Origin of the sequence: Mesorhizobium sp. B283B1A (genome assembly GCF_020165735.1) — a bacterium.
Taxonomy (GTDB): domain Bacteria; phylum Pseudomonadota; class Alphaproteobacteria; order Rhizobiales; family Rhizobiaceae; genus Mesorhizobium; species Mesorhizobium opportunistum.
This window is the reverse complement of the sequence record NZ_JAIUIQ010000008.1, coordinates 1-198,191: the sequence shown is the minus strand read 5'-3', so window position 1 is coordinate 198,191 and position 198,191 is coordinate 1. Positions and strand designations below refer to the sequence as shown.

Genomic DNA, 198,191 nt, shown 5'->3' with positions numbered 1-198,191 from the left:
CCCCCGCCTTCGCCCCCGCCTCCGACCGCGGCCACATCCTGCTTCTCCCGACCGGCTACTATCTGGCCGGCGGCGCTTTCGCCGTGGCCGTCAGCTTCCTCGTGCTGGCCCTGCTGCCGCCCGTGGCTCTCGACAAATTCTGGCGTCGGCGCTTGCAACTCTTCACCGTCAGCGACGGCGCGCGCACCGCCGTCAGCCTGATATCTTTTGCCGGCTTTGCAATTCTCATCGCCGCCGGCCTGTTCGGCAGCCGCGACCCGCTCTCCAATCCGCTGCCGCTGCTGGTCTGGACGCTGATGTGGGCCGGCCTCACGCTGCTGCAGGGCGTGTTCGGCGACCTCTGGTCATGGCTCAATCCCTGGTACGGGCCTTGGCGTCTGATCTCAGGTCTCTTGCGCGCGGGCGATGAAGGGATACTGCGGCTTCCCCGATGGCTCGGCTGTTGGCCAGCGTTCATCCTGTTTTTCGCTTTTGCCTGGTTCGAACTCATCGATCCTGCACCCGACGATCCCGCGCGGCTTGCCGTTGCCGCCGGCGTCTATTGGCTGCTCACCTTCCTGGCCATGCTGGCATTCGGCTATCGAGGGTGGAGCCGCGGCGGCGAATTCCTGACGGTCTTCTTTTCGATGGTGGCGCATTTCGCGCCCGTCGAGCGCAACGACGCTGGCCGGCTCGTGCTCTGCTGGCCGGGCGCCAAGCTGCTTGCCGCCGAACCGTTGCCGCCCAGCGGCATCGCCTTCCTGCTGCTTGCGCTGTCGTCGGTGTCCTTCGACGGCCTGTCCAAAACCTTCTTCTGGCTTGGCCTGTTCGGCGTCAACCCGCTCGAATTCCCCGGCCGCACCGCCGTGATCGGCAGCAGCACTTTAGGGCTCGTCCTGACGTTCCTGCTGCTGGCGGCGGTTTTTCTTCTTGCCGCCTGGCTCGGCCAGCGACTTGCCGGTCGCGATCGGCCATTTGGCCAGGCGGCGGGCCTGTTGGTCTGGTCGATCGTGCCGATCGCGCTCGCCTATCATGTCGCGCACTACCTGACGGCACTGCTGGTCGACGGCCAGTATGCGTTGGCCGCCCTGTCCGATCCGTTCGCGCTGGGCTGGAATCTGTTCGGCACCGCCGACATGCAGGTCGAGGCCGGCATCGTCGCCGGCGCCGGCTCAGCCTGGTGGCTGTGGAACATCCAGGCCGGCGCCATCATCCTTGGCCATGTACTCGCCGTCCTCGTCGCGCACGGGCTTGCCTGGCGTCTGCATCCGCAGCCTGCCCGCGCCGCGCTCAGCCAGTTTCCGCTCACGCTGCTGATGATCGCCTACACCGTCTTCGGCCTCTGGCTGCTTGCCACGCCGACAGTTGGATGAGAAAAGAGCGGCCCCGATGTCGTCGGGGAAAGCTCGCTTGCTACATCAGGGCTTTGGTGATTTAGTTTGTACACATGCAATTTCGGCCCTCCGATAGGGCGGCCCGCCGCGCTACAGCCATTGGTCAAAACTCAAAAAACAGGGGAACTGCCGTGACTGACAAGAATGGGTTTTTCGATCTCTCCAAAACCACGCTCTCTCGCCGCACGGCGCTGAAGGGTCTCGCCGCCGGCGCCGGCTTGACGCTCGCTCCCGGCTTCGTGCGCTACAGCCAGGCGCAGAGTTCGGCACCGATCAAGATCGGCTTCCAATCGCACCGCACCGGCATCGGTGCCGCCTATGGCCGCTGGTACGAGAAGACCACCGCCGCCGCGGTGAAGGCGATCAACGCCGCCGGCGGCATCAACGGCCGCCAGGTCGAGGTCATCATCGAGGATGACGGCACCGATCCCGGCCGTGGCGCGGAGGTGGTCGGCAAATTCGCCACCCAGCATAAGACCGACATCGTCTTCGGCACGCTGTTCTCGCACGTCGTCATCGGCTCGGCGCCCGCCGCCGGCGAAAACAAGATGCCCTATTTCGTCGTCAGCGAAGGCCACCACGTCGCATCGACGAAGCTCAACCGCTATGTCTTCCAGCCCGGCATCACCGATGTGAAGAGCCAGATTCAGTCGATGGCGCCGTGGATCGCGGCCAATGCCGGCAAGAAGGTGACGCAGATATTCCCCGATTTCGCGTTCGGCTACGACCATCGCGACTACCTGCCGCCGGCGCTGAAGGCGCAAGGCGCCGAAGTCATCGCGCAGATCGCCATCCCGCCGACGGAATCGTCCTTCACCAAATATTTCCCGCAGATCCCGGCCGAGACCGAAGTGATCTACCACGTCATGGTCGGCCCGGCAGTGCTCACCTTCGTCAAGGAACTCGGCGAATTCTACGGCTCCAACCGGCCGCAGCTGTTCGGCTTCATCGATTCGCTCGAGGCCACCGACATCAACAGCCCCGGCCTGGAATTCCTCGACGGCAGCCATTTCTGGGAAGGCTCGCCGCGCTACGCGCAGCCCGACGACAGCGAAGCGCAGAAGGCCTATCGCGCCGCTGTCGGCATCGACGACAATGGGGCGGCCGTCGGCGATCCCAAGGACGTCTCCACCGCCGCGCACATGTTCGGCTGCTGGGAGACGCTCTATGTCGTCAAGAAGGCAATGGAGGACGCCGGCTACAAGGGACCGGAGGACCGCGACAAGCTGGTCGAGGCAACCGAGGCGCTGACCGCCTTCGCCGAAGGCCCGGAGCACCCGCAAGGGCCGAAAACCTTCAACGGCAAGATCCATCAGTGTTTCGGCATCCAGAACATCTCCAAGGTCGAAGGCGGCAAGCTCAAGGTGGTCCACAAGACCAAGATCGAGGACGGGCTTTACGAGGCCGAGGGGGATTATACGACGCAGGCGCTGTAGACCCAGCTTTGCCTGTAAGCGTGAGCGCCAAGGCACCCCCCTCTGGCCTGCCGGCCATCTCCCCCGCAAGGAGGGAGATTGGCTGTGTCCACCGGATTCGCCAATCGCCAAGGTCAGTAGGTGGCCGCCTTCGCGGAAACTGCCAATCTCCCCCCTTGCGGGGGAGATGCCCGGCAGGGCAGAGGGGGGTGCCTCGCGCATCCGCTGGTGCATAATCCATGCACTTCGGACCCCACCTCCTCCTCGCCGCCCTCGAAGGCCTCGTCACCTCCGCCGTGCTGGCGCTGACCGCGCTTGGGCTGTCGCTGGTGTTCGGAGTCATGCGTATCGTCAATGTCGCGCATGGCGAGTTCTTCATGCTGGGCGCGGTGCTCGCCTGGGCGATCTCGACCGCGATCGGCGGCCATCCGGCGCTCGGTTTCCTGGCGGCACTGGTGATCGCGCCGCTGATCGTCGGCGCCATCGCGCTCATCGCCGAGCGGTTGGTGCTGCGCCGGCTCAACTACAATCCGGAAGCCACGATCGTTGCCACCATCGGCATGCTCTACATCATCCAGCAGCTCGCGCTGACCTTCTACGGTCCGGAGGCGCGGCCGGTGGAGCCGCCCTTCAACTACCGCATCCTTTTGCCGTGGTTCGGCTATTCCGGCTACAAGCTGTCTGTCGTCGCCGCTTCCGCGCTCTTGCTGATCGCGACCTGGCTGATGCTGACGCGCACCAAGGCCGGCCTCGTCATGCGCGCCACGCAGTATGACAGCGAGACGGCGCAAGCCTTCGGCATTCCTGTCGGCCGCGTCTATGGCGGCGTCTTCGCGCTCGGCGCCATGCTGGCGGCCATCGCCGCGGTGCTGATCGTGCCGATCAGCCAGGCGCACTACCTGATGGGACAGGATCCGCTGCTGCTGTCCTTCATCGTCGTCATCATCGGCGGCCTCGGCTCGTTGCGCGGCACGGTCGTCGCCGCCGTGCTGATCGGCATGTCGGACGGCATCATCTCGATGTTCTTCTCGCCGACGCTGGCCAAGATCATCGCCACGCTGCTGGTCGCCATGGTGCTGGTGTTCCGGCCGCAGGGCTTGTTCGGGACGGCCTCGCGATGAGTGAAGCTTCGCCGGCAAAAGCCTACGCGCTCCACCTCGGCGTCATCGCACTGCTGTTCGTGCTGAGCTTCGTGCTGCCCGACTACTATCACGGCCTGCTCGCCCGCATCCTGGTGCTGGCGGTGTTCGCCATGGGCTACAATTTGCTGTTCGGCTATGTCGGCCTGCTCAGCCTCGGCCATGCGATGTTCTTCAGCGCCGGTCTCTATGGCGCCGGCTTGGCCATCATCCAGCTCGGCTGGAACGTGCCGCTGGCCTTCGCCGTCGGAGTTGCCTGCGGCGCCGTGCTGGCGCTGGCGATCGGCCTCTTGGCGCTGCGCACCACCGGCGTCGCCTTCATGATCGTCACCATGATGTTCGCGCAGGTGTTTTATCTGCTCATCCTCTACTTCGCCGTGTGGACCGGGGGCGACCAGGGCCAGGTCGTGCCGCAGCCGGCACGCGTGCTCGATCTCGGTGCGACCTCGCTCGACCTCACCAATCCGACGGTGCGCTACATGAGTGCGCTGACGCTGTTCTCGCTCGTGCTCATGATCACGCTGGCCATCGTCCGATCCCGCCATGGCCGCGTGCTCATCGCCATCCGCGAGAACGAGGAGCGGACGAAGATGCTGGGCTACGACACCTTTTCCAACAAGCTCGCCGCCGTCGTCGTCTCCGGCGCGATCTGTGCGGCGTCGGGCGCCGCCTACGCTCTGCTGTTCGGCTATATCGGCTCGAGCTTCGCCTCGGTGCAGTATTCGATCCTGCCGCTGCTGTGGGTGCTGCTCGGCGGCGCCGCCACGATGCTTGGACCGCTGATCGGCACGCTGTTCATGTACTATGTCATCGACATCACCAGCGGCTACACCTCGGCCTACCTGCTGATCGTCGGCATCGCGTTGATCCTGCTGGTGCTGTTCTTCCCGAAGGGCATTCTAGGCAGCATCCGCCAGCGCTGGCTCGGATGGCTGCCATGACGCCGCTTCTGACGACGAAAGGCCTGTCGCGCAGTTTTGGCGGTCTGCGTGCGGTCGACGGTGTCGATTTCACCCTGATGCCGGGCGAAATCCGCGCCGTGATCGGCCCCAACGGAGCGGGGAAAACCACCTTCGTCAGCCTGGTCAGCGGCCGCATCCAACCGACTTCCGGAGCGATCGTCTTCGATGGCACCGACATCACCGGTCTGCCGGCCTATGTCCGGGTCCGCCAGGGCATCGCCTACACGTTCCAGATCACCAGCGTCTTCGCCAATCTCAGCGCCTACGACAATGTCGCGCTGCCGGTGCAGCGCACGCTGAGCGACGGCCGCTCGAAGGGCGCCGTGCGTGCCGGGGTGATGTCGGCGCTCGAACGCACGGGACTGGCCGACCGCGCCCATATGCCGGCCGGGCAATTGTCCTATGGCCACCAGCGCCTGCTGGAAGTGGCGATGGGCCTGGCGCTGAAACCACGCCTGCTGATCCTCGACGAGCCGACGCAGGGGCTGGCCGACAGCGAGATCGACAATTTTATCGCGCTTGTGCGCGACATAGCCAACGGCGCCACGGTGCTCCTGATCGAGCACAACATGCCGGTCGTCATGCAGTTGGCGGACCGCATAACCGTCTTCAATGCCGGCAAGATCCTGGCCGAGGGCACGCCCGAGGCGATCCGCGAAAACGCCGCGGTGCAGGACGCCTATCTGGGGACGGCCCCATGATTGAAGCGAAGATGACGCAGACGGGCAAGACGGAAGCCTTGGCAATTTCGGGACTGGACTGTTTCTACGGCGAGGTCCAGGTGCTCTATGGTCTCGACCTCGTGCTAAACAAGGGCGAGGTGTTGTGCCTGTTCGGCCGCAACGGCGCCGGCAAGACGACGACGCTGAAGGCGATCATGGGCCTTGTGCCAGCCGGCGCCGGCTCGATCAAGCTCGGCGGACAGGAACTGACCGGCCTCCCGGCGCATGAGGTGCCGAAGGCCGGCGTCGCCTATGTGCCGCAGGGACGGCGGCTGTTCGCCGAGATGACGGTGGCCGAAAACATCGAGATCGGGCTGATGGCGCGCGGCAAGGGCAAGGACGTGCGGGAAAATGTCCTCGACCTTTTTCCGCTGCTTCGCCAGCGGCTGCGGCAGCGTTCCGGCACTCTGTCGGGCGGCGAACAGCAGATGCTGGCCATGGCGCGCGCGCTTTGCCTCGAACCGCAGGTGCTACTGCTCGACGAGCCGACCGAAGGGCTGATGCCGTCGATGATCGCCAAAATCCGCGAGACGGTGGCCAAGCTGCGCGACATGGGCGTCTCGACCATACTGGTCGAACAACGGGTCGACGCGGTGCTGTCGGTCGCCGACCGGGTCTCGTTCATCGAGAACGGACGCAACCGCGAAACCGTGGATGTCGAGGAACTACGCGCCGACCCGTCGGCGGTCAGGCGCTACGTGGGCGTCGGTTGATCAGCCGAAGAACAGAAAGCCCGCAACCAGAAACGTCGGGATCAGCACCAGGCCGGACCACAGCATGTAGCCGAAGAAGCCCGGCATCCTGACGCCACGATGCCGGGCGATGGCATAGACCATGAAGTTGGGCGCGTTGCCGATATAGGTGTTGGCGCCCATGAACACGGCGCCCGCCGAGATCGCGGCGAGCGTCGAGGCGAACTCGGTCATCAGATGCTGAGGATCGCCGCCGGCGAGTTCGAAGAACACCAGATAGGTCGGCGCATTGTCGAGGAAGGACGACAGCGCCCCGGTCAGCCAGAAATAGGCGAGGTCGTTGGGCTGGCCCGAAGGAGTGCTGACCAGCGACACCAGCGGCGCCAGCGCCCCCTCATGGCTTGCCCTGAGGATGGCGATGACCGGCACGATGCAGATGAAGATGCCGGCAAACAATTTCGCCACCTCCGCGATAGGCCCCCAGTTGAAGCCGTTCGCTTCGCGGTGGCTTTTGTAGGAGAGGGGGAGCGACAGCAGGGCCAGCGCCAGGATGATGGCGTCGCGCACCAGGTTCTGCAGCTCGAGACCGACGCCGAACACGGAGAAGCTGACTCCTGGCTTCCAGGCCGCCGACAAAAGGATCGCAGCGATGACGCCGGCCAGCAGCGGAAGGTTGGCCAGGCCGCGCAGGCGCACCTTCGTATCCGGCGTCGGATCCTTGATCTTGGGCGCGCCGGCCTCGCGCCTGTGCAGGATGATGTCGATGACCAGGAACATCGCCAGCACGACGAGGCCGACGAAAAGCGTCTCCCGGTAGAGATTGGTCGTTGTCCAGAAGAAATCGACACCGCGCAGGAAGCCGACGAACAGCGGCGGGTCGCCGAGCGGCGTCAGCGAGCCGCCGATGTTGGAAACCAGGAAAATGAAGAAGATGACGACATGGGCGTTGAACGGCCTGTTGTCGTTGGCGCGCAGGATCGGCCGGATCAGGATCATCGAGGCGCCGGTGGTGCCGATCACCGAGGCCAGGATTGCGCCGGCAAGCAGCAGCCCGGCATTGACCAGCGGCGTGCCATGGATGTTGCCGGCAAGCAGGATGCCGCCCGAGATCGTGTAGAGCGCGAACAGAAGGATGATGAACGACATGTATTCGGTGAGCAGCGCATGCAGCACCGCCTCGGTCGCCGAGGGGACGCCGAAGGCCAGCGCCAACGGCACGATCACCAGCGCCGCCCATAGGGCTGTGATCTTGCCGTAGTGATGCTCCCATGCATGGTGGAACAGCAGCGGACCGGTGGCGATCGACAGCAGCAGCCCGGCGAACGGCAGCGCCCACCACAGCGACATCGCGGCGCCGGGCAGGCCGTGTTCTTCTGCCGCGAAAGCCACGCCTGGAAACAGGAGCGCGACAGCGATCGCCGCACCTGCCATCTTGCCTATGGTGATCCGCAAAAAGCCCCCCGCTGCCCCACCGTTCAGTCCGACAACTGGTCTTCAAGCATCACGCCGGCGTCGCGCATGCGCTGCAGCATGGCATCAAGCGATCCGTTGAGATCGATGCCGCGGCAGGCGTCGAGCCGGACCGTGGTCTTGAAGCCATGGCTGACAGCGTCGAGCGCCGAAAAGCCGACGCAGAAATCGGTCGCCAGCCCGACCAGGGTCAGCGTGTCGATGCCGCGTTCCCTGAGATAGCCGGCGAGGCCGGTCGGCGTCGCATGATCGTTCTCGAAGAAGGCCGAGTAACTGTCGATGGCGGGGCGAAATCCCTTGCGGATGACAAGCTCGGCCTTGGTCCAGGCGAGGCCGGAGTGAAAGTCCGAGCCGAGGCTGCCCTGGATGCAATGGTCCGGCCACAAAGTCTGCTGCCCGTACGGCATCTCGATCACGGTGAAAGGCTGCGCGCCCGGATGGCTGGAGGCAAAGCTCGAATGGCCGGCGGGATGCCAGTCCTGCGTCAGCACGACATGGTCGGCATGCCGTATCATATCGTTGACCAGCGGCACGATCTCGTCGCCGCCGGCAACCGCCAGCGCGCCGCCGGGGCAAAAGTCGTTCTGCAGGTCGATGACAACAAGCGCTTCGTCGGCCATGGGGCTTTCCTCTTCCGTATGCAGGCTCCAGTGGAAAATGCCGCTGACGCGACCGGACGCAGAAACTTGACCAGATGGCCGCCTGCGTCAACCTCTGGAAGCATAACAAATGCGTGGTGGCGGAGCTGCCGCAAAACTCCGGCTTTGACAATTCCTGCCGGCTTGATATCATTTGCATACGAATGAATTTCCCGGCCCTGCGCTGGAAGGATCTTTCGAAGTACCAGCTCTGGAAGGCCTCTTTTCGGGAAGGCAAAGCGTGATCCGTTACGCGAAACCCACCACGGTCGACGAGGCGCTCGCTTTGCTTGGCGAGGGCGACTGGCGCATTCTGGCCGGCGGCACGGATTTCTATCCGGCACAGGGCAGCAAGCCGTTCCGCGACAATGTCCTCGACATAAACGGCCTGACGGCGCTGCGCGGCATCGCCGAGACCGGCAGCCATTGGGTTATCGGCGCGCGCACGACATGGACCGACATCATCCGCCACCCCTTGCCGCCGGCCTTCGATGCACTGAAACAGGCAGCGCGCGAGGTCGGTTCGGTGCAGATCCAGAACGTCGCCTCGGTCGCCGGCAATCTTTGCAACGCCTCGCCGGCCGCCGACGGCGTGCCGGGCCTGCTTGTCCTCGATGCCGAGGTCGAGCTGCGCTCGGCGGCGGCGACGCGCCGTCTGCCCTTGCCGGATTTCATTCTCGGCAACCGCCGCACGGCCCTGCAGCCGGGCGAAATGGTCACGGCCATCCGCGTGCCGAAGCCGGCGGGTACGTCGGCCTTCGTCAAGCTCGGCGCACGGCGTTACCTCGTCATTTCCATCGCCATGGTGGCGGCGCGCCTGGTCGTTGAGGCCGGCACGGTCACGGGCGCAGCGATAGCTGTCGGCTCGTGTTCGGCCGTCGCCAAGCGGCTTGCCGGTGTCGAGGCGGCATTGCGTGGGCGGGCAGTGGATGGCGGGCTCGCCGATGCGGTCCAATCCGCGCCAATGGCCGAGCTGTCGCCGATCGCCGATGTGCGCGGCAGTGCCGAGTACCGGCTCGACGCGGTGCGCGAAATCGTTGCCCGCGCCGTGCTGGCCGCCGCCGGACCGATGAACGACCACATGGTGGCAGCATGAGCCAGGTTCTGCCTGAAATGAACGAAGCTCTGCCCGGTCTGGGTGGTGTTCCGCTTGGCCTCGAACGCGCCGACATCGCCTTCGCGGTCAACGGCGCCGCCGTCTCGGTCAACGTGCCGCCGCTGCGCCGGCTGTCGCAGGTTTTGCGTGACGAATTGCAGCTGACCGGCACCAAGGTCGGCTGCGACGCCGGCGACTGCGGCGCCTGCACGGTGCTGGTCGACGGCGATCCCGTCTGCGCCTGCCTGATGTCGGCGGCCTCCGCCGCCGGGGCATCGGTGACAACGGTCGAAGGCCTCGCCAATGGCCGGCTGTCGGCGTTGCAGGCCTCATTCCTCGCCCATGGCGCGGCGCAATGCGGCATCTGCACTCCGGCGCTGCTGATCGCGGCGACGGCGCTCCTGGACAAAAAGGCGAGCCCAACCGAGATCGAAGTGCAGGACGCGCTCGGCGGCATTCTGTGTCGTTGCACCGGTTATCGGAAGATCATCGCGGCGGTGATGGATGCCTCCTTGCAGGCAGCAAGCCTCGATTTTCGTTTGCCTCAGTCCGGCCACGCCATTGGCTCCTCCCCCATCCGGCTCGATGGCGTGCCGAAAGTCACCGGGGCCGAGAAATTCGGCGGCGATGCCTTCCCCGCCGATGCGCTTGCCGTGCTGGTGGTCCGCTCGCCACATTATCACGCCAGCTTTGCCTTCGGCGATCTCGACGGCTGGGCGAAGGCGCACCCCGGCATCGTCGGCGTGTTCACGGCGGCCGATATTCCGGGAAAGAACTGTTTCGGCGTTATCGGCCCATTCGCCGACCAGCCGGCGCTGGCCGACGGGTTTGCGCGGCTTCGCGGCGAAGCGGTGGCGCTGGTCGCCGGCGAGCGCGAGGCGATGCTTGATCTCGATTTGTCGGATTTCCCGGTCCGCTGGACCGAACTGCCGCATTTTCTGCAACCTGGCGAGGCGCAGGCCGAAGGTGCTGCGCTGATCCATCAGGCGCGCCCGGCCAACCTGTTGACCAAGGGCTTCGTCGAGCGTGGCGATCCCGAGGCAGCGCTTGCCAGTGCCGCCGTCACGGTTTCCGGCGCGATCGACACGTCCTATGTCGAGCACGCCTATATCGAGCCGGAGGCCGGCCATGCCTATATGGACGGCGATACGCTTGTCGTCGTCGCCTGCACGCAGGCGCCGTACATGGACCGTGACGAGACGGCGAAGGTGCTCGGCCTTGCCGTCGACAAGGTACGCATCGTGCCGACGGCGACCGGCGGCGGTTTCGGCTCGAAACTCGATGTCTCGCTGCAGCCGCTGATCGGCCTGGTGGCGTTGAAGACCGGCCGGCCGGCAGCCCTTGCCTACACACGCAACGAATCGATGATTTCGACCACCAAGCGTCATCCCGCTGAGATGAAGGCGACCATCGGCGCCGATGCCGACGGCCATGTCACCGGCATGATTTTTTCAGGCGATTTCAACACCGGCGCCTATGCAAGTTGGGGCCCGACCGTCGCCAACCGCGTGCCGGTGCATGCCTCCGGCCCCTATGCGACGCCGAACTACCGCGCGGAAGGCAGAGCCATCCATACGCATGGGCCGATCTCCGGTGCCTTCCGCGGTTTCGGCGTGCCGCAGGCGACGATCATGCAGGAGACGCTTTATGACGAGCTGGCTGGCAAGCTCGGTATCGACCGACTCGATTTTCGCTTGAAGAACTGCCTTCGGAACGGATCCGAAACGGTTACGGGGCAGAGGCTGGAGTCCGGTGTCGGCATTGCCGAGTGCCTGGAGTCGCTCCGTCCGCATTGGGCACGTGCGACGGCGGATGCGGATGCCTTCAACAGCGCCAGCGTGGACAGAAAACGCGGCGTTGGCGTGGCTTCGTGCTGGTATGGCTGCGGTAACACCTCGCTGCCCAATCCCTCGACCATCAAGGTCGGCATCTCGCCATCGGGCGACGTCATCCTGCACCAGGGCGCCGTCGATATCGGCCAGGGTTCCAACACCGTCATCGCCCAGATCTGCGCCGATGCGCTTGGCCTGCCGCTGGACAAATTCCGGCTCAGAAGCGCCGATACGGGCATCAGCCCGGACGCTGGCAAGACGTCCGCGTCGCGCCAGACTTTCGTCACCGGAAAGGCGGCCGAGAAGGCAGGGCGGGCCTTGCGCGAAAAGATCCTGCGCTTTGCCAATGTTTCCGAAAAAGCCTCCATGCAGCTCAATGGCGTGGCAATCGTCATCCGCGAGGGCGAGGCCACGCGCCGTATCGATCTCGCCTCGCTCGAGGTGGATGGCGGTGGCTTCGTCTTCCGCGCCGAGGAGACCTACGATCCGCCGACGCTGCCGCTCGATGCCAAGGGCCAGGGCAAACCCTACGCCGTCTACGGCTATGGCGCGCAGATCGCCGAGCTCGAGGTCGACCTCAAGCTCGGCACCGTGAAGCTGATCAAGATCACCGCCGCGCACGATGTCGGCAAGGCGATCAACCCGCTGCTGGTCGAGGGCCAGATCGAAGGCGGTATCGCGCAAGGCATCGGCATGGCGCTGATGGAAGAATATATCCCGGGCCGCACCGAAAACCTGCACGACTATCTGATCCCGACCATTGGCGACGTGCCGCCGGTCGAGACCATCCTGGTCGAGGTTCCCGATCCCGAGGGGCCATTCGGCGCCAAGGGCCTGGGCGAACATGTGTTGATTCCGACGGCGCCGGCGATCCTCAACGCCATCCGCCACGCCACCGGCGTCCTGGTCACCAAGGTTCCGGCGACGCCGACGCGTATCCGCGCTGGCATCCGCGAACAAGATGGCATCCGTGAACAGGAGGCACGCCGATGAGCGAGCTTGCCGAGCGCTTCGAGACCCATGATCCCGGCGAGAAGCTGGTGGCGGAGAAGATCCGCTGCGATGCCTGCCCGGTGATGTGCTACATCGCCGACGGCCGCACCGGCGCCTGCGACCGCTACGGCAATGTCGGCGGCCGCATCGTGCGCATGGACCCGCTGACCATCCTCGACCATGCGGCGGAGACCGGCGCCACGATGGTGCCTTTCGTCGCCGAGGGCGAAGCGTGGGATGGCGAGTTGGTCAACACCGGCCGCCGCTTCGTCACGGCAATAGGCGCCGGCACCACCTATCCCGACTACAAGCCGGCCCCGTTCATCGTCAGCCAGGAGGTCGAGGGCGTCGATCTGGTGACCGTCGTCACCGAAGGCATCTTCTCCTATTGCGGCGTCAAGGTGAAGATCGACACCGACCGTCATCTCGGCCCCGAGACGGCGATCGTGCGCTCGCAAGGCGAGGCGATCGGTCATGTCACGACCGGCGAATATGGCTCGCAGATGCTGTCGCTGGGCGGCGTGCATCATTTGACCGGCGGCTCGAAGGCGGAGGGCCGCGCCACCTGCGACGCGCTGCTCAATTTGTGCAACCGCAAGCCGGTGGAACTCGGCATCGACGGCGGCGCCACCATTGTCGTCGAAGCCGGCAAACCACCTGTCATCGACGGCAAGCAGGAACACCGCATGCGCGTCGGCTGCGGCTCGGCCACCATCGGCATGTTCGCCACGCAATGGCGCGGGCTGGTCGACGAGGTGGTGGTGGTCGACGATCACATCACCGGTGTCGTCTCCGAGCATCAGGCCGGCAAGGTGCTGGGCTGGCAGGATACGGGCATCAAGATCATCGGCCGTCGTTCGACGCCGGGACGCTATTTCAAGGTCTCCGAACCCGGCCTTGGCTGGGGCGGCACCTCGATTTCCGACCCGCTGTCGATCCTCGGCGAATGGAACGCCAGGAAGGGCGCGCGGCCCGGCCTGTCGCTGCTGATGGTTTCGACCACCGGCGAGCAGTTCGCCTATTACGAGCTCGATGACGAATTGAAGCCGGTCGAAAAGCCGTTTCCGGAACGGTTGCAGAAGTCGGTCGGTCTGATCGAGGACAATTGCGAGCCGGCTTTGTGCACCGTGCTGTTCATCGGCGGTGCCGGCGGCTCGCTGCGCGCCGGCGTCACAGAAAACCCGGTCAATCTTACCCGTTCGGTGCAAGGGTTGAAGACCTATGTCACGGTCGGCGGCGCGCCGGTCTATGTCTGGCCGGGAGGCGGCATCACGCTGATGGTCGATGTCACGCGGGTTCCGGAAGGCGCCTTCGGCTATGTGCCGACACCGGCGCTGGTGGCGCCGATCGAATTCACCTTGCGCCGCGACGACTACATCAGGCTGGGCGGCTACGAGGCCGAAATCCGCAGTGTCCACGACATCGTTGCCAAGGGCGGCGAATACCTCAATGCGCGCCGCGGTACCGGCGCGCCGGGCAGCAATCCGTGGCCGCCGCTGGCGCAATTGCACCGTGTGCCCGCGAACGGTGCCGGGTGATGCAAGGCCCGCAGGTCCATTGGCTGCAGGACGGCAAGCGGCTGCACCTCAACCATGGGCCGATCGACCTGATCGTCGAGGCCTTCGGCGAGGCGCATGAGTGCCGTGCCGCCTATGAGCAAGCCGTGGCGCGCTTCCAGACGATCCTGATCGAGTTGGTCAAGGAGCTTCCCGAATTGCGGCTGCCGGCATTCTTCCTGGCGCCGCGCGCCTTTGACGGCCCGACGGCGCGTCGCATGGAGGCGGCCGTCATCCCGTTGGCGGAATGCTTCATCACGCCGATGGCCGCCGTTGCCGGGTCGGTAGCCGACGAAATGCTCGCTGCGCTGCTTGTGGGTCGCAAGCTCGATCGCGCCTATGTCAACAATGGCGGCGACAGCGCACTCCATATCGGCAACGGCCTTTCGATGAACCTGGCGATCGCCGGCACGGGCCACGACATGGCCGACCGGATCATGATCCGCCCGCAGGATGGTGTGCGTGGCGTTGCAACCAGCGGCTGGCGTGGCCGCTCCTTCTCGCTTGGCATTGCCGACGCCGTCACCGTGCTGGCGCGGACTGGCGCCGAGGCCGATGCGGCGGCGACACTCATTGCCAACGCCGTGGATCTGCCCGGCAATCAAGCCATCAAGCGCATTCCCGCAAGCGAACTGTCCCCCGACAGCGATCTCGGCGCGCGACTGGTGACACAAAGCGTCGGCACGCTTGCGCCTGGCGAGGTGGCGCGGGCGCTGGACAACGGCCTTGCTGTCGCCGAAGATTTTCGCCGGCGCGGCCTGATTGCCGGATCGGCGCTGTTTCTTGGCGGTGAGGCCCGCATCAGTGGCTCCGTTGCGCTTGCGGCGCCCAACAAGAATTCGAGGGAGGAAGTTGCGCATGCCTGAGTTTCCGATCCGCAAGATCGCTGTCCTGACCGAAGAGATCTTTCACGAGGGCGGACCGGCGGCCAAGGTGCCGCGCCGGCGCGCAGCCGCCATGGCGCTGGTGAAAAACCCGTTCGCCGGGCGTTATGCAGAGGAGCTGCAGAGCGCCATGGACGATCTGAAACCGCTCGGCCTGCTGCTCGCCGACCGGCTGATCGCAGCGCTCGGTGGCGACGTCAAACAGATCGACGGCTACGGCAAGGGCGCCATTGTCGGCATAGCGGGCGAGCTCGAGCACGGCGCGCTCTGGCATGTGCCTGGCGGCTATGCGATGCGCGAACGGTTGGGCGACGCCAAGGCGATCGTGCCGTCGGCCAAGAAGGTCGGCGCTTTCGGCTCGAAGCTCGACGTGCCGCTCGGCCACATCAACGCAGCCTATGTGCGCAGCCATTTCGACGCCATGGAGGTCGGCATCAGCGACGGCCCGCGCCCCGATGAGATCCTGTTCTGCCTGGCCATGACTTGCGGCCCGCGCATCCATAATCGCATGGGTGGGCTGGCGGCCGACGACATCAAGGCATGGGACGGCTTGCGGTGAGCGGCGAGGACAATCTGCTCAAGCTGGTGGAGGTCGAGACGCCGGAGGATTACCTCCTGCAGGAGCAGGTCGGCTTCATCCTGCGCAAGGCGCATCAGCGCCATGTCTCGATCTTCGCCGCGCACATCGGCGACCTGACGCCGCCGCAATTCGCCGCGCTCGCCAAGCTGCGCGACGTCGGCGAAACGTCGCAGAACCAGCTCGGCACGCTGATCGCCATGGATGCGGCGACGGTGAAGGGCGTCATCGACCGGCTGAAGGCGCGCGGTCTGGTCGAGCTTTCCAAGCATGAGGTCGACAAAAGGCGGCTGCTGGTCAACCTGACCGCCGAAGGGCGCGAAGCGATCGAACGGCTGATCCCGCTGGCGCGCGAAATCACCGCGGAAACCCTGGCGCCACTGTCGGCCAGGGAGGCCGCTACCTTCATGAGGCTGCTGGTCAAGCTGGCGTAAGGCTGCCCAGCCCCATTTTTAGCACGATCCCGTGCCACGCCGCCTCAGGCCGCCTGCGACAGCGATTTGTGGGCCTCCGCCAAAATCTCGAACGACCGCACCCGGGCGGCATGATCCGATATCTGCGCGGTGACCATCAGCTCGTCGGCGCCGGTGCGGCGCACGAAGGCATCGATGCCCTGGCGAACCGTTTCGGGAGAGCCGACGACGGCGCAGGACAGCGCCTGGCCAAGCATGGACTTGGCCATCGGGTCGAGGTCGCGATCATAATTCTCGACGGGCGGCGGCAGCCTTCCCGGCCTGCCGGTGCGCAGGTTGACGAAGGCCTGCTGCAGCGAGGTGAACAGCAATCGCGCCTCGGCATCGGTGGGTGCCGCAAAGACATTGAGGCCGAGCATGACATGCGGCTTGTCGAGCTGTTCCGACGGCTGGAAGCGCGAACGGTAGATGTCGAGCGCGTGGTCGAGCTCGGCCGGTGCGAAATGCGAGGCGAAGGCATAGGGCAGGCCGAGCATGGCGGCGAGCTGCGCGCCATAGAGGCTGGAGCCGAGGATCCAGACCGGCACGGTCTGGCCTTCGCCGGGCACGGCGCGCAGGCGCTGGCCCTCCTCGGCCGGCAGGAAATAGCCCATCAGCTCGACGACATCCTGCGGGAAATTGTCGACGCCGGCTTCGAGGTTGCGGCGCAAGGCGCGCGCGGTGTTCATGTCGGTGCCAGGCGCGCGGCCGAGGCCAAGATCGATGCGGCCGGGAAACAAGGCGGCCAGCGTGCCGAACTGCTCGGCAATCACCAGCGGCGCATGGTTGGGCAGCATGATGCCGCCCGCGCCGACGCGAATGGTCCTGGTGCCGCCGGCGACATGGGCGATAACGACGGCCGTCGCGGCACTGGCGATGCCCGGCATGTTGTGATGCTCGGCCAGCCAGTAGCGCTTGTAGCCCAACCGCTCGGCATGGCGGGCGAGATCGAGCGAATTGGCCAGCGACTGCGAGGCATCGCTGCCTTCGACGATCGGCGACAGGTCGAGAACGGACAATTCGGTCATGCGTTGGTCTCCAAGATCTTCTTGTCGCGCACCCTGGCCTCGAAGCCGGCACGGTCTGGAATGATGATGCCGAGCTGGCCTTCCAGCGTGTCGGCGAGTTCGGCGGCAGTGGCTATGTCCTTCTGCTCGGTGCGGCCGCCGATGTGGTGGATCGACAGCCGATTGCCGCGCAACGCGTAGCGCCGGTCGGGCGCGGCGCGCGCCGCCAGGACAGAGGTGAGGAAATGCGATATCGGGTTGGTCGACAGGAAGTAGCTGGCGATGGAATAGTCGACCTCGTATTGCGGCTGCAGGTCGAAGCGGTAAAGCGAGCGCCAATCGCCGCCGATAGCGGCCTGCAGGCGGAAATGATCGTCGGTCGCGGCGATACGGAAGGTCTCATGCGGGGTTCTCTGTTCGGTGCCGGGCTCCAGCAGCAGCGGTGCGGTCAGGGTCAGGCCGCCGAAGCCGACATCGGCGATGTAGGTCCGGCCATCGAGTTCGACGCGCAGCAGCATGTGGCTGCGCGCCATGATGGCGTCTTCCGCCTGCCCCCAAAGCACGCGCGCGGCAAGGCCGCTGACCTCGAAGCCAAGCGCTTTCAGCGCATGCATGAAAAGAAGGTTGTGCTCGAAGCAATAGCCGCCGCGCCCGCCAGCGACGATCTTGTCCTGCAGCGCGGCAAGGTCGAGCCTGACCGGGCGGCCGAGAAACGGATCGATGTTCTCGAAGGGGATTGCCTGCGGGTGCAGGAAGTGAAGCGCCTTCAGCGTATCCAGCGAAGCATCCCTGGAACCGGCATAGCCGATGCGGGCGAAATAGGCGTCGAGGTCGAAGGGAGCATCGCTCATCGGGAAGGGCACCGGGCATTGATCGGCCGGATATAGGCATTCGATCCCGGCGCCGCAAACACGGCCAGCCGTTCATGCCGAAGCCTTGCCGTCCTCCTCGGCTGGTTCCTCTTCCACCACGGCGGTGTGCTGCGCGGCGAGAAAATTGCCGACATGGCTGAGCCCGTCGAAATGGTCGCAGAACACCTTGATGACGACCAGCAACGGCACCGCCATCAGGGCGCCGACGAACCCCCACAGCCACGACCAGAAGGCGATGGCGATGAAGATCGCCACGGCGTTGATCTCGAGGCGTCGGCCAACCACCATCGGCGTCACGAACTGGCCTTCGACGACGTCGCACAAAAGCACGAAGGCGGGTGCCAACAGCGCGTAGGAAATGGTGTCGAAGCTGATCAGCGCAATCACCGCGACCAGCACGATCGTCAAGAGCGCCCCGACATAGGGCAGGAAGTTGAACAGGGCGGCGGCCACGCCCCAGACCAGCGGGTTGGGCACGCCCAGCGCCCACAGGCCAAGGCCGATGACCGTACCGAGGCCGGCATTGATGACGGTTACGGTGAGCAGATAGTGCGAGATTTCGCGCTCGACGTCATAGACCACGCGCAGCGCCCGTTTCTTCTCGCTGAGGCTGGCGAAGGACTGGATGATCTTCTCGTAGAACATCGTTCCCGAGGCGAGCAGGAACAGCGACAGCACGAAGATGATGGTGAGGCTGGTTCCCGCCGAGAGGATGTTGCTGGCGGCCGCCGACAGGATGCCGGACTGCGCCACCGCGACTTTTTGGATGCCGGACTCCTGCGAGGTCTCGGTCAGCTGCTCGATCTGATGCGAAATCTGCATGATCTTTTCCAGCGGACGCCGCAATTGCGCCAGCCGCTCGGTAAGCTGCTGACCGATCGACGAGGAGTTGTTGATGAGGTCGATGACCGGGCTGGAGAGCAGGTAGCCGGCGCTGGCGAAGACGCAGATCGACAGCAGCACCAGAAGGGTCGCCGAGGCCACTTCGGGGATGCCGCGCTTGCGCAGTATCCGCACGATTGGGGTGAGCGTCAGGGCGAGCAGGAAGGCCAGGATGACCGGCATGAAGAAGGCGCGTGCGAAGTAGAGGGCGTAAATGGCCATCAACAGGAAAATGCCGACCAGCAGCGATCGCATCAGATGCGTGTCGGCGCGCGCCTCGACGCGCGGATCCGGCTCGTCGGCGGCGCCTGCGCCCAAGGCAGCGGGTTCGGTTTTCATGGTCACCCTCGAGCCGTCCGCCTCTCCGCGGCCGGCAATTGCCTGCAGGAAACGCGAAGTTCAGGCTGTAGGTTCCATGAGCCGGCTTTGCGAACGGGCGTGGCTGGCGAGCCCGCCCGCCGCTCAGGCGGCGGGTGTTGCCACTACCGGCGCGGACTTCGCGGTTTCCTTGCGCACGATCGGCGCCACCCTGGTGCCGTAGAGTTCGATCGCCTTCATGATCTTGGCATGCGGCATGGTGCCGATCGCCATCTGCAACAGGAAGCGGTCATTGTTGAAGATCCTGTGCTGGGCGACGATCTTCTCGGCGACCTGATCGGGATTGCCGACGAACAGGGCGCCATTCGGACCGCGCGACTGGTCGAAATGCGCCCGCGATGTCGGGCCCCAGCCGCGCTCGCGGCCGATGCGGTTCATCACCTCGGCTTGCGGCCCGTAGAAATCGTCGGCGGCCTGCTCGGTCGTCTCGGCGATGAAGCCGTGCACGTTGATGCTGGTGGCGAGGCCCGCCGGGTCGCTGCCGGCGCGTTTGGCCGCCTCGCGGTAGAGGTCCAGCAGCGGCGCGAAGCGTGCCGGCTCGCCGCCGATGATGGCGAGCGCCAGCGGCAGGCCGAGCGCGCCCGCGCGCGCCGCGGACTGCGGCGTGCCGCCAATGGCGATCCAGACCGGCAACCTGTCCTGGAACGGCCGGGGATAGACGCCGCGATCATTGATCGGCGGGCGCAGATTGCCGGACCAGGTGACTTTCACCTGGTCGCGGATGGCAAGCAGCAGATCGAGCTTTTCGGCGAAGAGCTCGTCATAGTCCTCCAGATTGTAGCCGAACAGCGGGAAGGACTCGATGAACGAGCCGCGTCCAGCCATGATCTCGGCACGACCGCCCGAGAGAAGGTCGAGCGTGGCGAACTGCTGGAAGACGCGAACCGGATCGTCGGAGGAGAGCACGGTGACCGCGCTGGTCAGCCTGATGCGCTTGGAGCGCTCGGCGGCCGCCGCCAGCGCCACGACCGGTGCCGAGGCCGCATAGTCGGGCCGGTGATGCTCGCCGAGACCAAAGACGTCGAGACCGACCTGGTCGGCCAGTTCGACCTCCTCGATCAGGTTGCGCAATCGCTCATGCGGGCCGATGGCGCCCGGACCGGGCTGCGGGCTGACGTCGGCAAAGGTGTAGAGACCGAGTTCCATCTGATGTCATCCTGATGTTGGGTTTTGCGGCTAGACCTAGCGAGTGCCTGGCCCCGCCGCCAGAGGCTCGGACAGTGAACAGTGCATGTCGTTTTGCAAGGAAAAGGCGTCTCCCGTGCGCAACAGCACAGAATTTCATGGCTGGCATACCGTTTTGGCGCTTGAACTCTCGCTATTCGCGCGTATGTAAGCCTCGCGAATTGACTTCAGGGAAGTGGACTTGGCTATCTACAGGGAAAAAGACATTTTCGAGCGGCGCAATGCCGCGAACGAGGCAAAGAAGGCGCTTTTGGAGCGTTTCAAGTCAAAGCCGGCGGCGGATGATCCTGCAGTGCTGGCACGACAGGCCGAACGCAAGGCAATCCTCGAGGCTCGCGAGATACGCGAAGCTGAAAAGGCCAGGCTGAAGCAGGAAAAGCTGGCGCGCGAAGCGGTCGAGAAGGCCGAGCGCGAGGCAGCGGCCGAGGCGGCGCGCATTGCGGCCGAAGAGGCGGCACAGGCTGAAGCGAAGATCAAGGAAGCCGAAGAGAACGAGCGCATCGCCCGTTTGCTGGCCGACGAAGCCGAACGCAAGGCGAAACGCGACGCACGCTATGCGGCGCGCAAGCAGCGTACCGGCAGAACGCCGCCAGGCTTCTCGGCTCGCTAACGCCTTAGCGTCCAAGCTTCGAATGCAGGATCAGGGTCGCCTCGCAGCGGCCCTGAACGCGTTTTCGTGGAAGCAACACTTTTGAGCCCCTTGGGCGCAGGTGATCCCAACGGCTGTCTTCCTCAGGAGGTCTCTCCCTCGGATTAAGCCGAGGGAACGCTTGGACTCGATCAGGCCGCGAACTTCAGCCCCATGATGCCGCAGACGATCAAGGCGATGCAGGCGAGCCTGATCGCCGTGGCGGGCTCGCCGAGCAGCCAGATGCCGAGCAGCGCCGTGCCGACGGTGCCGATGCCGGTCCACACCGCATAGGCCGTGCCGACAGGCAGCGCCTTCAGCGCCAGGCCGAGCAGGGTAAGGCTGACGACCATCGACGCGACCGTCAGCACCGTCGGAACGAGCCTGGTGAATCCATCGGTGTATTTGAGGCCTATCGCCCAACCGATTTCGAACAGGCCGGCGAAAAACAGAAAAATCCACGACATCGCAACGCTCCATCCAGCATCGGGCCGGAACGGGACCCGATCCCGAGATGCTCGATAAATGATGGACGGGTCGTCCCGACCGGATTTTGGGGAGGCGCGGGGTCGTCCCCGCGCCGGCAACATAGGGCCGTCCAAACGCCCGATCAACGCTCGCCGGCGGCAGTGTCCGACGCCGCCGGTCAAATCCCGCCGAGCGGGATGTGCCGAAGCCTACTTTTCCTTGATGCGCATCGCCTTGACCGGCGGCGCCTTCAGGGCGGGAGCGGGCGCGGGCTTCTTGGCGTCCTTCTTCGGTTTGCGGGCTTCCTTGCCTGCCTTCATCGCACCTTTAGCCATGATTCGTTCCTCCAATTGCGGGAAGCCAAGTGAAACAAGAGAAACGCTTTGCCGCAAGGGCCTTGAGTCGGTCGCGACCGCCGGCTGGCCGCTTTCAACCGCTTTCTAATTTGCTCGTAAACCATGGCGGTCCGTGCCATGGTCATCTTCGCACTGCAGCATCGATCCGCGCTTTCGCTGGATGATTGCCGGGCAGGCCGGTCAGGACGACGATGCGAATTCACATCGGCTGCGAGATGAGCTTCGACTTTCCGCAGGAAACGCCGCTCATCGCGATGCTCAATGTCCACTACTCCCGTGCCTCCGACCTCGAACGCCCGGATTTCCTGACGTCCAACCCGCCGGTGCCGATCGAGAGCTATCGCGACAGTTTCGGCAATTGGTGCAACCGCTTCGTCGCGCCGCCCGGGCGTTTTACCTTCGGTACCGATGCGGTGATCCGTGATCCCGGTACATTCGAGATGAGCGAGCTGATGGCCTGGCAGCACGAGGTGCGCGACCTGCCGGCGGAGACGCTGCTGTTCCTGCTGCCCAGCCGGTTTTGCGAGAGCGACCTTTTGGCAAGCGAAGCGTGGCGGCTGTTCGGCCATACGCCATCGGGCATCCCGCGCGTGCAGGCGGTGTGCGATTTCGTCCACAATCACATCGTCTTCAACTATGGCAATGCACGGCCGACGCGCACCGCCGCCGAAGCCTATCGCGAGCAGAGCGGCGTATGCCGCGACTTCGCGCACCTTGCCGTCACCTTCTGCCGGGCGCTCAACATCCCGACGCGCTATTGCACCGGCTATATCAGCGACATCGGCATGCCGAAGCCTTGGGCGAGCATGGATTTCTGCGCCTGGATGGAGGTCTATCTCGGCGGCCGCTGGCACGCTTTTGATCCACGCAACAACGCGCCGCGCATCGGCCGCATCCTGATCGCCTCCGGCCGCGACGCGGCGGACGTGCCGCTGACCCATATTTTCGGACCGGGCTTGCTTGCCGGCTTCAGGGTGTGGACCGACGAGATCGTCGAATAGAAGGTTTTCCAGCCTCAAGCCTTCAACGACCTGAACGACCGGGCCGGTTCGCGCGTTGTGCTGCCTGTGGAGCTTCGGCGGCGGGGCAGCTACGGATGGGTATCCTGAGGGAGACAGCATTGCATGGCCGGGCATGGCGGCTCGAAAACGGTTATCTATGCGGCGCTGGCGGGCAATCTCGCCATCGCGCTGACCAAATTCGCCGCCGCCTTCTTCACCGGCAGTTCGGCGATGCTGTCGGAGGGCGTGCACTCGCTGGTCGACACCGGCAATGGCAGCCTGCTGCTCTATGGCATGTATCGTGCCGCGCGTCCGGCCGACCGCACGCATCCGCTGGGCCACGGCCGCGAACTCTATTTCTGGAGCTTCATCGTCGCCCTCCTGGTCTTCGCGCTGGGTGCCGGCGTGTCGTTCTACGAGGGCATCATCCACATCATGGCGCCGGAACCGGTTGCCAACGTCAAGGTGAACTACATCGTCCTTGGCCTGTCCTTCCTGTTCGAAGGCAGCTCCTGGCTGGTGGCGCTGAAGGAATTTCGCCGGCAGAAGAGCAAGGGGGAAGGCTGGCTGCAAGCGGTGCAATCGAGCAAGGATCCGAGCGTCTACACCGTGCTGTTCGAGGACAGCGCCGCCCTGCTCGGCCTGATCGTCGCCTTTGCCGGCATCCTGGCGGCGGAACTGCTCGATATGCCGGAACTCGACGGTGCCGCTTCCATCGGCATCGCCGTCATCCTCGGCGCGACGGCGGTCTTCCTGGCTCGCGAAAGCAAGGGCCTGCTCATCGGCGAGCCGGCTTCACCCGAGGTGCAGAAAAGGGTGCTGGCGATCGTCCAGCAGGATCCGGCGGTACAGCGGGCGAACGGCGTTCTGACCGTCCATATGGGACCGGCAGAGATCGTCGCCGCCCTGAGCATCGAGTTCGAGGATCATCTGGCGGCGCCGGAGGTCGAGGCCTGTGTCGAGCGCATCGAGGCGCGCCTGAAGGCAGAAATGCCGGAGATCACGCGGCTGTTCGTCAAGCCGCAGACCACTGGGACCTGGGAGCAGCGGCGCAAGCTGATCGGTGCCATGTCCGACCCGGCCCTGGACTAGCAAAGCGAAGTTGCCTCGCGGGCTTGCCCCGCTAAGATTGGTCCGAATTGCAGGAGGAGCGACGATGAAGATAGACGGCGGATGCCACTGTGGCGCCATCACCTATGAAGCGGAGGTCGACCCGGAAAAGACGTCGATCTGCCATTGCACGGATTGCCAGCAGCTGACCGGCACCGCCTTTCGCGTGACGGTTCCGGCGCCGGAAAACAACTACCGGATCACGCAGGGCACCCCGAAAATCTACATCAAGACCGTGGCGAGCGGCGCCAAGCGTGTCCAGGCCTTTTGCCCAGACTGCGGCTCGCACCTTTACGCCACGTCGGTCGGCGATGGTCCGAAGGTCTATGGAATTCGGGTGGGGACCGCGCGGCAACGTCAGGATCTGGTTCCGACACTGCAGAAATGGCACCGCTCGGCGCTGCACTGGCTGCCTGAATTTCAGGGCATGACCACGGTGGAGGAGCAGTAGCGCCGGGTTCAGGTGCCGCGCCTCAATCGTCGCCTTCGACGACCCTCAGCCTGAGCTGCCCGGTCTTCGAATCTGCGACGCGGGGGCCGGCGTCGGCCTTCGCGGCAGGTGCACGTGAGGCGCCGTCCGGGCCGGCATCGCCGTCCGGCTGCGCGCCGAATTCCAGCGCCTCGATCTTCTGGCCGCGCTTGGTGACCTTCGATGTCGAGACCAGGATATCGTCGATGTCCTTGGCCGACTGGCCGAAATGGACCTGCAATTTGCGCACCCGCTCGTCGACCCGCGCGACATCCTCCATCAGCCGGATCACCTCGCCCTGGATCAGATGCGCCTGTTCGCGCATGCGGGCGTCCTTGAGGATGGCCTGGATGACCTGGATCGACAGCATCAGCAGCGACGGCGAAACGATGACGACGCGCGCCCGATGCGCCTTGTGGACGATCGCCTCGAAATTCTCGTGGATTTCGGCGAACACCGATTCCGACGGCACGAACATGAAGGCGGTGTCCTGCGTCTCGCCCTGGATCAAGTATTTTTCCGAGATGTCGCGGACATGGATCTCGATGTCGCGGCGGAAGGCCTGGGCCGCGACCTTCTGCAGGTCGGCGCCATCGGCGGCACGGATGGCGTTCCATGCCTCCAGCGGAAACTTGGCATCGATGGCCAGCGACGGCGCGCCATTCGGCATTTTCACCAGGCAATCGGGCCGGCTGCCGTTCGACAGCGTCGCCTGGAACTCGTAAGCGCCATGCGGCAGACCGTCGGCGACGATCGCCTCCATGCGCGACTGGCCGAAGGCGCCGCGCGTCTGCTTGTTGGAAAGGATCGCCTGCAACTGCACGACCTGGCCGGCGAGCGACTGGATGTTGCCTTGCGCGACATCGATGATCGCCAGCCGCTCCTGCAGCTTGGCCAGGCTTTCATGGGTGGATTTGGTCTGTTCGGTCATGGTCTGGCCGATGCGGCCGGTCATGGCGTCGAGACGCTGGCCGATCGATTGCGTGAGCTCCGCCTGGCGCGCGCCGAACACTTCGGCGATAGCGCCCATGCGGCCCTGCATCTCAGCCTGGGATTGCAGAATGCCGGCCATCCGCGCCTCGGCATCGCGGGCGTGGTCGGCGGCTTCGGCAGCCGCCACGGCGCGCGCGTTGGCCGACCGCCACAGCGCGACGACAAGCGCCACGAACAGGCCAAGAAACAGCAATGCGCCGAAAGCCAGCGCGTGGCCAAGCGTGATCGTAGAGGCGCCAAGCCGTGCGACGGGCTCCGAAAGGATGGTGCTCAGGTCATTCATGTGGACAGCATAGCCGATTCGGCCCGACGACACAGATCAAAACGTGAACGAGGCTCAGACGCCCCGGTTGACGCTTTTCGCTGGACGTCTTAGGTGGAACGCCATGCCGATCAAGCCGCTCATCATCCTTCCCGACCCCATCCTGCGCCAGGTTTCCAAGCCGGTGGAACGCGTCGACGCGCCGTTGCGCGGATTAGCCGACGACATGCTTGCGACCATGTATGACGCGCCAGGCATCGGGCTGGCCGCGATCCAGATCGGCGAACCCCTGCGCATGCTGGTGATCGATCTCGCCAAGGAAGACGAGACGCCGGCGCCGCATGTCTTCATCAATCCGGAAATCCTGGAAAGCGCCGACCAGCGCTCCGTCTACGAAGAAGGCTGCCTGTCCATTCCGGACTATTACGCCGAGGTCGAACGCCCTGCCTCTGTGCGCGTAAAATACCTCGATCGCGACGGCAAGCTGCAGGAGATGGAGGCCGAGGGGCTGATGGCGACCTGCCTGCAGCACGAGATCGACCATCTCAACGGCGTGCTGTTCATCGACCACATCTCAAAGCTGAAGCGCGACATGGTGGTGAAGAAGTTCAAGAAGCTCGCCAAGGACAAGGCGCCGGGCAAACTGGTGGGATAGGGAATGCCCCTTCGCGTCATCTTCATGGGCACGCCTGAGTTTTCGGTGCCGACGTTGCGAGCGATTGCCGAAGCGGGACACCAGATTGCAGCCGTCTATACCCAGCCGCCACGCGCCGCCGGACGGCGCGGGCTGGAACTGACGCCGTCGCCGGTGCAGCGCGAGGCGGAGCGGCTGGGCGTCGAGGTGCGGACGCCCGTATCGCTGAAAGGCGAAGCCGAGCAGGCCGCTTTGCTTGCCCTGGAGGCCGATATCGCCGTGGTCGTCGCCTATGGGTTGCTGCTGCCGAAGGCGGTCCTCGACGCGCCCCGGCTCGGCTGCATCAACGGCCATGCGTCACTGTTGCCGCGCTGGCGGGGCGCGGCTCCCATCCAGCGCGCCATCATGGCGGGCGACCTGGAAACCGGCATGATGGTGATGCGCATGGATGAGGGGCTGGACACCGGGCCGGTGGGACTGGTTGAAAAATGCGGCATCGAACCCGATATGACGGCCGGCGATCTGCATGATCGGTTGATGAGCGTCGGTGCTGCCCTGATGGTGGAAGCGCTGGCGCGTCTGGAAGAGAACACCCTGAGATTTGCCGCACAGGCCGTGGACGGGGTGACTTACGCCAGAAAAATCGATAAATCCGAGACGCACGTGGACTGGACGCGGCCAGCGGCCGAGGTCCACAACACCATTCGCGGCCTGTCGCCCTTTCCCGGCGCCTGGTCCGGGATTGACATTGGCGGCCGCCCGGAGCGGCTGAAACTGCTTCGCTCGAAGCTGTCCGAAGGCCTGCCGCTTTCGGATGATCTGGGCGAGTCGGGAGGCATTCTCGATGACCGGCTGACGGTGGCCTGCGGAACAGGGGCGGTCAGGCTGGTCGAAGTTCAACGCGCGGGCGGAAGGCCCGCTGCCGCGTCGGAATTCCTGCGCGGGGCCAAGATCGAAAAAGGAACGAAGTTCTCATGAGCATGATGTCGATACGCGCGGCGACGCCGCGGGATCGCGAGGCCATTCGCGACGTCGAGGAACACGCTTTCGGCCAGCAGGCGGAAGCCGGGCTGGTCGATGCGCTGGTGACCGGCGGCGATGCCGTCGTCGAACTGGTGGCGGAGGAAGATGGGCAAGTGGTCGGCCACATCCTGTTTTCCCGGCTGTTCGTCCAAAATGGCGGCAAGAGCTTCGCGGCCGTGGCGCTGGCGCCGCTGGCGGTGGAGCCCTCCTTCCATGGCAGCGGCATTGGCGGCGCGCTGATCCGCGAGGCGCATATCCGCCTCAAGGATGCCGGCGAGACGCTGGCCGTGGTGCTGGGCGATCCGGCCTATTACGGCCGTTTCGGCTACAGCCATGCGCGGGCCGAAAAGTTCGAGAGCGAATACCAAGGCGAAGCGCTGCAGGCGCTGGCCTGGGGCGACGCTCCGGAAGCCGGCAGGCTGGTCTACGCTTCCGCCTTCACCGCTCTCGCCGCCTAGGCGAAAGCGTATAGCCGCCCGGCATGCCGCGTTTTCGCCTCGACATCGAATATGACGGCAGCCTTTTCGCCGGCTGGCAGCACCAGGCCGACCAGCCTTCGGTGCAGCAGGCGATCGAAGAGGCGATCGAAAAGTTCTGCGGCGAGGCGGTGCGACTGCGCGCCGCCGGCCGCACCGATGCGGGCGTGCATGCGACCGCCCAGGTGGCGCATGTCGATCTCGCCAAGGCATGGCTTGGCGACAAGGTGCGCGATGCCGTCAACGCCCATCTGCAGGCGGCGGGCGCACGCGTTGTCATCCTCAAGGCGGACGTCGTCCCCGACGATTTCGACGCCCGCTTCTCGGCTACCGGCCGCCACTATCTCTACCGCATCCTCAACCGGCGCGCGCCCTCGGCTCTGGAAAAGGGCAAGGTCTGGTGGGTGCCGAAGCGGCTCGACGCCGACGTCATGCACGAAGCGGCGAAGATCTTGCTCGGGCGGCACGACTTCACCACCTTCCGCTCGACGCAGTGCCAGGCCAACAGCCCGGTCCGGACGCTGGAGCGGCTCGACGTGAGCAGACAGGGCGACATGATCGAGGTGCGGGCTTCAGCACGCTCCTTCCTGCACAACCAGGTGCGCTCCATGGTCGGTTCGCTCAAGCGCGTCGGCGACGGCAGCTGGAGCGCCAGCGACCTCAAAGCGGCGCTCGAAGCGCGCGACCGCGCCGCCTGCGGCCAGGTGGCGCCGCCCGACGGGCTTTTCCTCATTGGCGTCGATTATCCCGAATAGAACCCGGAAAGGCTCTGAGCCCCAACATCGTCCGGCACGGCGATGCCGAGCAGCATCTGCAGCCCGAACAGCACCAGCAGCGACGCGATGAACATGCCGACGAAGACGGCGGTGCCGACCGCCGCTCCCTTGCCGATCGTGGCGTTCGTCATGCGCCAGGTCAGCACCATCGACAGGGCAAACAACAGCAGCGATACGAGGCTCGAGACCTGGCTTGCCGACGACAGGAAGAGCCTGGTCAGCGCCGACGGCAGCATCAGCCAGGCGGTGATCGCCGAGGCCCAGTTGCTGGCAACGACATAGTGGACGAAACGGCCACCGATACCAGCGCGGGGTGCGATCAGGGCGAGCGCGACCAGCGGCAGCACCCAGGAGCCGATATCGACGGTCGCCAGCCGCAGCAGCATGCTGAAGCGACCCGCGAAGGCATCGGGATTGCCGATCTCGTTGGCGATGCCGACCCAGCCGACGATCAGCGCCGGCGCCGCAACGATGATGGCGAAGAACGAGTTCCAGAACCCGTCGGCCGACAGGTCGAGCAGGCGCAGGCCGTCGACCTTGCCGAGCATCAGCCGCCAGGCGCCGATCAGCGAAGCTTGGGTTTCGTCCGCGGAAAGCATGCCGTTCAGCCCTGCCCGAACCAGTCTTCGATGAAGCGCTGGTAGATTCGCGTCAGTGTTTCGAGATCGGCAATGGCGACGCGCTCATCGACCATGTGCATGGTCTTGCCGACCAGGCCGAACTCGACCACCGGACAATAATCCTTGATGAAGCGCGCATCCGACGTGCCGCCCGAGGTCGACAGCGTCGGCTCCTTGCCGACAGCCGACTTGATCGAGCCGGCAAGCGTTTCGACCAGGCGGTCGTCGCGGGTCAGGAAAACGTGGCTCGGTCGGTCGCGCCAGACGAGATCGTAATCGACCGGCGTCTTCTTGCCCGGCCGATATTTCTTGCGGCCGGCCGCCTGGTCGAGGCGGTTGTGGATTTCGGCCTGAAGGGTTTCGGCCGTCCAGGTGTCGTTGAAGCGGATGTTGAAGACAGCGACCGCCTTCGCCGGGATGACGTTGGTGGCCGGGTTGCCGACATCGATTGAGGTGATCTCCAGATTGGTCGGCTGGAAATCCTTGGTCCCCTTGTCGAAGACGGGATGCAGCAAGGCGTCGACCAGGCTCATCAGCCCGCGCACCGGATTGTCGGCAAGCTGCGGATAGGCGGCATGGCCCTGGCGGCCGTTGACGGTGACGGCGCCCGACATCGAGCCGCGCCGGCCGATCTTGATCATGTCGCCGAGCACATCCGGGTTGGTCGGCTCGCCGACGATCGAGGCATCCCACTTCTCGCCCCGGGACGCCGCCCATTCGAGCAGCTTGACCGTGCCGTTGATGGCGGGTCCTTCCTCGTCACCGGTGATCAGCAGCGAGACCGAGCCTTTCGGGCCGCCATTTGCCTCGACATGGCGCGCCACGGCGGCGATGAAACAGGCAATGCCGCCCTTCATGTCGACGGCGCCACGTCCATACATCTCGCCATTGGCGATTTCGGCGGCGAAAGGCGGATGCGTCCAGGCGGCTTCGTCGCCGACCGGCACGACATCGGTATGACCGGCAAACATCAGATGCGGGCCGTTGCCGGAGCGCCTTGCATAGAGGTTCTCGATGTCGGGCGTGCCATCCTCGGAAAACACCGGCCGCTCGACCAGGAAGCCGAGCGGTTTCAGCATCGTTTCCAGCGCGCCGAGCGCGCCGCCTTCGGCTGGTGTCACCGAAGCGCAACGGATAAGGGTGGCGAGGTTTGCGGCGGGGTCGGTCGGCAGCGTCATGGCAAAACCGATAGTCGAAAGCACGGGGCCTGTCACGGCCAGACATAAGGGGCAGCCCAATGGCCTGACAAAGCGCCGACATTATGGTTTTCATGTCGTATAGTCGGTGCCGCGTCGGAACGACAGAATGACCAATGGCGGGAAGAAGATCGTCATTGCCGGTGCCGGCAGCATCGGCTGCTACGCCGGCGGCTGCCTGGCTCTTGCCGGACGCCAGGTGATCCTGCTGGCCCGGCCGCGCATAGAGGCGGTGCTGCGCCAGGGCGGATTGCGCGTCAGCGATCTCGAAGGCCGTGATCGCCTGGTCAAGCCGGATGCGCTCGAGGTCACCGTGGACCCGGCCACCACCTTGCGGCAAGCCGACGTTATCCTGGTGACGGTCAAGAGCGGCGCGACGCAGGAGATGGCCGCCCTCATCAAGGCCCATGCCCGCCCCGATGCCGTCGTGATCAGCCTGCAGAACGGCGTCGACAATGCCGACAGGCTGCGTGCCGGGCTTGATCAACAAACAGGACTTGAGCAACAAACGGTGCTGGCCGGCATGGTGCCGTTCAATGTGGTGCAATCGCCGGACGGCGAATTGCCGCTGCGCGTGCATCGCGCCAGCGACGGCAAGGTGATGATCGAGGACGGTCTTGCCGGCCTCCTCGATGTCGCCAGGTTTTTGAATGTCGAAGGGCTGGCGGTCGAAACCCATGGCGACATGAAGGCGGTGCTGTGGGGTAAGCTTCTGATGAACCTGAACAACGCACTGGTGGCGCTTTCGGACCTGCCGCTGGCGCGCGAACTCGCCGATCGCCGCTGGCGGCTGATCCTGGCCGGCCAGATCGACGAAGCGCTGCGGGCGATGAAAGCCTCAGGCATCGAGCCGGCACGTATCGCCGGCTTGCGGCCGGCGCTGCTGCCGAAGCTGCTCAGGCTGCCGGACTGGGTGTTCAGGCTTTTGGCTCGGCGCATGCTGGCGATCGACCCCGAAGCCCGCTCGTCGATGTGGGACGATCTGCGGCGCGGCCGGCCGACGGAGATCGGCGAGCTGCAAGGGGCGGTGCTCGGCCTCGCCGAAAGAACGGGCACGCCGGCGCCGCTCTTGAAAAGCGTTACCGCTTTGGTGCGCGCGTCCGAAGCGGCGCGGCTTGGGTCGCCGGGCCTGACGCCGGAACAGGTTCTGCCGCCGGGTGGCCCTCGATCAGCGTGATCTTCTGCCAGATCTTGCGTGACAGGTTGGAGCTCAGATTCTCGATGTCGTTTACGCCGTCGATGACGACGTCGTCATTGACCGACTGGGCGAACAGCGCGGCGATCTTGCCGGTGATCGACAGCATTTCCGAGCAATAATCGAGATAACGCGCCAGATCCGCGGCATTGGTGATGCGGGCTGGCGAGTGCAGGGTCGGCTTGAAATTGGCCGACAGCGCCGCCGGATCCTTGGTCAGCTGATGCATGTCGATGACGTGGATCAGCGAGCGCAGACCGTGCAGCTGGCGAAACACCTGCTTGCGCTTGATGCGTTCCTCGGTGCGGATCAGGGCCAGGAAGCCGAGCACGGCGAGGATCATCATGTTGATCGTGGCTTCGATGCCTTGCACCGACTGCACCGCGTCGTCGGCCTGGGAAATGTGAATGAGCGGCAGGATGGTGCCGACGAACAGGAAGACCAGCGCGCCGGCGACGACGGCGGCGACGATGATGCCGCGCAGCCACCAGATCGGCGCCTCGAGCGCCTTGGCGGCCTTTGCCAGGTCGCGCGACAACGACACCAGTTCGGCGGCCACGCCGCGCAGTCCCGCATCGGGGAAACGGTCGGCGATGCGGCCCTCCAGCCGCTCGGCGGTCTCGACGATCAGTTTCGGATCAAGCGTACGGTAGCGCATGCCCGATCGATCCTCAGGGTTGTTCCGGCTCGTTGGTGCGCCGGCCGTAGCGGTTGGGTCCAGGCTGCCCTGGAAACAGGCACAACACAAGGAAGGCGACGATCGAGACGACCGGTACGAACAGGATCAGCGCGGCAATGCCCGGCTTGTCGAGGTCGTGCAGCCGCTTCACCGCCAGCACTATGTTCGACCACAGCGAGGCGATGAAGGCGACGAAGAAGATGAACGACCACATGTTGCTCTCGGCCGAGCCTTCCGGCACCAGCGTGAAGCGGTACAGTGGAAACGCCTGGATGATGGCGACGAGCAGACCGCCAAGAAAATAGGCCGCGCGGCTGACGCGGCCCGATGTCTTGAAGAAAAGCCAGGTAAGATTTGAACTGTCAGGCAAGCGGGTCCGGTCCGTATTGATTGGCACCCTTGGTGCCTTCGAGAATGCCGCACTCTACCAGGAACCAGATCGCGCCGATGAACGGCACCAGGATGATCAGGCTCCACCAACCCGACTTGCCCCGATCGTGCCAGCGTTTGGCGTAGAAGGCGAAGACCGAATAGAGCATGGCAAGCGAGTAGAGCAAATAGATAAAGCCGTAAGGCATCTGGTTGAACGTCGTGCCCAGTATGTTGTCGAGGATCATCGCGATTACCGCGCCGACGAAAACGACGCCGACGCTGGCCCAGAACTTCGCGCGGTTGATGCGACCCTCATAGCTGGTCAGCAAATATTTCCAGTCCATGTCACCCCTCCATCTTGAACCAGCGCGACCGATTGCCGCGCCGGCGGAAGGTGCGCCCACCCGGCGGAAAGATCAATCGCGCAACAACTCGTTGATCGAGGTCTTGGACCGGGTCTTGGCGTCGACACGCTTGACGATGACGGCGCAGTAGAGGCTGGGGCCGGGCTCGTTGTTCGGCAACGGCTTGCCGGGCATCGAGCCGGCGACGACGACGGAATTTGGCGGCACCTCGCCATAGAAGACCTCGCCGGTGGCGCGGTCGACGATCTTGGTCGACTGGCCGATGAAGACGCCCATGCCGAGCACCGAGCCTTCGCGCACGATGCAGCCCTCGACGACTTCCGAGCGCGCGCCGATAAAGCAATTGTCCTCGATGATGGTGGGACCGGCCTGCATCGGCTCCAGCACGCCGCCGATGCCGACGCCGCCGGAAAGATGCACGTTCTTGCCGATCTGGGCGCAGGAGCCGACGCCGACCCAGGTATCGACCATGGTGCCGGTATCGATATAGGCGCCGACATTGACGAAGGACGGCATCAGCACCGCGCCCGGGGCGACATAGGCGGAGCGGCGCACGATCGATCCCGGCACGGCGCGGAAGCCCGCCTTCTCGAAGTCGACGGCGCTCCAACCGTCGAACTTGGACGCCACCTTGTCCCACCACACGGCCTGGCCGGAGCCGCCCTTGATGATCTCCATCGGGTTGAGCCGGAAGGAGAGCAGCACGGCCTTCTTCAGCCACTGGTTGACGTGCCACTTGCCGTCGTCCTGCCGCTCGGCGACGCGCACCGTGCCGCGATCGAGCAGGTCGAGCGCCGACTGGATGGCATCGCGCGTCTCGCCACGGGTCGCGGTCGAAATCGTGTCGCGCTCCTCGAAGGCCTTCTCGATGGTCTTTTCGAGGCTCGCCAGATCGGGCTTCGACATGATTTCGCTCCATTACCAAGCTGTTAAGGGCCTGAGCCTTAACCTGTTTAAAAGTCGCGCGGACCTCTGGCAGGCTTTGCCTGCGTCGGTCTTTGCATGTGGCAGGTTCTTGTCGCAAAACCGCAGGACACTTTTGCGGAACCTGCTTATGTTAAGGCTGTATGAGGGTCAATCGCGTGTGCGTCACGGGACGGCGCAGTTAAGGGAATTGGACGGTGGATTCGATGACTCCCATGGAAAAGGCGGGATGGACCCCGCTGCCGCATTCGGACGAGGATCTGGAGCGGTCGAAAAGCGTGCCGGACACGCCGCAGACGCGGGCAGAGACTTACCGGCTGGCATGGAACGATCCCGAGTTCATGACGCGGCGCGAATTGCGCGCGGTCCGGCTGCAGCTCGAACTCCTGAAACCGGAAATGATCCTGGCCGAGCGCGGTATCCATTCGACGGTGATCCTGTTCGGCGGCGCGCGCTTGCCCGAACCCGGCGGCGAAGCCTGGGCGGCCAAGAACGAGACGCAGAAGAAGAACCTCGAGGAAAACAGCAAATATTACGAGGAGGCGCGCAAGTTCGCCCGTCTCTGCTCGCAGCAGTCGGCGACTTCATACTACCGTGAATATGTCGTGGTGACTGGCGGCGGACCCGGCGTGATGGAGGCCGGCAACCGCGGCGCCGACGATGTCGGCGCGCCGTCGATCGGGCTCAACATCGTGCTGCCGCACGAGCAGGCGCCGAACGCCTATGTGACGCCGGAGCTGTGCTTCAACTTCCACTATTTCGCCATCCGCAAGATGCACTTCGTCATGCGCGCCAAGGCGGTGGCGGTGTTTCCCGGCGGCTTCGGCACGATGGACGAATTCTTCGAAACGCTGACCCTGATCCAGACCGGACGCATGGAACGCGTGCCGGTAATCCTGTTCGGCAAGTCGTTCTGGAAAAGGGCGATCGATCTCGACTTCCTCGCCGAACAGGGCACGATCAGCCCCGGGGATCAGGACATCATCGATTTCGTCGACACCGCCGACGAAGCGTGGGGGATTATCAGCCGGTTCTACAAGCTGGGGGAATAGGCAGGGGAACTGGGGAATTGAAGAACTGAGGAACTGAGGAACTGAGGAACTGAGGCTGAGGAAAAAGGGAGTCGGACCGTTCCCCAATTCCCCAATTCCTCAGTTCTTCAATTCCTCAGTTCTTCAATTCCTCTACCCCTTCCACAATCGCCGTGAGAAACGTCGCCAGATCGTCGGTGACGAAGTCGACGTCGTCCTCTTGCGCGGGGTCGCGCTCCCATATTTCGGAGAAGGTCGGCTCGAAATTGCGCGGCACCACCAGGACGGTGGTCATGCCCAGTGATTTCGGCACGGAAAGGTTGCGGGCAAGATCCTCGAACATCACCGCATTGTGGCCGGTGACGGCGTGCAGTTCGGCGAACTTCTCGTAGGTCTGGCGCGCCGGCTTGGGATTGAGGTCGGCCGCGATGATATCGAAGATGTCGTCGAAATGGTCGAGGATGCCGAGCTGGCGCGCGGTGCGCTCGGCGTGCCTGCGGTCGCCATTGGTGAAGATGAACTTGCGGCCGGGAAGCTGCCGGATGGCGGTGCCGAGAACGGGGTCGGGCACCAGCCACGAATAGTCGATGTCGTGGACCTTCTCGAGGAAATCGTCGGGGTCGATGGCGTGGCGCGTCATCAGCCCGTTCAGCGTCGTGCCATATTCGAGATAAAGCTCCTTCTGCAGCTTGCGTGCCTCATCGCGCGGCAGCGCCAGCAACTCGCCGACATAGGCGGTCATCTTGACGTCGATCTGCGAGAACAGATTCGAATGGTGCGGATAGAGCGTGTTGTCGAGATCGAACACCCAGTCGGTGACATGAGCGAAGCGAGCGGGATCGGGGAGCGTGGTCATGTGCCCCTTATGGCATGAAACGCGCATTCCGAAATGCACTTTATCCACAACTTCCGCGCGACCCGAGTAGCAAAAACAGGCTCACGATTCAAATTTTAGGCATCCGGGAAAGGTGGCATTCAGGGCTTGCTGGCACAGAGACAGTCCTGTGGGAGCCAGCGATGAACACCATAATTCTGAAGTCCGCCGCCATCGCTTTCGCCTCAGTCGCCATCTCTCTCCTGCTAACCCTGATCATCGTCCCGGCCATGGGATTTCCGATGAGCCGGACGATCTGGCTGACCTCGACTGTTTGTCCGCTGGTACTCGCCTGGGTTGCTTGTGCCAGCACCTTCTGGCAGAGCGACAGGCTGAAGAATGCGCATCGCGAACTTGCCCGGGCGCACGCCCAGCTGGCCGCCGCGCATCGCCGCCTGGCGGAAAAGGCAAGCCGCGACGACATGACCGGCATGCTCAACCGGGAGAGCTTCTTCGCCGCGCTGGATGGCTCCCGACGCAAGTCCGATCGCGGCGCGCTGCTGATCATCGACGCCGATCATTTCAAGAAGATCAACGACAGTTTCGGTCACTTGACCGGTGACGATGCGCTGCTGCTGATCGCCAGCGCGATCGAGCGCGGCGTGCGCCACGGCGACGTGCTCGGCCGCATCGGCGGCGAGGAGTTCGGCGCGTTCCTGGTCGGAGCCACCGAGCAGGAGGCCAAGCGTGTCGCCGAGCGCATTCGCCGCGAGGTCGAGCTGATTCGCTTCCGGCCCGTCGACGAGCGGACCATTCCGCTGACCGTCAGCATCGGCGGCACCGTCTGCGGCGAGGAAGCCAATGTATCGGAGCTGATGCGTGCCGCCGACCGGCGCCTCTATCAAGCCAAGCACGCGGGCCGCAACCTGTCGGTCCTCGATACGGATATCTCTGCCGCCGCATAAGCCGCCGGCGAATGGCCGGGAGACCGGGCCCATGGGCCACTCAAGCCAGCGCCGCCGTCAAGAGATTTCTAACTTTGTTTGCAGCCGGCCGCGCCATTATCCGGCTTGAAACGGCTTCACGGTTAGGTTTGGCACGAAACAAGCTTCTTCCCCGATGCATGTCCCGTTCCGGGAACGCCATGCGCAGCCGAGGCCCCCATCGAGAGACCAGTCATGAGTTTCTTCAAAGAAATGTCGCGCCGCACGATCATGCAGGCGCTGATCGCAATGCCAGCCCTGTCCCTGTTCCGCAAATCGCCTGACGCCGACGCGGCCCATACCGGCGCATCCCGGGTCGATGCACTGGCCGACCCGAGCGAAATCGTCGAGGTCAATGGCTGGATCCTGAAGCGGAGCGATCTGGCATGATCTTCGACAGTTACGAGGCGTATCGCGCCGCCAATTTCAGACCCAAGGTCTGCATCCTCGGTTCCGGCCCGGCTGGCACCACCATTGCCCGCAAGCTCGGTGCCGCCGGCATTCCAGTCGTGGTTTTGGAAGCCGGCGCGCGGGATTTCAGCGACGAATCCCAGGATTTCTACCGCGGCGCCACGGTCGGCGACTTCTATTTCGACCTCGACATCACCCGCCTGCGATTCATGGGCGGCAGCTCCAATCACTGGGCCGGATGGTGCCGTGTGCTCGACAAGCAGGATTTCGAGCCGAAGGCCTGGGCACCCGACACCGGCTGGCCAATCCGCCGCGCCGACATCGAGCCCTACCTGAATGAGGTGCATGACATCCTCGACCTACCCGATTTCCGGCCGGATGTGCCGATATCGGACGACATTCGCTGGGTGCAGCTGATCAAGAGCCCGGCGGTGCGTTTCGCCGAGAAATTCGGCCACGAACTCGACAAGAGCGGGAACATCGCCGTCGTGCTCAACACCTATGCCACCGAACTTGCCGGCGACGGCAAACGGGTGACCGGCGCCAGACTGTGGTCCGACGGCCAGGATGCCGGAACGTTCAATGCCGACTATTTCATCGTCTGCACTGGCGGGCTGGAGAATTCGCGGCTGCTTTTGTGGTCGAACCGGCGCTCGAACGGCGGCGTCGTGCCGAATGCGGCGGCGCTTGGCCGCTACTGGATGGAGCACCCGACCTTCGAGGGCGGCAATGCCATCCTGGCCGACTACGGCGCGTTCGAGGTCGATGCCGTCAACGAGGCCTTCTTCTCGCCGACGCTCGCCGCGATGGAGCGCCTGCAGATCATGAATTTCGGTATCCGGCTGATCGAGACGCCGTATCCGGGGGTCAAGAGCCTGATCGCCGATCTCGCCTGCACGGCGCCCAACATGGCCGAGTGGATGTCCTCCAAGCTGAGCCAGAATCTGCGCTGCGCGGCCCAGCTCTATGTCGCCTGGGAACAGGCGCCGCGGGCCTCCAACCAGATCGAACTGTCGAAGACCGATGTCGACCACGCCGGCGTGCCGCGCATCGAACTGCACTGGAAGAAATCGGACCTGGAACGCCGTACCCTTCTCGAAGGGCTCAGGCTGTTCGGCACGACGCTGATCGAGAAGAATCTCGGCCGAGTGCGCATCGCCGACTGGATCGCCAACGGCCAGGACTACCCGACCAACGACGAGACCGCAGGACACCACCATATGGGCGGCACGCGCATGGGCACCGACGTCACCAAAAGCGTGGTCGACGCCAACTGCAAGGTGCATGGCATGGACAATCTCTATGTCGGCGGCTCTTCGGTGTTCTGCACGTCGGGCCAAGCCAACCCCACAACGACGATCACCGCGCTGGCCTGCCGGCTGGGTGAACATCTGACCAAGGTGGTCAGCGTCTGAGTTCCTACGGTCCTCGGCCGGCGCCGATAATGGCGCCGGCAGACGCTTGATATCGGCTCAAAGGCCGGGGACGGCGATGCGCACCAGCACGGCGGCGGCAAGCGCCACGAGCAGGATGCCGAGGCCGATGGGAGAGCCCCAGCCATACCATTCCATCGCAAGCCGGGCGATAGAGGCTACGTGTTCGCGGCGTTACAGCGAACACCGGCAGGAGCCGGACTATTTCGGCTGGACTCCATAGGCGACAAGAAACGCCTCTACCGAGGCATCCGCGTGCCGTTCAAGTTCGGCCTTGGAGCGCGGATTGCTTCCCGTGAACATAGCTTCATTCATGGGAATCCAAAGAAGCATTCCAAACAAATGGCTGGCTGCCAGACGGGGATCACTGGTTTGCATCAGCCCTCGATCGGTGAGCTTTTGAAAGCAGGACGCCGTCGAGGCAAGCATGCGCTCAAAACCTTTTTCGTACCAGCTGCGGCCAAGCTGCGGCATTCGATCCGCGTTGGCGATGATCAGGCGCCGCAGCTTCAACAACTCTTCATCCAGGAGCATCGTTACCAAACGTCGAGCAAGCTGCTGCAGGCCGCCCTCCATGAATTTCGCCTCGGAAAGCAGTGTCGTCACGGACTCTATGACATCGTTGACCTGGGTAGCGGTTGATAGGACGACTTCGCCGAAAAGCGTCTCCTTGTCCGTGAAATGCTTGTAGATGGTCTGCTTGGAAGCTCCCGCCCTGGTGGCGATTTCCTCCATGCTGGTTCCATCATAGCCCTTGCCGATGAACGCCGCCGTGGCCGCCTGGATGATTTCACGATCCTTGCGTGCCGATCTGGTCTCACCTTCTATTTCCATGGCGCCCCTCAACCAGTACTAGACGGTACCGTTCCCGTATGATAGCTCTGAAACGGTACTGGACTGACTAGTACCCTGTCAACGAAGGCGAGCCTAGACCGATGACCAAGATGATCTTTCTTAATCTGCCGGTGCGCGACCTGCAGGCAGCGACCAACTTTTATCTCGCGATCGGGGGCACGCTTAATCCGCAGTTCTCGAACGACCAGGCCAGCTCGATCATGTTCTCAGACTCGATCGGTGTCATGTTGCTCACGCACCAGCATTACAGCCAGTTCACAGCGCGGCAGATCGGCGACCCCAAGCGTGACAGCCAGATGCTGATCGCGCTCACCACCGACAGCAGGGACGAGGTCAATGCCATAATCGAGAAGGGCGTGGCGGCAGGCGGCCGCGCCGATCCCAATCCAGCGCAGGATCTCGGTTTCATGTTCAACCGCCACATCGAAGACCCGGACGGAAATGTCTGGGAGTTCCTGTGGATGAACCCGTCTGCCATGCAATAGCCTGGCGAGATCAAAGCGCCCGAAGCGCGTTGCGTCGAAACGGATTCACGCAACGCGCCTCAAACACCGGAGCCGGATCCACTAGACTGTCGCCGGGTCGAGTGCTGGCTGGCCCTTGCGGCGCGCGACGATCGCCTCGAAATCGGCGGTCTGGAAGGCATCGCGCAGGGCGTCGAAGGACGGCAGCACGAAATAGGCGCGCTGGAACTTGTCGATCTCGTAGCCGGTGCGCATCACCGTTTCGAGGTCGAAGGGCACGTGATGGGCGTCCTTGCTCTCGACGGCGAACTGCAATTCGGTAAAGGACGACATCAGGCCGGCGCCAAAGGCCTTCAGCGGCTGGCCTGCCTCCTGCATCAAGCCGTATTCGGCCGTATACCAGTAGAGCCGGGTGATCATCTCGTCGCCGCCGAGCGCTATGATGTCGCCGGCCTTCTTGCCATACATCTGCATGAAGTCGGCGAACACCGGCTGCGACAGCACCGGCACGTGACCGAAGAAATCGTGGAACATGTCCGGCTCGACGATGTAGTCGAGCTCCTGCCTGCTGCGCAGCCAGTTGGTGACCGGGAAGCGGCGATTGGCGAGATGATCGAAGAAGGGGGCGGCCGGTATGAGCCCCGGCACGGCGACGATCTCCCAGCCGGTCAGCTTGCGCAGCTTGGCGCTGACGTCCTCGAAATCGGGGATGCGGTCGAGCAGGTGGAGCTTCTCGACACCGTCGAGATAGGAATGATGGGCGAGCTTGCGCGTCAGCTTGGTCTGGCGGTCACACAAAGTGCGCCACACGGCCTGTTCTTCGGCGCTGTAGTCATAACCCTGCGCCACGGTGAAATCGGCACGGCAGACCGAATAGTCGCCGCGCAACCCTTGCGCCGCGCAGTCGCGGGCATATTCGGCAACGCTCATCGTCGTCATGGTTTTTCTCCCTGCAAATCACGAATGGCAGACTGCCGGAAAGCTAACCGGATTCGGCGAGGCAAATCGGTTTTGATGATGGTTCGCTTGCAATATTCGGGATAACATTCACTCAAAATCCGTATTGGAGGAGTGAAAATGCCTCAGTTCGATGATTTCGAGATCAAGATGCTCGATGTCCTGCAGCGCGACGGCCGCAAGCCGGTGTCGGAGCTGGCGCAGGAGATCGGCCTTTCGACGACGCCGTGCGCGCGGCGCTTCGAGGCACTGCAGGATGTCGGCATCATCAAGGGCTTTGCGGCGGTGATCAGCCGCCGCGCGGTCGGCTTGATGGTCGAGGTTTTCATCCAGGTGCGCCTGGTCAGCCACAGCGACGGCTCGCCCGAAAGCTTCATTGCCGCGGTGCAGCGCATGGACGAAGTGTCATCGTGCTGGACGATGACCGGCGACCACGATTTCCTGCTGCATGTCATGGTGCCGTCGGTCGACGAGCTCAACGCCTTCGTCATGCATCGGCTTATGCGGCTCGACGGTGTGCGCGACGTGCACACCCAGCTGGTGCTGCAGAACATCAAGGGGCCCGGACACGTGCCGCTGGCGCACCTGAAGCGATGACATCGCCCGCCCTCCGCATTCCTGCGGAGAAGCTGCACGCAAACTGCTGAAACAGGCCAAGCCGGGGTCCACATCGCGGACCAGCATGCGCGGATCATCCCTCCAGGAGGTCGGCCATGAAAATCGTCCTGATCAATCCGCCGCACACCGCTATCGGCAGCCGCGTGCCGGACGATCATCTGCCGCCGCTTGGCCTGCTGGCGGTTGGCGGCCCGCTGATCGACGCCGGCCATGAGGTGCGGCTGGTCGATGCCGAATTCGGACCGCTGCCGCTCGACATTGTGGTGCGCAGCGCACTCGACGATCGACCGGACTTCGTCCTGATCGGCCATTCCGGCTCGACCTCGGCGCACCCGACCGCCCTTTTGATCGCCGGGATGATCAAGGCGCGCGAACCGGCGACCATCGTCATCTATGGCGGCGTCTTCCCGACCTATCACTGGCGCGACATCCTCGGGGCGACCGATGTCTTCGACTTCATCGTGCGCGGCGAGGGCGAGGCGACCGTCGTGGCGCTGGTCGAGGCGCTGGAAATGCACCAGCCGCCGGCAAGCGTCGCCGGTATCGCCTTTCGCGACGATCTGCGCCGGCCCTTCGCGACGCAACCGGCGATGACCATCATCGAGATCGACGCCTACCGCGTCGGCTGGGAGCTGATCGACCACAGCCGCTACAGCTACTGGGGCGGCAAGCGCGCCGTGGTCATGCAGTTTTCGCGCGGCTGCCCACATCTGTGCAACTATTGCGGCCAGCGCGGCTTCTGGACCCGCTGGCGGCACCGCGATCCCAAAAAGTTCGCGCAGGAAATCGCCTGGCTGCACCGCGAGCACGGCGTCAAACTGATCAATCTCGCCGACGAGAACCCGACCGTGTCGAAAAAGGCCTGGCGCGCCTTTCTCGACGCATTGATCGCCGAGAACGTGCCGGTGCTGATCGTCGGCTCGACGCGGGCCGACGACATCGTGCGCGACGCAGACATCCTGCATCTCTACCGCAAGGCCGGTGTCATCCGCTGGCTGCTCGGCATGGAGAACACCGACGAGCAGACGCTTCAATTGATCCGCAAGGGTGGCAGCACCTCATCCGACCGCGAGGCGATCCGGCTGCTGCGAAAGCATGGCATCCTGTCGATGGCGACCTGGGTGGCCGGTTTCGAGGATGAGGGGTTTCGCGACCTCTGGCGCGGCTTTCGCCAGCTCATCGCCTACGATCCCGACCAGATCCAGGCGCTCTATGTGACGCCGCATCGCTGGACGCCGTTCTTCAGGATTGCCCGCGACCGCAAGGTGATCCAGAGGGACGCCCGGCTGTGGGACTACAAGCACCAGGTGTTGCACATGACCCGGCTGAAGCCGTGGATGCTGTTCTTCTCGGTCAAGCTGATCGAACTCGCCGTGCAGTCGCGGCCAAAGGCGCTGGCGCGCATCCTGTTCCACCCGGATCCCGAGCAGCGGCATTCGATGCGCTGGTATACGCGGATGGGCCGCCGCGTCTGGTTCCGCGAAGTCTGGGGTTTTCTGGCGCGTGACATCAGGGTGAAAGACGGGCCGACGCTCGCCGAATTCTGGGGCGCGCCGCAGGATGCCGAAGAGGAATCGATGGTGTTTGCGCGCCAAGCCCGAAAACCGGCCGCGTCCGTCGTCGCGCAATCGCGCACCGCCTGAGCTTCCTACACGCGTAGCCGCCGCGAGGCTGTCACTGGCGGCCGGCGGGCAGTGCGCTAATTTTCTGCGAACCGTTGGTTACCGGCAGGAGGAAGCGATGAACCTTGTCACGCATAAGAAGATGAAAGGTGATCGGCTGATGCCTTGGGGGAAAGGCACTGTCGTGACGGGAGCCAAGGGGTTGGTCTTCCTTGCCGGAAATACCGGCACAGCCGAAAACTACGATCCGTCGAGCGGCAAGGGAGGCGCCGTGGGTGACGCTGCGACGCAGTGGCGCTCCATCCTGACGAACATCAAATCAGATTTGGAGGAGCTTGGCAGTTCGCTCGAGCATCTCGTCAAGATCACCCAGTACGTCAAGGGACCGTTTCCGGACGGCGGGGCCTTGAGCTCGCCAAATTTCCGGTTGGACGTGATGGATGAATTCTTTGCCGAGCATTGCCCAAAGCATTGCAGCTACAACAATCCGCCGCCATCGGAGGTGATCGGAGTGGTCGCACTTGCCCATCCCGATCTGGTCATCGAGATCGTGGCGGTGGCCGCCCTGCCTGACTAGTGCGTGCCGCCCAACCGCCTGCCGCCCAGGCGGCACAGCCGCGGACCGTCAGGGCACGATCAGCGTGCCGGCGCCGTGTTCCGTGAACAGCTCGAGCAGCACCGAATGCGGCGTCTTGCCGTTGAGGATGACGACGCCCTCGACGCCGCGTTCTATCGCTTCGATGCAGGTCTCGACCTTGGGGATCATGCCGCCCGAGACAGTGCCGTCCTTGATCAACGCCTTTGCCTCGGCGACCGTCAATTCGTCGATCAGCATCTTGTTCTTGTCGAGCACGCCGGGCACATCGGTCAGGAACAGCAGGCGCGTGGCCTTGCAGGCGCCGGCAATGGCGCCGGCGAAGGTATCGGCGTTGATGTTGTAGGTGTGGCCGTCGCGGCCGGGCGCCACCGGCGCCAGCACCGGGATCATTTCGGAGCGCGCCAGAAGATCGAGCAGCGTGCGGTCGACCTCGACCGGCTCGCCGACGAAGCCGAGATCGAGCACGCGCTCGATGTTGGAGTCCGGGTCGATCATGGTCTTGCGCGCCTTTTCGGCGAAGACCATGTTGCCGTCCTTGCCGCACAGGCCGATCGCCCATTCGCCCTCGGCATTGATCAGGGCGACGATCTCCTTGTTGATCGAGCCGGCGAGCACCATTTCGACGATCTCGACGGTCTTCTGGTCGGTGACCCGCAGGCCGCCCTCGAACTTGGATTCGATGCCCATCTTGGCCAGCATGGCGCCGATTTGCGGGCCGCCGCCGTGGACGACGATCGGATTGACCCCGGATTGTTTCAACAGCGCGATGTCGCGCGCGAAAGCCTTGCCGAGTTCGATATCGCCCATGGCGTGGCCGCCATATTTGACCACGACCGTCTTGTGCTCGTAGCGCTGCATGTAAGGCAGCGCCCGCGACAGCAGGGCTGCCTGCATTTCGGCGGTGGCGGTTATCTCCGTCATCGGCATGGTTTCCCTGGCTTTGATTCATGCATGTCGTTACCCCAAACCGCTGGGCACGTGGACCGTTAAGACCGGCGGCGTCTTAGCGGGAATTGGCTCTGCCCGCAAATGTCATTGTTGTCATATTCGCCGGGTTCACGGCCTCGTCATTGTGACGGCATCATCAGCGGCGCCCGCCGCTTCAGCCAGCCCGAAAGCTTCTCCATCTGCGCGGCGAAGGACAAAAGCGTTTCTTCGTCGCCAGGGCGGCCGGCCGCCTGGATGCCGAGCGGCAGGCCGGCATCGGTGACATGGACCGGCAGCGCAATCGATGGCTGGCCGCTGACATTGTGGATCGCCGGCCAGTGGGTGAACCACAGGCTCTTGTCCATCAGCTGGCCGAAGACGGACTCGACCTTAAGCAAGGGCGTGAGGTGAAGCTTGTCGAGCAGGTTCTCGACCAATTCATCGGCGCCTTTCGGATCCATGGCACCACAGGCAAGCGGCGGGTGGGCGATGACAGGCAACAGCACGGCGTCGAAGTGCGCGGTCTCCGTGATCAGTTGACGCGAGGCGGCGTGGAGCCGCTGCAGGGCGGCATAGGTCTCGCCGGCTGAAACCATCTCGCCCAGCCGGCCGAGCACCCGCGTGGCACGCTCGACGTCGCCGGTAACGGGACGGCCGACGCGCAGCGCTTCCGCCTGCAGCGTGCCGGCGACGGCGGAGGCAACCGTCCTGCAGAAGTCGGCGAAGAAATCGCGCCCGATGAAGGGCAGGTCAATGTCCTCGACGGTGTGGCCGCCCTCGCGGGCGAGCGCCACCGCGATGTCCAGCGCTTTCACCGTCTCGGCCGAAATCGGCAGGCCAAGCGGCGACTTGCGATAGACCGCCAGGCTGAGCTTGCCGGCATCGCGCGCGGCGGCAGCAGCGAATGTGCCCTTCGGCGGCAGTGCGGCGTAAGGCGACAGCGAGTCGGGACCGTGGGTGAGGTCGAGCAGCAGCGCGCAATCGCGCACCGAGCGGGTGACGGCATGGTCGACGACCATGCCGTACCAGCTTTCGCTCACCAGCGGCGTCAGCGGGATGCGGCCGCGCGAGGTCTTGAGGCCGACCAGCCCGGTGCAGGCGGACGGCACGCGGATCGAGCCGCCGCCATCCGAGGCATGCGCCACCGGCACGACGCCGGCTGCGACCAGCGCTGCCGCACCGCCGGACGAGCCGCCGGTGGTGTGTCCGGTGTTCCAGGGATTGCGAGTGATGCCGAAGGCCTTGGATTCGGTCATCAGCCGCAGCCCATGTTCCGGCGATGTCGAGGTGACGATCGGGACCAGTCCGGCGGCGAGGTAGCGCTCGGTCATCACCGAATTGACATCGGGCAGCCAGGCGGGAATGCGGCTGCCGCCATGCGACGGTACGCCCTTGATGGCGATGCCGAGATCCTTGATGGCAAAGGGCACGCCGGCCAGCGGCGGCGAACGGTCCATGGTTTTCGCCCGCGCCCGTGCGGCTTCATAGAGCGGCTCGGCCGTGGCATTGATTTCAGGCCTTGTGGCCTCGGCGCGTGCGATCGCCGCCTCGGTCAGCTCGATCGCGGACAGCTCGCCCTTGCGCACCAGGCCGGCAAGGCCGGTTGCGTCTTCTTCCCACAGGATCCGTTCGACCGACATGTGCGCCCCCCGTTGCCGCCAAGCTAGCCAGCGGCGATTCCCTTGGCAATCGAAGCCTGCGTCCGGACGCCGGAACTTTAGGTGCATCGAATATTTCCGTCGTTGCAAATACAACGCAATTGCCTAATTTGGCTCGGCATGACGCCGCAGGACATCACCAAGCTGATCGTCCGGACTTCGATGAAGGATCGGGCAGCGTTCGACCTGCTCTACCGGCAGACCAGCGCGAAACTTTTCGGCGTATGCCTTCGTGTATTGAACGACCGGGGAGATGCTGAAGAAGCGCTGCAGGAAGTCTTCGTCAAGATATGGACGAAGGCGGACCGTTTTGCTGTCTCCGATCTGAGCCCGATCTCCTGGCTGGTGGCGATCGCGCGCAATCATGCGATCGATCGCATCAGAGCGCGGCGCAAGCCTGCCGCCGATATCGATGCCGCGCTCGACGTGGCCGATCCGGCGCCGGGACCTGAAGCGATGGCGGTGGCGGGCGACGAGACCGAACGCGTCCACCATTGCCTCGACGAGCTGGAGAAGGACCGGGCGGCGGCCGTCCGGGGCGCTTATCTCAAGGGCGAAAGCTATGCCGAACTGGCGGAGCGCCACGGCGTGCCGTTGAACACGATGCGTACCTGGCTGCGCCGCAGCCTGATGAAACTCAGAGAATGCCTGGAGAGATGACGCTCGCAGAGGACAATGGACCGGAACGTGGGGGCGACGACATGTTCGCCGCCGAATATGTTCTCGGCGTGCTGCCGGCGGACGAGCGGCAGATCGCGTCCAGGCGCATCGATTCCGAAACCGACTTCGCGCGGCTTGTCGACGGCTGGGAGGTTCATCTTTCGCCATTGGCAGCCGCCTATCCGGAAATCGAGCCACCGGCATCGGTGAAGGCGGCCGTCGATCGACGCCTGTTTGCATCGACCGCAGCCGCACCCGCCGAACCCCGTGCAGGCCTCTGGTCCAGCCTCGCCTTCTGGCGCGGCCTCGCGGCGGCGGCGGTTGCCGCGCTCGCGCTCTACATCGCCGTGCCCTACGTCAATCCGCCGGCCGTCCAGCCGCAGACGCGGCTAGTCGCCTCGCTGGCCGCCGACGGCAGCGACGTCAAATACCTCGCCGTCTACGATGCCGCGCACCATGAAGTCAGCCTGTCGCATGTTTCCGGCGAGCGCGCGTCCGGCAAGGATTTCGAACTTTGGATGATTGAAGGCAAGAATCCACCGGTTTCGATAGGCGTCATCCCGAGCGGGGCAACGGCTCATATCGTCGTCTCGCCGGCAGCCCAGCAGAAACTTGCCCAGGGCGCGGTGCTGGCCGTCAGCCTCGAACCATCAGGCGGTTCGCCAACCGGGCAGCCGACCGGACCGGTGGTTGCCGCAGGCGATTTGAAGAGCATTTAGCCCGACCGTTCGCGCTTGTGACCATGATTTAGGCGATAGCAAGTCTATCTATAATTCCGCATGTCTAAAGTGCCGCCAAGCCGGCAAACTACCGAGCCTGGAAAATTTCTTTCTGCGCTCAGATAAATTCAAAAACAAAAAATCTGAAACTCCCGCGTTTGTATTCCGTATCTCCTCACGTCCCCAAAAATGGGAAGAGAAAACCCGAGGAGTTCTACATCATGCGTAAATTCGCCACCCTTTTGCTTGCCGGTACCATCGCCGTGTCCGCGCTTGCCACCGCCGCCTATGCCGAAAACCCGATGGTGGGCGGCGCCGCCATGTTTGCCAACAAGACCATCGTCGAAAACGCCGTCAATTCGAAGGATCACACGACGCTGGTCGCCGCCGTCAAGGCAGCCGGCCTGGATGAGACTCTGCAGGGCGCCGGCCCGTTCACCGTGTTCGCGCCGACCAACGAAGCCTTTGCCGCCCTGCCGGCCGGCACGGTCGACACGCTGCTCAAGCCTGAGAACAAGGACAAGCTCGCCAAGATCCTGACCTGCCATGTCATCGGCGCCAAGGCGATGGGCGCCGACGTGGCCGCGATGGCCAAGGCCGACGGCGGCACCCACAAGGTCAAGACCGCCGGCGGCTGCGAGCTGTCGCTCAAGGCCGATGGCGGCAAGGTCACCGTTACCGACGAGAACGGCAATGTCGCCAATGTGACGATCGCCGATGTCGAGCAATCCAACGGCGTCATCCACGTCATCGACAAGGTTCTGCTCCCGAAGATGTGATCGGCCCGAAAATGTAACAAAGGGCCTGCCGAGGCGAACCTGCTGCAAGAGCCCTCCGTCGATTGCATCGTCTCGCTCCCTCGACCTGCAAGCGACACGCGAGCTCCGCGCCGCCCACGGCCAACCCGTGGAACGGCGCGGAGTTCGTTCGAGGACAACCGTCACCGGCTTTTGACTTTCGCGTGGCGGCATAGTTTGGCAAAATAGACAATCGGAGGAACTGGTCATGAACCGTCGCGACTTTCTTTTGAGCGGCGTCGCTGCCGTTGGTGTCGTCGGGGCCGCAGCCACCTTGCTGCGCATGGGCAGCCCGCAGGCAGCTCAAGCCGCCGAGAAGTTCGAGGTCACCAAGACCGACGACGAATGGAAGGCCATCCTGTCGCCGGCCGCCTTCGACGTGCTGCGCAAGGAAGGCACCGAATATCCGGGCACCAGCCCGCTGCTCAACGAGCACCGCAAGGGCATCTTCGCCTGTGCCGGCTGCGATCTGCCGGTCTATCCCTCGGAGACGAAATTCGATTCCGGCACCGGCTGGCCGAGCTTCTGGCAGGAGATCGCCAATGGCATCGGCAAGACCGAGGACCGGTCGCTGGGCATGACCCGCACCGAGGTGCATTGCCGCCGCTGCGGCGGCCATCTCGGCCATGTCTTCGACGACGGCCCGGCGCCGACCGGCCTGCGCCATTGCATCAACGGCGTGGCGCTGAGCTTCAAGCCCGCCACGGCCTGACAGATTCTGCTTCAAACGAAAAACTCCGGGCTTTGCGGCCCGGAGTTTTTTGCGCGGTCAGAGCTTTTCGGGCGTGGACTGGAGGAGCTTCCCGAAACCGCTGCCCACGTGGGGTATTTTTGTTTAGTGGCCGCCGCCTCCGCCGCCACCGGGCGCGGCCGGCTTGTTGATCAGCATGGTGAACAGGCCAAGCGTCGCGAACAGCACCGTCAGCATGTAGAACACGTCCATGAAGGACAGCAGCGCCGCCTGCTGCTGGACAATGCCCGACAGCTTGGAGATCGCGGCACTCGCCGCATCGAGACCGGTGGTCTGCTCGAAATTGAGCGTCATGTTCTGCAGCTTCTGCTGGGCCGCCGCACTGCCCCACTGCACGTGCTCCGACAGCCGGGCGTAGTGGAAAGCATTGCGGTCGATCAGCACGGTGTTGATGAGGGCAAGGCCGACGGCACCACCGAGGTTGCGCGTCAGGTTGAAGAGGCCGGACGCATTCTTCAGCCGGTCGGGCGGCAAGGTGCCGAGCGCGATGTTGTTGATCGGCACCATGCACAGCATCATCGAACAGCCGCGCAGGATCTGCGGGATCAGCAGTTCATAGAAATCCCAGTCGGCGGTCAGGTGCGTCATCCACCACGTGCCGGTGGCGAAGCCGAAGAAGCCGATCATCATCATCAGCCGCAGATCCATCTTGCTCGACAGGATGCCGGAGATCGGCGCGGTGACGAACATGGCCAGGCCGCTGACGAACAGCGCCTCGCCGATCATCATCGAATCGTAGCCGCGGATGCGACCGAGGAAGACCGGATAGAGATAGGTCAGGCCGTAGAGGCCGATGCCGATGACGAAGGAGAACAGCGAGCCGAAGGCGAAGTTGATGTTGCTGAAGGCCCGCAGATCGACGATCGGCTCCTCGGCGGTGAAGACACGCCAGAAGAAGATCACTGCACCGATGGTCATGACGATCGCGCAGATGAACACGGCATGATCCTGCAGCCAGTCATTGTTCGGGCCTTCCTCTAGCACATACTCCATGCAGCCGAGGAACGCCGCCATGCCGGCGAGGCCCCACCAGTCGAACTTGTTGAACAGCTTTAGATTGGGCTTGTCGAAGTCGATCAGCGACCAGGCCGCGGTCGCCACCAGAATGCCGGGGACGACATTGACCAGGAACAGCCAGTGCCACGAAAAAGCATGGCTGATGTAACCGCCGACGGTCGGGCCGATGGTCGGCGCCAGCGTCGCCACCAGGCCGATCATCGGCGAGACGATGGCGCGGCGCGAGGGCGGGAAGATGGTGAAGGCGGCCGCGAAGACACTCGGGATCATGCCGCCGCCGATGAAACCCTGCACAGCGCGGTAGACGATCATCTGATCGATGTTGGTGGCGGTCGCCGCGAGCGCGCTGGCGGCGGTGAAGCCGGCTGCCGCGATGGTGAACAGCACGCGCGTCGACAGCATGCGGCTGAGGAAGCCCGACAGCGGGATCATGACCACCTCGGCGATCAGATAGGCCGTCTGCACCCACGGAATTTCATCGGAGCTGGCGCTCAAGCCCGCCTGGATCTCGGAAAGTGAGGCGGAGACGATCTGGATGTCCAGGATCGCCATGAACATGCCGAACACCATCGCCAGGAAGGCAATGATGCGGCGTGTGGAAATAGTGTCAGGGACGGCCGGCCGTGCCGGCGGCGATCCTGCGGTGATTGTTGCGGTTGCCATTGCATGGGCCTCCTTGAGGCAGGCCGGGCGGCTCAGTGCTTGATCAGCCCCCGAGCCGCCCTCCGAAAAGCGCTTAGTTGGTGCTCGCGGCAGGTGCGGTGCGGCTGTCGACGTCGACGACAACGCTCAAGCCAGCGCGCAACTTGCCGGTCCTGAGGGCATCGGCCCGGACGTCGATGCGGACCGGGACCCGCTGCACGACCTTGGTGAAGTTGCCGGTGGCATTTTCCGGCGGCAACAGCGAGAAGACCGCGCCGGAGGCCGGAGCGAGCGACGAAACGGTTCCCTGGATGGGCTGGCCGTCGATGGCGTCGACCGCGATGTTGACCTTTTCGCCGGGAACCAGCCGGGCAAGCTGGGTCTCCTTGAAGTTGGCGACGATGTAGAGCTTGTCCATCGGCACGACGACGGCAAGCTTCTGGCCGGGGCTGACGAGGTCGCCCTGCTCGACGGAACGGTTGCCGACGACGCCGTCATAGGGCGCCTTGAGCACGGTGAAGGAAAGATCGCGCGCGGCCTTGTCGCGGCTGAGCTGCAAGGAGGCGAGCGTGCTCGCCGACTCGGCGCGCTGCGCTTCGAGCACACCGATATTGGCCTGTGCGGCGGCGATCTGCGCGTCGGCACCGACCAGCGCGGCATTGGCCTGGTCGAGCGCGGTCTGGGCGTCGTCCAATTGCGCCTGCGTGCCGACATGGGTCTTGACCAGCTGCGCGGCGCGCTGCTGGGCACGGGCGGCATTGCTGGCTGCGGCCTGGTCGGCGACCTTCTGCGCCTGCGCCTGCTGCAGGGAAGCCTGCGCGGCCTTGGTCTGCGCGTCGATACGGTCTAGCGTCTTCGACAGCGTGGCGATCTGCGCGTCGGCCTGGGCGACAGCTATTTTGTAGTCGCCGTCATCGATCGTCAGCAGCGGGTCGCCGGCCTTGACCAGCTGGTTCTCGCTCACCTTGACCTGATCGACATAGCCGGAAATCTTCGGCGAGACGAACGCCATGTCGGCCTGGACGTAAGCGTCGTCGGTCGAGATCATGAAACGGCCAGTCGTCCAATAGTCATAGCCATACCAGGCGCCGGCGCCGAGCAGAGCAACGCCGATGATCGGCAGCAGGACGGAGCGCGCCGAACGCTTTTTCTTTGCGGGGGCTTCCGGCGGCGGCGCGGCGGCCGGCTGGACAGGAATTTCCGGTGCTTCCGTCGCCGGCGCAACCTTGGCACTGGGGAACGGACGGACTTCGGCGGTGGATGGCGCGTTTGAGGACATGACATCTCTCTAGGAAAGATTATAATAGACTGAACCGTTCGGTTCGATGGACGTTGACATAGCGCGTAAAGAGGACCATATCAAGGGGCAATCGAACCGCTTGGTTCGAATTATTTTCGAGGTGTGACTTTTATGGCCGAGACAACGCCCGACGCCGAAAACGACAAATGCGAGGATCTGCTGGACAGCCTGCGCCGCGGCCGCCCCGCCGCCGGACAGGATCCGGTCAAGCGCAGCCAGATCATCGACGGCGCCCGCCGTGTCTTCATCGACAAGGGCTTCGAGGCCGCCTCGATGAACGACATCACGCGCGAGGCCGGCGTGTCGAAGGGCACCATCTATGTCTACTTCGCCAATAAGGAAGAGCTGTTCGAGGCGCTGATCGAGGAAGAGCGCGGCAGCATATTCAAGAACATGTACGACCTGCTCGACCGTTCAGACGATCTGCGCCAGACGCTGGTGAAGTTCGGCAAGGTGCTGTCGATGAAGATCACCTCGGCCAGGGTCATCCAGGCGCAGCGCACCGTGATCGGCGCCTCCGACAGGATACCCGACATGGGCGCGCGGTTTTACGAGCGCGGTCCCAAACGCGGCCATGACAGGATGGTGGCCTTCCTGAACGCCGCCATCGAGCGCGGCCTGCTGCGCATCGACGATGTCGACCTTGCCGCCTATCAGTTCACCGATCTTTGCCTTGCCGGTCTTTTCCGGCAGTGCATCTTCGCCTACCGCGTCAAGGCGCCGAGCCAGGAGGAGATCGAGCACATCGTCCGGTCGGGCGTCGATATGTTCCTGAAGGCCTACGGCACCGCAAGCCTGGCCGAGGAAGAACGCCACCAGATGATTGCCCTGGAGGCAAAGTCCTGACGGGAAACCGCGTCACCCACCATTGGCGGCAAGCACGATGGCGGCCTGCAATTCCTCGAGACCCTCACCTTTTTCCGATGACGTCGCCAGCACGAACGGAAACGCCGCCGGCCGCTTCTTGATCTTTGCCAGCGTCTCCTCGATCAGCCTGGGCACGCCAGCGACCTTGATCTTGTCGGTCTTGGTCAGCACGATCTGATAGGACACCGCCGCCTTGTCGAGCAGCGACAGCACTTCGTCGTCCTTGGCCTTGATGCCGTGGCGGGCGTCGATCAGCACATAGACGCGCTTCAGCGTGACGCGGCCCTTGAGATAGTCGAAGACCAGCTTCGTCCACTCGTCGACCTTCTCCTTGGGCGCGGTGGCGTAGCCGTAGCCCGGCATGTCGACCAGCGCCATGGGCGGCAGGTCGGCGCCCTCGCCCGAAAATCCATCCGGCACGAAATAGTTGAGTTCCTGCGTGCGCCCCGGCGTGTTGGAGGTGCGAGCCAGCCCCTTCTGGTTGACCAGCGCGTTGATCAGCGACGACTTGCCGACGTTGGAGCGGCCGGCAAAGGCGATTTCCGGCGGCCCTTCCGGCGGCAGGAACTTCATGGCCGGCACGCCGCGGATGAAGATCCAGCCGCGCGTGAAAAGGTCGGTGCCGATCGTGGTGCTGTTCAAAGCGTTCAAGCTGCTGCCTCCAGAAGAGAAATATCGGCGCCCCTGATGGCGTCGAGGTTGCGGCCGATCTTGTCGACCGGCCAGTCCCACCATGCCACCGCCAGCAGCCGCCGGATCGTCCTGTCGTCGAACCGCATCTTCACCACCTTGGCCGCGTTGCCAGCGACGATGGCGTAGGGCGGCACATCGTGCGTCACCACGGACTTCGCCGCAATGATGGCGCCATGGCCGACTTGCACGCCCGGCAGGATCACCGCCTCCATGCCGATCCAGACGTCGCTGCCGACCACGGTGTTGCCGCGCACTTCCTTCGACCATGTCGCCGGATCAAAACCGTTTTCCCAGCCATGGCCGAAGATGTTGAACGGATAGGTCGAAAAGCCGGACATGGCATGGTTGGCGCCGTTCATGATGAAGCGCGCGCCTTCGGCGATGGCGCAGAACTTGCCGATGATCAGCTTGTCGCCAATGAAAGGATAGTGGTGCAGCACGCATTTGTCGGCGAATTTGTCCGGCCCGTCAGGGTCGTCGTAGTAGGTGAAGTCGCCGATCTCGATGTTCGGCGCACTCACCAGCGGCTTCAGGAAGCCGACGCGCGTATGCATCGGGATCGGGTGCTTGATGCCGGGGTTGGGTCCGTCCATGTCGATATCCGTCGAGGAAGTGATTGGTCGGCGCATCCGGACTGCGGGGTGCGCCTGGTCAAAATAACGTGATCCGCCCTATAGCATCAATGGGCCGAGAGCGAGCTTTCCTTGTCATGGAGCTCATTTGTTGCCGCGGCAAATCACGATCGGATTGGACAGCGCGCTGTCAAAACCGCTGCCCTGATACCGGCCAAGGTCGACCATAGCGCCGTCACATGGAGTGACGTGCCGGGAGCGGTTGCTCGACAGCTGAAACCCGGTCGCCTTCACATATCCAAAAAACCGGAGCCCTGCGTGGGACTGCTGGACTCCGGTCCATTGCCGATACGGCTTCCCAGGAAATATGGACCTCGTCACGAGGTGGAGACGGCAAGCCCGAGAAAGCCCCAACGGACCTGCCTGATCCCCTTCGCCGGGGTGGTTACTTCGGCAACAGCACCTTGTTGACGACATCAATGACACCGTTCGACTGGTTGACGTCGGCGATCGTCACCTTGGCCTCGCCGCCGGACTCGTCGATGATGTAGAGCTTGCCCTTCTTGACCTCGGCGGTGAGCGTGTCGCCCGAGACGGTCTTCATCTCATATTTGCCGCCCATCGCCTTGGCCTTGGCCATCATGTCCTTGCCGGAGATCTTGCCGGCCACGACATGCGCGGTCAGCACCTTGGTGAGCTGGTCCTTGTTCTCGGGCTTGAGCAGCGTTTCGACGGTGCCGGCCGGCAGCGCGGCGAAGGCTTCGTTGGTGGGCGCGAAGACGGTGAACGGGCCGGCGCCCTGCAGCGTGTCGACAAGGCCAGCCGCTTTGACGGCGGCGACCAGCGTCGTGTGGTCCTTCGAGTTGACGGCGTTCTCGACGATGTTCTTGGTGGCGTACATCGGCGCGCCGCCGACTGTCGGGTTCTTGGCATAGGCCGGGGCGGCAATTGCCGCGCCAGCGACGAATGCGGAAAGGGCGATGATCCTGAATGACGGCAGGCGCATGTGGTCTTCCTCCGGGTGAGGGCTGATCGGAATTGATAGCCTTTGGAAATGCACACGCAGTCACGCCCCGCGACCGCTCGCAGTTTCACCGATCACGGGAACGTGAACCGATGCTCGCCCAAAGAAAAAGCCCGGACGAACCGGGCTTTTCGAGAAGAGAGATCTTCTCTTCGGCTTTTTTTGGGGGCCGGCTACTCCGCCTTTTGTAGGAAGAAGGCCGGCTACTCAGCCGGTGACGGTTTCTTCCGGAACAGCGCGACCAGATTGTCCCACAGCTCGATCTTGGCGCCCTGGCGCTTCATGATCAGGCCCTGCTGGAGGATCGACAGCGTGTTGTTCCAGGCCCAGTAGATGACGAGACCCGCCGGGAAACCCGCCATCATGAACGTGAAGATGACAGGCATCCAGGTGAAGATCGCGGCCTGCGTCGGATCCGGCGGCGTCGGGTTCATGCGCATCTGCAGGAACATGGTGACGCCCATGATCAGCGGCCAGACGCCGATCATCAGCATGTGGGGCAGCGTGATCGGAACGAGGCCAAACAGGTTGAAGATCGAGGTCGGATCGGGCGCGGCCAGATCCTGGATCCAGCCGAAGAACGGCGCGTGGCGCATCTCGATGGTGATGTAGAGCACCTTGTAGAGCGAGAAGAAGACGGGGATCTGCAGCGCCACCGGCCAGCAACCGGCCAGCGGATTGATCTTCTCGGTCTTGTACAGCTCCATCATCGCCTGCTGCTGCTTCATCTTGTCGTCCGCGTATTTCTCGCGGATCTCGAGCATCTTGGGCTGCACCTTCTTCATGTTCGCCATCGACGCGTAGGACTTGTTGGCGAGCGGGAAGAACAGCGCCTTGACGATGACGGTGGTGGCGAGGATCGCCAGGCCGAAATTGCCGAAGAATTTGTAGAGCGTGTCGATCAGCCAGAACATCGGCTTGGTGATGAAATAGAACCAGCCCCAGTCGATCACCAGGTTGAACTGGCGAATATGACGGTCCGCCTCGTAGGCGTTGATCTTGGCCACTTCCTTGGCGCCGGCGAAGATCTCCGTCTCGACCGTCGCGGACTGGCCGGCATCGACATTGATTGCATCGGTGAGGAAGTCGGACTGGTAGCGGTGCCGGCCATCCTCGAAAAAGGCATAGCGCGGCTGGAAAGGCTGCTTCTCGGTCGGCACCAGGGTGACGGCCCAGTATTTGTCGGTGATGCCGAGCCAGCCATCGGTCGACTTGCCCGGAGTGACCTGCTTTTCGGATTCGATCTTGGCGTATTTGTATTCGGCCAGGCCCTCGGTGCCGGTAACGCCGATCAGGCCTTCATGCAGCACATAGGTGCTGGCGACGGCCGGCTTGTCGTAGCGCGTGACGCGGCCGTAATTGAACAGCGAAACCGCACTGGCGCCGGAATTCTGCACCGTATCCGTGACCGTGAACATGTAGTTGGCGTCGACCGAGAAGACGCGCTTGAAGGTCAGGCCCTTGTCGTTGGTGTAGGTAAGCGTCACCGGCGTCGACGGGCTCAGCGTCGGATTGCCTTCCACGCTCCACACCGTGTCGGCACCCGGCACCGCGCCGGTCTTGTCGTTGCCGACGAAGCCGATCTCGGCGAAATAGCCGGTCGGCAGCGCCTGCGGATTGAGCAGCTCGATCTCGGGCGAGTTCTTGTCGACGGTCTCGGTGTAGTGCTTGAGCTTGAGGTCGTCGAGGCGTGCGCCGGTCAGGTTGATCGAGCCTTCGAGGCTCGGCGTGTCGATCTTGACGCGCTTCGAAGCAGCCAGCGCCTGATCGCGGCCGGCCGCGGTGACGGCGTCGCCGCCGGGCGCGTTGGGAATGGTGCCCGGGGGGGGGGGGCGCGCCGCGCCGGCGCCGGCGCCGGTGTCGCAGCGCCTGGATTGGCGGCCTCGGCCGCCTTCTTCTGCTCCTCCACGCGCTGCTGCTCGATCTTGGCGGCCTCGCGCTGCTGCTCGACGCGCGGATTCATGTAGAAAACCTGCCACAAAGTCAGGATCAGCACCGACAGCGCGATGGTGATGAAGAAGTTCCGGTTGTTTTCCATCGAGAGCCCTTGGCCTATCGTGTTCCGCGAAGTCGGCGGGAGAGTTCGGCCTTCAACTGGCCGAACGGGGCGCGCAGTGCATCGTCGCGCCCGACGATGACATAGTCATTGCCGGGCATCATGTCATCTGCGGCATGGACGCGGACGGCTTCTTTCAGCCGCCGCCTGACGCGGTTGCGCACAACGGCGTTGCCGACCTTCTTGGTGACGGTGAAGCCGACACGCGGCACGCCGCCGTCGCCGCGGTCGAGGACCTCGACGAGGAAAAACCGCCCGCGGCGCTTTTCACCACGGCGGACGGCCAGGAATTCCGCGCGTTTCAGAAGCCGCTTGGGATTGACCCCCACTGGCTTGCCGGTTGCGGGCAACGATCTCGTCTCGCTTAGGCGCTGAGCCGCTTGCGGCCGCGGTTGCGGCGAGCTGCGACAACGCCACGACCACCCTTGGTGGCCATGCGGGCACGAAAGCCGTGCCGACGTTTGCGGACGAGTTTGGACGGTTGGTAGGTACGCTTCATTTGTTTTAATACCGCGGGGTGCGGCCCTTCTTGATTCTGTCACTCTGTAACAGGAGCTTTGCCGGGCCGGCTTTGGCGCGATCGAAACCGCGCCGGGACGAATGGCCCGAGCGTGAGCGGGCTTATAGAAAGAAGGGTTTTGGAAGTCAATCCGGGGTCGTCGCGCCAAGGACGTAGGTTTTATGACGGCAATTTAATGTTCCGGCCAAAGGATAAATTGGCAAAAAAGCCTTGATCGCCTAATCTTGGCCGATCAAGTGATTGTGAAGACAGGGTTACATGAGCGAAGCCACGCAAGCGGGAGAAGGGACCGGAACAGCGCCAGCCGCCGTCCGCACGGTGCCTTTGTCGCGCGGCCTGTCCACGAAACTGCTGCTTTTGACCATCGTTTTCGTGCTGCTGGCCGAAGTGCTCATCTTCCTGCCCTGGATCGCCAGCTACCGGCTGAGCTGGCTCAAGGAGCGGCTGAGTACGGCCGCCGCCGTCTCGATCGTGCTGGTGCAGGGCGAGTCGACCTCGCTGTCACGCACGGCCCAGAACGACGTTCTGATGGCGATCGGCGCCAAGGCGATCGCGGTGCGCGATGGCGGCGTCTCGCGGCTCCTGGTGGTGGCCGACATGCCGCCGCAGGTGGACGAGCACATCGACCTTGCCAGCGTCGGCATGGTCAAGGGCATGACCGGCGCGCTGGACACGCTGTTCTTCGGCGGCGACCGGATGCTTCGCGTTTTCGGACCGGTCGGCGACAGCGACAAGGAATTCGAGCTGATCATGCCGGACTACAGCCTGCGCCATGCAATGCTGCGATATTCGCGTAATGTCGCCTTCGTCTCGCTGCTGATCTCGCTGTTCACGGCCATGCTGGTCTACGCCGCCATCGACCTGATCATGATCGGGCCGATCCGCACCATGACGCGCTCGATGCTGTCCTTCTCCGAGGCTCCGGACGATCCCGGGCGCATCATCCGCCCCGCCGCCCGCGCCGATGAGATCGGCGTTGCCGAACGCGAGCTGTCGCAGATGCAGGAGCGGCTGCAAAAGATGCTCTCCGAGCAGAAGCACCTTGCCGACCTCGGCCTTGCCGTGTCGAAGATCAACCATGACATGCGCAACATCCTGGCTTCGGCGCAGTTGATGTCGGACCGCCTGCGCCAGGTCAGGGACCCAACCGTGCAGGCCTTCGCGCCGAAGCTTTTGCGCGCGCTCGACCGTGCCGTCTCCTATTCCGAAGGCGTGCTGGCCTATGGCCGCACGCAAGAGCCGCCGCCTTCGCGCCGCCGGGTGCGGCTGTACCAGCTGGTCGAGGACGTGCACGGCCTGCTCGACATCGGACAAGGCATCGAGTTCATCAACGCCGTCGAGGCGGCGTTCGAGGTGGATGCCGATTCCGACCAGTTGTTCCGGGTGCTCACCAATCTTTGCCGCAATTCGGTGCAGGCGATGGCGGCGGACACCGAGAGCGCGGTGGTGCGCCGGCTGGCGGTCTCGGCCGAACGCATGGGCAGCGTCAGCCGCATCGTCGTCACCGACACCGGTCCCGGCCTGCCGGCGAAGGCGCGCGAGAACCTGTTCGCGGCGTTCCGCGGCTCGGCACGCAGCGGCGGCACCGGACTCGGCCTGGCCATCGCGCACGAACTGATCCGCGCGCATGGCGGCACGGTGGAACTGGTGGAGTCGATCGGCGGACGCACGACATTCTCGGTCACCATCCCCGACCAGCCGGTGCGGCTCGACCAGGCCCGCGGCAGCCTGCGTCGCCCGGCCTGAGGTCTTCCGCACTGCCTTCCCCGGGGCGCGCTTGCCTTTCGAGCCCGATCCTTTCCCTGATCTTCCCCGAGACTTTCCGTCCAGCCTGGAATCGCACCGACTTCGCGGCTGCCTCGAGCGTCGAGATCCGAGCCGCCATCGCCAGATGACATGCCTGTGACAAAACTTTTGCCGGATCGACTTGCTTTTCGCAAATTCAGTCGCTAGGGAACTGCACACATTCGCGGCCGGTCCTCAGGATCGGATCGCTGGGTCGTTGAAAACACGGCCTGATGCGCGCCCGTAGCTCAGCTGGATAGAGCACCAGACTACGAATCTGGGGGTCAGGAGTTCGAATCTCTTCGGGCGCGCCATTTATCTCCAGGACTTAACCAAATTGCGCCGTTTCAAATCGGCAATCTGAAGCGGTTTTGCGCGACGGGATACAGGCCCCTTGTTCCGATCATGGGGCGCTCGGTGGCTCGCTCACGATCTAGGCCCGGTATGAAAGCCAGGTTTGGAAACGTGGTCGACAAGTAGAACCGATGCACAATTGCGATAAGATGTTTCACCATTTCCGGTTTTCGAGGTCCAATGTCTGAAGTGGACTGGCTCAGCCATCTCTTGCAAATGATCACCGTTACCGGCCAACTCGAGGTCCGCTGCGCCTACGGCGCGCCGTGGCGTGTTACCTGGGACCGGGCAGCGGCGAACGAGATCCCTTACCACGTCATCGTCAAGGGCAGGGCCATTTTAGAGGATCCGGAGACGAGAACAGCAAGGGAGCTGCTGAGCGGAGACATCGTTCTGCTGCCGCACGGTGCGGCGCATGTGCTGCATGACGGCAGCGGGCAAACGCCCGTCCGTACACACGAAAGCGTAGGCTCTGCCGGATGGATGTTGAGCGAGAACGATGGCCAGGGTGAGCAACTCGATCTGCTGTGTGGGCGGTTTTTCGTCGCGCCACCCCATGATCGATTGATCCGAAACTACCTGCCCACGAATCTTGTGGCGCGGTCTATGGACGGGCATGGGGACGAGAGCATCGGCTCCGCTTCCAACCAACTGGCCAGCCTGGTGAAGCTGATGCGAATGGAGTCCGCCGGAGACAGAGCGGGAGGACGGGCTATTCTCGACGCACTTTCTTCGGCCCTATTCACCTTGGTACTGCGCTCGGCGAGCGAAGCCGAGAAAGCGCCCGAAGGCTTGTTGGCCCTGGCCGGTCATCCGCGGTTGGCACCAGCAATTGCGGCGATGTTCACCGACCCAGCCCGGTCTTGGAAACTGCCTGATTTAGCGGACATGTGCAGCATGTCGCGGGCCACATTCATGAGGCACTTTCAGGACAGGCTAGGTTGCTCCGCCCTCGATTTGTTGACCGATCTCGGCATGAGTCTGGCCGCCAACGAGTTGAGGAAGCCAGCGATCAGCACCGAGGCCGTGGCCGAGACGGTCGGGTATCAATCCGTTTCGGCATTTCGGCGTGTGTTTGCCGAGAGGATGGGGATGACACCGGGGGAATGGCGGCGACTGGCGCACAATGGCGAGCAAGACGCGCGGCCTGGGAAATGAAAAGCCCATCATGATCCTTTTGCGCATCATTTTGAGCTAATTCAGTCTCGAAATTCTCACTCGTCCCCGTAGATTAGGCTCCGCAATCACTTGATAAGGGAGCCATCCAATGAACTGCATCAGCCGCGCCACCACCGGACCAGCAACCCGTGTAGCCGCCGAAATCTTCCGGGAGACCGGGAAGAGCGAAAACACTTTCGCGACGAACGTCGTCATCGAAACCATCCTGAGCCGCAGTGCCGCCAAGTACTACGACCCCACTGCAATGCTTACCGACGATCAGATCAGCAACCTGGTGCGCATCGGCACGTCCGCGCCGACATCCTTCCACCTGCAGAACTGGCGCTTCATCGCCGTACGCTCGCCAGAAGCCAAGGCACGCTGCGTCCGATCGCCTGGAATCAGCCCGCGGTCACCGACGCGGCCGTGACCTTCATCATCACCGGTAGGCTGGCCGGAACCAGAGCGATAAATTACCCCGAACCAACAAATCACTGAGGAGACCATTCCCATGAAAGCGATCGTAGCAACGGATCAGGCTGCAGGAACGGCCGGCATGAAGCTGGTGCAGCGGCCCGAGCCGCAGGCGGCAATAAACGATGTCGTGATTGAGGTTCATGCGGCGGGGTTCGTCAACACCGAACTGGAGTGGCCTTCGACCTGGGCCGATCGAGCCTTCCGTGACCGAACGCCATCGATCCTCGGCCATGAGCTAGCCGGTGTGGTCACCGCGCTCGGCTACGGCACCACGGGACTGTCAATCGGTCAACGAGTGTTCGGCCTCGCCGACTGGCATCGCGACGGCACGCTCGCCGAGTATGTCGCCATGGAGGCACGCAATCTCGCGCCGCTGCCCGGCGACGTCGACTTCACGGTGGGTGCGAGCCTGCCGATCTCCGGCCTGACCGCGTGGCAGGGGCTGTTCCAGCATGGCCGCCTTCAGGCGGGGCAAAGCGTGCTCGCGCACGGCGCGGCCGGTGCCGTCGGTTCGATGGTGACGCAGCTTGCAAGGGAGGCCGGGGCCTATGTCATCGGCACCGGACGCGTCGCCGACCGCCAGAAGGCGCTCGACTTCGGCGCGAATGAGTTCGTCGATCTCGACAACGACAAACTAGAGGAGGTTGGCGGCGTCGATCTGGTGTTCGACGTCATCGGCGGCGATATCCAGAAGCGGTCCGCAGCCCTGATCCGGGCCGGAGGAACGCTTGTGACAGTCGTCGGACCGACGGATATTCGACCTGCAGATGGCCTGACGGTTGACTTCGTCGTCGAGGCTGATCGCGGCCAGCTTTGGGAGATCGTTCAGCGCATCCGGGACGGACGACTGCGGACGAATATCGGCAAGGTCTCGAGCCTGGATGACGCCGTCACCACCTTCAACTCGACCGAGCGGCGTGCGGGAAAGACGGTTATCCGCGTTCGTCCGTAGGAACTTGGGGAGAGAGGGCAGCCCCTCTCTCCTCGACTATGGTCTGCGCATCTCAACGGGCCGCGCTGAGCGATATGACGACGCGGCTACGACTGGCCCATCGAAGGTCCTTCCGAGCGGCGCCAAAAATCGCGGCATCGGTGAAGCGATCTGTGACTTGCGGTTTAGCGCCCCGTCAGCCTACCTCGATGACAGTCATCAGTCCGCCGCCGCCCTTGTCCTCGACATTGTTGTTCGTCGTGTGGTGCGGGATATGGCAATGGATCAGCCACTTGCCGGGGCGCTGTGCCTTCCAGACCACGTCATAGCGCTGGCCAGGTCCGACATTGATGGTGTCGGCAAGGAAGCGTGCGGCGGCAGGGATAGTCTCGCCGTCGCGGGCGACCACCTCGAACGGCCCGCCATGGATGTGCATGGGATGGATGAAGCCGTTGTTGGTGCCGATGAAACGCACCTTGAGCGTCTCGCCGACCTTCATGCGGATCGTGTCCGTAGCAGGGTACGCCTTGCCGTTGATGGTGAAGAAATTGGGCATGCCGCCATCCATCGGCATCGACGGATAGGTCAGCCCCTCCCGCACCAGCCACTCTTGGAGCTCGATGACATAGTCGTGGTCCGCCGCCACTTCGTCGGCGGGGTTGGCGGGATCGATGATCAGCGCGCCATAAAGGCCGAGCGCCTGGGTCCGGTCTGGCTTGGCATGCGGATGGTAGAAGTAGGTGCCATGCTGGGTGGCCGTGAACTCGTAGGAATAGCTCTGTCCGGGCTCGATCGGCTTTTGCGTGATCTCGGCCGGCCCGTCCATCTGGTTGGGCAGGATCAGCCCGTGCCAATGCACCGTGGTTTCCTCCGGCAGGCCGTTGGTGAGGTTGATGCGGACGCGGTCACCCTGGCGAATATGGATGCGCGGCCCCGGGATCTGACCGTTATAGGCATAGGCGTCGACCGCAACGTCCGGCAGGATCTGCCAGCGCACCACCGATGGCCTGAGTTCGAACACTTTGACGCCGTTTTCCATGCGGAACGGCAGATCCTGGTCGCCTTTTGCCGCCAGGCCGTAGGAGGCGGTGACGAGCCGCGGCGAGGTCGCCGCCATATCGCGCATGGCGTCCGCCGGCGTGTCGCGATCCATGATCATGCCTTGCGGCATGATCACACCGCCGACATCGCGGGCCGATAATGTCAGGTTCAGCCAGTTCGCCGGCGCGGCCATGCCAAGCGCCAACGCGATCGCCGACACCACGCCGAGCACGGCAATCTGCGGAGTGGTGGCGTCCGAGCGCATGCCATGGCCGGCGTTGCCCTTGCCGGAAGCCGATTTGTGTCCCTTCTGGTGATGCTCGTGCCCGCCAGCCGCGCCCTGATCCGGGCGCTCGGTCATCAGGCCATGCTTCAGGCCGCGCGCGACCAGCCAGACATTGGCGGGATAGGCGAGCGCGAAGCCAGCGATGACGCCGATCGACATCACGCCCCAAAACAGCAGCTCCGTCGGCTCCATGGCACGCATGTCACGGCCCATCATGAGGAAGCTCATGACCGGTGCCATGCCGGCCATCATGAAATTCATCGAGATGAATTCCGGCAGGAAGCTCTTCCTCACATTCTCCCAATAGCTGCCACCCATCATCGACTTCATGAACAGCGACTGGAAGATGAACAGACCGAAGGCAAAGCCGGCGAGATATTCGACGATGAGATCGAGCCACATCGGCAGGCCGAGTGCCGCCGTGATGACGGCGGCCAGAATGATGCCGGTCGCGTCGCCGGCGACGCAATGGATGGTCGAGCCGACACCCTGCTTCCAAAGCGTGCGGGTGAAGGCCTCGTGCTCGCCAGGTCGCGGCTCCTTGTCGGCAAGTACATAAAGCAGCAGTCCGAGCGGACCCATATAGAGCGTCACCAGGATGAAGCCCCATTTCATCACCACCGGCTCGGGATTGTTGCGGTACTGGTCGAAGCCGACATAGAGGGTCGAGGCCAGGGCGAGCGTGAACCAGGCGACAAGAAAATAGTCGATCGGTTGGATGAGCATGGTCGGGATTCTCGCGGTTGTCGATGAAACGGCAGGTTGTATCAGTCGTTGGGATGAACGCGGCCGAAGCCATTGCGATCCATCGGCTGGAAATTCCAACGCCGAACCGTCGATCGCGCTTGACCTTCCCGCCACTGGAACGTTTAGCGTCGGCAAGATCGTATGGTGAGGCCCTTTGCCTCGACATAGAGGAGCGAAAAATGCATCGACGCGGTTTTCTGGCGGCAGGCCTGGCAACGGTCCTGGCGAGCCCGCGCGCTCTGGCGCAGATGAAAATGGATGACATGTCCACCATGCCCGGCATGGAGATGAGCGGCCACGATATGGACGCCATGACGCAAGGCGCCATCATGCTGCCGGAGGGCGAGGCGTTGCGTGCGCTGCCGTTGCTTGCAAACGAGGCCGCCCGGCCCAGCATGTTCAAGGCGAAGCTGACTGCGGAGGCCGCTATTGCGCGCTTCGCCGAGGGGCTGGAAACGCCCATCCTTGCTTATAACGGGTCGAGCCCGGGGCCGCTGATCGAGGCCTTCGAGGGCGACCGGGTCGAGATCACCTTCGCCAACCGGATCGACAGCGAGGCAAGCACTATCCACTGGCACGGCATGCCCGTGCCGGCCGACCAGGACGGCAATCCTATGGACCCGGTGGCCGCGGGCGCCGATCGCGTCTACGCCTTCGACCTGCCGGAAGGCAGCGCCGGCTCCTACTGGTATCACCCCCATCCGCACGGCAGGACGGCCGAACAGGTCTATCGCGGCCTGGCCGGCGCCTTCGTGGTCAAATCGAAAGCCGACCCTGTTCCGGCCGAATATGGCGACACGGTGCTGATGTTGACCGATCTGCGGCTGGCCGCCGACGGCTCGATACCCGGCAACACCATGACCGACCTGATGAACGGCCGCGTCGGCGACCAGGTGCTGGTCAATGGCCAGAGGAACCCGAGGCTTGCCGTTGCAAAGGGCGACAGGCGGCGCCTGCGCCTCTACAACGCCGCCAATGCGCGCTTCCTGAAGCTCGCCTTCGAAGGCGCGGCGATGACAATCGTGGGAACGGATGGCGGGCTCATCGAGGCGCCGGTGGCGGTGGACGAGATCCTGCTCAGCCCGGGCGAGCGGATCGAGCTGGTCGTCGCCTTCGACAGGCCTGGTCCCGCTACCCTGGGCACGCTGGACTATGATCGCGGCTGGATGGGCGCGGGCCGCCCGGCCGATGCTGGTCTGACGCTGCTGACGGTCGATGTCTCGGAAACGCCGGGAGCAGCGATGCCGCCGCTGCCCGCGCGATTGCGGCCGATCGCTCCGCTTTCCGCCCCTGCTGTCAGCCGGCGTCTCGTCTTCACCGAAATCATGGCGATGAACGCGACCGGCATGGAGATGGGCTTCCTGATCAACGGCAAGACCTTCGACATGGCGCGCATCGATATCGTCGCAAAAGCCGGCGAGACGGAGCTGTGGGAAATCGTCAATCAGGCCGACATGGACCATCCGTTCCATGTCCACGGCACGCAGTTCCAGGTGATCGAGCATGAGCGCGACGGCAAGGTCTCCAAGCCACCCTTCGTTGCGTGGAAAGACACCGTCAACGTGGCGCGTGGCGAGACGGTGCGGCTTCTGTTGCGCCAGGAGCAGCCCGGCCGGCGCATGTATCACTGCCACATCCTCGAGCACGAGCAACTCGGCATGATGGGCGTGCTCGACGTGCGGGCATGAAGACCCGCATACCGGCCGGAGCCGCGACGCTGGCGCTTGCCGGCTGGATGGTTCTCTGCTCATCCATGGCGCCGGCCTCGAGCGATGCGACCGTGGCCGCCCGCCAGGCCTCCATGAAGGCGATGGCGGGGGCGGCAAGAACCATCGCCGAGATGTTCGACGGCAAGCGCGAGTATAATGCCGGCGGGTTCAAGGCGGCGGCCGATGCGCTCAGCGCCCACACCAGCCCTGCCCTGTTCGCCGAATTCCCGGCCGGCACGCTGGGCGCGCCGTCTGGCGCCAGGGTGGAGATCGACCAGGCGAGGCCGGAATTCGAAGCGCTCGCCCGCCACATCGGCAAGCTCGCCTCGGCACTCGCGGCCAAAGCCGACAAAGCCCCGGCCGAAATCAGCGATGACATGCGGATGGGAGCGGGTCTGCCGATGGATGGCGGCAGCCTGCTCGGCAAGCGGCCGGAATCCGCGCAAGCCGATGCGGCCAAGCTGCCGGCGGAACATTTGCTGCATCTCATCCTGCAGGATTGTTCGGGTTGCCATTCGAAATTCCGGCAGAAGAAATGAGAGTCGGCTCGATCCTCACCGCTCGGGGCGCCAAATCTTTTTCCATGGACTATATGGTTCGGCGCTAGCGGCCACTGCTGTCCGGCTGTGCGCGACGAAACCCAGCGGAGCTGATTGAGCCATGACGTCCACCAACATCAAGCGCGCTTTAGTCACCGGCGCCGGGGCCGCCGACGGCATCGGCTTTGCCATTGCCCGGCAACTCGGCCATGCGGGCCATGCCGTGTTCCTGACCGGCGCCAGCGCACGCGTCCTCGATCGCGCGGCGGAGCTCCGCGCCGAGGGCATCGACGCCAACGCGGCGGTCGCCGATCTCACCAGCGCAGCGGAGGTCGAGCGGCTGCGGGCAACCGCCGGCGCGGTCGACATCCTGGTCAACAATGCCGGCATGGGCTCATTGGCATCGCCGTCGGTCGACAAAGCGTTTCTCGCCATGACCGAAGCCGATTGGGACCGAGGCATCGACGTCAGCCTGAAGACCGCCTTCCTGGTCACCCGCGCATTTCTGCCGGCGATGATCGAGGCGGGCTACGGGCGCATCGTCAATGTGGCGTCGGTCACCGGGCCGGTGGTGTCGTTCGAGGGCACATCTGCCTATTCCGCCGCCAAGGCCGGCATGGTCGGCCTGATGCGCACGCTAGCGCTCGAAGTGGCGAAGAGCGGCGTGACCGTCAATGCCGTGGCTCCCGGCTGGATCGAAACCGGTGCGTCGAGCGAGATGGAGCGGATGGCGGCCCTGCAAACACCGCCAGCGCGTGCCGGAAGGCCCGATGAGGTTGCCGCGGCGGTCGCGTTCCTGGCATCGGAAGGCGCCAGCTATGTCAACGGCGCCCTGCTGGTGGTCGACGGCGGCAACAGCCTGCAGGAGCGCAAGGGCTGAAGCCGTCCAACGGCATCGGCCTGAGATAGACAGCCAGGCAACAACAGCAGATCGCCAATCCGGCGATCGGATATTTCAGGGCGACCGGCCGCTCAGGACGCAGCACGTTGTCGCGCGAGCCTCGGGCATGGAGCGGGACAGCCTGCAGGCGCTGCCGGCGTCGCCGGCGCAGATCGCCTCGACGATCTCGGCATGCCACAAGAGCTCTGTTCAGCCATAGTGCTGAAATTGTCGATGCCGCACAGCATGCCGTGTAGCATGACGTTGCCGCTGATTTCGGCAATCACCATTCCAAAGACTCGCCGAAATAGATCGTGCCGGTGGTGCACTGCACCGTTATCGGCTTCTGAACGTCGTCCCCGGGCTATTGACGATGCAGTAAAATGCGGATTTTATGATACGTGGATACAAAAATACTTTCTAGGTGCCCCATGCCAGCAGCCTTTTCGGCAGAGCCACAGATGCCCGCCACTGCGGAGGAAGAGGCGTACAGGCACGTCCAGAGAGCCCTTCGCCTCGGCCGCTACAAACCGGGCGACAGGCTTATTCCGGAGGAGATTGCCGCCGAGATCGGCATGAGTCGAATGCCGGTGCGGGAAGCCTTTCGGCGCCTGGCCTCCGACGGGCTGGTGGTTTTGCGGCCCAATCGGGGATGCGTGGTCGCAGGCCTGACGGTCGATGAGCTTTACGAGATTTTCGAAATTCGGTCGGTTCTGGAGGGACTGGCCGTAAGGCTGGCGATGCCCCGGATCGATGAGGAGGAGTTCGAGGAATTCGAGCGCCTGCTCGAGCGCATGGAACGCGCGGGCCAGAGCGGAAGCAGCGACTGGGTGGTCCGCCACCAGGAATTCCATGGCCGTATCTGTGCGCTAAGCCGGAGGCCCAAGCTTATCCACCAGATAGCGGCGCTGCATGTGGTGATAGAGCCCTACATGCGCATCTGGTTCGACGATTGTGACAAGCCGCATTCTGCGCGCGAGGAGCATGCCGCCGTGATCGCGGCCTTGCGTTCAGGCGACGAACTTCAAGCGGAAAAGGTGATGCAGGATCACATTCTCAGCACAGCACCGATGCTGGCCGAGTTCGTGAGTCCGAGCCGGTGACGAACGCCGGCCGGACAGGAATGGTCTCGAACCGGCAATGCGGCCGGACGTAGGAACAGCTCGATCAGCCTATCAAAAAAAGGGGAACCACATGAAAGTTTGTCGTTTGGCCGCAGTTGCGGCCGCACTCAGCATGTTCGGCTTCATGCACACCGCATTGGCCGAGGACGCGCCCAAGGCCATAACCATCGCCACGGAGGGTGCCTACGCTCCGTGGAATTTCACCAACGCGGACGGCAAGCTCGACGGACTGGAGATCGAACTCGCCAACAATCTTTGCGAGCGGATGAAGGTCAAATGCACCATCATCGCTCAGGACTGGGACGGACTTATTCCTTCGCTGAAGGTCGGCAAGTTCGATGTGATCATGGCCAGCATGTTCATCACGCCGAAACGCCTCGAGACCATCGACTTCACCCAGCCTTATGCGATCGACCCGGGCGGGTTCGCAGCCGCCAAGGATAGCGATCTGGGGAAGCTCGGCGCTTCGACCGAGAAATTCAAACTGGACGACGAGGCTGCTTCCCAGGCCGCGGTCGACAAGTTGAAGCCCCTGCTGAAGGGCAAGGTGGTCGGTGTCCAGGCGGCCACCGCCATGCTCGAATTCGTCAAGAAATACTTCGGCGACACGGTGGAGATCCGCGAGTACAAGACGACCGAGCAGCACGATCTCGATCTGGCCGCGGGCCGCATCGATGCAATATTCGCTCAGAAGACAGCGCTCGCCGCGACGCTCGCAAAACCCGAATTCTCGGGCTTCACGGTTGCAGGTCCGGGCTTTGTGGGCGGCTTGTTCGGCGCCGGAACGGGTGCGGGACTCAGGAAGGAGGACGCCAAGCTCAAGGAAATGCTGAACGACGCGATCAGCGCCGCCATTGCCGACGGGACCATTAAACGCATCTCGGAAAAATGGGTGAAAACGGACGTGACGCCGGTCAAGTAGCCACGTGCATTCTGTACGGCCGGTTGGCATCAACCGATCGGCCGGCTGCCGGGCTGAACGATCAGGTTTCACATGACGGACACACTCCATATCCTTTCCCTGGGCAAGGGCGGCTGGGGCGGAGCCTTGCTGCTGGCAGCCGGCGTGACATTTGCGCTGTCAGCCCTCGGTTTCCTGTTCGGCGCTCTCTTCGGCGCGATTGCAGCAGGAGGCCGGCTTTCCACGAGAGCTTTGCCGTCATGGGTCGCCAAGGGCTATGGCACGGTGTTCAGGGGTGTGCCCGATCTGTTGACGATCTACCTGCTTTACTACGGCGGCAGCATAGCATTGACTGAGATCGGCAAATTCTTCGGCAGCGCGGGCTTCGTCGGGCTGCCGACATTTGCGACTGGCGTCCTGGCGATCGGCATCATTTCGGGCGCCTATCAAGCCGAGGTCTATCGCGGAGCGTATCTAGCCGTCGATCTCGGCCAGTTTGAGGCTAGCAAGGCGCTCGGCCTATCCCGGTTCCAATCGCTGCGTCTCATCATCGTGCCTCAACTGATGCGGCACGCCCTGCCGGGTCTCGGAAATGTCTGGCAGCTCGTGCTCAAGGATTCGGCCTTGATCTCCGTGATCGGCTTGGTGGAATTGATGCGGCAATCTCAGATCGGCGCGGGATCGATGCGGGAGCCCTTCGTCTTCTACGTAGCAGCCGCGACGCTGTATTTCCTCATCGCTGCCGTGACCGGATCGGTCTTCCGCTACGGCGAGGCACGGGCGTGGCGAGGCATGGTCCACGCATGATCGACTTGGCCTTCTTTGTAGAGATCATTCCCACCCTTCTCTCCGGCTTGCCGTTGACCTTGCAACTTGCGGGGTTGTCGATCGGAATAGGCTTTGCCTTGGCTCTGTTGCTCGCACTGGCGCAGCAGGGAAACCATCGGATGCTGGTCTGGCCCATACGCTCCTTCGTTGCCGTCTTTCGCGGCACGCCATTGCTCGTCCAGATATTCCTCATCTATTACGGCCTCGGCCAGTTCCGCCCCACACTTCAGGCAGTTGGGCTCTGGTGGCTGTTTCGCGAGCCCTATTGGTGCGCCATCATAGCGCTCAGTCTCAATACCGCCGCCTATGGCAGCGAAATCCTACGGGGTGCGATACAGGGTGTGCCGCGCGGCCTTGTCGAGGCGGCCTCTGCCTTCGGCATGACACGGCTCCAGACCCTGCGCCTCGTCGTTCTGCCTTTGGCGCTGCGCCAAGCCATACCGAGCTACAGCAACGAGATCATCCTCATGGTGAAGGGTACGTCGCTTGCATCGATCGTCACCCTGATGGAAGTAACCGGCATCGCCCAGGGGCTTATTTCTCAGACTTATCGCGCCATAGAGGTTTTCGTGGCCGCGGGCGCGATCTATCTGACCATCAATTTCACGATCATCTCTGCACTGAACGCGCTGGAAACCTGGCTCACGCCTTATCGGGTCCGACCCTGACATGCGTCTGGCGTAACGAGGAGAATTGGCAAATGCGCAGTGTCGAGAAGCCGAAGCGATCCGTTGCGCTGTCGTGTTACGCCATGGCGGCAGCGTCGCATCCATCAGACTAGGGGATACAAAGACAGAATGCGTGATTTCCAGTTTCCCGGCCGCTCACCGGTTCGTGCCACCCAAGCGGTTGCCGCGACCTCGCATCCGCTTGCGACCCTTGCCGCCATCGACATGCTGCGCGCCGGCGGCAATGCCATGGACGCCGCCGTCTGCGCAGCCGCCGTGCAGGGCGTGGTCGAGCCGCAGTCGACCGGCATTGGCGGCGATTGCTTTGTGCTCTACTGCCCGAAGGGGCAAGGCGACGTGCTGGCCTTCAACGGTTCGGGCCGTGCACCTGCGGGCGCCACCGTCGACTGGTATCTTGACAAGGGCTTCGACGAGCTTCCGAAGCAGGGACCACACGCGGTGACCGTGCCGGGCGCCGTCGATGCCTGGAGCCGGCTCCTGGAAGACCATGGCCGCAAAAGCCTGGCCGAGGCGCTGGCGCCGGCCATCCACTATGCCGAAAACGGCTATGTCGTGCATGATCGCGTCGCCTTCGACTGGGCCGAGCCGGAGATCGACCTGTCGGCCGACGAGCATGCCGCGCGCATCTTCCTGCCGGGCGGCAAGGCGCCGAAGGCCGGCGACATCCACCGCCAGCCGGAACTCGCCGCCACCTTGCGGACAATCGCCAAACAGGGCCGCGCCGGCTTCTACGAAGGCGCGGTCGCCGACGACATGGTGCGCCGGCTCAATGAACTGGGCGGGCTGCATTCGCACGAGGATTTCGCGGCGACCAGCGGCGACTATGTGGCGCCGGTCAGCACCGCCTATGGCGGCTACGATATCCACCAGATGCCGCCGAACAATCAGGGGCTGACGGCTCTGCTCATGCTGAACGTGCTGTCGGGCTTCAAGCTCGGCGGGATCGATCCCAATGGCGCCGAGCGGCTGCATCTGGAAATCGAGGCCGGACGCCTGGCCTACCAGGATCGCGACCGCTACGTCAGCGACCAGGATTTTGTCCCGGTGCCCGTGAAACAACTTTTGTCCAGCGCCTATGCCGACCGGCTGCGCGCCGAGATCGACCGCGACCGCGCCATGACGCATCTGCCGCGCCTGGACCTGCCGGGCAGCGACACGGTCTACATCTCGATCGTCGACCGCGACCGCAACGCGGTCTCCTTCATCAACTCGACCTATTATTCGTTCGGCAGCGGCGTCGTCGGTCCGAAGAGCGGGGTCGTGCTGCAGAACCGTGGCTCGAGCTTCCGCCTCGACCCGGCGCATCCGAACGCCATCGCGCCCGGCAAGCGGCCGATGCACACGATCATGCCCGGCATGGCGACCAGGAACGGCCGCGTGGTGATGCCGTTCGGCGTCATGGGCGGGGGCTACCAGCCATTCGGGCATGTGCATCTTTTGACCAACATGATCGATTTCGGCATGGACCCGCAGCAGGCGCTCGACGCGCCAAGGGTGTTCTACAATGACGGCATGGTGGAGGCCGAACGCAACGTTCCGGCCGAGGCGCTCGAAGGGTTGCGCCGGCGCGGCCATCGCTTAGCCGAGCCGCAGCATCCGCTTGGCGGCGGACAGGCGGTGCTGATCGACTGGGAAAAGGGAACGCTGACCGGCGCCTCCGATCCGCGTAAGGATGGGATGGCGCTTGGATATTGAGGTGGAGAATCACATTCCAAGAGTTGGCGCTGCCCCCCACCTGCCTGCCGGCATCTCCCGTATAGTGATGGGGAGAGGTGCGCTGTTGTCGATGGTTTTGCCAATCGCCAAGGTTGAAAAGAAAGACCGGCGTTGCGGCCAGCCCTTTCTCCCCGTCGCTATACGGGGAGAAATGCCCGGCAGGGTAATGAGGGGCGGCGCCACCGTCTGTTGGGCTTCTATCACCAGTCGTTTGAAACATAGTTGGTGACCATGAGCACGAATTCAAAAGACCTTTCCCGCCGCCTCGTCGCCGGCACCGATGATGCTCCGGCAATCCTGGCGCCGGACAGGGCTACACTCACCCATGGCGGGCTGCGCAGCCTGATCAAGGCCACCGCCGAGCGGCTGCATGCGCTCGGCATCGGGCGCGGCGACCGGGTGGCGATCGTGCTGCCTAACGGGCCGGAGATGGCCACAGCCTTCGTCGCGGTGGCCGCCACCGCCTCGACGGCGCCGCTCAATCCCGCCTATCGCGCGGACGAGCTCGATTTTTATCTCACCGACATCGGCGCCAAGGCTATCCTTGTTGCCGAAAACGAGGCCGGCCCTGCGGTTGCGGTGGCCGAGCGGCTCGGCATCGGCGTGCTCAGGCTTGTCGTTTCGCCGGCTGCCGGCAGTTTCACCATCGAGGGCCCGGCTATCGGTCCGCAGGCGAAGCCTGACATGGCGGGGGATGGCGACATCGCGCTTCTGCTGCACACGTCGGGCACGACATCGCGTCCAAAACTGGTGCCGCTCAGCCATGCCAACATCGCGGCCTCGGCAGCCCATATCGGGGCGACGCTTGGCCTGACGGCCGATGACCGCTGCCTCAACATCATGCCGCTGTTCCACATCCATGGGCTGATCGCGGCCGTGCTGTCGTCGCTGGCATCGGGCGGCAGCATCTACTGCACGCCGGGCTTCAACGCGCTGCGCTTCTTCCAGTGGCTGGGCGAGGCGCGGCCGAGCTGGTACACGGCGGTGCCAACCATGCACCAGGCGATCCTGGCCCGGGCGGCGCGCAACACCGAGGCGCTGGCGGGCGCGCGCCTGCGCTTCATCCGTTCGTCCTCGGCATCGCTGCCGGCGCAAGTGATGGCCGAACTGGAAGCCACCTTCGGCTGTCCGGTGATCGAATCCTACGGGATGACCGAGGCCGCCCACCAGATGGCGTCGAACCGGCTGCCGCCTGGCCTGCGCAAGCCGGGCAGCGTCGGGGCCGGCGCCGGGCCGGAAGTAGCGGTGATGGCGCTGGACGGACAGTTGCTCAAAGCCGGCGAGACCGGCGAGATCGTCATTCGCGGACCCAATGTGACGGCGGGCTATGAGAAGAACCCAGACGCCAATGCGACGGCCTTCGCGCATGGCTGGTTTCACACCGGCGACCAGGGCGTGCTCGATGGAGACGGTTATCTCAGGGTCACCGGCCGGCTCAAAGAGATCATCAACCGCGGCGGCGAGAAAATCTCGCCGCTCGAGGTCGATGACGTGCTGATGGATCATCCGGCGGTGGCGCAGGTGGTCACCTTCGCCATGCCGCATGACAGACTGGGCGAGGAAGTGGCGGCCGCGGTCGTGCTGCGCGAAGGCACGAGCGCCACCGAAAGCGATATCCGCACCTATGCCGCGACGCGGCTCGCCGACTTCAAGGTGCCGCGCAAGGTCGTGATCCTAGACGAGATCCCCAAGGGCGCGACCGGCAAGCTGCAGCGCATCGGCCTCGCCGCCAAGCTCGGGCTTTGACGATGAAGATCACCATCTTCGGCGCCGGCGCGATCGGCGGCTATCTCGCCGCCAAGCTGGCGATCGCCGGCCGCACCGATCTGTCGATCGTCGCGCGCGGCGCCCATCTCGAAGCGATCAAGGCAGATGCCCTGCGCCTGATCGAGGATGGCCAAGAAACGCTAGCGCCTGTCCGGGCCGCCGCCAAGGCCGAGGAGTTCGGCGTGCAGGATACTGTGGTGCTGGCCTTGAAGGCCCATTCGCTGACCCCTGCCCTGGACCAGATCGCGCCGCTGCTGGGGCCGGAAACATCAGTCGTCACCATGCAGAACGGCGTGCCATGGTGGTACTTCCATGGGGTGAGGGGGCCGCTCGAGGGCACCAGGCTGAACGCGGTCGATCCCGGCGGTGCGATCTGGCAGCGGATCGGGCCGCAGCGCGTCATCGGCGCGGTCGTCTATCCTGCCGTCGAGGTCGACGCGCCCGGTCTCATCCGCCATGTCGAGGGCAAGCGCTTCTCGCTCGGCGAGCCCTCCGGCGAGCGCACCGAACGGGTGATGCTGCTGGCCGAGGAAATGGTCAAGGCCGGGCTGCAGGCGCCGGTGCGCGAGGACATCCGTAGTGAAATCTGGGTGAAGCTGTGGGGCAACCTCTCCTTCAACCCGATCTCGGCGCTGACCGGCAGCACGCTGGCCGCGATCGTCGCCGACGAGGGCACTCGCACGCTTGCCCGCGCCATGATGCTGGAAGCGCAAACGATCGGCGAAAGCCTCGGCGTACGCTTTCCGATCGGGGTCGACCGCCGCATCAAGGGTGCGGGCGATGTCGGCGAGCACAAAACCTCGATGCTGCAGGATCTGGAGCGCCGCCGCCCGATGGAGATCGACGCGCTGGTGAGCGCGGTGCAGGAGCTTGGCCGGCTAACGGCCAATCCGACACCGACCATCGACGCGGTGCTGGCGCTGGTGCGACGGCTGGCGGTGGAGCGCGGGTGCTATGGGTGATGGCTTGGCTGAGCCTTGAGGCAGCTGCTCCGCCGGTGATGCGCATCGGCCGCTTTGGTTGACGGCGGCATCCGCTACAAGGGGTTGATGACTACCTTCGTACCAAAGCCGACCAACCTTGGTTTGTTCGGCATCCCAGGTAACTATGCTGGAGGTCGTGATCGCGCCATAGTCGGGCCTTTGCGGCTCTTCCCGGTTCTCCGATACTATTGCCGGCACCTTCAAATCTGCTAGCGCGCGTAATGCATATATATACATTCATTGTCGACCAGACAGAAAGATACCGATGCTGAGTGAACCAATATCGAGAGCAAGCATTTACGATGAGATTGAAGAGATTTGGCGCATGGTCTATGGTGACATGCATCGCAATCCTGCGCCCCGCAACGGGTTCAACGATCTTCTCCTAGAAGCTGAGACCGAGGCACGGGCTGCCACGACGACTGTGCTTCAACCGCACCTTGCGATCTTCGAGTTTGGCCTAGAGTTTCTCGCGTACGTGCACATCGCGCTTAGCTCTGAGGACCAGCTCGGCCCATCGAACGAGAATACGCGAGCAGCGTGGGCGCTGACGGGGTCTGCGGTGTCGTTCGGCGTGTCGATCCGGTCTCTGGTGATCTCGGGACTTGATACACCTGCGCGCGCGCTCTTGCGCACATATGTGGAGGCACTGCTTCTCTGCACGGCAGTCCTACACGATCGTGCGTTGGGGGAATCTTACGTCGCCGCTGATACAGACGCTCAGATCCTAGAATTCTGGCATTCCACGGCCTCGCCCAAGAGGTTGCACGAGAGAATTGTCGCCATTGAGAAGAAGGCCGGATTCGACAAAGAGATCATCGATGCTTTGACGAAGTGGCGTCGGGAAGAATACGAAGTACTCTCGCAGTCGTCACACCTGTCCTATATAGCCGCTGCACTGACTAGCTTGTCCGGAAAGCTCGGTCATGAAGAGGTGTTTGGACCCGCCATTTTCGGACTGGCATCCGTGCACTCGCCTCGCACAATCTTCTATGCCGCGGCAACTACATGGTACTTCTCGCGGCTTAGCAACTCGGTCCTGCTGGGGAACAAGGTAGGTGAATGCGCAATCGTCCTCGACAAGGAGAACGACTGGCATCAACGCATGGTGGCAGCACGCGACACCCTATCTGACGTGATGCTGAAACATTGGATCGCCCGAACTGAATCGTCGACCCAAATCGGTGATCACGTCGAGGTTTAGTTTCGGTGACGAACAGCCTTTGGGTCGTCGCACGACAGACGACCGCAACGGGTCACTCTAGCCGAAAGCTGACAGTTCGCTTCCGGCGATGCCGTTGCGGCACTCCACCGGCAGATTCTAGCCGATGAACCGCATGGTCAGGCGCAGCGCTTCCGGCAGGTGCTTCGACAGGTTGGGGATCTGCGTCAGGATGGAGAGCGCCGGCGCGCCGGCCTCATCAGAAGGCATTGCTGGCTGTGGAGCGCGGGCGTCATGGGTGAGCGGGCAGAGCGGCTCGCCGTTTCTGTGAAACGGTGAACTGCTCTAATCAACCAGCTGGAGTGTCGTGAACTTTCCAGCGATGGTTTGGAACACATTCGGCAATTTGCTGGGATCGTTGACAGCGTAGTAGTCAGCCGGATTTGTCGCGCATTTGCCGTAAAGTGTCCGGTTCGCGGCCGTGTCGGATTGCAGGGTAATGGTGTAGATCTGAACCTGCTGCGCCTTCAATTTATCGCAAACGTCGAGCGTCCATCGATCCACGGAGCGTGCGGCGTCTGTCTGGTTACTCGTCCCGAACCGGCCAGACGAAAGGTAGCCATAGGAAGTGTAGTCCGACTTTTCCGGTTCGGCGCTCGCTCCGTAAACGACATTCTCGCCGTCGGTAAGCAGAACGACGATTTTGCTCGTATTCGGAGTCTTCCAGGGCGCGCCGTCGGTGTACGGCGGGGCCGGTGAAAGCACCCGCATGCCCCAAGAGAGCCCCTCGGAGACATTCGTGCCGGATCCGTTCCACTCTTGCATCTGGGCAGCAGCCGTCCGCAACTTGTCCAAGTCAGCGGTCAACGGCACGACCGGAGTCGGGCAGGCCCGGTTGGGGCCGACTGTCAGAGGCGCATATTTGTCGTTGATCTTTTTCGCCTTGGGGTTTTCATACTTGGCGATCTTTTTATCTTTTCCCTTCGTGTCCGTGCCGTCCTGAACGTCATCGGAAAGATAGGAGTTGTTATAGACCTTGGCGTCGTTGCCATAGCTCGCGGATGGACTGGTTGCATCACCGGGGTCATCTGGGGCGAAATAGGGCACGAACAAGGTGTTGGCGTCAGCTTGGTCCGGCGCTACGTCGGAAATGGCAGCGCTTCCAGGACGCGCCTCGACGCAGCCCTTCCATCCCGTCCCCTCCCAACCGGTTCCCTGTGCCAGGTCTCTGAACAGGTCCATGTGGTTTACGCGCTTGCCATCTGGCAGCAGGGGAAAGTTCGCGCCGTTGTTCGGCGATTTGCCTGCCATGTCTATCCATGAAGGGTCAAATTTATCGCCATTTACGTTGACAGCGGTGACGAAGGGCACAATCGCGGCGGTCACCTTCCGATCGGGTGACTTTGCTCCATCCAGATTATCGAGAAGTACCTTGGTAGCGTCCCTGAGAGCCTTGATTTTGGCACCGGCCATCGAGCCCGTGTTGTCCAGCACGAGCACGACTTCGAGGTTGTTCGTCGCTTCCACACCCCCGGCATCGACTTCGATGTGCTGGTTGTCGCCGAACAGGAAAGCAAAATAGAGGTTCACGTCCGCGGAAGCGATGGCCTTGGTCTTGACGTAGTTGAAACCCTTGTCGACCGACAGGGTCAATTTCGCGTTGGTGAGTTCCGGGTGATTTGCGACGTTGGCCTGGAAATAGCCGTCGAATGCAAGTCTGCGGGCCGCTTCGTCGTCCGACAGGTGCGACGAGGATAGGGTCGCGGCGTCCAAAGCGTTCTGCAGGTTGACCTTGGCTCGCATGACGCTGGATACGTCTGCTGCAAAACCGACGGCCGCCAGGATCGCAGGCGCCGCCAACGCAAACAGCAACGCGAAATTGCCGCTTTCCGACCGCCAAAACTTATTGATGACCATGACCCGCCCCTCGACTGATACGGCATATGACCGGGTGTTGGTTTACGGGCGGTTGATTTATCAGCACTCGCGCATGTGACGACAAACTTGGTAAATTAAGTTCTGAGGAGACCAAGCGTCTTTTCGACGCTGAACCGACGGATGTGTCGTGGCGAGCACGGCTGCGTGGACCGCTCAATCGCGCCCAGTCGATCTGGTGCCCATCAGCCCTTCCCGGTCCGCCCGAGCACCCGCGCATGGAGCCTCCCACAATACCGCGGCGGAAGACCAGCACGCAGACCGTGAAAATCAGCCCGGTGGCGATGGTCACCGGGCGCGAGCACAAGACCTCGATGCTGCAGGACCTTGAACGCGGCCGGCCGATGGAGATCGACGCGCTGGTGAGCGCCGCGCAAGAGCTTGGCCGGCTAGCGGACAAGGTGGCACCGGCGATCGATGCGGTGTCGGCGCTGGTGCGGCGGCTGGCGGTGGAGCGCGGTTGCTATGGGTGAGCCGGGGAGAGCCATGAAGCGCCTGAGCCGATGTTGCGGGGTGCAGTTCCTGGTTGAATGCGCGTCCAGGACCTCCCCGAGAGCAGCGTTGGTTTTGGACCAAGATGCCGGCCATAGCGCCTATGCGCGGATGTCGACGTTCATGGCGAGGTTCCAGGTGCCGGCGCCGTTTTTGGCCAGGCCGATCATCATCAGGCCGAGCGCCTCGAGCGTCTGGGCCATGTGCAGGCCACCGATATCGAACGGACGCAGCCCGAGACTTTCGAGGAAGGTCGAGACGCGCGCCTTGGCCTGGGCATCGTCGGCTGCGATGAACGCATCGAGGCGGCCACCCTTGGCCAGTACGTGCCCGAAGATGGTGTTGAACGCCTTCACGGCATGCGCGCCGGCGGGGAGGTGCTTGGCGGTCTCCTGAGCGCCAGAACTGCCATGGGGAGTGACGAGGCCCGAGAGGTCGGGGGCAACCGGGTTGGCGATGTCGATGATGACCTTGCCGTCGAGCGCTTCCCCAAAGTCGGCCACGACCGCCGCCGCACCGGAGTACGGCACGGCGAGGATGACGATGTCGCCCGTGGGCGCGGCGCCGTACGACCCTGTGGTTGCTCCGGCCGCGAGTTGGCCGGCGAGCGCCCGCGCCTTGGCGGGGTCGCGGCTGATGACCTCGACAGTGTGACCGGCCTTGGCGGTACGACCCGCGATCGCCGCGGCCATGGTTCCTGAACCGATGATGCTGATAGTGCTCATGTGTAGTCTCCTGAGAGTTGGGTTATGTTGCTATTGCCCAAGCGGGTTAGCCGGCCGGGAAGTAATGGCCGTTGTCGAGGTCCTTGAGCAGGCGCGGCTGAGCGGGTTCCCAGCCGAGGATATGGCGGGTGATGGCGCTGGACGCTGCGACGTCCAGCTTGACCAGATTCGCGAGGAACCCGAAAAAACCAGGCAGCATCAGCTCGTCCGCCGGAATCGGCACGGCCGGCAGGCTCAGGCGGCTGCCGATTGCCTCGGCGATCTCGCGGAACGGAATAGCCTCGTCAGCAATCGCGTGCCAGTTCCTGCCGGCGGGCCCCGTCTCCAGCGCCAGCCGGAACACGGTGGCCAAGTCACGGGCGTGGACGGCCGACCAGTTGTTCTTGCCGTCGCCGGGATATCCGACCACGCCCTTCTCCTTCGCGAGCCCGATCAGTATCGGGAGGAAGCCGGCATTGTCGGTCGTGCTGTGCATGATCGTCGGAATTCGCACCACCGAGGAGCGCACGCCTTGCTCAGCGAGGCCGAGCACGGTCGTTTCGACGATGTTACGAACCCGCAGGGTGCCCTTGAACTTCTCGCCGCCAGCGAGGGTGGGATCCTCCTCGGTGGCTGGACGTCCGAGATGCTCCCAACCCGGCGAGCCGATGCTCCCAGACGTGACCAGCGGCTTTCCGGTCCCCTTCAGAGCCTCGCCATATGCGAGCATGATCTTTTGCTCGGCGGCAGCCACCGCGTCGAGACCTCCGGTGGGAAGCAGGTCTTGCCGGTGCGCGACGTGGATGACGCCGTCGGAGTCTGCGGCCGCCGCTTTCAGCCCGTCGAGATCATCGAGGTCGCCGCGACGCACCTTGGCGCCAAGCGCGGACACCGCCTCCGCGGATTTGTCCGACCGGGCAAGCGCAGTAACCTCGTGACCGGCTGCGATAAGGTCGGAAATGATATACGGACCGGAATGGCCAGTCCCGCCGGTAACGAATACGTGCATGATGCTGCTCCTTATGGGTGAGGGGATGCGAGAAGGGGTGGCGCGTCCTCAGCCGAAAAGGCTGACGCCGACCGAGAAGTTGGTGTGTTTGACGGAATGGGTCATGAGGCCCAGCCACAGCATGCAGGCATGCTCCAGCGTCCGCGCCATGGACAGCGGCCCAGTATCCATCGGGCGCAGTCCGAGGCTCTCGACGAACGCCGAGACGCGTGCCTTCGCCCGCGCGTCATCCCCGGCGATGAACACGTCCAATACGCGGTTCCCGGCTGGACCGGCTGCCAGGACGTCGGAGTTCAGGGTGTTGAACGCCTTGACAATGTCCGCGTCGGCAGGAGCAGCCTTGGCGATCTCCCGGGCGCCGAAACTGTCCGCGGGAGTCGAGAAACCCGTGAAGTCGGATCTGATAGGGTTGGTGATGTCGACAAGGAGCCTGCCTGCCAGCTTTTCGCCGTACTGCTTCACCACGTCGAGAACGGCCGAGTAGGGAACCGCCAGGATGACAATGTCCCCGGCCGGGGCGGCGGCGAACTTACCCGCCATGGCGCCGGCTCCGATCTGCCCGGCCAGCGCCCGCCCCTTGGCGGGGTGGCGACTAATAATTTCGACGGCATGTCCGGCCTTGACGGCAAGGCCGCCGATCGCTGCGGCCATGCCACCTGCGCCGATGATGCTGATAGTGCTCACGTGCAGTCTCCTTTCGCGTCGTCGGGGCAGCGCCTCTGTTGCCATTTGCGTTAAGGCGCATTATCTAATGGATCGCTGATCCAGATATACGGATCACTGATCCATTTATTAAGGTGATCAATGCGAGCCGACGCAAAAAAAAATCACAGCCACATTCTCACGGTCGCGCGTGAAGTGATCGCCGAGAATGGTCCCGATGCGTCCATGCGCGATATCGCTCGCCGGGCCGACGTCGGGTTGGCAACGCTGCTGCGTCATTTTCCGACACGAGAAGCCTTGTTCGAAGCGTTGCTACGGACCAGCCTGGACGCGCTGACACAGAGAGCGAATGAACTCGAAGCGTCGACTTCACCTGACAATGCGGTCCTGTGCTGGTTTCACGAATGGGTGGCATTCGCCCGAAGCCATACGGGCGCCGTCGCCATGATGGCGGCCGCCCACACCGATCCGGACTCCGCGCTTTACGCTTCATGCGCAGCGGTGCACGCAGCGAGCGCGCGACTGCTGCTCCGTGCTCAAGCCGAAGGTACAGCGCGCGCCGATATGAACGGGGACGACCTGTTCGGCCTGATGTCGGCGCTCGGGTGGCTCGTGGACCTGCCCTCGTTCGCGCCGCGGGCCGACCATCTTGCTCACCTTGTCACGAGCGCCATCCTGACAAACCCGTCGAGCAACGATCTCAACAAGGCGACGGATTGAATCACGTCCGTATCGAATGCTCGATGGTCGCCGTCGCGCCAGGCAGTATGGCATCTGCGACGGGCAAAACGCCCTCGCGGTCTGCTCAGCCGCGCGCGAATGATCTGGACCTGATCAACCCTTCTCCGCCCGCTCGAGCACCCGCGCATAGAGTTCTCCCACAATACCGCGGCGGAAGATCAGCACGCAGACCATGAAGATCAGCCCGGTGGCGATGGTCACCGGGAAGCCGGAGGTGGCAAGCGTGTTTTCCAGTCCGACCACCAAGCTGGCGCCGATGACCGGCCCAACCATGGTGCCGATGCCGCCCAGAAGCGTCATCAGGATCACCTCGCCCGACATCTGCCAAGTGACGTCGGTGAGCGTGGCGAACTGGAAGACGACGGCCTTGAGGGAGCCCGCCAGCCCGGCCAGCGCCGCAGACATGACGAAGGCGGCGAGCTTGTAGTTGGCGACGGAATAGCCCAGCGAGATGGCGCGGCCCTCGTTTTCGCGGATCGAGCGCAGGATCATGCCGAAGGGCGAGTTGACGATGCGCCAGACGGCGAAGACGCCGATCAGGAACACCGCCAGCACGAAGTAATACATGTTCAGCGAGACGTTCAGGTCGAGGACGCCGAGCAGCACGCCGCGCGGCACGCCCTGAATGCCGTCCTCGCCTTGGGTGAAGGGCACCTGCACGCAGAAGAAGAAGAACATCTGCGACAGCGCCAGCGTGATCATGGCGAAATAGATGCCTTGCCGGCGAATGGCGAAGAACCCCATGACAAGGCCGAGCAGCGCGGCGCCTGCCATGCCGAGCAGGATGCCCGCCTCCGGCGGCCAGCCCCAAACCTTGACGACGTGGGCGGTGAAGTAGGCGGCGCCGCCAAAGAAGGTGGCGTGGCCGAACGAAAGCAGGCCGGTATAGCCGAGCAGCAGATTGAACGCGCAGGCAAACAGCGCGAAGCAGAGCATCTTCATCAGGAAGACCGGGTAGACGAGGAAGGGCGCCACCAGCAGCCCCAGTATGCCGAGCCCGACCAGCGTCCATTCGAGCCATGCCGGGGTTTTTCCGGCCGATGTCTCGCGAAGCGTCAATTCGGCCATCTCGGATGTCCCTTCCGCATGTCAGGCGTCCTTTCCGAACAGGCCGGCCGGCCGAACCAGAAGCACGATCGCCATGATGACGAAGACCACGAGGTTGGAGGCCTCGGGGTAGAAGACCTTGGTCAGCCCTTCGGCAAGGCCAAGCATGTAGCCGGTGACGATCGCGCCGAGGATCGATCCCATGCCGCCGACCACGACCACAGCGAAGACGACGATGATGAGATCCGACCCCATCAGCGGGCTCACCTGATAGATCGGCGCGGCCAGAATTCCGGCAAGCCCGGCAAGGGCGGAGCCGAGGCCGTAGGTCAGAGTCAGCAGCAGCGGCACGTTGACGCCGAAGGCCTGGACGAGGCGGGGATTCTCGGTTGCCGCGCGCAGGTAGGAACCGAGCCTGGTCTTCTCGATCAGCGCCCAGGTTCCGAAGCAGACGATCAGCGAGGCGACGACGACCCAGCCGCGATAGTTGGGCAGGAACATGAAGCCGAGATTGGTGCCTCCCGAAAGCAGTGGCGGCACGGCGTAAGCATTTCCCGACACGCCGTAATAGTAGCGGAATATGCCTTCGAGCACGAGCGCGAGGCCGAAGGTGAAGAGCAGGCCGTAGAGCGGATCGGTGTCGTAAAGCCGCGACAGCGCCAGGCGTTCGACGACGACGCCGAAGACGCCGACGATCAGCGGGGCAAGGACCAGCGCCGGCCAGTAGCCGATGCCGAGATAGGCGAGCAGCAGATAGCCGACGAAGGCGCCCAGCATGTACTGGGCGCCATGGGCGAAATTGATGACGCGCAGCAGGCCGAAAATCACAGCCAGCCCCAGGCTCAGCATGGCGTAGAAGGAGCCGTTGATCAGTCCGACCAGCAACTGGCCGAGGAATGCCTGGACGGGGATTCCGAAGATCATCGTCATGGCGTCCTCATACACCCAGAACGTCGTGGAGCAGGCTCATGCGGTCCGCCAGCTCGCCGGTCGGGAACCCGGCGACGACCTTGCCGTGCTCCATCAGGTAGAAACGATCGGCGACACGGTTGGCGAAGCGGAAATTCTGCTCGACCAGCAGGATCGTCATGCCGCGCTTTTTCAACGTCGCCAGCAGCTCGCCTATGCGCTGCACGATGACGGGGGCGAGGCCCTCGGTCGGCTCGTCGAGAAGCAGCATCTTCACGCCGGTTCGCAGCATGCGCGCGATCGCCAGCATCTGCTGTTCACCGCCCGACAACCTGGTGCCGGGGCTGTTGCGCCGCTCCTTCAGATTGGGGAAGAGATCGAATATCTCCTCGATGCTCATGCCGCCCTTGGCAACGACCGGCGGCAGCACCAGGTTCTCGTCGACCGTCAGCGTGGCGAAGATGCCACGCTCCTCCGGCACGAAGCCGATGCCCTGATGCGCGGTCTTGTGGAGAGGCAGCCGCATCAGGTCCGCGCCGTCGAAAACGACCTTGCCGGTTCGCTTGCGGATCAGCCCCATGATGGCGCGCAGCGTCGTCGTCTTGCCGACGCCGTTGCGGCCGAGCAGCGTGACCGTCTCGCCGGCAAACACTTCCAGATCGACGCCGTGCAGCGCATGGCCCTCGCCGTACCAGGCGTTGAGGCCGCGGACCGCAAGCAGGGGTGCTGCACTAGTCATCGGCGGTGCCCATATAGGCAACCTTCACCCGCTCGTCGCGGCTGACGGTGGCGTAGTCGCCGGCCGCAAGCACCTCGCCGCGCTGCATGACGGTTATCCAGTCGCAGAGATCGGCGACGACCGTGAGATTGTGCTCGACCATCAGCACAGCGCGGTCGCGCGCCACCGAACGGATGAGGTCGGAAACCGTGGCCACGTCCTCATGCCCCATGCCGGCCATCGGCTCGTCCAGCAGCAGCACTTTCGGATCGAGCGCCAGCGTCGTGGCGATCTCGAGCACGCGTTTCCTGCCATAGGAGAGATCGCCGGCCAGCCTGTTCCTGGCGTCGTCGAGACCGACGGAGCGCAACAGCTCCATCGCACGCGGCGTCAACCGGTCGAGTGCCGCCAGCGAGCGCCAGAACTGGACGCCAAGCCCACCCGGCCGCTGCAGCGCGACGCGCACATTGTCGAGTACGCTGAGGTGCGGAAAGATCGCCGATATCTGGAACGAGCGCACCAGCCCCATCCGCGCCACTCTCGCCGGCGAGGTGCGGGTGATGTCGTGGCCGAGCAGTTCGATCCTGCCGCTGGTCGGCGCCAGGAACTTGGTCAGCAGGTTGAAAACGGTGGTTTTGCCGGCGCCGTTGGGTCCGATCAGGGCGTGGATGTTGCCATGGCGGACATCGAGATCGACGTTCTTGACGGCGACGAAGCCGGCGAAATCACGCCGCAGCCCGCGGGCGGACAGCACGACAAGCGGCTCGTTTCCATTGAGGGCGGGCGGCGCCATGGCCGCGCCGATCACTGGGCCGCCGTTGGACAGCCGCTTTCCTTCTCGCTCAGGAAGGCCTCCTTGCCGGGGATGGTGGCGAGGTATTTGTAATAGTCCCAGTCCTTGCTGCTCTCGCTGGGCGCCTTGACCTGGTAGAGATACATGTCATGGACCATGTTGCCGTCCGCCTGTACCTTGCCATTGGTCATCACGGCGTCGTCCACCGGCAGCGAATGCAATTGCTTGGCGACGGCCTCGGTCTCGTCGGTGCCGGCCTTGTCGATCGCCTTCAAATACTGCGTCACCGCCGAATAGGTCGCGGCCTGGATCATGTTCGGCATGCGGTTGGTGCGCTTGAAGAAACGCTGCCCGAACGCGCGGCTCTTGTCGTCGCGATCCCAGTAGTAGCCCTCGGTCAGCACGACGCCTTGCGCTGCCTGAAGGCCCAGCCCATGCACCTCGGCCAGCGTGAACAGAAGGGCCGCAAGGCGCTGGCCACCCTGGACGATGCCGAATTCGGCCGCCTGCTTGATGGAATTGGAGGTGTCGAGGCCGGCATTCGCCAGCCCGATGACCTTGGCGCCCGAAGACTGCGCCTGCAGCAGGAAGGATGAATAGTCGGTCGCCCCCAGTGGATAACGCACTTCGCCCAACACCTTGCCGCCATGGGCTTCGACGAACTTGGCGGTCTGCTCCTTGAGTGAATAGCCGAAGGCATAATCGACGGTGACGAAGAACCAGCTGTCGCCGCCCTGCTGCACCAGAGAGCCGCCGGTTCCCACCGCCTGCGAATGGGTGTCGTAGGCCCAGTGGAAACCGTAGGGCGAGCACTGCTTGCCGGTGAGTTCGGTGGTCGCCGCGCCGGTGACGATGTCGATCTTCTTCTTTTCCTTGGAAATGCCCTGGACGGCGAGCGCGACCGAGGAGGTCGTCAGCTCCATGATGGCATCGACCTGTTCGGTGTCGTACCACTGCCGCGCGATGTTGGAGGCGATGTCCGGCTTGTTCTGGTGATCGGCGCTGATGATCTCGATTGGCGCGCCCTGCACCTTGCCGCCGAAATCCGCGACAGCCATCTTGGCGGCCTCGACCGACCACTTGCCGCCGAAATCGGCATAGACGCCGGACTGGTCGTTGAGGATGCCGATCTTGACCTTGCCATCGGAAATTTCGGCGGCCGAGGCGGGGATCGCGGATGCGGCGAGAAACGCGGCAGAAACGAAATAACATGCCTTCATGGTACTTCCTCCCATTACGATGAAACCGGCCGCCCCCTACGATCGATCATCTTCAAAGCAATAATGAACATGAGCAAGATGGGAATGATCGGCAAGGGGCCGTTGCCGATTTCACGTCCGAAGCGGCGCACTTCGGCGGCATTGTGCCTGCCGTGAGCGAGCCCAGGATCGAACACAACGGTGTGAACCGCCTGGCATGTGAACGATCTGGCGGCACAGTGGTCGCGCCGAGTTGCCGGAGCCCGGTCGGCCATGGATGTCCGCCGCCGGATCGGCAAACGCCTCAGTCCTCGGCGACCACGCGATGGCCGTTGCAGAAATCGGCTTCGCTCCGTCATGTGCTGTGCTTCACATACATCTGGCTCGAATCCACGGATTACTGAGGGGAGTTGAGAACCGTGGAGCAGTAGCCACGCCCCAGATGCGAGCGAGGGGGCAAGAGGAGCAGCTATGACAGCAATTCAAACATTTGAGGCGGCCCAGGCAAGCCTGTGTGCTCTTAATATCGATCCCGATAGCCCACCCGCCTTCGTTGCGGCGGATATCGAGATCGCGATTATCGATGATCGATCGCTGATGTGCGACTGCCTGGCAAGAGGCCTCGCGGAAATCGAACCCGCATTTCGTTTCCAGCATTTCTCGAGCATCGAAACCTTCGACGCGGCAGACCTGGAGGAGACCCAAAGGATCTCGACTGTGCTGATGTGCGCCGTGTGGTCAAACTCCGAGGCAGACCACCATCTTGCCCGGATCGCCCACCTCAAAGCGACGAGACCCTGGGTGAGCACCATCATCCTCGCCGATATCGAAAATTTCGACGATGTTCACAAAGCGATCGACAACGGTGCATGCGGCTATGTTCCGACGAGCGTCAGCCTGCAAATCGCAGCCAAGGCAATTCATCTCGTGGCGGCAGGGGGAATTTTCATCCCGCCGAGTGTGCTTTTCCAATCGGCGCAAAACGCCAGGGATGGCCACCAGGCCACCAAATCGCAGGCGCAAGAAGACAATTTTTTCACGTCGCGCCAGATTTCGGTCATAGAAGCGCTGCGTCGCGGGAAAGCGAACAAGATCATCGCCTACGAACTCAACATGTGCGAGAGCACGGTCAAGGTGCATGTTCGTAATATCATGAAAAAACTTCGCGCGCGGAACCGGACCGAGGTGGCCTACATCCTGAATACGCCGCCTTATGAGGGCCTCGTCAAGAATTGACCGGCGACGAAACAGGACCCCAGAAATGACAATGCCCCGCCGCCTGCGCCCGGAAGGGCGAGGCATACGAGGCATGTTTGCCGCCCGGCGATCAGGGCCGGTATTTCGCCTTAGCGTATTCCGTCCGGCGGGTCAGTCGAGCCTTTACCGGCGCGACACGCAACGCCACGGCTCGCCAATCAGCCGTGACGGCTGCTATCTGGCCGTCGCTCTTTGACTGTGTTGGCGGGCATAGGACACACAGGCGTCCACCGTGCTGACACAGAGCGCGTCGCGACTGTTCGGCAAATTGTTGTCGCCGGCATAGGCGACTTCGGCGACGCGGCCGTCGACCATGCGTATTTGCGTGTCGCAATAGCCGCCGGGAGCGACATTGACGGAGCCGCCGACCGTCGGGATCGCGCCTAGCGCCAGGGTTGGGACGACAATGCTGAGATTGCCGCGCTGAACGACGCGCTTGTAGGTCCAGATCTGGCCAGACCCGCCAGCGTCCGCGGTGGCGGTCGGAAAGCCCGCGCACATTCGCACGTCGCCTTCGCTGAGGCCGACCATCTCCTTGCGCGCCGCCGCCGTCGTGGGATCAACCTTGGCGATGCGCGATGTATCGTCGGGAATGACGCAGGACGACTGGACGCCGACGACAAGAACAGGAAGGGCAAGCTTTCTAATACAGGAAAATGTCATACCGACTTTCGGATTTGCCCTGTTGTGGGATTGCATGGCGCCCGGCCGCGCTCTTTACCTAGGCAAGCAGGCGAGCGGATCAACCCCGTGCAGCTTCACGAAAAAGTGGCCGACAACATCAAGGTTTGCACGTCACGAGACGTGGTACCACACCAGATCAATGCCCTTGCAGCTGCCTGCGGCGCCAGGCGGCGGGTGCTTCGCCGACTCGTTCGCGAAAGAAGCGTGAGAAGTAGGCCGGATCGTCGAAGCCGATCTCGTAGGCGATGTCCTCGACGGTGCGGACGGTGAACAGAAGCAGCCGCTTGGCCTCCAGCAGCCGCCGCTCGCCGACGACGCGCTTGACGCCGCTGCCCAGCACCGCGCGGCTGGCCTTGTCGAGAAGATGCGGCGTCGTGGCCAGCGCTTCGACGTAGCGGCCAACCGGCCAGTCGTCACGGAAATGCGCGTCGACGAGACGGCGCAAGCCCTGCGCCAGCGAGGCTTCGGATGAGCCTGCGGCGTCCATCACCTCGGGGCCGAGACGCGCGATGTGGGAGAGCGCGACGGCGATCAGCGACGGCAAGGTCTTGTCGTTGCCGGCCTGCGCTTCGGTGTATTCGGCGGCAATCATGTCCAGCACCGCCGCCAGCCGTTTCCAGGCGGCGTGCTGCGGCAGGCCGCCGGCGAAAACCGGCCTGTCCAGCGGCAGCAGGCTGTGCGCTTCTATCGCCGCGAGCGCATCGTCGGCCACGGAAACGACGATCGCGTCGGTGCCGGGGCCGATCGAGAAGCCATGCACGACATTGCTCGGCACGAAGCTGACGGCTGGCGCCGAAAAGTCCCAGGATTGGTCCTCGAGGAGATACGTACCGGAGCCGCTGCTCCAGTAGGTGATCTGGCCCATCTGCGGATGCTTGTGCGCAGCGACCTGGCCGAGGTGGATGTTGCTGCGTGCAAGCACTGTCTCGACATGCAGGAAACCGACATCGAGCGGCCGGACGGGCTCGCCATAGACGAAGAAATCGGGGATGGAGTTCTGGCTCATGACGCCGGAAAAAGTCCAATCGGTTTTGGCGTTCCGTCCATAGCCGATCCTCGGCCCCGACGCTAGGATCGCATACCAAGTGGAGGAACATCATGCGGTCAGAAGATTTCCGTGCCGACAGAGCGCGCCCGTTCACGAGCGCCGAATATCTGGAGAGCCTGCGCGACGGCCGCGAGGTCTTTATCAACGGCGAACGCATCGCCGACGTCACCACGCATCCGGCAATGCGCAATTCGGCGCGGTCGCTGGCACGCCTCTACGACGCGCTGCATGATCCCAAGCGGCGCGAGACTCTGACTTCGGCCACCGACACCGGATCGGGCGGCTACACCCACAAATATTTTCGGGTCGCGAAATCCTCCGGCGAACTCGTCGCCCAGCAGACGGCGATCGCCGAGTGGTCGCGTATGTCCTATGGCTGGATGGGACGCACACCCGACTACAAGGCGGCGCTGATGAACACGCTCGGCGCCAATGCCGACTGGTACGGACCGTTCAAGGACAATGCCCTCGCCTGGCACAGCAGAGCCCAGGAAGCCGTGCTGTTCATGAACCATGCCATCGTCAACCCACCGATCGACCGCCACAAGCCGGCAGAGCAGGTGAAGGACGTTTTCGTCCACATCACCAAGGAGACCGATGCCGGCATCTACGTCTCCGGCGCCAAGGTGGTGGCAACGTCCTCGGTGCTGACACATTACAATTTCCTGGCGCAAAGCTCAGCGACGGTCACCGAGGATCCGTCGCTGTCGGTGATGTTCATCGTGCCGATGAACGCGCCGGGGATAAAGATGTTCTGCCGCGTCTCCTATGAGCAGACGGCCAACACGGCAGCGGCACCGTTCGACTATCCGCTGTCGTCGCGCTTCGACGAGAACGACGCGATCCTGGTGCTCGACAATGTCTTCATCCCCTGGGAGGACGTGTTGGTGCTGCGTGACGCGCAGAAGATCCTGTCGTTCCATCCGGCGTCCGGCTTCATGCACGGCTACTGCTTCCAGGGCTGCACGCGCTTTGCCGTCAAGCTCGACTTCCTCGCCGGCCTGCTGGCCAAGGCGCTGCGCGCCACCGGCGGCGATGCCTTCCGCGGCAACCAGGCGGCACTGGGCGAGGTTATCGCGCTCCGGCACATGTTCTGGAGCTTTTCCAACGCCATGGCCTACAATCCGATCCCGTGGGCGAATGGCGCGGTGCTGCCCAATCTGGAAGCCGCATTGGCCTACCGCACCTTCATGTCGGAAGCCTATCCGCGCGTCATCGACACCGTGCGCCGGGTGATCGCGTCCGGGCTGATCTACCTGCCGTCGTCGGTGCGCGACTTCAACAATCCCGAGATCGACAAATATCTGGCGCAATATGTGCGCGGCTCCAACGACATGGGCCACATCGAGCGTATCAAGATCATGAAGCTGCTGTGGGACGCGACCGGCACCGAATTCGGCGGCCGCCATGCGCTCTATGAGCTGAACTATGCCGGTGCACCGGAAGAGGTGCGGCTGCAGGTGCTGAAGGGCGCCGAACGCGGCGGCCGCCTGAAGGCGATGGAGGAACTGGTCGACACCTGCATGGCCGACTATGACGAGAACGGCTGGACGGGCGATACCTGGCTCAATCCGCTTCCCGCCTCGGCCGGGTGAACGCCGATGGCCACGCAGATTTCGAAAGCCGATTTCCGCGACGCCATGGCAAGGGTCTGCGCGCCGGTCAACATCGTCACCACCGATGGCCCGGCGGGGCGCGGCGGCTTCACGGCCACCGCCATGTGCAGCGTCTCCGACGCGCCGCCGACGCTGCTGGTGTGCATGAACGGACGTTCGGCGCAGGCCGCCATGTTCCTCGCCAACCGGCGCTTCTGCGTCAACGTGCTGACGCATGACCATATGCATCTGGCGGGAAAGTTCGCCGGCGCGACCAAGGACATGGAAGCGCGCTATTCGGCGGCGCGCTGGCAGACGCTGACGTCGGGCACGCCGGCGCTGTCGGACGCGATCGTCAATTTCGACTGCGAGATCGAGGACGTGCATATCGTCGGCACGCACAATGTGATGATCGGCCGCGTCATCGACGTCAGGCACGGCAGCGGCGGCTCGGCGCTGCTCTATGTCGACCGGAATTACACGCAGCCGACACGGTTGGGCAGTTTTGGCGGGTGAGCCTCAGCTCTCGCCGTCGATCAGGGTTTCCAGGAGATCGAGCAACTGCTCCACCCGCTCATGGCCAAAGCGGCGTTCGATGTCGTCGTAAATGACGCGGCGTTCGGGCGAGAGGGCATCGATCAGGGCGGAACCCGCCGGGGCGATTGTCAGGACGACGCGGCGGCCGTCGCCTTCGGCCTTGTTGCGGGTAATGAATTTGCGTCCCTCGAGCGCCTTGATGATGCGTGTCAGGCTGGGCGGCAGCACCGAGGCGCGGTCGGCCAGCTCCGTCGCATCGACCGGGCCGGCTTCGCTCAGCACGCGCAGCACGCGCCATTGCTGTTCGGTGACGTCATGGGCGGCAAGCATGGGACGAAACCGCGCCATCACCACTTCACGGGCGTGAAGCAATGCCATCGGCAGGGAGCGACGAGTATTTTCCGGCAGCAAGTGAAATTCTCTCCAACGCTGGCTCGCGATGTGGCGGGCTTTGCCCAGCAGCGCTGGCCCTCAGTGCCCGTCACCGTCATCCCGTATCGTCGTGCCAAGCCCGATGCAAGACTTGACTTCGGCGGGATCGCATGTAATTAACGCGTTAATTATAACAAAGCAATGTTCCAGGGAACGAGACGCGGTGCCTCACTTCTCCATCGAGTATTCGGCCAATCTCGATGCCAAGGTCGATATGGGCGAATTATGCGCACTGGTGTTGCGCACGCTGCTGGACACCGGGCTGTTCGAGACCGCCGCCGTGAGGGTACGGGCTTTTCGCGCCGATGCGTATGCCATTGCCGACAGGCTGCCGGAAAACGCCTTCCTCGACATGTCGTTTCGTATCGGCACCGGCCGCAGCGCCGAGGACAAGAAACGGACGGGAGAGGCCATCTTCGCGGCCGTAAGCAAATATCTGGCAGCGCTGTTCGAGACGCCGCATTTCGCCTTGTCGCTGGAGATCCGGGAAATCGACCCAGTGCTGAGCTGGAAAAAAAACGCAATCCACCCGCGGCTGCGCGGCAAGTGACGGAAGCTGATATGTCCGATCTCGAAGGCAATCTGAAAAAGGCCGAGGCCTATCTGGCCCGCTTCAAGCGCGACGGCGTGCTGAACCAGATCGGCGGCGAGGCGGTGGCGGCCGCCGACGGCTCGACCTTCGAAACCATGTCGCCGGTCGATTTGAAGCCGCTGGCCAAGGTCGCGCGTGGGGGCGCCGCCGATATCGACCGTGCCGCCAAGGCGGCAAAGGCGGCGTTCCCGGCCTGGGCCGCCATGCCCGGCGAAGCGCGCAAGAAGCTGCTGCATAAAATCGCCGACGCCATCGAGGCACGGGCCGAGGAGATCGCCTTCGTCGAATGCATGGATACCGGCCAGGCGCTGAAATTCATGGCCAAGGCGGCGTTGCGCGGCGCGGAGAACTTCCGTTTCTTCGCCGATCGTGCGCCGGAAGCGCGTGACGGCGAGACGCTGCGGACGACAGGCCAGGTCAACATCACCACGCGCGTGCCGATCGGCCCTGTCGGCGTGATCACGCCGTGGAACACGCCGTTCATGCTCTCGACCTGGAAGATCGCACCGGCGCTGGCCGCCGGCTGCACCGTGGTTCATAAGCCGGCTGAGTTCTCGCTGCTGACCGCAAGGCTGCTGGTCGAGATCGCCGAGGAGGCGGGCCTGCCGAAGGGCGTGTGGAACCTGGTCAATGGCCTCGGCGAGCATGCCGGCAAGGCGCTGACCGAACACCCCGACATCAAGGCGATCGGCTTCGTCGGCGAAAGCCGCACCGGCTCGATGATCATGAAACAGGGCGCCGACACGCTGAAGCGCGTCCATTTCGAACTTGGCGGCAAGAACCCGGTGATCGTGTTCGCCGACGCCGACCTCGAACGTGCGGCGGATGCGGCGGTGTTCATGATCTACTCGCTCAATGGCGAGCGCTGCACCTCGTCATCGCGGCTGCTGGTCGAAGCCTCGGTCTACGACAAGTTCACCGATCTGGTGGCGGAAAAGGCAAAGCGCATCACAATAGGCCATCCGCTAGACCCCAAGACCGTTGTCGGACCGCTGATCCATCCGGTGCATGAGGAAAAGGTGCTGTCCTATATCGAGATCGGCAAATCGGAGGGCGCGGTGGTCGCCGCCGGCGGCGGCAAGTTCGCCGGCCCGGGCGGCGGATGCTATGTCAGCCCGACACTGTTTGTTGGCGCCACCAACACAATGCGCATCGCCCAGGAGGAGATTTTCGGGCCGGTGCTGACCGCCATCGCCTTCAAGGACGAAGCGGAAGCGCTGGCGCTGGCCAACGACACGCAGTACGGCCTGACCGGCTATCTCTGGACCTCGGACGTGACCCGCGCCTTCCGCTTCACCGATGCACTGGATGCCGGCATGATCTGGGTCAATTCGGAGAATGTGCGGCATCTGCCGACACCGTTCGGCGGCGTCAAGAACTCCGGCATCGGCCGCGACGGCGGCGACCATTCCTTCGATTTCTACATGGAGACGAAGAACATCGCCTTCGCCACTTCAGCGCACGCGATCCAGAAACTCGGCGGCTGACGGAGGAAATCAGATGCCCTTGCCCAAGCCCAACCTCTATCCCGCCTTCAACATCGTGCGCCTCAGCCATGTCGAGCTGGCCGTCACCGACCTCGCCAGATCGCGCGCGTTCTATGTCGACACGCTCGGCCTGCAGGTCACCGACGAGACATCGGGCGCCATCTACCTGCGCGCCATGGAGGAACGTGGCCATCATTGCATCGTGCTGCGCAAGGCGAAGACGCCGGAAGCGCGCGATCTCGGCTTCAAGGTTTTTTCGGAGGAGGATCTCGATAAGGCCGTACATTTCTTCAAGGGCAAGGGCCTGCCGATGGAATGGGTCGAGCGGCCCTACCAGTCGCGCACCTTCCGCACCCGCGACCCGCACGGCATACCGCTGGAGTTCTATGCCCAGATGGAAAGGCTGCCGCCGATCCACCAGAAATATGCGCTCTATAAGGGCGTCAAGCCGCTGCGCATCGACCACTTCAACTGCTTCTCGCCCAATGTCGACGAGTCCGTCGGCTTCTACAACGAGCTCGGTTTCCGGGTCACCGAATACACCGAGGATGCGGCAACCGGGAAGCTGTGGGCGGCCTGGACGCACCGCAAGGGCGGCGTCCACGACATCGCCTTCACCAACGGCATCGGCCCGCGCCTGCATCATGTCGCGTTCTGGGTGCCGACGCCGCTCAACATCATCGACCTGCTCGACCTGATGGCGACCACGGGCTATTTGCCGAACATCGAACGCGGCCCCGGCCGGCACGGCATTTCAAACGCGTTCTTCCTCTATGTCCGCGACCCGGACAACCACCGCATCGAGATCTACTGTTCGGACTACCAGACGGTCGATCCGGACCTCGAGCCGATCAAGTGGGATCTCAAGGACCCGCAGCGCCAGACGCTGTGGGGCGCACCAGCGCCGAAAAGCTGGTTCGAGCAAGGCAGCACCTTCGCCGGCGCGGCGGCACGCCAGCCGGATTTGACGGCGTCGCCGATCATTGCGCCGTAGGTGGGATTTTAGAGATGTCAGCGTTCTACGGCGCCCCCTTCTGTCCTGCCGGACATCTCCCCCTCAAGGGGGGAGATTGGTTGGCCTTCCGGCCCGCGATCTTCTCGCAACGCTGGAAGTTGGCGAAGGCAGAGACAAAATCCAATCTCCCCACAAGAGGGGGAGATGTCCGGCAGGACAGAGGGGGGCGCCGTAGAACTCTGTCCCTGCAGACATCCATCGCCACCACCGGAGCCGCAGCATGACCCCGCCCCGGCTCGCCACCTTCACCGCCGGCGGCAAGACGCGCTATGGCGTGGTCACCGGCAAAGGCGTCGTCGACCTGTCGGCTCGCTACAGCCAGTGGCCGACATTGCGCGAGGTGATCGAGGCCGGCGCCTTGCGGCGGCTGGCGGAAGAGGCCGAAGCGTTCGCCGCCGATTTCCCGCTCGACGCCATCGCCTACGACATCCCGATCCCGTCGCCGGAAAAGATCATCTGCGTCGGCGTCAACTATCCGGACCGCAACGAGGAGTACAAGGACGGCCAGGCGGCGCCTTCCAACCCGTCGCTGTTCATCCGCTTCCCGCGTTCGCTCGTCGGCCATGACGCGCCGCTGGTGCGGCCGCCTGAATCGCCACAACTCGACTATGAGGGCGAGATCGTCATCGTCATCGGCAAGGGTGGCCGGCGCATCGCCGAGAGGGATGCGCTTGGCCACATCGCGGCGCTGTCGTTGTGCAACGAAGGCACCATCCGCGACTGGGTGCGGCATGCCAAGTTCAACGTCACGCAAGGCAAGAATTTCGACCGCAGCGGCTCGATCGGACCGTGGCTGGTGCCGTTCACGGATGAGGCGCAGATCGCCGATATCGCGCTCTCCACCCGCGTCAATGGCGAGATCCGCCAGCAGGACCGCACCAGCCGGATGATCTTTCCCTTCCGCAAGATCATCAACTACATCTCGACCTTCACCACGCTGGTGCCGGGCGATATCATCGTCACCGGTACGCCGACCGGCGCCGGCGCCCGCTTCGATCCGCCGATCTGGCTGAAGCCGGGCGATGTGATCGAGATCGAGGCCGACGGTATCGGCCTGCTTCGCAACGGTGTCGTCGACGAGGCAAGCGTATGACCCCCGAGCAAGTCGAAGACGCCGCGGCGCGGCTATTCGAGGCCGAGCGGTCGCGCCGGCAGATCCGGCTACTCAGCCTCGATTTTCCCGAGGCAACGATGGAGGACGCCTACCGCGTCCAAGCGGCGCTCGTGGCGCGCAAGATCGGCGCCGGGCTGAAGCCGAAGGGCTGGAAGATCGGCCTGACCTCCAAGGCGATGCAATATGCGCTGGCCATCGACACGCCGGATTCGGGCGTGCTGTTCGACGATATGTTCTTCAGCGACGGCGCTGCGGTTCCGGCCGGCCGTTTCATCCAGCCGCGCGTCGAGGCCGAGATCGCCTTCGTCATGAAGGCACCGCTGAAGGGGCCCGGCGTGACCCTCTTCGACGTGCTCAACGCCACCGACTACATCACGCCGGCGCTCGAAATCCTCGACACCCGCATCGAACGCATCAACGCCGAGACCAACAAGGTACGCACCTTCTTCGACACGATTTCCGACAACGCCGCCAATGCCGGCATCGTCATGGGCGGCAGGCCGCAGCGGCCCGATGAAGCCGACATGCGCTGGATCGGCGCCATCGTCTCGCGCAATGCCGAGGTCGAGGAGACCGGGCTTGGCGCCGGCGTGCTCAACCATCCGGCGATGGGCATCGCCTGGCTGGCGGACCGGCTCGCCAGCTACGGCATGTCGATCACGGCTGGCGATGTGGTGCTGTCGGGATCCTTCGTGCGGCCGGTCGAAGCGCGGCCCGGCGACACCATCGTTGCCGATTTCGGCAGTTCGGGAACGGTCAGCATCCATTTCGCGAAGAGCTGACGCCGCAGTCGCCAGCAATCCTCACATGCCCCGCAGGTAAGCCGCCACCACGTCGGCGGCGATGGTCGAGATGCGCATGCCGGCATTCCTGTTGACGTCACCTTCGACGCGGCTCTGCACCCAGCCGAGGAAAGCGAAGGCCCGCAGTGCCGAAAACAGCGGCAAGGACGCGATGTCCTCCGGCGTCAGGTCGCGCTCCTGGCGGTAGCCATCGAGCAGCGACGCCTCGATCAGCGGATAGATCGCTTCGTCGCGGTTCTGGTAGAGTGCCACGGCAAGATCGTAGACGTGCCAGCCATGGCCACAATCGTCGAAGTCGATGATCTGGATGGCGTCGCCGTCGAGCAGAACGTTCTCGCGCACCAGATCGGCATGGATCAGGCCGAAATTGCGCGCGCTGCGCTCATGCCGCGACAGCGCCGCGACCGCCTTCTCGTGGGCACGGAACACCAGTTCGCGGCTGGTATCGTCGAGAAACGGGCAGGTTTCGAAACGGCCCCATATGGGGGTCGCCCCGAAAAAGCCGTCGAAATCCCAGGCATGACGGGCAAAGCCCGGCGGCGTCGCCCAGCCGGCGGCGGCATTGTGCATGCGGGCGATGGTTCGCCCGATGGCCGTGAATACCTGCCTTGCCTGTTCGGGCGCATAGCCGAGCGGCACGCCGCGCGCGCCGACAGCGCGGCCTTCCAGCCAGCTCAGACAATCGACCTGACGCGGCGCCGAGTCGCCGGTGCCGACCGGCACAAACAGATCGCCGTTCAACGCCGGCACCGGGGACGGCGTGGCGACCCCGGCCGATTGCAGGAAGCCCATCCACTGCAATTCCGAAGACAGCGCGGCATCCGAGTGATAGTCAGGCCTATGGATGCGCATGGCGGCCGGCTGGCCATCGGGCAAGCGAATGCGGAAGACCGCATTCTCGCGGTATTTCAGCAGTTCCGGTTCACCATCGCGAACGCCCCAATGTTCGAGCGCTCCCCTGGCAAGCGCGGTGACGTCCGCTTCCGTCTCGGGCTCCGATTGCGCGGAAACAGCGCTCACGCCGTAACCCCGCCGACTTCTTCAAGCACTTCGTCCAGGGTTGCGATCAAGAGATCGGCATTGTCGCGCGAAAACGGCATTGGCGGGCGTATCTTCAGCACATTGCCATGAATGCCGGTCTTGCCCATCAGCACGCCGCGATGGCGAATCGCGTTGATGACACGCCCGGCAATGTCGGGCGCAGGCTCACGGGTCTCGCGGTCATGGACCAGCTCGGCGCCGAAGAACAAGCCCGCGCCCCTGACCTCGCCGATGCATTCGTGGCGGTCCGCCAGCGGGCGCAGCAGCCCGAGTGCATGGGCGCCGACGTCGCGCGCATTGCCGACGAGGCTTTCCTGCTCGATGACATCGAGGACCGCGCTAGCCACCGCGCAGGAAACCGGGTTGCCGCCAAAGGTGTTGAAGTAACGGAAGGCGTTGCGGAAGGTCGCCAGTAGGTCCCCGGTGGTGACGACGGCGGCGACCGGATGGCCGTTGCCCATCGGCTTGCCCATGGTGACGATGTCGGGGGTGAAGCCGGCGCGCTGATGGCCCCAGAAATGGCTGCCTGTGCGGCCGAAGCCGGGCTGCACCTCATCGGCGATGACCAGCCCGCCGGCGTCGCGCACCGCTGCCACGGCGTCGTCGAAGAAGCCGCTGGGCAGTGTCGGGAAGCCTTCATTGGCGAGCAGCGGACACAGGATCATTCCGGACAGGCCAATGCCGTCCTTCGCCAGCGAGGCAATGGCCTCGCGCACCGCGGCGCCAAAGGCCTTGCCGTCGGCCATCGTATCGGGATGGCGATAGCTATCGGGGGCCGGCACCAGCCTGACATGACGGGCGCGGCCACCGACCGGCGGCATGCGGGTCGAGAGCTGCGAAACCGCCGTGGTGTTGCCGTGATAGGTGGCATCGGTGGCGATGATGCCCATCTGGCCCGATGCCGCCTGCGCCATGCGCAGCGCGATGTCGTTGGCCTCGCTGCCGGTGCAGGTCAGAATGGCGGTGGAAAGGCTTGCATCGAACGTCGCCGTCAACCGCTCGACATAATCGAGGATGGCGGTGTGCAGATAGCGCGTGTGGGTGTTGAGCACGCTCGCCTGCCGGCACAGCGCCTCGACAACATGCGGGTGGCAGTGGCCGACATGGGCGACATTGTTGTAGGCATCGAGATATTTGCGGCCGTCGGCGTCGTAGAGCCAGACGCCTTCGCCGCGCACGAGGTGCACGGGCTCGTCGTAGAACAATTGCGACTTGGCGCCGAGCAGGCGGCCACGCCGGCCAACCAAAGTTTCCTCGGTGATCTTCTTCTGCGATTGAGTCATCTGTCGGTCCCAAAGCCTCGTTGTATGCAATTGTCCGTCAGAGCTTCGACAGGCCTGCGTCGATTGCCTCGCCGATTTTGGCGACGTCGGCGGCGCTGATGATCAGCGGCGGCGACAGGATGATGTTGTTGCCGGACACGCGCAGCATGACGCCGGCCTCATAGGCCGCCTCCGAGACCACGGCCATGGTCTTCTTGTCGGATGGCTTTTTCGTCGCGCGATCCGAGACCAGCTCGACCGCCGCCATCAAGCCCTTGTACCTGACATCGCCAACGATCTCGTGCTTCGCCTTCAGGCCTTCGAGCACGGCCGCAAGTTCGACGCCGCGCGCTGCGGCGTTCTCGTTCAGGCGAAGCCGTTTGGTTTCGGCAAGCGCCGCCAGTCCGGCCGCACAGCCGACCGGGTGGCCGGAATAGGTGTACCCGTGGCCGATCGCCCCGAAGCTGGTCTTGTCGGCCTCGAAGACATCGGCGACCTTGCCACCTATCAGCGTGGCACCGAGCGGGAAATAGCCCGAGGTAATCGCCTTGGCGATGGTCATGAAATCCGGCTTCACGCCCGAGAGCCGCGAGCCCGCCCATGCGCCGGTGCGGCCAAAGCCGGTGACCACCTCGTCGGCGATCAAAAGGATTTCGTGGCGGTCGCAGATCTCGCGCACCAGCGGCATGAAGCTCTCATGCGGGACGATGACGCCGCCGGCGCCGAGCACCGGCTCCATGATGAAAGCGGCGATGGTGTCGCCGCCCTGGAATGCGATCTCGTCCTCCAGCGCCTTGGCGCACAGTTTCGCCAGCCGTGCGGGATCGGTCTCGTCGAACGGGTTACGGAAGGTCCAGGGTGCGGGAATGTGGAAGACGCCGGGCAGCAGCGGCTCGTAGTTGCGGCGGAAATTGGCATTGCCGTTGACCGAGGCGGCGCCGAAATGCGTGCCGTGATAGCCCTTCTTCAGGGCAAGGAACTTCGTCCGGTCGCCCTGGCCGCGGATCTTCCAATATTGCCGGGCGAGCCGCAGCGCCGTCTCGACCGAATCCGAACCGCCCGAGGTGAAGAAGGTCCGTACCATGCCTTCCGGCGCGAACCATTCAGAGAGTTCGTAGGCGAGCTCGATCGACGGTCCGGTCGAGGTGCCGCGAAAGCCGGAGTAGTAGGGCAGCGCGCCGAGCTGGTCGGCGATCGCCTTCTTGATGGGATCGCAGCTGTAGCCGAGGTTGACGTTCCACAGACCACCGACGGCATCGAGCACGCTGTTGCCGTCGATGTCGGTGACGGTGACGCCCTCGCCCTTCATGATCACCTTTGGCGGATTGGCCCGCATCTCGGCCGGGTGCGCCATCGGATGCCAGATCGGCTTGGCGTTCGTCTCGGTGAGGAAATTGATGTCGCGCATGACAGGCTCCGAAAATGGTTCTCAGACGGCGGGGACGAGGTCGAAATGGCCGAGTGCCTCGGCGTAGGAAAATGCCGGCCGGGCAACGTCGAAATGAACGGTGCGCATGCCGGCCTTGCTGGCGCCATCGATATTGCGCTGCTGGTCGTCGACGAACACGCAGGCGCCGGCGGGCAGGCCGAGCGCTTCGGTGACGGAGGCATAGGCGCGCGGGTCGGGCTTGAGGATACCGGTATGGGTGGCGTCGACGATCACGTCGAACAGGCCGAGCAGCGGCAGTTTTTGACGGAAGCCGGCGCCGTAGAACAGGTCGAGCTCGTTGGACAGGATCGCGAGGCGAAAGCCGGCCGCATGGACGGCGCGGATGGCGCTGTCGGCCTCGGGCCGTACCACCTTTTCCGGCTCGGCGCCGCGGGCGCGCTGGACGAAAGTTTCCATCGCCTGCCAGTCCTCGCCGACGAGCCGGCCGACCTCGCTGGTGCGGGTGCGCCAATAATCGCGCTCGCTGATCTCGTCGGCCTGCATCGTACGCCACAGCGGATCACTCGCCGGATCGAACGGCCCGCGCCATTGCAGCGTTCCGGCCTTCAGGCCGAGCGCCTGCTCGGTCAAGGCATGGGTTTCGAACAGCGTTCGCGTGACAACGCCGCCGAAATCAAGGACAAGCGCCTGGGCCGGGACAGCGCTCACGCGGCCTCTCCCTTGGCAGGGGCACCGCGCGGGACAATGCCTTCCTCGACCCAGCGATCGAAGATCTCGAGCGCCTTGCCGACGAAGGTGTCGCTGTTGATGTGGGCGTCGATCTCGTGGAACTCGACCCCGGCGGGAATCACCTTGCGCATTTCATCGACGAAGGCGGCAAGCGCATGCGGCTCATAGAGCGGCTCGCCCTGCATGTCCCACTCCTGGATGCCGCCCGAAGGCAGGATGAAGGCGGAACGGCCCTTCGACGCGCCGAGCTTGGCGGCGATGGTCCTGGCGACCTGGCGGCGATCATCGGCATCGACGGTGACCGAGGCAATCAGCCTGTTATGGGCGTGAAACGGCCGCCGCGAAAATTTAGCCGGCAAATCCTGCCAGGTCGGCAGGTCGACCATATCCACGGCGCCCGGTGCCGCGATCTGGGGGATGCCACGGGCGCCGGCGTTCTCGAGCCGGTCGGCGCCGGAGCTGACGACGGAGCCGGCAAGATGGTTGGTGATTTCCTGCAGGCTGAAGTCGAACACCGCGCAGAAATGACCCTGGCCGGCAATCGATTCGAAGGCTCTGCCGCCCATTCCGGTGGTATGGAAGACGGCGACGTCATAGCCGCGCCGTTCCAGCGCCGGCTTCAGCGTCTTCATGTAGCGCAGGCAGCTGCCGCCGAGCGAGGTCATGCCGATGGTCGGCCCGAGAGCCGGCGCCGACGCGCGTGACGCAAGCACTATCCGGGCCGCGCCGACGACCGCGCCGCAGGCCTGCGACAGGACCAGCTTGCAGATGTTGTTGAGGCCGTAGAGCCCTCCTGCCCAGAGGATCATCATCAGGTCGGGCGCGACGCGCTCGGGCGGGATCAGGTGCGAATAGGCGATGGTCGAGACGACGAATTTGGGCACGCCGAGTGGCAGGCTGAGCGCGACGTCGAGCGCCAGATCGGTGCCCATCGAACCGCCGATGGCGATGAAGGCGTCGATCTCGCCGCGCTGATGGAGTTGGCGCACCAGTTGCACCGCGCCGCCGGCCATCAGCGTCATGGCGGTGTTTTCGTCACCGCTGGAAACGATCTCCTCGATCGTCACATCGACAGCGCGGGCCACGGCATGCTTGTCGTGATCGGGGCTGTAGGGCGGATCGCCGAGCACGCTGACGTCCATCATGACGGCCCAGCCGCCCGATGCCTCGATGCAGGCTTTCATGAACAGCAGCTCATCGGCCTTGGTGTCGCCGGTGCCGATGACCAGGATGCGGGGCGCGGGATCCACGGGCATCAGGCCTGCCTCCTCAGGGTTTGCAGATTCTCGCCATTGAGACGCATCGAAATTTCCCGCGCCGCGGCGACGGCCGCAAGCCCTCGTGCCGCGATGTCGGCTGCCGTCGTCCTGGCCTTCGGCGCGGCCACCGCGATGGTGCCGAGCGCGAAGCCGTCCGCGGCGAGGATTGCCGCCGCCACGCCGATGACGCCTTCTTCCAGGCCCTGATCGCAGATCGAGTAGCCGCGCCCGCGCGCCTCATCCAGGGAGCGGGAGATGGCGGCCGGCTCGATCAGCGTGTGCGCGGTGAACGCCTCGAGGGGACCCGCCAGGCATGCCTTGACGGTCTCCTCCCTGGCGAAGGCCAGATAGACGATGCCGGAGGCGGTCGAATGAAGCGGCAGGAGCTGGCCGATATCGACGTTGACCCGGTTTGCCCGCGTGGGATGCTCGACATGGACGGTGACCAGCCTGTCGATGCCGAATTCCGACAGATGCACCGTCTCGGCCGTGGCACTTGCCAGATCCCGCACCAGCGGCACCGCCGTCTTCAGGAAGGGAAAGCGGGCCTCGCGGATGCGCGCCAGCCGTGACAGGCCGGCGCCGAGGCGGTAGTGCCGCGTGCCGCCATCCTGTTCGACGAAGCCATGGGCGGTCAGCGCAACCAGCAGCCGCCGCGTCGTCGCCTTGTCGAAGCCCGACCGGCGCGCCAGGTCGGACAGGCCGAGTTCGGGCTCCGCCACGGTGAACAGCTCCAGAAGTGAGATCGCTTTTCCAACCGTACCCAAATTTACCTCCCGGCATTGCCATCCATTCAGAGGCAATCATTTAACGTGTGAATTAACTTGACAGGAAGCCGGTTTGTTTGCAAGTCTATATTCAAAATAACGGTTCAAATAATGAACCAACCGCCAGAGCACCATGGGACAGGCCACGCGGCCAGCAAACCGACCTGGTTTGCAAACAGGAGGGACCAATGACGGCAGTTTTGGAACAGGCGCCGGCCAACAGGCTGCGCAAGAACAGTCTCGGCGTCGGCGCCATCACCTTCATGGTGATTTCGGCGGCGGCTCCGCTCACGGCGGTGGCCGGCGGCACGCCGCTCGGCATGCTGATGGGCAACGGCGCCGGCTTTGCCGGCACCTACCTGATCGTGACGGTGCTGCTGTTGTTGTTCGCGGTCGGCTACGTCGCCATGTCGCGGCATGTCGGCAATGCCGGCGCCTTTTATGCCTACGCCGCGCGCGGGCTCGGCGGCCTCGCCGGCGGCGCCACGGCGCTGATCGCGATCCTGTCCTACAACGCCATGCAGATCGGCGTCATGGGTCTTTTGGGTGCCGCTACCGCCGGACTGTTCGCCGGCTGGGGCATCAACCTGCCCTGGTGGGTGTGGAGCTTCATCGCCATCGCGCTCGTCGCCGTGCTCGGTTACCGCCAGGTCGACTTATCGGCCAAGATCCTGACGGTGCTGGTTCTCTGCGAATACGCCGTGGTGCTGATCCTCGACATCGCCATCCTCAAGACCGGCGGCGACAGCGGACTGTCGGCCGCACCCTTCAGCTGGAGCCAGATCACCAGCGGTGCGCCAGCGATCGCCATCCTGTTCTGCTTCGCGGCATTCATCGGCTTCGAGGCAACGACGATCTATGCCGAGGAGGCACGCGATCCCAAGGTCACGATACCGCGCGCCACCTATATCTCCGTGGTGTTGATCGGCGTCTTCTACATGGTCACCGCCTGGCTGATGGCGATCGGCGCAGGTGTCGACAAATTGCTGCCGGCACTGCAGGGCTTGCAGGATCCGACGACGTTCCTGTTCGGCCTGTCCGACCGCTACGCCGGCACGATGCTGTCGCAGGCGATGAGCATCCTGTTCGTGTCGAGCCTGTTCGCCGGCGTGCTGGCGTTCCACAATGCGGTCGCGCGCTACATCTATGTCTCGGGCCGCGAGAAGCTTTTGCCGCAGTCGATCGGCGTGACGCATTCGGCACACCAGAGCCCGCATGTCGCCTCGGTGATCCAGAGCGTTCTGGCGGCCGTCGTCGTCGGTCTGTTCGCGGTGCTCGGCCTCGATCCGGTGCTGGCACTGTTTTCCTGGCTGACCAATGTCGCGACGCTCGGCGTCATCGTCATGATGGCGGTGGCCTCGCTCGCCGTGGTCATGTACTTCCGCGCCAACCCATCGGCGCAGGAAAATGCCGTGAAGACGACCATCCTGCCTGGGCTGACCTTCATCGCCTTCGTCGTCATCATCTATCTGATCGTCATCAATTTCGGCAGCCTGTCGGGGGCCGGCGGCTTTCTCGGCGTGTTCCTGCCGGGGCTGGTGCTGATCGCCGCGGTGGTCGGCCTGCTGCTGGCCGGCGCCTTGAAGAGCCGCGATCCGGTGGCCTTCGAAAGCCTCGGTCTGCCCCTGAAGGATTGAGCGAAACACCGGATCGAGAGACGTAGCGGGGCGGCGTGACGCCGCCCCTTCCACCACAAAGGGAGTGGCGGCCTTGAGCTTTGCCGAAAACATCACCGTCGGGGCGCTGGAAGCCGATCCCTATCCGATCTATGCCGAACTCAGGCGCAGCGCGCCGGTCGCCTTCGTGCCCTCGGTCAGTCTCTGGTTCGTCACCCGCTGGAAGGATGTCGAACTGGTGGCGAAGTCGCCCGACATCTTCTCCGCAATCGTCAAGGCCGGCGTATCGCCGGTCGAGCGCTCCTTCGGCAAGCCGACGATCCTGACCAGCGACGGCGAGGTCCACAAGCACCTTCGCCAGGGCGTCGACCCGAAATACCGGCCACGCACCGTCGCCTCCTATGCCGGCGATCTCGTGCGCTCGATCGCCGAGCCTTATCTCGATGCGATCGCCGAACGCGGTTCGGCCGAACTGATGGCCGATTATTTCGAGCCTGTGTCGACGCTTAGCCTGGCACGTTCGCTCGGCCTTGCCGACATCGACATGCCGACCCTGCGGCGCTGGTTCTATGGCCTTGCCCAGGGCGCCATTAATTTCGAGAAGGACCCTAAGCGGCAGGAAATCGCCGACGCGATCGGCGCCGAGGTCGGCGATGCGGTGACGCCGACGCTGGAAAGGCTGGTCCGCGAGCCCGACGATTCGGCGCTGTCGCACATGCTGCATGACGGCATGCCGGAAGGCAAAACGCGGCCGATCGACTTCCTGATGCCGACCGTCAAGGTGATCCTGCTCGGCGGCATGCAGGAGCCGGGCCACGGCGCCGGCTCGATCCTTGTCGGCCTGCTGAGGAGCCCCGACCAGTTGCGCAAGGTGCTCGGCGATCCCGAGACCTTCGTGCCCAAGGCGGTCGACGAGGGCCTGCGCTGGGTGGCGCCGATCGGCACGCAGACACGCGAAACGACCCGCGCGGTCGAGATCGGCGGAGCGACGATCCCCGCCGGCGCACCAGTGGCGGCACTTGTCTCCTCGGCCAGCCGCGACGAGAGCCGGTTTTCCGACCCCGACCGTTTCGACATCGATCGCGACGAAGGCAACCACGCCGCCTTCGGCTTCGGCCATCATTTTTGCTCCGGCCGGTTTTTCGCGCGCGAGCAGATGTGCCTTGCGGTAAGGCTGCTGCTCGAACGCTTTCCCGATCTCAGCCTGGTGCCCGGCAAGGAGCCGGTGTTCCGCGGCTGGGAATTCCGGGCGCCCACCACATTGCATGTCAGTTTAGGAGCCGGTTCCCAATGATCACCCAGCCAATGATCACCCAAAATGCCATCGATATCCTGCGCAAGGCCGAGATCGGCGCGCGCGGCCTGTTCATCGATGGCGCGCAGGCCGAGGCGACAGGCGGCGCGACGCTGCCCGTGATATCGCCGATCGACGGCCGGCCTTTTGCCAGCATCGCCGACGGCAATGCCGCCGATGTCGACCGCGCGGCCCGGTCGGCGCGCAAGGCATTCGAGAAGGGCGCGTGGTCGCGCGCGGCACCCGCCTTTCGCAAGAAAGTGCTGACCAGGCTCGCCGAGCTGGTCGAAAAGCACATCGATGAACTGGCTGTGCTCGGCGTGCGCGACAATGGCACCGAAATCGGCATGGCCTACAAGGCCGAACCGCTGTCGGCGGCCGGCACCATCCGCTACTACGCCGAGGCGATCGACAAGGTCTATGGCGAGATCGCGCCGACGGCCGAGAATGTGCTTGGTTTGATCCACAAGGAGCCGCTCGGCGTCGTCGGTGTCATCGTGCCGTGGAATTTCCCGCTGATGATCGGCGCCTGGAAGATCGCGCCGGCACTCGCCGCCGGCAATTGCGTGGTGGTCAAGCCTCCGGAGGTCGCTTCGCTGACGCTGCTGCGGCTGGGGGAACTAGCCAGCGAGGCCGGCTTGCCCGCCGGTGTGCTCAACGTCGTCACCGGCCGTGGCGCGGTTGCCGGCGAAGCGCTCGGCCTGCATATGGATGTCGACGCCATCGCCTTCACCGGCTCCGGGCCGGTCGGCCGGCGGCTGCTCGACTATTCCGCCCGTTCCAACCTTAAGCGTGTCTTCCTCGAACTCGGCGGCAAGTCGCCCAACATCGTCTTTGCCGATGCCCCCGACCTGAAACAGGCGGCGGTGGTCTCTGCCAACGGCATCTTCCGCAATTCCGGCCAGGTGTGCGTCGCCGGCTCGCGCCTGCTCGTCCAATCGTCGGTCTATGACCGCTTCATGGACGAACTTCTCTCGGCAACCACGCGGCTTAGGGTCGGCGATCCGCTCGATCTCGCGAGCGACGTCGGCGCGGTATCGAGCGCCGAGCAATTGGACAAGAACCTCGGCTTCGTCGCCAAGGCCGCCGAAGAAGGCGCAAGGCTGGTCACCGGCGGCGAGCGCATACTCACCGAGACCGGCGGCAGCTACATGGCGCCGACGATCTTCGAGAATGTGACGCAGGACATGCAGCTTGCCCGCGAGGAAGTGTTCGGACCGGTGCTCGGCGTGATGCGTTTCGAGACCGAGGAAGAGGCGGTGCGGCTTGCCAATTCGACCGTCTACGGGCTTGCCTCGGCGGTGTGGACCGCCAATCTTTCCACCGCGCATCGCATGGTGCGCGCCATCAATGCCGGTGTCGTCCACGTCAACACCTATGGCGGCGCCGACATCACCGTACCGCTCGGCGGCGTCAAGCAGTCCGGCTTCGGCCGCGACAAGTCGCTGCATGCGCTGGAGAAGTATCTCGAATTGAAGACCGCCTGGATCGCGCTTTGAGATCCCGCCGGCTTTCCTTGAGAATCTGAGCGTCTCCAGAGCGCCCAGGGTCGCATCGGGGTTCCGTCGCGGCCGGCCGGCGGTGCCTTGTGCTCGCTACCTCAGGATTCTTGAGAGAATATTCCCGGCTTCGGCGAGATCGGCGAAACACGTTCTTTGATAAGATCGATAGAATTTCTGACGATGGGACCAAGCCTAGGCAATCCGCCCTTGCTGCCATGACTTCACAACCGCAGAGATCAATCATGTCCGACGTCAACAACACTTCGCCAGCTTCCCTTTGGTCAACGCTCAACCGGCGCAATGGCCTTGCTCTGCTGTTCGCATCGGCGGTGGCGATCGGCAGCCTGATGGCTGCCCATGCCTCCTTCGCCGAGGACAAAAAGGCGATCAAGGTCGGCATCATCAGCGGCGAGGACGAGGATGTCTGGCGCGTCGTGGTCGCCCAGGCCGCCGAAAAGGGCCTCACCATCGAGACCGTGGTGTTCAACGACTACACCCAGCCCAACGAGGCGCTGGAGCGCGGCGAGATCGACGCCAACGCCTTCCAGCACCGTCGTCCCGGGGTAACAGAGCGGATCGAACTCGGCGACGTAGGCCAACGTCTATTTCTTTTTGCGGATTTCTTCCTTGATGAGCGAACGCCGCTCATCACCGGATAGTCCGTGCCGCGCACTGTGGCTTAGTACCTTAGCCATGCGGGGCGACAGCTTCATGCCTTCGACGGCGCTGATTTTCTCGCCGCGCCCGCTCGTCAGAACGAACTGGCCGGTCTTGGCCGAACGGATGGTTCTTGAACTGGGAGACTTCATTTCGAAATCGTATCACAACCTCGGGAGGTGGGCCAAAGCGATTTCCGTGGCAAGTTGGACTAACCCCTCAGCCTCGCCCCTTCCGGATCGAAGAACGGCATCGGCGCCACCACCGCGCGCGTCGGCTTGCCCCCTATCTCGACGCTCAGCTCAGTGCCGATGGCGGTGAAGGGTAGTCGCAGATGCGCCGTGGCCAGCACTTTGCCGAGGGAATAGCCATGATCGCTGTAGGTGACGATGCCGGCGTCCTCGCCATCGGCCATCACCCTGGCATCCGTCGTGGCTGGCTTATCGCCTTCGAGGATCAATCCGGTCCAGCGTTCGTCGAGGCCCTTGTCTCGGACCTTGAGCAGGGCCTCGCGGCCGATGAAATCGCCCTTGTCGAACTTGATCCAGCGGTCGAGCCCGACATGGAACGGTGTGCGGCTCTCATCCATGTCGATACCATGCGCCGGGTAAGCCTTCTCCAGGCCGAGCGTGAACATCGCCAGCACGCCATAGGGTTTCAGGCCGAAGTCCCGCCCGGCCTGCATCAGGCTTTCCCAGACCGAGGCCGCCTCGTCGGCCGGCACGAAGAGTTCGAAGCCGAGTTCGCCGGTGACACCGGTGCGCGAGATCAGCACCTTCGTCTCGCCGACGCGCTCCGAGGTGAACGCCCAACGCTTCAGCCCGTCCAGATCGGCATCCCTGACCAGCGCCTTCAGCAGGTCGCGTGAGCGCGGGCCCTGGATGGTCGGGAAGGCGACCGCCGCGGTGATATCGGTGACATAGGCCTTGCGTCCTTCGGCATGGTGCAGCAGCCAGGGCAGCATCTTCAACCGGTTGACCGAGCCGGTCACCAGCATGAAATGCTCGGTCCCCAGTCGGAACACGGTGAGGTCGTCCAGGATGCCGCCATCCTCGCGGCAGACCGTGGAGTAGCGCACCTGGCCCGGCTTCATCGCCGCGGCATCGTTGACGATGACATGATTGACCAGCGCCTCGGCGTCCGGCCCCTTGATGTCCATCTTGCCCATGGTGCTGAGATCCTGCACGCCGACATTTTCGCGCGTGTTCAGGTGCTCGTCGGCGATGCCGGAATAATATTTGGCCGAGACGAAATCGCCGCCGACCCGACCCATGGTCGCGCCCGATCCGACGATGCTGCTGTAGAAGGGGGAACGCCGCTCAGCCAAGAAGGTCTCCATTGTGCATTGCGATTCAGAGACCGTTTCGAAATTCGCTCTGGCGAGTCATATGATGGTGGTTTCGAGAACCGGAGCGGAGCGGACATTCGGGTCCGTGAGCACCGGAAGCGCAGAAAACGCCTTCAGATGGCCGCCAGAGTAGGATTTCCAAACGGTTTCAGTTGCCGTACACGTCGAAGGCAAAGTACTTGTCGTTGATTTCCTTGTACTTTCCGTTGGCGCGCAGCGCGTCGATGGCCCCATTGAGCTTGTCGGCCAGCTCCTTGTTGCCCTTCTGCAACGCGATGCCGACGCCGGGTCCGTGAATGGCCGGATCGGCGGTCAGCGTGCCGAGCAGCTTGCAGCAGGCGCCGTCCGGCTTCTTCAGCCATTCGGTGAGGATGATCGATCCATCCATCATCGCGTCGAGCCGGCCGTTGGCCATGTCGGTGCGGGCGTCGTCACCTGTCGGATAGGCCTTGACGGTCGAGCCTGCGTATTTCTGCTCGGCGAATTTCTGATGGATGGTGGCGGTCTGCACGCCAAGCGCCTTGCCTTTCAGATCCTCGGGAGACGTGCCCGCGATGGGCGAATCCTTCGGCACCGCGATGGCCGGCGGCGTCTGGTAGTATTTGTGGGTGAACTCGACCTTCTCGGCCCGCTCGGGCGTGATGGTGATGTTGATGATGGCGTCGAACTTGCCGGCCTGGAGCGCGGGGATCGAGCCGTCGAAATCCTGCACCGTGAATTCGCACTCGGCCTTCATCTCGGCGCACAGCGCCTTGCCGAGGTCGATGTCGAAGCCGCCCAGCGTGCCGTCGGCATTGGCATAGTTGAAGGGCGGATAGGCGCCCTCGGTGCCGATCCTGAGTTTGTTGTCCTGGGCGGAAGCGGCGCCCGTGGCGAGGGTGAGAGCGACGGAAGCGGCAAGCACGAAATGACTGAAAAGACGCATGTTCCAGATCCCCGTTGACTGGCGAAGTCTACGGGCTTTCATGGGCGCGGCGGAGACGGAAACGACATCTGCTGCGGCGATCACGGCGCTGTGAGCTATCTACGCCATGGCGAGTGGTGGTGCGTTAGCCGGCGCGGTGTGCTTCCGTCGCCTTTTGGTCAACGGCGAGGTCGCCCGCCGACAAGACCACGCCGAATTTTTCGCTGGCTTCCTTCGGTGTATAGTATCCCAGCGCCACATCGCGCCGCACCTGATCGGCGTCGCGCTGGAATGGATCGCCATAGCCGCCGCCGCCAGGCGTGCCGACGCGCACGCGATCACCGGCCTTCAGCGGGATGTCCTGCTCCTTGGACAGATGCGGCGGCACGTGCTCCTCGCCGTTGCGGAACACGGTCACCGTGTTGGGCTCGCCGTCGCTGCCGCCGAGCGCGCCTTGCGGGCCGAAACGGCCGTGGTCCATGACGAAGGAGGCGCGCGCGTCGCCGCGCAGGATCTCGACCTCATAGGCGAGGCCGAAACCGCCGCGATGCTTGCCGGCGCCGCCCGAGCCTTCGCGCAAGGCATAGTGGCGGTAGAGCACCGGAAAGGCCTGTTCCATGATCTCGACCGGAGGCGACTTGGAAATGCCGATGGTCGAGCAGCCATTGGTCAGGCCGTCATGGCCTGAGTTACCGCCATAGCCGCCGCCGGAGATCTGGTACATGACGTAGTCGCGGCCGCGCGCCGGATCGTTGCCGCCGAGCGCGAAATTGCCGCTGGAGCCGGCGGGAGCCGCCGTCACCTTGTCCGGCAGCGCCTGCACCATGGCAGCGAACACCGCCTCGGCGATGCGCTGCGACACTTCGGCCGCGCAGCCCGACACGGGGCGCGGATATCTGGCGTCGAGGAAGGTGCCTTCCGGCCGCTTGACGATCAGGGGCTCGAAGGCGCCGGCACTGATCGGCACGTCGGGGAAAATGTGACGCATGGCGAGGTAGACCGAGGACAACGTCGTCGCCAGCACGCTGTTCATCGGCCCGGCGCACGGCTTTGACGAGCCGGCGAAATCGAAGGTCAGCGTATCGCCCTGTTTCTCGACCGCGAGCGCGATGGTCAGCGGTTCGTTGACCACCCCGTCGGAATCGACGAAGGCTTTGGAGCGGTAGGTGCCGTCGGGAATGGCCGCTATGTTGGAGCGCATCTGTTCGGCGGCACGGCGGCGCAGCTCGGCGATGGCCTCGACAACGGTTTCGTCTCCGTAACGATCCAGGATTCCGTTGAGCCTGTCCTGACCGATCAACAGCGCGGCGGCCTGGGCCCTGATGTCGCCTATGCGCTGGTCGGCGACGCGGATGTTGGAGCAGATGATGGCGTAGATCTCGGGGTCGAGCATGCCTTTCTTGAACAGTTTCACCGGCGGCAGCCGCAGGCCTTCCTGTTCGACGGCAGTGGCGGAAGCCGAGAAGCCGCCGGGCACGGAGCCGCCAATGTCGGGCCAATGGCCGGTGTTGGACAGCCAGCAGAAGATTTTTCCCGCCCGGTAGACAGGCATGACGAAGCGCACATCCATCAGATGGGTGCCGCCGAGATAGGGATCGTTGACGATGTAGATGTCGCCCGGCTCCGGAGCCAGGCAGCGGCCGTCGGAGATCATCTCGATCACCGTCCTGGTCGAATATTGCATGACGCCGACGAACACCGGTAGGCCTTGGCTGCCCTGCGCGATCAGCGAGCCGTCGACCGCCGAATAGATGCCGTCCGATCGGTCATTGGCCTCGGCGATGACAGGCGAGAAGGCGGCGCGGGAAAAGGTAAGGTCCATCTCGTCGCAGACTTGCTGCAAGGCGGCCTGGAGAACCGAAAGCGTGATGGCGTCGAGCTTTGCCATATCAATGTCGGGCATCTCAGGCCTCGCCGATGTCGATGATGATGTTGCCGTCGGTGTCGGAGCGCGCGCGATCGCCGGGCTCGAGCACAGTGGTGGCGTCCATCTGTTCGAGGATCGCCGGCCCCTCGATGATGGCGTCGAGCGGCAGCTTTTCGCGGACGTATACCGGTGTGTCATGCCAGCGCCCTGCGTACCAGACCGGCCTGATCTCGCGCCGCGCCTCGTCAAGTGTTTTTGCCCGTCCGGCCGGGTCGATCAGCCGTGACAGGTCGATCGCCGGCCGCACTCCGGTGACCGAGGTGTTGAGGTTGACGAGGTTGGCCCGGATTTCCGGCAGTTCGACCTTGAAGCGGGCAAAGTAGGCTTTCTCGAACAGCGCCTGCAATTCCTGCCGCGTCACCGACGAGGACGGCAACGGCACGTTGATGATGTGGGTCTGGCCGACGAACTGCATGTCGGCGGAGTGGGTGACACGGATCGTCTCCGGCTTCACTGCTTCCTTGCCGATCAGCTCCTCGCCTTCGTTTCGGTGCCGTTCCAACACTTGGTGGAGCTGGGCTTCATCGAGTATCGCGACCGGCTGGTTGACGGTGTTGACGAAGTCGTGGCGTAGGTCGGCGACGACGCAGCCGAGCGCGTTGGTGATGCCGGGCCGGGCCGGCACCAGCACCTTGGGCAGGCCGAGTTCGCGCGCCAATGCGGTGGCGTGCAGCGGCCCGGCGCCGCCGAAGGCGAACAGCGCGAAATCGCGGGGGTCATGGCCGCGCGACACCGACACCATGCGGATCGCGCCGGCCATCTTCATGTTGCCGAGCCTGAGCACCGCACCCGCCGCCTCGACGCCGGACAGGCCGGTGGCCTTGCCGATCCTGTCCGCGAAGATGCCGGTGACCCGCTCTGACGTGACCGGATTCTCGACCGCCAGCAGCTTCTTCGGCGCCAGTCGGCCGAGCACCAGATTGGCGTCGGTGATGGTCGGCTCCAGGCCACCGCGGCCGTAGCAGATCGGGCCGGGATTGGCGCCGGCACTTTCCGGTCCGATCTGGATCAGGCCGGCCGCATCGACGCGGGCGATCGAGCCGCCGCCGGCGCCGACCGTGTGCACGGCCACCATCGGCACATGAATCGGCATCGCATATTCGATCTCGATCTCGTTCGAGACAGCAGGCTCGGCGTTGCGGATAAGGGCCACGTCGGTCGAGGTGCCGCCCATGTCGTAGGTGACGAGGTTTTCGAAGCCGGCGCGCCTGCCCGTATAAGCGGCGGCGATGACGCCGGACGCCGGGCCGGACATCACGGTCTTGGCCGATTCACGTGTGACGAAGCGGGCCGAGATCATGCCGCCATTGCCGTTCATGATCAGGAAGTCGCGGGCATAGCCCTTGTCCGCCAATTCCTTGCGCAGCCGCTCGACATAGCGCTCGAGGATCGGCTGCACCGAAGCGTTGACCGACGCGGTGACGCCGCGCTCGAATTCGCGCGCTTCCGACAGCAGCGCGTGGCCCGTGGTGATGTAGCCGTTCGGCCAGAGCTCGGCGGCGATCGCGGCGGCGCGCCGCTCGTGCGAAGGGTTGGCGTAGGAATGCAGGAAGTGGATGACCAGGGATTCGCAGCCGGCGTCGATCAGCGCCTTCACCGCCGCGCGCATCTCGGCCTCGTCGAGCGGCGTGCGCACCGTGCCCGACGCCTCGACGCGCTCCGACACTTCGAGCCTGAGGTTGCGGGGAATGATGGGGACGAAGGTGCCGGTCATGCCATAAGCCTGAGGCCGCGTGCGCCGGCCAAGCTCGATCACGTCGCGAAAGCCGCGCGTGGTGATCATGCCGGTCTTGGCCAGCCGGCGTTCCAGCACCGCGTTGGTGGTGGTGGTCGTGCCGTGCACGATGAGGTCGATGCCGTCGATCGGAAAGCCGGTGGCGCCGAGCGCCGAAACCACGCCGAAGGCCTGGTTGTCGACCGTGGTCGGGGTCTTGGCGATATGCACCTTGCCGCCGTCCTTGCCGTCGATCAGAAGCAGGTCGGTGAAGGTTCCGCCGACGTCGATGCCGGCAACCACGCTGCCCAGGGAATCCGGCTGCTGCACCGAAAAATTCTCTTTCATAGTCGAAACCCGAAATGCTGGGACTACGGATATGTCACAGTTTGGAAAGGTGTTTCGCGGCACCATCTTGACGCAAATATCGTTTGTATACTAATAAATTCCGGACACAAGAGCTTACCAACTCGGAGTGTGCGAGCAGCACGCCGGGACCTGAACGGTCCGGGCGCGCAGGAAAAGATTTGGCGCCCGCGTCCGTGAGTTGGGCCAGAAAGTTGGATTTGATGAACACCACATCCGCGTTCAGCACCGACGGCGCCCGCCCGCTGCAGTTTCCGATACCAGCCAATGTCTATGCCGAAACCGTCGTCTCGGTGAAGCACTATACCGACCGGCTGTTCTCGTTCCGCATCACCCGTCCGCAGTCGCTGCGCTTCCGCTCCGGCGAGTTCGTCATGATCGGCCTGCCCAATGCCGAGAAGCCGGTATACCGCGCCTATTCGGTGGCGAGCCCGGCCTGGGACGAAGAGCTGGAATTCTTCTCGATCAAGGTGCCGGACGGCCCGCTGACCTCGGAACTGCAGAAGATCCAGGTGGGCGACACCGTGATCATGCGCCAGAAGTCGACCGGCACGCTGGTGGTCGACGCGCTGACGCCGGCCAAGCGGCTGTTCATGATTTCGACCGGCACCGGCATCGCGCCCTTCGCCAGCCTGCTGCGCGACCCCGACACCTACGAGAAATTCGACCAGCTGATCCTGACCCACACCTGCCGCGACATTGCCGAATTGACCTATGGCCAGGAACTGGTGGCGGCGCTGGAGAGCGATCCGCTGATCGGCGAACTGACCACTGGGCGCGTCACGCTCTACAATTCGACGACCCGCGAGCAGTCTGCCTGCATGGGCCGCATCACCGCGCTGATCGGCTCGGGCAAGTTCTACAGCGATCTCGGCATCGAAAAGCTCAATCCCGAGACCGACCGCATCATGATCTGCGGCTCGATGCACATGCTCAAGGACGTCAAGGAGCTGGCCGAGAGCCTCGGTTTCCAGGAAGGCTCGCTCAGCCATCCGGCGACATTCGTGGTCGAGCGCGCCTTCGTCGGCTGAGACCGCGCTTCCTTCGCCAAACGAGTTTTGACCTTCCGGTCAAAAACTAGCTGCTTTCGCGGCCTTTTTCCGCTATCGCTTGCTTGAGGACTCGTGAAGCACGGCTTCGCGGGCTATCTTCGTGCGTGTCGCCCAAAACTGTCGAGCGGTTTGGGAAGATGATACGCACCGAGACAAGACGCACCGAGACATAAGTGTGCGTCGCTGAATGAAAGGGCAGGAGATGAGCAGCACAATCCGCGAAGCCGACCTTGGCACCAAGGTGACGCCGCTGCCCGCGCGTGCCGCCGCCAATACCGCCGTCCCGCTGGACCATCGTATCGCGCGCAATCCCGGCATGAAGCTCGATCTCGGCTTCATGGAATCGGTGCGCAGCGTCAACCGTTCGGCGCTGGAACGGCGCGTCGCCAGCCTGACCAAGCGGCGCTCGATCAAGGCCGACAACCAGGCGGCCTGGCTGCTGCGCGCGGTGGCCTGCATGGATCTGACGACGCTGAATTCCAACGACACCGAGGAGCGCGTGCGCCGGCTCTGCGCCAAGGCGATCAACCCGTTCCGGCGCGACATCGTCGAGGGGCTCGGCATTGCAGGCGAACCCATCCGGCCGGCCGCGGTCTGCGTCTATCATCCCTTCGTCGCCACGGCGGTGGACGCCGTGCGCGGCACCGGCATCCATGTCGCCGCCGTCTCCACCGCCTTTCCGCACGGGCTTGCGCCACTGTCGACCCGGCTGCAGGAAATCGAGGCCTCGGTTCGTGACGGCGCCGACGAGATCGACGTCGTCATTCCGCGCGGGTTGGTGTTCGGCGCCAAATGGCGGGAACTCTACAACGAGATCGTCTCGATGCGCGCCGCCTGCGGTGATGCGCATCTGAAGGTCATTCTCGGCACCGGCGACCTCGCCACGCTGCGCAATGTCATGCTGGCCTCGATGGTTGCGATGATGGCGGGCGCGGATTTCATCAAGACCTCGACCGGCAAGGAAAGCGTCAACGCGACGCTGCCCGTCGGCCTGGCCATGGTGCGCGCCATCAGGGGCTATTTCGAGGAGACCGGCCATCTCATCGGCTTCAAGCCGGCCGGCGGCATTTCCACGGCAAAGGCCTCGCTCGACTGGCTAGTGCTGATGAAGGAAGAGCTCGGCCGGCCGTGGCTGGAGCCGGAGCTGTTCCGCTTCGGCGCTTCGAGCCTTTTAACCGACATCGAGCGCCAGCTCGAGCATCACCTGACCGGCCATTATTCGGCCAATCACCGCCACGCAATGGCTTGAGGATCGGATTGGGTTTTTGAACGTGGAGCTCTACGGCGCCCCCCTCTGTCCTGCCGGACATCTCCCCCACTTGTGGGGAGATTGGCTGGCATCGGCGATTTCGCCAATGGCCAACGCTGCAAAATGGCGGCTGACAGACGTAAAGTCCGATCTCCCGCCTTGTGGGGGAGATGTCCGTCAGGACAGAGGGGGGCGCGAAAGAACGCCTCCTGAGACAATTATCTGGAGCCATCCATGAACATTCTCGAACGCTATCACGCCATGGAATACGGACCGGCGCCGGAAGCGCGCAACGAGGCCGATGCATGGCTTGCCGGGCGCGATTTTTCCAAGGCGCTGTTCATCGACGGCGCCTGGAAAGCGGCTAGCGGCGGCAAAACCTTCGAGACCAGCGAGCCGTCTTCCGGCAAGCTGCTGGCCAAGCTCTCCGATGCCGGAGCCGCCGATATCGACGCAGCCGTCGCCGCAGCCACCAAGGCACTGCCGAAATGGTCTGCATCCTCGGGCTACCAGCGCGCAAAAGTACTTTATGCCATTGGCCGCGCCATGCAGCGGCATCAGCGCCTGTTCGCGGTGCTTGAGACAATCGACAATGGCAAGCCGATCCGCGAAAGCCGCGACATCGACGTGCCCTTGGCGATCCGCCACTTCATCCATCACGCCGGCTGGGCGCAGGCGCTGGACAAGGATTTCCCCGGCCACAAGGGCGTCGGCGTGGTCGGCCAGATCATCCCGTGGAACTTTCCGCTGCTGATGCTGGCCTGGAAGATCGCACCCGCGCTCGCCGCCGGCTGCACGGTGGTGCTGAAGCCGGCCGAGTTCACGCCGCTGACCGCCATCCTGTTCGCCGAGATTTGCGAGCGCGCCGGCGTGCCGAAGGGCGTCGTCAACATCGTCCAGGGCGGCCCGGAAGCGGGCGGAGCCATCGTCAATCATTCCGGTATCCAGAAGATCGCCTTCACCGGTTCTTCGGAAGTCGGCAAGATCATCCGCAAGGCCACCGCCGGTTCGGGCAAGAAACTATCGCTGGAGCTTGGCGGCAAGTCGGCCTTCATCGTTTTCGAGGATGCAGACCTCGACAGCGCCGTCGAAGGGCTGGTCGACGGCATCTGGTTCAACCAGGGCCAGGTCTGCTGCGCCGGCTCGCGGCTCTTGGTGCAGGAAGGCATCGCCGAGGCCCTGATCGCCAAGGTCAAGACGCGGATGAGCCGGTTGCGCGTCGGCAGTCCGCTCGACAAGAACACCGATATCGGCCCGCTGGTCGACGCCACGCAGCTCGACCGGGTCAAGGGACTGGTCGCCGAAGGCGCCAGGCAAGGCGCCGTCTGTTGGCAGCCGGACGCCGAGCTGCCGTCCTCGGGCTACTACCACCTGCCGACACTCGCCACCGGTGTTTCGCCGGCTAATATCCTTGCCCAGGAAGAAGTGTTCGGCCCGGTGCTGGCGACCATGACCTTCCGCAACACCGAGGAAGCGATCGAGCTTGCCAACAACACGCGCTATGGGCTGGCAGCGAGCGTGTGGAGCGAGAACGTCAATCTGGCGCTGCATGTCGCGCCGCAGCTAAAGGCCGGTGTCGTCTGGGTCAATGGCACCAACATGTTCGATGCCGCCTGCGGCTTCGGCGGCTACCGCGAGAGCGGCTTCGGCCGCGAGGGTGGGCGCGAGGGCATGTTCGAATATCTCGCGGCAAAATTGCCGCTCGGGCCGGTCATCAAGCAAGCGACGATCTCGGCGCAACCGGTCGAGCAGGCCGACGGCGCGGCCATCGACCGAACGGCCAAGCTGTTCATCGGCGGCAAACAGGTACGCCCGGACGGCAATTATTCGCTGGCCGTCGCCACCGCCAAGGGCAAGCTTGCCGGCGAAGTCGGTTTTGGCAACCGCAAGGATATCCGCGATGCCGTGTCGGCTGCCCGCGCGTGCAAGGCATGGCCGGAAGCGACCGCCTACAACCGTTCCCAGGTGCTCTATTATCTGGCCGAAAACCTTTCCGGCCGCGCCGGCGAATTCGCGGCTCGTCTGACCGAACTGACCGGCGCAACGCCCAAGGCCGCGCTGGAAGAAGTCGACCAGTCGATCGAACGCCTGTTCCTCTATGCCGGCCTCGCCGACAAGTTCGAAGGCCGCGTGCACCAGCCGCCGGCACGTGCCGTGACGCTGGCGCTGCACGAGCCGGTCGGCGTCGTCGGCATCGTCGCGCCTGATAACGCGCCCCTGCTCGGCCTGATCTCGCTCATCGCGCCGGCGCTAGCCATGGGCAACACGGTGGTTGCCGTGCCGTCCGAACGCTATCCGCTGCTCGCCACCGATCTCTACCAGGTGATCGAATATTCCGACATTCCGGCCGGCGCCATCAATATCGTCACCGGCCGCACGGCGGAACTTGCCGGCGTGCTGGCCAAGCATGACGATGTCGACGGGCTTTGGGTGTTCGCCGATGCCGAGACCTGCGCCAAGGCGGAGGCCTCGTCCATCGGCAACCTCAAGCGCGTCTGGAGCGGCAATGGCCGCAGCCTGGACTGGGCGTCCGACGAAACGGCTGGCGATGCCTTGCTGCGCCGCGCCATCGAGGTGAAGAATGTCTGGGTGCCCTACGGCGACTGAGCCTTTGGACAGCCACAATGGTGATCGTGTCCGGGCTTGACGCCCGGGCCCATGTTCTTTAACGAGAAAAAACATTTTTATCTGTGAACCGACACGGCGCAGGCCGCACGATGGCTCGTGACTGGCACATGACGCCTGGCCGGCTGCCGATAAAGGCGGATGATCCTAGCGGACGAGGAGAAGAGCATGGCGGATCTGGCAGGCAAGATCGTTGTCGTCACGGCGGCGGCGCAAGGCATCGGCAAGGCGAGCGCACTGGCCTTCGCCAAGTCTGGAGCCACGGTCTACGCCACCGATATCAACGAGACGCTCCTCGCCGAACTCGCCAAGACGACGGGGATCAAGGCCCGCAAGCTGGACGTCCTCAACGACGAGGCGGTCAACACCGCCTTTGCCGAGATCGGCCGCGTCGACGTGCTGTTCAACTGCGCCGGTTTCGTCCATTCCGGCTCGATCCTCGAGATGAAGGACGGCGATCTGGATTTCGCCTTCAATCTCAACGTGCGCGCCATGATCCGCACCATCCGCGCCGTGCTGCCCGGCATGCTGGAGCGCGGCGACGGGTCGATCATCAACATGGCCTCGCTGGCCAGCTCCACCAAGGGCGTGCCGAACCGTTTCGCCTATGGCGTCACGAAGGCTGCCGTGATCGGCCTGACCAAGGCGGTCGCCGCCGACTATGTCGGCAAGGGCATACGCTGCAACGCCATCTGCCCCGGCACGGTCGAGAGCCCGTCGCTGCAGGACCGCATGCATGCGCAAGGCGACTACGAAGCGGCGCGGGCCGCCTTCATCGCCCGCCAGCCGATGGGACGGCTTGGCACGCCGGAGGAAATCGCCGATCTCGCCGTCTACCTGGCCGGTGCCACCTACACGTCCGGGCAGGCCTATAATATCGACGGCGGCTGGTCGATCTGAGGTTCGGAAATCGGGAGCAAACCGGAAGACCGGGATCGTTGCACGCGTTTGTCGGGAGATCGTGAAGTCTGAAAATCCGGCGCGCCGGCTTGCCCGGCACGATTCTCGCGCTTGCCCGGAACCAGGCCGATCAGTAGGGTCCGCCGTCGCCTCGGCGGAGAGTTTGCAAAGGGCCACGCGGCCGCAACCAGGAGAAGGGTTTAAATGAAACTGCTGCGCTATGGCGAGGTTGGGAGCGAACGTCCCGGCCTGCTCGATGCGGATGGAACGATCCGCGATCTCTCCGCCCATGTCGCCGACATTGCCGGCACCACGCTTCATCCGGCCTCGCTGGCCATGCTGGCCAAGCTCGATGCGAAGTCGCTGCCGACGGTTTCGGGCAAACCCCGGCTCGGCGCCTGCGTCGCCGGCACCGGCAAGTTCATCTGCATCGGCCTCAACTATTCCGACCACGCAGCCGAGACCGGCGCCACCGTGCCGCCGGAGCCGATCATCTTCATGAAGGCAAGCTCGGCCATTGTCGGGCCAGACGACGACGTGCTGATCCCGCGCGGCTCCGAGAAGACCGACTGGGAAGTCGAGCTCGGCGTGGTCATCGGCAAAACCGCGAAATATGTCAGCGAAGCCGATGCGCTCGACTATGTCGCCGGCTATTGCGTCTCGCACGACGTGTCCGAACGCGCCTTCCAGGCCGAGCGGCAGGGCCAGTGGACCAAGGGCAAGAGCTGCGACACGTTCGGCCCGACCGGCCCATGGCTGGTGACCAAGGACGAAGTAGCCGACCCGCAGAACCTCAAAATGTGGCTGACCGTCAACGGCAAGACGATGCAGAACGGCTCGACCAAGACCATGGTCTATGGCGTCGCCTACCTCGTCGCCTATCTCAGCCAGTTCATGTCGCTGCACCCCGGCGACATTATTTCGACAGGCACCCCGCCCGGCGTCGGGCTGGGCATGAAGCCGCCGGTGTTTTTGAAGGCTGGCGATGTCGTGGAGCTGGGCATCGAGGGCCTCGGCCAGCAGAAGCAGACGTTCAAGGCGGACGAGTAGACCGCCGACTTTTCCGTCCTCTTCTTATGGTCGTTCGGAAGGAGGAGACGGTTTCGCGCCTTTCCTCTCCCCCGTCGATCGGGGGAGAGGTGGGGGGGGGGGTGTCGAGCGAAGCTCGACGGAGTGGGGGTCGACTGCTCCACGAAAGACTAGACGCTCACTGGGTCGTGCCTGCTTTTCGGCGACTGCGCTTGGGGCACGGGCTTCCCCCGCTCCGTCGCCGCTTCGCGGCGCCACCTCTCCCCCCTCCGGAGGGAGAGGAAAGGAGCGTCGGTGCCGCGCTACTTCAGCACTTTCCCATCGGCGCCAAACCGATAGGTCTTCGCCGGATCCGGCGTCGCGTAAAGCGTGGCGCCAGGCTCGGCATCATACACGCCGAAAATGCGCACCGTGATCAGCCCCGCCTTCTCGCAGTCGAGATAGAGGTTGGTGTCGGCGCCGAGATGCTCGGCATGTACGACCGTGCCCTTCCAGCTGCCGGACTTCGGATCGACGGTCAGATGCTCCGGCCGCACGCCGATGGTCTTGGCGGTTTCGCCCAGTCTCGCCCCGTCGATGAAGTTCATCTTCGGCGAGCCGATGAAGCCGGCGACGAACTCGTTTGCCGGCGAATTGTAAAGCTCCATCGGTCCGCCGATCTGCTCGATCCTGCCGGCGTTGAGCACGACGATCTTGTCGGCCAACGTCATCGCCTCGACCTGGTCGTGGGTGACGTAGATCATCGTCGCCTTCAGCCGGCGATGCAGCTGGGCGATCTCCAGCCGCGTGTTGACGCGCAGCGCCGCGTCGAGGTTCGACAGAGGCTCATCGAACAGGAACAGCTTGGGCTCGCGCACCACGGCGCGGCCGATGGCGACGCGCTGGCGCTGGCCGCCGGAGAGTTCGGCCGGCCGCCTTTCAAGATAGGGTTCCAGCGACAGCATCGACGAGGCGATGCCGATGCGGCGGTCGATCTCGGCCGCCGGCGTGCCGGCCTGCTTCAGGCCAAGGCCCATATTGTTCTTCACCGTCAGATGCGGGTAGAGCGCGTAAGTCTGGAACACCATGGCAATGCCGCGCTTGGCCGGCGGCGTGGCGGAAACATCCGCGCCATCGATCACCACGCGGCCCGAGGTCGAATCCTCCAGTCCGGCGATGACCCGCAGCAAGGTCGACTTGCCGCAGCCCGATGGGCCGACGAAGACGACGAATTCGCCATCCGTCACTTCGAGGTCGATGCCCTTCAGCACCTCGACCGGCCCGAAGGCCTTCTTCACATTCTCGATCTTCAGCGAGCCCACGGCGATCCTCCGGAATGATGAGTCGGCGCCAGGACGCCCCCCTCTGCCCTGCCGGGCATCTCCCCCTCAAGGGGGGAGATTGGCAGCGTTGGCCTTGCCGCCCGTCTTGCAGCATTGGCGATTGGCGAAAGCGGTACCGGCATCCAATCTCCCCCCTTGAGGGGGAGATGGCCGGCAGGCCAGAGGGGGACCTCGTAAAGCGCGACCCCTGACGACAATTCCCTTGTCACAATCGCACCGCCTTTCCGCTGCGCACGCTCTCGTCGGCGGCGAGACAGACGGCGAGCGACTTCACTGCGTCGTCCATATGTTTGGTGAGATCCAGATCCTCGCGGATCGCTCTGAGCACGAAGGCCTGTTCGAGATCGCAGAGATCCTGGTGGCCGGGCTCACCTTCCATCGACAGCATCTCGTCCGGCCTGGCGAACTTGCCGTCAGCGCCGGTCGCGGCACTGTGCAGGCGGATGGTCGAGGTCTTGGTGTGGGTGTCGATGTCGTCGGACTTCACGCCTTCCTTCATGACGATCGACACGCAGCCGTTGGGCGAGATGACATCCTTGACGAAGAAAGCGGTCTCGGAAATCATCGGCCCCCAGCCGGCTTCATACCAGCCGACCGAACCGTCATCGAACAGCACCTGCAGGTGGCCGTAATTGTACATGGACGGCGCGACCTCCTCGGTCAGCCGCACACCCATGCCGCGCACCTCGACCGGCTTGGCGTCGGTGATCTGCAGCATGACGTCGAGATAGTGCACGCCGCAGTCGACGATCGGCGAGGTCGTCTGCATCAGCTGCTTGTGCGTCTCCCAGGTATGGCCGGAGGATTGCTGGTTGAGGTTCATGCGGAACACGTAAGGACCGCCGAGCTTGCGCGCCTCGGCGATCAGCCTGATCCAGGACGGATGATGGCGCAGGATATAGCCGATCACCAGTTTCCGGCCGTTGGCCTTGGCGGCCGCGACGACGCGTTTGGCATCGGCCACCGTCGTTGCCAGCGGCTTCTCGACGAACACATGGCAGCCGGCCTCGAACGCCCTGACCGCATAGTCGGCATGGCTGTCGGAATAGGTGGCGATGCAGGCGACATCGGGTTTTTCGTCGCGCAGCACCTCGTCGAAGGAACGCCTGATGCCGTAGCCCGACAGGCCCTCCGGTAGCGGCACGTCGGAGCGATTGACCAAAGCCGCGATCTGGAAACCCGGATTTGTATGATAGGCCAGCGCATGGCTGCGGCCCATATTGCCAAGGCCGGCGACGATGACGCGAAGGGGTGGTTTAGAGTTCACCGGGCTGCTCCAGACATTCCGATTTTTCCTGAGAGGGTGTCACCCCACCCGGCGCTGCGCGCCGACCTCCCCATCGAGGGGAGGTCGGGCGTTGGCGTGAACTTCCCCACTGCCAAGGAAGTCGTCCTGAGCTGAGGCCTCGGGCGGTCATGAATGAATCGGCGCCCTTCTACCTCCCCTTGATGGGGAGGTCGGCGCGAAGCGCCGGGTGGGGTGATGGCGCCGGCAGAGAATGATAGTTCCCCGCTCACTTGACGGCTCCGGACGTAATGCCGCGGATCAGCTGCCGCGAGAAGATGACGTAGAGGATGAGCACCGGCATGATCGCCAGCGAGAGGGCTGCCAGGATGGCGTTCCAGTTGGTGACGAACTGGCCGAGGAAGAGCTGCGCGCCCAAGGTCACCGTCTTGGTCTCTTCCGACGGCGCCAGGATCAGCGGGAACCACAGATCGTTCCAGATCGGGATCATGGTGAAGACGGCGACCGTTGCCATCGATGGCCGCACCAGCGGCAGCACCAGGCGGAAGAAGATGGTGTATTCCGACAGACCGTCGATGCGGCCGGCGTTCTTCAAATCGTCGGACACCTGCTTCATGAATTCCGAAAGGATGAAGACGGCAAGCGGCAGGCCTTGCGCGGTATAGACCAGGATCAGCGCCGTCAGCGTGTTGACAAGTCCGCTCGCCACCATCAATTGCAGGATGGCGACCGTGCCGAGCCGGATCGGGATCATGATGCCGAGCGCGAGATAAAGCCCCATCATCGAATTGCCGCGGAAGCGGTATTCCGACAGCGCAAACGCCGCCATGGCGCCGAACAAAAGCACGAAGAACAGCGAAGCGACGGTGACGACGAGGCTGTTCTGGAAATAATGGATGAAATCGCCTTGGCCGATGACGGTGGTGTAGCCGATCAGGTCGAAGGTTTTCGGCGTCGGCGGCGTCAAAGGCGCGCCAAAAATGCCGGCGCGGGATTTGAACGAATTCATGATGACCAGGATCACCGGAAACAGCGCGATCGCCGTGTAGGTCAACAGGATCGCGTGAGCGCCGATGGTGCGGGGGAGTGATCGGGTGGCGGTGCTCATTGGGAGGTCTCCTGACGAGCTACTTTGCCGAGGAACGGCGCCCAGGCACCCCCCTCTGGCCTGCCGGCCATCTCCCTCGCAAGGGGGGAGATTGGCAGTTTTGGCGTTGCCGCATGTCCTGCAACGCTGGAGATTGGCGAAGGCCGAAATGACATCCAATCTCCCCCCTTGCGGGGGAGATGTCCGGCAGGACAGAGGGGGGTGTTTAGCCGTAACATATCCACCCCTCAGAACTGATAGCGACGCAGGCGCGTCTGGACGAGGAAGAGGTAGACGCAGACGCCGCCGAGGATGATCAGGAACATCATCGTGGCGATCGCCGCGCCCATATTGGGATCGCCGACCTGCAGCTGGAAGCCGAAGAAGGCGCGGTAGAGAAAGGTGCCGAGGATGTCGGTCGAATAGTTCGGCCCGGCGAGCGCGCCCTGCGCGGTGTAGATCAGGTCGAAGGCGTTGAAGTTGCCGACGAAGGTGAGGATCGAGATGATGCCGATCGACGGCAGGATCAGCGGCAGCTTGATCTTCCAGAACTGCGACAGGCCGGTGATGCCTTCGCATTCGGCGGCTTCGATCACTTCCTCAGGGATCGACAGCAATGCGGCATAGATCAGCATCATCGGGATGCCGACGAACTGCCATACCGAAATCAGGCTAAGCGCGGTCAGCGCGTATTGTTCCTTGCCGAGCCAGGGCGTGAACAGGCTTTTCAGACCGACCAGGTCCATCATGTGCGGCGCCACGCCCCACAACGGCGATAGGATGAGCTTCCAGGCGAAGCCGACGATGACAAAGGACAGGATGGTCGGCACGAAGATCGCCGTGCGGTAGAAGGCGGCAAATCTCAGTCGCGGGCTGGACAGCAATGCCGCCAGCATGACGCCGATCGGGTTCTGCACCAGCATGTGGATGATGAAGAACCAGGTGTTGTTCCTGAGTGCGTTCCAGAAACCCACCGACCAGTTGGGATCGCCGAACAGGGTGCGGAAATTTTCCAGTCCGACAAAGACCTGGGACTCGCTGACGTTGCGGAACAGCGACAGCTGCAAGGTGCCGGCGAGCGGCAGGATCATGATCGCCGTGTAGACGAGCACCGCCGGCGCCAGGAAGATGCCGATGTGCCAGCGAACAGGTCTTTTGGGTCGTATTTCTGCGGCCATGAGTTCGGTCCCCGCCGTCTCTCGGTTCCAAATCGTCTCGATGCTAGATGATGCCTCGATGCACGGCCCGACATTCTTGCCCGATGCGGGCAAGAACAAAGGCCTGCGACTGATCAGCTAGCCTTCCCCAAGACCAGCAAGGGTAAGGCCGCGAGGCGGTGCCGACAATCGCTATCTCTGCGGATGCAGACCAGGGGTATCCGGAACCGGCCAGGCTTGCGCCCGGCCGGCTCCGTTGCCTGAGCTCTTACTTCGCCGGCTTGTACCAGCTGTCGAGGCCGGTCTGCAGCTTCTTGGCCGCTGCTTCGGGCGTATCGGTGCCGTTGATGACGTTGGCCGATTCAACCCAGGTCTCGTTCTCGAGGTTCGGCGTGCCGCGCGACAGGATCTGGTAGGTCGAGCGGATCGTCGACTTGCACTTGCCGCGCCAGGAGACGAATTCCTGCGCCAGCGGGTCTTCCATCTTCACCGGCGCGGAGTTCAGGCTGAAGAAGCCCGGCAGCGCGTTGGCGTAGATGGTGGCGAAGTCGGGCGACGCGACCCAGGACAGGAAGGTCTTGGCCGCATCGGCGTTCTTCGACGCTGCGTTCAGGCCCATGCCGATATCGGTATGGTCCGAGATGTAGCAGGTGTCGCCGGCCTTCTCGACCGGCGGCGGGAAGGCGCCCATCTTGAACTGGGCCTGGGTGTTGAACAGGCCGATTTCCCACGAGCCGGCCGGGTAGATGGCGGCGCGGCCGAGCGTGAACAGGTTCTGGCTGTCCGGATAGGTCTGCGCCTCGAAACCGTCGCCGAGATACGGCTTCCACTTGGCCAGTTCCTCATACGGCGCGACCCAGTCCTTGTCGGTCAGCTTCTGGTCGCCCTTGATCAGCGCCGCACGGCCATCTTCGCCCTTCCAGTAATTGGGGCCGATGTTCTGGTAGCCCATGGTCGCGGCTTCCCAGAGGTCCTTGGTGCCCATCGCCATCGGGATGTAGGTGCCGTCGGCCTTGATCTTGTCGAGTGCTGCAAAGAACTCGTCGCGGGTCTGCGGCACCTTGATGCCGAGCTTGTCGAAGGCGTCCTTGTTGTAGATGAAGCCGTGGATGACCGAGGCCATCGGCACGCAGAAGCTCGCCTTGCCGTCGTCGGTCTGCCAGGCGGACTTGGCCACCGGCGAGAAATTCTCCATGCCGGGCAGCGCGGAGAGGTCGGCGAGGTTGCCCTTCTTGAACAGTTCGAGCGACTTGTCGAACGGGCGGCAAGTGATCAGGTCGCCCGCCGAGCCGGCGGCGAGCTTGGCGCCGAGCGCGGCGTCATATTCGGTCGGAGCCGATGGCGCGAACACCACCTTGATGCCTGGGTTTTTGGCTTCGAAGGCCGGGATCAGCTTGTCCTTCCAGATGGCAAGGTCGTCGCCGCGCCAGCTTTCGATGTTGAGGGTTACGTCAGCGGCGTGAGCCAACCCGGCCGAGCCGAGAATGCTGGTGCCCAGAAGCAGTGCCGTCAGTAATTTCGTTGTCATGCTCAGTCTCCCTGTTGACCTTTTTCAGGTTCGGTTTTGATGAGAACAGGGGCTTTTGACCCCTTGCTCCCCTCGCAAGCCCGTTTCACCCCGATGGAAATCGGGATGAAACAAGCCCTACTTCTTTGTTCGAGCACGATCTTTTCCGAAAAGTGGGTTCCACTTTTCGGGATCATGCTCCAGCGCGGAAAGGGCTGGCCGCAGCTTCTGGCCGGTCCCCTCCAGTATCTTCCGCGCCGCATCGGCATTGTCGGCGCCGGCGGCTAGCAGAATGGCGGTCTTGACCGCGCCGCCGCTCTTATCGAGCAGTTGGGCGGCTTCGTCCCTGCCGCGCCCGCTGACGGCGGCGACGATGCGCGCGGCGCGGTCGCGCAGCTTGATGTTGTCGGCCATGAGGTTGACCATGTAGCCGTCATGCACGTGGCCGAGATGGACGGCGGTCAAGGTCGACAGCATGTTGAGCGCGATCTTCTGGGCGGTGCCGGCGCCCATGCGCGTCGAGCCGGCGATCACTTCCGGTGGCGTTTCGAGCAGGATGGCGGTTCCAGCCTGCTGGAGCAGGGCCGAATCCCGGTTGTTGGCGATGCCGATGGTGGCCGCCCCGCGGCGGGCCGCTTCCTGGAGGGCGTGCACGGCATAGGGTGTCGTGCCGCTGGCCGAAACGGCGATCAGGCAGTCGCCCTTGCCGATGCCCGCACTGGCGACCGCGGCAGCGGCCTCCTCCGTGTCGTCCTCGGGTCCGCCGGCCAGCGTGTGGAAAGCCTCGTCTCCGCCGGCGATCAGGATGGCGATACGGTCGCGTTCTATGCCGAAGGTGCCGGGCAATTCCAACGCATCGGCCAGCGCCATCAGGCCGGAACTGCCGGCCGCGGCATAGGCAAGCCTGCCGCCGCCATTCAGCCTGTCGGCGATGATCTCGGCTGCCTTGGCGATGGACGGAATGGCGTTGCGGACGGCCTTGGCGGCCTCGACCTGCGCATCGGCCAGCGAAGCAAGGATGGCTTCCGGGGCCTGGATATCCAGCCCCTCGGCATTCCTGTGAAGCGCTTCGGTGCGCGTTTCGGCCATCCCGGGTCCTCCAATACCAGAACAATACCAAAAAAATACCACTTGTCCACAAGCATTAACGAATTCGCGGCCTGGAAATCGCTGAGCCGGCGAAATGCCCAGGATTTTCAATAAAATACGCCTTAATCTTTTTGAAACGGAAATTAACCCTTGGCTATTGGTATTTTATTGGTATTATCCGCCCGGAGGAGAAATCACGTGAATTTCGTGCTCGGCATCGATGGCGGCGGCACCAGCTGCAGGGCCGCCCTGGCAAATGCGGACGGCATGGTCCTCGGCCGTGCCAAAAGCGGCGCCGCCAACATCCGCACCGATCTTACCGGCGCCCGGTCGAACATCGTCGAGGCGGCGCGGCAGGCGTTCATCGCCGCCGGGCAGGACCCGGAGTTGATCCCGCAGACACCGGCCATTCTGGGCCTTGCCGGCGCCAATGTCGGCACCTACCGGCAGCAGCTCGAAGCGGTTCTGCCGTTCAGCGTCAGCCGCGTCGAGACCGATGCCGAGATCGCGCTGGAAGGCGCCGTCGGATCAGGCGACGGCGCCATGGCGATCCTCGGCACCGGCACCGCCTACATGGCGCGCAAACAAGGCAAGTCGCGCGCCATCGGCGGCTGGGGATTCCAGGTCGGCGACCAGGGCAGCGGCGCGCGCATCGGCCGTGACCTGCTCGAACAGACGCTGCTTGCCTATGACGGCGTGCGCGAGGGTTCGCCGCTGACCGACAGCATGATGGCCGTTTTCCGCAACAATCCGGAGGACGTGGTCGAGTTCACCACCAACGCCAAGCCCGGCGATTTCGGCGGTTTCGCGCCCAAGGTGTTCGAACACGCCGAAAAAGGCGACAGCGTCGCCAATTGGATCCTGAACAGGGTGGTCGCCGATGTCGAAGCCTCGCTTGGCGCGCTCGATCTCGCCGAAGGCGCGCCGCTCTGTCTGCTCGGCGGCCTGGCGCCGCTTTACGCGCCGCGCCTGTCGGCGCGTTACCGGGCGCTCCTGAAGCCGCCGCTCGACGACGCGCTGGGCGGCGCCGTGCAGATGGCGGTGCGGCTTTTCGCAGGGCATGCGGGGCCGGCTCGATGAGCGACGCCGCCGACCAGATCTTCGCCACGCTGAAACAGTCGGCGCAGAGCGGCGCGCCGCTCTATCTGCAGCTTCGCAAGAGCATCGAGGACGCCGTCAACCGCGGCCTGATCGGGCCGGGCGACGCGCTGCCTTCCGAGCGCGACATCGCCACCAAGGCCGACATTTCGCGGGTCACCGTGCGCAAAGCGGTGCAGGACCTGGTCAAGGGCGGCATCCTGGTGCAGCGCCATGGCTCCGGCACCTTCGTGGCGCCGCGCATGGAGCGCGTCGAGCAGTCGCTGTCGCGGCTCACCTCGTTCACCGAAGACATGGCGCGGCGCGGCATGGCGGTGCGTTCGGCGTGGCTCGACCGCGGCCTCTACGCGCCCTCGCCCGACGAGATGATGGTGCTTGGCCTGTCGTCGAGCGAACTGGTGGCGCGCGTGGCGCGCCTGCGCATCGCCAACGACACACCGCTGGCGATCGAACGCGCATCGCTGTCGGCCAGCGTGCTGCCCGACCCGGCTGCCATAGGCTCCTCGCTCTACGCCGCCCTGGAGATGACGGGCAACCGGCCGGTGCGGGCGGTGCAGCGCATTTCGGCCGCCAATCTCGGCGACAGCGACGCGCGCCTGCTCGAAGTGCCGCCGGGCATTGCCGGCCTGCACATCGAACGTATTTCCTATCTGGCGAGCGGCAAGGTGATCGAATTCACCCGCTCGATCTATCGGGGCGACGCCTACGACTTCGTCGCCGAACTGCGGCTGACAGGGCCGAGCGAAGAGGGCCGACCATGACTGAAATCACCCATATGCGGCGCGAGATCGAGGAGATCCCGCAGGCCGTCGCCCGCCTGCTCGACGGCTCCGGCACCGTGATCGAGGAAGCCGGACGCGGCATCAAGGGACGCGACCCGCATTTCGTCGTCACCGTGGCGCGCGGCTCGTCCGACCATGCCGCCACCTTCATGAAATATGCCGTCGAGCTGACCGCGGGCCTTGCCGTCGCCTCGGTTGGCCCTTCCATCGCTTCGATCTATGGCCGCAAACTCCGGCTCGCCGGATCGGCGTGCCTGGCGATCTCGCAGTCGGGCAAGAGCCCCGACATCGTCGCCATGGCCGAGACCGCACGGACCGGCGGGGCCCTGACCATCGCCATCACCAACACCGCCGATTCGCCGCTGGCGCGCGCCTCGGACTATGCGATCGACATCCTGGCCGGGCCTGAGCGCAGCGTCGCGGCGACCAAGACCTTCATCAATTCCGCCGTCGCCGGCCTCGCCTTGATGGCACATTCCACCGGCGACACCGCGCTGCTTGCCGCACTTGCCCGCCTGCCCGAACATTTCGGCAAGGCGATCGCCTGCGACTGGATGAGCGTGCTGGCCGAAACGATCGAAAAGCAGAAGTCGCTGTTCATCCTCGGCCGTGGACCGTCCGCGGCGATGGCCAACGAGGCAGCGCTGAAATTCAAGGAGACCTGCGGCATGCATGCCGAGGCCTACAGCGCGGCCGAAGTCATGCACGGCCCGCTGGCGCTGATCGGTCCGGATTTTCCGGTGCTGGCGCTGGCCGCGCGCGATGCGTCCGAACCGTCCGTCGCCGAAGCCGCCGACAGCCTGGCGGCCAAGGGCGCGCCGGTGTTCGTCACCTCCGCGCTTGCCAACCGCGCCACGCGCCTGCCGCATGTCGCCACCGGTCACCCGCTGACCGACCCGCTGACGCTGATCGTCTCCTTCTACATGTTCGTCGAGGCCTTCGCGCGCCATCGCGGCCTCGATCCGGACACGCCGCGCAACCTTCGCAAGGTGACGGAGACCGTATGAGCGATCGTTTTGCCCTGACTGGCGCCCGGATTTTCGACGGCGACGACTGGCATGAAGGCGCGGCGCTCGTCGTGCGCGACGGCCTCGTCGAGGCTATTTTGCCCACCGGCGCCATCCCTTCGGACGTCCGCGTCGTCGAGACCGGCGGCGGCATGCTGGTGCCGGGCTTCGTCGACATCCAGGTCAATGGCGGCGGTGGCGTCATGCTCAACGACCACCCCGACGTCGCCTCGATCGAGACCATATGCCGGGCGCACGCGCCGTTCGGCACGACCGCGCTGCTGCCGACGCTGATCACCGACACGCCTGACATCACCGCCGCCGCGATTGCCGCCGGCGAAGCAGCGACGCTGCAGAAGGTGCCGGGCTTCCTCGGCCTGCATCTCGAAGGGCCGCATCTGTCGATCGCGCGCAAGGGTGCGCATGATCCAGCGCTGATCCGGCCGATGACGGACGCCGACCAGGCGATACTGATCGCGGCGCGGCGGAAGCTGCCGGTGCTGCTCACCACGATAGCGCCCGAATCCGTCGAGCCGGCCCGCGTCACGGCATTGACCAGGGCCGGCATCATCGTCAGCCTCGGCCATTCGGACACCGGCTATGCCACGGCGAAAACCTTCGCCGAGGCGGGAGCCAGCGTGGTCACCCACCTGTTCAACGCGATGAGCCAGATCGGCAACCGCGAACCGGGGCTGGCGGGCACGGCGATCGACATCGGCACCTTGTCCGCCGGGCTGATCGCCGACGGCATCCACGTCCATCCGGCAACCATCAGGATCGCACTCGAGGCCAAGCAGGGGCCTGGCAAGATCGTGCTGGTCACCGACGCGATGGCGACGATCGGCACCGATATGAGCTCGTTCACGCTCAACGGCCGCACCATCTACCGCAAGGACGGGAGCCTCAGGCTTGCCGACGGGACCCTGGCCGGCGCCGACCTCGACATGATCTCGGCCATCCGGTTCATGCACCGCGTCGTCGGGCTCGACCTTTCCGAAGCCTTGCGCATGGCCTCGCTCTATCCGGCACAGGCGATCGGCCAGTCGCACCGGCTTGGCCGCCTTGCCAACGGCACGGCGGCGGATATCGTTGCGCTGTCGGACGATCTCGGCATAGGAAGCGTCTGGATCGGCGGCGACAAGGTTTTTTCCGCCGGCGCGTAATCCTGGAAGCGGGCCCATGCAGGCAATCGACTGTGTTGTCGCCGGAGCAGGCGTCGTCGGGCTTGCCGTCGCCAGGGCGCTTGCCTTGTCGGGCCGCGAGGTGGTGGTCATCGAGCAGGCCGATGCGATCGGCACCGTCACCAGTTCGCGCAATTCCGAAGTCATCCATGCCGGGCTCCATTATGCGCCGGGCAGCCTCAAGGCCCGGCTCTGCGTCGAAGGCCGCCGGCTCCTCTACGCACACTGCGCCGAGCACGGCGTCGGCCATGAACGGACCGGCAAGCTGATCGTCGCCAGCGAGCCAGGGCAGATGGACGGGTTGCGGACGATCCAGGCCAATGCGCGCCGCTGCGGGGTCGACGATCTCGAGCTTTTGACGCGCGGCGAAGCCGAAAGCCTGGAGCCGGCGCTGACATGCGCCGGCGCGCTGCTGTCGCCGTCGACCGGCATCGTCGACAGCCATGCCTTGATGCTGTCGCTGCGCGGCGACGCCGAGGCGGCCGGCGCGGCCTTCGCTTTCCTGACCTGCGTGGCCGGCGCGACGATCGACGCCGACAGGATCCGGGTCGACACGCGCGATGCCGATGGCGAGACCTTCGCCTTGGAGGCCCGCGCCTTCGTCAACGCCGCGGGCCTCGAGGCGCAGGCCATGGCCGGCCGGATCGAGGGGTTACCGCAAAGCCTCATCCCCCGGCAGTGGCTGGCACGCGGAAATTATTTCGCGCTTCCAGGCCGGTCGCCGTTTTCGCGGCTGATCTATCCGGTTCCGGTCGAAGGCGGCCTCGGTGTCCACTTGACGCACGATCTTGGCGGCAGCGCGCGCTTTGGGCCTGATGTCGAATGGGTCGACCATGTGGATTACACGGTCGATCCCGGCAGGAGCGCCGTCTTCTACGAAGCGATCCGCCGCTATTGGCCCGACCTCGGCGATGACGCCCTGCAACCGGCCTATGCCGGCATCAGGCCGAAACTGTCGGGTCCCGGCCAGCCGGCGGCCGACTTCATGATCCAGGGGCCTGCCGACCATGGCCTCGGCCGGATCGTCAACCTGTTCGGCATAGAGAGCCCCGGCCTGACGGCAAGCCTGGCGATCGCCGATCATGTCGTCGCGCTGCTGTACCCGGAATGACCGGTGCCGTTGGAAGCTTGGCATCCCGAACAGAGGTCATGAAACCTTTTGATTTTGAGTCCGTTGTCGGAACGTATGTCCGAGGCGAAACCCAAATCGACACCGGCCGACGGCATCAGACCGCGCGGCAATCCTAAGCCGCGTCGAGGAAAGTCGCGGCCGCAAGGGCCGCGTGACCAGACCCCTGGCGAAGAGAAGCCGCGCGAAGAAAAGCCAACGCCCGCCGACGCGGCGCCGGAGGTCGACGGTCAGGCGGGGCCGCCACCGGAAGCTATCGAACCCGATCCGCAGCTGACGCCAGAAGAGGCCGAGCAGGCGCGCAAGAAATACCTGCTGCGGCGCTTCTGGATCGGCGGGCGCGGCTATTGGGGGCGGCAGGGCGACAAGCTCGCCTGGCCGCTTTCAATCGGGCTGTTGATCCTGATCGTCATCAATGTCGGCTTCCAATACGGGATCAACGTCTGGAACCGCGCGTTCTTCGACGCCATCGAGCAGCGCAACGTCCACACCGTCTATGTGCTCAGCGCCATATTCCTGCCCCTCGTTGCCGGAAGCGCGAGCCTTGTCATCGCGCAGGTCTATCTGCGCATGACGATGCAGCGCCGCTGGCGGTCCTGGCTCACGACGTCGGTCATAGCGCGCTGGCTTACCAATGGCCGCTACTATCAGTTGAACCTCGTCGCGGGCGACCATTCGAACCCCGAAGCCCGCCTCACCGAGGATCTGCGGATCGCCACCGAGTCGCCCGTCGATTTCATCTCCGGCGTGATCATCGCCACACTGTCGGCCTCGACCTTCATCGTGGTGCTGTGGACGATCGGCGGAGCCTTGAGCTTCACATTGGGAGGCTCGACCTTCACCGTGCCCGGTTTCCTCGTCATCACGGCCGTGATCTATGCCGCGATCACCTCCACCTCGATGGTCATCATCGGCCGCGATTTCGTCCGGCTGTCCGAGGAAAAGAACCAGTCGGAAGCCGAGTTCCGCTACGTGCTGACCCGCGTGCGCGAAAACGGCGAGAGCATTGCCTTGCTCGGCGGCGAGGAGGAGGAACGCAGCGGCATCGACAGGACCTTTGCCGGCGTGTTGAAGCGATGGGCACAACTGACCGGACAGCATATGCGCACGGCACTGGTCTCGCAGGGCTCGAGCCTGTTCGCGCCGGTCGTGCCGGTGCTGCTGTGCGCGCCAAAATTCCTCGAAGGCTCGATGTCGCTCGGCCAGGTGATGCAGGCGGCCTCGGCCTTCGCCATCGTGCAGGGCGCCTTCGGATGGCTGGTCGACAATTATCCACGTCTTGCCGACTGGAACGCCTCCGCACGCCGCATCGCCTCGCTGATGATGTCGCTCGATGGGCTCGAGCGCGCCGAGCAAAGCGACGAGCTGGGACGCATCAAGCATGGCGAGACCGAAGACGGCGCGATGCTCAGCCTCGACAATCTCTCCGTGACGCTCGACGACGGCTCCTCCGTGGTCAAGGAAACAAAGGTCGAAATCGAACCGGGCGAGCGGGTGCTGGTGGCCGGCGAATCCGGCTCGGGCAAGTCCACCTTGGTGCGGGCCGTTGCGGGCCTGTGGCCATGGGGCGGCGGCAACGTCAATTTCCACGCCGGCAGGCGCCTGTTCATGCTGCCGCAACGCCCCTACATCCCCACTGGCACGCTTCGCCGCGCGGTCGCCTATCCCGCGGCGGCGGACAAGTGGACGATCAAGCAGATCAAGGCTGCCCTCGACAAGGTGGGGCTCGGCTATCTCACCGACAGGATCAAGGAAGAGGCGCCATGGGACCAGACGTTGTCGGGTGGCGAAAAGCAGCGCCTCGCCTTCGCGCGCCTGCTGCTGCATCGCCCCGATATCGTGGTGCTGGATGAAGCGACCTCGGCGCTGGACGAGACGAGCCAGGACACGATGATGATGACGGTGATCCGCGAACTGCCTGATGTCACCATCATCAGCGTGGCGCATCGCGCGGAGCTCGAAGCCTTCCACAGCCGCAAGATCACCCTGGAAAGGCGTGAGGGCGGCGCCAAGCTCGTCAGCGATATCGACCTCGTCCCGCGCAAGCGCAAACGCAGCTTGCTGAAGCGTGCCTTGTGGGGCTCCGGCTCCGGCGCTTCCAACCGTGGTTAGAGCGGTTCACCCATGTCTCCCAAAAAGGCCTGGCCTGATCAGGACGCGTAGAGATCCTTGTAGGCATCGCGCAGAAGATTCTTCTGGACCTTGCCCATCGTGTTGCGCGGCAGTTCGTCGACGAAGATCACCTGCTTCGGATGCTTGTACTTCGCCACGCGCCCGGCGATGGCGCGGAGGATTTCGGCGCCGGTGATCCGCGACGCCGGCGCCCGCACGACGACCGCGGTGACGCCTTCGCCGAAATCCGGATGGGCGACGCCGATGACGGCGCTTTCCAAGACCCCGTCGAGCGCGTCGATCTCGCTTTCGAGTTCCTTCGGATAGACGTTGTAGCCGCCTGAAATGATCAGGTCCTTGCCCCGGCCGACAATGTGGACATAGCCGTCGGCGTCGATCATGCCGAGATCGCCTGTGATGAAGAAGCCGTCGGCACGGAATTCGGCCTTGGTCTTATCCGGCATGCGCCAGTAGCCGCCGAACACGTTTGGACCCTTCACCTCGATCATGCCGACCTCGCTTTGTGCCAGCGTCCTGCCGCTGTCGGGATCGGCGATGCGCAGCGACACGCCGGGCAAGGGGAAACCGACGGTGCCGGCGCGCCGTTCGCCCTCATATGGGTTCGACGTGTTCATGTTGGTTTCGGTCATGCCGTAGCGTTCGAGGATGGCGTGGCCGGTGCGCTCGCGCCAGGCCCTGTGCGTCTCGGCCAGCAGCGGCGCCGAACCCGACACGAACAGGCGGATTGTCTTCGTCGCCTCGCGGTCCAGGCCATCCTGCTGCAGCAGGCGTACGTAGAAGGTCGGCACGCCCATCAGCACTGTTGCGCGCGGCAGCAGCGAGACGATGCGACCGGCGTCGAATTTCTGTTCGAACAGCATCGAGGCGCCGGCCATCAGGACGACGTTGGTGGCGACGAACAGGCCATGGGTGTGGAAGATCGGCAGCGCGTGGATCAGCACATCGTCCGTCGTGAAGCGCCATTGATCGACCAGCACCCGCGCGTTCGAGGCCAGATTCTCGTGGCTGAGCATGGCGCCTTTCGAGCGACCGGTCGTTCCCGACGTGTAGAGGATCGCGGCGAGATCGTTCCCGCCCCGCTCGACATCATGGAAATCGGACGATTGCCGCGATGCCTGGTCCGCCAGCGATCCCTGGCCGTTGCGGTCGAGCGTGACCACGACGGCGCCGGACGGCTCGACCATCGCAGCGACATCCGCAGCCCTTGCCGGATCGCAGACGATGACCCGAGGTGCCGCGTCGTCGAAGAAATATTCAAGTTCGGTCAGCGTGTAGGCGGTGTTGAGCGGCAGGAAGACGGCACCGGCGCGCACGCAGGCGAGATAGAGCAGGACCGCCTCAGGGCTCTTCTCGACCTGCACGGCAACCCGGTCGCCGGGCTCGACACCCAGTTGCAGCAGCGCATGCGCGAGCTGTCCCGACCGCGCCAGCATGTCGCCATAGGTGAGCGAGCGGCCATCGTCGGTTTCCATCAACAGACGCCCGGGCGCCGGCATCCGGGACCGGAACGCATCGAACAGATGATTGCTCATGAACTCTTCCTGCGGTGACGGCAATGGCGGCGTCGGGCATGCGCTTCTGGCCGCATGCGTCGGCGGCGAAGCGTTCGCGTTTCCTGGCCGTGCCGTCAAGACCGCAAACGGCAATCCAGCCCGCAACGTCTGTCCCGAATGATTGGAATGATCGGCGATCCGACGATCGAGGCCTCGCTAGCGTCGGGCGCGTTCGGCCGGGGCGGCGGCCGTTTCGTTCTGCTTGAAGCGCTCCATGCACATGGAAGCGGTCAGCTGGTAGTGATCGATCAGTGCCTGGACAGCACCGTCGGCATTGCCATCCAGCGCGCATTCGGCGATCAGCCGGTGTTCGGCGAAACCGTCGCGCTGGATGCCTTCGCCGTCATTGGCCATTTGCCGGTAGCGGTCGGCGTGATCGGAAAGCTGATCGCAGAAACCCACCAGCCAGTGCGACCGGCAGGCCGAGATCAGCACCCGATGGAAGGTGCGGTGCAATTTCTCCCAATCCGGATTGATCGACGGGAGATCATGCCGTGACGCGCGCCCCAGGCGATGCAGCGCCAGCACCAGCTGTTCTTCCCATTCGGCGGTGCGGTGGGCAATGGATTCGCGAAGGGCGCGTTCCTCGAGCCAGCAGCGGGTGCGCGTCAGCTCCTCGAGCTCCGCCGCGGTGACCGGCATGATGAAGAAGCCGCGCTGGTCGTGGCGGCCAAGAAGCCCTTCGGAGGCAAGGCGGTTGAGGGCTTCGCGAACCGGAGAGGCGCCGGCGCCATATTTGGAAACAACCCACTCGACCCGCAGCTTGCTTTCAGTTTCGAGAGCGCCGCCGAGAAGATCATCGCGCAGCTGATGATAGACCGTACTGGCAAGCGTGCTTTTGGGTCCTGTGCCGTCGTCGTTCAGATTGGCAGCTCCGTAGGTCAAAAGACGACTCCTTTGTCCCCAGTTCTCAATTTGGGCAATTCGAGTCCGGAAACAGTCCCTCTCCGTACATTTACCCTATAACGCCTACCTTCGGGCGCTCAAGCAGAAGATCGCATTATCGTACTTTAGAACAAAGAAATATATACCAATCCGCCGCCGGCTCGCGCGGATTTTCATGCCGCTACAACCAGTGGAAGCTTAACATGTTTTGTATGCACGCAGGATCATCTGTTCCTCTGTGCTTGTGCGAGCATCTTTTCTGTCGCGCGCAAAGACGACGAAGCACGCGCCGCTATCAGGCGGCCTTGGCGAGGCTGGCTGATTCGGCCGTGCCCGGCCCGGAGAGTCATCCGCACAAATCCTTAGCCGGCCTTTTGCAACTGGAAACGGATGACCGCGCCGTGCTTAGCCGGCGGCCTTGTCGGCCGCCGTCCGGATCGCCTCGATATTGGCACGGTAGGCCTCGACGCTGCCGCCCTTGAAGATGGCGGCGCCGGCGACCAGCACGTCGGCACCGGCAGCGGTGACCAGGGGCGCCGTTTCAGCCGAAACGCCGCCGTCGATCTCGATGCGGATCGGCCGATCGCCGATCAGCGCCTTGACCCGTCTCACCTTGTCGACGATCCCTGGAATGAAGGCCTGACCGCCGAAGCCCGGATTGACGGTCATGATCAGGATCAGGTCGAGCCGGTCGAGCACGTATTCGACAGCGCTTTCCGGCGTCGCCGGGTTGAGCGAGACGCCGGCTTTCTTGCCGAGGTTCCTGATGGTCTGCAGCGAGCGGTCGAGATGCGGCCCGGCCTCGGCGTGCACCGTCATGCCGTCACAGCCGGCGTCGGCGAAGGCGGCGAGATAGGGATCGGCCGGCGCGATCATCAGATGGCAGTCGAAGAAGGCCTTGGTGCGGTTGCGGATCGCCTTGATGACCGGCGGGCCGAAGGTGATGTTGGGGACGAAATGGCCATCCATGACATCGAGATGGATCCAGTCGGCGCCGGCCGCCACGACGGCCTCGACCTCGTCGCCAAGCTTGGAAAAGTCCGAAGCCAGCACCGAAGGTGCGATCAAGGTCTTTTTGCTCATCTCGCGGCCTTTCCGGGCGCCTTCATGCCGGTCACCCTGGATCGACTGCCTAATGCGCGGCGGGCGACTTGTCGAGGGTGCCGGCACGGCGGCTCCACAGGCTCGGGTGGCGTTGCGGCCAATTTCCGCTGCCCGGCGCCGTGACGAAAAACCCGCCGGATCGCTCCGGCGGGTTTTTCGTCTGGCATCGAGCAGATGGTTATTGCTGCTGGAGTTTCAGGATCCTGTTTGCAGCCGGATCCTGCTGCTGTTCGGTCTGCGGTCTAAGCCGTGGCAGCACCTGCTGCAGGAGCAGTCCCGGGTTGAGCTCCAGCGACGGCTGCCCGCGTATCGGCCGGCAGTTCGGATACCGCCCGATCGTGCCTTCCGGGCAGCGCCGCCTGATGATCGGCTGGCACTGGCCATCGATCATCTGCGAGCCCGGAGCGCATTCCGTCTGTTGCCTGGGCTTGCGGCATGCACCGTCGATCACCTCGGTCCCTCGCGGACAGACGCACTCGCCGCGCTTGTTGTGGACCTGGCCGCGGATGTCGCACTGCTCCAACTGCGGCTGCTTGCGCCGGCAGGCATTGCCTTGCACCTCGGTACCCCGCGGGCAGACGCAATTGCCGTCGGCGTCGTGGACCTGGCCACGGATGGTGCACTGCTCGGGCTCCGGCCGGACCGGACGGCAGGCACCGTTGCGCACTTCGGTTCCTCTCGGGCAGACGCAGTCGCCATCGGCGTCGTGGACCTGGCCACGGATGGTGCACTGCTCGGGCTTCGGCCGGATCGGACGGCAGGCGCCATTGCGCACTTCGGTTCCTCTCGGGCAGACACAGTCGCCGTCCGCGTCGTGGACCTGGCCACGGATGGTGCACTGCTCGGGCTTGTCGGTCCTGACGCATTTTCCGTTCTCGAGCGCCGTGCCGCGCGGGCAGACGCAACGCCCGTCCTCGGTGCGGATCTGGCCTTCGAGCAGCACGCAGCGCTTCGGCGGCGGTGGCGTCGGCAGAACGTTGGTGCCGCCGCCGGTGCACTGGCCGTTGCGGAAGGTGGTGCCTTCCGGGCAGACGCAGCGGCCCGCATCGTTCATGACGAAGCCCGGCGAGCACTCCTTCTTCACCTCATGCGTGATGATGAAGGGGTGGCACGCATAGGCCTTGCCGCGATCGCCCTGCGCATTGGCCGCATCCTTGGACAAGACGTCGCCGCCGCCTTGCACCCGCGTGTCGGGAGACAGGACGCCAACGCAGTTCTGGCCGTTGACGTCGCCCTGCAGGTTGGCCAGGCGGCCGTCGTCGGGAATGACCACGGTGACATGATGCGACCGGCTTTCACCGGCGCCGAGCGACAGGTTGGCGATGCAGGACAGCGGCAAGGTTACCGGCTCGGGCGAACAGCCGAAAGGCGGATCGATCGAGGTGATCTCGACACCGTCCAGCCGGCCGAGGCCTTCCACGCCAATCGCATCACCGATGCGGACCGGACCGGAGAAGGGGCTCGTCCCATCATTTGATATGGTTATGTCGAACGAGCAGGGCTGGCCGAGCCTGCATTCGCGGTCGCCGGTCTTTTCGACGCGGATGGTCGAAGAGCCGCCGCCCTTGGCGCAGGCCTGGCCGATCGGATAGACGACGTCGTCGCCGGGCGCCGGCCCGTAGGAGCCGCGCGCGCAGTTCTCGAACTCGCCATTCGCCGAGACCGTCACGTCGAAGTGCCTGGATGTTCCGGGTGTCATGACGGCACCGGGAATCTTGCAGGACAGCGCACTGGCAGGCACCGGTCCGCATGCCCATTCCGCGCCGTCTGGAGTGACGGTCTGGATCTGGACGGGTGCACCGCCGGCCACCAGCGTGGCGGCATCGTTGACCCGCACCGGACCGGTGGGGGCAGCAGTGCCAAGGCTGATGACGGTGATGCGGCAAGAGACGAGCGCGGCACCGGCGAGCGAGCCATTGCAGACCTTGGTGAGGCGCAGGGTTGGCTTGCCGCCATTTGGATGACGGAAGCGTTCCTTGGCGCAGGCCCTGTTGTTGGTGAGATCGACCTCACCGGGGATGGGCTTTACCGCCGCGCAGTTCTCGACCGTGTCCGACTGGTAGCCGGCCGGCATCACCGCCTTGACGACGATCGGCGTCGAGGCGCCCGGAGGCAGCGAGATGCCTGCATTGTCGCAGCGGAACTGGCCAGGACCGTTCGGTCCGCATGTCCAGGGCGGGCTCGGCCCGAAGGTCGAGGAGGCCGGCGCGCCGCCTGGGTAGTTGTCGATGACCGTCAGCGGTCCATTGTAGGTGGCGCTGCCGTTGTTGATGATGTCGATCACGAAGTAGCAGATGCCGTCGGCCGTGCAGACCGGGACGCGGGCACGCTTCTTCAGGATCAGGTCGACCTTCTTCTCCACCGGCGGCTGGCAGTCGCGGTCGCGATCGCCACGGCGGCAGATCGGGATCGAGGCGCAGCCACGGTCGTTCGACTGGCTGCCGAACAGCGGCTTGCCGCTGGCGCCATAATTGTAGGTGGCGCAGTTGCGTAAGCTGCTGCCTTGCCAGCCTCCAGCCGGCTTGAAGCCGAGCTTGAGATCGACGGAGGCGCCCGGATTGAGCGTGGTCACCGGATGGGTGCAAATCATCGGGGTGGTGCCGGGTACGCAGACCCAGGGCGGATTGGGCCCTGAACTCAGCGTCGAACCGGCCGGCAGCGTCACCTCGTCGAGCACGATCTTGCCGTTATAGGGCGCGGTGCCGACATTGGTGACCCTGATGGTGAAGTCGCAGCCGCCGCCCATCGTGCAACGGGTCACGTCGGCGCGTTTCTCGACCTTGAGGTCCGGCTCCTTATCCCTAGGCGGGCACTTCTGGTCACGCGGAATGACGATGTCGATGGTCTGCGTGCAGCACAGCCCCCAACCCTCCTTCGGGCCGGCATAGGTTTCGATGCCGGTGACGATGAGGTGGATGACGTCGCCGGGCGATGCGCCGATGATCTTCCAGTTGAGCACCCCGCCCCCCGCCGGCACCAGTTGCGTATCGGGAATGATGGTGATGCCGGGCGTGGTCGTCGAGACCTGGACCCACTTGCCGCCCATCTCCGAGCCTACCGGCATGTGGTAGATGAAGGCGCCGCCGCCTGGCACGCAATCGACCGTGCCGCGCTCCACCTTGAAGCATTCCTTGCCAGGAGGTGGCGGTGGCGGGTTGCATTTAGTGAGATCGATCCTGATCGACGTCTTGGCGCCGGTCTTATAGTCGCCATCGTCGGGTTTGCCCGGATCCTGCGACGGGATGATGGTCCCGGTGCCGGTTCCGTTGGTCACCTTGATCAGACCCTGGTTGTCGACGATGGCCGGTGAGGGAAACGCCGCATGGTCGATCTTGGCCGTGATTTTGAAGGTGATGACGCGTTCATTCGGCGCGCCGGAGCCGTCGAGGTCGGAGGCGGAAATCCGGAAATCGGAAACCGTCGCCGTGTCGTTGGGACCCGCCGAATTGCTGATCGTGGCGCCCGGCAGCGGTCCGGCTGAGGAATCCGTGCCGTCGCCGGAGACGTTGACATTGACGAAGGCAAGGCCGTGCGGGAGCTGGTCCTTGAACTCGATCTTGAGCTTGCTCAGCCTGGCCGCGAGACCTGGATCGGCAAAGCCCTGCGGATCGCCGCGCAAGCCGAAGCTCAGCGAATAGACGACATAGTCGCAGCCTCTTTGCGTGCCTGTCTTGGTGAAGAAGGGCACGATCCGGTCCGGCCTCGGATTGATGATGCGCGAATTGTCGAGGTCGAGCCTCAACTCCGGGGTGATCGGGGCGGAGTCTTCCGCAAGGCTGTGCAGCGGGGTCAGGGTGGCGACCGCGATACCGGCCGCCATCAGCCAGCGCGCACCGCGCCTGGCGAGTGACAGGGGTTTCATGATCGTCTCCATGACGGTTTTTTGAGGGATCGCGGGTGAGGACGGGGCAAGAATGTTCATCTTCCCCTCCTCAACGTTCGCAGCTGACGGCTGGGGTACGGAGCGGCAAGGTCATCTTGCAGCAAGGGTAGTAGCCACCCTTGTCCTTGTCGGATTGCCTGTAGAAGCAAAGCCCGACATCCACTCTGTCGCCCGGATAATGGCCGGTAATATCCATCGTGTACGGCTTGCCCGGCGCATGCGACTGAGGTGATGTCACCCCGACGCCCGGCGTCCTGGATTGGGCTTTGATCGAATCGCCGCCGAAGCCGGCATGGTCATGGAGATAGAGATCGGCCTCGAGCCCGCGCGGCGTGCAGAAATACTGCACGTCCTCGACATCGAGACAGGGAGGCAGGTTGCCGGGCGGTGGGAAGTCCGGCGGATAGAAGGGGGGCAGGTAGCCGCCCGGGATTTCCTCATAATAGCCGGCGCGGCCATCGCAAGGATGCCAGACCGCGACGTCGCCGACATGGCCTTCCACTTCGGGATCCTCGAAATAGCCGTCGAAGTCGACGAACCAGGAGCCGAAGGGCGGCACATTGGCCGGCTTGACCAGTTCCTTGGGCGTGATCTGCACGCCGTGCACGGCGAGCGGTCCGCCGGCGGCGAGTTTCTCGGCAAGGGCCGGATTGTCGCGCAATTTGTCGCCTGTGTTGACCAGCGTCTGGGTGCAGACCGAGGTGTCGAGATTGCCGTCGGCGTCGTAGCCATATTGCAGGTCGAGGCCGCCGGCCGACTGCCGGTTGGCCTGCGGGAAACCGACCGCATATTCCTGCGGCGCTTCCACCCAGACCGATTCAGTCTCCGGATCGTCAGGATTTTCGCGCCAGTAGCGGACGACCTCGCCCTTGCCGGAATCGTCGAACTGGCTGTAATCGTATCGGTTTTCGACCGGGCCGCGCTGGGCCAGGTACATGAAGCCGCTGTTGTCGAAGGCGATGTCGGTGACGGCGTAGTCCTTGTCGGCCTTGACCGTCAGTTCCCAGCGCGGGTCGCCGGCGAAGCTGCCGTCGCGGGCTATGCCCACCGACCAGATTTCGGCCTTTTCGCCAACCGAGTAGTAGAGCCGGCCGCCATGATAGGAGACGGCCCAGACGCGGCGTTCGTCCTGCGTGTAGCCCCAGGTTTCGGGATCTTCGCTGTCGTAGGCGGCACCTTGTATGTCCATCACCGCGCCATCGTCGGCGGCGGGAGCCAGCCCGTGCGCGGGGCGCCCTGCAACACCATGGTCGAAGGTGTCGATCAGTCTGCCGCCGGCGTCGATGCGATGGACGAGGCCGGTGTCGAGGTCGGAAGCGAAGAACTGGCGGTGGATCGGATCGAAGGTGAGATTGCCGATGCCGGGACCGCTGTTGGTGTCGATGTCGGCGAATTTGGCGACCTGGCCGGTGATGCCGTCGATCTTCCAGATGGTGCCCGGCCCGCCGCCGTTCTCGGTGCCGAACTGGCCCTCCATGAAGGTGGCGCCCGCCATGCCGCGGCGCTGCCGCTCCGGCCTGCCGTCCTCGTCGGTATCGGGCGTGACGATGCGGATGCCGTGCAGCGAGCTGGCGCCGGCATAGAGGTTCGGAATGCCCGACGGGACGCCATCGCGCACGCCGTCGTCATAGGTGAGGCCGAACACCTGGCCGATCTGCCCTGATGTCACCTCGAAAGGCTGCGGCGTGAAGACGAGCTGGCCCGAGGCCGGCCCGCCGAGATGCGAAACGTCGAACACGCGCAAGGTGGCGCGCGTGGTGTCGATGAAGGTTTCGTCGACGGGATCGACGCCGGGCGGCAGGCCCCCTTTTTCGGAATCAGGGGGGTCGAAATTCGGGATGATGGTGCCGGAAAACCCGGTGACCGCCATCGAACCCGGATAGATGATCTGGGTTTCCTGCGCCTTTGCGGCACCGCCAAACCATAGGCCCGCGCCGAGCGCCAGCGCCAGCAAGCCGCCTGCGTGGACGGCGCGGCGCAAACGGCCCTCAAGAGAATATGTCAAAGGAGAATATATCAAAGAAGACACGCGCGTGCCGCGGACGCGAGACATGAAGCTACCCCCGTTAGCCACGGGAGAAACATCCGGCGTTGCCGCGCAAATCAGGGCAAGGCGCGGTGGTCCGGCACGTTTTTCCCTGATCGAATTGTCTGCTTTCCTCACGGTTACGTTACTACCGCTCTTACGCAGGGTCAACGGAATCAGCGGGAAGCCCAGCGCATCGACCCCGTCCCGAAGGCGGTGGTCGCGCCGAGCTCCTGTTGTTCCCGCGGACCTCGGAGCCTCGGGGTTGCTGGTCATGGGGGCTTCCTTTCCAGGCGCGCACCATGCGGCGCCTGGACATCAGTCGCGGGCGGAAGCGGAAAGGTTCATCGTTGGCCGGGCGGCTTACCGGCGCTGCTCTCTTCTGATAGCATCCGCCCAGCCCTTTGGGCATGCCTTGGGGGGCATCATGACAAGCAAGCGCTCTGTTCTGCTCCTGGCGACGCTTTCTCTTTTCGCGTTGCCAGTTGATGATTCGATGGCCAAGACCTTGGTCTATTGCACGGAGGCCAGTCCGGACACGTTCGACCCGGCTCTCGCTTCCGGCACCCGTGACGCCTCCGCCACGGCGCTCTACAACCGCATTGTCGAGTTCGAACCCGGCACCACCAAGGTGCGTCCCGGCCTGGCCGAGAAATGGGAGATTTCGGACGACAGGCTCACCTACACCTTCCACCTCAGGCACGGCGTGAAGTTTCACACCGTCGATGGCTTTACGCCAAGCCGCGATTTCAATGCCGACGACGTGCTGTTCACCTTCGAGCGCCAGGCAGACGCGCAGAACCCGTTCCACAACTATGCCAGCCGCCCCTATGGCTATTTCGACGGCATGGGCATGCCGCGCCTCGTCGCCAGTTGGCGCAAGCTCGACAACTACACCGTCGTCATGACGCTCAAGGCGCCTCATGCGCCGATGCTTGCCAATCTGGCGATGGACTTTGCTTCTGTTGTTTCCAGGGAATATGCCGACAGGCTGCTGGCTGAAAAGCGGCCGCTCGACCTGGCGACGAAACCGGTCGGCACGGGTCCGTTCCAGCTTGTCGACTACCAGCAGGATGCAGTCATCCGCTACAAGGCCAATCCCGATTATTGGCGCGGCCGGCCGAGGATCGACGACCTCATCTTCGCCATCACCACCGATGCCAGCGTCCGGCTGGAGAAGCTGCGGGCCGGCGAGTGCGATGTCATGCCCTATCCCAATCCCGCCGATCTGGCGGCGATCAAGACGGCGCCCGGCATCAAGGTCATGCAGCAGGAAGGCCTGAACACCGGATATCTCGCCTTCAACACGTTGCAGAAGCCGTTCGACGATCCAAGGGTCAGAAAGGCGATCGACATGGCCATCGACAGGAAGGCGCTTGTCGACGTTGTCTTCCGGGGCACCGGTGAGATTGCGCGCAATCCGCTGCCGCCGACCTCCTGGGCCTATGACAAGACCACGCCAGACCCTGTTTTCGATCCCGATGCCGCCAGGCAGGCATTGACCGATGCCGGCATCAAGGATCTGCACATGAAGGTCTGGGCGATGCCGGTGCAACGACCGTACAATCCCAATGCCCAGCGCATGGCGGAGATGATCCAGTCGGACCTGGCGCGGATCGGCGTCACCGTGGATATCGTCACCTATGAATGGGCCGAATATCTTGCCCGCTCCAAACCCGTCGACCGCGATGGCGCCATGCTGTTCGGTTTCACCGGCGACAATGGCGACCCCGACAATTTCCTCTCGGTGCCGCTCGGCTGCGCCGGTGTCGGCGCCACCAACCGCGCCAACTGGTGTTTTCCTGCCTTCGACGATCTGCTCCGGCAGGCAGCCGGGATCGTCGACCTCGATGCCCGCATGAACCTTTATGCGCAGGCACAGGGGATCTTCCGGGAACAGACGCCATGGGTGGTCATTGCCCATTCCGTGGTGTCGATACCGATGCGCGAACGGGTCCAGGGTTACGTCATGGACCCGTTCGACCATCACGACTTCTCGAATGTCGACATCAGCGAATAGCGGCGCAGCCATGCGAGCCGGTCTCGATGTCGCCGATCTCGATGTCTATGTGGAGAGCCTGGGCAATTTTCGTTCGGGAGAGGAGTATTCCATCCAGTCGCTGCTGCCGCGCCTGGAGCAGGCAGGGATGACGGTGCGCGTGCTCGATCGTCCGGCGCGGGAGCATCTGGCGCCGGCGGCGCTGCTGCACATCGACCTGACCGAGGTGCCACATCTTTACCACGACATCGCCCGGCGCTACGCGCGCACCATCAACGGCCAAGCCCTGTCCATCCACCGGCAGCTCTATTCATCGCTCAGGATCCGTGCCGGCGACGGCCATTCCGGCCCGGTCATCGTCAAGACCGTTCTCAACAGCAGGGGCCGGCCCGAACTGCGCTGGCGGCAGTATCGCAACGGATGGACGCGGGCGATGCATTTCGTCCGCAAAACTGCCGATCCCGGCTACAAGGAACGGCTGTGCCCCCGCTACCGCGTCTACGACACTTTGGCGCAGGTTCCGCCCGAGGCCTGGGGGGACGAGCGCCTGATGGTCGAAAAATTCGCCTTCGACAGCCTCGACCTGCCGATCGTCAAGCACCGCTACATGTTCCTGCTCGGTGCCGAAGTGAACATGCGGCAGACCTATAACGACGTTCTCTGCAAGGGATCGGAGATCATCAGCAATGAGATCGGGGGCGCCGTTCCACCCGAGGTGAGGGCGGTCAGGGAGCGGCTGCATCTCGATTTCGGCGCGATCGACTATTTCATTGTCGACGGCAAGGGCATCGTCGTCGACGCCAACAAGACGGTCGGCTCCAACCCGGAATGGCTGAAGAAGAACCGATTCCGCCAGGAATTCAACGACCGTATGGTCGAAGCGCTGATTGAATTCGTGCGCGGTTGAACCCACGGCAATCGGGGAGCCCGGCTCGGCCAGGGCCGATCGGCGGTTGGGCGCGCGACCTCGGCCCGGCGGCCTTCGACAGAGGCGGCGCGCCGTGTCCGCTCGCGGCCGGCCGGGGCGATCGTTTTGCCTCCGCCTGCGACGATCTTGGAAGCGTTGCGCAGAATGCTTGCGCGCGATGCTGCCTGTTCTTATATACGCGCCAAGCCGTTCGGCGCTGGAATGCCGGTTGCCGGAACGGAATTTCTTGTGAACAGGGGCTTTCGTCGGAACGCCTTACCGGGTCCTGAGAGCCTGCTTAGCGGAGAGACTAGAAAAATGGCAAAAGTAATCGGTATCGATCTCGGCACCACCAACTCCTGCATCGCCATCATGGATGGCAAGGAGCCGAAGGTAATCGAGAATGCGGAAGGCGCGCGCACCACGCCCTCCATCGTCGCCATCTCGGGCGACGGCGAACGTCTGGTCGGCCAGCCGGCCAAGCGCCAGGCGGTCACCAATCCAGAAAACACCATCTTCGCGGTCAAGCGCCTGATCGGCCGCCGCTATGACGATCCGGTGACGGAGAAGGACAAGAAGCTTGTCCCCTACAAGATCGTCAAGGGCGACAATGGCGATGCCTGGGTCGAGGCCGGCGGCAAGAAGCAGTCGCCCAGCCAGATCTCGGCCATGATCCTGCAGAAGATGAAGGAAACGGCGGAAGCCTATCTCGGCGAGAAGGTCGAGAAGGCGGTCATCACCGTTCCGGCCTATTTCAACGACGCCCAGCGCCAGGCCACCAAGGACGCCGGCAAGATCGCCGGCCTCGAAGTGCTGCGCATCATCAACGAGCCGACGGCCGCGGCACTTGCCTACGGCCTCGACAAGAAGGAAGGCAAGACCATTGCCGTCTATGACCTTGGCGGCGGCACGTTCGACATTTCGGTGCTCGAAATCGGCGACGGCGTGTTCGAGGTGAAGTCGACCAACGGCGACACCTTCCTCGGCGGCGAGGACTTCGACATGCGGCTGGTCGAATATCTGGCGGCCGAGTTCAAGAAGGAACAGGGCATCGACCTGAAGAACGACAAGCTTGCCCTGCAGCGCCTCAAGGAAGCGGCTGAAAAGGCCAAGATCGAGCTGTCGTCGACGACGCAGACCGAAATCAACCTGCCCTTCATCACCGCCGACGCGACCGGCCCGAAGCACCTGACGCTGAAGCTGACCCGCGCCAAGTTCGAAAGCCTGGTCGAGGATCTCGTCCAGCGCACCATCGAGCCCTGCAAGGCGGCGCTCAAGGATGCCGGCCTGAAGGCTGGCGAGATCGACGAAGTGGTCCTGGTCGGCGGCATGACCCGCATGCCCAAGATCCAGGAGATCGTGAAGCAGTTCTTCGGCAAGGAGCCGCACAAGGGCGTCAATCCGGATGAGGTCGTCGCCTTGGGCGCGGCCATCCAGGCCGGCGTGCTGCAGGGCGACGTCAAGGACGTGCTCTTACTCGACGTGACGCCGCTGTCGCTCGGCATCGAGACGCTGGGTGGCGTGTTCACGCGGCTGATCGAACGCAACACGACGATCCCGACCAAGAAGAGCCAGGTGTTCTCGACCGCCGAGGATTCGCAGTCGGCCGTGACGATCCGCGTCTTCCAGGGCGAGCGTGAAATGGCCGCCGACAACAAGCCGCTCGGCCAGTTCGACCTGGTCGGCATTCCGCCGGCCCCGCGCGGCGTGCCGCAGATCGAGGTCACCTTCGACATCGACGCCAACGGCATCGTCAACGTTTCGGCCAAGGACAAGGGCACCGGCAAGGAGCACCAGATCCGCATCCAGGCCTCGGGTGGCCTTTCTGACGCCGACATCGAGAAGATGGTGAAGGACGCCGAGGCCAATGCCGATGCCGACAAGAAGCGTCGCGCCGTGGTCGAGGCCCGCAACCAGGCCGAGGCGCTGGTGCATTCTTCCGAGAAGTCGCTGAAGGAATATGGCGACAAGGTCTCGGAAGCCGAGCGCACGGCGATATCGGATGCGATCGCGGCACTGAAGACCGCTGCCGAGGGCGACGATGCGGCCGACATCGAGGCCAAGAGCCAGGTGCTCGCCGAGGCTTCGATGAAGCTCGGCCAGGCCATGTACGAGGCTTCGCAGAAGGAAGCCGCGGAAGCCGACGCCAAGGCGGATGCCGCCAAGGACAGTGACGTGGTCGATGCCGATTTCGAGGAAATCGACGAAGACGACGACAAGAAGAAGTCGGCCTGAGCCGCCTGACGGCAAGATAATGCGGAAAGCCCGGCGCCAAGCCGGGCTTTTTTGCAACCCTCGCTGAAAAAGTGCGGGGCCCTGCTGAAAAAATGACAGAAAAACCCGGACAGGCGCACGCCGGCCCTAGCATCCGGGCAGCACCGCTCCTAAATCGAGGCAACGTGCCGGCAAACGACGCAATATATGCCTCAAGACGTTGAATATCCGGACTGCGGGAAAAAATGAAAGCTGATTTCTACGAAACCCTAGGCGTCCAGAAAGGCGCCGACGAGAAGGAGCTCAAGAGCGCTTTTCGCAAGCTCGCCATGCAGTTCCATCCCGACCGCAATCCCGGCGATCATTCCTGCGAGCACAAGTTCAAGGAAATCAACGAAGCCTACGAGACGCTGAAGGACCCGCAGAAGCGCGCGGCCTACGACCGCTTCGGCCACGCCGCCTTCGAACAGGGCGGCATGAATGGCGGGGCGCAAGGCTTTGGCGCCGGCGGTTTCGCCGATATCTTCGAAGACATTTTCGGCGACATGATGGGCGGCCGCCAGCGCCGCTCGTCGGGTGGCCGGGAGCGCGGCGCCGACCTGCGCTACAACATGGAAATCTCGCTGGAGGAAGCCTTCGCGGGAAAGACGGCGCAGATCCGCGTGCCGGCTTCGATCTCGTGTTCGGAATGCTCTGGGTCCGGCGCCAAGCCGGGCACCCAGCCCGTCACCTGCTCGATGTGCAACGGCCACGGCAAGGTGCGCGCCACGCAAGGCTTCTTCTCGATCGAACGCACTTGCCCGCAATGCCAGGGCCGCGGCCAGACGATCAAGGATCCGTGCCCGAAATGCGCCGGCCAGGGCCGCGTCACCGAAGAACGGTCGCTGTCGGTCAACATCCCGGCCGGCATCGAGGACGGCACCCGTATCCGCCTTGCCAATGAGGGCGAGGCCGGCTTGCGCGGCGGCCCGTCCGGCGACCTCTATATCTTCCTGGCGGTGAAGCCGCACGAGTTCTTCCAGCGCGACGGCGCCGATCTCTACTGCAAGGTGCCGATCTCGATGACGACCGCCGCCCTCGGCGGTTCCTTCGAAGTGACGACGCTGGACGGCACGCAGACCAAGGTGAAGGTGCCGGAAGGCACCCAGAACGGACGTCAGTTCCGCCTCAAGGGCAAGGGCATGCCAGTGCTGCGCCAGCCCAATGTCGGCGACCTCTACATCCAGACCGCGGTCGAGACGCCGCAGAACCTGTCGCGCCGCCAGCGCGAACTGCTGGAGGAGTTCGAACAGCTCTCCTCGCAAGACAATTCGCCCCAATCGAGCGGCTTTTTTGCCCGCATGAAGGATTTCCTCGAGTCTTTCGGCGAGCGTTGATAGGCGACAAAAGCTATCTTATCCACGCCATGCGTGTTGCGGCGCCTTGCCTTGCGCCGCTCAGGTGTTAAGTAGCTTGCGGGGGAAGCGCTGAGGAGAGCTTGCATGACACGTGGTCCCGGACTGCGGAAGGCGCTGGCCGAAAAGTTCGACGACGAGCTCAAATTCTTCAAGGGCTGGATCGACAAGCCGAAGACGGTCGGGTCGATCGTTCCGACCAGTTCGATCACCGCCCGCAAGATGGCCTCGATCGTCAATCCCAAGTCCGGCCTGCCGGTGCTCGAGGTCGGCCCAGGCACCGGCGTCATCACCCGCGCCATCCTCGCCCAGGGCGTGCGGCCCGAAAACCTCTACGCGGTCGAATATTCCACCGATTTCGTGCGCCATTTGCGCCAGCTCTATCCCGGGGTCAACGTTATCGAGGGTGACGCCTTCAACCTCAACGCCACGCTTGGCGAGAGGAGCGGGATGATCTTCGATTCCGTCGTTTCCGGCGTGCCGCTGCTCAACTTCCCGGTCGCCCAGCGCATCGCCTATATCGAAAGCCTGCTCGACCGCATCCCGGCGGGCCGCCCGATCGTGCAGCTGACCTACGGCCCGATGTCGCCGATCCCGGCCGGGCGCGGCGACTACACGGTCAAGCATTTCGATTTCATCTTCCGCAACATCCCGCCGACGCAGCTGTGGATTTACCGAAGGGAAGGATAAGGGAATAGGCAGTAGGGAATAGTCAGGAATTGCTCATCTCCTACTGCCTATCCCCCACTGCCTGCCCCCTTTGCGAAGCAATGGCCGTGATCCCGAAAATCCTCGTCTTCGCCGGCTCGGTGCGCGGCGGCGCCTATAGCGGCAGGACCGCCGACGTGGCGCAGAAGGAACTTGCGGTGCAGGGCGCCGAAGTGACGCGCATCTCGCTCGGCGACTATCCCCTGCCGATCCTCGACGAAGATCTGGAGAAGGAAAAGGGCGTTCCCGAAAATGCCGTCAGACTCGGCCGCCTGATCATCGCGCATGACGGTCTGCTGATCGCCACGCCGGAATATAACGGCTCCATCCCGCCGCTGCTCAAGAACACGATCGACTGGGTGAGCCGCGTGCGCAGGGACAATAACCGGCCGGTCAGGCCGCTTGCCGGCAAGGTTGTCGGCCTATGCTCGTCCTCCAACGGTCATTTTGCCGGCATCCGCTGCATCAACCATCTGCGCGCCGTACTGGTGCGCTGCCAGATGGAGGTGGTGACGCCGGAATGCTCGGTGCCGGAGGGCGGCGACGCCTTCGGCGAGGACGGCCAGTTCCGTGACGAAAGACTGCACACATCGATGGAGCATCTATGCCGCACGCTGATCGAAACCTCGCGCCTGCTGTCCACCCGGATCGAAGCGTGACCGTATCCATGCCGGCCCAAACCATGCAGCCCAAGTCCATCCAGGAAAGACTGATTGTCGGCCTCGACGTGCCAACGCTAAAAGAGGCCGAACAGGCGGTCCGCGAGCTGGATGGCGTCGTCTCCTTCTACAAGATCGGCTATCAGCTGGCCTTCGCCGGCGGGCTCGATTTCGCCAGGGAACTGGCCAATGGCGGAACCAAGATCTTCCTCGATATGAAGCTGCTCGATATCGACCACACGGTGGCCAAGGGTGTCGAGAACATCGTCAAGATGGGCATGACCATGCTGACCATCCACGCCTATCCCAAGGCGATGCAGGCGGCAGTGGAAGCGGCACGCGGCAGTGACCTTTGCCTGCTCGCCGTCAGCGTGCTGACCTCGATGGACGAGCAGGACGTGATCGACGCCGGCTATGAATACGACCCGCACACACTGGTGCTCAGGCGCGCCGAACAGGCGCTGCATGCCGGCATGGGCGGCGTCGTCTGCTCGGCCGAAGAGGCTGAAGCGGTGCGCCGCATCGTCGGGCCCAACATGGCGGTGGTGACGCCGGGAATACGGCCGGCGGGCAGTGAACATGGCGATCAGAAGCGCGTCGTGACGCCGGCGCAGGCGATCCGCAATGGCTCCAGCCATCTCGTCGTCGGCAGGCCAATCGTCGCGGCAAACGACAGGCGGGCGGCGGCGGAAGCCATTCTGGAAGAGATGCGCTCGGCGTAGACACAAGAAGCAGGGAGTAGACGAATGCCCAAGGGATATTGGATCGCCCGCGTCGATGTGCGTGACGCCGAAGGCTACAAGGACTATGTCGCCGCCGCCAAACCCGCCTTCGAGCGGTTCGGGGCGAAATTCCTGGCGCGTGGCGGGGCGCATGAGCTTGCCGAAGGGCCGGGCCGCGCTCGCAATGTCATCATAGAGTTCGAATCGCTGGCGGCCGCACACGACTGCTATCACTCGCCGGAATACCAGCGCGCGGTCGCCATCCGCCAGAAGGTCGCCGACGGCGAGATCGTGCTGGTCGAAGGGGCCTGAGGGCGTCGCGAAGCAGAACCTGACGCTTTCTCAGACGAAGTCCTGCAGGTTCGCTTCCCGTAGCTTTGGCCCGCCGAGCAAGGCCCCGATCAGCTGGTGCTTGAGGGCGAGGCAGTGCGAGCGGGCAAGCTTGACGATGCCGGGAACGTCGCTCTTCTCACAAGCCTGGAGCAACTGCTTCTGCTGTTCGATGATCAGCGGCATGAAATCTCGCGACTTGAAGCCGAGATGGAGCGCCCGTTCCGACTGGTCAAGGATTTGGCTGAGCAGCAGCGCCAGTCGCAAATTGCCGGACAGTTCGGCGATCGCCAGGCGAAAGCCGCGGTCGGCGGCGAGAAACGCGACCGGGCTGCGCAGCGTCTCGGGCTTCAGCACCTTTCTCGCCGCCAGCCGGATCTCGTCCAGCCCGCGCCCGGTGATCCCCGTGGTGGCGACCCTGAACACTTCGGGTTCGACGAGGCCACGGACGTCGAAGATCTCGTTGACGTCGCGCAAGGTCAGCGTGGTGATGACGTAGCCCCGGCGCGGCTCGCTCCTGACCAGACCTTCCTGCATGAGGCGGGCGAGTGCGGAACGGATCGTCGCCTTCTTGATCCCGTAGCGGGCCTCGATCTGTTTCTCGGTCAGCGCTTCGCCGGGCGACAGGACGCAAGCGACGATGTCGCTCTTCAACTGCTCGTAGGCCTGCTCGCTGCGCAGCAAATCCGCCGTCGACGGCGCGGTTGTCCCGCTTGGCGGTGCGATCGATTTCGGTGGCTTGGCTTTGGTCGACTTCATGCGTTTCTCGCGTCGCGTCGGCATTGACTCGAATTGGCCATCTTAGCTATTGTTTCTGAGCATCTCAGACAGGAGCTGTGGAATGCCTCTATCCGCCGACTCTCCTCTCTACCCCGCCATCAGCGATATCGTCAACGCGGCGGCAGGTGCCGATCCCTTCGGTCAGGTCAAGGCCGTGCTCGGCGACTACACCAAACGCTTCCACGCACTCGGCCGGCTCGTTCACGAAGAGGACGACGACGAGCTCTTGCTGCACGCGAGCCCGAAGCTGACGATCTACCACATCACGCTTTCGCCCGGCGTGCAGTATCCGCCGCACAACCATTTGATGGATGCGCTGGTCGGCATCTATTGGGGTGGCGAGACCAACTTCATCTACCCGCTCGCCGGCGACCGGGTCGATGAGCCCGAGCGGCAGGACTTTTCAGCGCCGGCGCTGGTGCACATGTCTTCCAGCACCATTCACTCGGTCGCCAATACAGGCAGCACCCGCTCCGGAGCCCTGCACGTCTATCTGGGCGATCTGCCGGGCACCAGCCGGCAGCTGTGGAGCCTGGCCGACAAGCGGCCGGAGCCGTTCGACAACATCCGCTACATGGCCGGCGCGCGGCCCATCGAGCAATCGACGGTCGAGCCCGAGTAAACCACCAGCGCCGCACAGGAGAGGCCTGTCGGCGGCAAGACTTTCATCGGTCTTTTCAGCGGTGTAATCACTGACATTCGATATTGGCCGAAGCCTCTAAACTTCGTCATCCCTGGGCGAAGCAGGAGCAAAGCTCCGTCGCGGAGACCTTGGGATCCATGCCGGGACCATAGTCGTGAAGCGCTACGGAGCAGAATTCTGCACCGCAGTGGCGCCTTGAAGTCGCGGCATGGATCCTCGGGTCTGCACTGCGTCGCTTCGCTCCTTGCTCCGCCCGTGGATGACGAAGCGATGGATGTTTCTGCCAATCGCCAATGCATGAGATCTGTCAATCCAAGCGATCGTCAAACTCATGCGCCGAGACACTAACTGGCCAGCCGGCTGGCAGCGGCTTCGGCCATGGCATCGGCAAGACCCAGGCCCCATTGCGACCGGCAATAGGCGCGGAAATCGAAGCAGGGCAGGCCGGGGCAGACCTCGAATTCGATCAGGTGGAGCGTGTCGTCGGCCTCGACCCGCAGGTCAACGGAAAACACGTCGCGCAGGCCGAGCCCGCTCATCAGCCGCCCGGCGATCGCACGGATCCCGGCGTCGGCCGCCGGCTGGACGTCGGCAACGGCAACGAGTTCCGGTTCGGCATAGAGCCCCGCCGCCTTCGCCGCCGCGCCGGTTTCGCCATAGAGCGCCAGGCTGTCGGCCATGGTCTGGAAATCGGCGCCTGAATCGACAAAGGCGATGCCCAGCGCCTCGACGCCAGCTTCCGGCGTCAGCCCAAGGAAGGAGGCGCGCACGTTGCGGCCGGCGACATATGGCTGGACCACGACATCGTCGCGATAGGCGGCGAAAACACGCCGGCTAAGCTCCAGCGCGTGGCCGAGATCGCTGCTGCGCGAATCCGGCCAGATGCCGATCTTGGCGCCGAGCCGGTTGGGCTTGACGAACCAGCCGGCGGCGGAGGCCGGCGGCTCGACCAGCCATTGCCCATTGCGCGCGAGACCGGCCCGCGGCACCGGCAGGCCCAACGCGCCGAGCACGGCGCCGGAGCGGAACTTGTCCTGACAGAGCGCGAACAGAGCATCGTCGGCACCGATCGTCTTGAACCCGCCCAGCCTCGCCAAAGCGGGGGCGGCGCCGCCACGAAAATAGGCGATGCCGTCGGTCAGCGTCCAGACCAGCGTCGTGGCGGGATCCTCGCCGGCAAGCACATGCACGGCATCGTCGAGCAGTACCGGCGCGAAGGACAGGCCGCGCGCCCGGCAGGCCTCGTCCAGCGCATCGAATTCCTGGCCAAGGTCCGTCGACTGCGCCAGGTAGGAAGCGATTTCGGCGGCGCGCTCGCTCGCATGGCCATCGGCGACGAGGCGGTCGAAGCAGGCCTTTTCCGGCTCGTGGACAAGGATCAGCTTGGGCTTGGTGCTAGACATAGGACGGACGCTTCCCGGCGGTAGGATCGCCCACCATCGCACTTCAGCCGCAAACGGCTTTCGCGAAACCGACCCAGGCCGGACGCCTGGGTGACAGTGGAAATCGAACGCCCGATCGCCGGGCCTTGCTCAGGCGATCAGAACGCGCGGCTCGAAACGACCGTTGACGGGAATGTCGAGCAGGAAGGTCATGCCGCCCTGCAGGTCCAGCAGCCGCTGCTTCTCGCTCTTGCCCGACCAGGCGGAGGTGACCGCCAGCCGGTCGGCATTCTTGCCGACGAAGGCCGGACAGGAGGGCTGGGTCACCGGCATGGCGACGGTGCGGACAAGCTTGCCGTCGGGGCCATAGGCCTCGACGACGCTGCCGCCCCAGCAGGCGTTCCACAGGATGCCGTCGCGGTCGAGCACCGAACCGTCGATATAGCCCTTGGCCGAGCGGTGATCGACGAAGATCTTCGGCTCGCCGGCAGGCAGGCCGGTGGCCGGATCGCAGGCGACCCGCATCAGCAATCCGGTCGAGGTGTCCGTATAGTAGGCAAGCGCGCCATCTTGCGAAAAACAGATCGAATTGGTGACGGTGATGTCCGAGAACAGGCGGCGCAGCTCGCCCTTGAAAAACCAATAGATGGAGCCAGCACCCTTTTCCTCGCCCTTGCCCATTGTTCCCATCCACAAGGCGCCGCAGGGATGGACGCGCGAATCGTTCGAGCGGGTGACCGGATTGTCGGCCTCGACAGGCGTGTGCAGCGTCAGCTTGCCGGTCGCGACGTCCCGAACATGAAGGCCGGTCTCGGTGGCGATCAGCTGGCGCTTGTCGTCGATGATGGCGATGGCGCTGGCCATCTGGCCGAGCTGGTGGACGATGGTCGCGCCGCCGGACAGACGCTTTTCCAGAAGCTGGCCGTTGACGATGTCGAACCAGAACAGCGTGTCGGTGGCGGGATCGTAGCTCGGGCCTTCGCCGAGCTGGCAGACGTGATCGGAAAGAACCGAAACGATCGCTTCGCTCATCATGCGTCTCCGAACACTGCGTCCCAGGCCGCGACCGCGGCGTGCGCACGCGTGGCCACCTCGTCGACGCTCATGCCCGGCTTGAACAGGCTGGAGCCGAGGCCGAAGACCGTCACGCCGACAGCCTTGTAGCCGGCAAAGTCCTTCTCCGAAACGCCACCGACGGCGCCGACCAGCGTCTGCGCCGGCAGCACCGCCCGGATCGCGGAAATGCCTGAGGCCCCCAGCACGCTCGCCGGGAAGAATTTCAACGCCGAAGCCCCCAGCCGGATCGCCTGGAAGGCCTCGGTGGGCGTGAACACGCCGGGCATGGTGACCATGCCGTAATGCATAGCGCGCGCCATCACCTCGGCATCGATGTTGGGGCTGACCAGCAGCCGCCCGCCGGCCTTGTGCAGCCCGTCGACATCGGCCGGCGTCAGCACCGTGCCGGCGCCGACCAGGGCCGTTTTCGGCAGCACCTGGACAATCCTGGCGATCGACGAGAATGGCTGCGGCGAATTGAGCGGCACCTCGATCGCCTCGATGCCGGCGTCGAACAAGGCCTGGCCCATGGCGATGGCTTCAGCCGGTTTCAGGCCGCGCAGGATGGCGACCAGCCCGCGCTTGAGTTTTGGAAAGGCTGCGGTCTCGGTCATGCCAAGGCTCCGGTTCTGGCGATCATGCCGTTTTCGCGTGCGGCTTCGATGAGGCCGGCGCGCACGGCTTCGTCGGCGTCGACGGCGCGCACCTCAAGCCCGGCAAGGCCAAGTGCTGCCTGGTAGAGCACGGCAAGCGCGCCCGAGGCAATCAGCACGACGGATGCTGCCCCGGCGCCATGACGGCTGGATGCTGTCCCGGCGCCATGACGGCGCGTGGCCGAAGCGATCTCGCCGCCGATCAGCAGGCCGGACAGGCAGGCCGCGGCATCATCCGCCTTCAAATCCTGCAGCAGGCCGGCGGCGCGAATGGAAAACAGCCGCGAGGTGACGTCACCGCCTTCGATCAATGCGGTTTCGCACCAGCGGCGGAAGAACGCGTTGTCCGCTGTGACCGGCTTGGGATGTTCGCCCAGCGAATGGCGCAGGATCGAGTGCGCGGCAAGCACCGAGAACAGCTCACCGGTGGGCCAGGTGCCGAAGCCGGCAACCGCGCCATCCTCGACCACGACCCATTTCGAGTGCGTGCCCGGCATGCAGGCGAGATGGCGCCCATTTGCCGGCAGACCGGCGCCGGCCAGTTGCGTCTCCTCGCCGCGCATGACGTCGGGTGCGTCGGCGAGGCGCTGGGCGAGGCCCGGCACGATGCGGATGTCGCGGCGCTCGCCTTCGATGCGAGCGGCGCCGCGCAGGATAGCGCCGATCGGCGCGGGCACGCTCACATAGGGCGCTTCGATCCAGCCCTGGCGAGAGCCAGCCATGCCGCAGATGATGACGGGCAGCGCGTCAGGCGCGCCCATGGCGGCCAAGTGGCCTTCCAGCACGTTCGAAAAACCGTTTTCGCGCGCCGTGATCAGGCCGTCGTCGCCGCGGTGTTCGGCAAGCACCTTGCCGCTGCCGTCGACCAGCCAGACCCGCATGCGGGTCGTGCCCCAATCGACGGCGGCTACCGCCGGCGCGTTGCCGGCAAACCCTGGACTCACAGGAAACCTCCATCGACGATCAGCATTTGCGCGGTCAGCATGCGCGAGGCATCCGAAGCCAGGAACAGCACGGTGCCAACCATGTCGTCCGGCCGCATAACCTCCTTGATGCACTGTTTGGCGACATGGGCGGCAAGCGCCTCTTCGGTCACCCAGCGCTGCTGCTGCCGCTCGGTGATGATCCAGCCGGGCGCGACGGCGTTGACGCGGATGCGGTCGGGCCCAAGCTTGCCGGCCAGGCCCTTGGTGAGACCGAGGATGCCCGCCTTGGCGGCGGTGTAGGCCGGCATGTCGGGATGGTTGATCAGATAGGATGTCGAGGTGAAGTTGATGATCGAGCCGCCGCCGGCCCGCTTCATGCCCGGCGCCACGGCCTGCGCGGTGAAGAAATGCGGCCTGAGATTGATTGCCTGGTTGTTGTCCCAGAACTCGACCGTCACGTCTTCGACGGCGTGGCGTTCGTCCCAGGCGGCATTGTTGATGAGCACGGTGACATCGCCATGCGCGTCGGCGGCCTTCGCAGCCGAGGCCCGCAGCGCCTCGACATCGCGCAGGTCGGTCCTGAGATAGAGCGGCCGCCGTCCGAAATCCCTCTCGATGCGATCGGCAAGCGCGATGCTGGGCTCATCGGCGATGTCGATGAAGGCGACGTTGGCGCCCTGGCGCACGAAACCCTCGGTCAGTGCCGCGCCGATCCCGGAACCGCCGCCGGTGATCAGCACCGAGGCGCCCTTGAGGTCGGCAAAATCCGCCGATGGCATCATGTCTTTTCTCTCCGCGCTCAATCGGCGCGCATCCTAGCCAGAGACGTCGCGTGGGCAAGGGCGAAAAGGCGGATTCAAGGGCTTATGTCAGACAAAAAGGCGACGGGACCGCGAAGCGGCATCATCGCATGGTGGGGAATGCCGCTTGCGCCGGTCAGATCGCCTTGGCGCGCAAGGCGCCGCGAAAGGAATCGCGGAGATAGCCGAGCGTGGCATCGGCATCGACCGGCTTGCCGAACAGATAGCCCTGCCCGCCGGCACAGCCGAACTGGACCAGGCGGTCGGCCTGCGCCTCCTCTTCGATGCCTTCGGCGACCACATCCATGCCAAGCCCCTCGCACATGGCGAGAATGGCGCGGATGATGTGCTCGGACGGCCGGTCGTCGAGAATGGAGGAGACGAAGGCGCGGTCGATCTTGAGCTTGTCGAAATGGAATTCGCGCAGACGCCCGAGCGAGGACTGGCCGGTGCCGAAATCGTCGAGCGAGACGCGGATGCCGACGCGGCGCAGGTCCTCGACGATCTGCGCGGCCGAGGCCGGGTCGTTCATCAGGCCGGTCTCGGTGATCTCGATCTCCAGGCGGCGCGGATCGAAGCCGGTGCGGTCGAGGATCGCCAGTATGTGCAGGCCGGTGTTCTGGTCGACGAGCTGCGAAGGCGACAGGTTGAACGACAGGAACAGGTCCTTCGGCCAGCTGCGGGCCGCCTCGGTCGCCTTGCGCAGCACCAGCTGCGACAGCGGGCCGATGATGCCGCGCTCCTCGGCGATGGGAATGAAGACGGTCGGCGGCACCGCGCCGAGGTCGCGGTCGGTCCAGCGCGCCAGTGTCTCGAAGCCGATGGTGCGGCGCGTGGTGAGGTCGACGATGGGCTGGAAATGCGGCTCCACCTCGCCGGCCGAGACGGCACGGCGCAGCGCCTGCTCGATGCGGGTGACGCGCTTGGCCGCCTCTTCCATCTCGCGGGTGTAGACGACGACCCGGCCACGGCCGGACCGCTTGGCGTGGTACAGCGCCGTTTCGGCCTTGTTGATCAGAATCTCGGTGGTCTCGTCGCCCGAATAGAACAGCGAGCAGCCGACCGAGGCCGACAGCCTGGCGGTGCGTTCGCCGACATCGTAGGGCGCCGACAGGATCTCGATCAGCATGCGGGATTTTTCGGCCGCTGCTTCCTCCGAGAACACCAGCGGATAGAGGAAGGCGAATTCGTCGGCGCCGATGCGGCAGACCGTCGAGTGGTCGTCCATCGAGGCGCGCAGCCGCATCGCGACCTGGATCAGGATGTCGTCACCGGCCTTGTGGCCGAACAAATCGTTGATCGGCTTGAAGCCGTCAAGGTCGAGGATGCCTACAGTGAAGGGTGCGGGATCGTCGGCACGGTCGCTGATCAGGCGATCGACCTTGTCGAAGAAGCGGCGATGGTTGCCAAGCCCGGTCAACGGATCTGTGAATGCCAGATCCGTGCTCTCCCTGTTTGCCTGACCGGTGCCAAACGGAGTTTGCATCGGTGTCCCTGTTTTCTTGACGTCGGAATTTATGTTCGAGACTGGCAGGAAACTCTTTAGGAAACGTATCCCGAAAATCGATTTTTCGCGGCTAGAATGCATTGCCTCCGCGAAGGTGTCCGTGGCGCTTGAAAAGGCCTTGCCTTCACGCCGATTTTCAACCGGCTCAATCGGTGGGACGGACGCGATAGAGCTCCAGCGGGGCGCCACGGGTCTCCGCCACCGGCTCCAGCCAATCCGGCACGCTGCCGCGCATCAGCCCGGCGAGAAAGCCGTCCGGCGCGGTGGACGCGAACAGCCGGCTCTCCGGATTGCCGCGGCAGAGCGCGACAAGGCCGACATGGTGGTTGTCGACGACGGCTTTCGCGTCGCTGGCCGAGCCCAGCAAGGCATCGAACACGAGCAGGTTTCCGGCGACGTTGCGATGGTAGGGTCCGGCGAACACACGATGACCGGTGAAGGCGAGGATCGGCGAGCCGAGATTGGAGATGGCAAGCACGGTCGTGGCAGGCATTCGGCCGAGCGCTGCGAACGAGGCCTTGCCGTGGCAGGCCGCATCGGCGCTGGCGTCCTTGGCGGCGGCATTGGTTTCGAAGGCGCTCGATGCCGCCTCGGCGGCACCCGACCAGACCGCGTTGACCGAGATCAGCCAGGCCGTAGCCATCCTGAGCATGGAGCCACGGGACGGGTTGGTCTCGGCCCGCTGCCGCCATTTGGCGATCCAGGCGGAAAGCGGGATCACCGCGAAGGCGATGGAGAAGGTCGAACCGCGCACTTCCCAGGCGCTGACCAGGAACGCCACCGCCAGCAGCGCTGCGACGAGGCTATCCTGCCGCCGCCAACCGCCATGGCTGAAGCGAAGCGCCATCAGGACGATCGCCACCAGCGGCGTGGCAAAACGCGCCACCACCATGGCCGGATTATCGAATACTAGTCTAAAGATCGACTGCGCCTCTTCGATATGGCCGAGCCACATCTGCTTGAGGCGCGGGTCGAGACTGGCATAGGGCGCAGCCAGGCATTGCGGGAACAGGACGACCAGGACTGCCGCCAGCGCGAGCGCAAGCAGGCCGAGCGCGATCAGGCGCCGACCGAGCGTGGAGTTGGCCATGTCGAGCGACGCCACGGCGGCGAGGCCGCATCCGGCGAGAGCGGCCACCACGAACTGCACGGTCGAAAAGGCATCGCATTGCGGCTGGCCCCAAACCGATGGGGCGATGGTTGTGAGGAAGACCAGCGCCGAAACGCCGGCAAAGCCGAGGCCGAAATCCCTGGCGATCCGCCGCTCGCCGCTGGGATCGGCGACAAACAGCAGAGAGACGCAGACGCCGATGGTGGCGACATAGGGCGCCGTTTCCATGCCGACCGCCAGCGTCAGCGCCGCGCATAAGCCGGCAAGCAGGGCGGCCCATCGCCGCACGGGCGCCTCGAGCAGCAGGCTCAAGCTGGCCATGGTCAGCGTCAGCTGGACGTTGTGATGATCGAGCGCGCCGGGCGAAAAGATGCCGATGAAATGCAGCGCCGCGGCACCGATGACGACAGCCGGCAGCACGGCGCCCGCGCCGGCAAAACTGCGCACCGCGCGGATGGTAAAGAGCAGAGCCAGACAGAAGAGCAGCGCCGGCCAGAGCACCTCCGCGATGGTCTCGGCCACGGCCATGCTGCCGGTCAGCGCCGAGGCCACGAAGATGATGGCGGCGAGCGGGGCGTCGACCAGCCGCGACCAGTGCATGACGAAGCCGCCTTCAACGCCCATCCGGTACTGATGCAGGTCGAACCAGCCCTGGCCAGCCAGCATATCGCGAACCTCGACCAGACGCAGCAGACTGTCATTGTCGCCGCCGGCATCGGTCAAGCTCGGGAAACCGCCGAGAGCGTTGACGGCAACCATCGCCAGCGTGGCGACGACCGCAACCGCGAGGTCGTTGCGCCGTGACGCAGGCCGCGTGGCCTTGACGGAAATCATGGTGTCGGCGGGAGTCACGGGACGGCCTCTGGCGCTCTCTTTTGCGAAGGAACCTATCGCGAACTCACTGCGCAAACCTTAAACCGGTGTTGCACCGGCAACTCCCTGCCGCGAAACGCTTTGTTTGCTATTGGCAAATATGGTCCCGGATCAGGGAATGAACGGGCAATTCGATCTGGACCTTGGGCATGAGCGTTGTGACGATCGAAAAAAAGATCCTGAATGCCGCCCACGGCCGGGCGGTGTTTCAACGCCGCATCCGGGTCCTCTCCGACCATATCGGCGCCGTGCTGGGCGATGGCGGCACGGTTCTCGACCTCGGTTGCGGCGATGGCTCGCTGGCCAAGGCGGTGATGGACCGGAAACCGGGGCTGACGTTTCGCGGGATCGATGTTTTTGTCCGGCCGCGCACGGCCATTCCCGTAGAGATTTTCGACGGCGTTACGATTCCGGCAGCATCGAAATCGTTCGACTGGGTGACCATAGTCGACGTTCTCCACCACACGGACAATCCCGGCCATCTTGTCGACGAAGCCGCAAGGGTCGCCCGGAAGGGCGTTGTCATCAAGGATCACCTGCGGGACGGGCTCTTCGCCTACGGCTCGCTCCGGTTCATGGACTGGGTGGGAAACAAGGGCCACGATGTGAGGCTGCCCTACAATTACCTGTCCAGGCAGGAATGGGAGGCGATTTTCGACGGGATCGGACTCAAAGCCCAAAGCTGGCGAGAAAACCTGTCGCTGTATCCCTTCCCGGCAAACCTGCTGTTCGACAGGGGTTTGCACTTCGTCGCGTCGCTTCGCTAGAGCGAACACTCTCACGCGGCTCTTTTTTCGTCGCGAAAAACCCAAACCGATGAAAGCACATAGCTCGCCGCGCCCGCAGCGACCGTGATACCGGCCGACATCACCAGCGGCGACGCGGAAAATACCGACACCGCGACATGGGCCAATAGGCCCGCAAACACTGCGCAGGCCAACTGGCTGACGAGGTAACGTGGCAATGCACGGCGATGGTCGTGCTGTCCCTCGAACGTCCAGCCACGCTGTGCCGAATAGGCCACGACAAAGGCCAGCATATAGGCGATCACGCTGCCGACGAACGGCGGCAAGCCGGCCGACACCAAGCCCCACGACAGTACGAAGAACAGCAGCGCCGCGCCAATGCCGACGACGGCGAACCGGATAAGCCGTACCGCGGCGAATTTTCGCACGAGCTGGTTCATTTTTCAGCAGTCGCGACGGATTCGCCTGATCCGGTGGGCTGGCCGGCTTTCAGCCGCTTGACCGGGATCTCCAGGACACCGAGCAGGAATGCCGAAAAAAAGGCCTGGAACGAAATGACGATCAGGCTCAAGCCCAGCACGACGATGCGCGGGATTTCGGAATCGTTCAGCGGGCCGAAGCCAAGATGTGCCCAACGCAGCACGGCATAGCCGACGAACAGCACGCCACCGGCGAAACAGATGCCGGCATTGGCGGCAAGACGATCGGTGCTGATGGTCCTGGTCAGCCAATCTGAGCCTCGGCTGCGCGGCAGGATGCCGGTGATCTCGGCATAGTATCGCGATATGGCGCCAAAGGTGATGAGCTGGATGCCGGTGATGATCATGAAGCAGGCGGCGACGAAGGTGTTGAGGTCGAGCGAAAGATTGTCGATCACCCGCAGCGGTCCGAACACCAGCAAAGCCGCAAATAACAGGCCAAGGCTGGCGAGCACCGTGCCCGGTATGAAGAACATCCAGCGCGGATTGTAGACCAGCAGGAATTTGAGATGCCGCCAGCCGTCACGCCAGGTCCTGAGGTGCGGCGGCCGGCTGCGGCCGTCAGGCTTGAGCGTGGTCGGCACTTCCTCGATGCGCAGGCCGGCAAGCGCGCTGCGCACCACCATTTCGCTGGCGAATTCCATGCCCGTCGTCTGCAGGTCGAGCTTGCGGATGCTGTCGGCGTTGAAACCGCGCAGGCCGCAGTGGAAGTCGCCGGTCCTGATGCGGAAAAACAGGCGGCCGACGAAGCTCAGCACCGGATTGCCGAGATAACGATGCAGCGGCGGCATGGCGCCGGTTTCGATGCCGCCCTGGAAGCGATTGCCCATCACTAGGTCGGCGCCGTCGCGCAAGCGCGCCATGAAGGCATCAAGCGCACCGAAATCGTAGCTGTCGTCGGCATCGCCCATGATGATGAAGCGGCCCCTGGCGGCGCCGATGCCGCCCAGAAGAGCGGCGCCATAGCCCTTTTGCGCCACCGGGACGACGCGGGCGCCGCCTTGGGCAGCGATCTCCTGCGAGCCATCGGTGCTGCCATTGTCGGCGATAAGCACCTCACCCAGGATTCCGGCCTTGTCGAGGAAAGCCCTGGCCTTGCCGATGCAGACGGCCAATGTCTCGGCCTCGTTGAGGCACGGCATCAGGATGGTGAGTTCAAGCTGTTTGGTCGAGGCGGCGCGGATGGCGGTGAGCGCGTTCATGGTCGTTGTTCCATCGGGGATCCCCGTCCGGCGCCTGCCGTTGGGATATTCGAGGCCTATTCTTGTATGGGAAGGCTTAAGAAAACGATGACGCAGGCACTTGCCTTGTCGGGATCGGGTGTGCGGGTTTGCGTCTTGCTGTTGTCGATCTTCCGGATGTGGCGATTGGCAGAAGGCGCCGGGACCCTTATATCGCTCTCGTCGACTGTGCTGGGGACTTGCCATGAAGCTGAAAATCGCCGTCCAGATGGACCACATCTCCACCGTGTCGATCACCGGCGACACCTCGTTCGCGCTGTCGCTGGAAGCGCAGCGGCGCGGCCACCAGCTTTTCCACTACACGCCCGACCGGCTGTCGATGCGCGATGGCAAGGTGTTTGCCCGCATCGAGGCGATGCAGGTGCGTGACGAGAAGGGCAGCCATTATTCGCTGGGCGAAAAGGTGCGCACCGACCTCTCGGAGATGGATGTGATCCTGCTGCGCCAGGATCCGCCCTTCGACATGAACTACATCACCACGACACATATCCTCGAGCGCATCCATCCCGGGACGTTGGTCGTCAACGACCCGGCCTGGGTACGCAACAGTCCGGAAAAGATCTTCGTCACCGAGTTTCCCGACCTGATGCCGGAGACGCTGATCACCAAGGATCCGCTCGAAGTCGCCGCTTTCCGCAAGGAGTTCGGCGACATCATCATCAAGCCGCTCTACGGCAATGGCGGCGCCGGCATCTTCCATCTGCTCGAGGGCGACCGCAACCTCGCCTCGCTGCTCGAAATGTTCGGCCAGATGTTCCGTGAGCCCTACATCGTGCAGCGCTATCTCAAGGACGTGCGCAAGGGCGACAAGCGCATCATCCTGATCGACGGCGAGCCGGTCGGCGCCATCAACCGGGTGCCGGCGGAACACGATTCCCGCTCCAACATGCATGTGGGCGGCCGCGCCGAGAAGACCGAACTGACCGAACGCGAGCGCGAGATCTGCGCCCGCATCGGACCGTCGCTCAGGGAGCGTGGCTTCATCCTGGTCGGCATCGACGTCATCGGCGACTACATGACCGAGATCAACGTGACCTCGCCGACCGGCGTGCGCGAAGTGCAGCGCTTCGGCGGCGCCGACATCGCCAGCCTGTTCTGGGATGCGGTCGAGGGGAAGCGGCTGAAGTCGGCCGCGTAATCGCCGCATGTTGACTCTACGGCGCGGGTACCGCCCTCCTACCGGATTCGAGATTGTCGGAGCTATGCTGCGCCATCGCCGCAACCTCCGGAAAGGGCGTCCTTCCGCGAAGGCGCAACCTGCTCTTCAGGCAAGCTTGCTGTCGGACGATCCGTTCATATCCTATTCGGGAATGTCCGGTACGCCCCTCGGATTGGCAAGTCATATGCCTCACCTTCCACGCAGCCATCGCGCCTGGTTTCTCATCTCGCCAACCTGGTCCATCGAAAACAATTCCAGCGTCAAAACGATCCGGACCTATGCCGTTCTGCATAGGCTTAGGAACCCCCGTCACTCGCTGATCTTCCTGTGCAACACACAAGCCGAGGTGGATCTGTTGAACCAGTCCGGTGAGGCCGCTTTCCTGCACAACAAGACCTCGACCACCTCCGAATACATATTCAGGCCGCTCGACGACATCGCTGTGGAATTTGATGCAATCTACAACGCGCAACTGGCTTCGTGGAAACGCCACGACCTGTCGGTTGGCATCCAGAGTTGCGCATTTGTCTTTTATCGCGATTCAATCGAGTCATCGACGGCGGAGTCGGAAAGAGCACGAATAAATCGGCACAGGGAGCTCGCGCCGGGCCACGTGTTTGTCAATCAGTTCGACAGCACCGGCAAGCCTGTCCGATTGGCGCCGGCTCAAGTGAACATGCATCTAAACCGTGCAGCCGTGGGAATTTGTCTCTCCGAAGTGGAGGGGCCAATGTTCGCCAGCACGGAATATCTTCTCGCGGGGCTTCCTGTGGTCACGACGCCGAACCATGGTGGCCGAGACCTTTATCTGGATGACGACTATTGCCTTACGGTTCCACCCGATCCTCGATCCATCGCGGAGGCTGTCTTGGCCCTGAAGGAGCGGCGAATCCCCCGGACCTATATTCGTTCGCAAACTTTGAAACGAGTTGAACGGGACCGCGGGCGGTTCATAGACCTTGTAAATGAGATTTTTCTGGAAAGCGGCTCTTTGCGCCGGATCGCCATGCCTTGGCCTTTCCGATATCCTGTCATGGAGTGGCTTCCACCCCAGATCGCAATCGATCGATCCCTTTCAGGTACGGTCGATGCTTTCATCACCGCTTAGACGGCAAGCGGAAGCGGCCGTTTTCATTTTGTCTTAACCATGTTCCGCTTTTGCAACCGGCCACGATCCGCCTGCAACCGCAGCGTTTGCCTGTTCTCGTAATGTTCTTGATTTGACCGAAGAATTGTGATTGTCTCCGCGAGGGGTCATTCTTGGTCAATCGTAGGGGTTGCGGCCCGGGGGCTTAAAAATGGTGGCGCGGGTTCGCACGGTCGCTTTCCAGGGCATCGAGGCCGTGCCGGTCGACGTGCAGGTGATGATCGCGCCTGGCAAGGTCAACATGCACATCGTCGGCCTGCCCGACAAGGCTGTGGCCGAAAGCCGCGAGCGGGTGCAGGCGGCGCTGCATGCGTCCGGGCTGTCGATGCCGTCGAAGAAGGTGACCATCAACCTGGCACCCGCCGACCTGCCGAAAGAGGGCAGCCACTACGATCTGCCGATCGCGCTCGGCCTGATGGCCGCCCTTGGCGCCATTCCCGGAGACATGCTGGCCGGCTATGTCGTGCTCGGCGAGCTCTCGCTCGATGGCACGATTACCGCCGTGGCCGGTGCCTTGCCGGCGGCGATCGGCGCCAACGCCGAGGGCAAGGGGCTGATCTGCCCGTTCGCCTGCGGACCGGAAGCCGCCTGGGCGGGGCGGGAATTCGACATTCTGGCACCGCGCAGCCTGATTGCCATCGCCAACCATTTCCGCGGCACTCAGGTGCTGTCGCGGCCGGAGGCCGGCATCCACGCTTCGGCGCTGGACCTGCCCGACCTCGCCGACATCAAGGGCCAGGAGACCGCCAAGCGGGCGCTGGAGGTGGCGGCCGCCGGTGGACACAATCTCTTGATGATCGGGCCGCCGGGATCGGGCAAATCTATGCTGGCGCAGCGGCTGCCGTCGATCCTGCCGCCGCTGGCGCCGAAGGAACTGCTCGAGGTCTCGATGATCGCCTCGGTGGCGGGCGAACTCGGCGAAGGCAAGCTGACCGACCGGCGGCCGTTCCGCGCGCCACATCATTCGGCGTCGATGGCGGCGATGGTCGGCGGCGGCATGCGCGCACGGCCGGGCGAAGTATCGCTCGCCCATCACGGCGTGCTGTTCCTCGACGAGTTTCCGGAATTCACACCACAGACACTCGATGCGCTGCGCCAACCGCTGGAGACCGGCGACTGCATGATCGCGCGCGCCAACCACCGCGTCACCTATCCGGCGCGCATCCAACTGGTGGCGGCGATGAACCCGTGCCGGTGCGGCATGGCCGGCGAGCCGGGCTATCGCTGCCTGCGCGGCGAACGCTGCCGCACCGACTACCAGGCGCGCATTTCGGGTCCGCTGCTCGACCGCATCGATCTCAGGATCGAAGTGCCGGCGGTCTCGGCGAGCGACCTGATCCGGCCCGACCGGGCGGAGAAAAGCGCGGCGGTCGCACTGCGCGTTGCCCGCGCCCGCACCATCCAGCGCGAACGCTTCGAACGGCTCGGCGCCACCCGCGCCACCACCAACGCGCATTGCGCGCCGGCGATGATCGAGGAGATCGCCATGCCGGATGCCGCCGGTCTGTCATTGCTCAAGGACGCCAGCGAAAAGCTCGCCTTTTCGGCGCGCGCCTACCACCGGGTGCTGAAAGTGGCGCGCACGCTCGCCGACCTCGACGCCAGCGAAACCGTCGGCCGCATCCATCTGGCCGAAGCGATTTCCTATCGCATGAGTTCGGAGCGGATGGCGCAGGCGGCTTGAAGGGTGTGGCCAGAAGCGAGATGACGGACCGTCTTGTCTTACGGGGCGGATGCAGCGGCCTTGGTGGTAGTGTCTCGGTTGCAAGTGCGGCCCTTACAAAAAGCGGAGTGATGAAATTTGAAGTACGAGTGGGCGAACAATCCTCATCGGTTTGTTCCAGTAACTTTCTGCGCCGCGGTCGCTCTGCTCAGTGGCGCAGCCATTATCACTGCAATGCTGAGCATTTTTTTGCGGGACGATTCTTATGGATCGATTGATGAACAGAATCTCCCATGGAGTGAACGATGGGGGAAGCGAGATGCACGTCGGTATGCTGACTTTTGGTCGCCCCGTTTCCTGACCGCGCGCCGAGTGATCGCGTATAGCGCCCTTGTCTTTATCTGCAGTTTCGGTGGGCTCGCACTTGTTACCGTCTTCTTCGCTCATCCATCTTGATCAAATTTCAAACTGAGACACTACCGCCTTGGCGCATTCCTTTACTGAAGGCTAGATCAAGCGTAACTTTTGGGCGAACCCGGACAGCCAGTATAGCACAGGTAGACCAACCCAAGCCGCAACCGGTAGAACCACCGTGTCTCTAGCCGCGGGTGGATTTATCTCGGCTGCCGTGGCCGTTCTCCTTGCATGGCTTCTAGGGGGGTTCGACCATGATGGGTGGTGGATCAGCCCAACGGCCGTGGGAGTCGGCGTTTTCTTTGGAATGGCTACCTACAAGCGCCTGAGTACAGGGCGTAGTAGCGCTCCCTCCCCTTGACGGAGGTGACCGCGTGGGTGGGGTCGGCAGTACGACCCCTCGGAGTTCTTCTGGACGAGCCGAGCATCGGCGAAGGGTGGGAGTTGGCGCACCTCACGCCGGACCCTTCCGCCTTTCCGGCCGCCCTCTCCTCAAGGGGGAGGGGCGCTCAGGCCTCCGCCTTCAGCTCCAGCCGCCGCGCGTGCAGCACCGGCTCGGTGTAGCCGTTGGGCTGGCTTGTGCCCTTGAACACCAGGTCGCAGGCGGCCTGGAAGGCGATGGAACTGTCGAAATCCGGCGCCATCGGCCGGTAGAGCGGGTCGCCGACATTCTGGCGGTCGACGATGGCCGCCATGCGTTGCAGCGAATCCCGCACCTGGATTTGCGAGCACACTTTGTGGCGCAGCCAGTTGGCGATGTGCTGTGAGGAGATGCGCAGCGTGGCGCGGTCTTCCATCAGCCCGACATCGTTGATGTCGGGCACTTTGGAGCAGCCGACGCCCTGGTCGATCCAGCGCACGACGTAGCCCAGAATCCCCTGCGCGTTGTTGTCGAGTTCGCGCTGGATCTCGTCGGGCGTCCAGTTCGGCCGCACGGCGACCGGCACCGAGAGGATGTCGTCGAGTTTCGCCTTCGGGCGGCTCTTCAGCGCCGCCTGCACCGCGTGGACATCGACCTTGTGGTAATGCGTGGCATGCAGCGTTGCCGCCGTCGGCGACGGCACCCAGGCGGTGTTGGCGCCGGCCTTGGGATGGGCGATCTTCTGTTCCAGCATCGCCGCCATCAAATCGGGCATCGCCCACATGCCCTTGCCGATCTGGGCATGGCCGGCCAGCCCGCATTCGAGCCCGGTGTCGACATTCCAGGCCTCGTAGGCGGAAATCCAGGCGGCCTGCTTCATGTCGCCCTTGCGGATCATCGGGCCGGCTTCCATCGAGGTGTGGATCTCGTCGCCGGTGCGGTCGAGGAAGCCGGTGTTGATGAACACCACGCGCTCGCGTGCGGCGCGGATCGCCTCCTTGAGGTTGACGGTGGTGCGCCGCTCCTCGTCCATGATGCCCATCTTGATGGTGTTCCCGGGCATGCCGAGCAGGGCTTCGACGCGGTCGAAAATCTCGACGGCGAAGGCGACTTCCTCCGGCCCGTGCATCTTGGGCTTCACCACATACATCGAGCCCGCGCGCGAATTCATCCGCCGCCCCTTCGGCCCGACATCGTGCAGCGCGATCAGCGCCGTCATCACCGCGTCCATGATGCCTTCCGGCACTTCGTTGCCGTCGCGGTCCAGGATCGCCGGGTTGGTCATCAGGTGACCTACGTTGCGCACCAGCATCAGCGAACGGCCGGGCACGGTGAGCTGGCCGCCGGCGGGTGCGGTGTAGACACGGTCCGGATTGAGCTTGCGGACAAAGCTCTTGCCGCCCTTGGTGATCTCTTCGGCCAGATCGCCCTTCATCAGGCCGAGCCAGTTGCGGTAGACCACGGCCTTGTCCTGGGCATCGACCGCGGCGACCGAATCCTCGCAGTCCTGGATGGTGGTCAGCGCCGATTCCAGGATGACATCGGCAATGCCAGCCGGATCGGTGCGGCCGATCTGGTTGGCGCGGTCGATCACGATTTCGACATGCAGGCCGTTTTTCACCAGCAGCACGGCTTGCGGGTTGGCGGCGTCGCCGCGATAGCCGACGAATTGCTTGGGATCGGCGAGCGTGGTGACGCCGGCGCCCTCACCCAGTTTCAACGCGCCGTGCGCCACCGAAAGGCCGTTGACGCCGGCCCATTTTCCCGTGGTCAGCGGCACCGACTGGTCGAGAAAGTCCTTGGCCCAGGCGATGACCTTGGCGCCGCGCGCCGGGTTGAAGCCCTTGCCCTTCCCGGCGCCGTCGGTCTCGGGAATGGCATCGGTGCCGTAGAGCGCATCGTAGAGCGAGCCCCAGCGCGCATTGGCGGCGTTGAGCGCATAGCGCGCATTCATCACCGGCACCACCAGCTGCGGTCCGGCGACGACAGCAATCTCTGCGTCGACATTGTCCGTCGACACGCTGAAGGCCGGTCCTTCGGGCACGAGATAGCCGATCTCCTTGAGGAAGCCCTTGTAGGCCTCCATGTCGATCGGGGCACCGTTGTCGCGATACCAGCCGTCGAGCTTCTCCTGCATGGCGTCGCGTTTTGCCAGCAGCGCCCGGTTCTTCGGCGCGAGGTCGTGGACGATGGCAGAAAAACCGTTCCAGAACGCCGCCGCTTCGATGCCGGTGCCGGGCAGCGCCTCGGCAGCCACAAAATCATGCAGCTCGCGGGCAATCCGCAATCCGGCGATTTCGACGCGATCGGTCATCAGGCTACTCCAGATGAAAGGCTTTGCGGGGCGTTTGACATGTTGGGATTGCAGGGTCAATTCAGCTTAGGTTGAAGGCGAGCGTATTTAGCCGCCGGCGACGCTGCCAATCTCCCCCCTCGTGGGGGAGATGCCCGGCAGGGCAGAGGGGGGCGCGAAGGATCGCCTCTGTCCCTTCTGCCGTCGGAACATCACTACGATTGGATGTCGAAGCAAGGCAGAACGGATAGGTCAGCGGGACAGCGCCCCCCTCTGGCCTGCCGGCCATCTCCCCCACGAGGGGGGAGATCGCTCTTATTCTTCACACCGCGATCCTTGGCCGTCCCGAGGCCACCGCGACCACATGCGCCTCGATGAACATGCGCTGGGCTTCGACTGTGGAAACCCGGAACTCGGTCGCCACGTCGATCTCGGCGCTGTCGGTGCCGGCATCCCTGGCGCGCTGGGCGACGATGGCGCGGACATCGGCCTCGGCGGCCGCGAGCGCCGCCGCCTCGTCGAGGAAATCGCGCACGGTTTCGCCCGAGGCAAGGCGGAACAGCCCCTCCTTGGGCTGGCTGACCCGCGCCTCGGCCGAGACCCTGACCTGGCCGACGACGGCGCCGAGCGCGTTGGCGACATCGGTATCATCGGGCACAACGCACTCATTGCCGACCAGGGGCGCCAGGCCGGCATAATGCAGCGGCGCCGAAGCGCCGAGGCCGATGACGGGTCGGTCGAGTGCGACGCTGAGGCGGGCGATGCCGGGATGCGCGTCGACGGCGCGTTGCACCAGCGCGTGCGCGACCGTGGCCGCGCCGTCGAGCCCGTCCTCGGCAAAGGCGGTTTCGAGAATGTATTCGGCCGACCAGCGCGTCAGCGTCACCAGCACCCGCTCCGAGATCACCTCGGGCGACGCGGCGATTGGTTGGCCACGGCCGTCGCGCTTGCGGGCAAACAGCTCGGCGCCGAGGCGGGCGGTGGCGGCATCCCAGTTTGACTGCTTGCCCTGCACATGCGCCGCGTCCGAGGGGGTGAAGCCGCAAATGTGCACCAGCCCGCGCGAGACCAGCCGGTTCAAGGTGGCATTCTGGGCATTCGACGTCAGCAGCCTGTCAAGAGCAAGCGGGGTCGCGCCGATCGCCTCGTAGAGCCGCGCCTCCGGAGCGGTCAGTCCGGCGGCGAGCCAGTCCGGCACGCCGGTGCGCACCGCGAAGCGGCCATCCATGCGGCCGGTATTGGGTGCCCGCAGCTGGCGCTCGAGTTCCGATCTCACGGCGTCACCATGCGCCATGCCAGCCAGTGCCAGCGGCACCAGGCGGCGCGGCCCAAGCAGGACCCTCGGGTTGAGCGCGCCATCCTCCAGCGCCACTTCGGAATCGCCGCCAAGGCCGAAGGTGCGCATGGCGACGGCCTCGACCATGGTGCGGAAGCCGCCGACGGTGGCGCCTTCCGGATCGAGGCGTGGACGACCTCCATCGAGCACGGCAACGTCGGTCGTGGTGCCGCCGATGTCGGAGACCACGGCGTTGTCGAGCCCGGTCATGTGGCGGGCGCCGACCAGGCTGGCGGCAGGGCCGGAGAGGATCGTCTCGATCGGCCGCTGGCGGGCGAACGCCGCCGAGACCAGCGCGCCGTCGCCGCGCACCACCATCAAGGGGGCGGCGATGTTGCGCTCCGCGAGAAAGCCCTCGGTTGCCGCCACCAGCCGGTCGATCATGGAGATAAGCCTGGCATTGAGCAAGGTGGTCAGCGCCCGGCGCGGGCCGCCGAGCTTGGCCGACAGTTCGTGGCTCGATGTGACCGGCAGGCCGGTTTTTTCCCGGATCAGCTCGCGGGCGGCGACCTCATGAGCCGGATTGCGCGTGGCGAAATAGGCGCAGACGGCAAAGCCGGACACCGAGGCTCCGAGTTCCGGCAAGGCGGCCTCAAGCCCGGACAGATCGAGCTTGGCGGCATTGCCGTGGACATCGTGGCCGCCCGGACAAAACACCACCGGATCGGTGCCGAGTGCTGCCTTCAGCCCGTCGCGGGCGAGATCTGCCTCGGAAAAGCCGATCATGACCAGCGCGACACGGCCGCCCTGGCCCTCGACCAGCGCGTTGGTGGCGAGCGTCGTCGACATCGAGACCAGTTTGATCGCAGCCGGATCGGTCCCGGCCTTGTCCAGCACCGCATCGACAGCGCCGGAAATGCCGACGGCAAGGTCGTGCCTCGTGGTCAGCGCCTTGGCCTTGGCCAGCACCTTGCCCTTGTTCGGCTCCTGCTGTGGGCCTTCGGTCTCGGACCACAGCACGGCATCGGTATAAGTGCCGCCGGTATCGATCCCGAGGAACAGCGGTCTTGGCTTGGTCTTGACGGTCATTGGCGGTCCGATGGCGAATTTTCTGCCTCAGCCCTTAGCCGATACGGGCCGACCGATAAAGCCGCGAGCGCTGGGCCAAGGGAGGAGTTCGATCTCCCCCCTCGTGGGGGAGATGTCCGGCAGGACAGAGGGGGGCGCTGTCCCGCCGGCCTACCACGATTACAGTTCCTCCCGCCGATCCATTCAAGACGTTCCATCGAGCCCAGCCGCAATCACAATATGCTGGCAGACATTGTCGATGTCGCGGATGATGTCGTCGTTCCAGAAGCGCAAGACAGTCCAGCCGTCTTGCTCCAAGCGCAATGTCCTTGTTTCGTCGATGGCGACCGCGCCGGCTTCCGCATGCTGCGAGCCGTCGACTTCGACGACGAGTTTCTTGTCCGGACAAGCGAAGTCGACAATGTAACCAGCGACCGGAAATTGTCGGCGGAAGCCAAGCCCCATCAGACGGTGCGCGCGAAGCTCGTTCCAGAGCTTTAATTCGGCTGATGTCATGACCTTGCGCATCGATCTGGCGTTTGCGCGGTGCCTTGGCGGCAATGGCGTATGAGGCATTGCGATGCTCGGTGGCTGTTGAAGTTAGTGCCCTACGGCGCCCCCCTCTGTCCTGCCGGACATCTCCCCCACGAGGGGGGAGATTGGCAGCGTTGGCGTTGGCGGTAGCGCCAACCTACCCCACAAACCCAACCCTCTTATGCGACCCATCACAAAACGGCTTGTTGGCGGAATGGCCGCAGCGGCAGAGGAAGGTGCGTTGCGTGCGGTCGACGGTATGACCGGTGCCGGTGACGATCTCGATATTGCCCTCGAGCTTGAGCGGGCCGTTCGTCGTCGGGGTCACCGTCAGCGGGCCATTCCTCGCGTCGAGCGCCGGCGTGTCCTTCAGCGCCGGTTCGCCGGTGGCGGTGAACCCGGCCTTGGTGTGGCTGCCGTCGCAGAACGGCTTGTTTTGCGAAGCGCCGCAACGGCAGAGCGTGGCGCGGTGGAAGGTCTCGCCGGCGAGCACGATCTCGGCGTGAACGGCGAGCGGGCCGTTTTCGCGCAGCCGCACGGTGTTGACCACCGGCGGTTGTTCCTGCGGCCCGCCATCCTTCCTGGTGTAGGTGATGGCGCCGGACGGACAGCTTTCGGCGATGGCGACGATCTTCTCGACGCTTGCCGCCTCGGGATGGATCCATTGGCCGGGCGCGTTGGGCACGAAGACATGCGGATCGCCGAGCACGCAGTTGCGTGAGTGGATGCAGCGCTTGCCGGAGAACCCGACGTCGATCTTCTCGCCCTCGACCGTGCCCGCCATTGCCGTGCTCCTGTTGCCTGGAGCACGCCGCATCTCAAAAGGGAGCTGTACGGCGCGCTCTGGGTGATCGTCTCGACGCAGGCTAGGGCGTCGGCGGGAAAAACGTCAAGCTGGCAAGCCGGTCAGGGGACCAGATTGATTTCCTCGGTCTCGCCGCCGCTGCAGGTGTAGCAGCAATCCTCGCATTTTTCCTTGTTGCCGGGGCCAACGCCCCAGTAGGTCTCCTCGTCGCCATCGACCCAGGCGCCGTAGCAGATCGATTCGCCCTCGTTGCAGGAGATCGGCAGCTGCTTGGTCTCGCCATCGTCGAGATAAAAGTCCTTGCCACCGCCGGGCCAGATATAATCGCGGTCCTGGCTGTAGAGCTCGACGCGCATGGCGTTGGGATGGCTGTTCTTGATGGCAAAGGTGACGTCGCCGGCATGGGCGGCTGGTGCGACAAGGACGGCAAGCAAAAACGCGGCGGCGAACCGGCGCGCGAAAGTGAAAGACATGAAAACCCCCGATGAAGAATCGGCCCCACGGCCGACCCCGGGATCATGGCATGATGCGGGCGATCGCTAAAGGGACGATGGCGACAATTGCTTCAATAATCCGACCCCGCCCTCCAATAATCTGCTTCAATAATCCGACCCCGCCCTTCAATAATCCGACCCCGGACCTCAAGGTTCCCTCATGCTTTCGGCTGTCATCGTTGCCAGAAGGGCAGCTTGGCGATCTCCGCCTCGGCCTGCCGTTTCGTCAGGCCGATGTCGTCGATCAAATGCGGATTGGCCAGCGACATCTGCTTGAGCTCCCAGCGAAAGCGGGCTCGGTTCCGCCAGGCCGCGATCGCGCCGCGCAAGGCCGCCAGGCTGTAATGCCGACGCGACGTCCGCCCAGCAGGCCGCGCTGCCTGATGCCGGACCGATGCAAGGGTATTGTTCATGACAACCTCCATGGGTTCCAAGGGTTGGGGTTCCAAGGGTTGGGAGACCCTCGACCTGAATGAATGAGGTTGAATTCTGCCGGATACGGACGACGCCGTAATTAAAGCCTCCCAAATAGTTCTCAAAAGTTCCAAACCGGCTCTAACTATTTGTTTTCAATGCAATTCCCGCTGGGAAAACGTACCCCGCTTCCGCCCGGAAAAGCGCTTCGTACTTTTCGCGGAATTGCTCTATAGATGCGCTCCATGCAGGGATCGCGCTTTGCCTTCGGTCCGTTCGTGCTTGATCCGGACGCAGGGACGCTGCTTCGGAACGACGAGCCCGTTGCCGTCGGCTACCGCGGGCTGAAGCTGCTTGCCGCGTTTGTCGAACGGCCGGGGGAAATCCTGGCCAAGGCGGCGTTGATGGATGCGGCGTGGCCGGGCACGGCCGTCGAGGAAGGCAACCTCACCGTCCAGATCGCGCAGTTGCGCAAGCTGCTTGGTCCGGCCATCGATGGCGGTGAATGGATCACCACGGTTCCGCGCGTCGGCTACCGCTTTACCGGGACCATCGAACAGCTTGCCGGCGCGAAGCGAAAAACCTTGCCGCTGCCCGACAGACCATCGATCGCCGTCCTGCCCTTCGTCAATCTCAGCAAAGATCCCGGGCAGGAAGCCTTCGCGGACGGGTTGACCGAAGACCTGATCACCGACCTGTCGCGGGCCTCCGGCCTGTTCGTCATCGCGCGCAACTCGACCTTTGCCTACAAGGGAAAGGCGATGGACGTGCGCGAGATCGCCAGGGAGCTTGGCGTGCGCTATTTGCTGGAAGGCAGCGCACGGCGCGCCGCGGAACGCGTGCGCATCAACGCCCAGCTGGTCGACGCGATGAGCGGCGAACACCTGTGGGCGGAACGCTTCGATCGCCGGTTGGACGATATCTTTGCCGTCCAGGACGAGGTGATCGCCAAGATCGTCGAGGCGCTGCTCGGCCGGCTGCGCGCGCCGCCGCCGCGCAACCGGCCCAGCAATCTCGAGGCCTACGATCTCTGCGTGCGGGCGCGCAAACTGATCGACGATACGCCGCAGACGGCGCGGGAAGCGCATCTGATGCTGACGCGCGCGATTGCGCTCGATCCGGACTATGCCGAAGCCTACCGCTGGCTGGCCATGAACCACTGGATGGGGTGGGTGCATTGGGGCGAACCCGTCGAGCCCAACCGCCGCGTCGCCCTGGAGCTGGCGCGCAAGGCCGTGGCGATCGACCCAAATGATGCCGGCTGCCGCTGGGTGCTCGGCAATTTGCTTGCCTACGAGCGCAGTTTCGCCGAGTCGGAGGCGGAGTTCGCCAAGGCATTCGAACTCGACCCGAACGAGGCCGACGCCTGGGCGACATTGTCGGACATCGCGGTGCTCGCCGGACGGGTCGAGGAGGGCATGGAGCAAATCCGCAAGGCGTTCCGGCTCAATCCGTTCCCGGCAAGCTGGTACTATCTCACCCTCGGCCAGGCGCAATATGCGGCGCGCGACTATGAGGCGGCCGTCGAGACCCTGCGCCGGGACGAGACCTATCGCACGAGTTCACGCCGTTTCCTGGCGGCAAGCCTGGCCCAACTGGGCCGGCTCGACGACGCGCGCGCGGAGGTCGAACTGTTCCTCGTCAGCAACCCGCATTTCACAACCAGCCACTGGGTCTGGACCGAGCCTTTCCGCGACGACGCGATGCTCGAGCATTTCGTCGACGGCTTCCGCAAGGCCGGCCTTCCGGATTGATGCGCCTGCGCGATCGCCCGTGCAGGGTCGGAGGCGCCGATCACGGCACCAGATCGATCGTTTCGGTCGAGTGTTCCACGCAGATGAAGCAGCAGGTATCGCAAGGTTGGTCGTTATCAGGCCCGACGCCGGCGGAGATCTGATCATTGCCGTCGACCCAGGCGCCGTAGCAGATGTGCTCACCCTGATTGCAGGTGAGCGGCACCGATTTCTGGGAGCCCGGATCGATCAGGAACACCTTGTCGTTGCCCGGCCAGACCGTCTCGCGGTCGCGGCTGAACAGCTCGACCGCAACCGCTTCCTTGCGCAGGTTCTTGACGAAGAAGGCCATGTCGGCGGCCTGCGCCGAAGTGGCGAAGACCAATGCCGCAAATGCTGCCATGCGAAACAGCGTCACCGCCGGACCTCCCCGAATCATCGCGGCAGAATCGCATGCCTGCCGGGAACTAGGAAGACTCGATCACCAGGAAGACGTGGTCGCTAGGAAGACGCTGAACCCGCGATCTCCCGTCCCAGCCGTATCGTTTCCCGCACCAGAAGGTCGAGGTCGCCGCGCCTTGTGCGATGGTTGGCAATTGCCACGCGCAGCCAATGCTCGCCATGCACGGTGGTGTCGGAGAGGGTGGCAATGCCCTGCTCCTGCAGCCGCAGCATGATCTCGGTGTTGAGCGCCTTCAGCGCCTCGCCGCTGACGCCGGGCTGATAACGGAAGCAGACGATGTTGATGGTGGGCGGCATGGCCAGTTGCAGCGACGGCTCGGCCTCGATCAGCCCGGCGAGATATCCGGCTTGCGCGATGTTCTGGTCGATCAGGCGGCCGAACTTGTCGATGCCGTGCTGTTTCAGCGCCATCCACACTTTCAGCGCGCGAAAGCCGCGCGAGGTCTGCAGGCCGTAATCGTGCAGCCAGTCGCCGGAGGCAAGGCCGCGCGGCGTCGATTCCAGATATTCCGGCGTGACCGCGAAAGTGCGGCGATGCGCGATGGCATCCCTGACCAGGGCACAGCCGGCCTCGAATGGCGCATGCAGCCATTTGTGCGGGTCGAGCGCGATCGAATCCGCCCATTCGATGCCGGCAACGCGATGCGCATTGTCCGGAGCAATCGCAATCAGCGCGCCGATGCAGCCATCGACATGGAACCAGAGGTCTTCCTCATGCGCGAGTTTGGCGAGTGCCCGCAGATCATCGATCGCGCCGGTGTTCACCGTGCCGGCATTGCCGATGAGGCAGGCCGGTTTGAAGCCGGCCGCACGGTCTTCCGATATCGCTGCCCGCAAGGCCGATATGTCGATGCGCAGCCCGGCGTCGGACGGGATGCGTCGCAGCGCGCGATTGCCGAGGCCGAGCGCTTCCATCGCCTTGCGGTGGCAGGAATGGATCTGGTCGGAGCCATAGAAGCGCAGCGGTTTTTCAATGGCGGCGACGCCGTGTTCGCGCACGTCGATGCCGGCCTTGGTGTTGCGCGCCACCGTCAGCCCGATGATGTTGGCCATCGAGCCGCCGCTGACCAGCGTGCCGGAGGCGGAAGCCGGGAAGCCCAGCATCTCCTTGCACCAGCTGACCACCTGGTTGTCCGTCAGCCCGGCGGCGTGGTTGCCGCCGCCGAGGTTGGAGCCCTGGATCGCCGCCAGGAAATCGCCAAGCGCGCCGGTAAAATTGCTCGACCCCATGTACCAGGCCCAGAAGCGCGGATGGACGTTGCCCATCGGATAGGACATCACCGTGCGGGAGACCTCGCCATAGACCGCGTCCAGCGGCGCCGGCGATCGCGGCAGGGGTGCCGTGAAAGCCTCTCTCACATCAGCCGGCATCTCCCGCCAGACCGGGCGGCCGCGCACGTCGCGCAGATAGTCGACTGCCTCGTCGATGACCCGATGCGACAGGGCCTGGACTTCGGCCCAGTCCAAGGGGTCAAGCGTTTCCTCGGTCACCATGCCGAGGGTTTCCGGCGCGACGTCCATGACAGCCTCCTCCCGTCAAGCCACGGGGAATTGGCAGCCCGGCGTCGAACGCGACAGCGCCGTCTCGTCGGCGTCCATCTCGGCCTCGATGCCGTCGAAGAGCGGCGTCGACATGTAGCGTTCGCCGGTGTCGGGCAGCATGCACAGGATCACCGCGCCGGCCGCCGCATTCTCCGCGACCTGACGCGCCACGGCGAAGGTGGCGCCGCCGGAAATGCCGGTGAAGATGCCTTCCTGGCGTGCCAGCGCCTTGGCCCATTTGATGCCCTCGGGCCCGGCGATCGGCATCACCTCGTCATAGAGGCTGGTGTCGATCGCCTCCTGCAGGACATTGGGGATGAAGTCCGGCGTCCAGCCTTGCACCGGATGCGGCTCGAAGGCCGGATGGCTGGCCGCGGGCGCGCCATCGGCGCCGCGCTGCTGCGCCTTGCCGCTGCCTATGAGCTGCGCGTTGGCCGGTTCGGCGAGCACGATGCGGGTGTCCGGCCGCTCGCGGCGCAGGACGCGCCCCACGCCGACGACGGTGCCGCCGGTGCCATAGCCGGTGACGAAGCAGTCGAGCCGCGAGCCGGCGAAATCGTTGATGATCTCGCGCGCGGTGGTCGCCTCGTGGATGGCGGCGTTGGCCGCCGTCTCGAACTGGCGGGCGAGGAACCAGCCATTGGCCTCGGCCAGTTCCACCGCCTTCTTGTACATGCCGAAGCCCTTTTCGGCGCGCGGCGTCAGCACCACCTTGGCGCCCAGCATGCGCATCAGCTTGCGGCGCTCGACGGAAAAGCTATCGGCCATGGTGACGACCAGCGGGTAGCCTTTCTGCGCACAGACCATGGCGAGCCCGATGCCGGTGTTGCCGCTTGTCGCCTCGACCACAGTCTGGCCGGGCTTCAGTGTACCGCTGCGCTCGCCTTCCTCGATGATGTTGAGCGCCAGGCGGTCCTTCACCGAGGCGCCCGGGTTGAAGAACTCGGCCTTGACGTAGATGGTCGCATGAGCCGGTCCGAGATTGTTGATGCGCACCGCCGGCGTGTCGCCGACGGTATCCAGAATGCTGTCGAACAGGCGGCCGCGCCCGGCGGTGGTCCTGATCGTTTGTTTGTTCAACATCTCTGATCTCCTCGATCGTTGTGTCTCGTCGTCGTGTCTGCCTTCACAGGCCGGTTACAAACCGACGGTTTGGGCGGCGAGGTTTGGAGACCTTGCCGCGCTAGGATTGATCGGACGGCACTGCGGCAATGGCCGCGGCCGGCGCGAAAACGCGCTGCCGGATGCCGTATCGTGTTTGATGATACAGCAGGGGCCGACAGGCCAGCGTGGGAGCAGGCGTGGAAACAGCCGTGGAATCCGCACCATCGAGACTGGATCGCGACATGCCGATCCTCTCCGTGCGCACGCTCGGATCGCTGGCGGTCGTGCGCGATGACGTGCCGGTGGTGCTGCCGGCGTCGCGCAAAGTGCGCGCATTGCTTGCCTATCTGGCACTGGCGCCCCATCCGGTCGGGCGCGGTCGCCTGTGCGAAATGCTGTGGGATGTGCCGAACGACCCGCGTGGCGAATTGCGCTGGTGCCTCAGCAAGCTGCGCGGCGTGCTCGACACGCCGGACCGGCGCCGGGTCCTGACGCAGGGCGACACGGTCGCACTCGATCTCGACGATTGTCCTGTCGACGCGCTGGAGGTGAGCCACGCCGCGACACAGGGGATCGAAACGCTTGAATTGGAGCCGTTGCGAACGCTGGCCGGGCTCTTCACCGGCGCGTTCCTCGATGGGCTGGAGCTCGACCGCAGCCCGCTTTTCGACAGTTGGCTGATCGCGCAGCGGCGCCGCCTCGGCGCTTGCCATGCGGCGGTGCTGGAGCAGCTTGTCGAAAGATTGCCGGCGGATGGCGACGAGGCGATCGGCCATCTCGACAAATGGGTGGAACTGGCGCCGTTCGACGGGCGCGCGCACGCCGCGCTGCTGGCCAGCATGGCCCGGCGCGGCGAGGTTGGCGCGGCCGAGCGGCATCTGGCGACGGCGCAACAGTTGTTCCAGTCGGAGGATCTGGATTTCGCACCGCTTCGCGCCGCCTGGCGGACGATCCGCGATCAGGCGCCGGCGGTCTCGCTCCGGGTGCCGCCGGTGTCCGCGCTGTCGCAGCCGCTGGCGCCATCGGGCGATGCCGGCGCGGTCGAACCAAGCCACGCTTCGCTGGCGGTGATGCCGTTTGTCGAGGAAGCCGGCGGCACGCGCGGCGGGCTTGCCGATGGTTTCACCCACGACATCATCACCCGTCTCGCCAAGCTCAGGGATTTCTTCGTCATCGCGCGCGGATCGGTGTTCGCGCTGGCGCAGATGAACATCGCGCCGGACGAAGCCGGCAGAAAACTGAATGTCGACTACGTCGCCACCGGCACGGTGCGCAGCCCGGCCGGCCGCCTCATCGTCAGCGTCGAGCTTATCGAGGTGCGCACGGCCAGGATCGTCTGGGCTGAGACCTTCGAACGCCGGCCCGACGACATCTTCGCCGTGCTCGACGATATCGGCGACAGCATCGTCTCGTCGATCTCGGCCGAGATCGAAACCGTCGAGCGCAACCGCGCCATGCTGAAGGCGCCCAATTCGCTCAATGCCTGGGAGGCCTATCATCGCGGCCTCTGGCACATGTACCGTTTCACGCAGGCGGAAAACGAGCAGGCGCGGAACCTCTTTGCCACGGCCGTCGAACTCGATCCGACCTTTGCCCGCGCCCATGCCGGCCTCTCCTTCACCCATTGGCAGGCCGCCTTCCAGCGCTGGGGCGACCGCGACCGCGAAAGCGCGCTGGCCTTCGAAAGCGCCGGCCAGAGCGTGCTGGTCGACGACCACAATCCGGCCGCGCACTGGGCGATGGGACGGGCGCTGTGGCTGCGCGGCGAGCAGGACGGGTCGCTCTCCGAACTCGAACGCGCGGTCGACCTCAGCCCGAATTTCGCGCTCGGCCACTACGCGCTGTCCTTCGTGCATTCCCAGTCGGGCGACCCGCAGGCGGCGATAAGTTCGTCCGACCATTCGCGGCATCTCAGCCCCTTCGACCCGCTGCTGTTCGGCATGCTGGGCGCGCGGGCGATGTCGCATGTCCGGCTCGGCCAATTCGAGGAGGCGGCCGAATGGGCGCTGAAGGCGGCGGCACGGCCCAACGCCCATGCCATCATCCTGGCGATCGCCGCGCATTGCCTGGCGCTGGCCGGTCGGCTCGACGAGGCGCACGGTTTCGCCGCCGCCATCCGCAAGACAATGCCCGATTACCGCGCCGACGATTTCATCGGCACCTTCCGCTTCGAGCCGGATGCCGAGGCGCTGTTCCGGCAAGGCGCCAGGCGCATCGGCCTGAACTGAAGCTGCGCGCGCCACTCGTTAACAAAGCCGGAAGGAGTTGTTTAACCGTTCGCGGCTATGTGACGCCCGGGGGGTCCATGGCAAAGTGAGTATGATGAGCGACAGCCCCGACAAGCGCAGCGAATGGCGCGCCATTCTTTATGTACAGGCCCGCGTCGCCATCCTGTTCGTTCCGGTGGTGGCCAGCCTGCTCGCCATCGCCGCCCTTGCCGGCAACGAGCGCAAATCCGTTCCCGATGTCGACCGGACGATCACCGGGTCGGTGCGATAGATCATCCGGCAGTGCTCGGCACCAGTGGTCGAGCCTTCAGCGGAACCCCCGCGTCGCGTTGACCATTGTGCTCCAGAGCAATCCCCCTGGAGAACATGATGATCCGAGCGCCCGCCGCCACCGCAGACGGCGACGACCTGACGAAAAAGAAGGTCGAAGGAAAGGCCTTCCAGGTTAATCAGAACAGCGTCGACAATCCGACATCCGCACCGGTGACGCCAATCGGACTGGTCGAAGGAAGATGGCTTGCGCCTGTCAGGGCGCAGCTTCCGGCAACATCCGCTTGAGCACGTCGTCCTTGCGGACATAATGGTGCCACAGCGCCGCCGCCGCATGCACACCGGCCAGGATGAGGATGGAATTGGCGGATAGGCTGTGCAGCTCCCTGAGGAACCGGGCCGTGTCGCGATCCGGCGAAACCGGGGCCGGGATGGTGAAGAGGCCGAAGAAGCTCAAGGCATCGTCCCGGTACCAGGTCAGCAGGATGCCAAGAATCGGAATGGCCACCAGCAGCGCGTAAAGCAACACATGCGCGACCTTGGCCGCCCATCGCTCAAGCTCTGACATTTCCGTCGGCAACCCGGGCGTTCCAAGCGTCAGGCGCAGGCCGACTCGGACGACGACCAGCGCGAAAAGCAGCAGACCGAACGAAATATGCAACCACCAGACGAGCGCTCGTCCCGGATCCCCGCGCGGAAAAAGCTCCTCGACGTATGTCAGGCCATAAAGGCCGATGACCAGCAGGAACACTGCCCAGTGAATGGCCTTCTGCGCGCTCGTATAGGTAGGATTCATGCGTGCCTTCCAGTTTTGAACGTTTCTAAACTAGCCGCGACCATGTCAAAGCTTTGTTCGAGGACGAGCCCCTCTTTCAAGAGAGCGTCCAAGGACAAGGCCGTGATGATCGTGATTCGATGAACACTGGAACAGGCAACCTGTCAGTTCGCTGACAACAGGGTATCGGATGGCACGATGCGTCGACCAATAAAGGCCCGGACGACCCCCAGCCCTTAACCAAAATGTGGACTTCTGGTTGAAGTTCCTAGCGAACGCCGTAAGTCACAACGGCTTGCGGGGTTTTCTCTTGCTGGAAAAATCTGAAACAGACGAAAAACTGCACCTTCCCCGCCCCTTCAACGGGGTGAACGTCAATTTCTGCAAGACCCGTTGTGCTCGAACTTCGGGAAGGCTGCGGAACTTGAAGATGGGTGGGGAAAGAAGCGCGGCAGGGATGGGACGACGCCAGCCATGCGGCTGGGACTGGCCAAGGGTCCTGTGTGGTTCGGGGAGGTAATCTATTTCACATGAAATTTGCGACGATGATCTCTACAGCGGTATTCATGATCAGCGTCCACACCTTCTTGTATATGAAGGTCAGAATTGTGAGCAAACACAAAGGGTTTGGGAAATTTGCAAGACTTGGTTATAGGAATCAAACTCACGTAAATTTAGATAATAAATCCATCCCTCCGGCGCTTGTTGCCGAGTGGAATTCTAAAATTCCAAAATATCGTGTTTTTCTCTTATTTGGATGCGCGCAATTCCTATGCGTTTGGTGTTATGCGATTCTATTCGCAGTATGAGCCAATGACCGATTTGTGCGGCAGCTTTCCCATCGCTTTGACAGTCCGGCACACACCGTGAGCGAATGATAGGCTTCCGGTTTGTCCATACGCCTATTAGATCCCAACGGGAAAGAATGTGGAGCCGACGGATTCTAGCCGCTCCATATATTAGTTAGGGGCTGGCGGACGACCCGGGCTTTTCTTTGGATCTCGGCGCCCTTCAATAGAACCGTGGGATGGGACCGTTCTGCGGCGTCGTGCGGTCGCCGAGGTCGAGAAAGACCTCGTCGACATAGCACCAGCCCCAGCCTTCCGGCGGATCGTAGCCTTCGATGATCGGATGGCTGGTGGCATGAAAATGTTTTGTCGCGTGGCGGTTGGGCGAGTCGTCGCAGCAGCCGACATGGCCGCAGGTGCGACAGAGCCGCAGATGCACCCACCACGAGCCGCTTTTCAGGCACTCCTCGCAGCCAAGCGCGCTCGGCGTCACGTCCTTGATCCCGGCCGCATGCTTGCATTCATCCGCCATCACACTCTCCCTGCCAGTTGAGGCTCAACTCTTCGTTTGCGCAAGATAGGCATGCAATGCGGCGACCACCTGGGCACCCTCGCCGACGGCCGCTGCGACGCGCTTGACCGAGCCGCAGCGCACGTCGCCGATGGCAAACACGCCGCCGAGGCTGGTCTCCATCAGGCCGTGCGCCGGTCCCAGCTCCGATCCGGTGCGGATGAACCCCTTGGCGTCCAGCGTCACGTTGCACTGCGCGAGCCAGTCGGTGTTGGGGTCGGCGCCGATGAACAGGAAGAGATGGCGGATCGGGCGTGTCGTCTCCTCGCCGCTGACCCGGTTGCGCCAGCGCACCGTGGCAAGATTGCCGCCCTCGCCCTCCAGCGCCTCGATTTCGGTCCCGGTCAGCACCTCGACGTTCGGCTGCGCCCTGATGCGCTCCACCAGATAGCGCGACATCGAGGCTTCGAGGCTGCCACCACGCGCCAGCAGCGCCACTTTCCGCGCATGGCTGGCGAGGTAGACAGCCGCTTGGCCCGCCGAATTGCCGGCGCCGACCAGCGCCACCTCCTGGCCGGCGCAAAGCCGCCCTTCTATGGGCGAGGCCCAATAATGCACGGAGGTGCCCTCGAACTGCCCCAAATTGGCGACATCGAGGCGGCGATAGCGCGCGCCACTGGCGATGACCACGCTGCGCGTCCGCACCATCTCGCCGTCGCCGACATCGAGGAAATAGCGCGCGCCTGAATTGTCGGTCGCGGCGCTCAACAGCTTCGCCTCGTCGGGGATCACCATTTCGACGCCGAATTTCTGCGCCTGGTTGTAGGCGCGCGCCATCAGCGCCATGCCGGTAATGCCTGTCGGGAAACCGAGATAGTTTTCGATGCGCGAGGAGGCGCCGGCCTGCCCGCCGAACGCCCGGCAGTCGAGCACGATGGTCGACAGCCCTTCGGACGCCGCATAGACCGCGGCCGCCAGCCCAGCCGGCCCGGCGCCGACGATGGCGACGTCATACAGCGTATCGGCATCGATCGGCCTGAGCAGGCCGATGCAGCGGGCAAGGTCCTTCTCGCTCGGATTCATCAGCAGCCTGCCGTTCGGACACAGCACGACCGGCAGATGGTGGGGATCGACGTCGAAGCGCTCGACCAGGGTTTTGGCGCAGGGGTCGCTGGCGGAATCGAGCACGCGGTGCGGCTGGCCGCTGCGGGCCAGGAAGCCCTGCAGCCGCAACACGTCGACGTTGTCTGATGGTCCGATGATGATCGGCCCGCTGGTGGCGCTTTCCAGCAGCCCGACACGGCGCAGGATCAGCGCCCGCATGATGCGCTCGCCGAGATTGGCCTCCTGCACCATCAGGTCGCGCACACGCTGCGAGGGGATGACGAACGCCTCGACCGGTTCGGCGGCCTCGGCATTGACCAGCGAGGGGCGGGCCGAAAGCTGCGCCAGTTCGCCGACGAAGCTGCCGGGTCCATGGGTGACGATGGTCTCGCGCCGGCCGAGCCCGCCATCCTGTGTGATATCGACCTTGCCCGACAGCACAAGGATCAGGCCTGGCGCCACGTCGCCGGCCTTGATGATGGGCTCGCCGGCGGCATAGGCGGCGGCCTCGCCGAACCGGCGCATCCGGTCGATGTCCACCTCGGCCAGCGTTGGAAAGGCCTGGTCGCGACGGGCGCCGAAGATCGCGGTGCTGGATTGAGACATGCTGGATTGAGACCTGCTGGATTGAGACGTGGTCTTGAGCGTAACGAAGCGGGCGCCGGGTTTGAAGCGGTTTGTTTGATGCCTGGCCGGGAGGCGAGGCCAGCGATACGAGGTGCCGACAGACGGCGTCGGGCGCAGATGTTCAGCGCGCGCTACCCGATCAGCCCGTTCAAAGGCCTGACGGCGATGCTGGACGGGAATACACGCTGTGACAGAGCGAGTTCCGAGATGCCGAGATGGTCGCGCAGAAGGCCCTTCAGCACCGCCCGAAGATCGGTGGTCGGCATCAGGTCCCGGCCTTGATACAATTGCGAGGTTCCAAGTCCCGGCCAGTCCGCCACCACCCGTCCGCCGTTGACGGCGCCACCCATCAGGAAGGCCGTCGTGGCGGTACCATGATCGGTCCCCTCATTGCCGTTGATCCGCGCCGTACGCCCGAATTCGGTGATGACCACGATCACGGTATCGTGCCAGACGGACTTCAGGCCGCTGACCAAACCCTCCAAAGCGCCGTCCAGGGCCGCCAACAGCCTTGCCAGCTTCCCGTCCTTGGCGCCCTCTTTCGCGTGCGTGTCCCAGCCGTCGAAGCTAAGTGCGGCAATGCGCGGGCCCGACTCGGCCGCAAGCAATTTCGCCGCGCCCTCCGCAGCTTCGCGAAAGGAAGGCCCGGCCATTCTTGTGCGCGGCACCGGATCGTCGCCATGAGCCGACAGGCTGTCTATCTCGCGGCCCTCGATAAAGGCACGCAAGAGCGCCGGATCGATTTCGCCATAAAGCCCCATGAGGCGATCTTGCGTGTCCGGCGAGGCTGACCGGAAATTTGGCGGCGTCCATGTCAATGTGGGTGCGGCACCGCGGAAAATCAGCGGGACAGTGGGGCTGACGGCCAGCCCGACCGGCCGGGCAACCTCGATCCGGTCGCCGACCGGAAGTTCCAGCACCGCACGATTGAGCCAACCGGATGCTGTATCTCGCGGTCCGGGCATGCCGCTTTCCAGGACATCCTGGCCGTCGAAATGGGATCGATCCCTGTAGGGCGTGGCAGCGGCATGGACGATCAGGGTGTCGCCGGCCACGTAGTGATCGTGCAATGTCCGCATCGCGTCGTGCAAGCCGAAAAAGCCGTCCAATGACAGGATGCGGCCGATGCCGGCCACGCCAATCGCAAGCTCGCCCCGCAACCGCGCGTAATCCGGGTCCCCGATGGGTGGCGCAACGGCCAGGCCGTCCAAAGCTCCGCGCAGGATCACGACCACCATCCGTGGATCGCGCGGCGCCGCGTGGGCCATGCGTGGCATTCTCGACCAGGCGACGAAACTGCCGTTTGAGGCAGGCATAGGGGGCGTCCCCGTCATCTGCGTTGAAACTCCGGGCTCATGAGCAGCAAAGCCAGCGCCTGGGACCTGCTTCGGGCGTGCGCGATATGCTCCCGCGTGGTTGCGGAACAGGCCGTGCCCAGCACCGCATCGACCAGGGCCAGCGGATCCAGGTCGACACGGGCGCGCGCCGCCAGCTCTTCGGCGAAATCGAGGCGATCGGTCATCGCATTGCCCGCCAGCCAGCTATCGGCGTGATCAGGAAAGCCATTGGGAGCGTTCGGATTCCACAATGGCTGCCCAAGCGCACTCAACACGCGCGCGACCTGCGCGACATCGGTGCGGAGATCCAGTGCCCTGAGAGCCGACCACAGGAATTCGCTGGGGCTCTTGATCTTCACCGCCGGGCCCCACGCCTTGTCGTGGAGAAGCAGCATTCGTACGCACGCTTTCAGATCCCCGGCACTCTCCAGGAAGATTGCCGCGATCGTTTCGGCAATGTCGGGCGCGGGATCATCGTTGATGAAGTGACGGACGAGCTTCCAGGCGATCCGCCTTGCCGTTGCTTCATGGCCCGCCAGGGTGGACAGAACCGCCTCGCCCTGATTCAGGCCGGTTTGCGGATAGTCGACATCCATGACCTGCTGGCCGCCAGGCTCGTGTGCATCCGCGGTGAAACAAAAGCAGCCATAGTCATCGGCGAGTTCATCATCCTCGCTGGCGCCCCTGTAACTCCAGCCGGTCAACACTTTCGACAGCGCGCTGACATCTGCCTGCGAATACCCGGCCTCGACCCCTATCGTGTGCAATTCCAGCAACTCGCGCGCGTGGTTTTCATTGCAGCCGCGCCCGGACCGGCGCCCGATCACCGAATTCGGTCCGACCGAATTGGCGCTGTTGAAGTAGGAAAGCATTGCCGGGTGCCGGGTTACAGCGACAAGCATGTCTTCGAACCGCCCGAGCACGAAAGGCCGGATGGCTTCCCGCTCGAATGCCGCCGCGGTGCGCCGGACAGTGCCATTGGCACTGGTCTCGACCACGAAATGGTTCATCCAGAATGTCACCAGCCGCTCGACGAGCCCTGTCCTGGCGATCAGGGCGCGGTCTATCCGGGCCCGCACTTCCGCTTCGAGCACCCGGCGATCGATCGGCACGAAGAAGGTGAGGCGGCGGATCGCCGCCGCGAGATAGCCGCGCGGAAGGCGATCCTGGCGATGTCGTTGCGTGATGATTTCGGCGGCGGACAGGAGACCCCCACCAGTAAGGAGGGCAATATCCGGCTCATCCAGCTCATTGAGAAGAACAGTGCGTGGATCGCCATCCAATAGAGACAGATCGCGGGATCGCGGCCCGAGTCCGAAACGATGATAACCAATCGATGCGGATGCGAAAGCCACTCATTCCCACCCTGTCCATGGACTCAATATTGAACGTACTGAGCAACATACGTTGCCAACCAGCAAAAAAAAGCGGCCGGTGGAGGTATGCTATCGTGCAATAGTGGTACGCAACCCGTATATCCGATCTGGACTAAGATGGTACGATGGTGCGGACAGGTCGCGAGGAGTTGCGTTTAAAAGCGAGCAGAGCGGCGACCAATAGGACATTGACAAGGGCGAGCCCAAGCAGCACCGATAGCAAGCCCGACGCGCCGACATGCTCCAGCAAGAGAGCGCCGAGCGATGGCGCGGCGGCCTGGGCAATCAAGCTTGGCATGGCAAGCCGACCCATCAGTTTCGCGTAACCGGGGGCGCCAAACAGCGCCAGAGGCAACGTGCCACGCGCGATGGATTCCAGGCCGATGCCGGCGCCGTAAAGCGCAAGGGCGACGGGCAGCATCGGCAGTCCGGTCCACAGCGCAGCAACGCCGAAGACGACAAATGCCACCGAGGCCAGTTTGGTCCATATCGGATGATGATAGCGGGCGATGGCCATCTCTACGGCCCGGGCACCGACCTGCGAAGGGCCAACCAGCGCGCCAAGGCCAACCGCGGCAGCGAGCGCAAGGCCAGTCGACTGCAGCACGGTCAGCAGATGCACCGACAATGTCGACGATATGACCGCCGACAGCGTGATGCTTGCCGCCAGCGTGGCCATCAGGGGCAGGCTGCGCGGCGCCAGGCCGGCTTCCGGCGGGGTGGCCGCCGCGAGCGGGGGTTCGGCGGGAACGCCACGCGGCAGCACGAGCAGATAGGCGGGCAACGCCACCAGGAGCTGGATTGCCGCATACACCAGGCACACGCCGCGCCAGCCGAACGCATCGAGCAGAAGAGCCGAAATCGGCCAGCACACCGTGCTGGCGAAGCCGCCAAACAGCGTCAGGCTGATGATCGCCGAACGGGCACCGCGCCCATACAGCCGTCCGAGCGTGCCGAAGGCCGCATCGTAAAGGCCTGTGCCCATACCGAAACCCATGATGAGCCAGCCGGCGACGAAGACGGGCAGGTTCGGCGACGCGGCAAGTACCGCTTGGCCGATGCCGAGGCAAACAGCGCTGAAGGCAAGTGTCACGCGGCCGCCATGGCGTTCGATTGCCGCCCCGACATGCGGCGATATCAGGCCCGCGACAAGCAGCCCGAGCGACAGGCTGCCGATCACCCAGGGAAACGGCCAGCCGGTCCGAGCCGACACGGCAGGGCCAATGACCGCCGGCAGGTAGTAGGAAGAGCCCCACGCCATGATTTGCGTGAGCCCGAGCGTCGTGACGATGACGCGACGGTCCGGCATCGGGTGGTCTCGGCTCATCAACGGGCCGGATAGGTCACCGCTTCACCATCCTCCTTGGTGAAGCTGGCCACGGGGTGGTCGAGCAAGTCCAGCACCAGCTCCGACGGCCGGCAAAGCCGCGTGCCGCGCAGGGTCTCGACAATCGGCCGGTTTATAAGAATTGGATGGGCGAGCATCTGGTCGATCAACTCGTCCTCGCTCCATTTTGCGTCAGCCAGGCCCAACTCGGCATAGGGCGTGCCCTTCTCACGCAGCAGCGCCCGCGCGGGCATGTTCATGGCCTTGAGCAGGCCGACAAGGCGAGAGCGCGAGGGCGGATTTTTCAGATACTCGATGATTTCGGGCGTTTCGCCGCTCGCTTCGATCAGAGCCAGCGTGTTGCGTGACGTGCCGCAAGCCGGGTTGTGATAGATGGTGACAGTCATGGCGCTGCCCTTTCGGTGTGTGCGGCGGTTGAGGCTGGCGAAAGCAGCCAGCTCATCGTGCCGGCGGCTATGAGTGCGCCGGCCAGTTCGGCGACGATGAATCCGGGAAGGTCGGCAGGCCGAATGCCGGAAAAGGTGTTGGACAGCGAACGCGCCACCGCAACCGCGGGGTTGGCGAACGACGTCGATGCCGTGAACCAGTAAGCGGCGGTGATGTAGAGACCGACCAGCCAGGGAACGGCTTTCCGCTCGAACCGCACGCCCGCCAGGATGACGGCGACCAGGCCAAAGGTCGCGACACCTTCAGACAGCCATTGAGCGCCGCCGGTGCGTATATGCGTTGAGGCCTGCACGAACGACTGGCCGAACATTGCGTGCGCCGTCACCGTGCCGGCAATGCCGCCGAGGGTCTGGGCCACGATGTACATGCCCGCCAAGCGCATCGGCAGCTGCCGCAGGACTGTGAAGACCAGCGTGACCGCCGGATTGAAATGCGCTCCGGAGATGGGCGCCAGGATGGTGATGAGGACCACAAGAATGGCGCCTGTCGGCAGCGTGTTGCCGAGCAACGCAACAGCTTTGTCCGGCGTCAGCGTCTCGGCCATGATGCCGGAGCCGACCACCGTGGCGACGAGGAAAGCAGTACCGAGCGCCTCGGCCGCGACACGGCGCGGCACGCTGTATTCAGGCATCGGCACGGCTTCCATCGTTCGGGACGCAGCATGTCGGGTTGAGCGCCGGCGAACAGATTTCCGGCCGGCCGGAGCAGCAATCCTCCATCAAAAACCGGATAAGGCCGGTCAGCGCGTCATACGCGGCACTATAGACGATCGATCTGGAATCTCGCCGTGCGGCAACCAGGCCGGCGCGTTCAAGTTCCTTCAGGTGAAAGCTGACGTTGGAGGGCGAGACCTCCATCTGCTCGGCCAGGACACCGGCGGCGATGCCGTCGGGCCCCGCAATGACCAGCCGCCGCAGGAGCCTCAGGCGCGTTTCCTGCGACAGCGCCCCGAATGCGGAAAGGGCTTGACGTTCATCCATATTTCAATAATCCTAAAAATATCAAAATAAGGATTACCGCAGATGGTCGGCCCTGACAACACCGAATTCGACAACCCCGAATTCGACCATGTCCTGCCGCCAGGCTCGGCCGACATCACCATAGAGGGCTTGCTTGGGTTCCTGTCCGCCCACGGGGAAAAAGCCCTGGTGTTTGTCTATGACGGACACGCGGTGCGGTCTGGCTATCACGTGACCGAGGTGAAGGCCGGCCAGTTCGCCGCCCTCGATTGCGGCGCCAATCCCGAATCCTGGTCGGAGATTTTTGTGCAGTTGCTTGATGTGGATGAGGCCGAACGCACGCATATGCCGGCGGCCAGGTTCTCGGCCATCATCCGCAAGGTAACCGAGCATGTCGGGCTCGACCATTCGGCCAAGCTGACCTTCGAGGTCAGCGACGGCGTGCGGCCCATGCAACTCTACAGCGCGGCTCTTCCCGAAATAGTCGCGGGCACCGTGCGTGTCGACTTGTCACCGCGACCAGCGAGCTGCAAGCCGCGCGACCGATGGCTCGAGGAGCAACAGAAGGCCAGCGTTTCATGTTGCACCGGCAATTGAGGGAAAGCCGTGCTGCAGCTGACATTTGGCTGGCCGCCGAGCAGAGCCCACGCGGATTGGACACTTCACCCCAGAGCCAAAGGGCCGTGTTCATGGCTCCGATCAGCCAAAGTCTCGATGACCCGGCATTCAGCCACCCGGCCGCAGGCGCACTCATCGACCATGCGTGACAGCTCCAGTCGCAGAGCGTTGAGGCTGGCGATCCTGCTCTCGACTTCCGCCAGCCGGGCCTTGGCTATGGCGTCGGCTGACGCACAGGACTGCTCTGGTCTGTCCTGAAGCGCCAGCAGCGTCCGAATGGCGTCGATCTCAAAGCCCAGTTCGCGGGCGTGTTTGATGAAAGCCAGCCTCGAAACGGCGCCCTTGGCGTAGCGTCTTTGCTGCCCGTCGGTGCGCGGTGGCGCCGGCAGCAGGCCGATCTGCTCATAGTAGCGGATGGTGGGGACCTTCACCGCCGTTCGCCGCGAAAGCTCGCCGATTGAGAAATCCATAAAACCCCTTGAACCTCTAGTGGCTAGAGGAATTAGAGTGGCTTGAAACATGGAGATTTTCAATGGCCCACGATTGCTGCGCTCACGAAACGACGATCTGCGCAGGCCCGCCGCCTCTGGTGCTGCCGGCCGGGATCGGCAAGGCGGAAGCGGCAGGTGATGGCTCGGCGAACGCCTCATGCTGCTCGGGCGGCGTGGCCGTCTTCGATGGCATGGATATTCGCTACAAACGCGTGCTTTGGGCTGTCATTGCGATCAACGGCGCGATGTTCCTCACCGAGATGGTTGCCGGGCAGCTGGCCGGATCGCAAGCCCTCAAGGCCGATGCCTTGGACTTCCTCGCCGATACCGTCACCTACGGCCTCAGCCTCGCCGTGATCGGCGCGACCCTGCAGACACGCGCGACGGCGGCCTTGTTCAAGGGCCTGTCGCTGTTCGTCATGGCGCTGTGGGTGTTCGGCTCGACGGCCTACCAGACCATGATCCTCGGCGTTCCGAGTGCTGAGGTCATGGGTGTCATCGGCTTCATGGCGCTGGCGGCAAACCTCGCCTCCGTCCTGCTGCTGCGTCCCTACAAGGATGGCGACGCGAATGTCCGCTCGGTCTGGCTTTGCTCGCGCAACGACACCATCGGAAATGTGGTGGTGATGGCTGCCGCCATAGGGGTTTGGGGCACATCCACCGCCTGGCCGGATCTCGTCGTCGCCGCACTGATGGCCGGGATATTCCTGACCTCGTCCGTTCAGATCCTGAGACAGGCTTGGTCTGAGTACAGCCAGGGCCGACAGCTTGCTGCCGCGGAATAACAAAAAAGCCCGGACGATGAACTGACCCCCGAAAGTTGGACACAACCTTCGGGGGTTTTGCATGTCCAGACATGGTGCGCGTTTCAAGCGCTTGGTTGTCGATAGCTATTTACGCGAGGATGAGAGTTACGCGAGTGCGGCGTCGAAGCATGGAGTTGACGCTGCGACTGTTCGCAAGTGGGTTGCTTTGTACCAGGCGCATGGCGATGCCGGGCTATCGTGCAAGTACAGCCGTTACGACGCGGTGTTCAAGCTGTCGGTGCTTGAGCGGATGTGGGAGGACGGTCTGTCGTATCGCCAGACGGCTGCGCTGTTCAATATCCGCAATGCCGGTTGCCTGGCGGGCTGGGAGAAGCGCTATCATGCGGGCGGGATAGAGGCGCTCGGCCCTCGTCCCAGAGGAAGACCCATGTCAAAGCCGCCGGCCCCCGCAGTGCCTGTTGCAGCCAGTGACGAGGCCAAAAGCCGCGAAGAACTGCTGGCTGAGCTGAGGCATCTGCGGATGGAGAACGACTACCTAAAAAACTGGAGGCCTTAACGCAGGGACACGCGCCCAAAAAGCGCAAGCCGTCCAGGCGTTAAGGCCGTTGCATCCG

182 protein-coding genes, 1 tRNA gene and 5 pseudogenes are annotated in these 198,191 nt (G+C 64.1%); 96 read left to right on the top strand and 92 right to left on the bottom strand.

Annotation, left to right across the window (positions count from 1 at the left end):
• The 6 genes from LB577_RS09420 to LB577_RS09395 form a co-directional block, all read left to right on the top strand.
• On the top strand, positions 1 to 1,352 hold a 1,352-nt coding region (locus LB577_RS09420), incomplete at its 5' end, for a hypothetical protein (protein WP_224686491.1).
• 152 nt (positions 1,353 to 1,504) lie between these two features.
• Positions 1,505 to 2,809, top strand: coding sequence for an ABC transporter substrate-binding protein (locus LB577_RS09415; protein WP_224686490.1), 1,305 nt, complete (start codon positions 1,505 to 1,507; stop codon positions 2,807 to 2,809).
• Between the two features lie 218 nt (positions 2,810 to 3,027).
• Positions 3,028 to 3,909 (top strand): branched-chain amino acid ABC transporter permease, encoded by an 882-nt coding sequence (locus tag LB577_RS09410; protein ID WP_224686489.1) that lies wholly within the window; start codon positions 3,028 to 3,030, stop codon positions 3,907 to 3,909.
• Positions 3,906 to 4,868: a branched-chain amino acid ABC transporter permease gene (locus LB577_RS09405; protein ID WP_224686488.1), complete on the top strand. Its 963-nt coding sequence runs from the start codon at positions 3,906 to 3,908 to the stop codon at positions 4,866 to 4,868. The genes LB577_RS09410 and LB577_RS09405 overlap by 4 nt, the downstream gene beginning before the upstream one ends.
• Positions 4,865 to 5,590 carry an ABC transporter ATP-binding protein gene (locus LB577_RS09400; RefSeq protein ID WP_224686487.1) on the top strand — a complete coding sequence of 242 codons (726 nt, stop codon included), beginning with the start codon at positions 4,865 to 4,867 and terminating at the stop codon, positions 5,588 to 5,590. The genes LB577_RS09405 and LB577_RS09400 overlap by 4 nt, the downstream gene beginning before the upstream one ends.
• 11 nt (positions 5,591 to 5,601) lie before the next feature.
• A complete protein-coding gene (locus tag LB577_RS09395) occupies positions 5,602 to 6,324 on the top strand; it encodes an ABC transporter ATP-binding protein (RefSeq protein WP_224686500.1) in 723 nt (240 codons plus the stop codon).
• Here LB577_RS09395 and LB577_RS09390 read toward each other — a convergent pair whose 3' ends face one another.
• The gene (locus LB577_RS09390; protein ID WP_224686499.1) at positions 6,325 to 7,734 is read right to left on the bottom strand and encodes a sodium:proton antiporter; all 1,410 of its coding nucleotides are present in this window, start codon (positions 7,732 to 7,734) and stop codon (positions 6,325 to 6,327) included.
• A 44-nt stretch (positions 7,735 to 7,778) separates the two neighbouring features.
• Entirely contained in the window at positions 7,779 to 8,393 is a 615-nt protein-coding gene (pncA, locus tag LB577_RS09385) for a bifunctional nicotinamidase/pyrazinamidase (RefSeq protein WP_224686486.1), read from the bottom strand.
• A 74-nt stretch (positions 8,394 to 8,467) separates the two neighbouring features.
• Here pncA and LB577_RS09380 point away from each other — a divergent pair, with 74 nt between their 5' ends.
• The 7 genes from LB577_RS09380 to LB577_RS09350 are packed head-to-tail and all read left to right on the top strand — an operon-like array spanning position 8,468 to position 15,783.
• On the top strand, positions 8,468 to 8,656 hold the full coding sequence (locus tag LB577_RS09380) for a hypothetical protein (protein ID WP_224686485.1): 189 nt from the start codon (positions 8,468 to 8,470) through the stop codon (positions 8,654 to 8,656).
• Positions 8,653 to 9,507: an FAD binding domain-containing protein gene (locus tag LB577_RS09375; RefSeq protein ID WP_224686484.1), complete on the top strand. Its 855-nt coding sequence runs from the start codon at positions 8,653 to 8,655 to the stop codon at positions 9,505 to 9,507. Before LB577_RS09380 ends, LB577_RS09375 begins: the two co-directional genes overlap by 4 nt.
• Positions 9,504 to 12,332 (top strand): molybdopterin-dependent oxidoreductase, encoded by a 2,829-nt coding sequence (locus tag LB577_RS09370; RefSeq protein WP_224686483.1) that lies wholly within the window; start codon positions 9,504 to 9,506, stop codon positions 12,330 to 12,332. Before LB577_RS09375 ends, LB577_RS09370 begins: the two co-directional genes overlap by 4 nt.
• Positions 12,329 to 13,870 carry a 6-hydroxynicotinate reductase gene (locus LB577_RS09365; RefSeq protein WP_224686482.1) on the top strand — a complete coding sequence of 514 codons (1,542 nt, stop codon included), beginning with the start codon at positions 12,329 to 12,331 and terminating at the stop codon, positions 13,868 to 13,870. The genes LB577_RS09370 and LB577_RS09365 overlap by 4 nt, the downstream gene beginning before the upstream one ends.
• Positions 13,870 to 14,754: a UPF0280 family protein gene (locus LB577_RS09360; protein WP_224686481.1), complete on the top strand. Its 885-nt coding sequence runs from the start codon at positions 13,870 to 13,872 to the stop codon at positions 14,752 to 14,754. The genes LB577_RS09365 and LB577_RS09360 overlap by 1 nt, the downstream gene beginning before the upstream one ends.
• The gene (locus LB577_RS09355; protein WP_023765485.1) at positions 14,747 to 15,331 is read left to right on the top strand and encodes an amino acid synthesis family protein; all 585 of its coding nucleotides are present in this window, start codon (positions 14,747 to 14,749) and stop codon (positions 15,329 to 15,331) included. The genes LB577_RS09360 and LB577_RS09355 overlap by 8 nt, the downstream gene beginning before the upstream one ends.
• On the top strand, positions 15,328 to 15,783 hold the full coding sequence (locus LB577_RS09350) for a MarR family winged helix-turn-helix transcriptional regulator (protein WP_224686498.1): 456 nt from the start codon (positions 15,328 to 15,330) through the stop codon (positions 15,781 to 15,783). The genes LB577_RS09355 and LB577_RS09350 overlap by 4 nt, the downstream gene beginning before the upstream one ends.
• Before the next feature lie 44 nt (positions 15,784 to 15,827).
• Here the strand turns inward: LB577_RS09350 and LB577_RS09345 are convergent, their stop codons facing one another.
• The 4 genes from LB577_RS09345 to LB577_RS09330 form a co-directional block, all read right to left on the bottom strand.
• Positions 15,828 to 16,829 (bottom strand): LLM class flavin-dependent oxidoreductase, encoded by a 1,002-nt coding sequence (locus LB577_RS09345; protein WP_224686480.1) that lies wholly within the window; start codon positions 16,827 to 16,829, stop codon positions 15,828 to 15,830.
• Positions 16,826 to 17,659, bottom strand: coding sequence for an arylamine N-acetyltransferase family protein (locus tag LB577_RS09340; protein WP_224686479.1), 834 nt, complete (start codon positions 17,657 to 17,659; stop codon positions 16,826 to 16,828). The genes LB577_RS09345 and LB577_RS09340 overlap by 4 nt, the downstream gene beginning before the upstream one ends.
• Positions 17,660 to 17,731: 72 nt before the next feature.
• Entirely contained in the window at positions 17,732 to 18,901 is a 1,170-nt protein-coding gene (locus tag LB577_RS09335; protein ID WP_224686478.1) for an AI-2E family transporter, read from the bottom strand.
• A gap of 123 nt (positions 18,902 to 19,024) precedes the next feature.
• Complete coding sequence (locus LB577_RS09330; protein ID WP_224686477.1) at positions 19,025 to 20,086, bottom strand: LLM class flavin-dependent oxidoreductase; 1,062 nt, start codon at positions 20,084 to 20,086, stop codon at positions 19,025 to 19,027.
• Positions 20,087 to 20,306: 220 nt separating this feature from the next.
• Here LB577_RS09330 and LB577_RS09325 point away from each other — a divergent pair, with 220 nt between their 5' ends.
• A complete protein-coding gene (locus LB577_RS09325; RefSeq protein ID WP_023765479.1) occupies positions 20,307 to 20,735 on the top strand; it encodes a DUF6481 family protein in 429 nt (142 codons plus the stop codon).
• 170 nt (positions 20,736 to 20,905) lie between these two features.
• Here LB577_RS09325 and sugE read toward each other — a convergent pair whose 3' ends face one another.
• Positions 20,906 to 21,220: a quaternary ammonium compound efflux SMR transporter SugE gene (gene sugE, locus LB577_RS09320; RefSeq protein ID WP_023765478.1), complete on the bottom strand. Its 315-nt coding sequence runs from the start codon at positions 21,218 to 21,220 to the stop codon at positions 20,906 to 20,908.
• 210 nt (positions 21,221 to 21,430) lie between these two features.
• The gene (locus LB577_RS33090; protein WP_013891842.1) at positions 21,431 to 21,556 is read right to left on the bottom strand and encodes a hypothetical protein; all 126 of its coding nucleotides are present in this window, start codon (positions 21,554 to 21,556) and stop codon (positions 21,431 to 21,433) included.
• Positions 21,557 to 21,768: 212 nt separating this feature from the next.
• Between LB577_RS33090 and LB577_RS09315 the strand changes: the two genes are divergently transcribed.
• The 3 genes from LB577_RS09315 (at position 21,769) to LB577_RS09305 (ending at position 24,139) form a co-directional block, all read left to right on the top strand.
• Complete coding sequence (locus tag LB577_RS09315; RefSeq protein ID WP_224686476.1) at positions 21,769 to 22,578, top strand: transglutaminase-like domain-containing protein; 810 nt, start codon at positions 21,769 to 21,771, stop codon at positions 22,576 to 22,578.
• Positions 22,579 to 22,701: 123 nt separating this feature from the next.
• A complete protein-coding gene (locus tag LB577_RS09310) occupies positions 22,702 to 23,670 on the top strand; it encodes a cation diffusion facilitator family transporter (protein ID WP_224686475.1) in 969 nt (322 codons plus the stop codon).
• Positions 23,671 to 23,734: 64 nt separating this feature from the next.
• Positions 23,735 to 24,139, top strand: a complete 405-nt coding sequence (locus LB577_RS09305) for a GFA family protein (protein WP_023777838.1) — start codon at positions 23,735 to 23,737, stop codon at positions 24,137 to 24,139.
• Positions 24,140 to 24,161: 22 nt separating this feature from the next.
• Here LB577_RS09305 and LB577_RS09300 read toward each other — a convergent pair whose 3' ends face one another.
• Positions 24,162 to 25,433, bottom strand: a complete 1,272-nt coding sequence (locus tag LB577_RS09300; protein WP_224686474.1) for a DNA recombination protein RmuC — start codon at positions 25,431 to 25,433, stop codon at positions 24,162 to 24,164.
• A gap of 103 nt (positions 25,434 to 25,536) precedes the next feature.
• Here LB577_RS09300 and def point away from each other — a divergent pair, with 103 nt between their 5' ends.
• From def to truA, 4 genes are read left to right on the top strand one after another with little or no spacing between them, the layout of a single operon-like run.
• The gene (gene def / locus LB577_RS09295) at positions 25,537 to 26,067 is read left to right on the top strand and encodes a peptide deformylase (protein WP_023765472.1); all 531 of its coding nucleotides are present in this window, start codon (positions 25,537 to 25,539) and stop codon (positions 26,065 to 26,067) included.
• Positions 26,068 to 26,070: 3 nt separating this feature from the next.
• Positions 26,071 to 27,024: a methionyl-tRNA formyltransferase gene (gene fmt, locus LB577_RS09290; protein ID WP_224686473.1), complete on the top strand. Its 954-nt coding sequence runs from the start codon at positions 26,071 to 26,073 to the stop codon at positions 27,022 to 27,024.
• Positions 27,021 to 27,527: a GNAT family N-acetyltransferase gene (locus LB577_RS09285; RefSeq protein ID WP_224686472.1), complete on the top strand. Its 507-nt coding sequence runs from the start codon at positions 27,021 to 27,023 to the stop codon at positions 27,525 to 27,527. Before fmt ends, LB577_RS09285 begins: the two co-directional genes overlap by 4 nt.
• Before the next feature lie 23 nt (positions 27,528 to 27,550).
• Entirely contained in the window at positions 27,551 to 28,300 is a 750-nt protein-coding gene (gene truA, locus LB577_RS09280) for a tRNA pseudouridine(38-40) synthase TruA (RefSeq protein WP_224686471.1), read from the top strand.
• On the opposite strand, the gene LB577_RS09275 is transcribed toward truA, so the two are convergent.
• Both LB577_RS09275 and dapE read right to left on the bottom strand, forming a co-directional pair.
• Positions 28,288 to 28,920, bottom strand: a complete 633-nt coding sequence (locus tag LB577_RS09275) for a transporter (protein ID WP_224686470.1) — start codon at positions 28,918 to 28,920, stop codon at positions 28,288 to 28,290. The genes truA and LB577_RS09275 overlap by 13 nt on opposite strands.
• 5 nt (positions 28,921 to 28,925) lie before the next feature.
• Complete coding sequence (gene dapE, locus LB577_RS09270) at positions 28,926 to 30,119, bottom strand: succinyl-diaminopimelate desuccinylase (protein WP_224686497.1); 1,194 nt, start codon at positions 30,117 to 30,119, stop codon at positions 28,926 to 28,928.
• Between the two features lie 127 nt (positions 30,120 to 30,246).
• Between dapE and LB577_RS09265 the strand changes: the two genes are divergently transcribed.
• A complete protein-coding gene (locus tag LB577_RS09265) occupies positions 30,247 to 31,314 on the top strand; it encodes a 2-dehydropantoate 2-reductase (protein WP_224686469.1) in 1,068 nt (355 codons plus the stop codon).
• On the opposite strand, the gene LB577_RS09260 is transcribed toward LB577_RS09265, so the two are convergent.
• The 4 genes from LB577_RS09260 to dapD all read right to left on the bottom strand — a co-directional run bounded on the left by LB577_RS09260 (position 31,217) and on the right by dapD (position 33,654).
• Positions 31,217 to 31,990: a hypothetical protein gene (locus tag LB577_RS09260; protein ID WP_224686468.1), complete on the bottom strand. Its 774-nt coding sequence runs from the start codon at positions 31,988 to 31,990 to the stop codon at positions 31,217 to 31,219. The two genes, LB577_RS09265 and LB577_RS09260, sit on opposite strands and share 98 nt — an antisense overlap.
• A gap of 13 nt (positions 31,991 to 32,003) precedes the next feature.
• On the bottom strand, positions 32,004 to 32,381 hold the full coding sequence (locus tag LB577_RS09255; protein WP_023765463.1) for a DUF805 domain-containing protein: 378 nt from the start codon (positions 32,379 to 32,381) through the stop codon (positions 32,004 to 32,006).
• On the bottom strand, positions 32,374 to 32,727 hold the full coding sequence (locus LB577_RS09250) for a DUF805 domain-containing protein (protein WP_224686467.1): 354 nt from the start codon (positions 32,725 to 32,727) through the stop codon (positions 32,374 to 32,376). The genes LB577_RS09255 and LB577_RS09250 overlap by 8 nt, the downstream gene beginning before the upstream one ends.
• Positions 32,728 to 32,799: 72 nt before the next feature.
• Positions 32,800 to 33,654 carry a 2,3,4,5-tetrahydropyridine-2,6-dicarboxylate N-succinyltransferase gene (gene dapD / locus LB577_RS09245; protein ID WP_224686466.1) on the bottom strand — a complete coding sequence of 285 codons (855 nt, stop codon included), beginning with the start codon at positions 33,652 to 33,654 and terminating at the stop codon, positions 32,800 to 32,802.
• Positions 33,655 to 33,878: 224 nt separating this feature from the next.
• On the opposite strand from dapD, the gene LB577_RS09240 reads away from it, so the two are divergent.
• Entirely contained in the window at positions 33,879 to 34,724 is an 846-nt protein-coding gene (locus LB577_RS09240; RefSeq protein WP_023777826.1) for an LOG family protein, read from the top strand.
• Between the two features lie 115 nt (positions 34,725 to 34,839).
• Here the strand turns inward: LB577_RS09240 and LB577_RS09235 are convergent, their stop codons facing one another.
• Complete coding sequence (locus LB577_RS09235; protein ID WP_224686465.1) at positions 34,840 to 35,559, bottom strand: pyrimidine 5'-nucleotidase; 720 nt, start codon at positions 35,557 to 35,559, stop codon at positions 34,840 to 34,842.
• 161 nt (positions 35,560 to 35,720) lie between these two features.
• On the opposite strand from LB577_RS09235, the gene LB577_RS09230 reads away from it, so the two are divergent.
• The 3 genes from LB577_RS09230 to LB577_RS09220 all read left to right on the top strand — a co-directional run bounded on the left by LB577_RS09230 (position 35,721) and on the right by LB577_RS09220 (position 38,326).
• The gene (locus LB577_RS09230; RefSeq protein ID WP_023765460.1) at positions 35,721 to 36,482 is read left to right on the top strand and encodes a GGDEF domain-containing protein; all 762 of its coding nucleotides are present in this window, start codon (positions 35,721 to 35,723) and stop codon (positions 36,480 to 36,482) included.
• Between the two features lie 213 nt (positions 36,483 to 36,695).
• Positions 36,696 to 36,890 (top strand): hypothetical protein, encoded by a 195-nt coding sequence (locus tag LB577_RS09225; RefSeq protein ID WP_224686464.1) that lies wholly within the window; start codon positions 36,696 to 36,698, stop codon positions 36,888 to 36,890.
• Positions 36,887 to 38,326 carry a GMC oxidoreductase gene (locus tag LB577_RS09220; protein ID WP_224686463.1) on the top strand — a complete coding sequence of 480 codons (1,440 nt, stop codon included), beginning with the start codon at positions 36,887 to 36,889 and terminating at the stop codon, positions 38,324 to 38,326. Before LB577_RS09225 ends, LB577_RS09220 begins: the two co-directional genes overlap by 4 nt.
• Before the next feature lie 219 nt (positions 38,327 to 38,545).
• Here LB577_RS09220 and LB577_RS09215 read toward each other — a convergent pair whose 3' ends face one another.
• Positions 38,546 to 39,178 (bottom strand): TetR/AcrR family transcriptional regulator, encoded by a 633-nt coding sequence (locus LB577_RS09215; RefSeq protein ID WP_013891865.1) that lies wholly within the window; start codon positions 39,176 to 39,178, stop codon positions 38,546 to 38,548.
• A 101-nt stretch (positions 39,179 to 39,279) separates the two neighbouring features.
• On the opposite strand from LB577_RS09215, the gene LB577_RS09210 reads away from it, so the two are divergent.
• A complete protein-coding gene (locus tag LB577_RS09210) occupies positions 39,280 to 39,684 on the top strand; it encodes a VOC family protein (protein ID WP_140575282.1) in 405 nt (134 codons plus the stop codon).
• A gap of 81 nt (positions 39,685 to 39,765) precedes the next feature.
• On the opposite strand, the gene phhA is transcribed toward LB577_RS09210, so the two are convergent.
• Positions 39,766 to 40,602, bottom strand: coding sequence for a phenylalanine 4-monooxygenase (phhA, locus tag LB577_RS09205; RefSeq protein WP_224686462.1), 837 nt, complete (start codon positions 40,600 to 40,602; stop codon positions 39,766 to 39,768).
• 138 nt (positions 40,603 to 40,740) lie between these two features.
• Between phhA and LB577_RS09200 the strand changes: the two genes are divergently transcribed.
• From LB577_RS09200 to LB577_RS09190, 3 genes are all read left to right on the top strand, one after another.
• A complete protein-coding gene (locus tag LB577_RS09200; RefSeq protein ID WP_224686461.1) occupies positions 40,741 to 41,217 on the top strand; it encodes an Lrp/AsnC family transcriptional regulator in 477 nt (158 codons plus the stop codon).
• Between the two features lie 116 nt (positions 41,218 to 41,333).
• Entirely contained in the window at positions 41,334 to 42,881 is a 1,548-nt protein-coding gene (gene bchE / locus LB577_RS09195; RefSeq protein WP_224686460.1) for a magnesium-protoporphyrin IX monomethyl ester anaerobic oxidative cyclase, read from the top strand.
• Complete coding sequence (locus tag LB577_RS09190) at positions 42,823 to 43,437, top strand: RidA family protein (RefSeq protein ID WP_224686459.1); 615 nt, start codon at positions 42,823 to 42,825, stop codon at positions 43,435 to 43,437. The genes bchE and LB577_RS09190 overlap by 59 nt, the downstream gene beginning before the upstream one ends.
• 48 nt (positions 43,438 to 43,485) lie before the next feature.
• Here the strand turns inward: LB577_RS09190 and argB are convergent, their stop codons facing one another.
• Complete coding sequence (argB, locus tag LB577_RS09185; protein WP_224686458.1) at positions 43,486 to 44,379, bottom strand: acetylglutamate kinase; 894 nt, start codon at positions 44,377 to 44,379, stop codon at positions 43,486 to 43,488.
• A 146-nt stretch (positions 44,380 to 44,525) separates the two neighbouring features.
• Entirely contained in the window at positions 44,526 to 46,025 is a 1,500-nt protein-coding gene (locus tag LB577_RS09180; RefSeq protein WP_224686457.1) for an amidase, read from the bottom strand.
• A 138-nt stretch (positions 46,026 to 46,163) separates the two neighbouring features.
• Between LB577_RS09180 and LB577_RS09175 the strand changes: the two genes are divergently transcribed.
• From LB577_RS09175 to msrB, 4 genes are all read left to right on the top strand, one after another.
• Positions 46,164 to 46,703, top strand: a complete 540-nt coding sequence (locus LB577_RS09175) for a sigma-70 family RNA polymerase sigma factor (protein ID WP_140575302.1) — start codon at positions 46,164 to 46,166, stop codon at positions 46,701 to 46,703.
• On the top strand, positions 46,700 to 47,422 hold the full coding sequence (locus LB577_RS09170; RefSeq protein WP_224686456.1) for an anti-sigma factor domain-containing protein: 723 nt from the start codon (positions 46,700 to 46,702) through the stop codon (positions 47,420 to 47,422). Before LB577_RS09175 ends, LB577_RS09170 begins: the two co-directional genes overlap by 4 nt.
• Before the next feature lie 221 nt (positions 47,423 to 47,643).
• On the top strand, positions 47,644 to 48,201 hold the full coding sequence (locus LB577_RS09165) for a fasciclin domain-containing protein (RefSeq protein ID WP_224686455.1): 558 nt from the start codon (positions 47,644 to 47,646) through the stop codon (positions 48,199 to 48,201).
• 226 nt (positions 48,202 to 48,427) lie between these two features.
• Positions 48,428 to 48,931 carry a peptide-methionine (R)-S-oxide reductase MsrB gene (gene msrB / locus LB577_RS09160; RefSeq protein ID WP_140575313.1) on the top strand — a complete coding sequence of 168 codons (504 nt, stop codon included), beginning with the start codon at positions 48,428 to 48,430 and terminating at the stop codon, positions 48,929 to 48,931.
• Positions 48,932 to 49,054: 123 nt separating this feature from the next.
• On the opposite strand, the gene LB577_RS09155 is transcribed toward msrB, so the two are convergent.
• Together LB577_RS09155 and LB577_RS09150 are read right to left on the bottom strand one after the other, a co-directional pair.
• On the bottom strand, positions 49,055 to 50,650 hold the full coding sequence (locus LB577_RS09155; RefSeq protein WP_224686454.1) for a DHA2 family efflux MFS transporter permease subunit: 1,596 nt from the start codon (positions 50,648 to 50,650) through the stop codon (positions 49,055 to 49,057).
• 73 nt (positions 50,651 to 50,723) lie between these two features.
• Entirely contained in the window at positions 50,724 to 51,908 is a 1,185-nt protein-coding gene (locus LB577_RS09150) for an HlyD family secretion protein (protein WP_224686453.1), read from the bottom strand.
• Between the two features lie 132 nt (positions 51,909 to 52,040).
• On the opposite strand from LB577_RS09150, the gene LB577_RS09145 reads away from it, so the two are divergent.
• A complete protein-coding gene (locus tag LB577_RS09145; RefSeq protein WP_224686452.1) occupies positions 52,041 to 52,775 on the top strand; it encodes a TetR/AcrR family transcriptional regulator in 735 nt (244 codons plus the stop codon).
• Positions 52,776 to 52,787: 12 nt separating this feature from the next.
• Here LB577_RS09145 and yihA read toward each other — a convergent pair whose 3' ends face one another.
• The 6 genes and pseudogenes from yihA to rpmH form a co-directional block, all read right to left on the bottom strand.
• The gene (gene yihA, locus LB577_RS09140) at positions 52,788 to 53,447 is read right to left on the bottom strand and encodes a ribosome biogenesis GTP-binding protein YihA/YsxC (protein ID WP_013891880.1); all 660 of its coding nucleotides are present in this window, start codon (positions 53,445 to 53,447) and stop codon (positions 52,788 to 52,790) included.
• Positions 53,444 to 54,082 (bottom strand): CatB-related O-acetyltransferase, encoded by a 639-nt coding sequence (locus LB577_RS09135; protein ID WP_224686451.1) that lies wholly within the window; start codon positions 54,080 to 54,082, stop codon positions 53,444 to 53,446. The genes yihA and LB577_RS09135 overlap by 4 nt, the downstream gene beginning before the upstream one ends.
• Positions 54,083 to 54,506: 424 nt before the next feature.
• Positions 54,507 to 55,067 (bottom strand): fasciclin domain-containing protein, encoded by a 561-nt coding sequence (locus LB577_RS09130; protein WP_224686450.1) that lies wholly within the window; start codon positions 55,065 to 55,067, stop codon positions 54,507 to 54,509.
• Positions 55,068 to 55,288: 221 nt separating this feature from the next.
• Positions 55,289 to 57,123 (bottom strand): annotated as a pseudogene (gene yidC, locus LB577_RS09125) (membrane protein insertase YidC).
• A gap of 14 nt (positions 57,124 to 57,137) precedes the next feature.
• Positions 57,138 to 57,491 carry a ribonuclease P protein component gene (gene rnpA / locus LB577_RS09120; RefSeq protein ID WP_013891888.1) on the bottom strand — a complete coding sequence of 118 codons (354 nt, stop codon included), beginning with the start codon at positions 57,489 to 57,491 and terminating at the stop codon, positions 57,138 to 57,140.
• A 14-nt stretch (positions 57,492 to 57,505) separates the two neighbouring features.
• Positions 57,506 to 57,640 (bottom strand): 50S ribosomal protein L34, encoded by a 135-nt coding sequence (gene rpmH, locus LB577_RS09115; RefSeq protein ID WP_008833937.1) that lies wholly within the window; start codon positions 57,638 to 57,640, stop codon positions 57,506 to 57,508.
• Between the two features lie 279 nt (positions 57,641 to 57,919).
• Here rpmH and LB577_RS09110 point away from each other — a divergent pair, with 279 nt between their 5' ends.
• The 5 genes and pseudogenes from LB577_RS09110 to LB577_RS09090 all read left to right on the top strand — a co-directional run bounded on the left by LB577_RS09110 (position 57,920) and on the right by LB577_RS09090 (position 62,387).
• Positions 57,920 to 59,407 (top strand): ATP-binding protein, encoded by a 1,488-nt coding sequence (locus LB577_RS09110; protein WP_023765439.1) that lies wholly within the window; start codon positions 57,920 to 57,922, stop codon positions 59,405 to 59,407.
• Positions 59,408 to 59,683: 276 nt separating this feature from the next.
• A tRNA-Arg gene (locus LB577_RS09105) sits at positions 59,684 to 59,760 on the top strand.
• Between the two features lie 220 nt (positions 59,761 to 59,980).
• Positions 59,981 to 60,958 (top strand): AraC family transcriptional regulator, encoded by a 978-nt coding sequence (locus tag LB577_RS09100; RefSeq protein ID WP_224686449.1) that lies wholly within the window; start codon positions 59,981 to 59,983, stop codon positions 60,956 to 60,958.
• Positions 60,959 to 61,067: 109 nt separating this feature from the next.
• Positions 61,068 to 61,429: pseudogene (locus LB577_RS09095) on the top strand (nitroreductase family protein); the annotation flags it as partial.
• A gap of 40 nt (positions 61,430 to 61,469) precedes the next feature.
• Entirely contained in the window at positions 61,470 to 62,387 is a 918-nt protein-coding gene (locus LB577_RS09090; protein WP_224686448.1) for an NADP-dependent oxidoreductase, read from the top strand.
• A 175-nt stretch (positions 62,388 to 62,562) separates the two neighbouring features.
• On the opposite strand, the gene LB577_RS09085 is transcribed toward LB577_RS09090, so the two are convergent.
• The gene (locus tag LB577_RS09085) at positions 62,563 to 64,419 is read right to left on the bottom strand and encodes a DUF4396 domain-containing protein (RefSeq protein WP_224686447.1); all 1,857 of its coding nucleotides are present in this window, start codon (positions 64,417 to 64,419) and stop codon (positions 62,563 to 62,565) included.
• Positions 64,420 to 64,619: 200 nt separating this feature from the next.
• Here LB577_RS09085 and LB577_RS09080 point away from each other — a divergent pair, with 200 nt between their 5' ends.
• From LB577_RS09080 to LB577_RS09030, 11 genes are all read left to right on the top strand, one after another.
• On the top strand, positions 64,620 to 66,128 hold the full coding sequence (locus tag LB577_RS09080; RefSeq protein WP_224686446.1) for a multicopper oxidase family protein: 1,509 nt from the start codon (positions 64,620 to 64,622) through the stop codon (positions 66,126 to 66,128).
• A complete protein-coding gene (locus tag LB577_RS09075; protein ID WP_224686445.1) occupies positions 66,125 to 66,688 on the top strand; it encodes a cytochrome c in 564 nt (187 codons plus the stop codon). The genes LB577_RS09080 and LB577_RS09075 overlap by 4 nt, the downstream gene beginning before the upstream one ends.
• 121 nt (positions 66,689 to 66,809) lie before the next feature.
• Positions 66,810 to 67,568 (top strand): SDR family oxidoreductase, encoded by a 759-nt coding sequence (locus LB577_RS09070; protein ID WP_013891896.1) that lies wholly within the window; start codon positions 66,810 to 66,812, stop codon positions 67,566 to 67,568.
• A gap of 461 nt (positions 67,569 to 68,029) precedes the next feature.
• Positions 68,030 to 68,671 (top strand): GntR family transcriptional regulator, encoded by a 642-nt coding sequence (locus LB577_RS09065; protein WP_224686444.1) that lies wholly within the window; start codon positions 68,030 to 68,032, stop codon positions 68,669 to 68,671.
• A gap of 91 nt (positions 68,672 to 68,762) precedes the next feature.
• Complete coding sequence (locus LB577_RS09060; protein WP_013891900.1) at positions 68,763 to 69,614, top strand: transporter substrate-binding domain-containing protein; 852 nt, start codon at positions 68,763 to 68,765, stop codon at positions 69,612 to 69,614.
• 72 nt (positions 69,615 to 69,686) lie between these two features.
• A complete protein-coding gene (locus tag LB577_RS09055; RefSeq protein WP_224686443.1) occupies positions 69,687 to 70,400 on the top strand; it encodes an ABC transporter permease in 714 nt (237 codons plus the stop codon).
• Complete coding sequence (locus LB577_RS09050) at positions 70,397 to 71,089, top strand: ABC transporter permease (RefSeq protein WP_224686442.1); 693 nt, start codon at positions 70,397 to 70,399, stop codon at positions 71,087 to 71,089. The genes LB577_RS09055 and LB577_RS09050 overlap by 4 nt, the downstream gene beginning before the upstream one ends.
• 129 nt (positions 71,090 to 71,218) lie before the next feature.
• Complete coding sequence (ggt, locus tag LB577_RS09045; RefSeq protein WP_224686441.1) at positions 71,219 to 72,805, top strand: gamma-glutamyltransferase; 1,587 nt, start codon at positions 71,219 to 71,221, stop codon at positions 72,803 to 72,805.
• A 252-nt stretch (positions 72,806 to 73,057) separates the two neighbouring features.
• The gene (locus tag LB577_RS09040; protein WP_224686440.1) at positions 73,058 to 74,572 is read left to right on the top strand and encodes an acyl--CoA ligase; all 1,515 of its coding nucleotides are present in this window, start codon (positions 73,058 to 73,060) and stop codon (positions 74,570 to 74,572) included.
• A gap of 2 nt (positions 74,573 to 74,574) precedes the next feature.
• Positions 74,575 to 75,555 carry a 2-dehydropantoate 2-reductase gene (locus tag LB577_RS09035; protein ID WP_224686439.1) on the top strand — a complete coding sequence of 327 codons (981 nt, stop codon included), beginning with the start codon at positions 74,575 to 74,577 and terminating at the stop codon, positions 75,553 to 75,555.
• A 286-nt stretch (positions 75,556 to 75,841) separates the two neighbouring features.
• Entirely contained in the window at positions 75,842 to 76,780 is a 939-nt protein-coding gene (locus tag LB577_RS09030) for a hypothetical protein (protein ID WP_224686438.1), read from the top strand.
• Between the two features lie 303 nt (positions 76,781 to 77,083).
• On the opposite strand, the gene LB577_RS09025 is transcribed toward LB577_RS09030, so the two are convergent.
• The gene (locus LB577_RS09025) at positions 77,084 to 78,655 is read right to left on the bottom strand and encodes a pilus assembly protein (RefSeq protein ID WP_224686437.1); all 1,572 of its coding nucleotides are present in this window, start codon (positions 78,653 to 78,655) and stop codon (positions 77,084 to 77,086) included.
• Between the two features lie 317 nt (positions 78,656 to 78,972).
• On the opposite strand from LB577_RS09025, the pseudogene LB577_RS09020 reads away from it, so the two are divergent.
• A pseudogene (locus LB577_RS09020) lies at positions 78,973 to 79,146 on the top strand (ketopantoate reductase C-terminal domain-containing protein); the annotation flags it as partial.
• A 120-nt stretch (positions 79,147 to 79,266) separates the two neighbouring features.
• Here the strand turns inward: LB577_RS09020 and LB577_RS09015 are convergent.
• From LB577_RS09015 to LB577_RS09005, 3 genes are read right to left on the bottom strand one after another with little or no spacing between them, the layout of a single operon-like run.
• Positions 79,267 to 79,890: an NADPH-dependent F420 reductase gene (locus LB577_RS09015; RefSeq protein WP_224686436.1), complete on the bottom strand. Its 624-nt coding sequence runs from the start codon at positions 79,888 to 79,890 to the stop codon at positions 79,267 to 79,269.
• Positions 79,891 to 79,936: 46 nt separating this feature from the next.
• Positions 79,937 to 80,878, bottom strand: coding sequence for an SDR family oxidoreductase (locus LB577_RS09010; RefSeq protein WP_224686435.1), 942 nt, complete (start codon positions 80,876 to 80,878; stop codon positions 79,937 to 79,939).
• A gap of 48 nt (positions 80,879 to 80,926) precedes the next feature.
• Entirely contained in the window at positions 80,927 to 81,562 is a 636-nt protein-coding gene (locus LB577_RS09005; RefSeq protein ID WP_224686434.1) for an NADPH-dependent F420 reductase, read from the bottom strand.
• A 120-nt stretch (positions 81,563 to 81,682) separates the two neighbouring features.
• On the opposite strand from LB577_RS09005, the gene LB577_RS09000 reads away from it, so the two are divergent.
• Positions 81,683 to 82,261, top strand: coding sequence for a TetR/AcrR family transcriptional regulator (locus tag LB577_RS09000; RefSeq protein ID WP_224686433.1), 579 nt, complete (start codon positions 81,683 to 81,685; stop codon positions 82,259 to 82,261).
• A gap of 114 nt (positions 82,262 to 82,375) precedes the next feature.
• Here the strand turns inward: LB577_RS09000 and LB577_RS08995 are convergent, their stop codons facing one another.
• Genes LB577_RS08995 through LB577_RS08970 form a run of 6 tightly spaced genes read right to left on the bottom strand, consistent with a single transcriptional unit; the run spans position 82,376 to position 87,223 of the window.
• Positions 82,376 to 83,350 carry a branched-chain amino acid ABC transporter permease gene (locus LB577_RS08995; protein WP_224686432.1) on the bottom strand — a complete coding sequence of 325 codons (975 nt, stop codon included), beginning with the start codon at positions 83,348 to 83,350 and terminating at the stop codon, positions 82,376 to 82,378.
• 21 nt (positions 83,351 to 83,371) lie between these two features.
• Entirely contained in the window at positions 83,372 to 84,259 is an 888-nt protein-coding gene (locus LB577_RS08990) for a branched-chain amino acid ABC transporter permease (RefSeq protein ID WP_023777782.1), read from the bottom strand.
• A gap of 7 nt (positions 84,260 to 84,266) precedes the next feature.
• Complete coding sequence (locus LB577_RS08985) at positions 84,267 to 84,977, bottom strand: ABC transporter ATP-binding protein (RefSeq protein ID WP_224686431.1); 711 nt, start codon at positions 84,975 to 84,977, stop codon at positions 84,267 to 84,269.
• On the bottom strand, positions 84,970 to 85,749 hold the full coding sequence (locus LB577_RS08980) for an ABC transporter ATP-binding protein (protein WP_224686430.1): 780 nt from the start codon (positions 85,747 to 85,749) through the stop codon (positions 84,970 to 84,972). Before LB577_RS08980 ends, LB577_RS08985 begins: the two co-directional genes overlap by 8 nt.
• A gap of 11 nt (positions 85,750 to 85,760) precedes the next feature.
• Entirely contained in the window at positions 85,761 to 86,969 is a 1,209-nt protein-coding gene (locus LB577_RS08975; RefSeq protein ID WP_224686429.1) for an ABC transporter substrate-binding protein, read from the bottom strand.
• A 14-nt stretch (positions 86,970 to 86,983) separates the two neighbouring features.
• A complete protein-coding gene (locus LB577_RS08970; protein ID WP_224686428.1) occupies positions 86,984 to 87,223 on the bottom strand; it encodes a hypothetical protein in 240 nt (79 codons plus the stop codon).
• Positions 87,224 to 87,419: 196 nt separating this feature from the next.
• Between LB577_RS08970 and LB577_RS08965 the strand changes: the two genes are divergently transcribed.
• The gene (locus LB577_RS08965; protein ID WP_224686427.1) at positions 87,420 to 88,184 is read left to right on the top strand and encodes a LuxR C-terminal-related transcriptional regulator; all 765 of its coding nucleotides are present in this window, start codon (positions 87,420 to 87,422) and stop codon (positions 88,182 to 88,184) included.
• A gap of 195 nt (positions 88,185 to 88,379) precedes the next feature.
• On the opposite strand, the gene LB577_RS08960 is transcribed toward LB577_RS08965, so the two are convergent.
• Complete coding sequence (locus LB577_RS08960; RefSeq protein ID WP_224686426.1) at positions 88,380 to 88,868, bottom strand: hypothetical protein; 489 nt, start codon at positions 88,866 to 88,868, stop codon at positions 88,380 to 88,382.
• A 157-nt stretch (positions 88,869 to 89,025) separates the two neighbouring features.
• The gene (locus LB577_RS08955) at positions 89,026 to 89,895 is read right to left on the bottom strand and encodes a helix-turn-helix domain-containing protein (protein ID WP_224686425.1); all 870 of its coding nucleotides are present in this window, start codon (positions 89,893 to 89,895) and stop codon (positions 89,026 to 89,028) included.
• Positions 89,896 to 89,987: 92 nt separating this feature from the next.
• Between LB577_RS08955 and LB577_RS08950 the strand changes: the two genes are divergently transcribed.
• Positions 89,988 to 91,532 carry a 4-hydroxyphenylacetate 3-hydroxylase N-terminal domain-containing protein gene (locus tag LB577_RS08950; protein WP_224686424.1) on the top strand — a complete coding sequence of 515 codons (1,545 nt, stop codon included), beginning with the start codon at positions 89,988 to 89,990 and terminating at the stop codon, positions 91,530 to 91,532.
• A gap of 6 nt (positions 91,533 to 91,538) precedes the next feature.
• Positions 91,539 to 92,048, top strand: a complete 510-nt coding sequence (locus tag LB577_RS08945; protein ID WP_224686423.1) for a flavin reductase — start codon at positions 91,539 to 91,541, stop codon at positions 92,046 to 92,048.
• Positions 92,049 to 92,051: 3 nt separating this feature from the next.
• On the opposite strand, the gene hpaR is transcribed toward LB577_RS08945, so the two are convergent.
• Complete coding sequence (hpaR, locus tag LB577_RS08940; protein ID WP_224686496.1) at positions 92,052 to 92,447, bottom strand: homoprotocatechuate degradation operon regulator HpaR; 396 nt, start codon at positions 92,445 to 92,447, stop codon at positions 92,052 to 92,054.
• Positions 92,448 to 92,664: 217 nt separating this feature from the next.
• Here hpaR and LB577_RS08935 point away from each other — a divergent pair, with 217 nt between their 5' ends.
• The 5 genes from LB577_RS08935 (at position 92,665) to hpaH (ending at position 97,491) form a co-directional block, all read left to right on the top strand.
• Positions 92,665 to 93,051, top strand: coding sequence for a 5-carboxymethyl-2-hydroxymuconate Delta-isomerase (locus LB577_RS08935; RefSeq protein ID WP_224686422.1), 387 nt, complete (start codon positions 92,665 to 92,667; stop codon positions 93,049 to 93,051).
• 11 nt (positions 93,052 to 93,062) lie between these two features.
• Positions 93,063 to 94,580: a 5-carboxymethyl-2-hydroxymuconate semialdehyde dehydrogenase gene (hpaE, locus tag LB577_RS08930; protein WP_224686421.1), complete on the top strand. Its 1,518-nt coding sequence runs from the start codon at positions 93,063 to 93,065 to the stop codon at positions 94,578 to 94,580.
• Positions 94,581 to 94,593: 13 nt separating this feature from the next.
• Positions 94,594 to 95,574: a 3,4-dihydroxyphenylacetate 2,3-dioxygenase gene (hpaD, locus tag LB577_RS08925; protein WP_224686420.1), complete on the top strand. Its 981-nt coding sequence runs from the start codon at positions 94,594 to 94,596 to the stop codon at positions 95,572 to 95,574.
• Positions 95,575 to 95,815: 241 nt separating this feature from the next.
• Entirely contained in the window at positions 95,816 to 96,688 is an 873-nt protein-coding gene (locus LB577_RS08920) for a fumarylacetoacetate hydrolase family protein (protein ID WP_224686419.1), read from the top strand.
• Positions 96,685 to 97,491, top strand: a complete 807-nt coding sequence (gene hpaH / locus LB577_RS08915) for a 2-oxo-hept-4-ene-1,7-dioate hydratase (protein WP_224686418.1) — start codon at positions 96,685 to 96,687, stop codon at positions 97,489 to 97,491. Before LB577_RS08920 ends, hpaH begins: the two co-directional genes overlap by 4 nt.
• Positions 97,492 to 97,512: 21 nt before the next feature.
• Here the strand turns inward: hpaH and LB577_RS08910 are convergent, their stop codons facing one another.
• From LB577_RS08910 to LB577_RS08885, 6 genes are read right to left on the bottom strand one after another with little or no spacing between them, the layout of a single operon-like run.
• On the bottom strand, positions 97,513 to 98,532 hold the full coding sequence (locus LB577_RS08910) for a phosphotransferase enzyme family protein (RefSeq protein ID WP_224686417.1): 1,020 nt from the start codon (positions 98,530 to 98,532) through the stop codon (positions 97,513 to 97,515).
• A complete protein-coding gene (locus LB577_RS08905; RefSeq protein WP_224686416.1) occupies positions 98,529 to 99,836 on the bottom strand; it encodes an aminotransferase class III-fold pyridoxal phosphate-dependent enzyme in 1,308 nt (435 codons plus the stop codon). The genes LB577_RS08910 and LB577_RS08905 overlap by 4 nt, the downstream gene beginning before the upstream one ends.
• A 37-nt stretch (positions 99,837 to 99,873) precedes the next feature.
• The gene (locus LB577_RS08900; RefSeq protein ID WP_023765406.1) at positions 99,874 to 101,223 is read right to left on the bottom strand and encodes an aminotransferase class III-fold pyridoxal phosphate-dependent enzyme; all 1,350 of its coding nucleotides are present in this window, start codon (positions 101,221 to 101,223) and stop codon (positions 99,874 to 99,876) included.
• 21 nt (positions 101,224 to 101,244) lie between these two features.
• Positions 101,245 to 101,913 (bottom strand): HAD family hydrolase, encoded by a 669-nt coding sequence (locus tag LB577_RS08895; RefSeq protein WP_224686415.1) that lies wholly within the window; start codon positions 101,911 to 101,913, stop codon positions 101,245 to 101,247.
• Entirely contained in the window at positions 101,910 to 103,190 is a 1,281-nt protein-coding gene (locus LB577_RS08890) for a Tm-1-like ATP-binding domain-containing protein (protein ID WP_224686414.1), read from the bottom strand. Before LB577_RS08890 ends, LB577_RS08895 begins: the two co-directional genes overlap by 4 nt.
• Complete coding sequence (locus LB577_RS08885; RefSeq protein WP_224686413.1) at positions 103,190 to 103,960, bottom strand: IclR family transcriptional regulator; 771 nt, start codon at positions 103,958 to 103,960, stop codon at positions 103,190 to 103,192. Before LB577_RS08885 ends, LB577_RS08890 begins: the two co-directional genes overlap by 1 nt.
• 188 nt (positions 103,961 to 104,148) lie before the next feature.
• On the opposite strand from LB577_RS08885, the gene LB577_RS08880 reads away from it, so the two are divergent.
• The 4 genes and pseudogenes from LB577_RS08880 to LB577_RS08865 form a co-directional block, all read left to right on the top strand.
• Positions 104,149 to 105,597 carry an APC family permease gene (locus LB577_RS08880; RefSeq protein ID WP_023777765.1) on the top strand — a complete coding sequence of 483 codons (1,449 nt, stop codon included), beginning with the start codon at positions 104,149 to 104,151 and terminating at the stop codon, positions 105,595 to 105,597.
• A gap of 73 nt (positions 105,598 to 105,670) precedes the next feature.
• Complete coding sequence (locus LB577_RS08875; protein ID WP_224686412.1) at positions 105,671 to 106,870, top strand: cytochrome P450; 1,200 nt, start codon at positions 105,671 to 105,673, stop codon at positions 106,868 to 106,870.
• An 11-nt stretch (positions 106,871 to 106,881) separates the two neighbouring features.
• A complete protein-coding gene (locus tag LB577_RS08870) occupies positions 106,882 to 108,369 on the top strand; it encodes an aldehyde dehydrogenase (RefSeq protein ID WP_224686495.1) in 1,488 nt (495 codons plus the stop codon).
• 245 nt (positions 108,370 to 108,614) lie between these two features.
• Positions 108,615 to 108,926: pseudogene (locus LB577_RS08865) on the top strand (MetQ/NlpA family ABC transporter substrate-binding protein); the annotation flags it as partial.
• Positions 108,927 to 109,240: 314 nt separating this feature from the next.
• Here the strand turns inward: LB577_RS08865 and LB577_RS08860 are convergent.
• From LB577_RS08860 to LB577_RS08845, 4 genes are all read right to left on the bottom strand, one after another.
• Positions 109,241 to 110,356, bottom strand: coding sequence for an aminomethyltransferase family protein (locus LB577_RS08860; protein ID WP_224686411.1), 1,116 nt, complete (start codon positions 110,354 to 110,356; stop codon positions 109,241 to 109,243).
• Positions 110,357 to 110,525: 169 nt separating this feature from the next.
• On the bottom strand, positions 110,526 to 111,302 hold the full coding sequence (locus LB577_RS08855) for an ABC transporter substrate-binding protein (protein WP_224686410.1): 777 nt from the start codon (positions 111,300 to 111,302) through the stop codon (positions 110,526 to 110,528).
• 124 nt (positions 111,303 to 111,426) lie between these two features.
• Positions 111,427 to 113,169: a hydantoinase B/oxoprolinase family protein gene (locus LB577_RS08850; RefSeq protein WP_224686494.1), complete on the bottom strand. Its 1,743-nt coding sequence runs from the start codon at positions 113,167 to 113,169 to the stop codon at positions 111,427 to 111,429.
• A 16-nt stretch (positions 113,170 to 113,185) separates the two neighbouring features.
• Positions 113,186 to 115,270: a hydantoinase/oxoprolinase family protein gene (locus tag LB577_RS08845; RefSeq protein WP_224686409.1), complete on the bottom strand. Its 2,085-nt coding sequence runs from the start codon at positions 115,268 to 115,270 to the stop codon at positions 113,186 to 113,188.
• Between the two features lie 221 nt (positions 115,271 to 115,491).
• Here LB577_RS08845 and LB577_RS08840 point away from each other — a divergent pair, with 221 nt between their 5' ends.
• From LB577_RS08840 to LB577_RS08820, 5 genes are all read left to right on the top strand, one after another.
• Entirely contained in the window at positions 115,492 to 116,319 is an 828-nt protein-coding gene (locus LB577_RS08840) for a ferredoxin--NADP reductase (RefSeq protein WP_224686408.1), read from the top strand.
• A 223-nt stretch (positions 116,320 to 116,542) separates the two neighbouring features.
• Entirely contained in the window at positions 116,543 to 117,589 is a 1,047-nt protein-coding gene (deoC, locus tag LB577_RS08835; protein ID WP_224686407.1) for a deoxyribose-phosphate aldolase, read from the top strand.
• A gap of 234 nt (positions 117,590 to 117,823) precedes the next feature.
• Entirely contained in the window at positions 117,824 to 120,196 is a 2,373-nt protein-coding gene (locus LB577_RS08830) for an aldehyde dehydrogenase family protein (RefSeq protein WP_224686406.1), read from the top strand.
• A gap of 186 nt (positions 120,197 to 120,382) precedes the next feature.
• Positions 120,383 to 121,114 (top strand): SDR family oxidoreductase, encoded by a 732-nt coding sequence (locus LB577_RS08825; protein ID WP_224686405.1) that lies wholly within the window; start codon positions 120,383 to 120,385, stop codon positions 121,112 to 121,114.
• A gap of 204 nt (positions 121,115 to 121,318) precedes the next feature.
• The gene (locus LB577_RS08820; protein ID WP_224686404.1) at positions 121,319 to 122,164 is read left to right on the top strand and encodes a fumarylacetoacetate hydrolase family protein; all 846 of its coding nucleotides are present in this window, start codon (positions 121,319 to 121,321) and stop codon (positions 122,162 to 122,164) included.
• A 281-nt stretch (positions 122,165 to 122,445) separates the two neighbouring features.
• Here LB577_RS08820 and LB577_RS08815 read toward each other — a convergent pair whose 3' ends face one another.
• From LB577_RS08815 to LB577_RS08790, 6 genes are all read right to left on the bottom strand, one after another.
• Entirely contained in the window at positions 122,446 to 123,444 is a 999-nt protein-coding gene (locus LB577_RS08815) for an ABC transporter ATP-binding protein (protein ID WP_224686403.1), read from the bottom strand.
• Positions 123,445 to 123,670: 226 nt separating this feature from the next.
• Positions 123,671 to 124,732, bottom strand: coding sequence for a Gfo/Idh/MocA family protein (locus LB577_RS08810; RefSeq protein WP_224686402.1), 1,062 nt, complete (start codon positions 124,730 to 124,732; stop codon positions 123,671 to 123,673).
• A gap of 247 nt (positions 124,733 to 124,979) precedes the next feature.
• Complete coding sequence (locus tag LB577_RS08805; RefSeq protein WP_023765384.1) at positions 124,980 to 125,819, bottom strand: carbohydrate ABC transporter permease; 840 nt, start codon at positions 125,817 to 125,819, stop codon at positions 124,980 to 124,982.
• 227 nt (positions 125,820 to 126,046) lie between these two features.
• Positions 126,047 to 126,976 (bottom strand): carbohydrate ABC transporter permease, encoded by a 930-nt coding sequence (locus LB577_RS08800; RefSeq protein ID WP_224686401.1) that lies wholly within the window; start codon positions 126,974 to 126,976, stop codon positions 126,047 to 126,049.
• A gap of 247 nt (positions 126,977 to 127,223) precedes the next feature.
• A complete protein-coding gene (locus LB577_RS08795) occupies positions 127,224 to 128,483 on the bottom strand; it encodes an ABC transporter substrate-binding protein (RefSeq protein ID WP_013891958.1) in 1,260 nt (419 codons plus the stop codon).
• A gap of 117 nt (positions 128,484 to 128,600) precedes the next feature.
• Positions 128,601 to 129,551: an N-acetylmuramic acid 6-phosphate etherase gene (locus tag LB577_RS08790; RefSeq protein WP_224686400.1), complete on the bottom strand. Its 951-nt coding sequence runs from the start codon at positions 129,549 to 129,551 to the stop codon at positions 128,601 to 128,603.
• Between the two features lie 198 nt (positions 129,552 to 129,749).
• Between LB577_RS08790 and LB577_RS08785 the strand changes: the two genes are divergently transcribed.
• The 6 genes from LB577_RS08785 (at position 129,750) to LB577_RS08760 (ending at position 136,860) form a co-directional block, all read left to right on the top strand.
• On the top strand, positions 129,750 to 130,631 hold the full coding sequence (locus LB577_RS08785; RefSeq protein ID WP_224686399.1) for an N-acetylglucosamine kinase: 882 nt from the start codon (positions 129,750 to 129,752) through the stop codon (positions 130,629 to 130,631).
• Positions 130,628 to 131,410: a GntR family transcriptional regulator gene (locus LB577_RS08780; RefSeq protein ID WP_224686398.1), complete on the top strand. Its 783-nt coding sequence runs from the start codon at positions 130,628 to 130,630 to the stop codon at positions 131,408 to 131,410. Before LB577_RS08785 ends, LB577_RS08780 begins: the two co-directional genes overlap by 4 nt.
• Positions 131,407 to 132,438, top strand: coding sequence for an SIS domain-containing protein (locus LB577_RS08775; RefSeq protein WP_224686397.1), 1,032 nt, complete (start codon positions 131,407 to 131,409; stop codon positions 132,436 to 132,438). The genes LB577_RS08780 and LB577_RS08775 overlap by 4 nt, the downstream gene beginning before the upstream one ends.
• Positions 132,435 to 133,601, top strand: coding sequence for an N-acetylglucosamine-6-phosphate deacetylase (gene nagA, locus LB577_RS08770; protein WP_224686396.1), 1,167 nt, complete (start codon positions 132,435 to 132,437; stop codon positions 133,599 to 133,601). Before LB577_RS08775 ends, nagA begins: the two co-directional genes overlap by 4 nt.
• Before the next feature lie 16 nt (positions 133,602 to 133,617).
• Positions 133,618 to 134,730 carry an NAD(P)/FAD-dependent oxidoreductase gene (locus LB577_RS08765; RefSeq protein ID WP_224686395.1) on the top strand — a complete coding sequence of 371 codons (1,113 nt, stop codon included), beginning with the start codon at positions 133,618 to 133,620 and terminating at the stop codon, positions 134,728 to 134,730.
• A gap of 75 nt (positions 134,731 to 134,805) precedes the next feature.
• Positions 134,806 to 136,860 carry an ABC transporter ATP-binding protein/permease gene (locus LB577_RS08760; RefSeq protein WP_224686394.1) on the top strand — a complete coding sequence of 685 codons (2,055 nt, stop codon included), beginning with the start codon at positions 134,806 to 134,808 and terminating at the stop codon, positions 136,858 to 136,860.
• A 38-nt stretch (positions 136,861 to 136,898) separates the two neighbouring features.
• On the opposite strand, the gene LB577_RS08755 is transcribed toward LB577_RS08760, so the two are convergent.
• The gene (locus tag LB577_RS08755) at positions 136,899 to 138,413 is read right to left on the bottom strand and encodes a malonate--CoA ligase (protein ID WP_224686393.1); all 1,515 of its coding nucleotides are present in this window, start codon (positions 138,411 to 138,413) and stop codon (positions 136,899 to 136,901) included.
• On the opposite strand from LB577_RS08755, the gene LB577_RS08750 reads away from it, so the two are divergent.
• Positions 138,412 to 138,555 (top strand): hypothetical protein, encoded by a 144-nt coding sequence (locus LB577_RS08750; protein WP_224686392.1) that lies wholly within the window; start codon positions 138,412 to 138,414, stop codon positions 138,553 to 138,555. The genes LB577_RS08755 and LB577_RS08750 overlap by 2 nt on opposite strands.
• Positions 138,556 to 138,590: 35 nt before the next feature.
• On the opposite strand, the gene LB577_RS08745 is transcribed toward LB577_RS08750, so the two are convergent.
• From LB577_RS08745 to LB577_RS08730, 4 genes are all read right to left on the bottom strand, one after another.
• Positions 138,591 to 139,319 carry a GntR family transcriptional regulator gene (locus LB577_RS08745; RefSeq protein WP_224686391.1) on the bottom strand — a complete coding sequence of 243 codons (729 nt, stop codon included), beginning with the start codon at positions 139,317 to 139,319 and terminating at the stop codon, positions 138,591 to 138,593.
• 405 nt (positions 139,320 to 139,724) lie between these two features.
• Positions 139,725 to 140,402: a ribulose-phosphate 3-epimerase gene (gene rpe / locus LB577_RS08740; protein ID WP_023765372.1), complete on the bottom strand. Its 678-nt coding sequence runs from the start codon at positions 140,400 to 140,402 to the stop codon at positions 139,725 to 139,727.
• A gap of 199 nt (positions 140,403 to 140,601) precedes the next feature.
• Positions 140,602 to 144,345 carry a DUF11 domain-containing protein gene (locus LB577_RS08735; RefSeq protein ID WP_224686390.1) on the bottom strand — a complete coding sequence of 1,248 codons (3,744 nt, stop codon included), beginning with the start codon at positions 144,343 to 144,345 and terminating at the stop codon, positions 140,602 to 140,604.
• Positions 144,346 to 144,355: 10 nt separating this feature from the next.
• Positions 144,356 to 146,608 carry a hypothetical protein gene (locus LB577_RS08730; protein WP_224686389.1) on the bottom strand — a complete coding sequence of 751 codons (2,253 nt, stop codon included), beginning with the start codon at positions 146,606 to 146,608 and terminating at the stop codon, positions 144,356 to 144,358.
• A gap of 151 nt (positions 146,609 to 146,759) precedes the next feature.
• Between LB577_RS08730 and LB577_RS08725 the strand changes: the two genes are divergently transcribed.
• The 8 genes from LB577_RS08725 to LB577_RS08690 all read left to right on the top strand — a co-directional run bounded on the left by LB577_RS08725 (position 146,760) and on the right by LB577_RS08690 (position 155,247).
• Positions 146,760 to 148,352: an ABC transporter substrate-binding protein gene (locus LB577_RS08725; protein ID WP_224686388.1), complete on the top strand. Its 1,593-nt coding sequence runs from the start codon at positions 146,760 to 146,762 to the stop codon at positions 148,350 to 148,352.
• On the top strand, positions 148,333 to 149,238 hold the full coding sequence (locus tag LB577_RS08720) for a hypothetical protein (protein ID WP_224686387.1): 906 nt from the start codon (positions 148,333 to 148,335) through the stop codon (positions 149,236 to 149,238). The genes LB577_RS08725 and LB577_RS08720 overlap by 20 nt, the downstream gene beginning before the upstream one ends.
• A 318-nt stretch (positions 149,239 to 149,556) precedes the next feature.
• Positions 149,557 to 151,473 carry a molecular chaperone DnaK gene (gene dnaK, locus LB577_RS08715; protein WP_013891973.1) on the top strand — a complete coding sequence of 639 codons (1,917 nt, stop codon included), beginning with the start codon at positions 149,557 to 149,559 and terminating at the stop codon, positions 151,471 to 151,473.
• 224 nt (positions 151,474 to 151,697) lie between these two features.
• The gene (dnaJ, locus tag LB577_RS08710) at positions 151,698 to 152,828 is read left to right on the top strand and encodes a molecular chaperone DnaJ (RefSeq protein ID WP_224686386.1); all 1,131 of its coding nucleotides are present in this window, start codon (positions 151,698 to 151,700) and stop codon (positions 152,826 to 152,828) included.
• 105 nt (positions 152,829 to 152,933) lie between these two features.
• Positions 152,934 to 153,536 carry a phospholipid N-methyltransferase PmtA gene (pmtA, locus tag LB577_RS08705; protein WP_013891975.1) on the top strand — a complete coding sequence of 201 codons (603 nt, stop codon included), beginning with the start codon at positions 152,934 to 152,936 and terminating at the stop codon, positions 153,534 to 153,536.
• 80 nt (positions 153,537 to 153,616) lie between these two features.
• On the top strand, positions 153,617 to 154,213 hold the full coding sequence (locus LB577_RS08700) for an NADPH-dependent FMN reductase (RefSeq protein ID WP_224686385.1): 597 nt from the start codon (positions 153,617 to 153,619) through the stop codon (positions 154,211 to 154,213).
• A gap of 8 nt (positions 154,214 to 154,221) precedes the next feature.
• Entirely contained in the window at positions 154,222 to 154,935 is a 714-nt protein-coding gene (pyrF, locus tag LB577_RS08695; RefSeq protein ID WP_224686493.1) for an orotidine-5'-phosphate decarboxylase, read from the top strand.
• A gap of 24 nt (positions 154,936 to 154,959) precedes the next feature.
• A complete protein-coding gene (locus tag LB577_RS08690; protein WP_013891978.1) occupies positions 154,960 to 155,247 on the top strand; it encodes a DUF1330 domain-containing protein in 288 nt (95 codons plus the stop codon).
• Positions 155,248 to 155,277: 30 nt separating this feature from the next.
• Here LB577_RS08690 and LB577_RS08685 read toward each other — a convergent pair whose 3' ends face one another.
• The gene (locus LB577_RS08685; RefSeq protein ID WP_023765363.1) at positions 155,278 to 156,024 is read right to left on the bottom strand and encodes a GntR family transcriptional regulator; all 747 of its coding nucleotides are present in this window, start codon (positions 156,022 to 156,024) and stop codon (positions 155,278 to 155,280) included.
• A gap of 82 nt (positions 156,025 to 156,106) precedes the next feature.
• On the opposite strand from LB577_RS08685, the gene LB577_RS08680 reads away from it, so the two are divergent.
• The gene (locus tag LB577_RS08680; protein WP_224686384.1) at positions 156,107 to 156,667 is read left to right on the top strand and encodes an autotransporter; all 561 of its coding nucleotides are present in this window, start codon (positions 156,107 to 156,109) and stop codon (positions 156,665 to 156,667) included.
• A gap of 365 nt (positions 156,668 to 157,032) precedes the next feature.
• Here LB577_RS08680 and LB577_RS08675 read toward each other — a convergent pair whose 3' ends face one another.
• The 7 genes from LB577_RS08675 to LB577_RS08645 form a co-directional block, all read right to left on the bottom strand.
• A complete protein-coding gene (locus tag LB577_RS08675; RefSeq protein ID WP_224686383.1) occupies positions 157,033 to 158,091 on the bottom strand; it encodes a D-alanine:D-lactate ligase-like protein in 1,059 nt (352 codons plus the stop codon).
• A 129-nt stretch (positions 158,092 to 158,220) separates the two neighbouring features.
• The gene (locus LB577_RS08670) at positions 158,221 to 159,102 is read right to left on the bottom strand and encodes an SMP-30/gluconolactonase/LRE family protein (RefSeq protein ID WP_224686382.1); all 882 of its coding nucleotides are present in this window, start codon (positions 159,100 to 159,102) and stop codon (positions 158,221 to 158,223) included.
• A complete protein-coding gene (locus LB577_RS08665) occupies positions 159,102 to 159,740 on the bottom strand; it encodes a 2-dehydro-3-deoxy-6-phosphogalactonate aldolase (RefSeq protein WP_224686381.1) in 639 nt (212 codons plus the stop codon). The genes LB577_RS08670 and LB577_RS08665 overlap by 1 nt, the downstream gene beginning before the upstream one ends.
• Positions 159,737 to 160,723 (bottom strand): 2-dehydro-3-deoxygalactonokinase, encoded by a 987-nt coding sequence (locus LB577_RS08660; RefSeq protein WP_224686380.1) that lies wholly within the window; start codon positions 160,721 to 160,723, stop codon positions 159,737 to 159,739. Before LB577_RS08660 ends, LB577_RS08665 begins: the two co-directional genes overlap by 4 nt.
• On the bottom strand, positions 160,720 to 161,487 hold the full coding sequence (locus LB577_RS08655) for an SDR family NAD(P)-dependent oxidoreductase (RefSeq protein ID WP_224686379.1): 768 nt from the start codon (positions 161,485 to 161,487) through the stop codon (positions 160,720 to 160,722). Before LB577_RS08655 ends, LB577_RS08660 begins: the two co-directional genes overlap by 4 nt.
• 154 nt (positions 161,488 to 161,641) lie before the next feature.
• Complete coding sequence (locus tag LB577_RS08650; protein WP_023765356.1) at positions 161,642 to 162,991, bottom strand: putative bifunctional diguanylate cyclase/phosphodiesterase; 1,350 nt, start codon at positions 162,989 to 162,991, stop codon at positions 161,642 to 161,644.
• A gap of 166 nt (positions 162,992 to 163,157) precedes the next feature.
• On the bottom strand, positions 163,158 to 164,975 hold the full coding sequence (locus LB577_RS08645) for a GtrA family protein (RefSeq protein ID WP_224686378.1): 1,818 nt from the start codon (positions 164,973 to 164,975) through the stop codon (positions 163,158 to 163,160).
• Between the two features lie 170 nt (positions 164,976 to 165,145).
• On the opposite strand from LB577_RS08645, the gene LB577_RS08640 reads away from it, so the two are divergent.
• Entirely contained in the window at positions 165,146 to 165,763 is a 618-nt protein-coding gene (locus tag LB577_RS08640) for a class I SAM-dependent methyltransferase (RefSeq protein WP_224686377.1), read from the top strand.
• 11 nt (positions 165,764 to 165,774) lie between these two features.
• Here LB577_RS08640 and LB577_RS08635 read toward each other — a convergent pair whose 3' ends face one another.
• Together LB577_RS08635 and LB577_RS08630 are read right to left on the bottom strand one after the other, a co-directional pair.
• Complete coding sequence (locus LB577_RS08635) at positions 165,775 to 166,182, bottom strand: GtrA family protein (RefSeq protein ID WP_224686376.1); 408 nt, start codon at positions 166,180 to 166,182, stop codon at positions 165,775 to 165,777.
• Positions 166,179 to 167,423: a glycosyltransferase family 2 protein gene (locus LB577_RS08630; RefSeq protein WP_224686375.1), complete on the bottom strand. Its 1,245-nt coding sequence runs from the start codon at positions 167,421 to 167,423 to the stop codon at positions 166,179 to 166,181. The genes LB577_RS08635 and LB577_RS08630 overlap by 4 nt, the downstream gene beginning before the upstream one ends.
• A gap of 223 nt (positions 167,424 to 167,646) precedes the next feature.
• On the opposite strand from LB577_RS08630, the gene gshB reads away from it, so the two are divergent.
• The 3 genes from gshB to LB577_RS08615 all read left to right on the top strand — a co-directional run bounded on the left by gshB (position 167,647) and on the right by LB577_RS08615 (position 171,452).
• The gene (gene gshB, locus LB577_RS08625; protein ID WP_224686374.1) at positions 167,647 to 168,600 is read left to right on the top strand and encodes a glutathione synthase; all 954 of its coding nucleotides are present in this window, start codon (positions 167,647 to 167,649) and stop codon (positions 168,598 to 168,600) included.
• A gap of 64 nt (positions 168,601 to 168,664) precedes the next feature.
• Positions 168,665 to 169,729: a glycosyltransferase gene (locus tag LB577_RS08620; protein ID WP_224686373.1), complete on the top strand. Its 1,065-nt coding sequence runs from the start codon at positions 168,665 to 168,667 to the stop codon at positions 169,727 to 169,729.
• A gap of 190 nt (positions 169,730 to 169,919) precedes the next feature.
• Complete coding sequence (locus LB577_RS08615; RefSeq protein WP_023765350.1) at positions 169,920 to 171,452, top strand: YifB family Mg chelatase-like AAA ATPase; 1,533 nt, start codon at positions 169,920 to 169,922, stop codon at positions 171,450 to 171,452.
• A gap of 902 nt (positions 171,453 to 172,354) precedes the next feature.
• Here the strand turns inward: LB577_RS08615 and LB577_RS08610 are convergent.
• The 6 genes from LB577_RS08610 to LB577_RS08585 form a co-directional block, all read right to left on the bottom strand.
• Positions 172,355 to 174,520: a malate synthase G gene (locus tag LB577_RS08610; protein WP_224686372.1), complete on the bottom strand. Its 2,166-nt coding sequence runs from the start codon at positions 174,518 to 174,520 to the stop codon at positions 172,355 to 172,357.
• Between the two features lie 301 nt (positions 174,521 to 174,821).
• Positions 174,822 to 176,864, bottom strand: coding sequence for a hydantoinase/oxoprolinase family protein (locus tag LB577_RS08605; RefSeq protein ID WP_224686371.1), 2,043 nt, complete (start codon positions 176,862 to 176,864; stop codon positions 174,822 to 174,824).
• Positions 176,865 to 177,047: 183 nt separating this feature from the next.
• Positions 177,048 to 177,419, bottom strand: a complete 372-nt coding sequence (locus tag LB577_RS08600; RefSeq protein WP_023765347.1) for an endonuclease domain-containing protein — start codon at positions 177,417 to 177,419, stop codon at positions 177,048 to 177,050.
• Positions 177,420 to 177,534: 115 nt separating this feature from the next.
• Entirely contained in the window at positions 177,535 to 178,161 is a 627-nt protein-coding gene (locus LB577_RS08595) for a CDGSH iron-sulfur domain-containing protein (RefSeq protein ID WP_224686370.1), read from the bottom strand.
• 122 nt (positions 178,162 to 178,283) lie between these two features.
• On the bottom strand, positions 178,284 to 178,655 hold the full coding sequence (locus LB577_RS08590; RefSeq protein WP_224686369.1) for a hypothetical protein: 372 nt from the start codon (positions 178,653 to 178,655) through the stop codon (positions 178,284 to 178,286).
• Positions 178,656 to 178,849: 194 nt separating this feature from the next.
• A complete protein-coding gene (locus LB577_RS08585) occupies positions 178,850 to 179,089 on the bottom strand; it encodes a DUF1127 domain-containing protein (RefSeq protein ID WP_224686368.1) in 240 nt (79 codons plus the stop codon).
• A gap of 237 nt (positions 179,090 to 179,326) precedes the next feature.
• On the opposite strand from LB577_RS08585, the gene LB577_RS08580 reads away from it, so the two are divergent.
• Positions 179,327 to 180,844 carry a winged helix-turn-helix domain-containing tetratricopeptide repeat protein gene (locus LB577_RS08580; RefSeq protein WP_224686367.1) on the top strand — a complete coding sequence of 506 codons (1,518 nt, stop codon included), beginning with the start codon at positions 179,327 to 179,329 and terminating at the stop codon, positions 180,842 to 180,844.
• Between the two features lie 40 nt (positions 180,845 to 180,884).
• On the opposite strand, the gene LB577_RS08575 is transcribed toward LB577_RS08580, so the two are convergent.
• The 3 genes from LB577_RS08575 to LB577_RS08565 all read right to left on the bottom strand — a co-directional run bounded on the left by LB577_RS08575 (position 180,885) and on the right by LB577_RS08565 (position 183,910).
• Positions 180,885 to 181,241 carry a hypothetical protein gene (locus tag LB577_RS08575; protein ID WP_224686366.1) on the bottom strand — a complete coding sequence of 119 codons (357 nt, stop codon included), beginning with the start codon at positions 181,239 to 181,241 and terminating at the stop codon, positions 180,885 to 180,887.
• Between the two features lie 83 nt (positions 181,242 to 181,324).
• Positions 181,325 to 182,806: a pyridoxal phosphate-dependent decarboxylase family protein gene (locus tag LB577_RS08570; RefSeq protein WP_224686365.1), complete on the bottom strand. Its 1,482-nt coding sequence runs from the start codon at positions 182,804 to 182,806 to the stop codon at positions 181,325 to 181,327.
• 15 nt (positions 182,807 to 182,821) lie between these two features.
• The gene (locus LB577_RS08565; protein WP_224686364.1) at positions 182,822 to 183,910 is read right to left on the bottom strand and encodes a PLP-dependent cysteine synthase family protein; all 1,089 of its coding nucleotides are present in this window, start codon (positions 183,908 to 183,910) and stop codon (positions 182,822 to 182,824) included.
• Positions 183,911 to 184,173: 263 nt separating this feature from the next.
• Between LB577_RS08565 and LB577_RS08560 the strand changes: the two genes are divergently transcribed.
• Both LB577_RS08560 and LB577_RS08555 read left to right on the top strand, forming a co-directional pair.
• Entirely contained in the window at positions 184,174 to 186,159 is a 1,986-nt protein-coding gene (locus LB577_RS08560; RefSeq protein WP_224686492.1) for a BTAD domain-containing putative transcriptional regulator, read from the top strand.
• A gap of 94 nt (positions 186,160 to 186,253) precedes the next feature.
• Entirely contained in the window at positions 186,254 to 186,430 is a 177-nt protein-coding gene (locus LB577_RS08555) for a hypothetical protein (protein ID WP_224686363.1), read from the top strand.
• A gap of 255 nt (positions 186,431 to 186,685) precedes the next feature.
• On the opposite strand, the gene LB577_RS08550 is transcribed toward LB577_RS08555, so the two are convergent.
• The 9 genes from LB577_RS08550 to LB577_RS08510 all read right to left on the bottom strand — a co-directional run bounded on the left by LB577_RS08550 (position 186,686) and on the right by LB577_RS08510 (position 195,722).
• Positions 186,686 to 187,225, bottom strand: coding sequence for a cytochrome b (locus LB577_RS08550; protein ID WP_224686362.1), 540 nt, complete (start codon positions 187,223 to 187,225; stop codon positions 186,686 to 186,688).
• A 990-nt stretch (positions 187,226 to 188,215) separates the two neighbouring features.
• Positions 188,216 to 188,524: a UBP-type zinc finger domain-containing protein gene (locus LB577_RS08545; protein WP_023777710.1), complete on the bottom strand. Its 309-nt coding sequence runs from the start codon at positions 188,522 to 188,524 to the stop codon at positions 188,216 to 188,218.
• A gap of 24 nt (positions 188,525 to 188,548) precedes the next feature.
• Complete coding sequence (locus LB577_RS08540) at positions 188,549 to 190,213, bottom strand: FAD-dependent oxidoreductase (RefSeq protein WP_224686361.1); 1,665 nt, start codon at positions 190,211 to 190,213, stop codon at positions 188,549 to 188,551.
• Between the two features lie 152 nt (positions 190,214 to 190,365).
• Positions 190,366 to 191,550, bottom strand: coding sequence for a DUF1501 domain-containing protein (locus LB577_RS08535; RefSeq protein ID WP_224686360.1), 1,185 nt, complete (start codon positions 191,548 to 191,550; stop codon positions 190,366 to 190,368).
• 14 nt (positions 191,551 to 191,564) lie between these two features.
• Positions 191,565 to 192,926 carry a DUF1800 family protein gene (locus tag LB577_RS08530; protein ID WP_224686359.1) on the bottom strand — a complete coding sequence of 454 codons (1,362 nt, stop codon included), beginning with the start codon at positions 192,924 to 192,926 and terminating at the stop codon, positions 191,565 to 191,567.
• 133 nt (positions 192,927 to 193,059) lie between these two features.
• Positions 193,060 to 194,274, bottom strand: a complete 1,215-nt coding sequence (locus LB577_RS08525; RefSeq protein WP_411969225.1) for an MFS transporter — start codon at positions 194,272 to 194,274, stop codon at positions 193,060 to 193,062.
• The gene (gene arsC / locus LB577_RS08520; RefSeq protein WP_224686357.1) at positions 194,274 to 194,681 is read right to left on the bottom strand and encodes an arsenate reductase (glutaredoxin); all 408 of its coding nucleotides are present in this window, start codon (positions 194,679 to 194,681) and stop codon (positions 194,274 to 194,276) included. The genes LB577_RS08525 and arsC overlap by 1 nt, the downstream gene beginning before the upstream one ends.
• The gene (locus LB577_RS08515; RefSeq protein WP_224686356.1) at positions 194,678 to 195,373 is read right to left on the bottom strand and encodes an aquaporin; all 696 of its coding nucleotides are present in this window, start codon (positions 195,371 to 195,373) and stop codon (positions 194,678 to 194,680) included. Before LB577_RS08515 ends, arsC begins: the two co-directional genes overlap by 4 nt.
• Positions 195,366 to 195,722 (bottom strand): ArsR/SmtB family transcription factor, encoded by a 357-nt coding sequence (locus tag LB577_RS08510; protein ID WP_023765328.1) that lies wholly within the window; start codon positions 195,720 to 195,722, stop codon positions 195,366 to 195,368. The genes LB577_RS08515 and LB577_RS08510 overlap by 8 nt, the downstream gene beginning before the upstream one ends.
• Before the next feature lie 42 nt (positions 195,723 to 195,764).
• Between LB577_RS08510 and LB577_RS08505 the strand changes: the two are divergent.
• A pseudogene (locus tag LB577_RS08505) lies at positions 195,765 to 196,320 on the top strand (DUF6428 family protein).
• Positions 196,321 to 196,363: 43 nt separating this feature from the next.
• Here LB577_RS08505 and LB577_RS08500 read toward each other — a convergent pair.
• Positions 196,364 to 196,789, bottom strand: coding sequence for a MerR family transcriptional regulator (locus LB577_RS08500; protein WP_224686354.1), 426 nt, complete (start codon positions 196,787 to 196,789; stop codon positions 196,364 to 196,366).
• A gap of 62 nt (positions 196,790 to 196,851) precedes the next feature.
• Between LB577_RS08500 and LB577_RS08495 the strand changes: the two genes are divergently transcribed.
• Both LB577_RS08495 and LB577_RS08490 read left to right on the top strand, forming a co-directional pair.
• The gene (locus LB577_RS08495; protein WP_224686353.1) at positions 196,852 to 197,595 is read left to right on the top strand and encodes a cation transporter; all 744 of its coding nucleotides are present in this window, start codon (positions 196,852 to 196,854) and stop codon (positions 197,593 to 197,595) included.
• 61 nt (positions 197,596 to 197,656) lie between these two features.
• The gene (locus tag LB577_RS08490; RefSeq protein ID WP_224686352.1) at positions 197,657 to 198,133 is read left to right on the top strand and encodes a transposase; all 477 of its coding nucleotides are present in this window, start codon (positions 197,657 to 197,659) and stop codon (positions 198,131 to 198,133) included.
• Positions 198,134 to 198,191: the final 58 nt, after the last annotated feature.

What these genes read in the sequence shown, in the direction of transcription:
- LB577_RS08900 (WP_023765406.1), bottom strand. Translation starts at nt 101,223, where the DNA reads ATGCGCGACATCAATTTCCTCACCGAGACGAACGCCAAGCCGATCTGG.
- LB577_RS09335 (WP_224686478.1), bottom strand. Translation starts at nt 18,901, where the DNA reads ATGAAAACCGAACCCGCTGCCTTGGGCGCAGGCGCCGCCGACGAGCCG.
- LB577_RS08510 (WP_023765328.1), bottom strand. Translation starts at nt 195,722, where the DNA reads ATGGATGAACGTCAAGCCCTTTCCGCATTCGGGGCGCTGTCGCAGGAA.
- LB577_RS08730 (WP_224686389.1), bottom strand. Translation starts at nt 146,608, where the DNA reads ATGACCAGCAACCCCGAGGCTCCGAGGTCCGCGGGAACAACAGGAGCT.
- LB577_RS08990 (WP_023777782.1), bottom strand. Translation starts at nt 84,259, where the DNA reads ATGACGATGATCTTCGGAATCCCCGTCCAGGCATTCCTCGGCCAGTTG.
- LB577_RS08595 (WP_224686370.1), bottom strand. Translation starts at nt 178,161, where the DNA reads ATGGCGGGCACGGTCGAGGGCGAGAAGATCGACGTCGGGTTCTCCGGC.
- LB577_RS09010 (WP_224686435.1), bottom strand. Translation starts at nt 80,878, where the DNA reads ATGCACGTATTCGTTACCGGCGGGACTGGCCATTCCGGTCCGTATATC.
- LB577_RS08980 (WP_224686430.1), bottom strand. Translation starts at nt 85,749, where the DNA reads ATGGCGCCGCCCGCCCTCAATGGAAACGAGCCGCTTGTCGTGCTGTCC.
- hpaD (WP_224686420.1), top strand. Translation starts at nt 94,594, where the DNA reads ATGCCCTTGCCCAAGCCCAACCTCTATCCCGCCTTCAACATCGTGCGC.
- LB577_RS09180 (WP_224686457.1), bottom strand. Translation starts at nt 46,025, where the DNA reads ATGTCGGTCGAACGGATCCTGTGGGAAGAAGACGCAACCGGCCTTGCC.
- LB577_RS08920 (WP_224686419.1), top strand. Translation starts at nt 95,816, where the DNA reads ATGACCCCGCCCCGGCTCGCCACCTTCACCGCCGGCGGCAAGACGCGC.
- LB577_RS08525 (WP_411969225.1), bottom strand. Translation starts at nt 194,274, where the DNA reads ATGAGCCGAGACCACCCGATGCCGGACCGTCGCGTCATCGTCACGACG.
- LB577_RS08655 (WP_224686379.1), bottom strand. Translation starts at nt 161,487, where the DNA reads ATGATGCCATCGGCGGATTTTGCCGACCTCAAGGGCGCCTCGGTGCTG.
- LB577_RS08685 (WP_023765363.1), bottom strand. Translation starts at nt 156,024, where the DNA reads ATGAAGTCGACCAAAGCCAAGCCACCGAAATCGATCGCACCGCCAAGC.
- LB577_RS09145 (WP_224686452.1), top strand. Translation starts at nt 52,041, where the DNA reads ATGGCCGAGACAACGCCCGACGCCGAAAACGACAAATGCGAGGATCTG.
- LB577_RS09090 (WP_224686448.1), top strand. Translation starts at nt 61,470, where the DNA reads ATGAAAGCGATCGTAGCAACGGATCAGGCTGCAGGAACGGCCGGCATG.
- LB577_RS09135 (WP_224686451.1), bottom strand. Translation starts at nt 54,082, where the DNA reads ATGGACGGACCCAACCCCGGCATCAAGCACCCGATCCCGATGCATACG.
- LB577_RS08855 (WP_224686410.1), bottom strand. Translation starts at nt 111,302, where the DNA reads ATGCGTCTTTTCAGTCATTTCGTGCTTGCCGCTTCCGTCGCTCTCACC.
- LB577_RS09030 (WP_224686438.1), top strand. Translation starts at nt 75,842, where the DNA reads ATGCTGAGTGAACCAATATCGAGAGCAAGCATTTACGATGAGATTGAA.
- LB577_RS09235 (WP_224686465.1), bottom strand. Translation starts at nt 35,559, where the DNA reads ATGACCACGCTCCCCGATCCCGCTCGCTTCGCTCATGTCACCGACTGG.
- LB577_RS09365 (WP_224686482.1), top strand. Translation starts at nt 12,329, where the DNA reads ATGAGCGAGCTTGCCGAGCGCTTCGAGACCCATGATCCCGGCGAGAAG.
- LB577_RS09305 (WP_023777838.1), top strand. Translation starts at nt 23,735, where the DNA reads ATGAAGATAGACGGCGGATGCCACTGTGGCGCCATCACCTATGAAGCG.
- pncA (WP_224686486.1), bottom strand. Translation starts at nt 8,393, where the DNA reads ATGGCCGACGAAGCGCTTGTTGTCATCGACCTGCAGAACGACTTTTGC.
- LB577_RS09315 (WP_224686476.1), top strand. Translation starts at nt 21,769, where the DNA reads ATGCGAATTCACATCGGCTGCGAGATGAGCTTCGACTTTCCGCAGGAA.
- LB577_RS08750 (WP_224686392.1), top strand. Translation starts at nt 138,412, where the DNA reads ATGAACTCTTCCTGCGGTGACGGCAATGGCGGCGTCGGGCATGCGCTT.
- phhA (WP_224686462.1), bottom strand. Translation starts at nt 40,602, where the DNA reads ATGACGACGATGAGCGTTGCCGAATATGCCCGCGACTGCGCGGCGCAA.
- LB577_RS08635 (WP_224686376.1), bottom strand. Translation starts at nt 166,182, where the DNA reads ATGAACCAGCTCGTGCGAAAATTCGCCGCGGTACGGCTTATCCGGTTC.
- dnaJ (WP_224686386.1), top strand. Translation starts at nt 151,698, where the DNA reads ATGAAAGCTGATTTCTACGAAACCCTAGGCGTCCAGAAAGGCGCCGAC.
- LB577_RS08650 (WP_023765356.1), bottom strand. Translation starts at nt 162,991, where the DNA reads ATGCAAACTCCGTTTGGCACCGGTCAGGCAAACAGGGAGAGCACGGAT.
- dnaK (WP_013891973.1), top strand. Translation starts at nt 149,557, where the DNA reads ATGGCAAAAGTAATCGGTATCGATCTCGGCACCACCAACTCCTGCATC.
- LB577_RS09250 (WP_224686467.1), bottom strand. Translation starts at nt 32,727, where the DNA reads ATGGACTGGAAATATTTGCTGACCAGCTATGAGGGTCGCATCAACCGC.
- LB577_RS09330 (WP_224686477.1), bottom strand. Translation starts at nt 20,086, where the DNA reads ATGGAACTCGGTCTCTACACCTTTGCCGACGTCAGCCCGCAGCCCGGT.
- LB577_RS09040 (WP_224686440.1), top strand. Translation starts at nt 73,058, where the DNA reads ATGAGCACGAATTCAAAAGACCTTTCCCGCCGCCTCGTCGCCGGCACC.
- LB577_RS09390 (WP_224686499.1), bottom strand. Translation starts at nt 7,734, where the DNA reads ATGGCAGGTGCGGCGATCGCTGTCGCGCTCCTGTTTCCAGGCGTGGCT.
- LB577_RS09080 (WP_224686446.1), top strand. Translation starts at nt 64,620, where the DNA reads ATGCATCGACGCGGTTTTCTGGCGGCAGGCCTGGCAACGGTCCTGGCG.
- LB577_RS08700 (WP_224686385.1), top strand. Translation starts at nt 153,617, where the DNA reads ATGGCCGTGATCCCGAAAATCCTCGTCTTCGCCGGCTCGGTGCGCGGC.
- LB577_RS09175 (WP_140575302.1), top strand. Translation starts at nt 46,164, where the DNA reads ATGACGCCGCAGGACATCACCAAGCTGATCGTCCGGACTTCGATGAAG.
- LB577_RS08720 (WP_224686387.1), top strand. Translation starts at nt 148,333, where the DNA reads ATGTCGACATCAGCGAATAGCGGCGCAGCCATGCGAGCCGGTCTCGAT.
- LB577_RS08955 (WP_224686425.1), bottom strand. Translation starts at nt 89,895, where the DNA reads ATGAGCCAGAACTCCATCCCCGATTTCTTCGTCTATGGCGAGCCCGTC.
- LB577_RS09405 (WP_224686488.1), top strand. Translation starts at nt 3,906, where the DNA reads ATGAGTGAAGCTTCGCCGGCAAAAGCCTACGCGCTCCACCTCGGCGTC.
- LB577_RS09275 (WP_224686470.1), bottom strand. Translation starts at nt 28,920, where the DNA reads ATGCTTTCCGCGGACGAAACCCAAGCTTCGCTGATCGGCGCCTGGCGG.
- sugE (WP_023765478.1), bottom strand. Translation starts at nt 21,220, where the DNA reads ATGTCGTGGATTTTTCTGTTTTTCGCCGGCCTGTTCGAAATCGGTTGG.
- LB577_RS08950 (WP_224686424.1), top strand. Translation starts at nt 89,988, where the DNA reads ATGCGGTCAGAAGATTTCCGTGCCGACAGAGCGCGCCCGTTCACGAGC.
- LB577_RS08605 (WP_224686371.1), bottom strand. Translation starts at nt 176,864, where the DNA reads ATGACCGTCAAGACCAAGCCAAGACCGCTGTTCCTCGGGATCGATACC.
- LB577_RS08570 (WP_224686365.1), bottom strand. Translation starts at nt 182,806, where the DNA reads ATGGACGTCGCGCCGGAAACCCTCGGCATGGTGACCGAGGAAACGCTT.
- LB577_RS09340 (WP_224686479.1), bottom strand. Translation starts at nt 17,659, where the DNA reads ATGAGCGATGCTCCCTTCGACCTCGACGCCTATTTCGCCCGCATCGGC.
- hpaR (WP_224686496.1), bottom strand. Translation starts at nt 92,447, where the DNA reads ATGGCATTGCTTCACGCCCGTGAAGTGGTGATGGCGCGGTTTCGTCCC.
- LB577_RS08545 (WP_023777710.1), bottom strand. Translation starts at nt 188,524, where the DNA reads ATGGCGGATGAATGCAAGCATGCGGCCGGGATCAAGGACGTGACGCCG.
- LB577_RS09220 (WP_224686463.1), top strand. Translation starts at nt 36,887, where the DNA reads ATGATCTTCGACAGTTACGAGGCGTATCGCGCCGCCAATTTCAGACCC.
- LB577_RS09130 (WP_224686450.1), bottom strand. Translation starts at nt 55,067, where the DNA reads ATGCGCCTGCCGTCATTCAGGATCATCGCCCTTTCCGCATTCGTCGCT.
- bchE (WP_224686460.1), top strand. Translation starts at nt 41,334, where the DNA reads ATGAAAATCGTCCTGATCAATCCGCCGCACACCGCTATCGGCAGCCGC.
- LB577_RS08775 (WP_224686397.1), top strand. Translation starts at nt 131,407, where the DNA reads ATGACTGAAATCACCCATATGCGGCGCGAGATCGAGGAGATCCCGCAG.
- LB577_RS08995 (WP_224686432.1), bottom strand. Translation starts at nt 83,350, where the DNA reads ATGGCCGAATTGACGCTTCGCGAGACATCGGCCGGAAAAACCCCGGCA.
- LB577_RS09260 (WP_224686468.1), bottom strand. Translation starts at nt 31,990, where the DNA reads ATGCGCTACCGTACGCTTGATCCGAAACTGATCGTCGAGACCGCCGAG.
- arsC (WP_224686357.1), bottom strand. Translation starts at nt 194,681, where the DNA reads ATGACTGTCACCATCTATCACAACCCGGCTTGCGGCACGTCACGCAAC.
- LB577_RS08590 (WP_224686369.1), bottom strand. Translation starts at nt 178,655, where the DNA reads ATGTCTTTCACTTTCGCGCGCCGGTTCGCCGCCGCGTTTTTGCTTGCC.
- dapD (WP_224686466.1), bottom strand. Translation starts at nt 33,654, where the DNA reads ATGTCGAAGCCCGATCTGGCGAGCCTCGAAAAGACCATCGAGAAGGCC.
- LB577_RS08905 (WP_224686416.1), bottom strand. Translation starts at nt 99,836, where the DNA reads ATGACTCAATCGCAGAAGAAGATCACCGAGGAAACTTTGGTTGGCCGG.
- LB577_RS08845 (WP_224686409.1), bottom strand. Translation starts at nt 115,270, where the DNA reads ATGAAAGAGAATTTTTCGGTGCAGCAGCCGGATTCCCTGGGCAGCGTG.
- LB577_RS09215 (WP_013891865.1), bottom strand. Translation starts at nt 39,178, where the DNA reads ATGGAAATAGAAGGTGAGACCAGATCGGCACGCAAGGATCGTGAAATC.
- LB577_RS08565 (WP_224686364.1), bottom strand. Translation starts at nt 183,910, where the DNA reads ATGTTGAACAAACAAACGATCAGGACCACCGCCGGGCGCGGCCGCCTG.
- nagA (WP_224686396.1), top strand. Translation starts at nt 132,435, where the DNA reads ATGAGCGATCGTTTTGCCCTGACTGGCGCCCGGATTTTCGACGGCGAC.
- dapE (WP_224686497.1), bottom strand. Translation starts at nt 30,119, where the DNA reads ATGACGCTGCCGACCGACCCCGCCGCAAACCTCGCCACCCTTATCCGT.
- LB577_RS08805 (WP_023765384.1), bottom strand. Translation starts at nt 125,819, where the DNA reads ATGAGCACCGCCACCCGATCACTCCCCCGCACCATCGGCGCTCACGCG.
- LB577_RS08970 (WP_224686428.1), bottom strand. Translation starts at nt 87,223, where the DNA reads ATGGCCGACCGGGCTCCGGCAACTCGGCGCGACCACTGTGCCGCCAGA.
- LB577_RS08670 (WP_224686382.1), bottom strand. Translation starts at nt 159,102, where the DNA reads ATGAGCGAAGCGATCGTTTCGGTTCTTTCCGATCACGTCTGCCAGCTC.
- LB577_RS09310 (WP_224686475.1), top strand. Translation starts at nt 22,702, where the DNA reads ATGGCCGGGCATGGCGGCTCGAAAACGGTTATCTATGCGGCGCTGGCG.
- LB577_RS08555 (WP_224686363.1), top strand. Translation starts at nt 186,254, where the DNA reads ATGAGCGACAGCCCCGACAAGCGCAGCGAATGGCGCGCCATTCTTTAT.
- pyrF (WP_224686493.1), top strand. Translation starts at nt 154,222, where the DNA reads ATGCCGGCCCAAACCATGCAGCCCAAGTCCATCCAGGAAAGACTGATT.
- LB577_RS09100 (WP_224686449.1), top strand. Translation starts at nt 59,981, where the DNA reads ATGTCTGAAGTGGACTGGCTCAGCCATCTCTTGCAAATGATCACCGTT.
- LB577_RS09085 (WP_224686447.1), bottom strand. Translation starts at nt 64,419, where the DNA reads ATGCTCATCCAACCGATCGACTATTTTCTTGTCGCCTGGTTCACGCTC.
- rpe (WP_023765372.1), bottom strand. Translation starts at nt 140,402, where the DNA reads ATGAGCAAAAAGACCTTGATCGCACCTTCGGTGCTGGCTTCGGACTTT.
- LB577_RS09225 (WP_224686464.1), top strand. Translation starts at nt 36,696, where the DNA reads ATGAGTTTCTTCAAAGAAATGTCGCGCCGCACGATCATGCAGGCGCTG.
- LB577_RS09025 (WP_224686437.1), bottom strand. Translation starts at nt 78,655, where the DNA reads ATGGTCATCAATAAGTTTTGGCGGTCGGAAAGCGGCAATTTCGCGTTG.
- LB577_RS08535 (WP_224686360.1), bottom strand. Translation starts at nt 191,550, where the DNA reads ATGCCTGCCTCAAACGGCAGTTTCGTCGCCTGGTCGAGAATGCCACGC.
- LB577_RS09035 (WP_224686439.1), top strand. Translation starts at nt 74,575, where the DNA reads ATGAAGATCACCATCTTCGGCGCCGGCGCGATCGGCGGCTATCTCGCC.
- LB577_RS09300 (WP_224686474.1), bottom strand. Translation starts at nt 25,433, where the DNA reads ATGAATGACCTGAGCACCATCCTTTCGGAGCCCGTCGCACGGCTTGGC.
- LB577_RS08755 (WP_224686393.1), bottom strand. Translation starts at nt 138,413, where the DNA reads ATGAGCAATCATCTGTTCGATGCGTTCCGGTCCCGGATGCCGGCGCCC.
- LB577_RS09395 (WP_224686500.1), top strand. Translation starts at nt 5,602, where the DNA reads ATGACGCAGACGGGCAAGACGGAAGCCTTGGCAATTTCGGGACTGGAC.
- hpaE (WP_224686421.1), top strand. Translation starts at nt 93,063, where the DNA reads ATGTCCGATCTCGAAGGCAATCTGAAAAAGGCCGAGGCCTATCTGGCC.
- LB577_RS08675 (WP_224686383.1), bottom strand. Translation starts at nt 158,091, where the DNA reads ATGTCTAGCACCAAGCCCAAGCTGATCCTTGTCCACGAGCCGGAAAAG.
- LB577_RS08515 (WP_224686356.1), bottom strand. Translation starts at nt 195,373, where the DNA reads ATGCCTGAATACAGCGTGCCGCGCCGTGTCGCGGCCGAGGCGCTCGGT.
- LB577_RS08765 (WP_224686395.1), top strand. Translation starts at nt 133,618, where the DNA reads ATGCAGGCAATCGACTGTGTTGTCGCCGGAGCAGGCGTCGTCGGGCTT.
- LB577_RS09165 (WP_224686455.1), top strand. Translation starts at nt 47,644, where the DNA reads ATGCGTAAATTCGCCACCCTTTTGCTTGCCGGTACCATCGCCGTGTCC.
- LB577_RS09400 (WP_224686487.1), top strand. Translation starts at nt 4,865, where the DNA reads ATGACGCCGCTTCTGACGACGAAAGGCCTGTCGCGCAGTTTTGGCGGT.
- LB577_RS08495 (WP_224686353.1), top strand. Translation starts at nt 196,852, where the DNA reads ATGGCCCACGATTGCTGCGCTCACGAAACGACGATCTGCGCAGGCCCG.
- LB577_RS09070 (WP_013891896.1), top strand. Translation starts at nt 66,810, where the DNA reads ATGACGTCCACCAACATCAAGCGCGCTTTAGTCACCGGCGCCGGGGCC.
- truA (WP_224686471.1), top strand. Translation starts at nt 27,551, where the DNA reads ATGCCGCGTTTTCGCCTCGACATCGAATATGACGGCAGCCTTTTCGCC.
- rpmH (WP_008833937.1), bottom strand. Translation starts at nt 57,640, where the DNA reads ATGAAGCGTACCTACCAACCGTCCAAACTCGTCCGCAAACGTCGGCAC.
- LB577_RS08880 (WP_023777765.1), top strand. Translation starts at nt 104,149, where the DNA reads ATGACGGCAGTTTTGGAACAGGCGCCGGCCAACAGGCTGCGCAAGAAC.
- LB577_RS08870 (WP_224686495.1), top strand. Translation starts at nt 106,882, where the DNA reads ATGATCACCCAAAATGCCATCGATATCCTGCGCAAGGCCGAGATCGGC.
- LB577_RS09050 (WP_224686442.1), top strand. Translation starts at nt 70,397, where the DNA reads ATGATCGACTTGGCCTTCTTTGTAGAGATCATTCCCACCCTTCTCTCC.
- LB577_RS09055 (WP_224686443.1), top strand. Translation starts at nt 69,687, where the DNA reads ATGACGGACACACTCCATATCCTTTCCCTGGGCAAGGGCGGCTGGGGC.
- LB577_RS08825 (WP_224686405.1), top strand. Translation starts at nt 120,383, where the DNA reads ATGGCGGATCTGGCAGGCAAGATCGTTGTCGTCACGGCGGCGGCGCAA.
- LB577_RS09360 (WP_224686481.1), top strand. Translation starts at nt 13,870, where the DNA reads ATGCAAGGCCCGCAGGTCCATTGGCTGCAGGACGGCAAGCGGCTGCAC.
- fmt (WP_224686473.1), top strand. Translation starts at nt 26,071, where the DNA reads ATGCCCCTTCGCGTCATCTTCATGGGCACGCCTGAGTTTTCGGTGCCG.
- LB577_RS09170 (WP_224686456.1), top strand. Translation starts at nt 46,700, where the DNA reads ATGACGCTCGCAGAGGACAATGGACCGGAACGTGGGGGCGACGACATG.
- LB577_RS09155 (WP_224686454.1), bottom strand. Translation starts at nt 50,650, where the DNA reads ATGGCAACCGCAACAATCACCGCAGGATCGCCGCCGGCACGGCCGGCC.
- LB577_RS09210 (WP_140575282.1), top strand. Translation starts at nt 39,280, where the DNA reads ATGACCAAGATGATCTTTCTTAATCTGCCGGTGCGCGACCTGCAGGCA.
- LB577_RS09410 (WP_224686489.1), top strand. Translation starts at nt 3,028, where the DNA reads ATGCACTTCGGACCCCACCTCCTCCTCGCCGCCCTCGAAGGCCTCGTC.
- LB577_RS08490 (WP_224686352.1), top strand. Translation starts at nt 197,657, where the DNA reads ATGTCCAGACATGGTGCGCGTTTCAAGCGCTTGGTTGTCGATAGCTAT.
- LB577_RS08640 (WP_224686377.1), top strand. Translation starts at nt 165,146, where the DNA reads ATGAGCGTTGTGACGATCGAAAAAAAGATCCTGAATGCCGCCCACGGC.
- LB577_RS09285 (WP_224686472.1), top strand. Translation starts at nt 27,021, where the DNA reads ATGAGCATGATGTCGATACGCGCGGCGACGCCGCGGGATCGCGAGGCC.
- LB577_RS09110 (WP_023765439.1), top strand. Translation starts at nt 57,920, where the DNA reads ATGAGCGAAGCCACGCAAGCGGGAGAAGGGACCGGAACAGCGCCAGCC.
- LB577_RS08560 (WP_224686492.1), top strand. Translation starts at nt 184,174, where the DNA reads ATGCCGATCCTCTCCGTGCGCACGCTCGGATCGCTGGCGGTCGTGCGC.
- LB577_RS08790 (WP_224686400.1), bottom strand. Translation starts at nt 129,551, where the DNA reads ATGGCCGAAACGCGCACCGAAGCGCTTCACAGGAATGCCGAGGGGCTG.
- LB577_RS08690 (WP_013891978.1), top strand. Translation starts at nt 154,960, where the DNA reads ATGCCCAAGGGATATTGGATCGCCCGCGTCGATGTGCGTGACGCCGAA.
- LB577_RS08975 (WP_224686429.1), bottom strand. Translation starts at nt 86,969, where the DNA reads ATGAAGGCATGTTATTTCGTTTCTGCCGCGTTTCTCGCCGCATCCGCG.
- LB577_RS09075 (WP_224686445.1), top strand. Translation starts at nt 66,125, where the DNA reads ATGAAGACCCGCATACCGGCCGGAGCCGCGACGCTGGCGCTTGCCGGC.
- LB577_RS08615 (WP_023765350.1), top strand. Translation starts at nt 169,920, where the DNA reads ATGGTGGCGCGGGTTCGCACGGTCGCTTTCCAGGGCATCGAGGCCGTG.
- LB577_RS08890 (WP_224686414.1), bottom strand. Translation starts at nt 103,190, where the DNA reads ATGCCCGTGGATCCCGCGCCCCGCATCCTGGTCATCGGCACCGGCGAC.
- LB577_RS09065 (WP_224686444.1), top strand. Translation starts at nt 68,030, where the DNA reads ATGCCCGCCACTGCGGAGGAAGAGGCGTACAGGCACGTCCAGAGAGCC.
- LB577_RS09380 (WP_224686485.1), top strand. Translation starts at nt 8,468, where the DNA reads ATGGCCGCCTGCGTCAACCTCTGGAAGCATAACAAATGCGTGGTGGCG.
- LB577_RS08945 (WP_224686423.1), top strand. Translation starts at nt 91,539, where the DNA reads ATGGCCACGCAGATTTCGAAAGCCGATTTCCGCGACGCCATGGCAAGG.
- LB577_RS08580 (WP_224686367.1), top strand. Translation starts at nt 179,327, where the DNA reads ATGCGCTCCATGCAGGGATCGCGCTTTGCCTTCGGTCCGTTCGTGCTT.
- LB577_RS09240 (WP_023777826.1), top strand. Translation starts at nt 33,879, where the DNA reads ATGACTCCCATGGAAAAGGCGGGATGGACCCCGCTGCCGCATTCGGAC.
- LB577_RS09355 (WP_023765485.1), top strand. Translation starts at nt 14,747, where the DNA reads ATGCCTGAGTTTCCGATCCGCAAGATCGCTGTCCTGACCGAAGAGATC.
- LB577_RS08600 (WP_023765347.1), bottom strand. Translation starts at nt 177,419, where the DNA reads ATGCCTCATACGCCATTGCCGCCAAGGCACCGCGCAAACGCCAGATCG.
- LB577_RS08610 (WP_224686372.1), bottom strand. Translation starts at nt 174,520, where the DNA reads ATGACCGATCGCGTCGAAATCGCCGGATTGCGGATTGCCCGCGAGCTG.
- def (WP_023765472.1), top strand. Translation starts at nt 25,537, where the DNA reads ATGCCGATCAAGCCGCTCATCATCCTTCCCGACCCCATCCTGCGCCAG.
- hpaH (WP_224686418.1), top strand. Translation starts at nt 96,685, where the DNA reads ATGACCCCCGAGCAAGTCGAAGACGCCGCGGCGCGGCTATTCGAGGCC.
- LB577_RS09345 (WP_224686480.1), bottom strand. Translation starts at nt 16,829, where the DNA reads ATGACCGAATTGTCCGTTCTCGACCTGTCGCCGATCGTCGAAGGCAGC.
- LB577_RS08680 (WP_224686384.1), top strand. Translation starts at nt 156,107, where the DNA reads ATGCCTCTATCCGCCGACTCTCCTCTCTACCCCGCCATCAGCGATATC.
- LB577_RS08820 (WP_224686404.1), top strand. Translation starts at nt 121,319, where the DNA reads ATGAAACTGCTGCGCTATGGCGAGGTTGGGAGCGAACGTCCCGGCCTG.
- LB577_RS09015 (WP_224686436.1), bottom strand. Translation starts at nt 79,890, where the DNA reads ATGAGCACTATCAGCATCATCGGTTCAGGAACCATGGCCGCGGCGATC.
- LB577_RS08585 (WP_224686368.1), bottom strand. Translation starts at nt 179,089, where the DNA reads ATGAACAATACCCTTGCATCGGTCCGGCATCAGGCAGCGCGGCCTGCT.
- LB577_RS08550 (WP_224686362.1), bottom strand. Translation starts at nt 187,225, where the DNA reads ATGAATCCTACCTATACGAGCGCGCAGAAGGCCATTCACTGGGCAGTG.
- LB577_RS08630 (WP_224686375.1), bottom strand. Translation starts at nt 167,423, where the DNA reads ATGAACGCGCTCACCGCCATCCGCGCCGCCTCGACCAAACAGCTTGAA.
- LB577_RS08985 (WP_224686431.1), bottom strand. Translation starts at nt 84,977, where the DNA reads ATGACTAGTGCAGCACCCCTGCTTGCGGTCCGCGGCCTCAACGCCTGG.
- pmtA (WP_013891975.1), top strand. Translation starts at nt 152,934, where the DNA reads ATGACACGTGGTCCCGGACTGCGGAAGGCGCTGGCCGAAAAGTTCGAC.
- LB577_RS08665 (WP_224686381.1), bottom strand. Translation starts at nt 159,740, where the DNA reads ATGACCGAGACCGCAGCCTTTCCAAAACTCAAGCGCGGGCTGGTCGCC.
- LB577_RS08965 (WP_224686427.1), top strand. Translation starts at nt 87,420, where the DNA reads ATGACAGCAATTCAAACATTTGAGGCGGCCCAGGCAAGCCTGTGTGCT.
- LB577_RS08620 (WP_224686373.1), top strand. Translation starts at nt 168,665, where the DNA reads ATGCTGCGCCATCGCCGCAACCTCCGGAAAGGGCGTCCTTCCGCGAAG.
- deoC (WP_224686407.1), top strand. Translation starts at nt 116,543, where the DNA reads ATGAGCAGCACAATCCGCGAAGCCGACCTTGGCACCAAGGTGACGCCG.
- LB577_RS08500 (WP_224686354.1), bottom strand. Translation starts at nt 196,789, where the DNA reads ATGGATTTCTCAATCGGCGAGCTTTCGCGGCGAACGGCGGTGAAGGTC.
- LB577_RS09370 (WP_224686483.1), top strand. Translation starts at nt 9,504, where the DNA reads ATGAGCCAGGTTCTGCCTGAAATGAACGAAGCTCTGCCCGGTCTGGGT.
- LB577_RS08725 (WP_224686388.1), top strand. Translation starts at nt 146,760, where the DNA reads ATGACAAGCAAGCGCTCTGTTCTGCTCCTGGCGACGCTTTCTCTTTTC.
- LB577_RS09000 (WP_224686433.1), top strand. Translation starts at nt 81,683, where the DNA reads ATGCGAGCCGACGCAAAAAAAAATCACAGCCACATTCTCACGGTCGCG.
- LB577_RS33090 (WP_013891842.1), bottom strand. Translation starts at nt 21,556, where the DNA reads ATGGCTAAAGGTGCGATGAAGGCAGGCAAGGAAGCCCGCAAACCGAAG.
- msrB (WP_140575313.1), top strand. Translation starts at nt 48,428, where the DNA reads ATGAACCGTCGCGACTTTCTTTTGAGCGGCGTCGCTGCCGTTGGTGTC.
- ggt (WP_224686441.1), top strand. Translation starts at nt 71,219, where the DNA reads ATGCGTGATTTCCAGTTTCCCGGCCGCTCACCGGTTCGTGCCACCCAA.
- LB577_RS09150 (WP_224686453.1), bottom strand. Translation starts at nt 51,908, where the DNA reads ATGTCCTCAAACGCGCCATCCACCGCCGAAGTCCGTCCGTTCCCCAGT.
- LB577_RS09230 (WP_023765460.1), top strand. Translation starts at nt 35,721, where the DNA reads ATGAACACCATAATTCTGAAGTCCGCCGCCATCGCTTTCGCCTCAGTC.
- LB577_RS09265 (WP_224686469.1), top strand. Translation starts at nt 30,247, where the DNA reads ATGACCAATGGCGGGAAGAAGATCGTCATTGCCGGTGCCGGCAGCATC.
- LB577_RS08830 (WP_224686406.1), top strand. Translation starts at nt 117,824, where the DNA reads ATGAACATTCTCGAACGCTATCACGCCATGGAATACGGACCGGCGCCG.
- LB577_RS08960 (WP_224686426.1), bottom strand. Translation starts at nt 88,868, where the DNA reads ATGACATTTTCCTGTATTAGAAAGCTTGCCCTTCCTGTTCTTGTCGTC.
- LB577_RS08780 (WP_224686398.1), top strand. Translation starts at nt 130,628, where the DNA reads ATGAGCGACGCCGCCGACCAGATCTTCGCCACGCTGAAACAGTCGGCG.
- LB577_RS08735 (WP_224686390.1), bottom strand. Translation starts at nt 144,345, where the DNA reads ATGAACATTCTTGCCCCGTCCTCACCCGCGATCCCTCAAAAAACCGTC.
- LB577_RS08840 (WP_224686408.1), top strand. Translation starts at nt 115,492, where the DNA reads ATGAACACCACATCCGCGTTCAGCACCGACGGCGCCCGCCCGCTGCAG.
- LB577_RS08760 (WP_224686394.1), top strand. Translation starts at nt 134,806, where the DNA reads ATGTCCGAGGCGAAACCCAAATCGACACCGGCCGACGGCATCAGACCG.
- LB577_RS09200 (WP_224686461.1), top strand. Translation starts at nt 40,741, where the DNA reads ATGCCTCAGTTCGATGATTTCGAGATCAAGATGCTCGATGTCCTGCAG.
- LB577_RS08795 (WP_013891958.1), bottom strand. Translation starts at nt 128,483, where the DNA reads ATGACAACGAAATTACTGACGGCACTGCTTCTGGGCACCAGCATTCTC.
- LB577_RS08800 (WP_224686401.1), bottom strand. Translation starts at nt 126,976, where the DNA reads ATGGCCGCAGAAATACGACCCAAAAGACCTGTTCGCTGGCACATCGGC.
- LB577_RS09060 (WP_013891900.1), top strand. Translation starts at nt 68,763, where the DNA reads ATGAAAGTTTGTCGTTTGGCCGCAGTTGCGGCCGCACTCAGCATGTTC.
- gshB (WP_224686374.1), top strand. Translation starts at nt 167,647, where the DNA reads ATGAAGCTGAAAATCGCCGTCCAGATGGACCACATCTCCACCGTGTCG.
- LB577_RS08540 (WP_224686361.1), bottom strand. Translation starts at nt 190,213, where the DNA reads ATGTCTCAATCCAGCACCGCGATCTTCGGCGCCCGTCGCGACCAGGCC.
- LB577_RS08850 (WP_224686494.1), bottom strand. Translation starts at nt 113,169, where the DNA reads ATGGCAAAGCTCGACGCCATCACGCTTTCGGTTCTCCAGGCCGCCTTG.
- argB (WP_224686458.1), bottom strand. Translation starts at nt 44,379, where the DNA reads ATGACGGAGATAACCGCCACCGCCGAAATGCAGGCAGCCCTGCTGTCG.